Below are 225,140 nucleotides of genomic sequence, written 5' to 3' on the forward strand. Positions count from 1 at the left end.
GCGCTGCGCCATTCCGCCAGAAAGCTGGTGCGGATAGGCGGTGCGGAAGTCCGACAACCCGACGAGATCGAGCGCGGCGTCGACGCAGTGACGCTGGCTCTTCAAAACGCCCTGCGCCTCCAGCCCGAGCGCGACATTGTCCCAGACCGTGCGCCAGGGAAACAGGGTCGGATCCTGGAACACGACCACGCGGGAAGGATGCGGCCGGGTGATGCGCGCCTCGTCCTCGCGCAGCGTTCCGGACCGCGGCTTGTCCAGGCCGGCAACGAGACGCAGCAAGGTCGACTTGCCGCAGCCGGAGGGGCCGAGCAGCGCAACGAACTCGCCAGGCTCGACGGAGATGCTGACGTCGCTGAGCACCGGCAGCTCGGCACTGTCGATGTCGAAGGCGTGGCTGACCTGCTCGATGTCGAGCGCCGCGCCAGCGGCCGGGTGAGCGTCGATTTCGGCCAGTGCAGTTGCGGCTACCATTTGACGGTCCCCTTCTGCCAGACCAGCAGGCGGTCGCGGATCGAAAACAGCAGCGTGATCGCGCCGGAGCAGAGCAGCGACGTCACGATCAGCGCCGCATACATGTTGGCGTAGGCGGCCCAGCCCTGCGCCCATTGCAGGTACCAGCCGAGCCCGGCCTTGACGCCGATCATCTCGGCGACGACCAGCACGGCAAAGGACGAGCCGAGCCCCATGAACAGGCCGACGAAAACGTGCGGCAACGCCGCGGGGATCGCGACCTTCAGCACCAGGAAGGACGGCTTTGCCCCCAACGTCCGCGCGACGTCGTAATAGGCATTGCTGACGCTTGCCACGCCCGACCAGGTCAGCACGGTGACGGGAAAGCCCGTCGCCAGTGCGATCAGGAAGGTCGAGGCGCTCCAGCTCGACGGGAAGGTGAAGAAGGCGATCGGCAGCCAAGCGGTCGCCGGCAGCGGGCCGATGAAGCGCAGCACCGGATGCACCCAATAGCCGACCGCGCGCGACCAGCCGATCGAGACGCCGGTCAGGAAGCCGACCGTCGCGCCGATCAGATAGCCGCCCAATTGGAGCTTGACCGAAGCGAACACGCTATCGAGCAGCTTTGGCAGATCGTCGGTATAGACCTCGATGATCGATTGCGGCGGCGGGAAGAACGGCAATGGCAGCCAGGCGAATTTCGCGGTGGCGACTTCCCACAGCGTCAGGAACGCGCCGAGCGCGACGAGCCAGGGCGCCCGCTGGCGCAAGCCGCGGCCTGCGGAGCCGAGATAGTCGGCGCCGACGGTTCCGAACAGCGCGATCGCCGCGATGACGAGCGCGGCAATGCCGAGCGAATGCGTCCGCGACCAATCGCCGACATCCTCCCACCACAGGCAGGACAGGCCGAAGGCGATCCACGCGACGCTGGCGAGAATGCCGACCCCGGATTCACGGACCCAGCTCGCGAGCAGCGGCGCGCGCGCAACGCGCGGCGGGCCGGATGCAAGGCCGTCAGACAGCGAATACGTCGACATAGATGCGCTCCGCAAATTTGGCCGTGTCGGTGCTCTGCTTGAAGACCTGCACGCTCTTGAGATCGTCGGCATAGGCTTTCAGCTCGCGCTTCAGCACCTCGCCGACGGGATGATGGTGGTGGGTGTGGTAACGCACCATGCCCTCGATATCGGCGAGCGATGCCGTCTTCGGTGCGTAGGGCTGGAACGACTTCGCCGTCACGATCGGATTCTGCGCCGTGAACATCGCGGCATCGAGCAGCGCCTGCGTGAGGGCGCGTGCGACTTGCGGCTCCTCCCGCACGAGGCTGCCGCGCAGGCCGAGGATGCAGCAGCTCTTGTCGCGATATTCGCCGTCGAGATTGGAGGCGACCTCCTTGTACTGGCTGTCCTTGAGCCAGAGATAGCCGAGCGGGTCGGAGGACAGGAAGGCCTGCACCTCGCCCTTCTCGACGGCCACATTGAGCAGGTTGCCGGGATAGGCGCGCCAGTCGACGTCCTTGTTGGGATCGATTCCGAGCTTGGCGAGCTGGACCGAGAAGAAATTCTTGTCGGGGCCGCCGAGATCGCCGACCGCGACGATCTTGCCCTTGAGATCGGCGAGCTTGCTCACGCTGGAGTCGGCGCGGGTCAGGACGCGCATGCAGGCGCCATGGGTGCCGGCGGCGATCTTGACGTCAAAGCCCTGCTCCAGCGGCTTCAGCCAGCGCAGCGCCATGCCGAGACCGGCATCGCTCTTTCCGGTCGCAATCGCTTCGAGCAACTGGTCGGTCGAGCCGGAATAGTTGATGAGCTCGACGTCGAGATTGTGCTTCTGGAAGAAGCCGTGCTCGATGGCGACCGGCACCGGGGCAAGGCAGACCGCGCCGGCGTTCCACGACAGCTTCAGCTTGCGCGGCGCGCCGGTGAGCGGGGACGCGTCGGAGGTCGTCCGGCACAGCGGAAACTCGGAGAAGTCGACGCCGGGCGCCGCAATCCCGCGCGGCGCGAAAGCCTGCGCGCCCAACGCGCCGAGCGGCGCGGCGAATGCCGCCGCGAGGCCCGCCTGGAGCAAATGGCGCCGGTCCAGCCGCCATCCGCCGTGCTTGTCGTCGTCGCTCATCCGTTCCCACTCCTGCGCTGGCACGGCTCCGCGGTCTGCACAACGGTTTGCGTTGCGCACGTTCCGTGCGGAGCTACGTCGAGAGAAAATCTTTCGCCGGCGCTTCCCACGCCGCGTCGATGCGATGCGCAAATCATGCGGCGCGCTCGCGGCATCGTCAATGAAATGGAATTTCGAATGTAGCGCGAGGCGAAGTCATTCTCTCCATCGGCGGGTACGGGGACGATGAAAGGATTTCAGCCGATGAGCACGTTCTCGAAAGCAGCGTTTCGTTGCAACATCCTTGTCTCGCGTAGCCGCAATACGGATGGCCATTTCATTGACTGCGCATCGCGCAATCATAGACTCGACCATCTCACTGCATCGCTCGCTCACGCGTCGTGGGCCAGGCAACAAGACAGATCAAACAAGACAGGCCACATGAGCATCAACTCCCTCGATCACTTCGTCACCCGCCGGCTCGCCGCATTGCTGGTTGCCGCCGCCATCACTCTGTCGACGGCCGCGGCGTCATTCGCGGCCGACACCGTCGTGCTGCGCGTCGGCGACCAGAAGGGCGGCAATCGCTCGCTGCTCGAGATCTCGGGCTACGCGAAGGATCTTCCGTACAAAATCGAGTGGTCGGAATTCCCCGCCGCCGCTCCGATCCTGGAGGCGCTCAACGCCGGCGCGCTCGACGTCGGCTATACCGGCGATCTCTCGTTCCTTTCGGTCTACGCGGCCGGCGCGCCGATCAAGGCGATCGGCGGCACCAGATCGGATGCGAAGACGCAAGCCATCCTCGTGCGCCAGGATTCGCCGATCAAATCGGCCGCCGAGCTCAAGGGAAACGCCTTGCCGGCACGCGCGGCGGCTGGGGCCAGTTCCTGATCGACGCCACGCTGGAGAAGGCCCAGATCAAGCTCGAGGACGCGACCTTCGCGCCGCTCGGCCCGGTCGATGCCAAGATCGCGCTGATCGCGGGCTCGATCGACGCCTGGGCGGTGTGGGAACCCTACGTCTCGTTCGCGACGCTGAAGGACAAGGCCCGCGTGATCGCGGACGGCGAAGGCCTCACGCCCACCATCACCTTCGTCGTCGCCTCCGACAGCGCCATCGCCACCAAGCGCGCGGCGGTGCAGGACCTCGTGCAGCGGCTGAACAAGGCACGGCTGTGGTCGCTGGACCACCTCGGTGAATATGCCAAGAGCACAGCCGAGCTCACGAAGCTCCCGGAGGAGGTGTTGCTCTCGGCCTATACCGCGCAGCGCACCAGCCCGATCGTGATCGACGAAAACGTGGTGAAGGAGGTGCAGAAAGCGTCCGATCGCTCGACGCGCTACGGCATTCTTCCGAAGACGCTCGACGTCAGCAAAGCTGTCGACCGCAGCTTCACCGCTGCGGCCGCGGGATCGAACTAGACGGAGGCGGCGGGATGCGCAGGCGTAGCCTCAAGGCCGGCCCGCTGCATCTCGCCGCGATCGTGCTCGCGCATCTCGCCTGCATGAGCCTGATCGTGTGGCTCTCGCTTTAGCTTGAGCCGCGCGAGCGCTCACCAATATCCGCGGTGATAGGCGCGGTACGGCCGATAGTAGCCGTAGCGAGGCCCGTAAGAGGGACGATAGGCCCGGTAACCGTAGTAGCGGGGACGCGCGTAGTAGCCGCCATACCCGTAGCTCGGCCCGTAGCCGTAATAGGCCGGCGCATAACCATAACCGTAGCCCGGCCCCGGATATCCATAGCCGACGCCATAGTACGGGCCGCCGCCATATCCATAGCCATAAGGCGCACTGCTGGCGATGGCACCGCCGATGATCGCGCCGGCCGCAAGGCCTCCGAGACCCCATCCGAAGCCTCGGCCGCGCCAATACACCTGTGTGACATCATCGCCGGCCGCGGCCTTCATGGTTGCGACATTGGTCGGCAGCGGGGCCGCCGCCGCCTGCTCCACCTGGCCGGCCATCACCGCACCAGCCAGCGAACAGGCAATTGTCATTTTCCAGATACTCATCGCCTCACTCCCTGTTTGACGTCTCGCTCGGAAAAGGATCGCGGGCGCATGATCGGGCATCTTTGCGCCAAGTCAAAGCCTCCGAAAGTCGCGCCTCCAATTGCGTGCACCGCACAAAGGCATGCCTGAATTGTCGTCAGGACATTGCGCGATGCAGCCGGGGGCTGCAGATCACGGCGAAGCATTAAGCTTCCCGCACATTCGCAACCAACAACCACCTTCCCGATTGACTATTCGTGCCATTACTATCGGTTCCAATGTGCGCGGGCGGGAGGCTTCTCGCGAGCGCCAGAGTTGTGGGAGGATGACTATGAGTGCCGCGAGACCCGAGCCGCTTGCCCGTCAGGCGCTGGCGTTTGTCCTGGCGGGCGGGCGCGGCAGCCGGCTCCTGGAGCTGACCGACCGGCGCGCCAAACCCGCAGTCTATTTCGGCGGGAAATCCCGCATCATCGATTTCGCGCTGTCGAACGCGGTGAATTCCGGCATCCGCCGCATCGCGGTTGCCACCCAGTACAAGGCCCACAGCCTGATCCGGCACCTTCAGATGGGCTGGAACTTCTTCCGCCCCGAGCGCAACGAGAGTTTTGACATCCTCCCGGCCAGTCAGCGCGTGTCGGAGAGCATGTGGTATGTCGGCACGGCCGACGCGGTCTACCAGAACATCGACATCATCGAGTCGCACGCCTGCCGTTTCATCGTGGTGCTGGCCGGCGACCATATCTACAAGATGGACTACGAGGTGATGCTGCGCCAGCATGTCGACAGCGGCGCCGACGTCACGGTCGGCTGCCTCGAAATGCCGCGCGAAGAGTCTTCCGGCTTCGGCATCATGCATATCGACGAGAACGGCTGGATCAAGTCGTTCCTGGAAAAGCCGAAAGATCCGCCGCCGATGCCGGGCAAGCCGGACGTCTCGCTCGCCAGCATGGGCATCTACGTGTTCGATGCGAAATTCCTGTTCGACGAGCTCAAGCGCGACGCCGAGGACCCGAATTCGAACCACGATTTCGGCAAGGACATCATCCCCTATCTGGTCAAGAACGGCCGCGCCATGGCGCACCAATACTCGACTTCCTGCGTCCGTTCCGGCAGCGACCCCCGCGCCTATTGGCGCGATGTCGGCACGGTCGACGCCTATTGGGCCGCCAATATCGACCTCACCGACGTGGTGCCGGAACTCGATCTGTTCGACAGCGCCTGGCCGATCTGGTCTTACTCGGAGATCACGCCACCGGCGAAATTCGTCCACGACGAGGAAAGCCGGCGCGGCCAAGCCGTGAGCTCGCTGGTCTCGGGCGGCTGCATCATCTCCGGCGCCTCGCTGCGCCGCTCGCTGTTGTTCACGGGGGTGCGCGTCAACTCCTACGCCAATGTCGAGAACGCGGTGATCATGCCGTACGTGAATATCGGCCGTGGTGCGCGACTGAAGAACGTCGTGATCGACCGCGGTGTCGAGATTCCGGAAGGGCTCGTCGTCGGCGACGATCCAGAGCTGGATGCAAAACGCTTCCGCACCACCGAGCAGGGTATTTCGCTCATCACCCAGCCGATGCTCGACAGGCTCAATACATGATGCCTGTTCGCGTCCTCGCGGTCGCCTCCGAAGTCTATCCCATCGTCAAGACCGGAGGCCTCGCGGACGTCGCGGGCGCGCTGCCGATTGCGCTGAAGGCGCATGGCGTCGAGATGCGCACGCTGATGCCGGGCTATCCCGACGTGATGCGACTGCTCGGCGGAGCCGACGAAATCCGGCGCTGGCCGGATTATTTCGGCGGCCCCGGACGCCTGCTCGCGGGCTCGCATGACGGGCTCGATCTGTTCGTGCTCGACGTGCCGCATCTCTATGCGCGGCCGGGTAACCCCTACGTCACCGCCGAGGGCCTCGACTGGCCGGACAATGGCGTGCGCTTCGCGGCGCTGGCGCGCATCGCCGCCGATATCGGCCACGGTCTCGTGCCGGCCTTCGTTCCCGAAATCGTGCACGCCCATGACTGGCAGGCAGGGCTGGCGCCGGCCTATCTGCACTATGACGGCCGACCACGGCCCGGCACCGTGATGACCATCCACAACATGGCCTATCAGGGCAAGTTCGCGCCTGAGCTGATCCGCTCGATCGGCCTGCCTTGGCACGCCCTGGGTGTCGACGAGCTCGAATATTTCGGCGGCATCAGCTTTTTGAAGGCAGGGCTGCAATTCGCCGACCGCATCACCACGGTTTCGCCAACCTATGCGCAGGAGATCCAGACCGACGAGGGCGGCATGGGGTTCGGCGGCTTGCTCCGCTCCCGTGCGAACGTGCTGAGTGGAATCCTCAACGGCATCGACATCGAGGTGTGGAATCCGCAAGCCGATCCGCACATCGCCTACCGCTTCGGCGCGGAGGACCTGACGTTCCGGGCCGCGAACAAGGCCGTGCTCCAGCAACAATTCAATCTCGATTCCTCGGACGAGGCGCCATTGCTCGGCGTCATCAGCCGCCTGTCCTGGCAGAAGGGGCTCGATCTGCTGCTCGAGGCGATTCCGACCATCTTGAGCGAAGGCATGCAGCTCGCGCTGCTCGGCAGCGGCGACCGTGATCTCCAGGATGGCTATCAGGCTGCCGCCCGCGCGAACCCGGGCCGGGTCGGAGTCGTGATCGGTTACGACGAGATCATGGCGCATCTGATCCAGGCCGGCTCGGACGCCCTCATCGTTCCGTCGCGCTTCGAACCATGCGGCCTGACCCAGCTCTGCGCGCTGCGCTACGGCGCCATCCCGATTGTCTCGCGCGTCGGAGGCCTCGAGGATACCATCGTCGATATCGGCGAGGCTGATAGGTCGGACCGCGACGCCACGGGCTTCAAGTTCGCGCCCGTCACCGCGGATGCCCTCGCCAGCACGCTGCGCAAGGCCAACACTGCCTTCCACGACAAGCTGACCTGGCGGCGGCTGCAACTGAGCGGACTTGCCACCGATGTGTCCTGGCGCAATCGCGCCGGCGACTATGCCGCGCTCTATCGCGATCTTTTGACAGCGCGCGCCTGAGGGGAGCCTGTCGCGTTGAATAGCGTTCCTGCGATCCATCCTTCGAGACGCCCGCGCCGCGGGCTCGTCAGGATGAGGGCGGAGTACGTGGCAAAAATTTCGACAGCCCGGGTGCTGCTTAGCCTCATCCTGAGGAGGCGCGTAAGCGCCGTCTCGAAGGACGAGGCGCGCGCACAGACTGTCGCCTGGATCGCCGCCCCAGACCATCACCATCATCGAATCCATGCTATAGAGCCGGCATGGACCCCTTCGCGATCAAGCTGATCGGCTTTGCCGCCGCCACCTGCACCACCATCGCCTACGCGCCGCAGGTCATCAAGGTCTGGAAGACGCGCTCGGCACGCGACATCTCGCTCGGCATGTTTCTCATCATGGTGCTGGGCCTCGCACTCTGGCTCGTCTACGGCCTGCTCTCCGGCGACGCCCCGCTGGTCGCCGCCAACGCCGTCACCATGGTGCTCGCCGGCGGCATCCTGTTCATGAAGCTGAAGTACGGGTGAGGCTCTTCACCTTGCGCCCTGTGCGACAGGGCAATCGCATTTGAGAACGGTTCTAGCGGCCATCCTTCGAGACGCCCGCTTTAGGCGGGCTCCTCAGGATGAGGATGGAATGCGTGGCAACGGTTTCAACGGGTGCAGATGCCGATTAGCCTCATCCTGAGGAGACCGCGGAGCGGTCGTCTCGAAGGGCGAGGCGTGCGCTCAGGCCGCGCCGAAAGGTCATATGCGATAGCCGTGCCGACGCGGGGAGAGGGAGACGATCAGCCTCCGAACACATACGACGCCATCGCAACGTGCGCGACCTCGTCGACGAAGACGCGTTTGCCCGCGTCGCTACCGGCGGCGCCGGCCGCCACCATCAGCGGCAGCAGATGATCTTCGCGCGGATGGGCCAGGCGCGCATTCGGGGCGTTCTCCCAGTCAACCAGCATCGCGTTGCGGCGCGCCGCGTCCGGATTGCTGATCGCCTCGTTCAGATAGGCCTCGAAATCATACGACACGGGCTTGGACTCGGCACGCCCGAACCCGCGCATGTTGTGATAGGTGAGCCCGCTGCCGACGATGAGAATGCCTTCGTCCCGGAGCGAAGCGATCGCCTGCCCGACCTTGATGTGCTCGGCCGCATCATAGCTCGATCTCAGCGACAGCAGCACGATCGGCATGTCGGCGTTCGGATACATCAGGCCGAGCGGCACGAAGGTGCCGTGATCAAAACCCTGATTGGGGTCCTCCCGGCAATCGAGGCCGTTGCGCGTGAGCAGTGCCTTCACCTCCGCGGCGAGTTCGGGCTGACCCGGCGCCGGATATTTGAGGTGATAGGTGTGCTCGGGGAAACCGTAATAATCATACACCATCGGCGGATGCGCCGAGGTCGACACGGTGAAGGCGTCGGCCTCCCAATGTCCTGATATGACGAGCACGGCCTTGGGCTTCGCGGGCAGGAGTTGCGGCAACCGGCCGAACTCCTCGGCGGTCTTCGCATATTGCACCCGCCGGTCCTCCATGAACGGCCAGGGTCCGCCACCATGCGACAGGAACAGGGTCGGCAATCGCGTCATCGGGCTCGTCTCATTTGGCAACATGCGCGTGTGAGCATAGGCAAACCGGTATGGTTAGCAAGACGTTAACGATTTGCCGCCCAAAATCCCAGCCATGGCCGAAGGAGTCGGCCAGAAGACAAGCGAGACGTGAGATGAAGAAGTTTGCGCTGGGGGACGTCGTCAACAGTGACAAGGGCCGCCGCGGCGTCGTGCGCGCTGCCTACAGATCCAGGGAAGGCCAGCAGTTCTACGCCGTCGAAAGGGATGGCGCGATGGACTATCTCGAGGAAGACCGGCTGAGCCCGGCGCCGCGCGTCGAGCTCGCGGCTTAGATCCAACTCATCCTAACGCCCAAGCTAGCGCCCGAGCCGATCGAGGCGCTCCGACCAGGGGTCGTCTCCGCTCGCGATACGATCGTTCGTGATCAGCAGCAGGCGATCGCTGCCCGCAGCCGCCTCCCAATACGGCAGACTCGGACCATTGGGATCTCCGCTCTTGGCGAAGTTGATCCAGTAGGCGCGCATGCGGCTTGCGACCTCGCGATCACCGCGTGACAGGATGCCTGCACCTAGCACGCCTTCCACACCGAAGATGAACTGCAATTCCCGCCCGTGACCGCCCTCGGGGTTCGCGCGCCGTGCTTCCGGCACATAGGCGAAGCGATAGCGGAAGGTCGGCGCGCCGCTTGTGGCGTGCAGGCGCGCCAGCAGTCTCACCGGTTCGGAGAAGACCTTGTCGGTATAAAACCTTGCCGCACGGTCCGAAGGTCTGACGAGATCGGGATAGAGCGTGCGCAATTCATCGCTCGTGGTGCCCGACGATGCCAGTTCCTCCCTGATATCGAGTTCGCTGTCGAAGCCCGTCTCGTCGTCGTTGGAGCCTATGATGAGGGGAATGCGGCTCTCATGTCCGGCCGCGAAGCCAGCGGCGACCTCCTCGCTCACCAGACTTCCGTCGAACATCGGCGCAAAGCTGCGTGGCGATTTTGCCAGCAGATGTTTTTCGGCGGCAAGCAGGCTTCGCGGCTCGACGGCGCGCAAATCAGCCTGCCGCCCGAGCGCCGCCACGAATTGCCGGCCCACAATGTCGGCCTCTTGCGCCGAGCGCAGGCGCGAACGGCCGGGGACGGATTGCAGAATGGCCTTTTGAAAGAGATCGCACGATTGCGCCGACAGCATCAGGAGCGCGATCGAGGTCGCGCCAGCATCGCGGCCGAAGAGGGTGACGTTGTTCGGATCGCCGCCGAACGCCGCGATGTTGTCGTGCACCCAATGCAGAGCGGCGATCTGGTCCATCAGGCCGTAATTGCCGGAGCCGCCTTCCGAGAGCACGGGATCAGTGAGCCAGCCAAGCGCGCCGAGGCGAAAATTCACGGTCACCACAATGACGCCGGCCTGCGTCAGCCTGGCACCATCGAACAGCGGGTCGTTGGCCGCGCCGCCGACGAAAGCGCCGCCATGGACGAACACCATCACCGGCAGCGGGCCGTCGACCCCGAAGGGACGGAACACGTTCAGTGTAAGGCAATCCTCGCTCGCGCCCGGAAGCGACGGCTGAAGGCACGGCGCGCCGTATTCATAGGCGGTGCGCATCTCCGAACTCTCGGCCGTTACCTGCGGCGGACGCCAGCGCAGAGGTCCGACCGGCGGCGCCGCGTAGGCGAGCCCCTTGAACGACGCCACCTCGCCTTCGACGGCGCCAAGCATCTGTCCTTCGCGCGTCAGCGCAAACGGAAACTGGCCGACCGGCTGGGCCATAGCCGAGCCGGCGAAACAGAGGACGACAGAAGCCGCAATGAGCGCAAGTACGGACCGCATCTCGGGGGATCTCGATGCGCGGAAAGGTCTGAGCAGGTTATGTCCGGGATCCACTGCGAGGCAAGCGTTGCAGCCGCGCCTAGCTCCCCTTGGCAATGATCTCCGCCAGCGCACGCCGCGCGATGATGCCGAGCTCGCCGAGCGTGGAGTGACCGGACTGCGCCGCCTCGATCAGGCGCTCGGCGATGAACCTGCGGCTGTCGTGATCGCCGCCATGCGGCAGTTGGCGGCACGTCTCCTCCAGGACGACGTCCATGTTGGCTTTGGTTCGCTCACTCAACTCTGTCATGACGCCCGGCCGGTACGCGTGGCTTGTAACCGCAAGCATACACAGACGGATCGTACATGATTAGTCCGGGCAATCACGGCCATTGTGCATCGCGATGCGTGCAATGGAGCAAGCTTCGCGCCGCCACGATGACGGCGCAAAACCGACTACCGAAGATTGCACTTGTTCTGATGACAAGCCGGGCCTGCAGCGCTAGCCTGCCGGCAAAACAAAATACACGGGAGGAATACCATGCCTGACGCAGTGGTCGCCGCGCGTGACACCAAAGCGGCGAGTGGAACAGCCCAGCAAGTCGATGTTGCCGTGGTCGGAGCCGGATTTGCCGGCCTCTATCTTCTCCACCGGCTGCGCAAGGCCGGCCTCTCGGCCGTCGGTCTCGACGAAGCCGGGGATGTCGGCGGCACCTGGTACTGGAACCGCTATCCGGGCGCCCGCTGCGACATCCAGAGCATCGACTACAGCTACACCTTCGATCCGGAACTCGACAAGGCGTGGACCTGGTCGGAGAAATACGCAACCCAGCCCGAGATCCTGCGCTATCTCGGTTTCGTCGCCGACCGCTACGGATTGCGCCGCGATATCCGCTTCAAGACCAAGGTGACCGAAGCCAAATGGGACGAGGCGACCGAGCGCTGGCAGCTCTCCACCGACAATGGCGCGCCGGTCTCCTGCCGCCACTACATCATGGCCACCGGCTGCCTCTCCGCGCCAAAGCCGCCAGAGATCGACGGCGTCAAGGATTTCGAAGGCAAGGTCTATTTCACCGGCCGCTGGCCCCATGACGGCGTCGACCTCGCCGGCAAGCGTGTCGCCGTGATCGGCACGGGCTCATCCGCGATCCAGTCAATCCCGCTGATCGCCGAGCAGGCTGCCCACCTGACCGTGTTCCAGCGCACGCCGAACTTCGCGCTGCCCGCGGGTAACGGTCCGGCGCCCGAGGATCGCAGGACCTTCTTCGAAAGCGACCGCGCCGCCTATCGCGAGCAGGCGCGCCAGTCGATGACCGGCGTGCCCTATCCGCAACAGACGGTGGTAAGCTGGCAGCTGAGCGATGCCGAGCGCCGCGAGCGGTTCGAACGCGCCTGGGCCGCCGGCGACCTCGTCCATATCCTGACTCAGCTCTGGGCCGACCAAGGCGTCGACTTTGACGGCAATGCGCTGATCGGCGAACTCATCCGCGAGAAGATTTCCGCGGCCGTGAAGGACCCGGAGACGGCGGCGGCGCTGATGCCGCACGATCATCCCTTCGGCGCCAAGCGCCCCTGCCTCGACACCAACTATTACGCGACCTACAACCGGCCGAACGTCACGCTGGTCAATCTGCGCCAGGAGCCGATCAAGGCGATCACCGCAAGCGGCATCACGACCGGCAAGCGCAATTTCGACGCCGACGTCATCGTGTTCGCGACCGGCTTCGACGCCATGACCGGCGCGATCCGCGCCGTGCATCCGATCACCGGTCGCGGCGGCAAGTCGCTCACCGACGTCTGGGCGCAGGGGCCGCAGACCTATCTCGGGCTCGCTGTTGAAGGCTTCCCGAACTTCTTCATGATCACCGGTCCCGGCAGCCCGTCGGTGCTGTCGAACATGGCGGTGTCGATCGAGCAGCATGTCGATTGGGTCGTCGACCGCCTCGCGGCGCTGCGCGACGCCGGCTTCACCACGATCGAGCCGACGGAGACGGCGCAGGCCGGCTGGGGCCGGCACATGACCGACTGCTCGATGGTGACGCTACACCGCCTCGCCAACACCTGGTACACGGGCGCCAACGTACCCGGCAAGGTGCAGGGCCTGATGCCTTACACCGGTGGCGTCGGCCCCTATCGCAGCATCTGCGACGAGGTCGTCAGCCGCGGCATGCTCGGCTTCAAGCTCACCGGCCCCGATATCGCCGCACAATGCAATGACGGCGAGGTGGTGCGGCTGCAGCCGGATGTGCGGCTCGTGCTGAACCTGCTCGCATCGCTGAACCTCCCGCCGATCGAGTCGATGGGCGCGCAAGGCGCGTGCGCCTTCGTCAACGAATTCAACAAGGGCCGCCCGGCAGGACGGCCGATCGGCGACATCGTCGACGGCACGCTATCAGGCACCGACGGCCCGCTGCCTTATCGTATCTACAAGCCCGCAGCGCCGGGGCCGCATCAGGTCGTGGTCTATTTCCACGGCGGCGGCTGGGTGCTCGGCGACGAGCAGTCGGACGAGCCGTTCTGCCGCGACATGGTGCGGCGGACCGGCATGATGCTCGTCAGCGTCGGCTATCGTCATGCGCCCGAGCATCGTTTCCCGACCGCAGCCGAAGACGGCTATGCGGCGACGCGCTGGATCGCCGAGCACGCTGCCGAGCTCGGCGGCAAGCCGGGCCCGGTGCTGGTCGCAGGCTGGAGTGCCGGCGGCAACATCGCGGCCGTCACCTGTCAGCTTGCGCGCGATCGCGGCGGCCCGGAGATCGCCGGCCAGCTGCTGGTGTGTCCGGTCACCGACTGCACCTTCGATCGTCCCTCCTACAACGACAATGCGACCGGCTATTTCCTGACCCGCTCGCTGATGTACTGGTTCTGGGACCTCTACTGCTCGCCGGCCGACCGCTCCGATCCGCGCGCCTCGCCGCTGCGCGGCAAGGTCTCAGGGTTGCCGCCGGCCTTCGTCGTCACCTGCGAGTTCGATCCGCTGCGCGACGAGGGTATCGCCTATGCGGAGGCGCTTGCCGCTGCCGGCGTCCCGGTCGAGCAACTCAAGGCCCGCGGTCATTTCCACTCGTCCTTTGCGATGGTGGACGTGGTGATCACCGGGGTCTCCGGCCGGGTGCAGATGGCCGAGGCCTTGCGGCGCTTTGCCGGGCTTCCGCCGGAGGTCAGCCGCGGCGATGACACCGGCCAGGGCCACACCAGCCCGGGGCACAGGATCGCGGCAGCCGCGAGCTGACAGCGAACGATTGGCCCGGAACAATGTCCCGGTCATTGCGTTGGGTGCTTGTGGCATTGAGATGAGCGATTGGTGTAGGCCCCGGCACGCAAGCTAGCGTGCTGGGGTTCTTTTGCGTGAGACGGGACGATGGGGGACGTGGCTGGAGATTCGAAGGTCGATTTTGGTATGCTTGCGGCGCTGTATAAATGGCCATCGCTTGCGAACCAGCGGCTGCCGGACAGGGATTCCTATCAGGTCAGCGAGGGCACGCTTGACGCATGCATCGCGGCGTTCATGGAGAAGCCGGCGGCGACCAGGCATCTCTATGAGATCCGCACGGCGGCGCAGCCGCCGCTGGTGACGGACATTCTCTCACCCGAGCACGTCATAGAGCTATCGCGCTTGAGAGAATTTCTCTGATGCCCCGCAAAGGCACCGGCTGAGCGCAGGAACCTTCTTCCGGTTTTTCCCGTTAGTGGGTGATCGGAAGCAAAGGCGTGAGTGCCTCACATGCGTGAAGCCGACGTACCATCCTCGGTCGTGCCATATGGCGCCGACCAGACCCTTTTCGTGGTGATCGATCGCCTCGACGAGGCGACTGAACTCCGCATCGAGCGAAGTGATCTCGACGCCACGATCGGCGAGCTGGTCGCCGGCTGCTTCAACGATCCCGTCAAGGTCATCTCGTTCAATACGCTCGAGCACTGGATGAAGGATATTTCGACCGAGATCGCGGGCGAAATCCAGGCACGCTGTGACATCGACGGCGTGACGCTGCCCGACTATCTCAGCGACTTCGTCGAGAGCCACAGCTGATCGCGTATCGTGCAACGAGAACGAATGCGTTCAGTGCATGGATTACGGGAATCAGACGCGTCGGCACTTGCCGGCGATGACCTCGATCTCGCGTCGGCGTTCGCCTGCGAAGGTCAGGAGCTTTTCGATCGTCAATGTATCCGTGATCCGTTTGGCTAGCCGCTCGGCGCGAGCGGCCTGATCTTCAAGATACTGGATCGTGTTCAAACGCCGCCCCCAAAGAGTCCCGATCTGGAGCCCCGATTTGGAGTCCCGAATTGTTGGGTATCCATCGTGCGCGAGAGGCGGCTAACAGCCGGTTAAGCACGGCGTCTCGGATCGATGACAATCGCGCTTTATTGCACCACGTCGAGCCGGACATTGGTGACACCCTTGTCGACCATGCCGAGCGCCTCGGCCGCGGAGGGAGAGATGTCGACCACGCGTCCGCGAACATAGGGCCCGCGATCGTTGATCCTGACGGTCACGAAGCGACCCGAGGAGACATCGGTGACACGCAGCTTTGTGCCGAACGGCAGCGAGGGATGGGCCGCGGTCAACTCGTTCTTGTCGAACCTCTCACCGCTCGCGGTCTCCGTATCCGAATAGAAGCTGGCGACGCCGTGCGAGACGCTCTGCTTCGCGTCGCCGTCGGGAATTCGCACCCGGCTGATCGGCCGCGGATGCAGTGCCGCCATCCTGTGCGGACGCTCGACCGTGGCCTGCCGGCTGGTGCCGGCCAGATCGGCCTTCTGGCGACCGACCGGCGACTGCGCACACGCGGCGAGCGATGCGGCACCGATGATGGCGAGGAACAACCGGCTCGAGGTTGCCAGCGAAATCCGGGCAGTTTCGGCACGTGCAAAGCAAGACATGATGCGCCCTCCGAACGGCCAGAGTTTCGGTGGGCAATGAGGGCAGAACCTTGGCTGAAGGAAAGCGGGGTTAGGGCCGCGGCCGTTTCGCGTTGAGCTGTGACGATTCCACCACAGTGGCGTGTCCTGAATCGAGACAGCCCCGCGAAGACATCAACCCGAGACGACGCGCCAGGCGATCGGCGGCGGGCCGGTCTGATCCTCGGCTGGCTCGGCGTTACCCTTCAGGAGCCGCATCAGCTCGTGGCGATAGAGCCGCCGCCAGCCGGTTTTCAGGCTGGCGAGAAAGTCGAGCTCCCGTTGTGTCAATGTGCACATCATGGACCCGATCCGGTTGCGAGGGCCGCGCCGTCAGCCGACGAGGCCTCCCATCGGTTTGACGTCGGCGCTGCCGGGGAAGACCGCATCGGCAAGCACCCTCTCCTCGACCCTCAGATGATCTCGCAGCAGGCCCTTCAGCACCGCGCGAAGATCCGTGGTCGGCTTGAGGTCGCGATCCTCGAACAGCTGCGCCGGCTTCAGGCCCGGCCAGTCCGCAATCACGCGGCCGCCGGTGAGCGCGCCGCCGATGAGGAAGGCAACTGTGCCGGTGCCGTGATCCGTGCCCTGCGTGCCGTTGATGCGCGCGGTGCGTCCGAACTCGGTGACCACGGCGACCACCGTCTCCTGCCACGCCGCACCCATGTTGCTCTCGATCGCGGCGAATGCGCCATCGAGTGCGCCGAGCAGATTGTACAGCTGGCCCGAAGCCGCGCCTTCGGCGATGTGCGTGTCCCAGCCGACGAAGCCCATGGCGCCGACACGCGGACCGTCGGGCTTGGCGAGATAGCGCGCGGCGGTGCCGGCCGCTTCGGCGAAGTAAGCGCGGACACGCGCAATGCCGGGCGGCATCAATGTCGGATCGTCCGACATCGCATCGCCCGTGCCAGGCGCGCCGCCGAGCGAAGCGAGCTTCATCCGCGCCTGGAGCACGGTCGCGAGCTTCGGATCGGTGTGCTGGTAGAGATCGAGCAGGCGGTTCTGCGTGTCCTCGCTCGCCGGCAACAATTTCTGCGGCACCCATGTCATGACGGGCGCCGAGCCGCGCACCACCAAAGGCGTCACCGAGCCGATGCCGAGCGCGCGGCTGCCGCGCGGATCGACACGCCCGCCCGATTCCAGCGCGAGCAGCGCGCGGTTGAGCCATCCCGAGCTGGTCATGCCTGGCTTGACCAGCCCGCTTTCCAGCACGTCCTGGCCGTCGAAATGCGAGCGCTCGCGATAGGGCGTCGCGATGGCATGGACGATCGCGGCCTTGCCGCCCTTGTAGAGCCGATGCAGGTTCGGCATCGCCGGATTGAGCGCGAAGAAGGCGTCGAGCGGCAGCGCCGGCGTCTTGCCGTCCAGCACCAGCGCGCGATCGCCGCGCAACGAGAGCCAGTCGGGATCGCCGACCGGTGCGACCGCACCGAGCCCATCGAGCGCACCGCGCAGCACGATGACCAGCAGCCGCGGATCGCGCCCTTCGGCGCGCGCGATCCTGGGCATCTGGCTCCATGCGAACAGCGCACTCGAACCGACGAGAAGCTCGCGCCGCGTGGGCAAATGGTTGACGACGCCCATGCTCACCTCCTCTGAAAATCCGCCGACATGAACAGCAGCGCCAGTGCCTGCTGCCGGCTCTCGGCACGGCCGACCGCCTGCTTCACCTCGGGGGCGATCTCGGACGCGAAGAGGTCCTCGATGATCACTTGCGGATCGGCCATGCCGGTGATGCGCTCGGCAAAATTATTGGCGACGTCGAGCCGCCGGCCGACACCGTCGATCCAGCTCGCCTCGTCATCCGGATAGCCTTTTGGCGCGGACGGACGCCACAGCGGCTCGCCCAGCAGTTCCTGGCCACCGGTGAAGCGCACGGGATCGACGATCGTGATGCCCGTCGCGCGCGCCATGCCGACAACCCATTCGCCCGGACGCTTGAGTTTTGACGGCGGCGCGCGCCACGCCTCGTCCGACGACACCATCGCGATCGCGACCTGCTTGAGATCGCCTTCGGTATCGCGAAAGGTCTTTGCCATCTGCTCGACCAGTGCCGGCGGCGGCACGTCCAAAACAAAATGGCGCGCGAGCTTGGTCGCGACATGGGTCGCGGTCGCCGGATGCGCGGCGAGGTCGCGCAGCACCGCGCGGCCCTGCTCGGCATCTTCCTGTTCGTAGCGCTTGCCGAGCACGGTCTGTCCGCCTGGCTCGTGGAGCCGTGGATTGAAGATGAACTGGCCGCCATGCTCGGGATCGGCGCCCGGCGGCACCAGCGTCCAGCCGGTCAGGACGTTGGCAAAGCTGATGACGTCGTCCTGGGTGTAGCCGGTGCGCACGCCGAGCGTATGCAGCTCCATGATCTCGCGCGCAATGTTCTCGTTGAGGCCGCGGCTGCGGTTGATGCCTGCGGTCGAGTTCGCGCCCATCGATTCCAGATTGTCGAGATAGAACAGCATCGCCGGGTGCCCCTCGGCCGCCAGCAAGAGATCGACAAAGCGGCCGAGCGCATTGGCGCGAACGGCTTCACGCTCATAGGCGCCGGACATGCTCTGGATCCGGTTGGCCGAGATGCAGAAATGATTGGACCAGAACCACACCAGCCGCTCGGCAAAGCCGATATCGGCGGCAAGCGCGGCTTCCGTGCGCAGCTTGGCTTCCTGCAAGTAGATCGGACGGCCGGGGTCGGGAATGGCGTCGGCCGCCTGCTTGGCCGCCATCTCGGCGGCATCCTTCTCCTGCCCCTGACCTTGCGTTTGTCCCTGCGTCTGCGCTTGGTCTTCGGACATGACCGGCGCCGCAGCCATCTGCTGCTTCTTGGCCTGCTGCTGCGCCTGCTTGGCGCGCGCCGTTCGCCGTGCATTGGCATCGGCGACGGTTCGATACGCCTTTGCGCTGGAAGGAAGATTGGCAGCGGCGGTCAGCGTCAGCGGCCGGTCGAGCTCGGCGATCAGCGCACCACGCGGGTCAGTCCCGATAGCCGCAATCGATCCCGGTCGCGGCCCCATCCCGAAACGATGCAGCGCCAGCACGGCCTCGGCCTTTGCAGAATTGCTCATGGCGAACGCCCAATTCTTTCGAGCCTGCCGGCATCAGGCCGCGCGAGGCTACGAACCGTAATGCTACATAACGTAGCACTTAGAATCCACCCCCGCAAGCGGAGATTGAAGCATCTCCATCCGGCGCGATGGACGGGCGGCCGCAACGATCCTAGAAATTTGGTCCGAGCGCGATCTTGGTGATCGTGCCGTTCCTGACGCCGATGCGCCATTCCGCCGAGCCGTTGGCGAATTGGGCGACATAGATGTCGCTGTCGAGCGCGGTGACACCGCGGAACGAGACCGCGCGTAACGTGCCCAATCGCGTCAGGATCGCTTGATCGAACGGAAGCTGCTGACGCGTGATATCGGCCACTTCCGGCGTCATGCGATCGTAGTCAGGCTGCCCCTTGCCGACGCCTTCGATATAGCGGCGCAGCATCTCCTCGCCATTGGCGATCGGAACCGCGCGGCGCGCCGCGCGCCCCGGACGGACGCCGAGGTTCGAGGCCTCGACATTGTGGAAGCGCGTCTGCCGGCCCGGCATCAGTACCTCCAGGCATCGCCCCGCCTTGTCGGCAATCACCCAGGGATTGTTCACGGAGGTCGTGGAGGCCCAGGTCGCGTTGGGCCTGACAACGCTCTGCATCCTGCGATTGCCGTCGGCGTCGAGATTGAAGACCTGGATGTCGTCGCCCATCTCGTTATAGACCAGGATCCTGATCGGCGAGGTGCCCGCGCGGCCACGCACGCCGGCCTCCTCCGAGCAAGGCACGATGCCTCCGAGTTCGTCATTACCGTCGGCCCGGAAGATCACGTCGCCAACCTTGCCGTCGGGCTCGAGCAGAAGGCGGAATTCGGCGGTGCCGTTCTCGAACTTCGCGCCGTAGATGTCGTAGCCGCCGGGGCCGACACCGCGGAAGAAGATCGATTCCACCCCGCCCAGGGCCACGAATGTCGCCTGCGTTTCATTGAGCTGACGGTGGATCTTGGCAGCCAGCGGCGCGCTCATGCGATCGTAATTCGGCGTGCCGCGGCGCAGGTCCTCGATCCCGTGCAAGATCATCTCCTTGCCGCCGGCCATCGGGACCTGCTCCCGGAATCGATCCGGAACTTCCGCGACCCGGCGAGCGAAATCGGCTTCGATCGCCTGCGCCACCGCGGCATCCACCCGCGGCGCGAGGCGCGCGCCGAAGACCGCGTTCTGGACCAGAACGCGCGAGACGTTGGCTTGCCCGTCGCGCAGGAAGATCAGGAGATTGTCGCCATGGATCGAGAAGACATCCGCGCCTTCGGCGAGAAGCGTGGCCCGGCCTTGCACGGTCTCCCGCACCTGAAGCCGATCGCCGTCGCGCCGCACGGTGAGCACGCGGTTCGGCGCGACCCTGTACCAGCCAACATATTGATCGAGCGATGCCTGATCGGCAGTCGCAGTCGGCATCTCGGCAACGCGGACCGCGCGCACGTCGCGGCCATTCATATGCAGCGTCAGCTCGGAGGAGCGACGCTCCGCATCGAGCGGGAACGTGATCTCGCCGGACGAGGCCGCGTAGGATGCCGTCCCATCAGTGCCGACCGTCAGACGCAATCTACGCTGCCCGGTGAGCTGACCGTAGAGATCATCGCCCTCGCGGAAAATGGCGAACACGGAGGCCGGACCCATGGCGTAGAAATTGACGAAGGGACGGTAATGCTGGGCCGGCACCTCTCCGGTATCCGCGGCGAGAGGCGCCGGATCCGGAGTGCGATAGGCGATCATGCCGGCGGACACGATCACGACCGGTGCGATCGCGGCCGCAATCCACAGCCGCTTGCGCCAACCGACCGCGACGGGCATGGCGGCCGCCGCGATGATGCGCTCGACACGAGCGCGTACGGTCGAGGCCCGCGCCATTGCAAGCTCGACCGGTCGCGGCTGTACGATGCTCGCAAACTCGAGCAGGATTTCCGCATAGGACAGCCGGTCGTCGATCACCTCGATCGCCTCTGCGTCGCTGATGATCTCGGCGAGTTCGGCAAGACGCGCGAGCTGCCACCACGAGAACGGGCTGAACCAGAACACCGCGCGGTTGAGAGAAGCGAGCAACAGAACGTAGAAATCGCGGTTGGCGACATGCGCGCCCTCATGCGCGAGCACCGCGAGGCGCTTTTTCGCGTCCCAGCCGGAAAATTGCGGCGGCACCAGAATGGTCGAGCCGAATGTGACGGGACCACCGACGTCGCGACTGACACGCACATCGGCGTCGATCATCTGCGGGCCCTGCATCGGCTTTGCCGCATGGGCCAGACGCCAGGTCAAGCAGAGACCGATCGTGAGCCGCAGCAGCAACAAGCCAGCGACGCTGGCATAGACGATGGTGGCGACCAGCCACCAATTGATCGAGAGCCCGCTCTTCGCCGGCGGCGCAATGGCCGCGCCGGGCGCGGTCGGCAAGACCGGCTGCGGCGTCTCCAGCATCGACATGTCGGCCGGCAGAAAATCGTCCGGCATGGACACCGGCAGAGGCAACCGCGTGATCGTGAGCGTCGGCCAATGCATGACGAAAGGCATCGCCAGCGACGCCAGCAGCACGACGACCCACGCCGTCATGTGGACGTGCGGATTGCGCACGCGAAACAAATTGAGACCGAACCAGACGACGCCTCCCAGCACAAGGGAGCGCAGTGCCGCCTCCGCCAGAGTTGCGATCATTCTTTCTTCACTCCCCTCGCCTTCTTCGCCTTGGCCACCTGGTCGGCCAGCGTTCGCAATTGCTGCTGGTCGAGCATCGCATTGTCCACCATGCCGACGAGGACTTCTTCCATCGAGCCGTTGCAGAACCAGTCGACGATCCGCTGGACCGCCTTGGCCGCAACGCGTGAGCGCTCTTCGGCAGCGTGGTAGACATAGGTACGTCCGTCCACCGTGTGGTTAGCATAGCCCTTTTCCTCGAGCCGGCGCAGCACGGTGCGGACCGTGGATTCCTTCAGACGACGTGATAGCCGTTCGCGCACGATTTCAGCCGTGACGGGACCATGGGCCCAAACCAATTGCATGACCTCATGCTCGAGGTCGCCCAGGTCGGGCAAGCGATCGTCCATGGTGTCTGACCTTGCGGATTGAGTTTCTTGTAGCGCTACAGAATGTCGCATATACGGCCGCGAGGCACAACGGCGATTCCACCTGAAATGGCATCGCAGTATTGACCTAACCCCGGCCGGCCGGAGCCTTTGGCTCAGTAATGCGGCTCGTACATCTGGGACTGGACCAGGCCCTTGACGTCGTTGGGCGCGGGTCCGTCCGCGAGCCCACGCTGATAGGCGACGTCGGCGACGGCGGCAGCGATGCGGACCGAGACCTCGCGGATGCGCGGCAGCGCCGGATAGAGGCTGCCCTGCGCAAGATCGTCTTTGCCCACGCAATCGGCGAGCGTATGGGCGGCCGCCATGAACATCTCGTCCGTCACCAGCTTTGAGCGGCTGGCGATGACGCCGAGGCCGACACCGGGGAAGATGTAGGAGTTGTTGCCCTGGCGCGGCACGAAGGTGCGGCCGTTGAGCTTCACCGGGTCATAGGGGCTGCCGCAGGCAAACAGCGCGCGGCCCTCGGTATAGCGGTAGGCGTCCTCCGCCGAGCATTCGGCCTTCGAGGTCGGATTGGAGAGCGCGAACACGATCGGCTGCTCGTTGAGCTTGGCCATCGTCTTGAGCACGGTGGGCGTGAAGGCGCCGCCGACCGCGGCGACACCGATGATCGCCGTCGGCTTCAGCGTCTTGATCGCGGTGAGGAAGTCGGCGATCGGCGCCTGGTCGGCATGGGCATAACGGAGCTTGTGGCCGGACAGGCCTTCACGGCCGCCGACGACGAGGCCGCGGGAATCCACCAGCCAGTTGCGGCGGAGCGCTTCCGCCTCGGAGGCGCCCTCCGCCATCATGGCGGACGTCACGAGATCGGCGATGCCGGTCGCGGCCTCGCCGGCTCCAAGAAACAGGATGCGCTGATCCCTGAGCTTGCCGCCGTTGACGCGCAGCGCCGAGAACAGGCCGGCGAGCGCCACCGCCGCCGTGCCCTGGATGTCGTCGTTGAAGACGCAGGCCTCGTCGCGATATTTGTGCAGCAGCTTGAACGCCGAATGATTGGCGAAATCCTCGAACTGGATCAGCACACCCGGAAAGGTCTTTCGCGCGGCGACCATGAACTCGTCGACGAAGCTGTCATAGGCCTCGCCCGTGAGCCGCCGCTCGCGCAAGCCGAGATAATACGGGTCTTTCAGCAGCTCTTCGTTGTTGGTGCCGACGTCGAGCACGATCGGCAGGCAGTGCTCGGGATGCACACCGGCACAGGCCGAATAGAGCGAGAGCTTTCCGACCGGAATGCCCATGCCGTTGGCACCGAGGTCGCCGAGGCCGAGGATGCGCTCGCCGTCGGTCACGACGATGAGTTTTGCGGGATTGGGCCAGTTCTTCAGGATGTCGGCGATCTGGCCGCGATCGCGCGAGGAGATGAACATGCCGCGCGGCCGCTGGTAGATCAGGCCGTATTTCTGGCAGGCGAGCCCGACCGTCGGCGTGTAGATAATCGGCTGGATCTCGTCGATATTGTCGACGATGACGCGGAAGAACAGCGCCTCGTTGCGGTCGTGCAGCGCGTTCAGCGCGACGTATTTCTCGAGATCGGTCGGCAGTGTGCGCAGATTGGTGAGCACGCGCTCCACCTGCGTCGCCATCGTCAGCACGCAAGGCGGCAGCAGGCCGCGCAGGCCGAGCGAGTCGCGCTCCTGTTCGGTGAAAGCTGTCCCCTTATTGAGCAAGGGATCGCGCAACAGCGCCATGCCGTGCGAGGAATCGGACGATGTCGAATGGGCGCTGACCCGAGCAGGTCTATTCACGAATTCCCCCAGGGATTTTCTTATTGAACGGCAAGCATTGTCGGCCAGCGCTCCCCTGAGATCAAGGACGCAGAAAACTCGGGTGCGGATTGTGATCTCGCACCGCAGCGAGATTTTCGCGCGCGACGATAGGTTAACGTCGCGAAGCTACTCAGGCTTGATGTCGGCGGCCTTCACGATCGGCCACCATTTCTCCGTCTCGGCCTTCTGGAAGGCTCCGAGCGCCGCGGGCGACTGCTGGTCGGGCGGAGGAATCTCCTGCCCCAGTTCGCCAAAACGCTGCTTGACGGAAGCGTCGGCCAGCACGGCGACGATGGCTGCGTTGAGCTTTGTGACGATCTCCTTCGGCGTGTTCTTCGGTGCCCAGATGCCGTGCCAGTAGGAAATGTAGAGACCGGGCAGGCCCGCTTCGTCGACGGTCGGGATGTCGGGCGCAGAAGCGAGCCGCGTCGGCGACGTCACCGCGAACGCCTTGATCGCGCCGTTCCTGTATTGCGGCAGCGAGTTCGAGGCCTGGTCGAACATGATGTCGATCTGCCCGGCCACGAGGTCGATCATGGCGGGCCCAGCGCCGCGATAGGGCACGAACTGGAAGTCGGTGCTGGTCCGCTCCTTGAAGAAGACACCGGCGACGTGGGCGCCTGTGCCGGCGCCGGCTGTGCCTGCCGTCGCCTTGCCGGGGTTGGCCTTCAGCCAGGCGATCATCTCTTTCAGAGTGCTGGCCTCGAGCGACTTCCGGCCGACGATGAGTTGCGTCCCCATTGCGACCATTGCGATCGGCTCGAAATCGGCGATGACGTCGTAGGGCAGCTTGAAGATCGCACCGTTGAGCACATGCGTGCCCCAATGACCGATCGTGATCGTCGTGCCATCCGGTGTTGCACGCGCGACGCGGGCGCCGGCGATGCTGCCGGAGGCGCCCGCAACATTTTCGACCACGATTGTTGTGTGCAATTCGGCGGCGATGCGTTCGGACAGGATGCGCGCCAGCGTGTCGGTCGGACCGCCCGCCGCGAACGGCACCACGAGGGTGATGGGGCGCGATGGGAAGGGCTGGGCGCTTGCTGGTGCAGTCCACGCTGCACTTCCGATCAAGGCACAGACGACCATCACATGGCCGCGCAATACATGGCCGCGCAATCCGGCCCACAGCCCCCGCATCGATCTCTCCCGCGCTTTTTCACCGCCCGCATGTTGTCAACGGGCTGGAGCCGGAGTGAACGCTCCCCGACGGGCAGAGGCAAGTCGGAAATTTTGCGGAGCGACTACCCTGCCGCTCGACGCGGCGTCAGATGAACGGCGCCATCGGCCGGCGGCGCAATGTGCATCAGGATGGTCTGGGTGGCGGATGCGACCTCGATGCCGTTCTGCTGAAAGCGCAGCTTCATACGGCGGTTGAATTCACGCTGCACCGGCCAGCGGCCGGCCTCGGTGCAGCGGATCTGGCCGACCATCGACACCATGGCGCCGTCGACCTTGTCGATGCCCCAGAGCTCGAGATCGCCCCGGATCAGGCTGCGGAATTCCACCTCGCGCCGCATCTCGTCGACGATATCCTTGAGGATCTGACCGGCGCGGTCGGTATCTTCCTTGTAGGCGACGTTGACGCTGACGGACGCATTGCCGGCGCCGCGGCTGGCATTGGTGATGGTCGTGACCGCGCTGAACGGCACGATGTGCACGGCGCCGTCGCCGGCACGGAGCCTGATGGTGCGAATCGAGACGTTCTCGACCACGCCTGATAGCCCGGAGACGCTGACGGTGTCGCCGACCTGGACCGTGTTCTCGAGCAGCAGGAACAGCCCGGTGATGAGATCCTGCACCAGCTTCTGCGAGCCGAAGCCGATGGCGATGCCGACGATGCCGGCGCCCGCCAGCAGCGGCGCGACATTGACGCCGATCTCGCTCAGCGCCGTGAGGCCGACGACGGTGGCGATCAGGCACAGCAACGCCGTTCGCAGCATCGGCTGGAAGGTGCGCAGCCGCGCGGCGCGGGCGTAGTGGCCGTCGCGTGACAGCACATTGATCTGGCGGTCCAGCAGCGCGTTGCTGGCTTCCCAGATCGCAGCCGCAATGCCCGCGGCGAGAGCGATCGTCACCACCGCCGAGATCAGCCGGCTGCCGATCTGGCCGCCATAGAACCAGACGATGGCGTCGACGCCCCAGACTTCGAGCACGGCGACCAGGCCGATGAAGGCAATCACGCCGGAGACGATCTTGCGCAGCAGCGGCAGGTAGCGGTTGGCGCGGATCTCGAGGCCCGGAAAGCGCTGGAGGATCTCCGGCTTGATGCGGAAGCCGCGATCGATCAGGCTCAGCGTCACCATGATGGCGACGCGCGTGATCAGCACCACGGTGATGGTGCCGACGAAATATTGCAGCAGCAGCGAATAGCCATTGCGGATGTTCAGCGCCCAGACCGCCCACAGCGCCAGGTCGAGCGCGATGGCGAGATAATGCCAGCCGCCCGCGATGCGGTTGCGTAGTCGCGCCGCGATCCCCTGCCGGTCATCAGGCGCGCGGATGGCTTCGGCCACTTGTCGGCGGCATTGCAGGATGATGACGACGATGAAGAGATGCACGACCAGCATCACCATGCGCAGCAGCGCGGCATAGCCGGCGCGATGCAAGCCGAGCAGCAGCGCCACATTGGCAAAGGCGATGCCGGACACACCGACGCCGACAATGCGCCGCGCCCAGATCTCGATATAGGCGGCGGTTTCGGCGCGAACCGGAAACAGGCCGTAGGGCCCCGCGACCGCGCGGACGACACAAATGAGCCAGCGCGAGAAAACATAGGCGTTGACGACCGCGAGGATCACAAGGCGGACGGTGGCGGGATCGCCGATCTCGGTTCCCAAAAGCGCCGTCGCCACGCCCATGAAGGCGAACACGGGGAGCAGTTCGAGCACCAGACGACCGAGGACGAAGGGCAGCCGCAGCAAGACCTGCCAGGCCCGCGCAAGGCTGTGGCGGCGCTTGTGCAGTTCCGGCCCTGAAGTGGCCACGGATGATGGCGGATCGGCAATGGGCAGCACCTGCGCAGGCAGATGCGCGGTCTGCGGCACGCGCGCTTCAAGGAACACCGCTGGACGCCGGATCAGCCGGAAGATCACCCATTCCGCCGAGAGGGCGCAGCCGAACACCAGCGCCACCTTCCAGGCGATCTCGATCAGGAGATTATAGGCGGCGGGATCGTTGGCAGTCCGCACGATCCAATAATAGAACGCCGGGAAGCGCGTGAGCGTCCGGGCTGCATCAGCGACCTCGCGTGAGATCTCGCCGATCTCCTCCGATACCGTAAGCAAGAGCTGCGCGCCGAGGCCGTCGGCCGAGAGCGGGATCGGCGATTTCTGCTCGGGCGCAGCCTGCTGCTGACCGGACACAGTCGCGATCGCGCGCAACGTGTCGATCATCTGTGCGCGCTTCTTGTCGTCCTGGAGCGTTTCCAGCGCGCGCCTGGCTTCGTCAGGCGACAGCGCGGCAGCACCGTTGGCGGCAGACGCGGCCGGCTCTGCGCGGGCGCCAGGGAGAGATGAGATTGCGAGGAAGAGAGCAGCCAGAAGCGCGGAGGCAAGCTTATGCGACACGAGGATTCCCTGAAACAATCGATGCGCCGGCGGAGCCGGGTCACCGCCGAAGCACTGCGTCATGTCGGATCGACGCTATTCGCCCCCGCGCTGTGTCGGAAGTGGGCCAACGAGACGACATTCTCTTGGCATTTGCCGCAGCGCAGGATCGGGAACCGCGGGCACAGCGGCGCCGAAACACATCAATTCAATGCGATAGGCGCAAAATCTCTCCCGTCATTCCGGGAGTCGGCCCGGAATGACGGCGAGGAGGAGGGAGAATCAGAATGTCAAAGACACGGTCGCGGCGGCCTCGTCGCGGCCATCCGACACGATCGGTGTGATGCAAAATACAGCGCCGGGAAGGTAGGGGCTTTGCCACACTGATGCAGCCCGCTAAACCTTGTCCCGGCGTGCCGTTCGCGGTTTCTGCCGCTATGCGATAGTCCGAACGAGCTCCATCGCACTTAACGCGGCTGGGTCTGCGGAGGTGGTGTCATAGACCTCCCCTTGCTCATGAGGTGGACGTTGCGCGTCGCTTGTTTGCGACCATTGCCATGCTCCTCCCGTGACACAAAACTGTCAAGCGGGATCGATTGCCCGAGGGATCACATTTGAGGACGCGTTCCATCCCACTGCGACAGATTGGCCGCAGCGGACCATGGAATAAATTCCCTTCGACAGCGTTTCTGTCGGAGAGTCCATCCGCCGTTCCCGCCTTCCATCCTTTTCCAGAAAGCCAGAAATGAAAGCATCACTTTGCATCGCCGTGGTCACGGCTCTCCTGACTGGACCGGCCTTCGCGCAGACCCCGCCGCAGACCTCTACCCGAAAGGTCGACGGCACTGAAAACGTCTACATCTTCCGCTATGGCGGCCATCAGGCGATGTTCATCGTGACCCCGCAGGGCGTGATCGCGACCGACCCGATCTCGTATTTGCGTCCCGCAAAGCCCTATATCGACGCGATCAAGGCGGTCACCGACAAGCCGATCAAATACGTCGTCTACAGCCACCACCACTACGACCACATCGCCGGCGGCAAGCCGTTCAAGGATCTTGGCGCGACCTTCATCGCACACCGCCGGACCAAGGAGCGCTTGCTCGAGCTGAAGAAGCAGAATTCGCTGCTTGCCGAAATCGTCATGCCGGACCAATTGGTGGACGACAAGAAGAGCATCACCCTCGGCGGCACCACGCTGGAGCTGAACTATGTCGGCCGCAACCATTCCGACAATTCGCTGGTGATGCGGCTGCCGAAGGAGAAGATCGTGTTCGTGGTCGACTTCGCGCCGATCGAGTCCGTTCAATTCCGCAACATCCCCGATAATGCCTCGCCGGTCGAATACATCGCCTCGCTGAAGAAGCTCGCCTCGCTCGACTGGGAGCGGATGATCCCCGGCCATCCCTATGCCGGCGGCCGCTTCGGCACCAAGAAGGACGTCGAGGACGACATCGCCTACATGGAGGACCTCTCCGCCGAGGTGAAGAAGGCCGCCGACGCCGGCAAGTGTTTCGACACCGCGATGAAGGAAGTGAAGCTGCCGAAATACGAGAAGTGGGCAAATTACGAGACCGCCCTTCCCGCCAATGTCGAGCGCTTCTGCTACTGGTGGGGCCGCGGTTATTGAGCGGGTGCGACGGGGGCGATGGTGACATCATGCCCCTGTTTTGCCCGACGGGTCAAATGGCTTCGTAAAATCCGTAGACGCTCGCTGCGGTCGTCAAGCCATTGATTTCGCTATCCTCGGCTACTGTGCATGGGGTTGTTTTCGCGATTTTCTTGTCCGTGGCCCCCAGCGCGTGGGCTTCAGACACCAAGGGATTGTCACTTCGTCCGCTTCTTGCCTCCTTTCCCTTCTTTCTCCAACGCCTTGCGCACCGCCTCGAACTCTCCCAGCGAGGCCTTGTCGGCACGGGGAAAGCGCAGATCCAACTTTTCGAGCGCCGCGACGATCGCCGAGCCGATCACGACGCGCGCGAACCATTTGTGGTCGGCGGGCACGACGTACCACGGTGCATGGGACGTTGACGTGTGCCGGACGATGTCCTGGTAGACCGCCTGGTAGCGCGGCCACAGCGCGCGTTCCTTGATGTCGTCCATGGAGAACTTCCACTGCTTGGCCGGAATCTCCAGCCGATCCAGGAAGCGCTCGCGCTGTTCCTCTCTGGACAGGTTAAGGAAGAATTTTAGCACCACGGTGCCGTTGCGTGCGAGGTAGCGCTCCCAGGCGGAGATATCCTCGAACCGTTCCTTCCAGATGTTCTTGGTGACGAGTTTCTGCGGCAGCTTCTCCTTGGCGAGGATCTCCGGATGCACGCGCGTCACCAGGCATTCCTCGTAATGCGAGCGGTTGAAGATGCCGATATGGCCGCGCTCGGGCAGCGCGATGGCGTGACGCCAGAGGAAATCGTGGTCGAGCTCCTTGCTGCTCGGCGCCTTGAAAGCGCTGACTTCGCAGCCCTGCGGATTGATGCCCTCGAAGATCGCCTTGATCGCGGAATCCTTGCCGCCGGCGTCCATGGCCTGGAACACGATCAGCACCGACCAGCGGTCCTGGGCATACAGCTTCTCCTGAAACTCGATCAGCCGTTTCTTGTTGGCGTCGAGAATCTCCTGTGCCGCCTCCTTGTCGAGGTCGCCCTTCTCGTTGGTCCTGTGGTCCTTGAGATGAAACTTGCCGGATCCGTCGTAGCGGAACGGCGTGATGTAGCGGTCAAGTTCCTGGGCGAGCGATTTGGACGGCTTCTTGCTCATGAGTACGGGGCACCTTGCGTTGCGGCTTCAATCGGTCGAGCAGGCTACCAAGGATGCCCTTCGGAAGGAATATGATGAAAAGCACGAGCAGGACGCCGTAGACGAGATTGTCCCAGCCGACCGCCCTGGTGCCGAAGCCGATGCGCAGGGTCTCGGCCAGCAAAATCGTGATGACGGCGCCGAAGGTCGGACCGAGCGAGACGAACAGGCCGCCGACGATGGCTGCAAATACCATCTGCAGCGACACCGCGATGCCACTGACGGTGTCGGGCGTGATGAACATCTGGTACTGGCAGTAGATGGCGCCGGCGAGCGCCGTCATCACCGCGCTGAGCAGCGTGATCTTCAGCTTCTCCGCGGTGACGTCGACGCCGGCAGCAGCCGCCGCATCCTCGTCCTCCGAGATCGCCTCCAGCGCGTAGCGGGCCATGCTGCGGTCGACCCAGTGCCAGACCACGATGCCGAAAAGCCAGACCCCGAGCGCGATCAGATACCAGGTGATCTTGTCGTCGAATTGCAGCGCCCAGAGCTTGTTGCCCGAGGCGCGGTTGGGCGTATAGCCGAGCGAGCCGCCTGTATAGTCGCGCGTCGCCGTGATGACCTGGAGCACGATGCCGGAGAGCGCCAGCGTCACCAGCACGAAATAGTGTCCGGTGATACGAAAGCGGAAACAGGGATAACCGACGATCAGTGCCAGCGCGCCGGCCGCAACCATGCCGATGGGAATGCCGATCCAGGGTGACCATCCCAGATGATTCCAGAGCAGTGCGGTGACATAGGCGCCGATCCCCATGAAACCGCCGTGCCCGAGCGAGACGAGGCCGAAGCGCCCCATCATCGACCACGACGTATAGGCGAACGACCAGATCAGGATCAGCACCAGGATGTGCAGATGATAGGGATCGCGATAGACGAAGGGCAGCACGACCAGCGCCGCTAATCCAATCGCCCAAGCTGCAAGCCGCCCCTGCCCCATCATCGGCGCCTCGCAAGCAGGCCCGCGGGCCGGATGAACATCATGACGATGAAGAAGGCGAAGGCGAGCACGTAGCCCCATTCAAGATCGGAGAACAGGCCGCCAAGCGAGATGATCTCGGCGAACACGAACGCAGCGATGAAGCCGCCGATGAAATTTCCGAGCCCGCCAAGCACGCAGATCAGGAAGGTGATCGGTCCGAATGACAGACCGACGAAGGGATGCACGTCGTATTGCAGCACCAGCAGGCAAGCGGCGAGCCCGGCCAGCGCGCCGCCGAGCGCCGAGGTGATGAGATAGATGCGCTTGGTGTCGACGCCCATCAGCGCCATGATCTGCCGGTCCTGCGAGATTGCGCGGATCGCGGTGCCGGTGAAGGTCCGCGTCATGAACAGATAGACCACGACCATGCCGACCAGCGCAGCCAGAAAGGACAACAGCCGCGCGTAGCTGAAATGCATCTCGCCGAAAGCGAGCACCGGCAGGCGGATGCCAAGGTTGCGGAAGTCGATACCGAAGGCGACGGTGGCAAAGCTTTGCAGCACGAACAGCACCCCGCCGGTCGCGAGCAACTGGTTGATCGGCGGCGCAGTGAGCAGCGGCGCGATCACTAAGTAGTGCAACGCCGCGCCAAGAATCGCGACCAGCAGGATCGTGAGCGGCGCGGCGATGAAATAGCTGATGCCGTAAGACTGCACCAGGAAATACATGGCGTACATGCCGATCATCACCAGCTCGGCGTAGCAGATCCAGGTCACGTCGATGACGCCGAAGATCAGATTGAGTCCGAGCGCGAGCAGCGCCAGCACGCCGCCGAGCAGGATGCCGTTGATCACAGCCTCCAGCAGATAGATGTCGAAAATGTCCAGAATTGCTTGCATGCCTGAATGAACCTCACACCCCGAGATACGCTTCCTTGACCGTGTCGCTCGCGAGCATCTCGGCCGAGGTGCCGGACGCGCGGATCGTGCCCGCCTCGATCAGATAGGCGCGATCAACCACTTTCAGCACCTGCTGCACGTTCTGCTCGACGATCAGTACGGTCAGCCCGCTGGCGCGGATCCGCTTCACCAGTTCGAACACCTGCTGCACCACCACCGGCGCCAGCCCCGCCGACGGCTCGTCGAGCAGCAGGAGTTTGGGATTGGACATCAGCGCGCGGCCGATCGCACACATCTGCTGCTCGCCGCCGGACATGGTGCCGGCCATCTGGTGGCGGCGCTCCTTCAGGCGCGGGAACAGGTCGAACACCACCTCCAGCCGCTCAGCGTAATGGCCGCGCGCCTCCTTCATGAAGGCGCCCATCTTGAGATTGTCGTCGACCGAGAGCTGCGGAAACAGCCGCCGGTTCTCCGGCACATGCGCGATCCCGAGGCTGACGATCTTGTGCGGCGGCGTCGCCACGACATCGACACCCTCCATTTTGATCGCGCCGCGCGAGGGACGGATCAGACCGGAGATGACGCGCATCAGCGTCGTCTTGCCGGCGCCGTTCGGGCCGATGACGCCGACGGCCTCGCCCGCCTTGACGTCGAGATCGACGTCGAACAGCGCCTGGAAGGTGCCATAGCCGGCATTGACGCCGCGAAGCTCCAGCATCACTGCACCCCCGCGCGGCGGCGCGCTTCGGCGGCCGCCGCCTGCGTGGTCTCGGCGTCGGTGCCGAGATAGACCTCGATGACGCGAGGATCGCCGGCAACCGCGCTCGGCAAGCCCTCCGAGATCTTCTCGCCGTGGTCGAGCACCATCACGCGATCGACGACGCGCATCAAGACGCCCATGATGTGCTCGACCCAGATGATGGTGATGCCGAGCTCGTCGCGGATGTTGCGCAGCATATCGGCGGCCTGCCCCATCTCGGCCTCGTCGAGACCGCCGAGGCTCTCATCGGCCAGCAGGAGCTTTGGCGCGGTAGCGAGCGCTTTCGCCAGTTCGAGCTTTTTCAGGCCGGCCGCGCCCAAGCCGTCGACGCTGGCATGGCGATCAGTCGGCAGCCCGACCATCGCGAGCGATCGCTCGGCCGCCTCCTCTGCCCTGGCACGGCTGTGGCGGCCCTGGCCGTAGAAGCCGGCGAGCGCGACGTTCTCGAAAATGGTCAGGCGGCGGAATGGCCGCGGGATCTGGAAGGTGCGGCCGATACCGCTGTTGATGATCCGGTGCGGTGCGAGGCCCGCGGTCTCGGAACCGTCGAACAGAATCGAGCCTGACGTCGGCGCCAGCGTGCCGGAGAGCATGTTGAAGATCGTGCTCTTGCCCGAGCCGTTGGGACCGATCAGGCCGAGGATTTCGCCCTGACCGACTTTGAACGACACGTTGTTGACGGCGGTGAAGCCACCAAACCGCTTCACCAGCCCGCTGACTTCCAGCACCGTCCTGTTCTCCTTGCTCCGAGTATTTGCGCTACTGGTTGCTGTAGGTGGTGCCCTTCGGCAACGGCAGCACGGCCTCGCGCTGCGCCTGGCTCTTGGGCCACACCACCGAGGATTTATCGTCGATGTACTGGATCACGACCGGGAACGAGCGTTCGTTCTGCCCGGCCATCGGCGTCCCCTCGCCGTAGAATTTGACGCCGAAGCCGAGCATGGTGCCTCCCTCGGGGATGTCGGTGTCGAGCGCCGCTTTACGCAGCGCATCTGGATCGACGCCACCGTACTTCTTGATCGCGCGCGGCAGTACGTCATTCATGAACACATAGGTGTTGGAGGCGCCGATGCCGACATGAGCGGAACGGATGGCGACGCCGGGCCGGATCTTGTCGAACTCCTCACCGACCATCTTGATCACCGCAGGGAGCTTCGGATCCATGGTCTTCTGATTGGCAAGCCAGATCGAGATGGGGTCGGTGTTGAAGATGTAGCTGGCATCGGCCCCCATGCCTTCCTTCAACTTCTCATAGACGCCGTAGCCCGCGCCATGCCCCATCAGCGCGCCGAACCTGAGCCCCTGCTCGCGGGCCTGGCGCAGCAGAAGTGTGATATCAGGGTTGTAGCCGGTGTGGAAAATGACATCGGGCTTGGCGCGCTTCAGTTTCGTCACCAACGCGGAGAGGTCGGGCGCAGTGGCCGAATAGCCCTCCTTCATCACGACGTTGAAGCCCGCCTTCTTCGCGCCGGCCTCGTTGCCCCTGGAGACGTCGACGCCATAAGCGCCGTCCTCGTGGATGATGGCGACGCGCAGATCCTTTGGCTCCTTGTCGAACTTCGCCTTGGCATTCTGCGCGATGAAATCCATCGTCATCATGCCGAACTGGTCGCCGCTCGCCTGCGGGCGGAATACATATTTGTAGCCCTTCTCGTTGAACACGGCCGACGAGATGCATGTCGTCATCCACATGAACTTCTTGAGCTGCTCGACGCGGGCCGCGACCGGCACGCACTGCGCCGAGGAGAAGAAGCCAAGCACCATATCCACCTTCTCCTGCTCCAGCAGGCGGACGGATTCGTTGATGGCGATGTCTGGCTTGCTCTGCGCGTCGGCATAGACCGCCTCGATCTTGTAGCCCTCGACGCCGGTTTTGGCGAAATGGTCGAGGATGATCTTTGCGCCGATATAGCCGAGTTCGGAGCCGCCGCCGGCGAGAGGTCCGGTCAAATCGAAAACGACGCCGATCTTGATTTTCTTGTCCTGAGCCTGGGCGGACGCCGCCAGGCCCGTCGCTGATATCGCGACCAACAGCCCACGTACCAAGCGGGCAGCCATGCGCAGGCGCATCAAAACCTCCCTGGATGATTGTGCATTGCATTCTTTTTGCTTTTGCTTTTTTTCCCATCACATGGGCTGAGCGCAGCGATGTCAAGTCTCGCGCTTCAGCGCGGCGGAAACTGCTGCTCGATAAAGGCCGTGACAAATCGCGGCATGGTCGGCGTGAGATCGCTCATCCCGCGCACGAGATGGATGGCCGAAAGCTCCGGCTCGGCCTCGCGCGCCAAATTGGCTTCGATCCGGGCACGAGCCACATCACCCGGCATGTCCAGGTTGATAATTTGCATCATTGCAATCGTGGGCCCGGTGACGACGCAGTGCCAGTCCGGTTCGGCCCGGTAGTCGGCCGCAGTCAGGCCGGTCTCTTCTTCGAGTTCGCGGACCACGCTGCCGGAAATGTCGAGCGTGTCGCCCCTGACGTCGTCGAGGTCGGGCGTGCCCGAGGGGAAATAGATGCGGCCCGCATTGGCGGTGTGCTGAGCCATCTCGCCCATCACGAAGGCGCCGTCGGAGGTGCGCAGCGCGCCCATGCCAAAACCGTTGAACACGGCTTTGTCGGGAAAGCCCCAATCGCGCCAGGCGAGGAAGCTCGCGAAATCGGTCTCGAAATAGGTCGAAGTGAAATGGCCGTCCGTAAACACGGGGTCGCGCCCGAGCAGGACACGGCCGTTCCATATCTTCGGCCGCTCACGCTGCTTCTCGGCGAAATGGGCCCGGATCTCGGCGCGCCGCTCCTCAGCGAACGGCCAGACGATCGGCCGCACGGCGAGATCAAGCGTCGTGACGCGATGAATGATTGGTGACGTCATGCCCCCTGTTGACCACACCTTCGCGTCAGTTATTTGGCGCTCCCCGTGGTCTTCTTGGCCTGCTCGACGTACTTGTTGGTAAAAGTCTTGGCGACGTCGATCTTGGCGTTGGCCACCTCGGGCGAGCCGACGCTGAACACCGCGAGCACGGCGTCCGCGCCCTTTGGGTCCATCTTGCCGGTCTCGGAGAACATCGGGATCGTGTTCCTCAGCGCGGCGAGATAAAGATCCTTGTTCTTGCCGACCGTCTCCTCCGGCATCTTCGCCATGATCTCTTCGGGCGAATGCGAATGGATCCAGGCGAGCGTGCCAAGGATCGCGTTGGTCAGCGCCTGCGTCTCCTTCTCGTGGCCGTTGATCCAGGCCACGGTGGAATATAGCGCGCCGCCCGGATATTCGCCGCCGAACGTTTCGAGCGTGTCCTTCTGGGTGCGGGTGTCCGAGAGGATGCGCAGATCCTTGTGGCTTCCCTGGAGCACCGTCACGGATGGATCGAGCATCACGGCCGCGTCGATCTGGCCCTGCTCCATCGCGGCCACGGCCGTAGCGCCGAGGCCGACGCCGATCACGGCGACGCTGGTGGGATCGAGCCCGTTCTTCTTGAGCATGTATTTGAGGAAGAAGTCGGTCGAGGAGCCGGGCGCGCTGACGCCGACCTTCTTGCCGGCGAGATCCTTGATCGACTTGATTTCGTTGGTGTGCGAGGGCGAAACCACCAGCACGAGGCCGGGATAACGATCGTAGACCACGAAGGCCTGAAGCTCCTGCTTCTTGGCGGCGAGGTTGACGCAATGGTCGAAATAGCCGGAGACCACGTCGGCGCTGCCGCCGAGCACGGCCTTGAGCGCGTCCGAGCCGCCCTTGAGATCGACGAGCTCGACATTGAGACCGGCCTTGTCGTATTCGCCGAGCTGCTTGGCCAGCACCGTCGGCAAATAGCACAGGCAGGCACCGCCGCCGATGGCGATGGTGACCTTGCTTTGCGCCGCGGCGAGACCGGTGGTGAGCGTCAGCGCGAGCAGCGCGCCGGCGAGCCTGGCAATCGTGTTCTTCATTGGTTTCCTCCGTTCGGCTGGCGGCACCATAGAGCAGCGGGACTGGCTTGAGAAGGACTGCCTAAGTGCACTGGTCATCCGCCTTTCGGCGCAATAGCATGAGCCCACAAGAACAAATCTTGATGGGGAGGATCATCCATGAATCGCCTTGCAATCGGGCTGTCGATCGCTACCGCTTTTGCCGCCGGATGCGGCGTAACCCACCTGATGCGGCCGGCGCTGGCCGCCGAGAACATCACTCCGCAGATCATCCACACCGGCGAGATGGAGGGCGACGCGCTCGGGGCTGCCAACAATGTCGGCTATCGCTCCAAGACGTTCATGGTCGCCGATGGCGCCACCGTGTCGATCCAGGTCGGCAATGTGCCCAAGCACATGCATCCCAACACCAACGAGATCCAGTACATTCTGGAGGGCACCGGCACGATCTGGTTCGGCGAAAAGGAAGTCACGGTGAAGCCTGGCGACCTCGTCATCATCCCCAAGGGGACGCCGCATGGTGGCACCAAGCCGATCAGCGGACAGGTCAAGGCCATCGCGATCAAGACACCGCCGCAGGCGCCCGACGACACCAAGCTGCTGGACTGAGCGTTCGCGCCATCGGGCTCGCGCCGATGCGCGGGCCCGATCAGGCAAGCCTAGCCGCGCCCGTCCACTGTCGGTCGCCAAACCAACAGCCTTCGCTCGACCAGCGTAACCCCATAGTCGATCAGGATCACGAAGGCCGACAGCACGAACATGCCGGCGAACACGCCGGCGACGTCGAATATGCCTTCGGCCTGCTGAATGAGATAGCCGAGCCCCGCCGCCGATCCCAGATATTCGCCGACGACCGCGCCGACCACGGCGAAGCCGACCGACGTGTGCAGCGACGAGAACATCCACGACAGCGCCGACGGCCAATAGACGTGCTGCATCAACTGCCGCTCGCTCATGCCGAGCATGCGACCATTGTCGAGCACGGTGCGGCTGACTTCCTTGACGCCCTGATAGACGTTGAAGAACACGATGAAGAACACCAGCGTCACGCCGAGCGCGACCTTGGACCAGATGCCCAGCCCCAGCCACAGCGCGAAGATTGGCGCCAGCACGACGCGCGGCAGCGCGTTGACCATCTTGACGTAGGGATCGAACACGGCGGCGACCAGCGGCTGGCGCGCGAACCAGAAGCCGATCAGCACCCCGCCGGCCGATCCGATCACAAAGGCCAGGATCGACTCCGTCAGCGTGATGCCGAGATGCTTCCAGATCACGCCGGACGCGAACCATTTGACGATCTGGGCGAAGACATCGACCGGGTTGGAGAAGAAGAACGGCGGCAGCAGGATCTTGCCGAACACGGGCACGGTCGACAGCAACTGCCACAGCACGAGGCAGACGATTGCGACCAGGATTTGCAGCGCAAGCAGCGTGACGCGCGACATCAGACCGCCTCCGCCGCTTGCGTGGACTGCGCATAGCCCTTCATGACCTCGTCCTTGAGCACGCTCCATATCTCGCGATGAAGCGCATGGAATTCCTTGTCCAGCCGCACTTCAAAAATGTCGCGCGGGCGCGGCAAGCTCACGCGCCAGTCGCCGATGATGCGGGAGGACGGCCCCGCCGACATGATCACGACGCGGTCGGCGAGCGCGATCGCTTCTTCGAGGTCGTGGGTGACGAACAGCACGGCCTTGCGGTCGGCGTTCCAGAGGTCGAGCAGGAGGTTGCCCATGACCTGCCGGGTCTGCGCATCCAGCGGCCCGAACGGCTCGTCCATCAGCAGTATCTTGGGATCGCGGATCAAAACCTGCGCCAGCGCCACGCGCTTGCGCTGACCGCCCGAGAGCATGTGCGGATAGCGGCCGGCAAAGGCGCCCAAGCCGACCGAGGTCAGCCACTTTTGCGCCCGCGGCAGCGCCTCGCTGCGCGGCGTGCCCCCGACTTCGAGCCCGATCGCGACGTTGTCCAGAGCGGTCTTCCATGGGAACAGCGCATCGGCCTGGAACAGATAGCCGGCGTCCCGGTTCAGCCCCGCGAGCGGCTGGTTGAATATCTTGACGCTCCCGGCAGCCGGCTTCAGCAGCCCTGCCGCAACGTTGAGCAGCGTCGATTTTCCGCAGCCGGTGGGGCCGACGATGGCGACAAACTCGCCCTGCGCGGCCGTGAGATGGGCATTCTCCACCGCGGTATAGACCCGCCCGTCCCCCAGCCGGAACGCAACCTTGGCATCTTCCAGCGCCACTGCCGTGGGCGTTGTCATGTGTTCCCTCCGAACTTGGCCCGATGCCTTAGCCGCTCGCGGGGCCAAGTTCAATCAAGCCGCCAAGCGTGCTACGCATGGGCCCCGTCATCCCCTCCCTCCACGGGCGGGTCAGCGCAGTGAGCCCCCGACCGATGCCGTCCAGGCCGATGATTGGCTATGCCCAGGTCACCAAGAGCTTCGGCCCGACAAATGCCGTGGACGACGTGTCACTCGACATCGCCGAAGGCGAGTTTGTGGCGATCGTCGGCGGCTCGGGCTCGGGCAAGACGACGCTGCTGCGGCTCGCCAACCGCCTGATCGAGGCGGATGGCGGCACGATCACCGTCGAGGGCGACGACGTGCGATCGCTCGATCCGGTCGCGCTGCGGCGCCGTATCGGCTACGTCTTCCAGAGCGGCGGGCTGTTCCCGCATCTGAGCGTCGCCGACAATATCGGGATCACGCCAAAACTGCTCGGCATCCCGGCAGCGGACATCGCAGCGCGGGTCGACGAGCTGCTGGAGCTCGTACAGCTCGACCGGGTCGCGCATCGCGACCGGCTGCCGGATGCGCTCTCGGGAGGCCAGCGCCAGCGTGTCGGCGTGGCGCGGGCGCTCGCGGCAAAGCCCCGCATCGTGCTGATGGACGAGCCGTTCGGCGCACTCGATCCCCTCACCCGCGATGTGCTCGGCGACGATTTTCGCGAGCTGCATCGCAGGCTCGGCTTGACCACCGTGATGATCACCCACGACATGACGGAAGCGATCTTGCTGGCCGACCGCATCGCAGTGATGCGCGGCGGAAAGCTGCTCGCGCAGGGCACACCGGCAGAGCTATCGAGAAGCAGCGACGCCTACGTGCTGGAGCTGCTGCGGACGCCGCGGCGCCAGGTCGAGCGGTTGAACGCGCTGTTGCCGCAGAGTGGTGCGGCATGAGCCTGTTCACCGATCCGCGCTGGGGCGAGGCGCTGGCGCATTTGCCCGACTATCTCGGCAACCACGTCCGGGTGAGCCTCGCCGCACTTGCGCTCGGCCTGATCCTCAGCCTGCCGCTCGCGATCATCACGCGCAACCGCCCGGCACCACGCGCCATCTTGCTCGCGCTCGCGAGCATCGTCCAGACCGTGCCGGGGCTGGCGCTGCTCGCGCTGTTCTATCCGCTGCTGCTGCTCGCGGCCTCGCTGACGCTGGCCTGGTTCGGCGTCTCGTTCTCGGCGTTTGGCTTCCTGCCGGCGATGCTGGCGCTCGCGCTCTATTCGATGCTGCCGGTGCTGCGCAACGGCATCACCGGCCTCAACGGCATCGATCCCGCGCTGATCGAGGCTGCGAAAGGCGTCGGCATGACGGCGCGGCAGTCGCTCGTGATGGTCGAACTGCCGCTGGCCCTGCCGGTGATGATGGCGGGCATCCGTACCGCCGCAGTGTGGGTGATCGGTACTGCGACGCTGTCGACCCCGATCGGGCAGACCAGCCTCGGCAACTATATCTTTGCCGGCCTCCAGACCCAGAACTGGGTGTTCGTGCTATTCGGCTGCTTTGCCTCGGCCCTGCTGGCGCTCGCCGTCGATCAGCTGCTTGCACTGGTCGAAAACGGACTGCGCCGCCGCAGCCGCGTGCGTAGTGTGTTCGGTGTCGCCGGCATCCTCGCGCTGGTGGCTGCGACTTTGGTGCCGACGATGGGACGTTCATCGTCGGGATACGCGGTCGGCGCCAAGACGTTTGCCGAGCAATATGTGCTGTCGGCCCTGCTCAGGGACCGCCTCCAGGCAGCCGGCCTGTCCACCACGGCACGATCGGGTCTCGGCTCGAGCGTGATCTTCGAGGCGTTGAAAGCGGGCGATATCGATCTCTACGTCGATTATTCCGGCACGCTCTGGGCCAATCAGCTTCACCGCACCGACATCAAGCCGCGCGCAGAACTGTTGGCGGAGCTGCAAGCAACGCTCGCCAAGGACAACATCACGCTGCTCGGCGAGCTCGGTTTCGAGAACGCCTATGCACTGGTGATGCCGAAGAAGCGCGCCGAGGCGCTCGGCATCCGCACCATCGCCGATCTCGCCGCGCATGCTTCGACCCTGTCGATCGCCGGCGACTATGAGTTCTTCTCGCGGCCCGAATGGGCGGCGCTGCAAAAGGCCTATGGCCTCACGTTCCGCGCCCAGCGTCAGATGCAGCCGGACTTCATGTATGCGGCCGTCGCCAGCGGCGAGGTCGATGTCATCGCGGGCTACACCAGCGACGGGCTGATCGCAAAATACGATCTCGTCGCGCTCGACGATCCCAGGCACGCGATCCCGCCCTACGATGCGATCCTGCTGCTGGCCCCGAAGCGCGCCGGCGACGAGCGGCTGCAGGCCGCGCTGAAGCCGCTGCTCGGCAAGATCGACATCGCGACCATGCGCGAAGCCAATTTACGCGCCGCCGGCAACGACGCGAATTCATCGCCGGATGCGGTGGCGAAGTGGCTGTGGGGGAAGGTGGGCAAGCCGTAGGACGGCTACAGCCCCCTGATCATCCCTGCATTGATCAGCAGCCGGTTCAGCCGGCGCGCCTCGGCGCCATCCTTGCAGCCGTAGAAGATGCCCTTGCAGCGGAGCATGATCTCCTTCTGCTCGGCGAAGGACGGATCGAGCGGGATGCCAGCGGCTTCCTGGATGACCAGCGGCAGATACGGGCCGTCGATCGTGTCCATCACCGCTTCGCTCCTCACCGGCTCGAAATTGACGGCGTCGATCGCGTAATAGGTCGCGTAGAGACGCGGGTCGTAGGCGTCGAGCCTCTTGCCGAGAGCGCCCTCGTCGAGCCCCGGCTCGAGGATAGCAGGCGCGAATTCCGGCTGATGATCGCCGTAGCGCACGATCAGGAAGGGCTCACCCGGAAAATTCTTCTTCAGGCCCGCGAGGAATGCCTTGTACTGCTCGACGCTCATCGCCTGCCGGCGCAGATATTCGTCGATGGACGGCACATTGCCCGGTGCGCGCCAGTTCGGCAGCAGATCGGGGCGGAAGCGTGTCTCCCAGGGGAAATGATTGGCGCCGAGATAGATGAAGGTGAACAGCGGCTTGTTCGGCGTCCGCTCGCCCATCAACCGGAGCGCCTTGTCGTAGAAGAAGCTATCCGGCTCGACATCCTTGGCGCCGAGATCCCTGGAATCGAGGAAGCGTTCGATCCCGGTCGTCATCTGGAAGCTGCGCGCAGCCATGAAGCCGCCATAGGCGGGATAGAGCGACATCGTGTCATAGCCGCAGCGGCGCAGCGCCAGCGGCAGGCCGCGCTCGACACGGCCCGTTGCGATTCGCGTCACGAAATAGGCGAAGCGGCCGAACGAGCGCGAGGAAAGCCCTGCGAGCACGTTGTATTCGGTGAACCAGCTCGGACCGCCGTTGCTCTCGGCCAGAAACGCGCGCTCCTTGCCATCCCAGGATTTGAAATGGCTGCCATAGCCCGGCGGCACCTTGATGCCCTGCGCGGCTCGGATGTCGAAGCTCGATTCATCATGGATCATGATGACGTTCGGCCGGCGGCCGGCGGGATGGCAGGCATCGACCAGCGGCATGTTGAGCCGTTCGTTGGTCGAAGCACCCGACTCCATGAAGCCGTATTGCGCGAAATCGGAGACCGCGCTGACGCCGGAACGGAAGAATTTCGAGAGATAGCCGTCGTCGTAATAGCCGCGCCAGGCCTCGTCCGGATGATAGAGCGAATAGCCGACCAGTGCGGCGAGGCAGGCGAGCATGGAGGCGAGCGCCGGCAGCCTGCGGATGCGGAACGGATCCAGCCACCACAGCGCATACATCAGCGGCAGCGTGACGAGGCCGGCCCCGATCACCGACCAGCGCAAATTCGGAAAGATCGTGAACAGGAACGCCACGGTGTCGCGGTCGATCATCATCAGGTCGATGAAATTGACCGTCATCTGCACGACGTCGTGCTTCAGCCGTGACAGCAGCACCAGCACCACGACCATGGTCAGCGACAGCGCACCCGAGAGCGCCGGCCGCCGCAGCAGCGCGATCCAGAAGAAGTTGAGGATGCCCCAGGCGAGAGCGAAGGACAGCCGCGCGCCGAAATCCGTCTCGGTCTCGTACATGAGCGCGAGCGCTGCAAGATGGGGCGCGGCGACCGCGAGCAGTCGCCAAACGCCGAGCGCGGCGACGCTCGCCAGCACGGTGGTCGTGGCAGAAGGACCTGGATTGGGCGCGGACGCCATCGACGACACGCAACAGCTGGTCCGGCACGGTGATGCCGAGCCGGTGACCGGGCCTGCGGCGTTCGGCGCAGCCGGAAGGCCTGCACCGTGTCATAAAACTGTAATTGAACGGTTCCGGACAAGCAACGCGTGTGAGCGGCCGACCTTCGCTTAATGTCAGCAGCGGGCGAAGGGCCGCACGTCGCGCTATGGCTTGGCGATCCCGGCGATGAACAGGTCGATCACTCCCTCCGCCATCCGCTCGATCTCGCCCGCCTCCACGCCCCAGCGCGGAAAGTGGCCATCGAGATTCATTCGGGCGAAACCGTAGACCAGGGCGCGGCCGGCGATCTGGATCCGCTTGAGGTCGGCCGACCGCAGCAGGCCCTGCTTTGCCGCCTCGGTCAGTATTCCCTCGGTCAGCGCGATCAGTTCGGCGTTATCGCGCGTCAGCTCCGCCGAGCTGCCGTGGGCGAAATAGCGCCCGGTGGAGATGATCTCGAAATGCGCGGGATTTCGCATCGCCCAGCGCAGGTAAGCGAGGCCGAAGGCCCGGAAGCGGCCGAACGGGTCGGCGGCCGGTGCCTGGTCCAGCGCCACCTCGATCTCGGCACGAAAGCGCCGCTGCGCCTCCCCGGCCACTGCGGCCATCAAGGCGGCGCGGTTGGGAAAGTGCCGGAACGGTGCCCCCGGAGAAACCGCGGCCCTGCGTGCGGCCTCGCGCACCGAGATTTCAGCCCCCTCCGCCGCCAATTGCAGCGCGGCATCGATCAACACACGGCGGAGATCGCCGTGGTGATAGGGCCGGACTTCAGAGGTGTTGCGGCGAGCGCGCGGCTTGGCCGGCTGTCGGGAGGACATGGCGCTTCCTAGCATCACCCGAACGTGAATGTAAGCAGCGATTACACCATTGACCGCGCAACCGAACGGAATGTAATCGATGATTACATAGAAGAGGTAATCGCCATGTCAGAACGCCAAAGCTGGTTTGAAGGCTGGCGGCTGCTTGCCGCATTCGCATTGAGCCTGATCGTGCTCAGCCTGTGGATCGCCTCGATGCGGCAGTTCGAGGTCGACGGCGTGCGGATGGTGATCCGCTTCACGGCACGAAGCTCGCTGCTGCTGTTCTGCCTTGCCTTCAGTGCCGCGGCGCTGGCGCGGCTGTGGCCCAATGCCTGGACGCGCTGGCAGTGGCGCAACCGCCGCTATCTGGGCTTGAGCTTCGCTGCCTCCCACACCATCCACGCGGTTGCGATCGTCGCGTTCGCCAAGATGGACACCGCCGGCTTTGCCGAGGCCACCTCGGCAGCCTCCTACATCTTCGGCGGCATCGGCTATGGCTTCATCATCGCCATGAGTGCAACCTCGTTCGACCGCACCGCCGCGGGGCTCGGGCCCCGCGCCTGGCGCGCGCTGCACCTCACGGGCGGCTACTATCTCTGGTTCCAGTTCATGGTGTCGTTCGGCATGCGCGTGCCGACGATGCCGTTCTATGCCGCGTTTCTCATTCCGCTGATCGCCGTGATGACGCTGCGCCTGGTCGCAATGGCCGCTCGTCCGCGCGGACGGACGGCCGAGGCGGGCTGAACGTCGGTCAGCCCAGTGGGAGCAGCCCGAGGCGCTTGGCGATGATGCGGTCGACCACGCGCTTGGGCAGCGTTGCCGTCATCAAATGCCGCATGCGGTCCGGGGTGATCTGATAGCGAACCCTGGGCCTCGCAGCCGTGAGCGCCTCGAAAACGACCTCGGCGATCCGCTCGGCCGGCAGCCCGGTCTCGCCGAGCTTCATCATGAACGCCATGACCTTGTTTAGCGCCGGCAGATAAGGCGAGTTCTGGTAGACCGAAAGATCGATCTGCTCGGCCTTGCTCCAGATCGGCGTCTTCACCGCGCCGGGGGCGACGATGATGACGTCGATGCCGAACAGCATCAGTTCGCGGCGCAAGCTCTCCGACAATCCCTCGATGGCGTGCTTTGAGGCGCAATAGGGCGCCGACAGCGGATTGCCGTTCTTGCCGGCGACCGAGCTGATCATCACGATCCGGCCCTTCGGCCCCTTCAGCGACGGGTCGGCGCCGAGCAGCGGCCCGAAGGCCTGCGTCGCGATGACCGGGCCGATGACGTTGATCTCCATCTGCCGGCGGAAGTCGTCGACCGACAATTCGAGCACGGGACCGGCGACCGCGACGCCGGCGTTGTTGACGAGGCCTGCCAGCGTCTCGCCCTCGAGCGCCTCGCGAACCTGTCGCCCGGCGGCCAGCACCGCGGCTTCATCGGTGACGTCGAACAGCAGCGGGGTGAAGCTGGCGCCGAACTCGGTCTTGAGCCGATCCGCATCCGCCTGCTTGCGGACGCTGCCGAAGACGGCGAAGCCCCGATCGATCAGCAATTTGGCAATGGCCCAGCCGATGCCTGTGGACGCGCCGGTGATGACGACGGATCGCATGTGTTTCCCCCAACGAGTTCCCGGGATCATGGAGGAGGACGACAGGGTAGGCAATGCCGCATGGTTCTAGGGCTGCGCACCGGGGTCGACTTTTGCAGGAGCCGGCATCCGCAAGAAAGCGCCGTAGGTGTCGCTTCTTAGGGTGAAGCGGCACACGAGCGTCGCAACGCGCGATCAATCGCACAATGAGAATGCAGATGAAGAGCCGAATCCTTGAGGCTGAAGACGCAGGCGTTTCGGCGTTCGGAACTGTGCGCGAAATCTTGAGAACCGACGCGAGATCAAGAATGTGGTTTAAGCGTCAGTTCTTCGGGCTCGGACTGCGCTTCAACTCGCGAAGAATCTGAATGAAGCAGCAATGCTTCGCGCGAAATGAAAAGAGCGAGACCACTGTTTGCGATCTCGCTCAGATATAGTCGCGAACGTTTAAGAATTGGTTTTGTGGGCGAAGCTTGTGGTTTCGCCCCTCGTGTCGCGAAACGGCGCAAGCGATGCGCCGTGTCGCGACGACGGCTGCTTAGTTCTTGCTCTTGTCGACCAGCGCGCCCTTCTTGATCCAGGGCATCATGTCGCGCAGCTTCGCGCCGACTTCCTCGATCGGGTGCTCGGCGAGCTTGGCGCGGGTCGCCTTGAACGAGGTCTGGTTGACCTTGTTCTCGAGCATCCAGTCGCGGGCGAACTTGCCGGACTGGATGTCGTTGAGGACGCGCTTCATCTCGGCCTTGGTCTCCGAGGTGACGATGCGCGGACCGGTGACGTACTCGCCGTACTCCGCGGTGTTGGAGATCGAGTAGTTCATGTTGGCGATGCCGCCTTCATAGATCAGGTCGACGATCAGCTTCACCTCGTGCAGGCACTCGAAATAGGCCATCTCCGGCGCGTAGCCGGCTTCGACCAGGGTCTCGTAGCCGCCCTTGATCAGCTCGACCAGGCCGCCGCAGAGCACGACCTGCTCGCCGAACAAGTCGGTCTCGCATTCTTCCTTGAAGGTGGTTTCGATGATGCCGGCACGGCCGCCGCCGACGGCGGAGGCGTAGGACAGGCCGAGGTCATGGGCATTGCCCGAGACGTCCTTGGCGATCGCGATCAGGCAGGGCACGCCGCCGCCGCGCTGATATTCCGAACGCACGGTGTGGCCGGGGCCCTTCGGCGCGATCATCAGTACGTCGAGATCGGCGCGCGGATCGAGCAGGTTGAAGTGGACGTTGAGGCCGTGCGCAAACACGAGGGCGGCGCCCTTCTTCATGTTGTCGTGCAGGTGCTCGCGGTAGATGTCGCCCTGGAGCTCGTCCGGGGTCAGCATCATGACGAGGTCGGCCCATTTGGCGGCCTCGGCGACTTCCATCACCTTGAAGCCGGCAGCTTCCGCCTTCTTGGCCGAGGTCGAACCCTTGCGCAACGCAATGGCCACGTCCTTGACGCCGGAGTCCTTCAGGTTCAGCGCGTGGGCGTGGCCCTGGCTGCCGTAGCCGACGATGACGACCTTCTTGCCCTTGATCAGGTTCAGGTCGGCGTCGCGATCGTAATAAACACGCATGGTCGTTTCCTCGTTCAGGTGGCCAGAATCGGCCGTTGGTCAGGTCTCGGACGGTGAGAATTGCGGATTTCCGGGGCTGTCTAGAGCATTTCGCCGCCCGAAGGAAACCCGTTTCTGCATGGAAAACTGCGGCATCATGCATCCATGAAGACGGGGTAGAGCGATGCCAGAAGCAGGATCGCCATCAGGATGTTGAAGGTACGGACCAGCCGCTCGGACGTCAGCACCGGCCGCAGTGCGGTACCGAAAAAGGCCCAGACCACGGTCGAGACGGTGCCGACGAGGAGACTGATCAGCGTCTGGATCGCGATGTTGAGCGGGAATTGGGCGATGGCCGCATAGGCGGTGATGGTCCCGATTACGATCACCCACCCCTTTGCGTTGATCCATTGGAACATCGCGGCGCCCAAGAAGGTCATCGGGCCGCGGCCATCCCCCTCGCCCGGCTTGGCCGGGCCCGAGAAAGCGATCACTGCGGCCAGGTAGAGCAGGTAGGCGGCGCCGGCATATTTCAAGATGGTCTGCAGGATCGGATAAGCCAGGAACACGGTGCCGAGCCCGAGGCCGACCGCTGCAACCATGAAGGCGAAGCCGATGACGACGCCGGCGATGTGGGGGATGGAGCGCCGGAAGCCATAGGTCAGCCCTGAGGACAGCAGCATAAGGTTGTTCGGCCCGGGCGTGAAATACATCACGGCCATGAAGGCGAGGAAGGCATAGAAGAGCGAGTAGGTCATATTCACCTCACACGGTCTTCGGCAAGACTTGCGGACGCCGCGCCAGCACCATCACCGCGATACCGCCGATCACGGTGAGCATGCCGGCCAGCCGCAACGGCCCGAACCGCTCGCCGAACACGATGCTGGAGGCGGCCGAGCCGACAAACGGCACGAGCAGCGCGAAAGGCACCACCTGCGCGGCGGGATAGTCGCGCAGGAGCCGGCCCCACAGCCAATAGGCGATGCTGGTGGAGATGGCGCCGATCACCAGCAGGCAAATGAGGCCGGTGAGCGACATGTGAATCAGTGACTGCCAGGTCGGCGTAGGTCCGTTGACGACCAGAGTGAGCGCGAGCAGCGGCACTGCGGTGGCGAGGCACAACCAGGCGAACAGATCGAACATCGGCACGCCGCGGGCGCCGCGCAGCAGGATATTGCCGACTGCAAAGCTGACCGGCGCGATCATCAGTACGGCGAAGGCACCGACGCTGAACTCATAGCCGACGGTGCCGCAGATCATCAAAAGGCCGACGGCTGCGATGACGATACCCAGCGTCTGCACCCGCGTCGGCCGCTCGCCGAATGCGATCGCGGCAAAGCCGATCGTGAACAGCGCCTGGCTCTGCACGACGACGCTGGTGAGCCCCACCGGCACGCCATGGGCGATGCCGTAGGCCTGGCTCAGAAACTGGCCGAGAAAGAGCGTGAAGCTGATCGCGATCAGGAGCGACCAGGCAATCTTCGGCTTGCGAATGAACAGGCACGGGACCGCGGCAATGGTGAAGCGCATCGCCGTCATCAGCTCCGGCGAAAATTCGTCGAGCGCGATCCGGCTCGCCACGAAGGCAAGGCCCCAGATGACCGCCACCAGGATGGCGATGAGGATGTCGGCCGGCTTCATTGTTGTTCCCGGTGCTGCCTTGTCGCGCAGTCCTGTTGTTGTCGTCTAGCCTTGTTCGCCAGCCTTCATGTGGAAGAATTGGGTTTCCGCAGCAGATAAGTGCCGTGCATCGGGGCGTGGTAATCGGCCGAGACCAGCGTGAAGCCGACATCGGTCAGCATCCGCTCCATGACCCAGCCAAAAGTGGAATATTCGTCGCGCATGTGGGTGACGACGCTGTCACGCGAGACATCGTGGTTCTTGATCTCAAACTCGGCCCATTGCTCGACGTCGCGCTCGACGGCATCGGGCATCGAGGCGTAGACGATGTCGCGCAAATAGAAGGTCGCACCGGGCTTGAGCGCACGATAGATCCGCGACATCGCCACCGCCTTCCAGAAATCCGGCAGATGATGCAGCGTGAACTCGCTGACGATCAGGTCGTAGGATTCCGGTTGGTAGGCGAAGCTGAGCAGGCCCGCGGACTGCGTGCGCACGGGCGCCTTGCGGTCGCGCGCGTAGATCTCGGCGAGCGCCAGCATCGCGGGCGAGATGTCGATGGCGTCGACCTCGGCACCCATCAGCGCAGCCTCGGTCGCGAGCACGCCGTTGCCGCAACCGATGTCGGCAAGTCGCCAGCCGCGCTGGACGCCAAGCATTTTCAGCGCGGCGCGCGCCCGCAGATCGGCATCGTCATGGCTGTCGTAAATCGAGGCTACCGCAGGCCCGATGCCCATCCGGTTCCGCTCGTTGTAGTACCAGTCGCGCGCCAGCATGGTTCACATTCCTTCAGGCCCGCGGCCGATCGCGGCAACGCCGGTGCGCGACACCTCGACGAGGCCGAGCGGGCGCATCAGGTCGATAAACTGGTTGATCTTGTCCGTATTGCCTGTGATTTCGAACACGAAGCTCTCGGTGGTGGCATCGATCACACGGGCCCGGAATGCATCGGCGAGGCGTAGCGCCTCGACGCGGTGATCGCCCTCGCCGCGCACCTTCACCATCGCAAGCTCGCGCTCGATCGAGCGCTTGGTCAGCGTCATGTCGACCACGCGATAGACAGGTATCATGCGGTCGAGCTGATGCTTGATCTGCTCGATCACCATCGGCGTGCCCGTGGTGACGATGGTGATGCGCGAGAGATGTTTCTGGCTCTCGGTCTCAGAGACGGTGAGGCTCTCGATGTTGTAGCCGCGCCCCGAGAACAGGCCGATGACGCGCGCGAGCACGCCCGGCTCGTTCTGCACGAGCACCGAGAGCGTGTGGGTCTCGTTCGGATCGTGGCGCTCCTCGATGAAATAGGCGGATGCGGGCTGGTTCATTGTCGTCCCCTCTATTCTCGTCGTTACGCCGTCGCACGATGGGCGACCGGCGCATCCGTCCCAACCCAATTGCGGAACAGATCGAAATCGATATTGCCGCCGGACAGCACGAGACCGACGCGCTTGCCCGACAGTTTGGTCTTTTCCTGAAGCGCTGCGGCGAGCGCGGCCGCGCCGGCGCCTTCGGCGAGATTATGCGTGTCGGTCCAGTAGGCGCGGATCGCGGCGGCGACCTCGTCGTCGGTGACCTGGACAAGATGAGAAGCGCCCTTGCGGATGATGGCGAGCGCTTCCGGATCGGGAATCCGCGTCGCCATGCCGTCCGCGAGTGTGTTGCTGGTTTCGGTCGTCACGACATGGCCTGCCGCGAACGACAACGCGTAGGACGGCGCCTCCGTCGATTGCACGCCGACAATCTCGGTCTTCAGGCCCAAGAGATCGCGCGCCATGATGCAGCCGCAGATGCCGGAGCCTTGCCCGATCGGCACATAGAGGATGTCGAGATCCGGCGCAGTCCTGAACAGCTCGAACGCGTAGGTCGCAACGCCCAGCACCAGATCGATGTGGAATGACGGCACCATGTGGAGCCCGGCGAACTGCGCACGGCGCCCGGCTTCCTCACGCGCGGCTTGAAAGTCCTCGCCGTGCTCGACCAGCTCGGCGCCAAACATCTTCATCGCGCGGTTCTTCTCGATTGAGTTGCCGCGCGGCACGTAAATCACTGCTGGCACGCCGTGGCGCCTGGCGGCAAAAGCAATGCTCTGGCCGTGATTGCCGCGCGTCGCCGAAATGATGCCGGGAATGGCCGGCCGCTCGCGCTTGAGACGATCGAGATAGACGAGACCGCCGCGCACCTTGAAGGCGCCCGTCGGCGTGTGGTTCTCATGCTTGACCACGACCTGCGTACCGAGCCGCTCGGCGAGCAGCGGCCAGGCGTGCGCCGGCGTCGCCGGCACCGCCTGCCCCACGATCGCATGTGCGCGCTCGAGCTCCTTCAGGTCGAACATGACATCACACCAGCGCCTTGCCACCGGCAAATGCCTTGGCCGTGGCCTCGTCGTTGGCCTGCTCCGGCAACAGCATCTCGTTGTGCGCCTTGCCGGAGGGGATCATCGGGAAGCAATTTTCCAGCGACGCGACGCGGCAGTCGAACAGCACCGGACGCTTGACCGAGATCATCTCCTGGATGGCGCCGTCGAGATCGCCGGGCTTGTGCACCTGGATACCGACGCCGCCATAGGCTTCCGCGAGCTTGACGAAATCCGGCATCGCCTCCGAGTAGGAATGCGAGAGGCGGTTGCCGTGGAGCAGCTGCTGCCACTGCCGCACCATGCCCATGTACTGGTTGTTCAGGATGAAGATCTTGATTGGCAGTTCGTACTGCACCGCCGTCGACATCTCCTGCATCGTCATCTGCACCGAGGCATCGCCCGCAATGTCGATGACGAGGCTGTCGGGATGGGCAACCTGCACGCCGACCGCGGCCGGCAGGCCATAGCCCATGGTGCCGAGACCGCCCGAGGTCATCCAGCGATGCGGCTCCTCGAAGCCGTAGAATTGCGCGGCCCACATCTGATGCTGACCGACCTCGGTGGTGATGTAGGTATCCCTGCCGCGCGTCGCCTCGAACAGGCTCTGGATCGCGTGCTGCGGCAGGATGATATCGTTGCTCTTCTTGTAATAGAGCGAGTTGCGGGCGCGCCACTGCGCGATCTGCTGCCACCACGCCTTGACGTCGGGCTTCTTCGCCTCCGCCTTGAACACCTGGAGGATGTCGCCGAGGATGTTGCCGCAGTCGCCGATGATCGGCACATCGACCCGGATGTTCTTGTTGATCGAGGACGGATCGATGTCGATGTGGATCTTCTTCGAGCCCGGCGAGAACGCATCGACGCGGCCGGTGATGCGGTCGTCGAAGCGCGCGCCGACGCACAGCATGACGTCGCAATCATGCATGGTCATGTTGGCTTCGTAGGTGCCGTGCATGCCGAGCATGCCTAGCCAGCTCTTGCCCGACGCCGGATAGGCGCCGAGGCCCATCAGCGTGGAGGTGATCGGAAAGCCGGTGACCTCGACCAGCTCGCGCAGCAGCTTGGTTGCTTCGGGGCCGGAATTGATCACGCCGCCGCCGCTGTAGATCACGGGACGCTTGGCGTTGGCGAGGAGCGCCACGGCCTTGCGGATCTGCGTCGCATCGCCCTTCACGCGCGGCGCGTAGGAGCGATGCACGTCGGACTTGCGCGGCGGATGATAGGTGCCGGTCGCGAACTGGACGTCCTTGGGCACGTCCACGAGCACCGGGCCCGGTCGCCCCGTGGTCGCAACATAGAAGGCTTCGTGCAACACCTTGGCGAGATCGTTGACATCGCGCACCAGCCAGTTGTGCTTGGTGCAGGGGCGCGTGATGCCGACGGTGTCGCATTCCTGGAACGCGTCGTTGCCGATCAGATGCGTCGGCACCTGGCCGGAGATGCAGACCAGCGGGATCGAATCCATCAGCGCATCCGTCAGCGGCGTCACCATGTTGGTGGCGCCGGGACCGGAGGTCACCAGCGCAACGCCCGGCTTGCCGGTCGAACGGGCATAGCCCTCGGCGGCATGGCCCGCACCCTGCTCGTGGCGAACCAGAATGTGCTGGACCTCGCTCTGCTGGAAGATCTCGTCATAGATCGGAAGCACGGCACCGCCGGGATAGCCGAAAATGTCGGTCACGCCATGATCGATGAGCGCGCGGACGATCATGGCGGCGCCGGTCATCTGGTTCGGATCGTGGCTCTTGTCGCTCATTGGCTTGCTCCGGATGCGCTGTTGTCAGCGGCTTCGTTCGTGTCGGGTTCGGAAAATAAAAAAGGCCCCGAAGAGGGCCCATGCACACCGCCTGTCATGTGGATGGCAGTTAGCCACCCCCGGCGGTGTGCCTGGGTACGACGGCGATAAGGAGTTTGGTAATAATATTACGCATGGCAGGCGCTCGACTTCCCAAAGGTTGCGCGAAACATAGCGGCCAAAGCCCGGATGTCAAGGCGATGCGGCCGTTCCCGCGCGATTTCGGCAGTGTAGCGGCGTTCCCGGGGTTCGGCGAGAGGTAAATTCGGGAACGCAGGCACAAAAGCGCGTTAGGCGAGGTCACGGGCGGCGTTCACGATGGCAGCGAGCCAGCCCCTCGCCTCCTCCGGCTTCACCCACGCGAATTGGGGCAATTGGTGCCGGAACCAGGTGAATTGCCGCTTGGCGTAATGGCGGGTATCGGCGCGGCCGATCATGGCGGCCTCCTCCAGGCTGAACTCGCCGCGCAAATGCCGGATCAGCGCCGGTACGCCATGGGCTTTCATGGCCGGCAACAGCGGATTGAGGGCTCGGGCGGCGAGACGCTCGACCTCCTTCAGCGCGCCGGCACCCAACATGGCATCGAAGCGGGCATCGATGCGGGCATAGAGATCGTCGCGCTCGGGCGCGAGGAACACCGCGCGGAAACTATCCTTCGGCAATAGCGGCGGCTGGCCCTCATGGTGCCAGTCCAGCAGCGAGCGCCCGGTGGCTTCGACCACTTCGAGCGCGCGCGCAATGCGCGTGCGGTCGCGCAGGTTCAGTCGTTCGGCGGCGCGAGGATCGCGGCGTGCAAGTTCCGCGTGGAGCGCCTCGACGCCGTTCCGCTCCAGCCGGGCCCGCACGTCCTCGCGGACTTCTGCAGGGATCGGCGGCACCACGGAGAGGCCCGCGGTCAGCGCCTTGAAATAAAGCCCGGTGCCGCCGATGAAGATCGGCAGGCGGCCTTCGGCTTTCGCCTCGTCGAGCGCCTTCGCCGCATCAGCCACCCAGGCACCGGCCGAAAAATTCACGGCCGCATCGACATGGCCGTACAGGCGATGAGGCACCCGCGCTTCCTCGCCATGCGTGGGGCGCGCGGTGATGACGCGGAGGTCGCGGTAGACCTGCATGGAATCGGCATTGATCACGACCCCGCCCGCGGCGAGCGCAAGCTCGAGCGCCAGCGCCGACTTGCCGCTGGCGGTCGGGCCTGCGATAAGCACGGCCTTGCTCGGATACCCTTCGCTCACGAAAACCTCAAATGTCCCTCGTCGCCACGCTGATCTGCAACCCGAATAATCCCGCGCTCGACTCTACCATCGTCGACGGTGCCCGCGCCGTGCTGCCTCAGGCAGCTCCCGCGCACTGGCTGTTCGACGGCGTTGCAGTCGACATCCCCTTCGGCGCGGACAGTAACCTCGAAGGCGACCGCCACGCCATCGAACAGCGGCTCCGCGAGCTTCGCGGCGACCTGCCGATCGACATCGTGGTGCAGCCAGTCGGCTTCCGGCGCAAGAAGCTTTTTCTCGCCGACATGGATTCCACCATGATCGGCCAGGAATGCATCGACGAGCTCGCCGATCTCGTCGGGGTGAAGGCCCATGTCGCAGCCATCACCGAACGCGCGATGCGCGGCGAGATCGAGTTCGAGCCGGCGCTGCGCGAGCGCGTTGCACTGCTCAAGGACCTCCCCGCCAGTGCCGTCGACGAGGTGCTGGCCAAGCGCATCACACTGACGCCGGGCGGCCGCGAACTGGTGGCGACCATGCGCGCCCACGGCGCCTATGCCTGCCTCGTCTCCGGCGGCTTCACGCTGTTCACCAGCGCGGTCGCCGCCAAGCTCGGCTTCCAGGAGAACCGCGCCAACGAGCTGGTCGTCCGCGACGGCAAGTTCACCGGCGAGGTGAAGGAGCCGATTTTAGGGCGCGCGGCAAAGCTCGCGACGCTGGTGGATTTGATGGAATCGTTCGATCTCGACGACATCGACTCGCTGGCGGTCGGCGACGGCGCCAATGACCTGGCGATGATCCAGGCCGCGGGGCTGGGCGTGGCGTATCATGCCAAGCCGGCGGTCGCCGCCGCTGCGGCGGCGCGGATCGACCACGGCGACCTCACCGCATTGCTTTACGCGCAAGGGTATCGGCGCGAGGAGTTCGTGGAGGCGTAACCTCCCGCTCTCCGCCGTCATGCCCCGCGAAGGCGGGCATCCGGTATTCCAGAGGCGGCAGTGCTTGAACCGAGACGCAGCGGCGTACTGGATCACCCGCTTTCGCAGGTGATGACAGTGAGCGCGGAGCTGAGACCGCCCTTACTGCACGCTTAGCGCCACGAACCGCAGCTCGCCGTCGGCATTCGACACCAGCAGCAGCACGGACTTCTTGCCGTCCTTCTTGAGCTGGTCGACCCGCTTCTGGATGTCGGCGCCGCTGGAGACGGCCTCCTGCGCCACTTCGACGATGACGTCGCCGGCGGAGAGCCGCTTTTCGGCGGCATCCGAATTGGCGTCGACATTGGTGACCACCACGCCCTTGACGCTGTCCTTGATCTTGTAGCGCGTGCGCAAATCCTTGCTGAGCGCCGCCAGATCGAGGCCGAGCGCCTTCTGCGTCACGGTCTTTTCAGGCGCGGGCTCATCGGTCTTCACTGCGGCCTGCACCTTGTCGGGATCCTGCAACCGGCCGAGCGTGACCTTCTTGGTCTCCTCCTGCCCCTTGCGGATGATGACGACGTCGACCTCCTTGCCGACCGCCGTGTCGGCGACGACGCGGGAGAGATCCTTGGGGTCCTTGACATCCTTGCCGTCGAACTTGACGACCACGTCGCCGGGCTCGATGCCGGCGGGCTTGGCCGGGCCCTTGTCATCGACGCCGGCGACCAGCGCGCCGCGCGGCGGCTTGATGTTGAGGCTCTCGGCGATCTCGTCGGTGACGCTCTGGATACGCACCCCGAGCCAGCCGCGGCGCAGCTCGCCGAACTGACGGAGCTGGTCGACGACGCCCGCGACCGTCTTCGACGGCACGGCGAAGCCGATGCCGATCGAGCCGCCGGAGGGCGAGATGATCAGCGTGTTGACGCCGATGACGTCGCCATCGAGGTTGAACAGCGGACCGCCGGAATTGCCGCGGTTGATGGAGGCGTCGGTCTGGATGTAGCTGTCATAGGGACCCGAGGAGATGTCGCGGTTCTTGGCCGAGACGATGCCGGCCGTCACCGTGCCGCCGAGGCTGAACGGGTTGCCGATCGCGACCACCCAGTCGCCGAGGCGCAGCTTGTCGGAATCGCCGAACTTCACGGCGATCAGCGGCTTCGGCGGCTTGAACTTCAACACCGCGAGGTCGGTCTTCTTGTCGACGCCGACCAGCTCGGCCTTGATCTTGGTGCCGTCATTGAGGATGACGTTGATCTCGTCGGCATCCGCGATGACGTGGTTGTTGGTCACGGCGACGCCTGATGTGTCGATGATGAAGCCGGAGCCGAGCGAGTTGGTCTTGCGCGGCGGGCCGCTGTCGCCCCGCTCGCCGCCCTTGCTGCCGCCGCCGGGGCCCTTGCGGTTCTTGAAGAAGTCGTCGAAGAACTCCTCGAACGGCGAGCCGGGCGGCAGTTGCGGCATGGCGTTGCTGCCGCCGCCCTTGGCCTCGACGGTCTGCGAAGTCGAGATGTTGACGACCGCGTCGATCACCTTCTCGGCGACGTCGGCAATGCCGTCCGGTCCGCGCGCAGAGGCCGGCGTGCCGAACGCGCTGAAAGCGCTGACGGCCAGCGCGGCCAGCCCTAAGCGCAAGCGGGTCGGGGCAATGGTGGCAGCGGTCATTGTGATCTCCAGGAAACAAGGATTCGGCGTCAAGACTGCGCTCGAACGGGGGGACGGCGCAAGCGCGGACGTTAACGGGCCTCAACGCCCGGATAATAAGACGAAAACCGGCCCCTCGCCTTCACTTTGGCGTTGGCGCGAAGGCTAAATTGGACGCCGCATAACCCAGATCAGAATCAGGCCGGCCACGGCCGAACCGATCCCCACCGCCCGCAGGACATTGTCCGGTGTGGCCATGGCGCTTTTCATGGCCTTGCGCATCCAGGCCGGACTTGCCGCGAACATCAAGCCTTCCAGCACGAACAGGATGCCCAAGCCGATGAGGAAGTCGGCGAACGCAATGGACCTCATCGGATTGGAACCTCCCGCTGTGCTGTTCTTGTCTGGACGAGGGGCGGCCGGATCTGCCGCCCTCGTCTGGCTTACGGATTCGCTGGCGTGGTCGCCGTCTTGCCGCTCGGGTTACTGAAATACCGGAAGAAATCCGAATCGGGGCGCAGCAGAAAGCGGGTGTCGCTCGAACGCAGCCCATTCTCATACGCCGTCATCGACCGGTAGAAGGCGAAGAAGTCCGCGTCCTTGCCGTAGGCCTCCGCGAACAAGCGGTTGCGCTCGGCGTCACCCACGCCGCGCGTCTGCTCGGCGGTCGAGTTGGCTTCGGCAATGATCACCGTCGCCTCGCGGTCGGCCTTGGAGCGGATCTCCTGCGCCTTCTGACCACCCTGCGCGCGGAACTCGGCGGCTTCTCGCTGACGTTCGGTCTGCATCCGCTGGTAGACGGCCTGGCTGTTCTGCTCCGGCAGGTCGGCGCGGCGGATGCGGACGTCGACCACCTCGATGCCATAACCGTCGGCCTCGTGGTCGAGTTGCTCGCGGATGCGTCCCATCAGCTTCTCACGCTCGTCCCGCACCACGGTGATGAAGTTGACCTCGCCGAGAACGCGGCGCAGCGCCGCGTTCAGCAGCGACGTGAGCTGGAGGTTGGCGGCCTGGATCGAGCCGACGCTCTGGTAGAAACGCAACGCGTCCTTGATCCGATAACGCGCGAAGGCGTCGACCACGAGACGCTTCTGATCGGAGGCGATCACCTCCTGCGAGGGATTCTCCAGGTCGAGGATCCGCTTGTCGATGTTGATCACGGAGTTCCAGGGCGCCTTGAAGTGCAGCCCGGGGTCCGTGACGACGTCCACCGGCTTACCGAATTGCAGCACGATGGTCTGCTCGGTCTGCTGCACGGTGAACAGCGACATGTAGGCGACGATCAGGACCAGGAGAAGTCCGAGAAGCCCGACGATACCTGTAACCGGAGACCTCATCGGGTGGCCCCGCTCGACTGCTGGCCGGTGGTGGCGGGCCGCTGCTTGGGCGTCAATTCGTTGAGCGGAAGATAGGGCACGACGCCCTGGCCAGAGGAGCTTCCGTCATAGATCAGCTTTTCCGAGCCGCCGAGCACGCGCTCCATCGTCTCCAGATAAATTCGTTCACGCGTCACGTCGGGCGCCTTCTTGTACTCTTCGTACACCTTCAGGAAGCGAGAGCTTTGGCCCTTGGCCTCGGCAACCGCCTGCTCCTTGTAGCCTTCGGCCGCCTGCACGATCTGCGCCGCGCGGCCGCGCGCATCCGGCACGATCTTGTTGGCGTAGGTCTGCGCTTCGTTCTGCAACTGCTCGAGGTTGGCGCGCGCAGCCTGCACGTCGCGGAACGCATCGATCACCTGCGCCGGCGGATCGACCTTTTGCATCTGCACCTGGGCGATCTGAATGCCGGCGCCGTAGCTGTCGAGTGTCTTCTGCATCAGGTCCTGCACATTGGTCTCGTTCTGCGTGCGCGCCCCGGTCAGGATCGGCTGGATGTTGGAGCGACCGATCACCTCGCGCATCGCGCTCTCGGCGACGGCCTTCACGGTGCCTTCGGGGTTCTGGATGTTGAACAGGAAGTTGCCGACGCCGTTCGGCTTGATGCGCCAGAGCACGGTGAAGTCGACATCGACGATGTTCTCGTCGCCGGTCAGCATCAGGCTTTCTTCCGGCACGTCGCGAATCGAGCGGCCGCGCCGGGCCGGATCATCGATCAGCGTCATGCCGATGGAAATGGTGGAGACGCGCAGCGCCTTCGGCAGCAGCACCGTTTCGATCGGATAGGGCAAATGATAGTTCAGGCCCGGGTCCACGGTCCGCACGTGCTTGCCGAAACGCAGCACGACGCCCTGTTCTTCAGACTGCACGCGGAAAAAGCCCGACAACAGCCACAGCGCGATGATGATGAGCAGGATCAGCGTGATGCCGACGCCGGAGAAATAGCCGCCCGGCATGATCTGCTGGAGGCGGTCCTGGCCGCGCCGCAAAAGGTCTTCCAGATCCGGCGGCCTCGGTCCGACGGGTTGCGGGCCGTTGCCCCATGGTCCCTTCGGACCCGAGCCCCATGGGCCACCGCCCTGATTCTTCCACGGCATTCGACGTTCTCCTCGGCAGACCGGCACTAGAACTAAGCCGGCCCGCATTGTCTGGTCCGGCTTTATAGGGGACAGGCAGGTCCCTTACAACGCAGCCCTCGCCGTCCTCCCGAGCTAAGCTCGGGGGCAGAAAAGTCAATGTTAACATTGGCAAATGCGGTTAATGGCGCGGCCGCCGACGATATGTCACATAGGAGAAGTCGGCGCTGTCGTCGGATCCGGCCGGATGACGGACACGCGCCGTCTCCTCCCAATCCGCCTTGTCGATGTCAAAATGGGTGTCGCCTTCGGGCCGCGCATGCACTTCGGTGATTTCGAGGCGATCGGCGCGATCGAGCCATTGCCGATAGATCTCGGCGCCCCCGATCACTGTGATCTCGGCGACCGAACGCCGCAGGGCATCGCCACGCGCGACGGCGCCTGCATTGGCAGCCGATGTCGTGACGATGGCGCCAGTGGCGCGATAATCCGGATCGCGCGTGACGACGATGTTGGTGCGGCCCGGTAGCGGCCGGCGGCCGGGCAATGATTCAAAGGTCTTGCGCCCCATGATCACGGGTCTGCCGATCGTGAGCGCCTTGAAACGCTGCATGTCGGATTTCAATCGCCACGGAATTGCGCCACCTGCGCCGATGACGCCGTTCTCTGCGATCGCGACGACGAAGACAATCTCCATCACACCCCCTTCCCGGCCAGACGTGTCAATGCCGGCCCGGTCACCCGGCAGAGCGTCCAGTCGTCCAGCATGACGGCGCCGAGCGATTTGTAGAAGGCGATCGACGGCGCGTTCCAGTCGAGCACCGCCCATTGCAGGCGCGACCAGCCGTTGTCGACGCATTCCTTTGCGAGATAGATCAGCAGCGCCTTGCCGAGGCCTTTGCCCCGATGCGACGGCCGCACATACAGATCTTCGAGATAGATGCCGTGGCGGCCGCTGAAGGTGGAGAAATTCTTGAACCAGACCGCAAAGCCGACCGCCTCGCCGTCCCACTCCGCGATCGCGCAATAGAGCTGCGGCCGCTCGCCGAACAACGCGTCCGCGATGTCAGCCTCGGTCGCCTCGACCTCGTGCGATAGCTTCTCGTACTCGGCAAGCTCGCGAATGAAGGCGAGAACGAGTCCGGCCTCGGCGGAATGCGCGCGGCGGATATTGAGCGACATCCGCGTCAGACCGCGACTTCCGCCTTGATGTGCGGATGCGGGTCGTAGCCGACGAGTTCGAAGTCCTCGTAGCGGAAGGAGAAGATATCCTTCACCTCGGGATTGATGCGCATCACCGGCAGCGCGCGCGGCGCGCGCGTCAGCTGAAGCCGCGCCTGCTCAAGATGGTTGGAATAGAGATGGGTGTCGCCGAACGAATGCACGAAGTCGCCGGGCTTCAGGCCGGTGACCTGCGCCACCATCAGGGTGAGCAGCGCATAGGAGGCGATGTTGAAGGGCACGCCGAGGAACACATCGGCCGAGCGCTGATAAAGCTGGCATGACAGCTTGCCGTTGGCGACGTAGAACTGGAACAGGCAGTGGCACGGCGGCAGCGCCATCTTGTCCACTTCGGCCGGATTCCAGGCCGAGACGATCAGGCGGCGCGAGTCCGGGTTGCGCTTGATCATGTCGACGACATTGGCGATCTGATCGATGCTGCGTCCGTCCGGTGCCGGCCAGGAGCGCCATTGATGACCATAGACCGGACCGAGATCGCCGTTGGCGTCCGCCCACTCGTCCCAGATGGTGACGCCGTTGTCGCGCAGATATTTGACGTTGGTGTCGCCCTTCAGAAACCACAGCAGCTCATGCACGATCGCCTTCAGCGGCAGGCGCTTGGTGGTCAGCATCGGGAAGCCGGCGGACAGGTTGAAGCGCATCTGATGACCGAACACCGACAGCGTGCCGGTGCCGGTCCGGTCGGTCTTCTCGGCGCCGTCTGAAAGAATCCGCTCGAGCAGGTCCTGATACTGGTGCATGTGCGTGGGCCTTTGGGGAGGCGGCGAACTTAGCGGCCACCCCCGCGCTGCGACAGCGGCGATTCGCCATCCACAGGCATTATACCCGGAAAAATGAGCGTTCCCGGTGCAAAGGACAAGGGGCGGAACTCAGCATCCTGCCCCTCGCCTATCAGGTTGATCGTGCTGGCTAACTTGCCGGCTTGAGCACCGGGGTCCACTTCGCGATTTCGTTTTTCACGAGGGTGGCCAGCGCCTCGGGGGTCCTGTCCGCCGGGCCCGGGATGACGCTGCCGAGCTCGAGCAGGCGCTTGCGCACGGTCTCGTCGTCGAGCGCCTTGACGGCGGCGGCGTTCAGGCTCGCCACGATCGCCGGCGAGGTCCCCTTCGGCGCGAACATCGCATTCCAGGCCTGGGCCTGGAACGCAGGAAGCCCGGCCTCCGCCGTCGTCGGCACATTCGGCAGCGACGGGTTGCGCTCCGCGGTTGCGATCGCATAGGCCTTGATGGTGCCGGCGTTGATCTGTGGCACGGCATTGACGATCTGGTCGCAGATGTAATCGACCTGGCCCGCCACCAGCGCGTTCATCGCGGGCCCCGTGCCGTTGAAGGGCACACCAACCGGCTTGATGTCGAGGATGGCGTGCAGCAACTCGCAGGACACATGCGAGACCGAACCGATTCCGGCATGCGCAGCGTTCACCTTCTCGGCATTGGCCTTCACGTAAGTCGCGAACTCCTTGAGGTCCTTCGGCGGAAAATCCTTGCGCGCCAGGATCAGGATCGGCGTGCCCGCGAGCAGCGCGATCGGCTCGAAATCCTTTTCGGGATGATAGGCGAGCTTGGGATAGAGCGGCACGGAGGCGGCGTGCGTGCCCATATGCCCGGTGATGAGCGTATAGCCGTCATTGGCCGCCCGCGCGGCGCGCGTGGTCGCGGTGGTGCCGCCGGCCCCGACCACGTTCTCGATGATGATGCTCTGTCCCAGCGTCTGCGCCATGCGACCGGTGACGATGCGCGAGATCACGTCGGTCGGTCCGCCCGCTGCGAACGGCACGATCATGGTGATGCTGCGCGTCGGATAGGTCTGCGCCGCGGCCGGTGCGACAAAGGCGCACAACGATGCCAGCGCTGCAGCACATGCGCTCGTAGCGAGTGTGCGAATGGAAGTCATATCGTTTCCCCCGGGACATAAAAAATGCCGGCCACAAGGACCGGCATTTTCATTTCACGAAGCCGTCACACAAGTCGATTCGACTTCCGAATGCGGCGCGCCGACGCAGGCGCGGCGCCTTCAGTTCTCGGATTCGGTGAACACCTCGTCGCGCTTGGCGCGCAACGCGGGTAGCACCGTGAGGACCAGCAGGAATGCCGCGATCGCCAGCAGCACAGCCGACAACGGACGCGTCAGGAAGACGCTCCAGTCGCCGCGCGAGATCAGAAGTGCGCGGCGCAGGTTCTCTTCCATCAGCGGTCCGAGCACCATGCCGAGCAGCAGCGGCGCCGGCTCGAAATCGTGCTTGATCAGCCAATAGCCGACCAGACCGAACACGCCCGCGAGGATGACGTCGACCGGCGCGTTGTTCACCGAGTAGATGCCGATCGCGCAGAAGATGACGATCGAGGGGAACATCAGCCGGTAGGGCACGCGCAACAGCCGCACCCAGATTCCGACCAGCGGCAGGTTGATGATGATCAGCATCAGATTGCCGACCCACATCGAGGCGATCATGCCCCAGACCAGTTCGGGCTGCTTCTGCATCACCTGCGGACCCGGCACGATGCCGTGGATGGTCATCGCGCCCACCATCAGCGCCATCACCGCGTTCGGCGGGATGCCGAGCGTGAGCAACGGGATGAAGGAAGTCTGTGCCGCGGCGTTGTTGGCGCTTTCCGGCGCCGCCACGCCCTCGATCGCGCCGCGGCCGAACCGCGACGGGTTCTTGGCGATCTTCTTCTCGAGCGTGTAGGACGCAAAGGACGCGATGACAGCGCCGCCACCCGGCAGGATGCCGAGGATCGAGCCGAGCACGGTGCCGCGCAGGATCGCAGGCGCCGAGTCGATCAGGTCTTTCCTGGTCGGCATCAGGCCGGTGATCTTCTGCTGCACCAGGTCGCGGTTCATCTCGGCTCCGGCGTCGAGATTGCGGATGATCTCCGCAAAGCCGAACACGCCCATTGCGACCGTCGCAAAGCCGAGACCGTCGGCCAGTTCCGGAATGTTGAACGCCATGCGCGAGGCGCCGGTCTCGATGTCCGAGCCGACCATCGACAGCAAGAGGCCGAACACGATCATCGCGATCGCTTTCAGCACCGAGCCCTTGGCCAGCACCACCGCGAAGATCAGGCCGAGCACCATCAGCGAGAAATATTCGGCCGGGCCGAACGCCAGCGCGAGCTTGGTCAGCGGCGCGCCGAGGACGGCGATCAGCACGGTCGCGACGCAGCCGGCGAAGAACGAGCCGATCGCCGCGATCGCCAGCGCCGGGCCGGCGCGGCCTTGCTTTGCCATCTGGTGACCGTCGATGGCGGTGACGACCGACGTCGCCTCGCCGGGAATGTTGACCAGGATCGAGGTGGTCGAACCGCCGTACTGGGCGCCGTAATAGATGCCGGCGAGCATGATCAGCGCGCCGACCGGCGGCAATCCGAACGTGATCGGCAGGAGCATCGCAACGGTTGCGACGGTGCCGATGCCCGGCAGCACGCCGACAAGCGTGCCGACAAGCGCGCCAATCAGGCACATGAGAATATTGATCGATATCGGGAGCGACAGGCCGTAGAGCCACCAGGGTGACCACCAGGAGATCTGGAACACGACACCGAAACCGAGGCCCAGATTGTGGAAGAGATCGAGCATCACACCCTCACTGAGCCAGGAAACGCGGGAACATCGGCATCGGCAGCCCGAGCACGTAGGGGAAGAGCAACGCGCAGCCGAGCGTCAGGCAGGCCCCGACGATGATCGCTTCGACCCAGCGCGTCTCATGCGTGCCCATCGCCGCGATCAGGAAGCTAGCAAACGCCGTAACCACGACCCCGAGCGGACGGATCGCCAGCGCGAAGAATACGATCGAGATCATCACGAAGAGCGGCCCGCGCCAGGCATAGTGCGCCATAGCCGGTCCATCGGTTAAGAGTCCCGTCAATGCGATGCCGGCACCAAGCGCGACGAGAAGCCCGCCAAACATTCGCGGTGCCGTACCGGCGCCGAAGGAGAAGCCGCGCATCCCCTGCAAATCGCTGGAGGCCCACAGCGCGAACAGAGCGAGCGCCATCAGAACGATCCCGCCGACATAGTCCTGCGCTGACCTGATCGTCATGAAGATCGTCAGGATCGCCACCGCGAACAGCGGATAGGAATAGACCAGCGCCAGCAGCACATCGGATGACGCCTTCTTGGTGTCACCGCCGATCGCTCCGATCAACGCGCCGGGAGCGCCCGCGAGCAGCGCCGTGGCGTGGCCGATCACGACGGTGGTCGGGCCGCGTCCGGCGCCCCAACCAAAGATCGTCCCGAACGACCATATGAATTCGAAAAGCTGCGGCGCTATGGCCAACAGACAAAAGCTGATCACCACCGAGGTGTTTCGGTTGGCTGTCGCCGAGTGGCCCATCGTGTCGGCCATGCATGTCTCCTCCGCGACCTGTAAGTCACGCGCACTGTTGTTCTATCGGCTGGAAATGGATCCCCCGCCCGGCCCATTGCCTAGCGATTTTCATCACACAATGCCAGCAAAACTCAAGAGGCCTCCGGCAAGCAGAAGCCATAGTGGATTGATGCGCGAGACGGATGCGACCACTGCAACCGTCGCGGTCAGTAGCAGCGCAGCAATGGTGCGATCGGTCGACTGGGCCAGGATCAGGGCACTCGCCGCCATCAGTCCGATCGAGAGCGGAACCAGCGCAGCCTGAATCAGCCCCGGCCAGCGCGATTGGCTCGGCCGGTTCAGGAGCCGGCTAACATAATAGGCAAGGAGCGCCGTCGGCAGGCACATCGCCAAGGTCGCCGCCAGCGCGCCCGGGATGCCGGCGACGGCATAGCCGATCAACGTCACGATAAGCACGTTCGGACCCGGTGAGAGCTGCGCGATCGCATAAGCGTCGGCGAACTGCTTCTCGGTCATCCAGTGATGCACATCGACCGCGATACGGTGCATCTCGGGCACCGCCGCGGCCGCGCCGCCGACTGCGAACAGCGACATTAGACCAAAGGTGGAGATTAGCGCCCAGATCGGGTTCTCGGCATTCATGCTGCTACCTTCCGTCGCATCAGGAAGACGGTACCGACGCTCACGGGGATCGCGACCAAAAGCACGGCCTGGAGCGGCAAGCGAAGGACGCCGATGGCGAGGAAGACGCCCAGCATCAGGATGAGCGCGACGACGTCCAGCCGCTTGAGCAACGGCGTCATCATCCGGAAGACCACCGCGATCAGGAGGCCGACCGCCGCACAGGAGATGCCCGCGAGGATGCGGCGCAGGACCTCCACATCGCCGAACCGGGCGTAGATCATCGCGAGCACCGTCATGATCAGCGTGGGCGGCAGCAACAGCCCAGCAAAGGCGGCCATACCGCCCGCGATCCCGCGCAGCCGCGCGCCGAACACCATCGACAGATTGACGATGTTGGGCCCGGGCAGAAAATGGCAGAGCGCAAAAGTCTCGTTGAACTCGTCCGCATTCATCCAGCGGTGCTGCTCGACGATGGCCTGCCGGGCAAACACCAAAACCCCGCCAAAACCGGCCAGCGACATCCGGGCGAAAGCGAGGAACAGCGCGACGAGGCCGGGCGGAGGGGTGTGAGAGGCTGGACGGTCCGGCTCTTGCGTGGCCGGTGCTGAATCCGTGGACATGTCAGGACCTTAGAACGCGGCCCGCGGTACAGCCAAGATCATCCCGGGGTCATCCGGAACCTATCCAAAGGGAACTCGCCATAGTCCCCTCGAAACACCTGTCATTTGAAACCTTTGCCCCCTATATTGGGGGTGCCGGTTCGCCGGCTATGGAAATAAACGGTCGTCGCAATAAACCATTCGGACCCGGGGGCGGTACCCGGCGCCTCCACCAAAGCTCATCGTTCGGCGAGCTTGGCCCACTGACAAGTGAGCTTCGGCGGGGGCGAAATAGGATCGACGAGGGCGTAAAGGGCGTTCTTTTTCTCGGTATTGTTCCGCCGTTATCGGGCTATGCAATAGTTGCCAACGACAACTTTGCTCCGGTTGCTCAGGCTGCGTAACGCAGTTTGAAAGACCATTCTGAAGTCCTAACGGGTTAAGCTCCGTTAGGCGGGGTTCGGAGGCACCTGGCAACAGAAGCCTCCACTTACCTTTGATTTCCTTCCCGGCGGGGACTCCTGCTGACCCGTCAGGCGCGGTACTATTGCGGCTTGGCGAGTCGGGCCGGCAGGGCCCAGCTCCTGGAATGCAACAGGACCACCATGGCGACCGATCATATCCGATACGATGTGCTGGCCCGCGACGCGCTGCGCGGCGTGCTGCGGAAGGTGCTGACCGATGCCGCGTCCCATGGACTGCCGGGCGAGCACCATTTCTTCATCACCTTCCTGTCGAAGGCCGACGGCGTGAAGATTTCGTCGCGGCTGCTGGCGCAATATCCGGAAGAGATGACGATCATCCTCCAGCACCAGTTCTGGGACTTGACTGTGCTCGAGGACCGTTTCGAGGTCGGGCTGTCCTTCGGCGGCATTCCGGAACGGCTGATCGTGCCGTTTGGCGCCATCAAGAGCTTCCTCGATCCGTCCGTGAAATTCGGCCTTCAGTTCGAGACCTCCGATGTCGCCGAGGTCGCGCCCGAGACATTGCCGGCCACGCCTGCCCCGTCGGCGGTCGCGGTGCCCGCACCCGCCGCTGAAACGGCGGAGAGCACCGAGGAGCCGACGTCCCCGAACCAGGGCGGCGCCGAAGTCGTCCGGCTCGATCGTTTCCGCAAGAAATGATCTAGGTTGGGCGCGAAGCCGTCGCGCCCCGCCAAACTGCCTATATAGAGAAGCACATGAAGAGGCCGCGCGGCATTTCGCGCGGCGGAATGGAATGTGCCCATGGCCAAGATCGCCCGCTCGAAAAACGCCCGCCCCGCGACCCGCACCGAAACCGACAGTTTCGGTCCCATCGAGGTCCCCGCCGATCGCTATTGGGGGGCGCAGACCGAACGCTCGCGCCAGAATTTCCGCATCGGCATCGATCGCATGCCGATCTCGCTGGTACATGCGCTAGGCATCGTCAAGCTCGCCGCGGCACAATCCAACCTTGAGCTCGGCCTGCTCGACCAGCGCCGCGCCAATGCGATCATCCGCGCCGCGCGCGAGGTGATCGAAGGCAAGCTGGACGACCATTTCCCGCTGGTGGTGTGGCAGACCGGCTCCGGCACCCAGAGCAACATGAACCTCAACGAGGTCATCGCCAACCGCGCCAATGAGCTCTTGGGCGGCGAGCTCGGCACCAAGAAGCCGGTGCATCCCAACGATCACGTCAACATGAGCCAGTCGTCGAACGATTCGTTCCCGACGGCGATGCACATCGCGGCCGCAAGCCGCATCAATGCCGATCTCGTTCCTGCCCTCGGCGAGTTGCTCCGCGCGCTGCGCAAGAAGGAGAAGGAGTTTTCCAAGATCGTGAAGATCGGCCGTACCCACACCCAGGATGCGACGCCGCTCACGCTCGGCCAGGAATTTTCCGGCTATGCCGCGCAGGTCGAAAGCGGCATCGCGCGACTCAAGGTCGCGGTGAAGGACCTCTATCCGCTGGCGCAGGGCGGCACCGCCGTCGGCACCGGCCTCAATTCGAGCCCTCGCTTCGCAAAACTGTTCGCAAAGCACGCGGCCAGCATCACCAAGCTTTCCTTCACCAGCGCCGCCAACAAATTCGAGGCGCTGGCCTCGAACGACGCCTATGTGCTGGTGCATGGCACCATCAACTCGGTCGCGACAGGCCTGTTCAAGATCGCCAACGACATCCGCCTGCTCGGATCGGGCCCGCGCTCGGGCCTCGGCGAGCTGATCCTGCCGGAGAACGAGCCGGGCTCATCGATCATGCCGGGCAAGGTCAATCCGACGCAGTGCGAGGCGATGACCATGGTGTGCTGCCAGGTGTTCGGCAATCACACCGCGATCACGGTCGCCGGCAGCCAGGGCCATTTCGAGCTCAACGTCTACAAGCCCGTGCTCGCCTACAACATGCTGCACTCGATCCGTTTGATGGCGGATGCGGCGCGCTCCTTCACCGAACATTGCGTCAGCGGCATCCGCGCCGACGAGAAGCGGATCAAGGAGCTGATGCAGCGCTCGCTGATGCTGGTGACGGCGCTCGCGCCGAAAATCGGCTACGACAACGCCGCCAAGGTGGCCAAGACCGCGCATGCCAACGGCACCACATTGAAGGAAGAAGCCCTTCGGCTCGGCTTCGTCTCGGCGGACGAGTTCGACCGCCTGGTCCGCCCGGAGAAGATGACCAGCCCGGGATAAAATTCCGAATTCCGATAGTCATCCGTAGTGATACGGACGCGGAGGCTGCAGAAATATGAGGCTTTGAGAGCGGGATTTGATTACCGTCAATGTTGCGGCGGGGCGGCGTGTTACGCAGCCCCTCTGCCCTCCACCGGGTGAGATTCATCGTTTGATGGTCCAAGGGGCCGATTGACGAGGACGAGCGAATGGCGATCAAGTCTTGCGGGGCGCGACGCGGCACCCAGTTTCTGAATGTTTCATCCTGCCTGAAGAGGAGCGGATGATGGAGACGCGGCATGGGGAACGTCATCAACCTGAATCGTTTCAGGAAGCGCGCCGAGCGGGAAACCTCGGCGAAGCAGGCGGACGCCAACCGGGCGAAGTTCGGCCGCACGAAGGCGGAACGGTCGGCGGAGCAGACGCGCGCGGACCAGGCGAAGGAGCACCTGGACCAGCATCAGATCGATCGCGAGGAGCAGCCATGAAGTCGCCCGTCGTGAAGCGGTCGATCGTCGTCGCCGGCCACAAGACCAGCGTCAGCCTGGAAGAGGCGTTCTGGAACGGCATGAAGGAGATCTCGGGCCTGCGCAACATGACGCTGTCCGAGCTGGTCGGCGAGATCGACGGCAACCGCCAGCAGGGCAATCTGTCCTCGGCGATCCGCCTGTTCGTGCTCGACTACTTCAAGAGCCGCGCCATGGCCGCCATCCAGTCGGAAAAGGTCCCGGCCCTGTAGGCTTTGGGGCCTCTCCCCAACGCGCCACGCCCTCTGCACTTTAAAATCACTCTAAGGTGCAGTTTCGGCGAGCCACCGCGCTTGACCTCGATGCCCTGCGTTGAAAATACAGGGCATGACCGACACCAATGATACGCGTTCGCAAATGCCGCTGGGTCTGGCCCAGCGCGGCTATACCGGAATCATTCAGCACCTTTCGGCCGGGGGTGCGGGTTCGGCACTCTCGGACATCGAGCTCGAGAGCCGGCTGATCGAGCTCGGCTTCGTCGAGGGTGCCCGGGTCGAGGTCCTGCACGAGGGGCTGGTCGGGCGCGACCCGATCGCCGTCCGTGTCGACAACATCACGATCGCGGTCCGCCGTCGTGAAGCCATGGCCATCATCGTCGCCTAGATAGCGACCGGACCCCGATCCAAGGCCTGATCCCATGGAATTACCCCTGCTGCATCTCGCCCTGGTCGGCACGCCAAACAGCGGCAAGACCTCGCTGTTCAATGCGCTGACCGGCAGCCGGCAGAAGGTCGCGAACTATCCCGGCGTCACCGTCGAGCGCAAGGAAGGCTTCTTCGTCACGCCGCTGGGACGCCAGGTCTCGGTGGTCGACCTGCCCGGCACCTATTCGCTGCGCGGGCGCAGTCCGGACGAGGAGATCACCCGCGACTTCGTGCTCGGCAAGGCCTCCGGCGAGACCGCGCCCGATCTCGTGCTGTGCGTGGCCGATTCAACCAATCTGCGGCTGACCATCCGCCTGCTGCTGGAGCTCAAGCGCACCGGACGGCCGATGGTCCTCGTGCTCAACATGTTCGACATCGCCACCCGCCGCGGCATCACAGTCGATGCCGAGCGGCTCGCCAAGGAACTCGGCGTGCCCGTGGTCACCTCGATCGCCGTGCGCAAGGGCGGCACCGCCGACCTGCTGACGCTGACCGACGAGATCTCGGCAAAACTCGCCGCCGAGCCGCAGGAGAACAATTGGCACGCGCTCAGCGTCGCCGAATTGCGCGCCACCCAGCGCGAGGCCGACCGCATCATCTCCGACTGCGTCAGCCTGCCTGCCAGCCCCGACACCTGGACCGCGCGCATCGATGCCGTCGTGCTGCATCCGGTCGGCGGCCTGATCGTGCTCGCGGCGATCCTGTTCGTGATGTTCCAGGCGGTGTTCGCCTGGGCGCAGCCGCTGATGGAGTTGCTCAATTCCGGCTTCGATGCGCTCGGCGAGTTCGTGCACGCCACCCTGCCCGCGGGCCTCTTGCAGAGCTTCCTTCAGAACGGCGTGATCTCGGGCGTCGGCAGCGTGATCGTGTTCCTGCCGCAGATCATCATCATCTTCCTGTTCATCCTGCTCTTGGAAGATTTCGGCTACATGGCGCGCGCCGCGTTCCTGATGGACCGCATCATGGGCGGCGCGGGGCTGCACGGCCGCGCCTTCATTCCGCTGCTGTCGAGCTTTGCCTGCGCCATTCCCGGCATCATGGCGACGCGCGTGATCGACAACAAGCGCGACCGGCTGACCACGATCCTGATCGCGCCGCTGATGACCTGCTCGGCGCGCATTCCCGTCTACACGCTGATCATCTCCGCCTTCATTCCGGCCAGGGACGTCTGGGGCTTCATCAACCTCCAGGGCCTCGTGATGTTCGGCCTCTATGCCGCCGGCATCGCCAGCGCGCTTGCCGTCTCGTTCCTGATCAAATTCTTCATGCTGCGCGACTATGCGCCGGCGCCCTTCATGCTGGAGCTGCCGGACTACAAGATGCCGCAGCTGAAATCGATCGCGATCGGCGTCTACACGCGCGCCAAGATGTTCCTGCACCGCGCCGGCACCACCATCTTCTCGATGATGGTGCTGATCTGGTTTTTGGCCTCGTTCCCGCAGCCGCCAGCGGGCGCGACCGAACCGGCGATCGACTTCAGCCTCGCCGCCATCATCGGCAAGGCGCTCGCGCCGCTGCTCGCGCCCGTCGGCTTCAACTGGCAGATCGCCGTCGCCCTGATCCCGGGCATGGCGGCGCGCGAGGTCGCGGTGGCGGCCCTCGGCACCGTCTATGCGATCGAAGGCGGCAAGGAAGCGGCCGAGCAGATCGGCCAGGTGCTGGCGACGAAATGGTCACTGGCGACCGCGCTGTCGATGCTCGCCTGGTACATCTTCGCCCCGCAATGCGCCTCAACGCTGGCCGTGATCCGGCGCGAGACAGGAAGCTGGACCTGGATGGCGGTCACCTTCGCCTACATGCTGGTGCTGGCCTATGCGGCGAGCCTCGTGACCTACAACGTCGCGGTCGCGTTAGGTGCGGGGTAGCCCCCTCGAAACTAAAACTGCGAAAACAACCCCATGCACAGTAGACGGGGACTGTGAAATCAATGGCTTACGCGCGTGCAGAAATCATCCGAGCGTAAGCCCGGATGCAGACTACGGACTGCGCCGGTTGACCCGTCGGGCAAAACAGGAGCAGGATGGCATGATCACCCCGCAACGATAGCGCGATCGACGACCCGCCCCGGAAGCGGCTATCTGTCTCCATGAATCATTTCAGCACCAACAGACTGACCGCCGAGAAACTCCGCGAAGATCACCTCTCCGACCTCGTCGCGCTGCATCTCGATCCCGATGTGTCCCGCTATCTCGGCGGTGTGCGCTCGGCGGAAAAAACGGAAAAATACCTCGCCGTCAACATGGCCCACTGGGATCAACACGGCTTCGGATTGTGGGTGCTGCGAACGAAAGACGGAGCATTCGCCGGACGGGCGGGCATCCGGCACATCCTGGTGGACGACATCGACGAGATCGAGATTTTCTACGCGTTCACGCGCAGCCTCTGGGGCCGGGGATTTGCGAGCGAGATCGCAACCGCGCTGACGCGCATCGGGCTGTCAGAGCTTGCGCTGCCGTCCCTGATCGGCATCGTCTATGTCGGCAACGGCGCATCGCGCCGCGTGCTGGAGAAGTCGGACTATGTCCTCGAGCGGAGCACGAACCGCCACGGGGAGGACGTCGTGATCTACCGCATCCGGCGGTGAGAGCCGCAAGCTCGTAGGAGGCGGCCTGAAGCTCAGCCGGTGCGCAGCCTGGCGTGCACAAGAGCCAAATACATCACCCCTCGACAGACCGACCCACAGGTGCGGCGAATCTCGCGACAACCGGTTGAAGAGGCCGCCGGCCGAGGCGGCCTCTCGCACGAGGTCGGCGTCAAATCACTTGGTGTAGCCCTGGCTCGTACACCACCACATGGCGTCAGCCGAGCTCGAACCATGCTCTATGACGTATTTTCGGCACGCTTCGTAATTGACAGCATAACGCTTGGCACACGGGACGGAGGAAATGGTGCCGCCACTGAAGGAGCATTTGTATTGGGCATTTGCCGCCGGCATTGACAGGGTTGCGACGGCGAGCCCGACGACGAGGAAAGCGAAGGTCTTCATGGCTATCCCTCCCGAATCCAGGGACAGCAAACGCTATCCCAGGTAGAATGATAGCACGCCTTCGACTGCATTTGTCCGATGAGTGCCGCTCGGAATCGGGGAGGTGCCTTGCGAAAATGCTGCCTTTCACCGGGTCTGCCGGAGGGGGGGAGCACAGCGAAATCCGGGGCATCGCGCCGGTGGATACGGCGGTCCCGGGTGCGCGGAGCCTGTCATCGGGCGGCGCTTCGCGCCGGGCCGTTGGCTCCGGCTGCGGAGCCTTACCGAAAATACCCCAGCACGAGATCGACATCCGCGCTGCCGGCCACCGTGCCGTTCAGCTCGGCGTCGATGACGCGGCGGCAGGCTTCGATCGCGGCGTGGTCGCCGAGATCGTTGGCGGCTTCCAGCACGAGCCAGGCGGCGTCGACCGAGGCCTTGTCCGGGGCCGACCCGCCGATGTCGGCGCTGAGGGTCTTGGTCTTGCGGACGGCAGTACCGAATTGAGGCAACATTGCTGATACTCCCTCTTCCCGCTCAGTGAACCTGGAGCTCGGGCTGACGGCCCGCATCGGCACCCGTGCCGGTCTTGCGCGACTGGTAGAACTTCAAAACGCTGCGCGAGCTCTCGATCTTGAGCCGGCCGAAATCGCGCTCGTTGTCGTGCAGCTCACGCGCCGTGATCAGATGATCCTTGGCGCCCAGGAACAGCAGCGACATCGTCGTGTCCCAGGAGAAGTCGAGCGCCTTGCACAGCACCAGGATCATCTCGCGGTTGCGGTCCATCATCGCACGCTCGATCACGTCGACCGGCAGCGACGACAACAGTGACAGGCCGATCTGCACCTCGTCGAAGCGGTGCTGGCGCGCATAGTTCGAGATTGAATCCTGGTTGAGGTTGCCCTGCCGGTACTGCGTCGTCACCACGCGCTTGGCGACGAAATAGCTGCGCGAGGACGGGCCGAACTTGGACTGCAGATCGCCGGTGACCTCGGTCACCGAGCTTTGGATCTGCGACATCATCTCGGGGCGCTCGGTCTCGAGCCGACGGCGGACGTCCTCCGACGCCTTCGAGATGAGCTGCTGGAAGATGTGCCGCGGCACGTCCTTGCGCAGGCCCAGTTGCTCAGCAAGGATCGAGTCGCCTTCGGCGCGGCGGACCATGTGCAGAAGGCCCGAACCGGAGAAGCGCGCGCCCTCGTTCCTGGCGACTGACGTGACGACCTCCTGGTCGCCCCGCTTGACCAGCACGTCGGTGACGGCCTCGCCGATCGACTGGCGCTGGGCGATCGCGAGCAGGTGCGACTGGCCCTTGGTCATGGCGCTCTCGACCAGCATCTTCTCGTCGATGCGGCTGGAGTCGCGCAGCACGGGACCGGCAACGGCGATCTCGTCGTCGAGCGCGAGCTTTTCGATGACGTTGAGCGGGGCGTGATCGCACGCCGACATCAACTCCGAGAGCTGCGCGCGCGCGGCGACCTCGATCTCGTCGGCAAGCCGGCCGATGACCTCGCCGAACATGCTGATCTCGTCGTCGCTGTAGCGGCCGGTGATCAGGATGTCGGTCGCGTGCCACAACGCCTTCGACCGGCTTTCGTCGGTGCCGCGCGCGATCGCGTCGTCCAGATCCTGTAGAAGCGTTTTCGCCCCGTTCATCTCATACCCCAGTTCTTGGTCGTTCTTTGGCTGACGCGATGCCGAATTCCTCTGGGATCGAGACTAGGGAACAAACGCGCAGATCCGGTAAAACCGTTGCAGCAGTTTTGTCGACGAGAATTCGTTCAAATGCGAAGGAATGCGTTTACCGCCGGGCCATAAGCAAGGTGCGCCCCTTTCCCGCAAGCGGAGAGGTGAGCGGGCCCGCGGCTCGATCTCTGCAAGCTAGCGTCGCCTCACGGATTCGACGGCGTCAGCACCAACGGCGGCTTCGGCCTGGGCTTTGCGGGCGCAGGGCCTGGAGCGGGCCGCACATCGATGGGCGGCGGGAGCGGGGCGACCTGCTGGCTCGCAAGCGGCGGGCTCGCGAGTGGCGGACTTGTGAGTGCAGGACTTGTGAGTGCAGGACTTGTGAGTGGCGGATTTGGCACGGCAGGAGCTGCCTGCGGGGCCTTTGGGGTCGGTGCGACCTTGGGCTTCGGCGGTGCACGGCGCGGATCGCGACCCGGCATCGGTACATCCAGCAGCGACGAATCCGGCACGGGGTCTGGCGAGACCAGCGTCGGCAGCGCCGCCGTCGCCGGCGGCGGTTCGCCGCGCTCGATGGCATCCAGACGGCGCGTCTCGCGATCGATCATGCGCACCGCAAGCCACGACGACAGCGGCGCGACATCGACGGTGCGATTCATCTTGTCGGGAGGACCTGCCGCAAACAGCTGGATTTCCGGCGGCGCGCCGGAGAGACCTGTCATGATCGGCGTCAGGCTGGCGCGGATGTCGGCCTGGTCGGCGGGGATGTCGTAGCCGCCGGAGACGATGGCACGGGCGTTCTTTGCTTCCAGCGGCGTTGCGCCGACGCGCAGGCGTCCGTCGCGGATCGTGAACGGGATCTGCGCCGAGGCCACCGCAATCGGGCCTGCCGACAGCGCGGGCTCGACCAGTTGCCGCAGCCTGTTGTCGTCGGCGACCTGCCCGCCGTCGCTGGCGCGGATGGCGATCTCGAAGGCGCGGGGATTGAGGCCGGCGATCTCGGCGGACTCGAGGGTCACCGTGCCATTGCCGGCGAGCGCGCCCGTCAGCGCTGCGACGCTGCGGCCCTGGCTGGTCAGCGCCATCTGCACCGAGGCGCGGCCCTTCGGCAGCGCGAGGTTGCGATAGCGCAGCACCGCCGCATCGACATTGCCGAGGTCGATACGCGCGTTCAACGTCAGACCATTGGCGCCATTGCGCGCATCAAGGCTGGCCGAGATTTCACCGCCGCCGATGCCGCCCTTCAGCGCATCGAGCGCGAGCGACTGACCGTCGCTCCGGATCGTGCCGCTGAAGGGGCGCAGCTCGATGCCGCCGGGCAATGTGCCGTGCAACGCCTGGAAGGCGACGCGGCCGCGCCAGCCACCGAGAAGGCCCGCACTCAGCGGCTCGCCGGCATCGTGTCCGGCCGCGCCGACGGCCATCGCGAGCGCCGGCATGAGGTCGAGCGTGTCCAGGCCGATTTCGCCGTCGACGCTCTTCTCCTGATCGAGCGACACCGAAAGATGGCCGCGCAGATGCGAGCCGGCCGCGCTGCCGTCGAGATCGTCGAGGGTCAGACGATTGCCGGAGAGGCCGACGCGCGAGGACAGGTTGACGGCCTGCACCGATTTGTCGGCCGGACTGGTCCCGAACAATGGGGCCAGATTGGCATTGCGCACGCGCAGATTCACGCTCGCCTTAAGCTCGGACGATTTGGGCTCCGACAATTCGACGCTGCCTTGCGCGTCCGCGTCCAGCCCGCCGCCGCTGAGCTTGGCGTTCAATTGCGCAGGCCGGCGCCACGCGCCGCTTAACCGGCCTTCGAGCTGCGAAGCGCCCTCGCCTGCGGCCACCACGCGATCGAGCCCGAGCAACGCCAGCAGTGCACTGGCCTGCGGTGTCGAGACTTTCGAGTCCAGCGTGAAGTCGCTGTTGCGCAAGCGGTCGACATCGATGCCGTTGACGGCGGCAACCGGCGTCTGCGCGACCAGCGTCGCGGTGGCCTTGAGCTGTGGCGCGTCGAGATCGAACACGACGCGCGCGTCGTTGCGATCGGCATGCTCGGCGTTCTTGTCGAGGCTGAGGTCGAGCTTCAGCCGCGTCGCGCCGGGCAATGATGGGATGGCATCGAACCGCGCGCGCACCGAAGGCGCAAACGGCTCGAGCAGCGCGGTGAGCTCGCGCAGCGAATTGGCGGAGGATTTCAGCGCCAGCTTGCCGGTGGCCCTGGTGCGATCGAAATTGCCGCTCGCTTCGGTGGTGACGCCGCTGGCCTGGCCGAAGCGCAACTGCTCCAGCGACAGCGCCGCCGGACCGTAGCCGAGTTTTGCGGTGAATGGCCGCAACTCCTGGCCGGCCGAGATCGCGCGGCCGATATCGAGCGAGAGCTTCGCTTCCTCCGGCCATTCGCCCTGCGGCCCCGCGAGCGCGCGTGCAAAACTTGCGGCGGCATCGAGGTCGAGACGGTCGGCCTTGAGCTCGGCGTCGATCCGCGAGCCCTTGCTCGCGCCGGTCTGGACGAAGGCGATGCGGCCCTCAACCGCGCCGCCCTCGATCTCGGCCTTCAGCCCGTCGATGGCGAAATGGTTGGCGGCGATGGTCACGTCGCCGGCAAGCCGCAGGGGCCGCGTGCTGCGGCGGTTGACCTCGCTGCGGCCCTGGAGCCAGGCCACCAGCGTATCGGGGTCGGACGATTCGATGCTGAGGCGGCCGCTGAAACTGTCGGCGCCGGGCGTCGCGCCGTTGAGCGAGAGCTGCGTCATGCCGGGCGCGCGCAGCTCGAGCCGCTGGAAGGTCCAGGACCTGCCGTCGGTCTGAAGCTCGGCAGTGATGTTCTGGAGCGGACGGCCGCCGAGCATGATCTGATCGGAGTTGAACTCGATCTGCGCCGGAATCGGTGCCTGCGGGATTGCGGCGAGGCCCGCCCGGAGCGCCGGCATGACGCGCTGCGGATCGGCATCGTCCTTGGCCGTCAGCTTGTCGGCATCGACCTGTCGCGCCGACAGCACCGCGCGCAGCAGCGGCGAGGTGCCGAATTTGAGATCGCCGACGCCGCCGAACTTCAGCGCGGTGTCGTCAGGGCCAAAGCTGGCATCGACCTGGTCGAACTTGGCGCCGGCCGGATCCGCCTTGAGCTTTGTCGTGAGCTTCCAGGGCGTCGGTCCGGCCTGGCCCGGCTTCTTCGCGGCCGGCACCGCGAGCGTCAGTGCGCCCTCGAATTTCGGCAGGCGGTTGTCGAAGGCGAGCACGCCTTCGAGATCGGCAAGAATGGCGCGCTCGCCGGGATCGATGTTGAGGTGGAGACGGGTGGCGTTGCCGTCGGCGCTCGGGCCGGAGGAGATGCGGAACGGATAGCGCACCCCGGCGGCGGTGAAACTACCGTCGCCACGAACCGATCCGGCCAGCGAGCGCACGTCGCCGGAGAAGGCGATGTCGCTCAGCTCCAGCGTCGAACGGCTGGCGGCGTCATGCAGTGCGATGCGGCCGGTGAGGTTCAGCCGCTCGATCGCCAGCGAGGCCAGATTGAAGGTGCCGCTCGCGGTGGACGGCAAATCGACCCGCCCTTTGGCGTCGAGGCCGAGATCCACCGCCATGCCATTGACCGAAAGCTCGGTGGCGCGCCATTCGCCGCGCATCAGGGAGCTCAGGCTGAACTCGACGTCGAGCTTGTCGGCGCGCAGCCGGCCGAGATCGTTGTTGCCGCCGAACGTGACCGCGCGCAGCCGCAGCGTCGGCGCCGGCAACAGCCGCGCGTCGAGCTCGCCCGCCACCCGCACCGGCACGCCGATGATCCTGCCAGCCTCCGCTTCGAACTGGGGCCTGAACTGGTTCCAGTCGATGAAGTAAGGCCCGATCAGCGCGGCCAGCAGCGCAATGATGAAGGCAATCGCCAATCCGAGCAGCGTCGTCTGCACGGGTCTCCCCTCGGCCAAACCGGATGCGGGCCTTGCCTGAGCCTCAGGGCCTCAGACGTACCGGAACAGCCCCTTATATAGGGGGAAGTGTGGCGAAGTCACAGCGACTGTTGCGCGCGGAGGTTAACGCCGGTGTGCGACCCTCATGGTGAGGAGGCGCGAAGGGCCGTCTCGAACCATAGAGGCCCCGCTCTCGCCCCGCGGCCATCCTTCGAGACGCCCGCCTTGCGGGCTCCTCAGGATGAGGGCCAGTGCTCGCAGGACCAGTGCCGGCGGCTATCACCAGCTTGCCGGAAGCTGCTTCAGGCCGCGCAGCACGAAGGTGGACCGCCATTCCGGGTTTTCGACGTCGTCGATGCGCAAATCCGGCAACCGCCGCAACAGCGTGGCGATGGCGATCTCGGCCTCGATGCGCGCCAATTGGGCCCCCAGGCAGAAATGGATGCCGCCGCCGAACGACAGCGGCCTCACATTCTGCCGGGTGACGTCCAGCCGGTCGGGCCGGTCGGGATAGACCGCGGGGTCGCGGTTGGCCGAGCCGAGCAGGCAGAGCACGGTCTCGCCCTTGGGGATCTTCGCGCCGCCGAGATCGTCGATCTCCTCCAGCGCGACGCGCCCGGTCATCTGCACCGAGGAATCGTAGCGCAAGAACTCCTCGATCGCCCCCACCATCAGTTCCGGCCGCGCCTTCAGGAGCGCGAGCTGGTCCGGATTGCGATGCAGCGCGAGCAGGCCATTGCCGATCAGATTGACCGTGGTCTCGTGGCCGGCGCCAAACAGCAGGATGATGTTGGCGGTCAGCTCCTCATTGGTGAGCTTGTTGCCGTCTTCCTCGGCCTGCACCAGCTGGGTGATGAGGTCGTCGCCGGGAGTCTTGCGGCGCAGCTCGAACAGCTGCTGGAAGTACATCTGCGCCATCATGTTGCTGGCGTTGCCCTTGGCGATCTCCTCCGGAGAGAGCGGCACGGGGTCGAGCAGCCGGCCGCCGTCGCGCGAGCTGTTATAGAAGGTCTCGCGATGATCCTCGGGGATGCCGAGCATGTCGCAGATGATGGTCACCGGCAGGCGGAAGGCAAAGTCCTCGATCAGGTCCATGCGGCCGCGATCGACCACTGCATCGATGGCCTGGTCGACGATCGCCTGGATGCGCGGCCGCATGTCCTCGACGCGGCGGGCGGTGAAGGCCTTCACGACCAGGCCGCGGAGGCGGGTGTGGTCGGGCGGATCGGCCTGCAGCATCCAGTGGCTCATGCTGCGGAAGACCGGCTCCTCCATGATCTTCTCGCTATAGCGGCGCTTGGAGCGTTCGACAAAATCCTTGCCGAAGCGCTTGTCGCGCAGCACGAGGCTGACCTCGGCATGGCGGCTGGCGACGAACTGGCCGAACGGCGTCACGTGGATCGGATCGATCCTGCGCAGCCGCTCATAGTGCGGATAGGGATTTCGGATGAAGTCCGGCGACAGCGGGTTGAACAGCGGTGCGCCGCCTGCGCCTTGCACGTGCTCGTTCATGGTGACCTCCAACGGGTTGCCGCATGACACGAAACGCCCGCAGTTCCTGTTGCGCGGCGTAACCATCCCTGAATTATCAACTCGATACATTGTTGTATCGAGTTGCATTCTGCCCTAAACTGCGCCGATGTCAAGGGTGAGAACCAGGCCGACCAGAGACGACACGCGCGACAAACTGTTCGAGGCGGCCGCGCGCGTGTTCGAGGAAGACGGCATCGGCGGCGCCAGCATCGAGACGATCGCGGCCGCAGCGGGCTTCACCCGCGGCGCCTTCTATTCCAACTTCAAGAGCAAGGACGAGCTGATCATCGCCATGCTCGAGGATCATGTCGAACAGTCGATCCGGCGCAACATGGACATCCTCGCGCAGCACGACAATCTCGACGACTTCATCGCGGCGCTGAAGGCGATGGACCGCACCAGGCAGGACCCGCTCGGCCGCTCGCCCCTCCTCCACATGGAGATGATCCTGTTCGTCGCGCGCGCCGAAAAGCGCCGCCCCGAACTCGCCAAACGCCTGCGCGCGCGGCGCAAGCTGGTCGCCGACATCGTCGAGGCGACGCTAAAGGACAACGCGAAGGGCGACAATCTGAACCCGCCCTGGATGGCGTCTGTCGTGCTGGCGCTGGAAGACGGCTTTCGCCTGCACCGGCTGATCGATCCGGAGACCACGCCGGCCGACAGCTTCTTGCGCGCGATCACGGATTTGCGGCGGAGAACGGGGCTGGCGTCGGATTAGGGTGACGGCTTCGGAAGTTCGTCGCGCTTTCTCGCGCGATCGGCCTTGTGAAACGGGTCAACCGCCACTCAGCGTGCGGCTGACACGGGTCACGATCGCATCCCACTGCCCCGAGAGCTCGGGTGCGTAGCGCGAACGCTGGGCTATCCGCGGCCTGGTGACGTCGTTTACTTGGTGGTACGACGCGGTCGCGCGTGTCATATAGACACGTCAGAGGGGAGCCAAATTGGACAGAATGAATCTTCACGATCCCCTTTTCGCCACGTATGTCGTTGCTGCCTGCCTGATGATCTTGAAGGCCGTGGCGATGTCATGGCTGACGGTGATCCGCATGGTGCAGGCCAATGGGGGTTACCGTTCGCCGGAGGACATCAAGAAGACCCCGATGAATCCCGCGCCAGATCCGGCGCAGCTTCTTCCCAACGAACGCGTCGAGCGAATTCGCCGGATCCAGATGAACGATCTCGAGAGCCTACCCTACTTCCTGGTCGCGGGCCTTCTCTATGTCCTCACACAGCCGTCGCTACGGCTCGCGCAGTGGCTGCTCTACGGCTACGTCGCCTCACGCCTGCTCCATTTTCTGGCGTATCTCACCGGGCAAATCCACGAAGTTCGCGCGACGCTGTGGACGGCCGGCTCGCTCATCCTGGTCTTCATGACCGTTCGCACGCTTCTCGTTGCACTCGGCGCTTGACGCTCAATCGGCCACACCGGCGACCTGCTGGGCTGAAAGGTAGCGTTCGAGAACGTCGTTTTGCTTGAAAAAGCGCATGGCGCGCAGATCGCGGATCGTTGTTTTTTGTGCCGCATCGCGACGCCGCGTGATCTCGCGGGCTTCTTCCAGGCGGCCGGCGGCGACCAGATTGGCCGCCAACATACGATGGCCGGTGCCATTGCCCGGATTGTGCCGAACCGACTTGCGTGCCCAGGCAATGCCATCCTCATGGCGCCCGAGCGCAAAGCAGGACGCCGTCAATCCTGTCATCCACAAATGCAGCATGCTGTCGTAGGGACTGAGGACGAGAGAACGATGAAGGCATGCGACGGCGTTCTCGTATTCGCCTGCCATACTATCGATCATTCCGAGCACACCCCACGCAAAGGCGGAACTGGGATTGAGCCTCACGGCCTCGCTGGCATGAATACGCCCCTGATCGTTGTCGCCGGCCGGCCCAAAGAGTGTGAAGCCATATACCGCATGGGCAAAAGCGTCCGTGCCGTCCTGCTCGACGGCGCGGCGCGCCAGACCGAGCGCCTCGGCCGCGCCGTCCGCCGGTGTGTGCGCGCCAAGCGGCGGAGCCATGACCAGTCCCCAAGCCAGCGCCGCGAGCGTCGGCGTACGCGCCGGATCAAGGCGGAGAGACTGTCGAAGCAAGTCCATCGCCTTGGCGATGTCCTCACGGGTGCCGCCCCATAGGTGATGAAGGGCACGCAAATAAAGATCATACGCAGAAAGATTGGTTGGCGGCTTGCGGCGTGCTCGTTGGATCTCGGCGCTACGAACGGCGGGATCGACGACCGCAGCGACACTGCTGCTGACGTCATCCTGAAGATCAAAGATGTCGGTCAGTGGGCGGTCATAGCGATCGGACCAGACCTGAGCCTCACTGCCGGTATGGGTCAGCTCGGCCGACACGCGAATGCGGCTGCCGGCCTTGCGTATATGGCCGCTCAAGACGTACTGGACGCCGAGTTGTTGCGCAATCTGCTGGCTGGTCATTCCCTTGTCCCGGAGGGCAAAGCTCGACCCATGCGCAATCACCACGAGTTCGCGAAAGCGCGACAAGGCCGTGATGATGTCCGCAGTGACGCCGTCGGCGAAATAGTTCTGTTCGGGGTCACCGCCCATGTTCCTGAATGGTAGAACCACCAAGGACGGCTTCTCGCCGTGCATGATGAGCGCCAGCGGGGGTGAGACCTCTGGCGCGACCTCAGCCGCTGCCGGCACGACGTCCTGCGCGTGATTGCTGCGCAGTTCCGCGGCCAGCGATTTGGTTGCCAGATCGGGCTCGGTGCTCAGCTCGCGCTTCAGCAAGGCAACGATGTCCCGATAATATTTGAGCGCCTCGGCGGTACGTCCGGTTGCGGACAAAGCGCGCATGATCAAGCGATGCGAATCTTCGCGCATGTCATTGAGTGCATTGGCGCGCTGGCCGACTCGCAGGGCTTGCTCCGCACGTCCCTCAGAGAGCTCGAGCTCGCCGAGCGTCACCAGAGCGCCCAGCGCCAGCTCCGATAACCGCTCACGTTCGCCGGTCACCCATTCGCTCCAGCTTTCTTCGCCGACGCTGATGTCATCAGCCATGCGCCCGCGATAGAGGTCCGCCGCCGCACTCAAGGCATCACGGCTCCCCTCCCGGACAAGCCCCTCAAATTGGCTCACATCGCATGCGATCAGTGTGGCATTCAACGATACGAATTCGCCATCGCTCTGTAGAGCATCCTGGCCCAGGATTTGACGCAGCTTGAAGAGCGCTTGCCGCAGATTTTGCTTCGCTTGCGCATCGAGGTGAGATCCCCACAGCAAGGTCGACAGCTTTTCGCGTGACTGCGGGTGAGGCGCCATGCAGGCCAGAAAAGCGAGCAATCCCGCGAGTTTCTTGTTGGGCAAGCTGACGGCGCCATCCCGGCCTGTCAGTACAAAACGTCCCAGAAGCGACAGCGTAAAATTTGGGCGTGACGTAGACGTCGCTTTGGCCAATCCGCCTCCGATTTAATCAGTCGCACTCTGTCGTATACATTCTACACGAATTGCCAGCTTTGCGCACATTATTAACGTGCCGATGACGGTGGAGTAACGCCAGCGAAGACGATCGCAGGTTCTGATCGCATTGCGACGGGATGCCGATTGGTGAATCGGCGCTCGGCAATTTCATCGGGAAGCAGTCATGCGCGCGCGTCACCTCCTAGCGTTGGTCGCCATCCTTTTCGTAGCCCTTGCGGGGATCGACGCCGCGCTGACGGTCTTTGCCGCTCCAAGAGCCATGGCCGCATCGGACTCGGCACCTCCGGTCGCACCGCTCCTATTCGGAGGCGACTGATGGACTCCGACTTCACAATGGCCATCAAGCAGGAGATCGCATTGGCCAACTTCGACGATCGAACTCTCGATTGGCGTGAAGCTACTGACAACACGGCCCAGAGATGGCCGCGGCATCAGCCTTCCTGTCTCTCGGTGGAGGAATCGACGGTGACGCACGCGTCATTTGCTGAGGCCGCAACCACGTCCCGGGCAAGGTCCCAAGCGCGCATCCCCGACGCTATTGCCCCTGCAAGGGATTTTCATCCGCGCAGCCTGGCGCCCCTCACGCTGTTCGTCACCTGGTACCAGCGCGCCTGCTTCAGGGCAGAGCTGCTTGCCGACCTCAGGGACCGGCCCGAATACCTCAACGACATCGGGATTTGCCGGCACGAGGCGACGTCCGAAACCACCCGATTCTTCTGGGAGCCGATCCTGCTTAGGCCCAGCTAGAGGCGACTGAGTGGACTCCAACATCACATGGCCGTCAAACAGGAGGTCGCATTGACCGATATCGCGCAAATACGATCGCAACCGCACGCTTTTCTTTCAACCGAGCAGGAAGGGCGAACTGCCACGACTTCGAGAATTGGGCCGGTCGCATTCTATGGACTGATCCTGACGCTGTTGATCGGCTTCGCTGCAACGAGCCAAAGGCCTCGCGAATACCAGGCCAATCTCGCTTCGGATGATTTCGTCACCCATTACGTTTCGAACCCGCCGCTCCCGTAAGCGAACACCGCCGCCGTACCTGGCCCTGCCAGCAAACGCGGCGGCAGATTTCAATGCAGGTTTCAATCGTTTCAGGATTGCGGGCATGGGCGCGCACCCGGTTGCGCCATGCCGCGCAGCATCAGGAGAATAGCCATGACGATCGACGTTCTCGCGCCGCCTCGGGCCTCCGTGGCATCAGCGATCATCGCTGCACTTCACGAATCCCGCCGACTGCAGGCAATCAAGGTCATTCATCGCTACCGGCATCTCGGCTCCGACCGGGCCGAAATCAGCCTTTGCGACAGGACGCCATCGCCGGACACGAAAGCGCGCGCTCGTCAGATGCCGAACAATGGAAGGGATAAAAAAATGAGACGATTGAGAGAAACACATCTGATGATCCTCATTCTTCTGGGATTCGGCGTCGTTCACGTGATTGGCGCCGTGCTGATGGCGCGTGCAGCACCCGAGCAAGGTCATCCTCCCATGGTCGTCGCAGCCTCGGGCGACTGACGGCGGCCGGCGACGGAAGCTGGTTGACTGATGTGAAAGATCAAGAGGCCGACATGGCAGCAATCATAAACGCGATTTCCCGGACGGCCCTCTCGGTCACCCGCGCCGACGCGGCGAAACACGCTCTGCTGCTGGCCGGAGCGTGCGCTTTCGTGTTCGTGCTCTCGCTCACCGACGGCCTGGATTTGAGCCCCGGATTGTTTTGATCGTCGCAGCGGCGAGATCCACGAACGTCGCCCGGCACTGTGCGCGCTGATGCCGGCGAACCCGCCTTCGACGGGTGCCATTCCGCCTTCGACGGGTGCCATTGGTGTCGCGCCAATCATGCGCCGCATGTTCCGGCCGTCAGAGCCTGCGATCCGACGATTTCACCGTGCTGACACGCACATAGACGAGGGGCCGATATGTACGTTGGCAGAATATTGTCTACGCTTGGCGGACAAGGACCGACGCTTCTGGTGATCTCACTTTGCGCCGGGCTGTCGATCAGTCCCCTCGCTCACATCGGCTACGATCTTTTGCCTTTTTCAGCATTCCTCCTGACGCTCGGCTCGTTTCTCACTGCCGGGCTCGCTCCGTCCGAAGTCGGGATTCGTCCGCCTCTGATGGCTCTGGTGCTTGTTTGGGTTGGCTTGGCGCTTCCTTTGGCTGCCGCTGCTCTGCTGTCCTTTCTTCCGCTCGATCCTGCGCTGCGGGCCGGTGTTCTGCTTTCGCTGCTGGCGCCGCCGGTTGGAAGCGCCGCTGCGATTGCGGGGATGCTTGGTTTGCGACCACGCCTTGCGCTACTCGTCTCCATCGCACTGACGCTCCTCGCGCCGATTTCGATTCCGTGTTTTGCCACAGTGCTCGGACTTGGAGTTGCGTTCGACATGGGCGCCCTGGCTATCCGGCTGTTCAGCATCATCGGAGCTGCGGGCATGGTTGCCTTTCTGGCAATACGGTTCCACCGACATCTGACCCCCGTTCTGCCGGATCAACGCGCGGCCACCGGGATCGCCGTTATCGGACTCATCATCGTGGGACTAGCCACGTCACAAGGCATACGGGCCCAGTGGACCAGCAATGCCCTGCGTTTCGACATGATGCTCGTCGCGGCAATCGTTGCCAACTTTGGGCTGTGCGCGCTCGCGACTCTCGCATTCGCCAGGCTAGGGCTGCAGACCGCCGGGACAATAGGCCTCGTGACCGGAAACCGTAACGTCACTCTCGTGTGGGCAGCCGCGAGCTTCGGTCTACCAACCCTCGCGGAGGGCTATGTCGCGGCGTGCGTCATCCCGGTCCTCGCGCTTCCTCTCATCGTCAAACTTTGTCTCAAACTACCGTCCTTCGGCCGTTTCGTGCCGCAAAACTGACGATTCAGAGCCGGCAACTGGATCAAGAAGCCAAGCGCAGAGCGGTCATGGCACGCCGTCGCGGCCGATTGTAGTCTGGCATCCACGCTCTACGCCGAGCGCTTCACTGCGTCGCGACCTGCCGGCGCGATGTCGAGGCGAGCCAGCATCGCCCTCGCCTGCTCGGCGCAGTGCTCGATCAGCCAGCGCTCGAAGGCGACAGGCGGGAGCGCGGGCGCATAGAGGAAACCTTGCACGACGTCGCAGCCGAGTTCGGCCAGCACCTTGCGCTGCGCCTCGGTCTCGACCCCTTCGCCGACAACGGTCATGCCGAGGCCCTGGCCGACGCGCACCACGGCGGTGGCGATCGCGAGCGCACCGGCGTCCTTCTCGATGTCGCGCATGAAGCTGCGGTCGATCTTCAATTCGCGGATCGGCAGATGGGCGAGCCGGCTGAGGCTGGAATAGCCGGTGCCGAAATCGTCCACGGAAAGCCCGACGCCGAGCTCGCGGATTGCGTTCATCGTCTCGAGCGCGGCGACGCTGTCCTGCATGAACGCGCCCTCGGTGATCTCGAGCATCAGCGCATCCGCCGGCAATTCGTATTCAGCAAGGATGTCCTTGAGCCGCGCGGCCAGCGTGACATTGCGGAAATTGATCGGGGACAAATTCACCGACACGCTGGGGATGTCGAGCCCGGCACGGCGCCAGTTCGCCATCTGCCGGCAAGCCTCGCGCACCGACCACAGGCCGATCTGCTCGATCAGGCCGCATTCCTCGGCAAGCGGGATGAATTTTGCCGGCGAGACGTCGCCAAGCACGGCATCGTGCCAGCGCGCCAGCGCCTCGACGCCGTGAATCGCGCCGTCGCAGCTGCGGATTTGCGGCTGGTAGCTCAGCGTCAGCGCGCCCTCGGCGACGGCGCGGCGCAGCGCCGCGATCAATGCCAGCCTCTGCTCGGTGAGCCCGTTCATCTCCGCGCTGAACAGGCGGTAGGTCGAACGTCCGGCCTGCTTGGCCATGTACATGGCGGCATCGGCCTGCTGCATCAGCGTGTCGATGTCGGTGGCGTGATCGGGGTAAAGGCTGATGCCGATGCTGGCCGACATCGGCATCAGCCTTGATCCGAGGCGCAACGGCGCCGACAGCGCCTCGGTGATTCCGGCCGCGACACGCTCGGCGCCCTCGGCGGCGCGTTGCGGCAGCAGGATGACGAATTCGTCGCCGCCGAGCCGCCCCAGCATGTCCTCGGGACCGATGTGCTCGCGCAGGCGCTGCGCGAGCTGGATCAGCAGCTCATCGCCGGCGGCGTGACCGAGCGTGTCGTTGACGTCCTTGAAATGATCGACGTCGAGGAAGGCCAGCGCGACGTGGCTGCCGGTCGGACAGGCATCGATGGCGGTGGTGATCAGGTGCCGCAATTGCGCGCGGTTCGGCAGGCCGGTGAGGATGTCGTGATAGGCGAGCCGCGCGATCTCGGCGCGCGCCTCCTTGCGCTCGATCGCGAAGGCGCCGAGGTTGACGCAGGCATCGACGATGCGCCGGTGCCAATTGCTCGGTGCGCGCGGCTCCCGGTAGTAGAAGGCGAAGGTGGCGATGACCCGGCCGTCCTTGGACTTGACCGGGGTGGACCAGCATGCGCGCAGGCCGATCGCGAGCGGCATCGCCTTGTAGGGCTGCCAGCGCGGATCGGTGTCGAGATCTTCAGCCAGAACCGGCTCGCCGTAGAAGGCCGCGGTTCCGCAGGAGCCGACTTTGGGACCGATGGCGATGCCGTCCAGCGCGCGGGAATAGTCTTCGGGCAGGCTTGGGCCGCCGAGCGGATGGATCAGGCCCTCGGCGTCGACGTGAAGCAGTGAACAGACGACGTCGGGCGCGATCTGCTCGACCCGGCGGCAGAGCCGATCTGCGATCTCGCCAATCGGAATCTCGTCGGCGAGCGCACCCATGATGAGCTGCTGGAGCGAGCGCAGCTGCTTGGTCTCGGTGATGTCCTCGAGCAGCGCGAAGATGTGCTTGACCCGGCCCTTTCTGTCGCGGAACGCGTCGATGCGGGCGCAGACCCAGATCTCCTCGCCGTCCTTGTCGTAGACCAGCGTCTCGATTTCGCCGCGCTGGCCACCAGTCACCAGGCGCTTGACGAGCTTGGCGATACCCTTGCGATCCGTATGGCACCCGGCGATGAGCTCGCCGGCGTGACGCCCCTCGGCCTCCTCGCTGGTATGTCCGAACAGCGCCGTGAACGCCGAATTGACGTAGACAATGTTCTGTTCAATGTCGGTGATGATCACGGCACGGTTGGTCTGATCGGAAACGGCGTGGAGCAGCCCAATCCTGGCGCGGCGTTCCGCATCGGTGGTGACGTCGCGCGCGAACACGACGTGATGGGTCACGCCGCCACCCGCAACGGACGAAAGCGATATGGCTGTCCGGATTCGGCTGCCGTCGCGCCGCACAAGGCTGATCTCCTCGCGGAAATCGCTGACAGGATCGGCCTGGAGACATTTGAGGGTGAGAATTTCGGCATCGCGGCCGAGCACCTCGGCGCGCGCGAGTTTCCAGATCCGCTCCGCACCGGCGTTGAAATGCGTGATGCGATGCGCGCTATCGACAATGACGATGCCATCGTCGGCGCATTCGAACGCAGCCAACAGCACTTCCGGAATTTCCGTCACAGCACAATCGGAGGCAGACATCGTTGGACCCGGAGGCATCGGGAAAATGCGGCAATCGGTGCGACGCTAGCGTTGCGATGGTGTCCAAGACGTTTTTGCAGCCCCCCTTGCACCACGCCAAGACGCGACATGCTTAACGTTCAGCGAAAAAGGCGAAGGTAATACGGTGCATGCGGAACCTATTCGGCGCCGGTTCCCGCCTGGAGCCGGTGCAGCCGCCCCGCCACGGCCCGCACCTTGCCCGGCGAGGCCCGCCAGACCGACAGCGCCGACAATCCGCTCACGATGATCGCGATGCCGAAGGCGAGCGTGTAGTCGCCGGCCCGATCATAGAGCAAGCCTGTCGCCCACGGTCCGGCCGCGCCACCCGCAAGCGCTGCCAGCATGATCGTGCCAAAGATGCCGCCCTGGTGCTTGCCCTGAAAAATCTCGAATACCACGGCGCCCATGATCGAGGTGAGGCCGTAGCCGAGCGCACCTTGCGTGAACACCATGAGGTAGACCAGCCACAATGACGGCTGGAATTTCAGTGCCATCAATGCCGCAAAGCAGATCGCAAAGCCCGCGCAGCTGATCGCCCACACCCATTCCCGCCCGATCCGGTCGGAGGCATGGCCGAGCAGAATCTGGCCGGGGATACCGAGCAGGCTGACGGTGCCGAGCGCCCACACCGCAACGCTCGGGCTGAAGCCGATGTCGAGCAGGAACTTGGTCTGGTGCACCTGCACCGCGTACCAGATGTACAGGCCGCAGAAATAGCCGAGCGCGATCCACCAGAAGCGCGCGGTCGCGACAGCGCGCCGGAGCGTCCACTCGGTACCGACCCAGACGGGATCGACGATGTTGGAGACAGGCCGCGACGCACCCGCGGCCGGCGCGGCATCGCCGTCCGGCTGCAGGCCGATATCCTCGGGGCGCTTATGCAGGAACAGATTGATCGGCGCGAGCGCGATCAGGATCATCAGCCCCATCGCGGTGCAGGCGGTGCGCCACCCGGTCTCTTCGATCATGTGCTGCACCCATGGCAGCAGCGTCACCGAGCCGATGCCGACGCCGGCGAAGGCGATGCCGATCGCGAAGCCGCGCTTACGGATGAACCAGTTCGGCAGAAACAGCGACTGGCCGGAATAGCCGAGACATACCGAGCCGGCGCCGACCATGACGCCGATGGTGACATAGAGATGCCAGGGTGCACTGGTGAGTGGCGCGAGCAGCAGCCCGCCGCCCATCAGCACGACGCCAAGCTCCATCACCGCGCGCGGGCCGGCGCGGTCCATCAGGCGGCCGATCAGCGGACTGACCACGCCCGACACCACGAAGCCGAAGGAGAAGGCGCCCGCGGTGACGCCGCGCTCCCAGCCGAATTCGGAGATGATGGGAGGAAAGAACAATGAAAAGGCGGTGCGCGCGTTGACGCCGATGGCCATGGTGACGAAGGTCACCGCGACCACGACCCAGCCGTAGAAGAACGGAAGCCGCATGATGTGTTTCATCCCTGGACGATCTACGGACCATCCCGGGGTGAGCGGGTCAAGCGCTTTTCGCGCATGCCCGTTGATACAGCGAGACGGGATGCGTGCCTGTGGCCGATCCTTCGAGACGCCCGCCTGCGGCGGGCCCTCAGGATGAGGACGGAGTGCGCGGCAACAGTTCAACGGGCACCGATGCCGCTTAGCCTCATCCTGAGGAGACCGCTGGAAGCGGTCGTCTCGAAGGACGAGGCGGCGCGCTCAGGCGGCGTCGCGTTGTGACAGTTTGACCGGCGCGTCGAACAGAATCCGCTCGACGGGCTGCGGGCGGCCGAACAGATAGCCTTGCGCGAAATTGACGCCGAGCGCCTTCAGCCGCTCGAACTCCTCGCGGGTCTCGACGCCCTCCGCGGTGACCGACATGTCCAACCCGCGCGCCAGCGTCACGATCGAGGCGATGATGGCGGAGCTGCGCGGCTGATGCGTGAGATTGCGGATGAACGACTTGTCGATCTTGATCTTGTCGAACGGGAACGCGGTGAGATAGCTGAGCGACGAATAGCCGGTGCCGAAATCGTCGAGCGCGAGCTCGATGCCGATACTCTTCAGCCGCTCCATGAAGGCGTGGTTCTCGACGCCGCGTTCCAGTAGCACGGATTCCGTGATCTCGATCTCCAGCCGCTGGGGCGGCAGCCCGGAATCCGCGAGCGCCGCGCTGATCATCTCGAACAGCTCAGCTTCCTTGAACTGGATCGGCGACAGGTTCACGGCGACCATCAGATCGGAAGGCCAGCCGGCCGCATCCGCGCAAGCGCGCCGCAGCACGAACTCGCCGAGCGGCACGATCAGTCCGGTTTCCTCCGCAAGCGGAATGAACTGGTCCGGCGGAATCAAACCGCGGCTCGGATGCCGCCAGCGCACCAGCGCCTCGAAGCCGCGCCGCGCGCCGCTGAGGGCATCGACGAACGGCTGGTAGTGCACCTCGAGCTGGCACCGCGCGATGGCATCGCGCAAATCGCCTTCCAGCGTGCTGCGGGCCTCGAGCTCGGCCGACATCGCCTCGTCGTAGATGGTGAAGCAGTTGCGGCCGGCTGATTTCGAGCGGTAGAGCGCAAGGTCGGCCTTCTTCAGGAGCTGCTCCTGGTCGCTGCCGTGATCCGGCGCGATCGCAATGCCGATGCTGGTGCCGATCTCGACGCGGTGTCCGGGCAGGAGGAACGGCTCGGCCACGAGCTTTGCGATCCGGCCCGCCAGCTCGGTCGAGCAGACGCGCTGATCCTCGCAGGCTTCCTGGATGATGGCGAATTCGTCGCCGCCGAGCCGAGCCAGCAGGTCGCTGGCACGCAGCGCGGATTTCAGCCGCTGCGCGACCTGACGCAGCAGCGCATCGCCGGCACCGTGACCGAGCGAGTCGTTGACGTTCTTGAAGCGGTCGAGATCGAGCATCAGAATCGAGAAGGCCGGACCGCCGTCCTCCAACCGGTCATTGAGCTCGTCGAGCCGGGTGAGGAAGAAGGCGCGGTTCGGCAGTCCGGTCAGGATGTCGGTCTGGGCGAGTTCGAGCACCCGCCGGTTCGCCAGCGACAGCCGCAGCGAATTGCGGCTCGCGAGCATGAGATAGGTCGACAGCGACAGCGTCAGCAGCATGCCGACGATCAGCACCGCCGCCGCCCGGTCGTAGGGGGTCTCCAGTGCACCCCCGGCCGTCGGCATGGCGCGCACCGGCCAATCGGTGTCCCCGACCTTGAGACCGCCCGACCAGTGCAGTCCCCGCGCGACGTCCCGCATCGACTGCGGCGCCGTGGCGGCCGAGGAGTAATCCGGCAGCATGTCCTCCAGGCCGACGATCTGCCCCGTGAACGGCGGATAGACGTTGACGCTGACCGCGGGGCTGGCGCCGGTGGTCACGCGAATGGACTGGATCAGCAGCGGCAGGTCGAAGACGCCGACGACGAAGCCAGCGAGGTTGCGGCGCCGGTCCACGGCCGTGTCGCGCGACGTTCCCTTGGCGTAGACGGGAATGGCGACGAGGACGTCGGGCTGCCGGCCGCCCTCCTTCGGCTCGTAGAGGCGCGTACGAATGGCAGCGACCCGATCGGTGTCGCGCGCGCGCTCCAGGACCGCGCGCCGCTCCGGAACGGTCGCGTAGTCCATGCCGTAGACCGGCGAGGTCTTCGGCTGGGTCGAGTAGAACACCGGAAAATATTCGTCGCTCTGCGGTGCGGTCGCGAACGCATCGCCATGGAGCGACTTGATGCGATAACCGGACACGCCGTCCGCGATCGCCGCGGCCTCGTATTCTGCGCGCTCCTTGCGGTTCACGCGCGGCACCCATGAGATGCGCAGCATGCCGGGATGGCGCTCGAACAGACGGGCGCTGAAGGTCTCGAATTCGCTGCGGGTGATCTCGTCGTTGGTCGATTCGAACAGCGTGCGAAGCGCGACGAGCCTGGAGATGTACTCGCCCATGCCGTTCTGCATGACGATGGCTTCGGTCTCGGCCGCGTTGTCGAACTCGACTCTGTTGACGCGGTCTTCCCATCGCGCCACGGCAGCCGCACCCACGATCGAGAACAGAAGACCGATTCCGATCGCGACGAGCGCAGGGCGATAGAGCCCGAGCAGCGGCGCGGCACGCCACCATCCGGTCAACCGCCTCCGATCCTGATCTTTCTGATCGCGACCGCCCATCTTGATCCGCAAGGCCCCACCACGCAGCGGCCCACTTCTGGTTGAACCACCGGAACTGCTATCGGACAAGGACGCGGTTAACAACTGCACAATTTCGGAACCGGGGCGTTCCGCATCACGTGGCTTAGTTAACGATTGACCTGCACTTTGCGTCAGTCTGGCAGTAACTTGCCGGTTTTCCCCGGAGTCTTACGGACCATCGACGCGGCGCAGGTTAGCGAGCTGTTCAGGGCGCGAGACCTATCGTTTTCACGACGCCTCCAGCATCCGGCAAGCCTCCTCATGACACGATCGCGATCAGCGACATACCTCGCCTTGACCATCGCGCTCCTCGCCACGAGCGCGTTCGCGGCCAAGGCCGACGAGGTCGGCGTCAGCGACGATGCGATCCTGTTCGGCCAGGCCGCCGTGCTCGAAGGTCCCTCCTCCCTGCTCGGACAGCGGATGCGGCAGGGCATCGTCGCAGCCTTCACCGAGATCAACGCCAAGGGCGGCGTTCACGGCCGCAAGCTCCAGCTCATCAGCCGCGACGACGGCTACGACCCCGACCGCTCGGTGGCTCAGACGCTGCGGCTGATCGACGACGACAAGGTGTTCGCGCTGATCGGCGCGGTGGGCACGCCGACCGCGATTGCGACCATTCCGATCACCAGCGCCAGGAACGTTCCCTTCATCGGTCCGTTCACCGGCGCCGAATTCTTGCGCGACCTCGAGATCCCGAACGTGGTCAACATCCGTGCGAGCTATGGCGCGGAGGCCGAGGCATGGGTCAAGCACCTCACTGAAGATCGCCAGTTCACCCGCATCGCCATCTTCTACCAGGACGATTCCTTCGGCCGCGACGGTCTTTCCGGCGTCAAGCGCGCGCTTGGCAGGCGCGGCCTCGAGCTTGCCGCCGAAGGCACCTTCGAGCGCAACACCCGCGCGGTCGCTTCGGCCTGGCGCACGATCAAGCGCGCCGAACCCGAGGCCATCGTCATGGTCGGGACCTATGGGCCCTGCGCGGAGTTCATCAAGCTCGCGCGCCGCAGCGGCGCGCGTCCGACTTTCGTCAACATCTCCTTCGTCGGCGCCGTCGCGCTCGCCCGGGAGCTCGGCCCCGAGGGCGAAGGCGTCATCGTCTCGCAGGTCGTGCCGTTTCCCTGGGATCGCTCGCAAAAGCTCATCGCCGATTACCAGGCCGCGCAGACGGCGTTCGACCCGGCGCTGACACCGGACTTCGTGTCGCTCGAAGGCTACCTCTCCGGGCGCCTCACGGCCGCGGCGCTGGACCAGGCTGGACCGCACCCGACGCGCGCGAGCCTGTTGCGCGCCGTCAACGATATCGGCCGCTTCGACATCAGCGGCAACCTCGTCACCGTCGGCGTACGCGCGATCGAGACGCCGCCAAAGGTGTTTTTGACGGTGATCCAGAAGGACGGGACGTTCAAGGCAGTGGATCGGCTTTAAGGCCGCCGCGTCCAGTGGTCGGCGTTGACGGCGCCCTGCGGGGCTTCGCCTTTGACGATGGCTTCGACCTGCCGCACCGTTTCCAGCGACTGATATTCGATCGCCTGCGGCGTCAGCCCCCCGACATGGGGCGTGGCGACGACGTTGGACAGTTTTGCCAGCTCCGGGCTTGGCATCTGGTCCGGTGCGCGGCCGACATCCATCGCCGCGCCGGCAATGCGGTTCTCCAGCAGCGCCTTCGCCAGCGCCGCTTCATCGACGAGATTGCCGCGCGAGAGATTGATGAAGACGGCGTGCTTCTGCATGCGCGCCAGCGCCGCCTCCCCGATCAGACTCTCCGTCTGCTCGTTGGCGACCGCGAGGCAGACGACATAGTCGGACACGGCGAGGAGCTCGTCGAGACCGACCTGCCGGATCGCGCCATCACTGACGGTCGCGAAGGGATCGGCGACCAGCACCTCCATGCGCAGCACCTTCGCCACTTCGGCAAGGTAACGCCCGATGCTGCCATAACCGATGATGCCGATCCGGCTGCCGGCGAGCTGACGGCCCATCCGCGCCTCCGGCTTGCGGCCGGCCTGGTAGTCGGCCGTCGCCCGCGAGACACCGCGGGAGAGATCGACCATGAAGCCGAGCGCGAGCTCGGCGACCGCCTGCACGAAGCCCGGACCCGCGCGGGTCACGAGCACGCCGGCGTTCGAGGCAGCCTCGACGTCGACGTTGCGGATGTCGACGGCGCAGCGGACGAACGCGCGCAGGCGCGGCAGCTGCGCAAAGATCTCGCCGCGCCCCTCCGTCATGCGATCGGCGACGATGATGTCGACATCTTTCGCAGCGCGCACGAAGCCGGCCGCGTCCAGCGTATCATCGCTCTCGTGCAGGATCACCTCGGCGGCCGCGCGCAGGCCATTCAGGCTGCGGTCGCCGTAGTAATTGCGCCGCATCTCCGGCGTGTGCGCGAGCAGGACTTTCACGGCAAAACTCCTTCAGTAGCCAAATGCCCGCGGCAGCGCGGTCGAGAGCCATGGCACGAAGGCGATGACGAGCAGGCAGAGAAACAACAGACCGAGATAACCCATGATCGGCTTCACCGTCTGCTCGATCGGCACGTTGCCGATCAGACAGGCGCCGTAGAGTCCGAGCCCGAGCGGCGGCGCGAACAGGCCGATGCCCATCGCGATGACGAGCACGACGCCGAAATGCAGGGGATCGATGCCGAGTTGCACAGCCACCGGCAACAGCAGCGGCCCGAAGATGATCAGCGCGGCCGCGCCCTCCAGGACCGAACCCATCACGATCAGCACGGCGATCGCGAGCAGGATAAACATCCAGACGCCTGAGGTCTTGGACAATCCAAGCATGAAATCGCCCACCGCATGCGGCACCTGCTGCAAGGTCAGCGTGAATGCCAGCGACTGCGCGGCGGCGACGATGAACAGCACGAGCCCCGCGCGCGTCGCCCCCTGGACAAAGCTGTGCGCAGCCGATTTGAAGCTGAGTTCGCGGAACACGACACTGCCGACCACGAGGGCATAGGCCACGGCGAAGGCCGAGATTTCGGTCGCCGTGGCAAAGCCGCTCTTGAAGCCGAAGAAGATCATGAAGATCAGGCCGAACGAGGCGAGCGCGCCGCTCCACAGGCCCGACACCGGCGCCTGCGGCTCGATGTCCTCGGCATCAGCCGGAGGCTTGCCGAAGATGATGGAGACCGCGATCAACACCAGCGCCATCAGCGCCGCCGGCAGCAGCCCTGCCATGAACAGCCCGCCGATCGACAGGTTCGCGACGAAGCCGAGGATGATCAGGTTGATGCAGGGCGGAATGGTTTCCGCCATCACCGCGGATGCCGCGAGCAGCGCCACGGCGCCGCCCGGATTCTGCTTCGAGCGGCGCGCCGCCGGGATCAGCACGGAGCCGACGGCAGCGACGTCGGCCATCTTCGAACCCGAAATGCCCGAGAACAGCACCATCGAGGCCACCATCACCACGTTCAGGCCGCCGCGCATGCGGCCGACGCCACGCTGCAACAGCTCGATCAACCGCACCGACATGCCGTTGGCTTCCATGAGGTAGCCGACGAGGATGAAGAACGGGATCGCGAGCAGCACGAAATTGTCGATGCCGCGCGCCATCTGCTGGGCAAAGATGACGCCGGGCAGCGCACCCTCGACCCAGATGAAGATCAGCGCGGCCAGCGCCAGCGCGAAGCCAATCGGCAATCCACCGAACAGGGTCGCGAAGAATCCGATCAGCATCAGCGTTCCCGCCGACGGCACCGTGGCGGGCGACAGATAATCCCAGGCGAGATAAAGGCCGGTCACGACGGCAATCGTAACGAAGCCCCTGACGATATCAGGGAACGGCCTTGCGCAGAGATGGTCGATCGCGAACACCGTCATGAACAGCGCGCCGACGCCCATCGGGTAGAAGGTCAGCTCCAGCGGCAGGCCGGATCCGGTGGTCTGGCCTGAAGTCAACGAGCCCAGCTTGATCGCGTTGTAGGCGACATAGCCGGAGATCAGCACCACGAGCACGGCACTGGCGGCATCGACCAGCCTTTGCGATCGCAGCGGCAGCAGGTCGCGGAAGAAGGCCACGCCGACATTCTCGCCGCGCGCGAGCGCGCTCGCCGCGCCGAAGAAGGCCGAGCCGACCATCAGGCCGCGCGCGACGTCGTCGGCCCACTCGACCGGTGCGTTGAAGAAGAAGCGCAGCAGCACGGAACCGCAGACGACCACGAGATCCGCGGCCAGCAGGATGGCCGCGATTGCGTCGCTGACGCGAAGCAGCCGTGCGATGCTCCCGTGGCGCTCAGCCGAGAGGGACACGACGCCCGTCAACACCAGCTCGGATTTGGCCACGTCAGGCCTGCGTGGCGCGGATGATGTCGATGACGGGCTTGGATTCCGGCCGCGCCTTCATGAAGTTCTCGGTCTGCGGCGCCACGCGCTTGCGGAAGGCCTCGCGGTCGCATTCGGCCACCGTCACGCCCTTCTCGGCCAAAGCCGACAGCGCCTCTTTCTCGACCGCAAGCCCATGGGTACGGGTGTCCGCCGCAGCTTTTTTCGCGGCATCGAGAAAGCCGTCGCGCAGCTTCGGGTCCATGCGATTGTAGGTCATGTCGCTGAAGTAGATCGCGAGCGGCGAGAAATTGTGCTGCGTCAGCGAATAGAATTTTGCCGTTTCGAAGAACTTGCTGGCCAGGATCGTCGGCGGATCATGCTCCAGCCCGTCCAGCACGCCAGCCTGCAACGCCGTGTAGATTTCGCCGAACGCCAGCGGCGTCGCGGCGGCCCCCATCAGCCGCAGGCATTCGGTAATGACGGGATTTGGCAGGGTCCGGATCTTGAGGCCGGCGAGATCCTCCGGCGTCTTCACCGGCTTCCTCGCCAATACGCTGCGTGACCCGAAATTATAGGCCCAGGCGATGATGCGGATGTTGCCGCCCTTGAGCAGCGCGTCCTCGATCGGCTTGGCGGCGCCGGCATCGAACGCCTTGGTCTGCTGCGGGAAGCTCGAGAACAGAAAGCCGAGGTCGTAAGTGCCCACCAGCGGCACCAGATTGGCCGAGATCGACGAGCCCGACACCATGAGGTCGATGACGCCAAGCTTCACCGAGTTGATGACGTCGATTTCCTGCCCCAACTGGTTGTCGGGAAAGAACGCGACCTCGACCTGCTCGCCGAGGCCGTTGCCCTTCAGATTCTTGACGAGATTGTCGTAATAGACGCGGCCGTTGGCGAATTTTGGATCGTTCGGCAGCGAGGAGGAGCATTTCAGCTTGAGCGTCGCGGCTTCGGCGCGGCCGATGAGTGCGGGGGAGAACACGAGGCCGGCGGCAAGTCCCGTCGACGACTTGATGAACGCGCGACGGTTCACGGGCACGATGGACATAATGCGGTCTCTCCCCAATTATTATTTTTCGCGCCGCGGTCGTTGCCGCAACCCGTTGCGCGGACTGTATGGCCAAAGCAACGGCGCAGGCAAGGCTTGCGGCCGACCGCCGCAAAGCGGGAGTTGCGAGCATCGCCGGCATCAGCGCGCGGCGAAACAACCAGGTTTTTCCGGGATTTTTGATGCGACCGGCATGGGGCCCGATCTGCGAGAGGACGCTTTCGCGCAGCAACAGGGATCAATCCCATTGTCGCATGGATCAATGCGCAATTCACATGGATGGCATCAGAACGATGCCACTCCGGCTTTGGCAGACCTCCTGCCCCTTTTGCCGTAGTTCGCAACGTGATCCAGAGCACAGACAGACGCGTGGCGGCAATCTAGAAAGGGTGGCATCATCGCGCGCATTGCCGATGGAGGTGACATCATGTGCCGTCCAGTCCTTCGCAATTTGTTTCTTGCATCCAGCCTTCTCGCGCTCGCGCAACTGGGCACGCCGACGGAGGCCGCCGCCGAAGCGCGGCTCGCCCTCGTGATCGGTCAATCGGCCTATCGCACCGTGCCGGAACTGCCCAACGCCGCCAACGACGCCAAGGGCATGACGGAACTGCTGGGCAATGCCGGCTTCACCGTCACCACGGCGGCCAATCTGGCACAGGGCGAGATGCGCCAGGCGATCTCGGATTTCGCCGGCAAGGTCGGCGCCAGCGGCGCCGACACCGTTGCCCTGGTGTTCTATGCCGGCCACGGCCTCCAGATCGACGGCGAGAACTATCTCGTCCCCGTTGATCTCGACCCCAAGCGCGAGGCCGACATTCCGCTGCAGGGCGTGCGGCTCAACGATTTGCTCAACACGCTCGGTGCTGTGCCGACGCGGGCACGCATCTTCATGCTCGATGCCTGCCGCAACAATCCGTTCCCGGCGCTCAGCGGCGCCGGCCACGGGCTTGCGATCGTCGACACCAAGGCCGGCGCACCCGGCTCCTTCATCTCCTATTCGACCTCGCCCGGCGCGGAGGCCGAGGACGGCAGCGGCATCGACAGTCCCTATACCACCGCGGCGCTGACCGTCGCCAAGCAGCCCAATCTGCCGATCGAGGAAGTGTTCAAGCGCATCCGCGTCGCCGTCGCGCAATCGACCGACGGACGGCAGATCCCTTGGGAAAGCTCGTCGCTGACGACCGATTTCAAGTTCTTCGGCGAGAGCAGCAGCCCGCAACCGCCCGTCCCGGGTGCATCCTCCATGGCGCTGGCCAGCGGCACGCGCAGCGTCGAGGACTGGCGCAAGGATTTGCAGGGCAAGCCGGCCAAGGTTGCCTATGAGCTCGTCATCTCCGACGACACCGTGCCGGCGTATCAGGCCTATGTCGAGTTGTACACTCAGGACACCCACACGCCGCGGCTGCGCACGATCATGGAGCGCCGGCGCCAGATGCTGGCCTGGGAGCGCGCCACCGCGATCAATACCCGCGCGTCCTTCGAGGCCTATCTCGCGAACTGGGACAACAGCGACCTCGCCGCGACCGCGCGCAGGCTGCTGTTGCGCGTGCAGAACCGCAACTATGCCTTGCCCGTTGCGGCGGCGGCAATCCCGGCCCCGGTCGCCGTCGCAATGGCGCCGACCTGCCCGTGCTCGACACCGTCGACCCCGGCAACGCCGGTCAACCCGGCAATCGCGCCCGTCATCAAGAAGCGCGTCGACGACACGCCGCCGCCGAAGCGCAAGCTGGTCGAGACGCCACCGAAGCCCCGCCGGCCGCCGCCTGCCGAAGTGGTCTACGAGCGCGCGCCGCCGCCGGATCGCGGCCCGCCGCCCGGCGCCGTCATGCAGGGCATCGGCATTGGTATCGGACTTGGCATGGGAATGGGTGGCGGTCGCGGCGGCGATTATCACAACGACCGCGGCCGGTACTGAGGCTTTTCGCCCGCGCCGAGAGAGATGTCCGCGAGCCCATCGCCTGCGGACATTCTTGTTGATGACGGAGACGTCGCGCCATCCGCCGCTCTCCATCCCGGAAATGCTGTAGTCTGACAGACCGACGCCAGCTTTTCCGGGGATTCCACATCGATGCCGCACGACGCTCACGCCAAGCCATTGTCCCGGGATTCTTGGTCGAGACATTCTTGGCCGCTGTTCCGCTCCCTCGCGTCCTACTCCCTGCCCGGCGACCTCATCGCGGGGCTGACGCTGGCGGCGATCGCGATCCCCGAGCAGATGGCCACCGCGCGGCTCGGCGGCTTCGCGCCGCAGATCGGCTTCTTCGCCTTCATGGCGGGATCGCTGGGCTTTGCGATGCTCGGCGGCAACCGCTTCCTGTCCTGCGGCGCCGATTCCACCATCACGCCGATCTTCGCCGGCGGACTTGCGGCGCTGGCCGCCGCCGGCTCGCCCGAATATCAGGGCCTCGCAATCGCACTGGCGCTGATGGTCGGTGCGATGATGCTGGCCGGCGGCGCCCTTCGCCTCGGCGGCATCGCCAATCTCTTGTCGGTGCCCGTGATGGTCGGCTTCCTCGCCGGCATCTCCGTCCACATCATCGTATCGCAATTGCCGGGCGTGCTGGGGCTGGAATCGCCGAGCGGGCCGACGCTGGATCGCATCGGCGTGCTCGCAGGCGAGCTCGGCCGCACCAATCCCTTCAACTTGTGCATCGGCTTCGGCGTGCTGGCCGTCGTCTTCGTCTCCGAGAAGGTCAGCCCGAAAATTCCAGGCGCGCTGATCGGGCTCGTCGCAGCGACCTTGGCCACGATCGCGCTCGGCCTTGAAGCCAAGGGTGTCAGCGTCGTCGGCAGCGTGCCGGGTACGCTGCCGCGGCCGACCTTTCCCGAGCTCGCGCCCGAGCAGTGGGTGCGCCTCGTGCCGCTGGCCTTCGTGATCACGATCGTGGTGATGGTGCAGACCGCGGCCACGACGCGCTCGTTCCCGTCCGATCCCGACAAGCCCGCCGATGTCGATCGCGATTTTCTCGGCGCGGGCGCCGGCAGCCTGCTGTCGGGACTGTTCGGCGCGTTTCCGGTCAATGCCAGCCCGCCGCGGACGGGCATCGTCGCCGAGACCGGCGGACAGTCGCAGCTTTCAGGTCTCGCCGCCGCGGCCATCGTGCTGGCGCTGCTCGCCTTTGGAACGGGATTGCTGCAGCACGTTCCGGATGCCGCACTCGGCGGCATCCTGCTGTTCGTCGCGCTGCGCATCATCCGCGTAAAGCAGATCGTCACGATCTACCGCCAATCCCCAAGCGAGTTCCTGCTGATCGTTGCCACCGCCGCGCTGATCATCGTGCTGCCGATCCAGCAGGGCGCGTTCCTGGGCATCGTGCTGTCGCTGCTGCACGGCATCTGGAGCACGACGCGTGCGCGGCTGGTCGAGTTCGAGCGCGTGCCGGGCACCACGATCTGGTGGCCGGCGCATCCACACATCACCGGCGAGCGCATCGCCGGCGTCGCCGTCATCGGGCTCCAGGCGCCGCTGTCCTTCCTCAACGCGCCCGGCTTTCGCAGCGACGTGACCAAGGTGCTCGGCGCAACGCCCCCGCAGCTGCTGGTGCTGGAGGCGAGCGGAATGGTCGAGATCGACTTCACCGCGGCGCAGGTTTTGCTGGATGTCTTCAAGGCGTGCAGCGAACAGGGCGTCACGGTCGCGCTGGCGCGGTTGGAATCGGTGCGCGCGCAGGACGCGTTCGAGCGGTTCAGATTGTTCGATGCCCTGCCCAGGGAGCACGTGTTCCACAGCGTGGACGAGGCCGTGCGCAAGCTGGCGAAAGCGGAATAAATTGAGTTGGACCGCGGACTCGGTGCACCTCTCCCGCTTGCGGGAGAGGTCGACACGCTCGCAAGAGCGTGGCGGGTGAGGGCTTTATCCAGTCGCGATATATCGCTGGTGGAGACACCCTCTCCCCGACCCTCCCCCGCAAGCGAGGGAGGGGGCGCACCTTCCTCGTGGCGGCAATTGGTCTCTACGACACCAGCGTCGGGTGATCGCGCTGTATCGTTTCGCGGATCCAGCTGGCATGGATCGCACGAAACAGGATCTGCGCGGTCTTGAGGTCGTTCGCCTTCATGCAGAGATCGACGATGCGACGGACTGCGTCGTCGCGCATCAATCCATCCGAGATCTTCATCGCGATTTCCATCGCGACTTTCGCCCCCCGCTCGTAGCGCTCGCTGTCGTGCTTGTCGCTGCGCGCGGAACCTGCCGCGCTCGCCGCCGCCGCTTCACAGATCGCACGGATGCGCTCGGCGGCATCGATGTCGCCGAGCGGCCGCTCGATCGCTTCGTCCCAGATGTCCTGACGCGTCTTGCGCGCGAACCACCGCATTGCCGGCTCCGAGGTGACGGAGCGAGCATAAACGGCGGTCACGCCGGGCGCTACGCCTCCGGCACGATCTTGCCGGGATTGAAGATGTTCTGCGGATCGAGCGCCTGCTTCAGCGCCCGCATCGCGTCGATCGCCTCTGGGCCAAGCTCGGCCTTGAGATATTTCTGCTTGCCTTGGCCGATGCCGTGCTCGCCGGTGCAGGTGCCGTCCATCGCCTGCGCGCGCTCGACCAGGCGATGCATGAATTCCTCGCCGCGCGCCATCTCGTCGGCATCGTTGGTGTCACAGACCAGCGAGCAGTGGAAATTGCCGTCGCCGACATGTCCGACGATCGGCGACAACAGATTGAGCCGCTTGAGGTCTTCCTCGGTCTCGCCGACGCATTCGGCCAGGCGCGAGATCGGCACGCAGACGTCGGTCGCGACCACGCCGATGCCGTCGCCGGGGCGCAACGCCTTGACCGACCAATAGGCGTCGTGCCGCGCCTGCCACAGTTTTGTGCGATCCTCCGGCTTGGTGGTCCAGGAGAAGTCGCCGCCACCGCAATCCTTTGCGATCTCGCCGAAGGCCTTTGATTGCTCGGCGACCTCGATATCGCTGCCGTGGAATTCCATCAGCAGCAGCGGCGTCTCGGACAGCGTCAGTTTCGAATAGGCGTTGCAGGCCTGCACCTGCGCCGCGTTGAGCAGCTCGATCCGCGCCACGGGAATTCCGGTCTGGATCGCCAGGATCACGGCCTGACACGCCCCGTGCACGGTCTCGAACGACACCGCGCCGGCCGCAATCGTCTCGGGAATGCCGCGCAGGCGAATGGTCAGCTCCGAGATGATGCCGAGCGTGCCTTCGGCACCGACGAACAGATGCGTCAGGTCGTAGCCCGCCGACGACTTCTTGGCGCGCGTGCCTGTGGTGATGATCTCGCCGTCGCCGCGCACGACCTTCAACGCCAGCACGCTGTCGCGCATGGTGCCGTAGCGCACCGCATTGGTGCCGGAGGCGCGGGTCGAGGCCATGCCGCCGAGCGAGGCATCCGCGCCGGGGTCGATCGGGAAGAACAGGCCCTGGTCGCGCAGATGCTCGTTGAGCGCCTTGCGGGTGACGCCGGGCTGGATCACGCAGTCGAGGTCCTCGGCATGCACCGCGAGCACCTTGTTCATGTCGCGCAGATCGATGCAGATGCCGCCGGCGGGCGCGTTGACCTGGCCCTCGAGCGAGGTGCCGGTGCCGAAGGCGATAACGGGCACGCCGTTTTTCGCGCAGATCCGCACCACGTCCTGGATGTCGGCGGTCTCCTGCGCCATCACCACGCCGTCCGGCGGCTGGTTGACGATCCATGTCGTGGTATGGCCGTGCTGTTCGCGGACGGCCTGCGAGGTGATGAGGCGGTTGCCGAACCGTGCGGCAAGCTGCTCAAGCGCGCTTGCGAGGGCTTTCGGCTCCGGCCGCGGCGGATTATTGGTGATGATCGTACCCACGGACATTCCTCCCGACGAGATGAACCGTGGCAAAGGACATCTTACCGGTCAAGTCAAGCGACCGGGCGCATAGCTTGGGAAGGAAACATGCCGGAGACTGCTGCGACAGCGACCAACGCCGTGCCGTTCCGCGCCTCGATCATGCAGATCGAGCCGCAATGGATCGACTATAATGGCCACCTCAACATGGCCTATTACAACGTGATGTTCGACCGCGCGATCGACGAGTTCTGGCTCGAGCTTGGGATCGGTCCGGTCTACAAGAGGGAGCGTCACGGCTCGACCTTCACCGCCGAATGCCATGTGCGCTATTTGCGCGAAATCCACCTCGGCGATCCCGTGCAGATCCTGGTCTGGCTGCTTGAGGCCGACGACAAGCGGCTGCACACGTTCGAGGAGATGCGGCACGCGACCGAGGGCTGGCTGTCGGCAACTTCCGAGAACATGTCGCTTCACATGGACATGAACGCACGAAAGGTGGCGGCTTTTCCACCGGATATCCGCGAGCGCGTCGCGGCCATCGCCAAAGCCCACGGCGCCGTAGCACGGCCCGAGGGCATCGGCCGGAGCGTGGCGATGCCCTCGAAGCGGTAACGCCTTAATTCCTCATCCTGAGGAGCCCGCAAAGCGGGCGTCTCGAAGGATGCAAGGCCACAGCCGGGCCTTCATGGTTCGAGACGCGCGTTCCGCGCTCCTCACCATGAGGATCACAATTGCTAGACCCTGGTACGTCCGCGAGCCAGTCCGACCACGGCCGACACCAGGAACAGGACAACCGCGATGAAGAAGATGATCTTGGCGATCTCGATCGATGCGCCGGCGAGGCCACCAAAGCCCAGGATACCGGCGATCAGGGCGATTACCAGAAACGTCACAACCCAGCTAAGCATGATCCGAACCTCTGTTTAGATGTCTGTCTGCGATCGGCGCGGCCGGCGCGCCTCACTTGCAGAACCAATCTCCAACTCGGAACATTGGTTCCGGGCTGCCGCAGCCGGAAATTCGCCTGACCGGCAGGAACAAATTGGCTTTCCGCGCACGTGGAAAACCTCCTCCCGCCGCCCCATATAGCCACCAATCCCTGTTAAGAAGGCTCCCCCTCCCCCACCCCGCGGTGCCATCGTGGGGCCAAATGATTCGCATGACCGAGCCGAGCAAAATCACTGGCGTCCCCGACCATCAGCCCGCAGCCGGCGGCATCGCCGCGCGTGCGCGCGCCTCGGTGGGCCCGCAATATCTGTCCGGGCTCAATCCGGAGCAGCGCGAGGCGGTGGAGACGCTGGACGGCCCGGTTCTGGTGCTGGCCGGCGCCGGCACCGGCAAGACGCGCGTGCTGACCACGCGCATCGCCCACATCCTCAGCCAGGGGCGCGCCCGTCCGGCCGAGATCCTGTCGGTGACCTTCACCAACAAGGCCGCGCGCGAGATGAAGCACCGGCTCGGCCAGATGCTCGGCCATGCCGTCGAAGGCATGCCGTGGCTCGGCACCTTCCATTCCATCGGCGGCCGCATCCTGCGCACCCATGCCGAGCTGGCGCAGCTCAAGTCGAACTTCACGGTGCTCGACGTCGACGACCAGGTCCGGCTGCTCAAGCAGCTTCTGCAGGCCGACAACATCGACGACAAGCGCTGGCCGGCGCGCATGCTGGCCGGCCTAATCGACGGCTGGAAGAACCGCGGCCTGACGCCGTCGCAGGTGCCGTCGGGCGAAGCCGCCGTCTTCGCCAACGGCAAGGGCGGCAAGCTCTATGCGAGCTACCAGGAACGGCTGAAGATTTTGAACGCCGCCGATTTCGGCGATCTGCTGCTCGAAGACATCCGCATCTTCCGCGAGCATCCGGATATCCTCCGGCAATACCAGCAGCGCTTCAAATTCATCCTGGTCGACGAGTACCAAGACACCAACGTCGCGCAGTATCTGTGGCTGCGGCTGTTGTCGCAGGCGCCGTCGCAGCCGGGGCTGCCAGTCCCGGCGGTCACTCCGGAAGCGATCGACGATCCCGGCAGGGACGCCGCGGCCGCCGCGCAAGCCTTGGCACCAGCCGCTTCGAAGCTGAAAAACATCTGCTGCGTCGGCGACGACGACCAGTCGATCTATGGCTGGCGCGGCGCCGAGGTCGACAACATTCTGCGCTTCGACCATGATTTTCCCGGCGCCAAGGTCATCCGCCTCGAGCGCAATTACCGCTCCACCGGCCACATCCTCGCCGCCGCCTCGCATCTGATCGCGCACAATGAAGGCCGGCTCGGCAAGACGCTGCGCACCGAGGACCAGGACGGCGAGAAGGTCACGGTGACGGGCTCGTGGGATTCGGAAGAGGAAGCCCGCGGCATCGGCGAGGAGATCGAGCAGATCCAGCGCCAGGGCGACAAGCTCAACGAGATCGCGATCCTCGTGCGCGCCTCCTACCAGATGCGTGAGTTCGAAGATCGCTTCGTCACGCTCGGCCTGCCCTACCGCGTCATCGGCGGCCCGCGCTTCTACGAGCGTGCCGAAATCCGCGACGCGCTGGCCTATCTGCGCGTCATCAATTCGCCGGCGGACGACCTCGCCTTCGAGCGCATCGTCAACACGCCCAAGCGCGGCCTTGGAGACGCCACCGTGCAGATGTTGCACGACCACGCCCGCAAGCGCCGCATCCCCTTGTTCGAGGCGGCGCGCGCGGTGGTCGAGACCGACGAGCTGAAGCCGAAGGCGCGCGGAAGCTTGCGCGACGTCGTCGCCCAGTTCGACCGCTGGCGCGCCCAACGCGAGGTCACCGCACATACAGACCTTGCGCAGATCGTGCTCGACGAGAGCGGCTATACCGAGATGTGGCAGAAGGACCGTTCGGCGGACGCCGCGGGCCGGCTGGAGAATCTCAAGGAACTGGTGCGCTCGATGGAGGAATTCGAGAACCTGCAAGGGTTCCTCGAGCACATCTCGCTGGTGATGGATCGCGACAGCGGCGCCGATGAGGACGCGGTATCGCTGATGACGCTGCATTCGGCCAAGGGGCTCGAATTCGACAACGTATTCCTGCCGGGCTGGGAGGAAGGCCTGTTCCCGAGCCAGCGCACGCTGGACGAACAGGGCCGCGCCGGCCTGGAAGAAGAGCGCCGGCTCGGCCATGTCGGCCTCACCCGCGCCCGCCGCCGCGCCAAAATCTATTTTGCAACCAACCGCCGGATCCATGGCACCTGGTCGACCACGATCCCGTCGCGCTTCCTCGACGAATTGCCGGCGGCCAATGTCGAGATCACGGAATCCAAGGGCGGTTCGGCCTGGGGCGGCACCGGCGGCTATGGCGCCTCGCGCTTCGACGACATGGAGGCATTCGGCTCCACCTATTCGACCCCGGGCTGGCAGCGCGCCCAGGCCAACCGCAATCGGGGCGGCGGTGGCGGCGGCCGCAGCGGGGCCGGTGGTTTCGAGGAACAGGCCTCGTCGTTTTCGTCCGTGTCGTCCTCGCCCGATTTCGGCAGCTTCTCCTCGCGCCGCAGGGGGCCGATGACGATCGAGGGCGAACTGGTCGCCAAATCCACCGGCACGACCTCGGAATTCGCACTCTCCGACCGCGTCTTCCACCAGAAATTCGGCTACGGGCGCGTCACCAGGATCGATGGCAACAAACTCACCATCGCCTTCGATAAGGCCGGCGAGAAGAAGGTCGTGGACAGTTTTGTCCAGCGGGCGTGAGGGCTCGATATGGCTCAGTACGTTGCCATCATCGAGGACGCAGACCCCGACGAAGCCGTTGCCTTGTGGTTTCCCGACCTGCCCGGCTGCATTTCCGGCGGCGACGATTTCGACGAGGCCATGGAGAATGCGCCCGAGGCGCTCGCGTTCTATGCGCAAGAGCTGATCGCGGACGGCCGGCAGCTTCCCCCGCCGCGGACATTAGATGCGCTCAAGGCCGACCCCCGTGTGGCCGCCGATCTGGCGAAACACATGGTTGCCCTGATCGAATGGCCACCCCTCACTGAGGCCACGGAGTGAGGACTGTTCGCTGCACTGGCCGAACTCTCGACAGTTCTCGTCCGAACAGCCCTTGACCACCGCGAACTTCCCCGTATCAGATGCAGCCATGGTCCGGGGCTCCATCACACTGATCTTGCTGGCATTGGGTATGCCGTCGCTTAGCGCGGCGGAGACCATGAGCTTTGGCGATGCGATCGGGCTGCTGGCGAAAAGTTGCGGTGCGGAAATCGTCGCCAATTGCCGTGGCGTCAATCCGGATTCGACCCGGCTGAAGGAGTGCCTGTCCCGCAACCGCGACGTGCTGTCCCAGCAGTGCCAGAGCGACTATCTCGGTGCCTTCGATGCCATCCAGAAGCGCGTCGCCGCGCGGGTCACGGTGGCGAATGTCTGCCAACGCGAAATCGTCAAGGTCTGCGGCGGCTCGACCAAGGAGACCAGCAAGTCGATCCCCTGCCTGGTCTCGACGCCCAAGGGCATCAGCAACAACTGCCTGAAGGCCGTCGACGACGCGGGGTATCGGTGATGCGCGCGACCAGGCTTTTTACCGCCGGAATATACGCCGCGCTTGTTAGTGCTCTTGTTAGTGCTCTCGGCCTCGCTTTTCTCGCGGGCGCAGCAGAAGCGCAGACGGCGCCGCCGACCCGCGACGACATTGTCGGCAAGCTCAACCATTTCGAACAGCCCGCCGAGATCGATATCCCCGCGCTGAAGCTGCAGGTCATGGAGCGGGCCAAGGCTCGGATCAAGAACGATCCGGGTCCGGTGAACCGGCCGCTGATCGCACCTGATCTGGCCAATTTGCCGACCTTCACCGCGCAGATCCAGTTCGACGCGGATACACCGATCATCCAGCCGGCGTCCTACCAAACCGTCGGCCGCCTCGCCGACGCGATGGTTCATGCCTCGCTGCTGCCCTACACGTTCCTGATCGTCGGCCATGTCGAATCCAACGTGAAGACGCGCGAGGCCAACGCGATCCTGAGCCAGCGCCGCGCCGACGCGATCCGTGACGTGCTGGTGAACACGTTCAAGATCTCGACCAAGCGGCTGCATCCGATCGGCCTCGGCGAGGAGCAGTTTCTCGACCGGGCCAAGCCGACCTCGGCCGTCAACGGCCAGTTGCAAATCCTGACCTATGCCAAGGTGCCGGACGACGCGCCTGCGCATCCGGCTGCGGCTCCGGCGCCTGCGGCAAAAAAGCCCGCCAAGAAGCACTGAGCGGACGTCCCGCGGTGTCCGGCGGAACCCTTTGAAGTCCTGACCGTTTTGTGACCTGCCTCACAGCGCGCTTGAACGGCTTTGCGCGACAATTGCGCCGGTTTGTGCACCGCCCTGACCGGTGCTATAGGCTTTTTTCGTCCTTCCCGACCCCATGCTACACGAGACCGAGATGGCCAGTTATTTTCAACGCCAACTGGCCGACTACGTCGAATATCATCGCGATCCCTGGAACTGCGCGATGCACGTGGTCGGTATCCTCCTGCTCTTCACCGGCGCCGTGCTGCCGTTGACGCTGGTGCATCTCCCCGTGTTCGGGATCGAGGTGAGCCTGGCGGTGGTTCTGGCCCTGCCGGTGCTGGTCTACTGGCTGATGCTCGACGCCGGGATCGGGCTAGGGATCCTCGTCTCGATGATCGTGCTGCTTTCGGTCGCAACCGCAATCGGCAATCAGGTCTCGATCGTCATGATGTGGTCGATTTTTGCCGTGCTGATCGGGCTCGGCGTCGGATCGCAGATCGTCGGCCACAAGGTTTTCGAGGAGCGGCAGCCGTCGATGGTTGACCACCCCGCCCATTTCCTGCTCGGACCGATGTTTGTCATGGCAAAATTATTCATTGCATTGGGCTTCCGTCGCGACCTTGCCGCGATTCTGGCGCCTGTTCCGACCAATTCCCTTTCAACCCGATAGCTCTAGACGCGAAACAGCAACCTTCTGCATGGCTCTCGTACTGGTTACCGGTGGCAGCGGCTTCATCGGACATCACCTCGTAGAAGTGCTCCGCGCCCATGGGCAGCGGGTGCGTGTTCTTGATGTCCGTGCGCCGGCCGCGGCAAATGCCGACGTTGAATATGCCCATGGCTCGGTGCTGGACGGCGCCGCGGTCGATGCTGCGGTTGCGGGTGTCGATCAGGTCTATCACCTCGCCGGCCTGCCCGGCATGTGGGTCGCCGACAAACAGGCCTTTCATGAGGTCAATTGCCGCGGCACCGAAATCGTGCTTGCGGCGGCGATGAAGCGTGGGGTCTCGCGCTTCCTGCACTGCTCGACGGAATCGATCCTGTTTCCCTATTCCGACCTCAACGGTGTTCCCGCCGAAGAGGCGCTCCAGCCGGCCGATGCGATGCCGGGCGCCTACACCCACTCGAAATCGCTGGCCGAGCATTGCGCCGCGAAGGCTGCGGCCGCGGGCTTCCCGCTGGTGATTGGCACCCCGACCATGCCGATCGGCTCCGCCGACCACAATCTGACGCCGCCGACCGCGATGCTGTGGTACTTCCTCCAGAAGAAGGTGCAGCCGCACCTCAACTTCCTGGTCAATCTCGTTGACGTCCGCGACGTCGCCATGGGCCTCGTGTTGGCCATGGAACGCGGCCGTATCGGCCAGCGCTACATCCTCGGCGGCGATTGCGTCAGGCTCGGCCAGATTCTGCGGATGATGTCCGCGATGAGCAGCCGCCGGCAGTTCCCGGTCGTGGTGCCCGGCAAGATCGCGGAGCTGTCCGCTATCATGCTCGAATATTTATCCGATCACGTCACGCACCGGCCGCCCAACGGCACGGCGGAGGGCGTGCGCATCGCGCTCGCCGCGAGCGACCTCTCGATCGACAAGGCGCGCACCGAGCTCGGCTACGCGCCGCGCCCGATCGAACCGGTGCTGCGCGAAACCATCACCCATCTTCTCGCCCGCGGCGGCGCGCTCGCCTCCAGCGCCATCGAGCATCACGCGCTCTCCTCGCGCGCCAGCTGAGCTGCCGCCCAACCCAAAGAACCTTTCCGCATGTCCTTCGATTTCAGCAAGCTTCTCTCTGTCGCCTGGGGTGGTTGGACCACGACCTGGCCGACGCAACTGCTCGCCCTGATCTGGCTCGCCTGGCTCGCAAGCTGGGTCGGCGCCTCGTTCTGGCAGGGCCGCACCCAGAAGCAGGTGATGACGCTGGAGTCCGGGCGCTATCGCATCCCGATCCTGGTCGGCGGCATCCTGTTCACGCCGTGGACGGCCGAAGTGCTCGGCGAGAAGCCGCTCTGGGTGTTCAGCAATACCGCTGTCTATGTCACGGCCCTGATCGTGCTTGCCGGCATCTCCTTCACCTGGTGGGGACGGCTGCATCTCGGACAATTCTGGTCCAACACCATCACCCACAAGGAAGACCACCGCGTCGTCGACACCGGCCCGTACGGCATCGTCCGCCATCCGATCTACACCGGCCTGATCCTCGGCATGCTGGTGACCGGCATCGCGGTCGGCACGGTCACGGCGATGCTCGGCGCGATCCTGATTTCGCTCGGCATGTGGCAGAAGGGCCGGATGGAAGAGGTGTTCCTGTCCAAGGAGCTCGGTGAAGACGCCTACGGCGCCTATTGCCGCCGCGTCCCGATGATCATCCCGTTTTTGTCGCCGCGCTGAGAGGCGGGGCGCGCGCCCCACATTCGGTGTCGTCCCGGCCTAGTGCGCAATTGCGCACGGGGGCCGGGACCCATAACCACAGGCGGTGGTTTGGCGAAGACTCGTCGCTCGGTACTTCTATCATCTGCAAACGATGGATTCCGCGGTATGGGTCCCGCCCTTCGCCGGGACGACAGTGAGAGGAACCGCCCTTACCCTCGCCCGTTACCCCTCGACACCTGCACCAGCCGCAGAGCATCGAGCCATGTCGGACGCCTACGATTATTTTCGCTCGCACGCGATCGCCGCCGTTCGTAAGGCGCGGGCGCTGCCGCCCGGGGTTTCCAGGCAGAAGCAGCGCACGGTGGCGCGGGTCTATCATCTCCTGTCCAGGGAGGCCGCGCTGAAGCCGAACGTCCATCATCTCGAAGATTTTCGCGCAGCGCGGCGGGTGGAGCGGCAGATCGGCCGCTGATCTTCTTTCTATGCAAATTTGGTCAGCTGCCATTCCGCGGGAATAGACGTCCGTCGAGTTCCGTACCGGTTGACCTTTGTGCCGCGACCCAGTTGGATGCGCGCGCAACGAGGCACGACGACATCCATCGTGGATCTGGAGCGATCGGCGATCAGGCCTGAGCCCGCGCGGGGCTTTGGGCGATCCGGCGTTGGACTGTGCCTTAACGTTCAACAGGGGCTTCTCATGACCTTTTCCAGCATCTTTGCGCAGTTCGTCGCCTTCGTCGGCGGCATCGCGCTGCAATGGCGGAAGCTGTCGGGTACCGCGCCCGCGCCGGCCTGGGGCCAGACGCCGGCCATTCCCGAAGCGAAGCCGCAAGGCGCACTGCCGACGCTGAAGATGCCGACCGCGCGGGGCTGGAGCGAAGGGCAGAAGCCGACCGCAGCACCCGGGCTCAAGGTCAACGCGTTCGCGACCGGGCTCGACCATCCGCGCTGGATCGACGTACTGCCAAATGGCGACGTGCTCATTGCCGAATCGACGCAGATCGCGGGCGCGCCGAGAAGCGTCTTTCATTATGCGATGCAAGCGACGATGCGGCGCGCCGCCGCCCTCGGCGTCAGCGCCAACCGCATCACGCTGCTGCGCGACAAGGACGGTGACGGCGTGGCCGAAGTGCGCGGCGCCTTCATGGAAAATCTCAGCCAGCCGTTCGGCATGGCGCTGGTCGGCGACACGTTCTATGTCGGCAACACCGACGGCGTGATGGCCTTCCCGTACGTGGCGAACGCCGATCGCATCACCGCGCCGGGCAAGCGCCTCACCACTTTCAAGCCGAGCGGCCACTGGACCCGCAGTCTTCTGGCAAGTCCCGACGGCAAAAAACTCTATGCCGGCGTCGGCTCGCTCAGCAACATCGCCGAGATGGGGATGGAGGTCGAGGAAGGCCGCGCCGCGGTCTACGAGCTCGATCTCGTCGCCGGCACGCACCGCATCTTTGGCGCCGGTCTGCGCAACCCGGTAGGCCTTGCCTGGGAGCCAAATACAAACGTGCTCTGGACCGTGGTCAACGAACGCGACGGCCTCGGCGACGAGACCCCGCCCGACTACCTCACCTCGGTGCGCGACGGCGGCTTCTATGGCTGGCCCTATTGCTACTGGGGCAAGACGGTGGACGATCGCGTGCCGCAGTATCCGGCGATGGTCGCCAAGGCGCTCACGCCGGACTATGCGCTCGGCGGCCACACCGCCTCGCTCGGCCTGTGCTGGATGCCGGCGGGCACACTGCCCGGCTTCCCCGACGGCATGGCGATCGGCCAGCATGGCTCCTGGAATCGGAGCACGCTCTCCGGCTACAAGCTGGTATTCATTCCGTTCGAGAACGGCCGCCCGTCCGGGCCAGCTCGCGACATCCTCTCGGGCTTCCTGTCACCGGATGAGAAGGAATCCTACGGCCGTCCGGTCGGCGTGGCGATCGGCCCCGACAAGAAATCGCTGCTGATGGCCGATGACGTCGGCAACGTGATCTGGCGCGTAACTGGCGCTTGATCTTCAAGTCCCGACGCAGAGCGTGGCGCGCTGCTTCCTCAGCAGCGCGATCACCGACAGCGCCGTGATCAGGCCAGTCTTGGGATTCTCGGACGGGATGTTCTCGATTCTCATTGAGAAGCGGGCCGAATCCGCCTCGACCTCGATGCGGTGAACGTTGCGCGTCACGGTCGGGTCGGCCCAGATCTGAACCTGCGTGCGATCGGGCCCGACGCCCGCGAGCGACAGCGCGACCGCCACGTTGAGATTGGCGGGAAAGCCCTTTGCGGCTTCCCGCGCCGTGCCTTCGAACAGCTTCAGCGGCTCGTGCAGATTGTCGATATCGATGTTGTTCTCGACGATGAAGGGCGCGCCCTTCAAGCCATCGATCGGTTTTCGCGTCACCATCTTCACCGAATGGATGGTGCCGATTGCAGCGGCGTTGACGGCGTCGAGCCCGATCAGCGCGCCCGTCGGCACGAGGATGCGGCCGCCATTGGCGCGGGCGAGATCGACGAGATCAAAATTGTCGAGCAGCCCGCCGACGCTGACCACGACCGCGGCCTTGCCGCGTTTCACCGCGGGCTCGATGATGGCGCGCAACTGGCTGCTCGGCGCGCATTCCACCACGATGTCGGCGGCGTCGCCGAGCTGGTCGATCGGCAGCACCTGAGGCGGACGGCGCAGACGACTGAGGAACGCCTGATGCTTTGCGGGATCGCGCACCGCGACGGCAGAGAGCGTCAGGCCTTCGATGCCCTGATCGAGCGCGGCGGCGATCTTGGTGCCGATCGAGCCCAGCCCCGCAATGGCAACCCTCAACTCGCTTGCAGCTTTCTGTCCGGTCATCACACTCCACCTTCTCGCCAAGCCGATTTCATAGCGCCTCAGGCGCCCCGCGCATAGCTGCGCAAGCGCGCCTCGAGCACGGACAGCATGGCGTCGCGTGACGGATCGCGCGAGCCGCGCAGCCAGGCCGCGGCAAGCGGCAGCCGGCCGACGGGGCCGATCTGCTTCGGCCGCAGCGACACGAAGCGTACGCCTGATACGGCCATCCGCGTGGTCCAGCGCGGCACGATCGCGACCCCGAGCTTGGTTGCCACCAGATGGATGATGGTCTGCTTCTCGTCGGCGACCTGCACGATGCGCGGCGTCAGGCCCGCCTGCTCGAACAGTTTTATCGTGAGATCGTGGCTGTGCGGCCGCGAGCGGCGGTCCGGCACCAGCATCGCCTCGTCCGCAATCTGGGACAGGGTAATCGACTTGCGGCCCGCCAGCGCATGCCGCTGCGGAAACGCCACGATCGCGGTCTCCTGGAGCAGATCACGGAATTCGAGCCGCTTGTCCGGCTGATGGGGCGGGCGCACGAAGGCGAGATCGAGCGCGCCGGTCAAAATCTTTGGCAGCAGCCGGACGGTCTTGTCCTCGAGAAGCTGAACCGCGATGTCAGGATACTTGTCGCGGAAATCCCGCAGCAGCGGCGGCAAGAGTCCCGCCGCCGCGCTGTCGATGGCGCCGATCCGCAGCCGCCGCGCGGCTCCCGCGCGCGAGCGATTGCGCAGATTGCTCTCGACGGCCTCGACCCGGGCGAGGATGGCGCGGGCATCGCGCAACAGCGCGGTGCCGTCTTCCGTCAGCGACACCGCCCGCGTCGTCCGCGCGAACAGCCGCGTGCCCAGGTCCTCTTCCAGCAGCCTGATCTGCCGGCCGAGCGCAGAGGGCAGCATCTGGAGGTGCTGCGCCGCGCGGCCGAAATGCAACTGCTCGGCCGCCGCCACGAAGCATCGGAGCTGATGCAATTCCATTCGCCCTCCTCTCGTCTTCCACCGACCGGATTATATCATTTTTTTGTATAAACCAGCGCCGATTGAACCTCCCTTCTCCACCCGACTACGCTCGTTGCCGGCATGGACCTCAAGGTCCGCCGACATAACGAGAAAACCGGGACAGGAGGCCAGGGTGGCGAGCGAGATTCAGACCCGCGTGCTACGCAAGATCACATGGCGCATCGTTCCCTTCATCATGCTGCTGTACTTCGTGGCCTTCATCGACCGCGTCAATATCGGCTTCGCCTCGCTGACGATGAACAAGGATATCGGCCTGTCGCCGACGGTCTACGGCTTCGGCGCCGGCATCTTCTTCTGGGGCTATTTCCTGTTCGAGGTGCCCTCCAACATCATCCTGCACAAGGTCGGCGCGCGGATCTGGATCGCGCGGGTGATGATCACCTGGGGCATCGTCTCGGCTGCGATGGCCTTCGTGCAGGGCCCGACCAGCTTCTATGTGCTGCGCTTCCTGCTCGGCGTCGCCGAAGCCGGCTTCTTTCCCGGCATCATCCTCTATCTCTCCTACTGGTTCCCGGCTCGCCAGCGGGCGGCGGTCACCGCACTGTTCATGGCCGCGGCGCCGCTCTCGACCGTGCTGGGATCGCCGGTCTCGGGCGCGCTCCTGGAGATGGACGGACTGCTCGGCTTCAAGGGCTGGCAATGGCTGTTCGTGCTCGAAGCGGTGCCGGCCGTGCTGCTCGGCTTCGTCGTGCTCGCATTCCTCACCGACCGCCCGGAGAAAGCGAAATGGCTCGCGGATGACGAACGGCGTTGGCTCGTCGAGACCATGAACGGAGAGACCACCAGCAAGGCCGCGACCTCCAAGCACAGTATCTGGCGCGGGCTTGCCGATCCGCGGGTGCTGGCGCTGGCGCTGATCTATTTCGGCACTTCGGCCGGCCTCTACACGCTCGGCGTCTGGGCGCCGCAGATCATCAAGCAGTTCGGCCTGTCCTCGCTGCAGGTCGGATTCCTTAACGCACTGCCGGCAACCGCCGCCGTCGTCGCCATGGTGCTGTGGGCGCGGCATTCGGATCGCACCGGCGAGCGCACCTGGCACGTCGTGTGGGCCTGCCTGATCGCTGCCGTAGGCCTCGCCTTTGCCGGGCTTGCGAGCGGCGTGGTCGCCGTGCTGGTCGCGCTGGCGCTCGTGAACATCGGCATCTCCTCCGCAAAACCGCCGCTCTGGAGCATGCCGACGCTGTTCCTCTCGGGCCCCGCCGCCGCGGCGGGCATCGCCACCATCAACTCGATCGGCAATCTCGGCGGCTTTGTCGGTCCCGCCATGATCGGCTGGATCAAGGACCAGACCGGCAGCTTTGTCGGCGGTCTCTATTTCGTCGCCGGCCTGCTGGTTCTCTCGGCGGTTCTGACCCTGCTATTGTCGCGTGCGCAAACCGCGCCCGTCGAAACCGTCCCGCAATCCCACTGATCTCAAACGGAGCACGTCCATGCGCACTTATTCGATTGCAGCGATCCCGGCCGACGGCATCGGCCCCGAGGTCATCTCGGCCGGCGTTCGCGTGCTGGAGGCTCTGGCAAAACGCAGCGCCGACCTCGCCTTCAACGTCAAGACCTTCGACTGGGGCTCGGACTATTACAAGAAGCACGGCGTGATGATGCCGGCCGACGGCCTCGCGGAGCTGAAGAAGTTCGACGCGATCTATTTCGGCGCGGTCGGCGCACCCGACGTGCCCGATCACATCACGCTGTGGGGCCTGCGGCTGCCGATCTGCCAGGGATTTGACCAATACGCCAATGTTCGGCCGACCAAGATTTTGCCCGGCGTCGCCTCGCCGCTGCGCAATGTCGGCGTCGGCGATCTCGACTGGGTGATCGTGCGCGAGAACTCGGAAGGCGAATATGCCGGCATGGGCGGCCGTGCGCACAGGGGTCTCCCCGAGGAGGTCGGCACCGAGGTCGCGGTCTTCACCCGCGTCGGCGTCACCCGAATCATGCGCTATGCGTTCCAGCTCGCGCAGTCGCGTCCGCGCAAATTCCTGACCGTCGTGACCAAGTCGAACGCGCAGCGCCACGGCATGGTGATGTGGGACGAGATCGCGGCCGAGGTCGCGGCCGAATTCCCCGACGTGACCTGGGACAAGATGCTGGTCGACGCCATGACGGTGCGCATGACGCTGCATCCGAAGAGCCTCGACACCATCGTGGCGACAAATCTGCACGCCGATATCCTTTCCGACCTCGCCGGCGCGCTCGCCGGCAGCCTCGGCGTGGCGCCGACCGCCAACATCGATCCGCAGCGCCGCTTCCCCTCGATGTTCGAGCCGATCCACGGCTCGGCCTTCGACATCACCGGCAAGGGCATCGCCAATCCGGTCGCGACGTTCTGGACCGGCGCCCAGATGCTGGAGCATCTCGGCGAGAAGGAGGCCGCGGTGCGGCTGATGGCGGCCGTCGAGCGCGTCTGCGCGGCCGGCGTGCTGACGCCCGATGTCGGCGGCAAGGCGACGACACGGGAAGTGACCGACGCCGTGATCGACGCCATCCACGGGTCGAACGAGTAGTCTTCTCCCTCTCCCCGTTCTTACGGGCCGCAAGCGGGGCGAGGTAAGCGAATTCCCTACTTCCGCCCCGGCGCAGGCGTCGCCATCGCCGCCGTCGGGTCGGGCGGCGCCAGATGACGCGGGACGATGATGGACTGGCCGGGGGTGAGCTGTGCGTCTTCCGCCAGCGAGTTGCTCTGCGCGAGCGACCACAGCGGCACGCGATTGGCGGCAGCGATGCTCGCCATCGTGTCGCCGCGGCGTACCGGCAGTCGTACACCGCTATCCCATAATTCGACCAACGTATCGCTGGGGACGAGGAGGCGCAGCGGCACGGTGTCGCCCTGGGCCTGCGGCTGAATGCGCGGCAACTGCGTCACCATCTCGACGATCTGGCGATGGATGTCGTCGGATTTCTCGATGTTGATGTGAGAAACCCGCGAGTTCTCCTTCAAATCGTAGCTCGCATAGTGGCCACGATAGCCCGGCACCGCCACCACGTTGCCGCCGCCGAGCACGCTGTCGGAGAGGAAGATATTGATGAAGCGTTCGACATTGAGCGGCACGTCGTCGGTCGCATGCGCGGGGTCGATGGTGATGACGAGGCTGATCGGGATGTTTTCCTTGGCTGCCATCTCGGAGATGATGACCGAGCATAATCCGCCCATCGAGTGCCCGATCAGCACGATCGGCGCCGGCGTCTCCTTGTAGCTGGAGATGGCGCGGTCACCGATCCATCGGCAGATGGTGAATTCGTTGACGTCGGCCGAAAAGCCGGCCTGCTTCAGCTTCTCTTCGAGCCGGTCCATGCCGCGCGAGAAGAACGGCCCCATGGCGCCGCGGAACAGGTAGATTTTCGGCGGCGGCAGCGGCTCCGCAGGCGGAGACGGCGGAGCCGCGGGCGCGGCCGCGGCGGGCTTTGTCTTGGCAGGCGATTTGGCAGGTGACGCCACGGCCATGCCGGTGCTGAAGGCGAGCAGCGCAACCGCTGCCAGCACCACAATTCGCCTTGGATCCATCATCAGTCCAGCAGTCCCACCACGGGAGGCAAAGGCCTCCCCCGAGGGGCTTAGTGACCATCGATTTGGCGTATTTTGGGGCACGGAGGGCCCCAACCTTTCCGAGCTCGACGATCCCGCCGCGGCAACTGCGGGACCTGACAGGACTTTGCGACGATTGGCCTCGGGCCGCCCCAGCGAACAGCTAGAGCGGCAGAATCCGGTTCAGCAGTGCGAGCAAGGTGCGCTGCTCGGCCTCGCTCAGCGGAGCGAGCATCTTCTTATTGTACGGCTCCGTCAGCCTTGCCGCCTCCTGGATGAGCTTTGCACCCTTTGGCGTGAGCATGAGCTCGACGGCGCGGCGATCCGCCTTCGAGCGATTGCGCTTGATGAAGCCCGACGATTCGAGCTCGTTCAGGATCTTGATCAAATTGGGCAGGCGCAGCCGGAGCAGGCTTGCAAGGCTGCTCGGGGGAACGCCGGGATTGTCGCGAATGACGACGAAGATCGCGTAGGTCGCGGGCGTCACGCCCAATGCGGCGAACTCTTCATAGAAGCCCTCGAAGAATTTCAGCTGCGCGAGCCGCAGCATGAAGCCCGGCGTGCGCTGCAGCGCTTGCAAATTCAACGATTTCTCCGGCGGCTGGCCGGACTTCCCTGCGGGTTTCACGGGCGCATGATCCTCGACTGCGGCGGCCGAATGTCCGCCGAATTGACTCTCCCGAAAATAGATATAAAATATAACTATTATTTAGCGGCACCAAGACCGCCCATCGGAGGGAGACAATGAACAGCAAATTCCTGCATAAATTGTGCATTTCGGTCTTGATGCTGGCTGCGGCGGCGCCTGCGTTGGCCCAGGACGCGGTGAAGATCGGCATCCTGAACGACCAGTCGGGTCCGTTCGCGAGTTATCAAGGCATCGGTTCGGTCGTCGCCGCCAAGATGGCGGTCGAGGATTTTGGCGGAAAGGCTGGCGGCAGGCCCGTCGAAATCGTCGCGGCCGACCACCAGAACAAGACCGACATCGGGATCGGCATCGCACGGCGCTGGTACGAGAACGACGGCGCCGATGCGATCTTCGACATCCCGAACTCGTCGATTGCTCTCGCGGTCGCCGGCATGAGCGCCGAGAAGAACAAGGTGTTCGTCGGATCGGGCGCAGGAACAGCGCTGCTGACCGGCGAAAAATGCACGCCGAACACCGTGCACTGGACCTACGACACCTATGCCTACGGGCGCGGCCTCGGCAAGGCGATCGTCCAGCAGGGCGGCAAGAAGTGGTTCTTCATCACCGCCGACTACGCCTTCGGCCATGATCTGGAGAAACAGGCGGCGGAGGCCGTCAAGGCCTCCGGCGGCGAAGTGCTCGGCAGTGTGCGGCATCCGCTGGGAACGGCCGACTACGCCTCTTTCCTGCTCCAGGCGCAGGCTTCGGGCGCGAACGTCGTCGGCTTCGCCAATGCCGGTGACGATACCATCACGTCGATGAAGCAGGCCGCCGAGTTCGGTCTGACCAAGGACCACAAGCTGGTCGGATTGATCCTGGGCATGAACGGCCTTCCCGCGCTCGGGCTGAAGTTCGCGCAGGGCGCGCAGATCATGAACCCCTTCTACTGGGATCTGAACGACGGCACGCGCGCTTTCGCCAAACGCTTCGCCGAGCGCATTCCCTCGAAGGCGTATCCCAACGACATGCAGGCCGGCGTCTATGCCTCGGTCATCCACTACCTCAAGGCGGTGGACAAGGTCGGCGGCGCCAAGGACGGCAAGGCGGTCGTCGCCGCGATGAAGGAGATGCCGACCGACGATCCGTTGTTCGGCAAAGGATATATCCGCAAGGACGGGCGCAAGATCCATCCCCTCTACCTCTTGCAGGTCAAGGCGCCCGAGGAGTCGACATCGACCTGGGACCTGCTGAAGGTCGTCACAACGATCAAGGGCGAGGACGCGTTCCGCGCCGAGAGCGAAGGCCAGTGCCCCCTGACCAAGCAATAGCCGACGGGAGCTGAGCATGAGCGGCATTGCATCCAGTCCGGCCGACCCGTTCGCGCCCGACTTCCTGATGGACCCCTATCCCGCCTATGAGGCGCTGCGCGCGCTCGGGCCCGCGTTCGCATTGGAGCGCTACGGCGTGTGGGCCATGGCCGGCTATGCCGAAGTCGAGCCGGCCCTGAAGGACTGGAAGACCTTCATCAGCGGCGAGGGTGTCGGGCTCCACGGGATGAATCCGGCCCTGCCAAAGCCGCTGACGCTCCAGATTGATCCGCCCGACCACGACAAGGGCCGCCGCGTCCTCGGCCGCACCCTGTCTCCCGGCGTCGCAAGGAAGCTGCGCGAGACGTTCCAGCAGGAGGCGGAGAGGAAGGTCTCCGAGCTGATCGACAAGGGCACGTTCGATGCCGTCACCGATCTCGCCGAAGCCTATCCGATGAAGGTGTTTCCGGATGCAATCGGCATCCGGCCGGATGGCCGCGAGAAGCTGCTCGCGTGGAGCACATTCGTGTTCGACAGCTTTGGCCCGGAGAACGAGACGCTGGCGACGTCACGCCAAGCGGGGCTCGCGGCGCAGAGCTGGATCATGGAATGTTGCGCGCGAGATGCGTTGCAGCCGGACGGGCTCGGCATGATGATCTACCAGGCGGCTGACGAGGGCGAGATCAGCGAGCACGACGCAACGCATCTGGTGCGCCCATTCCTCACCGCCGGGATCGACACCACCGTCAACGGCATCGGCAACACCCTGCTCGCACTCGCCACGCATCCGGAGGAATATCGCAAGCTGCACCACAAGCCGGAGCTGGCGCGCAATGCTTTCGAGGAAGGGCTGCGTTACGATTCACCGGTGCAGACGTTCTTTCGCACCACCTCGCGCGATGTCGAGATCGGCGGCGGCGTGATCCCCGCACACCGCAAGGTGCTGCTGTTCATGGCCTCCGCCAACCGCGATCCCGCGCGGTGGGACAGACCCGACCGCTTCGACGTCGAGCGGGCCGCGACCGGGCATGTCGGTTTCGGCGCCGGCATCCACGCCTGCGTCGGCCAGATGATCGCCCGTCTGGAAGGTGAATTGATCTTCAGCGAGCTTGCGAAGCGCGTGAAGGCCATCGAGCTCACGGCGGAGCCTAGGCGCAGGCTCAACAATTCCCTGCGTGGGCTGGAAAGCATGCCGGTTCGCGTGACGGCCGCCTAGATTGCATCAGCCCAGCCGGGCCTCCGCCACTCTATGCTGCCAACGACTGCTGATCGCGGAATGCGCTGATCGCCATGTGCACGAGATGCAGCTTGCCCTTCACCGCGGGAGAAATGTCGAACGGATAGGCGTCACTCATCCCGAGTGACCGGTTGAGCCCGTTGATGCCGCGGGCGAGCGGCGTCCACAATGCCAGAAGAGCGTCGAAGTCGCTCTCCAGATAAGGATCGGTCAGCGTCTGACGAGCGCGCTCGTCCAGGGCCAACGGCAGACCTGCGAGCGAGTCGAGCGTCGATACGATGTGCAGGAAATGCGCGAAAGTTTCCGCCCAATCCTCCCAGGGATGGGACGTGGCGTACTCGCTGATGAATCCCGACCCATCATAGGAGCGATCAATGCGGCCATGATACGCGTTGATCGCGGCCTGATAATCCTGCGTCTCGTCCCCGAAGATCAGTTTGAACGGCGCCTGAAGTGTCGTGCTGTCGATGAGAAGGTCCCAGTAGAAGTGACCGATCTCGTGCCGGAAATGTCCGAGCAGGGTGCGGTACGGCTCCCGAAACGCCACACGGCGAGCCTCACGCTCGACATCGTCGGCCTCCGCGAGATTGAGCGTGATGAGACCCGACAGGTGCCCCGTCAGGATCGGACCCGTCCCATCTGCGAGGATATCGAAAGCCACCGGCGAGCCGTTGCGCGATGCGAGCGGAAGCTGCAGACGCGCAAGGTCGTAGAGGAGACGGCGCTTGGCTCCCTCCACGCGTCGCCACAGCATGACGTTCCTTGGGTTGCCGAGGTTCGGGGTTGTTCGCGTCAGGCGGCAGGCGCCGCAATACCGATCCGATCCCTCGACGGACCAGTTACAGCCGATGATGTCGCGATTGCTGCAAGCACGCTGGAAGTCGAGCGACGTCATGCCGATGCATGAGGCATCGAACGCCAACTGGCAGCCGCAGTTTGCGCATTCGGTCTGCTCGAATGAGACAGACTGCCGGCACGACGGGCACTGGAATTCTCTCATCGGTCATAGCCCCAAATGGAGGTCGCCCGAAAACCGGCGTTCACTTTCCGGAGCCGTTACGACCTTTGGTGTCGCCGGCGAGCAAAGCGCGTTGGGTCCGGAGTGCCTGCTTCCTCAACATACCGGCGCGCGGTTCGTTCAAGCGCTTCAGCCGCGGGCGCGGTTTCTTCTCGGCCGCATTTTCAGCAACGGGTTGACCAGCCCAAGCGCGCGCAGGCTGAACTGACATCGGGCCGACATTCCGTCTCTGCGCCATGTGCAACAACAACGGACCGCAGGCCAAGTTCCCGAACGGGAGCAAGCCTGCGAAGGCAGCGCCGTGAAGACCGCCAAGAAGAACGACCAAGCAGAACGACCAAGAAGAACGACAAAGGATGGCTGAGGATCGCTGAGACCGAAGACACTCCCCAAGAGGCCCCGGGGCTTCAATTCGACAATGCCGACAAAACAAAGCCGCCGCCGACAATGAAGTCGGCGGCGACGCGATGGCACCAGCTATTCTTGAGCTGTTCCTGGTAAAATGTCTCAGTTCCTGGCCGGAGCCGTTGCCGCCGCCGACCGCGCCTGCCTGGGCGCGCCGGGTTCGGCAACCGGTGCAGGCGCGCGCGAGCGCATGATCGCGGCGTCGATCTCGGCGATGACGCGGCGCTGGATCGCCTCGTTCTTGTCGATGGAAATGTGGCCGACGCCGGTGCCGCGGACGTCGACATTGTCGAGCTTGCCGCGGAAACCGTCGGCGCGCTTCACCGGCTCGCCCGGACCGTCGCCGATATAGATATTGATGTAGCGCTCGGCGCCGGTGGTGAGCTTGGTCTTGAACACGGAGTCGAGCCCGATCGCGAGCTTCACGGGCACGCCGAGACGGTTGAGCTTGGCGATCATGTCCGGCAGGGCGGTGGCGCCCGAGGAATGTCCGACCAGCACGATGGTCTTGAGCCGGCCGGCCTTGTAGGCGGTGGCGGCTTCATCCGCGAGCGAGGACCAGGACACGAAATTCGCGACTGTCACCGGGATGCCCTGCGCCTCAAGCCGGGCACCGATCGTATCGAGACCGAGCGAGAAGATGTTGAGCACGCCGCGGAGCAGGTAGACATGCGTCGTGGCCGCGGCCTGGGTCGGCGCGGCCTTGGCGGTGGTCGGGCTCATGGCAACAGCTGACAGCAGGAGCAGACCCATCGCCCAGATACGGAGGGCGGACAACTGGCTGGCGCCGGCGGTGTGACGGCCGTTCGGAATCATTGATCTTTTCCCTGGGGACATAGGCTTCGCAATTGGCCGGAATCGTAGCCACGGCCTGCTCGCAGACGCAACAAAGAGGCGCGTGAACGGCGATCTTAGCCACAGCCCGTGACCATCGCGCAACACCTGCCCCAAAACCTGCCACGGAAGCGCCTGTTTTGAGACCAATTTTCTCCCGCCGATTGCGGCCGGGCAAGTGCATTCCTATTTCAGGGCTCCGCTGACCCGCCTCCCCCTCCCCGGTGGGTTCCAGCCTCCCCCCACCCCCACGCCGCCGGCCATCATGTTCTCCATCATCTCCGTCGCCAATTTGTCGAAGACCTATGGGTCCGGCTTCAAGGCACTCAAGAACGTCAATCTCGACATCAAGCACGGCGAGATTTTTGCCCTGCTCGGCCCCAATGGCGCCGGCAAGACCACGCTGATCTCGATCATCTGCGGCATTGCCAATCCGAGCGAGGGCAAGGTCCTCGTCGGCGGCGAGAACATCCAGACCTCCTATCGCAAGGCGCGCTCGCTGATCGGGCTGGTGCCGCAGGAATTGCACACTGACGCCTTCGAGAGCGTATGGGCGACCGTGAGCTTCTCCCGCGGCCTGTTCGGCAAGCCGAAGAACCCTGATCATATCGAGAAGGTGCTGAAGGACCTCTCGCTCTGGGACAAGAAGGACAGCAAGATCATCACGCTCTCCGGCGGCATGAAGCGCCGCGTGATGATCGCCAAGGCGCTGTCGCACGAGCCGCAGATCCTATTCCTGGACGAACCGACCGCCGGCGTCGACGTTGAGCTGCGCAAGGGCATGTGGGAGGTGGTGCGCACGCTTCAGCAATCCGGCGTCACCATCATCCTCACCACGCATTACATCGAGGAAGCCGAGGAGATGGCCGACCGCATCGGCATCATCAACAAGGGCGAGATCGTGCTGGTCGAGGACAAGGCGACCTTGATGTCGAAGCTCGGCAAGAAACGGCTGACGCTGCATCTGCAGGGGAAGGTCACCTCGCTGCCGGAAAGTCTCGCTCACTATCAGCTCGACCTCTGCGACAACGGCGCGACGCTGGTCTACGACTACGATACCAAGGGCGAGCGCACCGGTATCACCAGCCTGCTCAGCGACCTCCGCACCGCCGGCATCCGCTTCAACGATCTCGACACGACCCAATCGTCGCTCGAGGACATCTTCGTCGACCTCGTGAGGACGTCATGAATCACCGCGCTGTCCGCGCCATCTATCTGTTCGAAATGGCGCGCACCTGGCGGACGCTGCTGCAAAGCATCGTCTCGCCCGTGGTCTCGACGTCGCTGTATTTCGTGGTGTTCGGCGCCGCGATCGGCTCGCGCATCAGCCAGGTCGAGGGCGTCAGCTACGGCACCTTCATCGTGCCCGGCCTGATCATGCTCTCGGTGCTGACGCAGAGCATCGCCAACGCCTCGTTCGGCATCTACTTCCCGAAATTCACCGGCACGATCTACGAGATCCTGTCCGCGCCGATCTCCTATTTCGAGATCGTGCTCGGCTATGTCGGCGCCGCCGCGACCAAGTCGATCATCCTCGGCCTTATCATCCTGGCGACAGCCGGCCTGTTCGTGCCGCTGCACATCCAGCATCCGGTCTGGATGCTGGCCTTCCTCGTGCTGACGGCGGTGACGTTCAGCCTGTTCGGTTTCATCATCGGCATCTGGGCCGACGGCTTCGAAAAGCTGCAGATGATCCCGATGCTGGTGGTGACGCCGCTGACCTTCCTCGGCGGCAGCTTCTATTCCATCGACATGCTGCCGCCCACCTGGCGCGCGGTGGCGATGCTCAACCCGGTCGTCTATCTGATCTCCGGCTTCCGCTGGAGCTTCTACGAGATCGCAGACGTCAGCATGTCCGTCAGCGTCGCCATGACGACGGCATTCCTGCTGATCTGCCTGATGGTGATCTGGTGGATTTTCCGCACGGGGTACCGGCTGAAGAACTGATCCCGGCCGTCATTTCCGGGGGCATTGGTGCGCCCCGGAATCGCCTGGGGTTTACCGATAGCAGTGGAAGCGGTTGTACCCGTCGTAATAGCCGCGGCAGCGACGGTGGCCGCGATGGGGAATACCGAACACCCCCTCGACCGCGCCGACGGCACCGCCGACACCCGCGCCGACCGCGCCCCCAACCACGCCGCCCACGGGGCCGGCAATTCGGTTGCCTTCATAAGAACCTTCCTGGGCGCCCCGAACGATGCCTTGGGCATGGCCAGGCTGTGGGATGCAGGACAGGGCGGCCAGGACGGCGGCGCCAGCGAAGAGCAGACGGAAAGGCAGACCAGCCGGCCGAGGAGCGGCGGCGACGCAAACTTTGTTCATCTTCATTCCCAAAGGTAAAACCAGCGGCGGAAGCAGCCAAGGCAGGTCAATCGTAACTCCGATGCAGCCAAATGGTTGCGCCATTGTGATGAATTGTCGGCGTTGTGAACGGGTATCCGCTCGCGAAAATGTCAGCAATGTCGCGGGCTTCGCGGTACAAAGCGGCCTTGCTTACGCCCGGCATCGCGTTAACGATGGCAATAAGGTTAGCTTTGCAGGCCGCTGGAACGAAAGCCGGATCGCAGGCATAGTGCACGCCGGGGGACGGAGAGCCGCGGCGCCTAGCGTGAACAGGCCGGAGGCCAGAAGTCAGATGCGTTTCCAGATGCGTTCCTTTTTCATCGCTTTTACCTCGTTGATGCTTTTGAGCGCGGGCACGGCGCAAGCCAAGGTCGAGATCACCGTCGACAAGGACAATCAGCAGATGACCGTCGCCGTCGACGGCGTCGCGCGCTACCACTGGCCGGTGTCGACCGGCATCCCCTCGCGGGAGACGCCAAACGGCGCGTTCCGCGCCTTCCGCATGGAAGAGGATCACTTCTCCAAGGAATTCGACGACGCGCCGATGCCGCATTCGATCTTCTTCACCAAGGTCGGGCACGCCATCCACGGCACGGACTCGGTCGGCCGGCTCGGCTCGCCCGCCTCGCACGGCTGCGTGCGGCTGTCGCGCCAGAATGCGACGACGCTCTACGCGCTGGTGCAGCAGCAGGGCGTGCTCAACACCACGGTGACGCTGACCGGCTCGGCGCAGGTTGCGCTGGCGCGCAATCCGCGCAGCCGCAACCCCGCAGCAGTGGCCCGCGCGCCGCAGCCGGCCGAGGAGCAGTACGCCACATCGGGCGATCCCGTGAACCTGACGCCGCCGCAGCAGCCGGCCCGCCGCTACATGCCGCAGGACGACAACTACATCTATCCGGCCGACGGCAGCGACACCGGCACGCGCTATCCGGCGCCACGCGGCAGCCGCCCGCTCTATGACGCGCAGGTCTATCAGCAGCAGCCGCAGCAGTACTACAATCAGGGCAACGGCCAGCAGGGCTATTACTACCAGCCACAGCCCCGGCAGGTTTATCAGCCGCGCGGCTATTACCAGAACTGAGGCTATCTGAACGCGGCGTCGCCGCGTTCGACGATCTTCCGCACCGCTTGCACGAAAGCGCGCGCGACCGGCTCGAGAATCTCGGGTCCGGTCGCGCCGAGATCATCTGCCGGCGTGTGGAAGGTGCGGTGGCGGCCGGCCAGGCCGAGGAAATTGGCGTAGCCCGCCGCGTGTACGTCGCGCAATTCGCCGACCGCCTGCTTCTCCGTCACCAAGCGCTTGGCATCGACCGCGACAAAGGCTTCATCAGTCAACGCGACCGCCGATTTGCTCAGAACGAGATAGCGCTCCTCCTCAGGCCGATCGGTGCGGGCACCTTCGGCGAAGGCGTAGCAGGCATTCGCCGAACCGAAATGGATCCAGGCCAGCGTCTCCTTCGGCGCGGGCGCGCCCTCCTTCAAAAACAACTCCATGCCGCCATGGCCAATCTCATGGCCGGCGGTGGCGATGAAGACCAAATGAGCCGACCATTTCTCCGCAGCAGCCGTGCGCGCCAACGCGAGGAAGTTGGCAATGCCGGCCCGCGCTCACACACGCAGGAGTACCAGCCGGTCATCGGCGTGGAGACGACGATGGTGGGCCCCCGGCCGGCGCCGATCTCGGCGATGACGTTGCGGCCTCCGACGTTTCGGTCGTAATGGCCGTCGACGTCGAACGTCACCGGCACGCCTGACGCCAGCGCACGCTCGAACGTCGCCCGCGACCTGGCGGCGACCACCATCACCGGCACCGGCCAGGGCGCGTCGTCCTGCGTGACGTTATAGGCGAAGCGTTCGTCGGCGGGATTGCCGATCATCAGGAGGACCGCGGCCGGCTTCTTCGCTGCGGCCTCGGCGATCGCCGCGCGATGGGCAGCGCCGAGATAGGCGCCGCGATCGAACGGCAGGTCGATCCAGAGAACCTTGCCGGCGACGTCGCCGTCGCGCGCGAGCGGCGCTGAGAGATGGAAGCTGGCCTTGTCCTCCGGCGGCCACCAGAACGGCGTTGCCTCCGCGGTCGTGCCAGCAGCTTCGGCAGTGGCCCGCTCGACGACATATTGCCGGCCGAGCACGACGGGCTGGAATTTGATCGCGAAGCCGGCGGCCTTGAGCTCAGCGGCAATCCAGTCGGCAGTCCCGTGATCGCCCGGCGAGCCGAAGCGGTGCAGGCCGAAGGAGGCATAACGCGTCACGTCCTCATAGAGGCTCACGCCCGAAAGCACATCCTTGGCTGCCGCTTGTCCAACCATGAGAACCGCCATCGTCGCGATGAGGATACGCCGCATGTGAGGTTCTCCCGGTGCCGTCATTCTTCTTGGCCGCCAAGTTTCGGCCCTCCGCGGCCGTCGTCAACCGCCTTTGCCGAATCAAATCACTGCGGTGCTGGGCGGACGCAGGCCGAGCTCTGACAAACGGGTCCAAACGCGGGAATCCCGCCAATCTGTGCACGATCGAGCAGTAAACCGACGCAAGGAAGCAACAGTCCCCAACCTTCAACGCTGCGGCGTTCCGGCCAAATTGACAACCAGGGGGACGCCCGTATTGTCTTTCCCATTGTTACTGGGACATGACATGACACGCGAGCAGATTTCGGATTTCTGCGTTACCGCCCTGGCGAATATCCTGCGAATTTCGAGAGACCGCGTCGACACCGGCACGAAATTCAACCGCCTCGGCCTCGATTCGGCGATGCTCGTCTACCTCATGATGGACCTCGAGGAGAAGCTCGACCTCGAATTATCGACGGACGACTTTTACGACCATCCGACCGTCGAGGCGCTGTCGCGATTTCTCGCCGACAAGCGCGCGATCCGCACCGCCGCCTAAGGGCGGCTGAAGCCGGCGCAATCCACATGGAAACCTTCCGCTCGCTCGTGGCATTGCTGGCCCGGCGTGCGGCGGCGCAGGCCGACGACCGCGCCTACGTCTTCGTCTCCGATCGCGGGACGGAGGAAGCCACCCTCACCTTCCGTCAGTTGCATGATTCCGCAAGCGCGCTTGCGGCGCGCCTGGCCGCGGCCGCACGGCCCGGCGACCGCGCCATCCTGGTGTTTCCGCCCGGCCTCGAATTTCTGGTGGCGTTCTTCGGCTGCCTGATGGCTGGGATCATCGCCGTGCCGATGATGATGCCGCGGCGAAACAGTGCACGCGATGCCAGCGCAGCGATCCTTGCCAATTGCACGCCGGCGGTGGCACTGACCCATTCGGCTGTCGCGATCCGTGGTGATCTGCAGGCACGCTTCGCGCCGGAGAACATTCGCTGGATCGAGGTCGATCTCGCCGCAGGGGACGGACTAGCGGTCGACCTGCCCGAGCCGGCGCCCGGCGACATTGCCTTCCTGCAATACACCTCCGGCTCAACTTCCGAACCCAAGGGCGTGATGGTGAGCCACGCCAATCTGCTCGCCAATCTCGAGATGATCCGGCTCGCGCTCGGCAACACAAGGCAATCGACCCATGTCAATTGGGTGCCGCTCTATCACGACATGGGACTGATCCTGAACGCGCTGCAGGCGCTCTATGTCGGCGCGACTTGCGTGCTGATGGCGCCGAACGCGTTCATGCAGCGGCCGCTCGGCTGGCTGCGCGCGATCTCGCATTACCGCGCGGAAGTGGCGTGCAGCCCGAATTTCGGCTTCGACCTCTGTGTCAGCCGCTATCGCGCCGATCAGATTGAAGGGATCGACCTGTCCTCGCTCAGGATCGCGCTGAACGGCGCCGAGCCGGTGCATGCGGACACCATCGAACGGTTCGTCCAAATTTTTGCGCCGCACGGCTTTGATCCGCGCACGATGTATCCCGCCTACGGCATGGCGGAAGCGACGCTCCTGATTTCCGGCGGCGGCCGCGGCGGCGGTCATGTCACGCGCAGCGTGAGCCGCACTGCACTTCAGGCACATGTGGCAGCGGCGCCTTCCAGCGCGGAAGATACGCAGATCGCCGTCGGCTGCGGACGCGCACTCACCGGCGAGCGGATTGCCATCGTGGACCCGGACAACCGCACACGCCTGCCCGCCGACCGCGTCGGGGAGATATGGGTGAATGGCGCCAATATCGCCCGCGCCTATTGGCGCAACGACGAGGCGACGCGCGAGCGGCTCAACGCGGAGATCGCGGGCGAGGACGGGCCCTGGCTGCGCACCGGCGACCTCGGCTTCGTCGACGTCACAGGCGAATTGTTCGTCACCGGCCGGATCAAGGACCTCATCATCATCCGCGGCATCAACCATTATCCGCAGGACGTCGAGCGCACGGTGCAATCGCTCGACGGAGCGTTGCGCGAAAACTGCGGCGCGGCGTTCTCGGTGCAGGACGAAAACGGCGAAGAGACGCTCGTCATCGTCCAGGAGGTCGAGCGCACCGCACGCCACACGATCGACACCGAAGCAATCAAGGGCCGGATCCGCGAGGCCGTCGCCGACCACCACGAGCTCTCCGCGCGGCACATCGCGCTGATCCGGCCCGGCGCGCTGCCGAAGACCACCAGCGGCAAGGTCCAGCGCAAGCTGGCGCGCAGGCTCTGGCTCGAGGGAGGTTTTGAGGAGATCGGCTAGAGCATGATCCGGAAAAGTGTGAAGCGGTTTTCCGACAAGATCGTGCTCAAACAAGAACCTAAAGCGCGATGACGATTCATCCCAACCTCATCGCGCTTTAGCATTAGAAGCTGATCTCGGCCGCCTCGCCGGCGCGCAGGCTGGCGGCAATGCCCTGCTCGATCTTGCGCGCGATGGTCGCGCGGTAGTGGACGAGGTCGGTGAAATTGGCGGGATCCCGCGTCAGCGCGTTGTCGAGGCGGTAGTCGATCAGGTTGCTGTTCGCGCGCCCGCTGATGATCGAGCGGTAGGCCTCCCTGCAGGCCGCGTGAGCTGCGGCGTCGCGGCTGCCGGGAACAGGCACGGCCGTGTAGAAAGTTGGCGGCATCATCAGCACGACCGACACGTCGCGCGGGAGCTTCCCGACCGCAGCGGCCAGCATCGCAGCGTAGGGAAAGGAATCTGCGACCTTGCCCGTGAACGGCGCCGTCTTCGCGGGCTCCGCCACCACGGGATGCTTCACACCGGGCGGCCACAGCTCCTCATAATTCCAATAGCCATCCGGGCGGACCCTCTGGCGTGCGCCGCGAGTGATGGCGATGCGTTGGAAGGAGCGGTCGAGCGCGGCCCAAGTGAAGAGATTGCCGAGATAGCGCAGCGGACCGCCTTCGTAGAGCCAGTATGGAAACGGGTCCTGCGGCCGCGGCGACAGGACGGTGCTGCACCAGGGCTGATCGACCGAGACGACCAGGGCCCGGATCGTCTGATGATGTCTGGCGAAGAAGTCGAGGATCGCGAGATCGCCGCGCGGATCGGCCCCCGGTGCAACGAGCTGGACGAAGCGCTTACCCGTTGCCTGGTCCAGTCTGGCGGGCTCGATCAACTGCCCGGTGGAGTTGCCCAGGATGGCGGAGTCGAATTGCGGGTCGCGGGCCCGGCTGGCATTGGCCGTCCAGGGATTGCGGTCATTCACGCCGACAATGCCGAGCGCACCAAACCGGCCGCTGTCATAGGGATCGACCAGGACCATGAGGATGGCGATCAGCGCAGCGCCCAGCGCGAGCGCGCCGAAGCAAGCGGCGAGGCACCGGCCCCATCCGGGCGAGGCGTCAGAACTGGAAATAGACGAACTCATGGGTCCCCCGTTCCCCGATCTGAATCAGCAAGACCAGAATGCCGAGACCGAGCAGGCCAGCCATCACCACATTCGGGCGGCGGGTGAAGAATGCCACGATGTCCTGGCTCGCCGGCAACAGGAAGGCGAACAGCGGCGCCACGACGAGCGGCCACAATTGTCCACCTCGCCCGACCGGCAACGGTTCGGCAAGTCCGGCGAAGACATGCCAAGCCGCCTCCACCGATCCCGCGCGAAAAATCACGCCGGTCGCGAGCACGAACAGCACGGTGAGCGCCCAGCCGAGCCATGACGGAAAATCCGGGCCATAGCGGCGCCACAGCGTGCAGGCGACCAGCGCAAGCCCGTGCAGCACGCCCCACAGCACGAAGGTCCAGCTCGCGCCGTGCCACAGGCCGCACAGCGCCATCGTGATCATCATCGCGCCGAAGAACTGGACCGGCAGAAAGCGCCGCGGCAGCAGGCGCAGATTGACCAGCGGATAGAATACGTAGTCGCGCAGGAACAGCATCAGGGTGATGTGCCAGCGCTGCCAGAAATCCTGGATGTTGGTCGAGCGCAGCGGCGCATTGAAATTGTACGGCAGCTGCACGCCGAACAGGAGGCCGAGGCCGATCGCGATGTCGGAATAGCCGGAGAAATCGAACAGGATCTGGAAAGAGAAGCAGAAGGCCAGCCAGGCATCGCCGCCCGGGAGCGGCGCGCTGGCTGCCTGCGCGTAGATGGGATCGAGCAGATGCGCGATGCCGTCGGCGATCACGATCTTCTCGAACAGGCCGATCGCGATGAAGCAGGTCGCGATGCAGAACTGGCGCTGCCAGCCCGGAACGTAGACCTGCCGGCCGAATTGATGCATGACCTCCGACCAGCGCGCCAGCGGGCCGGCGATCGCCTGCGGGAAGAAGACGATGTAGAGCCCGTAGCGGTCGAACGCGTAGAGCGGCGCCTTGCCACGCTTCAGATCGACCAGATACATGATGTGGTGGAAGGTGAAGAAGGAGATGCCGAGCGGCAGCCCGATGTCGAGCGCCGGAAGCGTCGTGCCGAGCACCAGGCCGAGATTGGCGAGAAGGAAGTTGGCGTATTTGAACAGCGCCAGCACCGCGAGATCGAGCACGATCACCAGCGTCAGCAGCGTCGGCCATTTCATGCGCCCATAGGCGATCGAGGCGAGCCAGTTGATCGCGATCGAAGCAACCAGGAGAAGGATGAAGGACGGGCTGCCCCAGGCATAGAAGGCGAGCGACAGCGCGACCTGTACGCCGATGCGCAAATGCGGATAGGGATCCGCCAGGCGGTAGATCAGCAGCGCCGCCGGCAGGAAGACCAGGAGAAAGGGATAATCGTTGAAAAGCATCGGTTCAAAGCTGCGCCATCGCCGGCATGCGCCGGCCGATGATGCTCAGCCCGTTTCCAGGTCGGGCGTCGCGTCGCCTGGCTGTCGCGACATGCGCCGGGCGATCTTCTCCTCGCTGGGCACCTTGACGTCCCAGGCTAGGCCGAGCGCCTCCAGTGCGCGGATGAAGATGAAGCCGGGATCGAACTCGAACCAGCGCAGGCCGAAGGCCGCGGAATACGGAAAGGCGTGGTGGTTGTTGTGCCAGCCCTCGCCCCAGGCGAGCCAGGCCATCACGCCGAGATTGCGGCTGTTGTCGTCGCGGGTGACGAAGGGCTGCGTGCCGAACGTATGCATGATCGAGTTGATGGCGGACATGGTCTGCTCGACCACGAACATGCGCACCACGCCGCCCCAGAGCAAGCCGGTCAGCGCGCCCCACAGGCTCATCGTGGCAAGGCCGCCGATCACGGCCGGCAGCATCAGGCCCAGCACGACCCAGCTGTAATAGTGGCTGTTGACGGCGACCAGCCTGCGATCCGCCATCAGGTCCGGCACGTAATGCGCGACGTTGGGATAATCGTGCGCGATCATCCAGGTCAGGTGCGCGTGCAGGAAGCCGCGCAGGCGCCCGATCAGGCCGTCGCCATGCAGAAGCGGCGAATGCAGATCGCCGTCGTGGTCGGACAATTCGTGGTGCCGGCGGTGCATCGCCGCCCAGGACAGCATCGGACCGCGGCCCGCCATCGATCCCATCACGACCAGGATCGCACTCATCGCTGAGGAGGTCGCGAAAGCGCGGTGGGTGAAGAGGCGGTGATAGCCGACGGTGAGGCCAAGGCCGGTGACCAGCCACATGCCGAAAAACAGACCAAGCTCCACCGCGCCGATAGGGCGGTAGAACAGAAGGGCCAGTGCCACCAGCGTGCCGACGAAGGGCAGCACGTCAAAGATGACGAAATGTCGCCGCTGCATCCGATGAAAATGCCGGCTGCGGAGGATGCGGGGATCGCGTTTCGGTTGCACGGGCGAGATTCCAGGGCGGCGACTATGAGTACATACCCGCAGGTCGGGCGCAACCCAAGCCACCGCCCAAGGTTTCAACAGCCGCGAATGCCTGTAGAATGGGCCGGACATGCCAAAATGCGTTCAAATGCGGCCCTTTTTCACCAGCCCTTCGAGCCACCATGCCATTGCGTGCCGCGACAATTTTGACTGTGATCTCGGTTCTCATTGCGGGACCAGCCATGGCGCTTGATTCGACCTTCGATCTCGAGGCGCATCGCGGCGGACGGGCACTGTTGCCGGAGAACACGCTGCCGGCCTTCGCCAACGCGCTCTCGATGGGCGTGGATACGCTGGAGCTCGACGTTGGCGTGACGGCCGATGGCGAGGTCGTCGTGTCGCATGAGCGCGGTCTCAATCCGGACCTCGCCAGGGATGCCAGCGGCGCCTATGTCGCCCCGCCCGGGACGCCGTTCGCGAAGTTGCAGTTCGCCGACGTTCGAACCTACGACGTCGGCGAGATCCGGCCCGACAGCCCTTACGCGAAGCAATTTCCCGACCAGCGCGCCGTGCCCGGGACCCGCATTCCGACCTTGAGCGAGTTGTTCGCGCTGGTGCGCAAGTCCGGCAACACGCGTATGCGCTTCAACATCGAGACGAAGATCGACCCGAACCATCCGGACGAGTCTCTCGATCCGCAGTCTTTCGTCACCAGGCTGCTCGCCCTGATCGAGGCCGAAAAATTCTCCGACCGCGTCATGATCCAGTCGTTCGACTGGCGGACCCTGCTGCTCGTCCAGCAACAGGCGCCGAACATGCCGACGGTGTACCTGACGCTCCAGCGCGGCGCGGGCCAGACGGTGGCGCTGGACAAGGCGACCAACTGGACAGCGGGGTTCAGCCCGGCCGATCACGGCGGCTCACTCCCGCGAACGATCAAGGCCGCGGGTGGCGCGATCTGGTCGCCCTATTTCGGCGATGTGACCGAGGCGCTGGTCTCGGAGGCGCATGGGCTCGGGCTGCGCGTCGTGGTCTGGACGGTCAACAAGCGTGAGGACATGGTGCGCATGATCGAGCTTGGCGTCGACGGGATCATCTCCGACAGGCCAGATCTGTTGCGCCAGGTCGCGGATGAGAAGGGAATTGCATTGCCGGCGGGGACACCCGTGGAGCCGTGAGACTAGGCCTCGTGTCCCGGACGCGGCGCGGTATGAAATGACGCGACGCAGAGCCGGGACCCAGAGGTATGGGCCCGGCTCTGCAGCGCATCGCTGAAGAAGCGCTGCGCTGTGCGCCCGGGGCACGAGGCTCCCCGTGCCGCATTCGCCCCCTACTCCCCATCCCTCAAGCGCCGGTACAGCGCGCCCAGGATGTTGGAGTAATCGTCGGTCCAGACCCGCACCCTGTCGTCGGCTTCGGTCAGCTCCCAAGCTTTCGATGATGCGAGCCTGCCGACGTCGGCCTCCTCGCGTGCGGAGATGACGACGTCGGTCGAGAAGATGTAGTCGCCATCGCGACCGGAATCCTCGTTGTAGACCCAGCTCTTGAGATCGTTGGCATCGGCGATGCCGACCACGACGGTCTCGAGATCGAGGTGCCGATTGGAGACGTGCATCACCACGGCGCCGTGCGGCGCGAGCTTGTCCTTGTAGATCTTCATCGCCTCTTCGGTCGCGAGATGGATCGGGATCGCGTCCGACGAATAGGCATCGACGATGATGAGATCATAGGCGCCGTTCGGCTCTTTCGCGAAGGTCAGACGGGCGTCGCCGATCACCGGCTTCAGGCCCGGCATGCAGCTCGAGATATAGCGGAAATTCTTCGGGTCGCGCGCCGCGTCGACCATGGACTGGTCGATTTCGAAGAATGTCCAGTCCTCGCCAGGCTCGGCGGCGCAGGCGAGCGTGCCGGAGCCGACACCGATCGCGGCGACCTTGAGGGCTGAGCCCTTGCGCTCGCGGATCGCGCTGACGGCCTGACCGATGCCGCCGTCCTTGTGATAGTAGGTGATCGGCTCGGGCCGGCCGGTGACCGGCGTGCCGTCATTGTTGAGGAAGCGCTCGGCGCCGTGGATCGTGGTGCCGTGCATCAGGACGTGGAAATAGCCGCCGGGCGTCACCACGATCTTGTGCACGCCGAAGAAGCTGCGCACCGTGGTGACGCGGCCTTCGTCCGCCGGATAAACCCGGATCAACGCCAGCGCGAGCGCGACGGTGGCGAAGATCTTCCAGCGGCCGGCGTTGACCGCCAGCGCCAGCACCGCGGCGAGCACGCCGACGGCGCCGGCCGCCCAGACGCGGTGATCCTCGAACCAGGTCGAGAGCCCGCCCGTCGTGGTGGACGGCGCAACCAGCAGCACAACGAGCCCGGCCAGCGCCAGCCAGTACCATTTGACGATGCCGGCCAGCCGCTCGTTCGCGGGCGGCCGGCACAGCGCGGCAAGTGCAACCAGGATCGGGTATTCGGCAATCCAGGAGAAGGTGAAAGGCGCAACGAGCCCTGCGAACAGGCCGCCGACCATGCCGCCGAACGACAGCGCGACATAGAAGCCGGTGAGATATTTGGCGGCCGGCCGCGTCCGCGCCAGTTCGCCGTGGCAGGCCATGGCGATGACGAAGAAGCACAATTGATGGCCGCCGAGCGTCAGCAGCAGGTTCTGTTCGCCGCCGAAGGCCAGCAGGAAGACGACGCCCGCGATCGCGACCGGCTGGAGCATCAGCATCCATTTGTGCGGCAGCAGCGGCCGCGACTGGAACACCACCACCCAGGTCAGCAAATACAGCGACAGCGGCAGCACCCACAGCAGCGGTGCCGCCGCAACGTCGGTCGAGATGTGCGCGGTGACGGCGATGAGCAGGCCGGACGGCACGCCGGCGAGGAAGATCCAGCGCAGCCGCGTCAGGAAACCGGGCGCCGGCGCATTCAGATCCTCGGTCCGCGCATCGACCATTGCGAGCTTCGGCGAGCGCAACAGCAGGACGCCGCATGCGGCGATCAGCAGGATCAGCAGGCCATAGCCGCCGGTCCAGAGCCGGTTCTGCGTGTGCAGCGTGAACATCGGCTCCAGCAGGAACGGATAGGACAGCAGCGCGAGGAAGCTGCCGATATTGGAGGACGCATAAAGGAAATAGGGATCGTGTCCGGCGGGATGGCCCGTGCGGACGAACCAGGCCTGCAACAGCGGATTGTTGGCGGCGAGGGCGAAGAACGGCAGCCCGATCGAGATCACGAACAGGCCGAGTAGCCAGATCGCGTAGCCGGAAGCGGGCGGATCGCCATAGGCGGTCGCGATGCCGAGCGGCAGCGTGGCGAAGGCCACGACCAGCAACAGGAGATGCACCACCACCGGAACGATGCGGTTCCTCACCTGCATCAACAGATGCGCATAGGCGTAGCCCGCCAGCAGCAGCGACTGGAAGAACACCATCGCCACCGACCACACCGCCGGCGAGCCGCCGAGCCGCGGCAGCACCATCTTCGTGAACAGCGGCTGCACCGAGAACAGCAGCAGCGCGCTGACGAAGATCGCCGCGGTGTAGACCGTCAGCAACAGCCGGTTGCGTGACGAGGACGGCTGCTCCGTGGCGCCAGGTTGCACGATCGAATCCATGGAAGCTCCAGCAAAAGCGTTTTCCAGCGAAGTGGGCACCGGGTCGCGCGAGAAAACGCGTCGAATAACTCCCCCGGCGGGCGCCGGACGCGCGCAATGGAGCACAAGGCGCCTGAACGGGCAATAAAGGGTCTCGTGATGTTGCAGCGGGGAATGCTTGATATACAGATGTCATTCCGAGCCCGGTCGTTCAGACCGTCCGGAACGACCTGGAACATTTTGAATCCCTCATGAGCGAAACCGACGTCGTCATCATCGGTGCTGGCCATAACGGCCTCACCTGCGCGGCCTATCTCGCGATGGCGGGCCTGCGCGTGCGCGTGGTCGAGCGCCGCAAATTGGTTGGCGGGGCCGCGGTCACGGAGGAGTTTCACCCGGGCTTCCGCAATTCGGTCGCGGCCTATACCGTAAGCCTGCTCAATCCGCAGGTGACCCGCGACCTCAAGCTCGCCGAGCAGGGCCTCCGCATTGTCGAACGGCGCGCCCAGAATTTTCTGCCCGCGCCCGACGGCAGCTATCTCCTCACCGGCGAGGGGCGGACGCAGGCGTCGGTTGCACGGCTGAGCGCGCATGACGCAAACGCGCTCGACGGGTTTTCGCGCGAGCTCGAAGACATCGCCGACGTCCTCAGGCAATTCGTGCTGCGCGCGCCGCCGAACCTCCTTGCCGGCATTGGCACGGCCGCGATCCGCGAGGCCGTGAACGCGATCCAGAGCGCCAACATCCTGCGTGGGCTGTCGCTGGAGCAGAGCCGCAGCCTGCTCGATCTCTTCACCCGCTCGGCGGGCGAGATGCTGGACGAACGCTTCGAGCACGATCTGGTCAAGGCGCTGTTCGGCTTCGATGCCATCGTCGGCAATTACGCCAGCCCCTACGCCGCCGGCTCGGCCTATGTGATGCTGCATCACGCCTTCGGCGAGGTGAACGGCAAGAAGGGTGTCTGGGGTCACGCCATCGGGGGCATGGGCGCGATCACGCAGGCGATGGCACGCACCGCGCGCGACCGCGGCGTCGTGATCGACACCGATGCCGGCGTGCGCGAGGTCATCGTCGAGCGCGACCGCGCGGTCGGCGTGGCACTGGAGAACGGCGAGACCATCCGCGCGAAATATGTCGCGGCCAATGTGAACCCAAAACTGCTCTATACGCGGCTGGTCGCGGCCGACGCCCTGCCGGCAGACTTTCTTGCCCGCATCCGCAATTGGAAAAACGGCTCCGGCACCTTCCGCATGAACGTGGCGCTGGACCGCCTGCCCTCCTTCACCGCGCTGCCGGGTGAGGGCGATCATCTCTCCTCCGGCATCATCCTGGCGCCAAGCCTCGGCTACATGGACCGCGCCTTTCTCGATGCGCGAGCGCAGGGCTGGAGCCGGGAGCCGGTCGTCGAGGTGCTGATCCCGTCGACCCTCGACGACACGCTCGCGCCCGCAGGACAACATGTCGCCAGTCTGTTCTGCCAGCATGTCGCGCCGGAGCTTCCCGATGGAAAGTCGTGGGACGACCATCGCGACGAGGTTGCCGACCTCATGATCGCGACCGTGGACAAATACGCACCGGGCTTTGCGACAAGCGTGCTCGGCCGCCAGATCCTCTCACCGCTCGACCTCGAACGGCAGTTCGGCCTGTTGGGGGGCGACATCTTCCACGGCGCGCTGACGCTGAACCAGCTGTTCTCGGCGCGGCCGATGTTGGGCCACGCCGATTATCGCGGGCCCCTGAAGGGCCTCTACCACTGCGGCTCCGGCGCCCACCCTGGCGGCGGCGTCACCGGCGCCCCCGGCCACAACGCGGCACAAGCGATCCTGAGGGACCACCGGTCGCTGTTCGGAAGCCGTGGATAGGTCTGTGGATGGGCTGTGGACAAGGCTGTTGGTAACGCTGTGAACGGGCGGTGGGTTACGCGGCGCGCCCCACCCGGCCAAGCCGGGTACAAGGTGGGGAAAACCTGGTGATGAGCGGCGGGATAAGGCCGTGGACAGCGTCCTGAAAACCGGCGGACAGCCTGTGGGCATCCGGTGATGTCGCATCCCTGTGAAAACCAGTCCCAAACGACTTCGCCCGCCGGGGGAGGCAATTCCGCCGACGGGCGCTGGTCGAAAACAGTTTTATGAAGAAAGTAGCCGCTGAAGAAAGTAGCCGCGCTGGGAATGGAGGAAATTACTTCAAGGAGGTGCTAATCGACGTGAACTTGTCGTTCATCGTGGTGCCCAGGCTGTTCACCACGGTGATGATCGCGAGCGCGATACCGGCTGCAATCAGGCCGTATTCGATTGCGGTTGCGCCTGAATCGTCGGACCAGAACTTCAAAACCATGCGCTTCACGTCTCGTCTCCATTTCCCTTTCAAGCTGTGTTGGTGGCTCCCAACACCCGTAAATCTACGTTCTACAACCTGCGGTTAGGTTATCCACCGGATTGCAAGTTATGCGAAAAATTGGGAACAAAAGTTCCAGCAATTGAACCGAACGGAACCCCAAGGATGCCGCCTACCCCCTCCCATCGCGCCAGCTTTTCGATCGGCAGCGAGATCGCTGCCAAGCGCGTTGTCGACGTGCTCAGCGAGGTCTTTTTCGAGGGCGATGCGGCGGTCGCGGCCTTCGAACGGCCGGACGGACAATGGAGCGTCGCGCTGCATTTCGCGGACGCGCCGGACCAGGCATGGCTGCGCGAACTCGTGGCAACTTCAGCAGGAAACGAGTTCGCGGACACCCTCGCCTTCGACACCGTCGAAGCCCAGGACTGGGTCAAGGCAAGCCTGGAAGATCTCGTGCCGGTGCCGGCCGGGCGCTTCGTCGTGCACGGCAGTCACGACCGCGACCGCATCGCCCCGAACAAGCTCGCCATCGAGATCGAAGCGGCGCTCGCCTTCGGCACCGGCCACCACGGCACCACCCGCGGCTGTTTACTGCTGCTTGACCATGTCCTGAAGAGTTCCCGGCCGAGGAACCTGCTCGACCTCGGCACCGGCACCGGCGTGCTGGGCATAGCGGCGGCCAAGGCCCTGCATCGCGCGGTACTGGCCTCCGACATCGACCCGGCCTCGGTCCGGGTGGCGGCGGAGAACGCGGCGCTGAACGAAGTCGGCAACCAGGTGAGGGTGATCCGCGCCACCGGCTTCGCCGCGCCTGATTTCGGCAGATGCGGCCCGTTCGACCTGGTGCTGGCCAATATCCTTGCCAATCCTTTGCGGCAATTGGCGGGGCAGATGGCGCGGCATCTTGCACTTGACGGCCGCGTCATCCTCTCGGGCCTGTTGACACACCAGGCGCCCGCCGTGATCGCCGCCTACCGCGCGCGCGGCCTGGTGCCGCTGAAGCATTTGCGGATCGAAGGGTGGAGCAGCTTGCTGTTGCGGAAGATTTGGTAGGGTGGATTAGCCCTGCAGATGCACGAAGTGCATCTGCTCGGCGTAATCCACCTCTTCTACTTCCTCGGAGACGAACTGTGGTGGGTTACGCTGACGCTAACCCACCCTACGAAATATCCGCGCCGCCCTACTCCGCCGGCTTCTCGTCGGGGCGCAATTTGCGCTCGCCCTGCAAGGCGCGCCTCGCGCGGCGCTCAGCGAAACGGTTGAGCATCTGGCTGATGAGGCCGCGCGGCTTCTTCGGTGTCGCCGCAGCCGGGGCGCGGCGCACCGGTGGCGAAATCTTCTCAAACGTAAACGCTGGCATCGTGTGTCCCCTCGCCGTTGAGATGAACCACTTGCTCGAATTTCCCTGTTATCCGGACGAAGCGCAACTGCCGCATCCTGTACTCCACTCAATTCGAATGGAACTTGTTCAAGCACAGTCCATGCCAGATACGGCCTCGAATGCGTCTACATTGCGGACTGATCGCCATGATCCTAAAGTGATCCACCATGTTCGAAGCGCACTTCCAGACATTCGAGGAGCCTGAGGCCGGCGTCGCATTGACGGCCCGGCTGGCCGCGCTCCGTGAAGAGCTCGCCCGCCGCAAGCTGACCGGTTTCGTGATTCCACGCGCCGATCAGCAGCAGAATGAGTATGTGCCGCCATCGGAAGAGCGTCTGGCCTGGCTGACCGGTTTTACGGGCTCGGCGGGATTGGCGGTGGTGCTCACGCACGAGGCTGCGGTGTTCGTCGACGGCCGCTACACGATCCAGGCCGCCAAGCAGGTCGATGCCAAGGCCTGGGCCGTGGAATCGCTGGTCGATCCGCCGCCGGAAAGCTGGGTGTCGGCACACCTGAAGGCCGGTGACCGCCTCGGATTTGATCCGTGGCTGCACACTTTTGCGGCAGCCGAGCGCCTGTCCGCCGCCTGTGCCAAGGCCGGCGCCGAGCTGGTCGCCGTCGACAGCAATCCGGTCGATGCGATCTGGCAGGACCGGCCGCAGCCGCCGATTGCGCCGGTCGCGGTGCATGGGCTGCAACATGCCGGCGTCACGGAAGCCGAGAAGCTGACGCAGATCAGAAGCGAGATCGGCAAGCTCGGCGTCGACGCGCTGGTGCTGTCCGACAGCCATGCGGTCGCCTGGACCTTCAACATCCGCGGCGCCGACGTCGCACATACGCCGCTGCCGCTGTCCTACGCGCTGGTCCCGAAAGACGGCCGTCCGACCATCTTCATCGATCACCGCAAGCTCTCCAATCTGACCCGCGACCATCTCGAGCAGTCCGCCGACGTGCGCGAGCCCGACGCGATGGCGCCGACGCTGATGGCGCTCGCCAAGAGCGGTGGCTCGATCGCGCTCGACAATGCGACCGCGGCCGACGCCCTCAGCCGGCTGATCACGGGCGCCGGCGGCAAGCCGGTGCGCGGCAGCGACCCGATTGCGCTGCTCAAGGCGGTCAAGAACCCGACCGAGATCAAGGGCACGAAGACGGCGCATGTGCGCGACGCCGTGGCGCTGGCGCGCTTCCTCGCCTTCATCGACCGCGAGGCGGCGAGCGGCAAGCTCACCGAGATCGACGCGGTCGAGGCGCTGGAGACGTTCCGCCGCGACACCGGCGCGCTCAAGGACGTGTCGTTCCCGACCATCTCCGGCACGGGCCCGAACGGCGCCATCGTGCATTACCGCGTCACCCGCAAGAGCAACCGGCGCATCGCGCCCGGCGATCTCCTGCTGATCGATTCCGGCGCGCAATATGAAGACGGCACCACCGACGTCACCCGCACCATGGCGGTGGGCGAGCCCACCGGCGAGATGCGCGACCGCTTCACGCGTGTGCTGCGCGGCCACATTGCCATCGCGCGCGCGGTCTTCCCCGACGGCGCCACCGGCGCGCAGCTCGACACACTCGCACGACAATATCTCTGGGCCGCCGGAATCGATTTCGAGCACGGCACCGGCCACGGCGTCGGCAGCTATCTCAGTGTGCACGAAGGACCGGCGCGGATCTCGAAGCTCGGCACCACGCCGCTGAAGCGCGGCATGATCCTGTCCAACGAGCCCGGCTATTACAAGACCGACGGCTTCGGCATCCGCATCGAGAATCTCGAGCTGGTGGTCGAAGCCGACATCCAGGGTGCCGAAAAGCCGATGAACGCGTTCGAGACGCTGACCCTGGCGCCGATCGACCGCCGTCTGATCGATGTCGGCATGCTGGGCAAGGACGAACTCGCCTGGCTCAACGCCTATCACGCGCGTGTGAGGGCCGAGGTGCGGCCGGCGCTCGACGAGGCGACCAAGGCGTGGCTCGACCAGGCCACGGCGGAACTGAAGGCGTAAGCGCGTCGTCGCGAAGCCGCATGGCACTACGCGATTTGCGCAAGGCTCTTTCCCGCCCCCGCTGTCATGCCACGCGAAGGCGGGGCATCCAGTACGCCGCGGCTTCTCCGTATACGATTGCTGCCTCTGGAATACTGGATTCCCCGCTTTCGCGGGGAATGACATCTGTGATGCGGCACGAGCATTGCGCCCAATCGGTCGCCATCGCGCCCTCATCATAACCGTCCCGGAATCCGTATAGCCGCATTCCGAAACGCCGATATGCGTCTTGTGCGAGCGCGCTACAGTCCGATTCGAATTTCTGCGAGACGGACACGCATGCACGGCATGATCAGCAAGCCGTCGGAAACGGCGAAGAACCTCGCGACCTCGCGCGTGGTGTTGCTGCTGCTCGTCGTCATGACCGGCATCGCGCCAATCTCGCTTTACATGCTGGTTCCGGCGCTGCCGGTGCTGGCGACGAGCTTTGGCAGCGACATCTCGGTCGCGCAGATGACAGTCTCGCTGTACATGGTCGGCATCGCGCTGTCGCAACTCATCATGGGCCCGCTGTCGGACCGTTTCGGGCGACGACCGGTGCTGCTCGGAGGACTGGCGCTGATGGTGGTCGCCAGCGTCGCCTGCATCTTCGCGGAAACGCTGCCGCAGCTGATCGCCGCGCGTTTCTTCCAGGCCCTGGGCGGCGCCGCCGGCATGGTGGTGAGCCGCGCCATCATCCGCGACATCTACGAGCGCGATCGCGTCGCCTCGATGATCAGCCTCGTCATCGCAGCGCTGATGATCGGACAGATGGTGTCGCCGCTCACCGGCGGCCTGATCGAGACGGCGTTCGGCTGGCGTGCGATCTTCTACGCCATCACCATCGGCGCGATCATCGTCGCCGTCGGCATCGCGGTGGCGCTGCCGGAGACGCGCCGCAGCCGCGCCGCCGGCAGCGGTTTTCGCGGCGACGTCGGCATGCTGATCCGCAACCGCGCCTTCGTCGGCTACGTGTTGTGCCAGGTGCTGGCCTCGCAGATCATCTTCACCTTCGCCGGCGGCGGTCCGTACATCGTGGTGACGCAGATGGGCCGCAGCAGCGCGGAATACGGCGCGTGGTTCGCGACGACGGGTTTTGCCTATCTCGTCGGCAATCTGCTCTGCGTGCGCTTCGCGCCCAGGCACTCGTTGGAGAAATTGATCTGGTTCGGCCTCGCCCTCCAGCTCTGCGGCAGCCTCTTGAACCTGCTGTGGAGTTTCACCGGCTGGAACGAGGCGCCCGCCTGGCTGTTCGGCACGCAGATGATCGTGATGGTCGGCAATGCCTTCGTGATGGCGAATTCGGCCGCCGGCGCGATCAGCATCCGCCCGGAGGCCGCCGGCACCGCGTCGGGCGCGATGGGTTTCCTCCAGCAGGGCATCGGCGCGCTGATGTCGCAATTCGGCGCCTATCTTGGCGGCCACTCCGCGACCACGCTGCCGCTCACCTCGGCGGTGCTGGCGATCTCGCTGCTCTGCGCCTGCACGATGATCTTCGTCGTCCCTCGCCGCGAGGTCGTCGTGAGCGAGACGTTGATCGAGCAGGCGGAGGAGGAAGAGAGCGGGATGATGTGAGGGTGCGACGGTCGCCACGACCTCGGTGTCATCCCCCGCGAAAGCGGGGGATCCAGTACGCCGCGGCTTTTCCGTATCCTCGCACTGTCTCTGGAATACTGGATTCCCCGCCTTCGCGGGGAATGACAGCGTAGCGAGACGCATCAGCGCGCCCTCCTCACTCCCCGATCAGCCCCAACCACTCGTCTTCCGTCAGCACCTTGACGCCGTGCTTGTTGGCCTCCGCGAGCTTCGAGCCCGCGCCGGGACCGGCGACGACGAGATCGGTTTTCTTCGACACCGAGCCTGACACCTTTGCACCGAGCCGCTCGGCGGTCGCCTTGGCCTCGTCGCGCGTCATCTTCTCCAGCGAGCCCGTGAATACCACGGTCTTGCCGGCAACCGCGGAGTTGCTCTTCGGCTTCTCGGCGTCGACGATCTCGACCTCCTTCGTGAGCCGCTCGACGATGCCGCGATTGTGGCTCTCGCCGAAATAATCGGCGATGCTCTTGATCACGGTGTCGCCGATCTGGTCGAGCGCATCCATCTCGGCGATCGCCTCCTCGTCACCCTTGGCGACCTTGAGACTGGCGTCGTGGAAAGCATCCCAGGAACCGTAGCCGCGCGCCAGCGCCAGCCCCGTGGTCTCGCCGACATGGCGCATGCCGAGCGCATAGATGAAGCGCTCCAGCGCGATTTTCCGGCGGCTCTCGATGGCTGCAAAGAGATTGCGCACCGACGTTGCGCCGTAGCCCTCGATGTCTTCGAGCTTCAGCTTTGAATTACGCTTCTCCAGCGTGAAGATGTCGGCGGGCTCCTTCACAAAACCCTCGTCGAAGAAATACTGAAGCTGCTTCTCGCCGAGACCGTCGATGTCGAAGGCGCGCCGCGACACGAACAGCTTGAGATGCTCGATCTTCTGATAGGGGCAGGCGAACTCGCCGGTGCAGCGGGCGCGCGAAGCCTCCTCGCCGGCGGCCGTCGCACCGCGCACGACGTCGGTGTGAAGCGGGCACGGGCATTTCTTCGGGAAATGAAACTCTTTTGCAGTCTTCGGCCGCTTGTCGAGGACGACATCGACGATCTGCGGGATGACGTCACCGGCGCGCTGGATCACCACCGTGTCGCCGATCCTGATGTCGCGGCCATCGCGCAGGCTCTCGCCCTTGTTGCCGATGCCCTTGATGTAGTCCTCGTTGTGCAGCGTGACGTTCTGTACGATCACGCCGCCGACACCGACCGGTTCGAGCTTGCCGACCGGCGTGAACGAGCCGGTGCGGCCGACCTGGATCTCGATATCGCGCAGCACCGTCATGGCGCGCTCAGCCGGAAATTTGTGCGCGATGGCCCAGCGCGGCGTGCGCGAGACGAAACCGAGCCGCTCCTGCCAGTCGATGCGATCGACCTTGTAGACGACGCCGTCGATGTCGTAGTCGAGTTTTGCGCGCTGCTCCTCGATCGCGTGGTGGAACGCAAGCAGTTCCTCGATCGAATGGCACAGCTTCGTCAACGGATTGGTCTTGAAGCCGCAGCGCTCGAACCAACCGATCATGCCGCTCTGCGTGCCCTCCGGCATCGCGCTCATCTCGCCCCAGGCGTAGGCGAAAAAGCCGAGGGGACGCGAGGCGGTGATGGTCGGATCCTTCTGCCGCAGCGAGCCCGCGGCCGAGTTGCGCGGATTGGCGAAGATGGTGCCGCCTTCCGCCTTCTGCCGTTCGTTCAGCGCCAGGAAGGCCTTCTTGGTCATGTAGACCTCGCCGCGCACCTCGCAGATCTCGGGCACGTTGCGGCCCTTCAGCCTCTCGGGCACGTCTTCGAGCGTGCGGATGTTGGCGGTGACGTCCTCGCCTTCCGCGCCGTCGCCGCGCGTCGCCGCGGTGACGAGTTCGCCGCCCTCGTAACGCAGCGACATCGAGAGGCCGTCGATCTTCGGCTCGGCGGAGAAGTCGATCTTGTCGTCGTCGAGCTTCAGGAAACGCACGATGCGGCCGACGAAGTCGCGCAAATCCTCTTCGGCAAAGGCGTTGTCGAGCGACAGCATGGGGACGGAATGCCGCACTTTCTTGAAGCGGCCTGACGGTGCGGCACCGACCTTCTGCGACGGCGAGTCCGCGCTGACGAATTCCGGAAAGCGTTTCTCGATCGCGTTGAGGCGCTGGCGTAGCGCGTCGTACTCGGCGTCGGTGACAGTGGGCGCGTCGTCCTGATAATAGCGCTCGTTATGTCCCTCGATCTCGAGCGACAGCCGCATGTGTTCGATCTTGGCCTGCGCCTTGGTGAGGGCGGCGACGTCGCGAAGCGGTGTTGTTTTGGATTTTGCTGCTCTTGCCATGGCGCTTGGATACGACGGAGCGGGCGGGAGGGTAAAGTCGGTTACAGTTTCATACCCTGGACATAGTATTCTGGATCCCGGCTCGCGCTGCGCGCGTCCGGGACACGAAACTCAGGCCGTCGCCGCCTTGAGCAGCCGGTCCGCGGCCGCCCTCGCTTCCGCCGTGATCTCGGCGCCGGCGAGCATGCGGGCAATCTCCTCGCGGCGGTGGTCGGCGGCCAGCGCATTGACGCGGGTGGCGACGCGCCTGCCCTTGTCCAGCGCATCCTTGGAGATCAGCAGATGCTGGTCGGCGCGGGCGGCGACCTGGGGGGCGTGGGTCACGGCCATCACCTGGACCTTGCCGGCCAACCGCGCCAGGCGCCCGCCGATGGCATCGGCAACCGCACCGCCCACACCGGTGTCGATCTCGTCGAACACGAGCGTCGGCGCCGAGCCACGGTCGGACAGCACGACCTTGAGTGCCAGGAGGAAGCGCGACAGCTCGCCGCCGGAGGCGACTTTCATCAGCGGGCCCGGCTTGGTGCCGGGATTGGTCTGCACCCAGAACTCGACACGGTCGAACCCTTGCGGGCCTGGAGCTGCCTCATCGGTCTCGACCTGGGTCATGAACTTGGCGCGTTCGAGCTTGAGCGGCGCCAGCTCGGCATTGACGGCCTTGTTGAGCTTCTCGGCCGATTTCTGCCGCGCCATCGACAGCTTTTTGGCGGCCGCGGAATAGCGCGCATCGGCCTCGACCGCGGCCTGCTCCAGCTTTTTCAACCGCGAGGCGCCGGCATCGATCAGCACGATTTCGGCGGCATATTTGGCGGCGAGCGCGGCCAGCCCGTCGACCGGCGTCGAATATTTGCGCGAGGCGGCGCGCAGTGCGAACAGGCGCTCCTCGATGCGTTCGAGCTCACCCGGATCGAAATCGGTTGCGGCCAGCGCCGCCTGGAGATGCTGATCGGCTTCCTCGAGCGCGTTGATCGCGATGTCGATGGCCTTCACTGCCGGCTCGACCAGGGCCGGCGAATTGACGCCGCGGCGCTCCAGCCGGCGCACGGCCGCCGCCAGCGCCCCGACCGGGGAATGGTTGCCGCCGACCGCCTCCTGCGCCTCGCGCAAATCGGAGGCGATCTTCTCGCCCTGCATCATGGTGGTGCGGCGCGAAGCCAGCGAGGTTTCCTCGCCATCCTTGGGCGCGAGCTGCTTCAGCTCGTCGGAGGCGTGGCGCAGATAGTCGGCCTCGCGCGCAGCGCGCTCCATGGCGGCGCGATGCTCCTCCAGCGCGGTGTTGGCGGTGCGGCGTGCGTCCCAGAGCGTTTCGACCGCCGCGACGTCCTTTTCGAGGCCGGCAAAGGCGTCGAGCAGGCGGCGGTGGGTGGCGGCATCGACCAGCGCGCGCTCGTCATGCTGGCCGTGGATCTCGACCAGGGCAGCGCCGACCGCCTTCAGCGTCTGCACGCTGATCGACTGGTCGTTGATGAAGGCCCGGGTGCGGCCATCGGCGAGCTGGACCCGGCGGAGAATCATCTCACCGGTATCCTCCAGCCCGTTCTCGGCGAGGATCTTCGCTGCGGGGTGATTTTTGGGGATATCGAACACGGCGGTGACCTGACCCTGCTCCGCGCCGTGGCGCACGAGGCCGGCATCGCCGCGGCCGCCGAGCGCCAACGCAAAGGCATCGAGCAGGATGGATTTGCCCGCACCGGTCTCGCCGGTCAAAACCGCGAGGCCCGTTGCGAATTCGATATCGAGCCGTTCGATCAGGACGATGTCACGGATCGACAGACGCGCCAGCATGGGAAATCAATTCCTGGCCGAGAGACCCAATTTGCTGAAGGTCTTGCTAATCCAAGACCCCTGATTCTCGCTCGGTTCGAGACCGCCGTTTTTTACAAGATTATAGGCGTCCTTGTACCATCGGCTGTCAGGAAAATTGTGCCCGAGGACGGCCGCCGCGGTCTGCGCCTCGCCGACGATGCCGATCGCCATATAAGCCTCGGTGAGCCGGAACAACGCCTCCTCGACATGACGGGTGGTCTGGTACTGCGTGACGACCGCCTTGTAGCGGTTGATCGCCGCTGTGTAGTCGCGCTTCTGCGCGTAGTAGCGGCCGACATTCATTTCCTTGCCGGCGAGCTGGTCGCGGGCACCCTCGATCTTGGCCTTGGCCGAGGTCGCATATTCGGAGGTCGGATATTTGCGCACCACCTCTTCCAGCGAGGCGATCGCCTTCTCGGTGCGGGTCTGGTCGCGGCTGATGTCCGGGATCTGGTCGTAATGCGAGGCCGCGATCAGATATTGCGCATAGGCCGCATCCGGGCTGCCGGGATGCAGGGTGACGTAGCGGGTGGCCGCGCCGATGCAGCTGTCATAGTCGCCGCCCTGATAGGACGCATAGGCGGACATCAGCAGCGATTTGCGAGCCCATTCGGAATAAGGATGCTGGCGGTCGACCTCCTCGAACTTCTTGTTCGCCGCCTTCATGTCCTTCTTCTCGTTCATGAGGTACAGGCCCTCGTTGTAGATCTTGTCGGCGGGCTCCTCGACGAAGGTGTCGTCCTTGGCGGTGAACTTGTCCCAGAGCGCGCCGGTGCCGCAGCCGGCCAGCGGCAGCGCGAGCACGAAGAAGGTGGCAGCCTTGAGCAATCCCCGGACTCGAGGCGAGACGTCTCGAGGCAACTGGAGATATCCGCGCGTCATACGCTGTGCCGACATGAGTATTGCCCTGACGCCCTGTGGTGCGGTGTCCGCCAGCCCATGACCCCCGTCACGGGCGCGAAATGGTGCCGTGGTGCCTGCCATGCGACCACGCCGGTGTAACCGAAAAACGATCTTGAACCAACCGGATAGGCAGGCATTCCGCCCGGATTAAGGCGAATGCGCCGCAATCCTGGCCGATCATCGTTACCAGGAGTTTCCCGGGGACGCGGTGGGCGCAAACACCCGCCACGAGAGGTCCGTCAGGACACGTCGCTCTTTAGGATACGTCCGGCCCATAGGCCGCGGCGATCCGGCCGCCGACAATGCCGCGACCGACTTCGCCCACGGGACGCGTGGTGCGGCGGGCCGCCTCGCCCTCGACCACCCGCCAGGCGGTACGGTCGGCGAGCAGCGCGGTCAGAACAGCGTGGTTGAGCTTGTGGCCGCCACGCACCGAGCGATAGGCGCCAAGTAGCGGCAGACCGGCCAGCGCGAGGTCGCCGATCACGTCCAGCACCTTGTGGCGGGCGCATTCGTCGGCGTAGCGCAGGCCTTCGGTGTTGAGCAGCCGCTCCTCGTCGAACACGACGGTATTGTCGAAGGAGGCGCCGAGCGCATAGCCGGCGCTCCAGAGCCGCGCGACGTCGCACATCAGACCGAAAGTCCGGGCTCGGCCGACTTCGCGGCGGAAACGTTCCGGGCTGAGGTCGAAGGCGTAGCTCTGCTGGCCGATGACAGGATTGGTGAAGTCGATCTCGACCTCGGCGCGGAACCCGTTGGCATAGGGCCTGATCTCGCCGAAGGAATTGCCGAGCTTGACCGAGATCGGCTTCAGAACCTGGATGAAGCGGCGCTGTGCCGGCTGAGTCACGATGCCGGCCTGGTCGATCGCCGCAATGAAGGCCGCGGCGCTGCCGTCCATGATCGGCACTTCCGGCCCGTCGATCTCGATGACGGCATTGTCGACGCCCATGCCCCGCAGCGCGGCAAGCACATGCTCGGCGGTGGAGACCAGCGGGCCGCTGCGATCACCGAGGACGGTGGCGAAATCGGTCGCGATCACCTGCTCGGCGGTCGCCTGAACTTCGCGGTCACTTCCCTCGAGTCCGGTGCGGACAAAAATATAACCTGCGTCGACAGGCGCGGGCCCAAGCGTGAGGGTGACGGGAAGACCGGAATGAACGCCCACGCCTGCCACGGTGGCTTGCGCACGAAGCGTTGTTTGCCGGCTAAATTTCATCAGGAACCCGCCCCACTACGACCACTGCGACCACTGCGACTTATACTGAACCCGACTGACCGGCCAAGGACCGCTCGTTCCGAATCCGTATCCCCAAGTCACGGCAAACCATAGTCACTGCCTCAAACAGCGCCAACTCACGCTTTTTTACCGATTGTTACCCCAAACCTGCCGTATTCGCGCCAAGGCTTAACCAAATTGGAGCGAAATTTGGGACCGTCACCGGCAGTTTTACTGAACCACCGAATACGTAATTAATGATTTAAAATCAGTTGCTTGGCTGCGCAATCCGGATATGCACCGGACCAAAGGAAAGGTCCCGGCGAGCTTCTCGCCGGGACCTCTTTTCGTCTGCCTTATTGTAACAATCCTCAGGTCGCCTGCCGCCGCAGGAAGGCCGGGATGTCAAGATGGTCGTCTCCCTGTGGCGCCGGCGCAACAGCGGCGGGACGGCCATGCATGTCCAGGCCCTGCGGTGCGGGACGGCGGGCATACTCGGACACCGGCTCGCTGGTCGCGATTTGCTGCGCCACGGTCTTCTGGGGCCGGCGATCGGGCAGCGGCGGCATCGCGGGACCGGCGGTACGGGCCGCGATCGGCGCCTCGCTCTCCTCGTCACGACGGCCGAGGCCGACATTGGCGAGGCGCTGGAGCAGCGACAGGCGGCTCTTCTGCGGGGTCTCTTCTTCAACCTCGCCACGAGCCTGGCGAAGCTCGGCCTGGGCCGGCATCGGCAGCTCTTCGATACGCGGCATCCGCGGTGTGCGGACCGGCGCACGCTCGGCCTGCGGCGGGATGAAGGTCTCCGGCGTCATCGTCTCATGCATGGCCATCGGCCCCTGCTCAGGCTCCGGGAACAGCGTGGGCTTCTGCGCGATGGGGCGCACGGTGACGTCGCCATAAGTCTGCATCGGCGCCGGAGCCTGCGGGACGTCCGCAACGGCGGCGGCGATGGCGGCGAGCGCAGCCCGTTCGACGTTCGGACGCGGAGCCATGGGAGCGGCGGCGAACTGGCCCGGTGCGGCGCCCGGGATCTGAGCTTCCAGCTTCTGGGCACGCTCGGCCATGCGCTGATTGTCGGCCCGGAGCCGCGCGGTTAAATCGGCGAGACGGCTCTCGGCAACCGCGGCCGGAGCAGCGGGAGCCTGCTGCGCCTGCGGCGCCGCCGCGTTCGCAATCGGAGCGCTGGTGGCCTGGCTGTTGCGGGCGATCGCGGCCTGCTCGATGCCGGTGGCGACGACCGAGACGCGGATCAGGCCATCGAGCGCTTCGTCGAAGGTCGCGCCGACGATGATGTTGGCGTCCTGGTCGACTTCCTCGCGGATGCGGGTCGCGGCTTCGTCGACCTCGAACAAAGTGAGGTCCTTGCCGCCTGTGATGGAGATGAGGAGGCCCTTGGCGCCCTTCATCGAGCTGTCGTCGATCAGCGGGTTGGCGATCGCGGCTTCAGCGGCGGTCAGCGCGCGCTTGTCGCCGGAGGCCTCGCCCGTGCCCATCATCGCCTTGCCCATCTCACGCATCACGGCGCGGACGTCGGCGAAGTCGAGGTTGATCAGACCTTCCTTGACCATCAGGTCGGTGATGCAGGCAACGCCGGAGTAGAGCACCTGGTCGGCCATCGCGAAGGCGTCGGCGAAGGTGGTCTTCTCATTGGCGACCCGGAACAGGTTCTGGTTCGGGATGATCAGCAGCGTATCGACGACCTTGTGCAGCTCGTTGATGCCGGCCTCCGCGGTGCGCATGCGGCGACCGCCCTCGAAGTGGAAGGGCTTGGTCACGACGCCGACGGTGAGGATCCCCATCTCGCGCGCGATCTTGGCGATCACCGGGGCTGCACCGGTGCCGGTGCCGCCGCCCATGCCGGCGGTGACGAACACCATGTTGGCGCCCGAGAGATGATCACGCAGCTCGTCCATCACCTCTTCCGCGGCTTCCGCGCCAACGTTCGGCTGCGAGCCTGCGCCCAACCCTTGCGTGGCCGCCGTGCCCATCTGCACGATGCGCTGCGCCTTCGACATCGTCAGCGCCTGCGCGTCGGTATTGGCAACCACGAAGTCGACGCCCTGGAGGCCCGCCGTGATCATGTTGTTGACGGCGTTACCACCGGCGCCGCCGACGCCGAACACGGTGATCCGGGGCTTCAGTTCGTGAATATCAGGAACATTGATGCTGATGGTCATGTTTGCCTCTCGATCACGCGCGCGTGGGTTCGCCCCGGCCGACGGCCGCGGGAGTTGGTGAAATTCGAAGATTGCGGAACCGGTTCATCAGAAGCCCTCGCGTAGCCATCGTCCGACCTTTCCAAAATAGCCGCCCGTCCCTGTCTTGACCTGCTGCCGCGTATGCCGCGGTTCGACATGCTCGTGGTGAACATATTGCGGGTAGACCAGGAGCCCGGCCGGCACCGCGAAGGCGGCGTTCTTGGCCTCGTTGGGCAGCCGGCCGAAACCGAGTGGACGTCCGACCCGCACGGGCCGGCCGAGAATCTGCGTTCCGAGCTCGACGAGGCCAGTGAGCTGCGAGGCTCCGCCCGAGAGCACGACGCGGCCATTGGGCTCTGAGGCGAAGGGCGAATCCTTCAGCTTGTCCCGAACCATTTCGAAGACTTCCTCGGCACGGTGCTTGACGATGTTGGCGATGGTAGCGCGGGAGACGATCTGCGGCAGATCCTGCTCGTCACCGGCTGTCGGTACAGACATCAGCTCACGCGAGTCCGATCCGCCGGTGATGACGGTCCCGTATAACGTCTTGATTCGCTCGGCATCGGCAATGGTCGCGGAGAGTCCGCGCGCCAGATCCATCGTGATGTGTTGCCCGCCGACCGCAAAACCCGCGGCGTGCACGAAACGGCCGCCGGAATAGACCGCGATGGTGGTGGTGCCCGCGCCCATCTCGACGACGGCAGCGCCGAGATCGGCCTCGTCGTCGGTCAGCACCGACAGGCCGGCCACATACGGGCTCGCCGCCATGGCTTCGACATTGATGTGGCAGCGCTCAACCGCGAGCATCAGGTTCCGCGCCACGGTGGCGTCACAGGTGACGACGTTCATGTCGACGCCGAACTGATGCGCGACCATGCCGCGAGGATCGCGGATGCCCTTGACGCCATCGAGCGTGTAGCCGACCGGCAGCGCGTGCAGCACGGTGCGGCCCTCGCCGGTGGCGTGGCGCATGCCGGTGGAGGTGACGCGGCTGACATCGGCCTGCGTCACGGCGCCACCACGGATGTCGGCCGCGGCTTCGACCAGCTGGCCGGAAAGTCGGCCGCCGGAGACCGACAGCAGAACGGACTCGACCCGCACCTTGGCCATTTTCTCCGCCAGCCCGACGGCTTGGCGCACAGCCTGCTCGCATTCGGCGAGATCGACCACTGCGCCGGCCTTCATGCCGCGCGACTGGATCTGGCTGTAACCGATCAGCTCCACCGCATGGGTGCGATCGCGCAGGGCTTCGCTCGGCGCCGACGGCCTCAGCCGCGCGATCATGCAGGCGATCTTGCTGGTGCCGATGTCGAGGCAGGCGACGAGGCCGCCGCGCTTGTGCGGCATCGGGCGTGTCTTCGGCGTCTGGGTGCGATCAAGACCGGTCATGCGGAATCCCCGGCCTTTTTCTTTTTCTTGTCCTTGAACAGATCGTCGCGCGCTTTGGCGGCGTCCTCGGACAGCTGCACGACCAGCCGATCGGGCAGGCGCATGTCGACGGCGACGATGTCGCGGGAGAACAGCCGGTCCTCCTTGTCGAGCCTGGACAGCATCGCGAGCGCGTTGCCGACGTCCTGCTCGGGCAGCCGGATGTCGAGGCCGTCCTTGAGCCTCAGGTTCCAGCGCCGCTCGCCGACGAAGATCGCGGCCTTGGTGATCGAATTGACCTGCGGATAGCGCGCAAGCAGCGCCAGGAAATCGCGGGCCTGCGTATCGGCGCCCTTGCCAACCACCAGCGGCAGCGCCAGGAACCGGCGCGAGACATAGGGTTCGAGCACGGCGCCGTCGTCGGCGATGACGGAAAGCCGGCCGCCCTCCTGCCACAGCGCGAACGCCTGGCGCTCGGTGATGTCGATCATGAGCCGGCCCGGATAGAGCTTGAGCACCGTCGCATCCGCGATCCAGGGATTGGCCTTGAGCTTGTCGCGCACCGCGTCGGCGTCGAGGAACAGCAGCGAGGAACGGCCGCTGACGCCGCCGATTGCGAGGATCTCGTCCTGGCTGAGCTGCTTGCGGCCGTTGATCGCGACCGAGGTGATGCGGAAGCCGGCGGAATTGGCCAGCGCATTGCGGGTATCGCTGACCGCCGTGATGAAATCCTGGAGATGGCCACCCTTGACGATGCCGAAGCCGCCGCTTCCGATCAGCAGCAGAACGGTCATGCTGATCCCGACCCGGCGCGGCAGATAGCGCTCGACCATCGCGACGACGCGCGGCGGCGGCTCGCGCTCGACGATGGGCTTGGCTTTGGTCCTGATCTTGTTCTGGGCGGCAGCGCGCTTCTGGTCGCGCTTGTCCTGTACCCACTCGCGCAGAAGCACGACCGCTCCGATAGCGGCCGCCTTCAGATCAGCTTGGGGCCTCAGCGATCTGAAAAACGACCGGGTGAGGCTTCCTGCACCATCCATTGCACGAGCTCGTCAACAGTTTGCCCGCAACATCGCGCGGGTCCTGGCGAACATGACGTCTCGGACTTGCCGGGCCGGGTGCTGGTCTTCAGCAGAAGAAGCCTTTCCCCATCAAAGCGTTCGCTGGAGGTGAGTTCACCCGCAACAGCTCACGCGCCGGCAGCCAAAGCGCCATATGCGCCGCCAGCGTTAACCTTCGGCCTTCCTGGTAAACAAAAGGTAAAGTTCGTTAACGCGGAATGCGTTTTGCCCAGGCATGTGAGGCATTTATGCCGCGATCTCCGGCATTTTACCGGTTTTGGGTTCCAAAACCGGCCGTTTCGCCCTTGCGACCGTTAACCAATCCTAATTATTTCCGCACGCCCCGCGCGGCGAGCTCGATCAGGCCGCGCAGGAAGTCGACGAATTCGAGGCCCTCGGCCTTCAGCGCCTTGGGGTAGAGCGAGGACTTGGTCAGCCCGGGCAGCGTGTTGGTTTCGAGATAGACCAGGCCCTTGTCCGAGACGATGAAGTCCGAGCGGGAGTAGCCGGTGCAGGACATCGCGCGATGCGCCAGTGATGCCTGCTCCTTCAGCGCGGCGGTGATCTCCGGCGAAAAGCGGCCGGGACAGATCTCCTGGGTCGAGCTCAGGAGATACTTTGCCGCGTAGTCGAAAGCGCCCTCGCCCGGAATGATCTCGATCGGCGGCAGCGCGACGATCGAACCGTCCGGCCGCTCCAGCACGCCGCAGGTCGCCTCGACGCCGGCAATGTAGGGCTCGATCACGTAGTCTTCGTGCTTCGCGGCGTTGCGGACCGCGACGAGATCCTGCCTGGCGTTGACGAAGATCAGGCCGTAGCTCGATCCATCCTTCGCAGGCTTTGCGATCAGCCGGCCGTATTCGGCGAAGGCTTCGTCGATCTCGTCCAGCGCAATGTTGGCCGGCGGCGTCACGCCGCCGAGCGCGGCGAAATGCTTGGCCGCGATCTTGTCGAAGGCAAGATGCGAGGACGCCGAGCCCGAGCCGGTGAAGGCCACGCCACGCGCTTCGCACATCACCTGCAATTCGCCGTTCTCGGCACGTCCGCCATGCAGGCCGAGCACCAGCACGCGGTCTTCCGCCTTGGCCTGGTCGAGCGCCTGAGCCAGCGGAATGCCTGATGTGCCCGGCTTGAACTCGTCCTCGAACGGACGGGCGTGTTCGAGCAGCTGCTTCGACTGCACGACATGCACCTTGTCCTCGACGTCCCACCACCAGAGATCGGCCTCGGGCAGCGCATGATGCAGCGCCTGGGCTGAAGCAACCGAAACCAGACGCTCCCGGTTGGAGCCGCCGAAGAGGATGGTGATGCGCATGTTCTCTCGCCGCTTGTCCAAATTAGCCGGGAATTCCAACCCGCTTGATTTCCCAGTGTAGCTCAATTCCGGAATTTGCCTTCACGCGTTCGCGCACGGTTTCGCCCAACGTCTCGATGTCGTGCGCGGTGGCATCACCGGTGTTGATCAGGAAATTGCAGTGCATCTCCGAGACCTGCGCGCCGCCGACACGCAGGCCGCGGCAGCCGGCGGCATCGACCAGCTTCCAGGCGGAATGGCCGGGCGGATTCTTGAAGGTCGAGCCGCCGGTCTTTTCGCGGATCGGCTGCGCGGTCTCGCGATGGGTCTGCACCTCCGCCATGCGCGCGCGGATCGCGTCAGTATCCCTGATCTCGCCACGGAACCGCGCGGAGGTGAAGATGACCGAGGGATCGACGCCGCTGTTGCGGTAGACGAACTTCATGTCGGCATTGGAGAAGGTGTGCGTCGTGCCGTCGCGCGCCACACCGGTCGCCGCGATCAGCACGTCCTTGGTCTCGCCGCCATTGGCGCCCGCATTCATGCGCAGCGCGCCGCCGATGGTGCCGGGAATGCCGAAATAGAATTCGAGCCCGCCGATGTTCGCGCTGGCGGCGACTTCCGCCACGCGCTTGTCGAGCACGGCCGCGCCCGCGGTGACGATGTCGCCGCTCGCGCTCGCCTCGCCAAAGGCGCGCGGCGCGAGACGGATCACCACGCCCGCAATGCCGCCGTCGCGCACGATCAGGTTGGAGCCGACACCGACGACATGGACGGGAATGTCGCTCTCGAGATGCGCGAGGAAATAAGCGAGGTCGTCCTCGTCCGTCGGCGTGAACAGCACCTGCGCCGGGCCGCCGACGCGAAACCAGGTGAGTTCGGCGAGCGACTGGTTGGCGAGCAGCCGGCCGCGCAGTTGCGGCATCGCGGCTTTCAGATCCGGCGTGATATCGGGAAATCCCACCGCCCTACCCCAGCGCCTTCAATTCGCCGGGCAACGCATACGCCCATTGCGTGATGTTGCCGGCGCCCAGGCACACGACGAGATCGCCCGACTTCGCCAATCCCTTGACGATGCCTGCGAGCGCCGGCGCCGCCGGCAGCGGGATCACCTCGCGGTGACCATGGGCGCGCAGGCCCGCGACGAAATGGTCGCGGTCGATGCCCTCGATCGGCGTCTCGCCTGCGGCATAGATTTCGGCGACAACCACCGCATCCGCGTCGTTGAAGCAGGTGCAGAATTCCTCGAACAGCGACTGCAGGCGGGTGTAGCGATGCGGCTGCACCACGGCGACGACCTTGCCGTTGGTGGATTCCCGCGCCGCCTTCAGCACCGCGGCGATCTCGACCGGATGATGGCCGTAATCGTCGATTACGGTGATGCCGTTCCAGTCACCGGTCTTGGTGAAGCGGCGCTTGACGCCGCCGAAGCCCGCGATCGCCTTGCGGATCGCCTCGTCCGACACGCCGAGCTCGCGCGCGACCGCGATCGCGGCCGTCGCGTTGGAGGCGTTGTGACGGCCGGGCATCGGCAGCATGAGATCGGCGATCTCCTGCGCGCGGCCGGTCTTGCGATCGCGGAACGCGACCTTGAATTTCGATCCGCCGCCCATCGGGGTCAAGTCGAGCAGCCGTACATCGGCTTGCGGATTCTCACCGTAAGTGATGATGCGGCGATCCTCGATCTTGCCGACGATGGTCTGCACCACGGGATGGTCGGTGCACATCACGGCGAAGCCGTAGAACGGCAGGTTCTCGACGAAGTTTCGGAACGCGTCCTGCACGGCCTCGAAGGTCTTGAAGTGATCGAGATGCTCGGGATCGACATTGGTGACGATCGCGACCTCGGTCGGCAGCTTCAAAAACGTGCCGTCGCTCTCGTCGGCTTCCACCACCATCCAGTCGCCGGCGCCGAGACGCGCGTTGGAGGCGTAGGCGTTGATGATGCCGCCGTTGATGACGGTCGGATCGAGGCCGCCGGAGTCGAGCAGCGTCGCGACCATCGTGGTGGTCGTGGTCTTGCCATGGGTGCCCGCGATGGCGACGCAGCTCTTCAGCCGCATCAGCTCGGCCAGCATCTCGGCGCGGCGCACCACTGGAATACGCCGTTCGCGCGCCGCCATCAGTTCCGGATTGTCGCGCTTGATCGCGGTGGAGACCACGACGACCTCGGCGCCGTCGACGTTCTCGGCCTTGTGGCCGACCGACACTCTTGCGCCGTTCTTGCGCAGACGGTCGAGATTGTAATTGTCGGAGGCGTCCGAGCCCTGCACGGCGTAGCCGAGATTGAGCAGCACCTCGGCGATGCCGCTCATACCGATCCCGCCGATCCCGACGAAGTGGATGGGTCCGATCTCGCGCGGCAGTCTCATGCTCTGTTCCCTGACCTTGCCGCCTTGCGCAGGCGGCATCTGGCGAAGGTCACGGCCAAATCAGCCGCACCGTTCCTACTGGATGCCCCGCTTTAGAAGGCGAAGACAAGGGCTTTTTCGCGTCAGATTCCCGCGACTTTGCCCACCAGATCGGCCAGCCGCTCGGCCGCATCGAGCCGGCCGGCGCTGCGGGCTGCCTTAGCCATGGCGACGAGCCGCGCGGGCTCGGCGGCAAAGGCGGAGACCTCGGCGGCGAGGCGGTTCGAGGTGAACTCGGTCTGCGGGATGCGGATCGCGCCATCGACCTTCGCCAGCACGCCGGCATTGGCGAACTGGTCCTGGTCGATCGAGCCCGGCAGCGGCACCAGGATCGAGGGACGTCCGATCGCGGCGAGTTCGGCCACGGTGCCGGCGCCGGAGCGCGACACCACCAGATGGTTGGAGGCAAGCCGCGCCGGCAGATCGGTGAAGAACGGCGCGAGCTCGGCGTTGATCTTGAGCTTGTCGTAGACCGCGCGAACGCGGTCCATGTCCTCGTCGCGCACCTGCTGGGTGAGGACGAGCCGGCTCCATAGCGCAGGCTCGAGCCGCTCGATCGCACCGGGCACGATGTCGGCCATGATGCGCGCGCCCTGGCTGCCGCCGACGACGAGCAGGCGCAGCGGGCCGTTCACCTCGGGCACAGCGTATTGCACGCCAGCCGCGGCGAGGATTGCCGGACGCATCGGTGTGCCGACCATCGTGGTCTTGCCTGATAACGCCGGATCGCGGTCGAGCACGCCGGGCAGCGACGTCGCGATGGCGCGGACGCGGCTCGACAGAAACCGGTTGGCGCGGCCTAGCACCGCATTGGCGTCGTGGATGATGCCGGGCACGCCGGCGAATTTCGCAGCAACCAGCGGCGGCAGCGTCGGATAGCCGCCGAAACCGACGACGGCGACGGGATTCAAGCGCTTGATCAGGCGATAGGCAGAGAGCGTGCCGGCGGCGAGCGTGAGCCCGGCATAAGCGAGCTGCAACGGATTGCGGCCACGCGCGGTCTCGCTCGAGACCACGTCGATCATGTCCTTGGTGAACAGCCCGCTATAGCGAAGCGCGCGCTCGTCGGTGACGAGGCGGACGCGGAAACCGCGCCGGATCAATTCGACGCCGAGCGCCTCGGCCGGAAACAGATGCCCGCCGGTGCCACCCGCGGCGAGAAGAATCAGGGGGGAGTTGTCCATGGTGGGGAGTTTTACAGGGACTTTTTCATCAATGCGAGCCGACTACACGGGGCTCGTGCCCCGGGCGCAGCGCAGCGCGCCGCCCTTTGCGGCGTGGTGCGCTGCTGAACCGGGGCCCTTGGCTGCGGCATTCTGGGTCCGGATCTGCGCTAGGCTTGTCCGGGACACGAGACCTGTCACGCGTAGCTGCGCATCGCCTCGGCGTGGCCGCTTGCCTCGACCTCGGTGCGCGGGCGCAGCCGCGTCAGGGCCAGCATCATGCCGACGCCATAGGCCAGCGACACGATCGAGGAGCCGCCATAGGAGATGAACGGCAGTGTCATGCCCTTGGCGGGGATGAGCTGAAGGTTGACCGACATGTTGATCGCGGCCTGCACGCCGAACAGGATCGCCAGCCCCGAGGCGGCAAAGCGCGAGAACATGTCCTCGGTGGCATAGGCGCGCGACAGCGTGCGGATGACGACGAAGGCGAACAGCGCGAGCATGGCCAGGCACAGGATGATGCCGAACTCTTCGGCGGCGACCGCGAATACGAAGTCGGTGTGGCTGTCCGGCAGGCTGCGTTTTGCAATTCCCTCGCCGGGCCCGAGGCCGAACCAGCCGCCGTTATAGAAGGCCTCCATGGCGGTATCGACCTGGAAGGTGTCGCCGGAGGCAGGGTTCATGAAGCGTTTGATGCGGCCCGCGACGTGCGGGACGAACAGGTAAGCGCTGAACAGGCCGGCCGCTCCGAGCCCGGTCAGACCAAATACCCAGATCATGCGCATGCCCGCGATGAAGAACAGCGAGCCCCACACCATCAGGATCAGCATGGTCTGGCCGAAGTCGGGCTCCATCACCAGCAGCGACACCAGCATCAAGAGCAGCACCAGCGCCATGGAGGTCGCCGGCATCTCCGGCCGCCGGGTCGATTCCGCAAACAGCCAGGCCGCGATGACGACGAAGGAAGGCTTGGCCACTTCGGAGGCCTGGATGTTGACGCCGAGCAGCGTGATCCAGCGCCGCGAACCCTTCACTTCAGGGCCGATCGCCAGCGTCAGCACGATCAGGATGATGCTGACCGTAAAGATGATCAGCGCGCTGCGACGGATCGCGCGCGGTGACATAAAGGAGACCCCGAGCAGCACCAGGCAGGACGGCGCCAGGAACAGCACGTGGCGGCTGAAGAAATGGAAGGGATCGAGGCCGATGCGGGTCGCAACCGGCGGGCTCGCCGCCAGCGACAGGATCACGCCGGTCAGCATCAACGCCAGGATGGCGCCCATCAGCGGCTTATCGACGGTCCACCACCACTCGGAAAAGGGGGTGCGTTCTTCACGGGAGAGCATGGCGGCCGCTTTCGGACAGAGGTCGGTCCATTGGTCGCCGAGGTTGGTTACCGGGGGGTTAATGGGACGTTCAAGTTTTTGAAGAGTCTCATGCCCCGCCCGCAGCGCGGTGCGCCGCCTCTTTCCGGGTGGTGCGCTGCAGAGCCGGGGGCCCATTGCGGCTTGCTGGGTCCCGCCACTGCGGCACGTCACTTCGTGCCGCACCGCGTCCGGGACACGAGAGTGCCAATAGCCCTATTCGTAATTGATCGCGACATCCCCTGCACGCTGATCGCGCTTGTCGATCTGGGCTGCTCCCGGAATGAACCCGATCCTGACCGCATGCTCACCAGTCCATGCAACGCGGACATCCTGATGCTCGCGCACGCTGAGAAAGGTCGGCGTGCTCTCGGGCGAGAATGTCCGGCCGCGCGCGATGATGCTGGCTTGCGTGCTGTCAGGCACGTTGGCTCCGCACGCCTTCCAGACCACGACGACCAGCTTGCCGCCGCTTGGAGACGCGTATGCTTTCTGGCGAACGACGCGACACGCGCCAAATCCGCTCATGACGTTGTCGATGAAGGCAACAAAGAGGAAACCGGCGGCAACCGGAACAGCAAGAGCAGCAGCGACAATTCCGATCCAGCGTCGCCGCGACATTCTCAGACCACCGGCTTCACGCCCGGCAACGCCTGCACCAGCTCGCGGAACTTGGTGCCGCGGATCTCGAAGTTGCGGTACTGGTCGAAGGAGGCGCAGGCCGGCGACAACAGCACGACCGCGTCAGTGAGGCCTGAGGCTTCCGCATCACGTGCGGCGTGCGCGACCGCGACATCGAGCGTCTGGCTGATCTCGTGCGCCACTTGCGTGCCCAGCGTTCCCGCAAATTCCGGCGCGGCCTCGCCGATCAGATAGGCCTTGCGGATACGCGGGAAATAGCCGGTCAAACCAGTAATGCCGCCGGCCTTCGGCTTGCCCCCGGCGATCCAGAAGATTTCCGAAAAAGACGACAGCGCATGCGCGGTGGCGTCCGCGTTCGTCCCCTTGGAGTCGTTGACGAACAGCACGTTGCCGCGGCGGCCGACCTGCTCCATGCGATGTGCAAGGCCGGGAAAGCTGCGCAGGCCGTTCTGCAGCACATCGAGGCTGATGCCCATCGCGAGCGCCGCAGCGGCAGCGCAGGCCGCGTTCTGCGCGTTATGCAAGCCGCGCAGCGAGCCGATGCCGCCGAGTTTTGCGACCTCGCTGCGGGCGCCGCCCGAGGTGCGTATGATGGTGCCATGCTCGACATGGATGCCGCTCGCCAGCGGATTCCTCACGGAGATGCGCTCCACCTTCTTGCCCGCGCGATCGAGCCGGTCGGCGATGTCGCGGCAAAAACCGTCGTCGACGCCGACGATCGCGGTGCCCCCCGCTTGCACACCGGCAACGAGACGCTCCTTCACCGCGGCGTAATGCGCGATGGTGCCGTGACGGTCGATATGGTCCTCGCTGACATTGAGCAGGATGCCGACGGAGGGATCGAGTGAGGGCGTGAGGTCGATCTGGTAGGACGACATCTCGATGACGTGGACGCGGCCCGTGCGCGGCGGCTCCAGCGACAGGATCGCGGTGCCGATATTGCCGCCCATCTGGGTGTCGTAGCCGGCGACTTTCGTCAGGTGCGCGATCAGCGCCGTCGTGGTCGACTTGCCGTTGGTGCCGGTGATGGCGACGAACGGCGCATCCGGGGCATGCCGCCGCCGCTCGCGGCAGAACAGCTCGATGTCGCCGATCACCTCGATAGCGGCCTCGCGCGCCTTCAGCACGCTCCAATGCGGCACCGGATGGGTCAGCGGCACGCCGGGCGCGAGCACGAGCGCGGCAAAGTTCGCCCAGGAGACGTTGCGCAAATCCGCGGTGATGAAGCCGGCCTGCGCGGCCTTGGCGACGTTCTCGGCATTGTCGTCGGCGGCGATCACCTCGGCACCGCCGGCCTTCAGCGCGTGGCAGGAGGCGAGCCCGGAGCCGCCGAGGCCGAACACCGCGACCGTCTTGCCGGCGAAGGAGGTGACCGGGATCATCGCGTAACCGTCAGCGCAGCTTCAGGGTGGAGAGGCCGGCCAGCGCCAGCATCACCGAGATGATCCAGAACCGGATCACGATCTGCGGCTCGGTCCAGCCGAGCTGCTCGAAATGGTGATGGATTGGCGCCATCCGGAAGATGCGCTTTCCGGTCATCTTGAACGACACCACCTGCACGATGACGGAGACCGCCTCCAGCACGAACAGGCCGCCGATCACCGCGAGAACGATCTCGTGCTTCACCGCGACCGCGATCGAACCCAGCATGCCGCCGAGCGCGAGCGAGCCGGTGTCGCCCATGAAGATCGATGCCGGCGGCGCGTTGAACCAGAGGAAGCCGAGGCCGGCGCCCAAGAGCGCGCCGCAGAGCACCGCGAGCTCGCCGGTGCCCGCGACATATTTGATCTGGAGATAGTCGGCGAACACGGCGTTGCCGGCGAGATAGGCGATCATCGCAAAGCTGGCGGTGGCGATCATCACGGGGACGATGGCGAGGCCGTCGAGACCGTCGGTGAGGTTTACCGCATTGCCGGCGCCGACGATGACGAAGGCGCCGAACACGACGAAGAACCAGCCGAAATGCAGCACGGTGTCCTTGAGGAAGGGAATCGTCAGCGCGGTCGACGCGGGATCGCGGTTCAGCCGCACCAGCGCGTAGCAGGCAACCAGCGCGATCGCCGCCTCGATCAGCAGGCGAAGCTTGCTGCCGAAACCGGTCGTGGTCTGCTTGGTCACTTTGAGATAATCGTCATAGAAGCCGACGAAGCCGAAGCCGAGCGTCACCGCCAGCACGATCCAGACATAGGGGTTGAGCGGATTGGCCCACAGCACCGTGCCGACGGTCAGGCCGGACAGGATCATCAGCCCGCCCATGGTCGGCGTGCCCTTCTTGGCGAGATGCGATTGCGGACCGTCGGTCCGGATCGGCTGGCCCTTGCCCTGACGGATGCGCAAATGGTCGATGATCCAGGGTCCGAACAGGAACACGAACAGCGCGCCGGTGACGACGGCGCCGCCGGTGCGGAAGGTGATGTAGCGGAAGACGTTCAGGAAGGTGCGAACGGCACCGAAGCCCGGAAATGTGTTGGAGAGCTCGATCAGCCAGTAAAACATTCAGTCGGTCCTATGGCGCCTTTCGCACGCGGCCTTGATCTTGGCCTTCGCATTATCAACGTGCCTCACGCGCATTCGCTGGTCTTCATCATGGGGTCGGGCGACCTCTGGGAAAACGCTTCGCCCCGCAAAAGGCGGGATTCGGGAACAGCGCCTTCCAAGCAGTTTACGCCTTCGCCTGCAAGGCGGCCACTAGGCCCGGCACAAACTTGTTGACCCAGAACATCTTCTTGCTGCCCTTGACAACCACGACATCGCCTGCCCTCAGCAGGTCTGCGACCTCGCCCGGTTTGAGAGTCGCGGGATCGCCGTGCCAGCCCAGGCCCTTGCCCGATGGCAGCCCGTCGTAGAGGTGGCGCATCAGGGGGCCGACGCAATAGACGCCGTCGATTCCGTCGAGATGCTTGGCAAGGCCGGTATGGTAGCTGGGCGCGTCATCGCCCAGCTCCAGCATGTCGCCGAGCACCGCAATGCGGCGGCCGCCCGTCACGTTGCGCGCCTGGAGGCTTTGCAGTGCAGCAGCCACACTGGCCGGATTGCCGTTAAAACTGTCGTCGATCACGGTGACGCCGCCGACCGCCTGCTCGACGCCGCGGCCGGTCATGATGCCGACCCGGTCGAGCTTGATCGCGAGCGTCGCCGCATCGAGATTCGCCGCACGGATGGAAGCAAGCGCGGCGAGCGCATTCTGCACGCGGTGCGGCGCGCCCGGCGTCAGGCTGAAGGCGATCTCCTTCTTGCCGATCGCGGCCACGACCTGCCAGCTCTCGCCATGCGGCGCGTGGGTGACCTCGTGCACCTCGGCTTTCTCTCCGAAGCGCACCACCTTGCCCTTCCATTCGGACGCCTTGAGCCCGGCGGGCAACACCAGCACGCCATCCGCGGGCAGGCCGAGTGCGATCGACACCTTCTCGCGGCGGATGGCTTCAAGCGAGCCGAGCTTCTCCAGATGCACCGGCTGGACGTTGACGACGAGCGCGACCGTCGGCCGCGTCAATTCGCTGAGCCGCGCGATCTCGCCTCGCTGGTTCATGCCCATCTCGACGACCCAGAGACTGGCGTCACGCTTCGCATTGCACAGCGTCAGCGGCACGCCCCAGAAATTGTTGAAGCTCGACGGGCTGGCATAGGCGTTGGGGTAGGCCGCGAGGAATTCCTTGGTGCTGGTTTTGCCCGCGCTGCCGGTGAGCCCGATCACCGGCCCGTTGAAGCGCGCACGTGCCGCGCGCGCAAGGCCCCAGAGACCGTCGATCAGCGTATCCTTGACGACGATCTGGGGAATGCGGATGCCCGCGATCTCGTGCGGCACGATCATTGCGACTGCGCCCGAGGCTTCCGCCTTCTCCGCGAACTCCCAGCCGTCGCGCGCGCTGGCGAAGGCCGAAATGAAGCCGCCGCTCGGCGTGCCGCTCAGCGCGACGAACAGGCTGCCCGGTTTCACCAGCCGGCTGTCCTGGGTGACGAAATCGATCGGCGTGTCCGGGAACGATCCGTCCGCGCCCAGCGCACGCGCCACTTCGGCCACCGTCCATATTGGCGCGCTCATGCAATCCTCGACGCTAATGCGGCGGCGACCGCCTCGTGATCACTGAAGGGCAAAACCTCTCCGCCGACGATCTGCCCGGTCTCGTGGCCCTTGCCGGCGATGAGCAGCGCATCGCCATCTTCCAATTCCTCGATCGCGGTGCGGATCGCCGCGGCCCGGTCGCCGATTTCGCGGGCGCCCTTGGCAGCGGCGAGGATTTCGGCGCGGATGGCCTCCGGCTTCTCGCTGCGCGGATTGTCGTCGGTGATGATGATTCCATCGGCGTTGTCGACAGCGATCGCGCCCATGATCGGACGCTTGCCGGCATCGCGGTCGCCGCCGGCGCCGAACACGACGACCAGCCTGCGTTTCGCGTAGGGACGCAGCGCCTGCAATGCTTTTGCCAGCGCATCGGGCTTGTGCGCGTAATCAATGAAGATCGGCGCGCCGTTGCGCTCGCCGACGCGCTCCAGCCGGCCCTTGGCGCCTTCGAGATGTTCGAGGCTCGCGAACACGCTTGCTGCATCGCTGCCGGTGCCGATCGCAAGACCGGCCGACACCAGCGCGTTCTCGATCTGGAATTCGCCCACCAGCGGAAGCCGGATCGAATATCGCTTGCCGCGATGCTCGAGCGCGAGGACTTGCGAAAAACCTTCGACCTCCGCACCAGCGAGACGAATGCCCTCGCCCGCCCCGTCGCCGTTGCGACCGACCGCCATCACGCGCAGGCCGCGCGACTTCGCCGCGTCGATTGCTTCCGCCGAGCAATCATGATCGGCCGAGATCACGGCCGCTCCATCAGGCTGAATCAACTCGCGGAACAGGCGCAGCTTTGCCGCGAGGTAATGCGCGACGGTCGGGTGATAGTCCATGTGGTCGCGCGACAGATTGGTAAAGCCGCCGGCCGAGACGCGCACCCCGTCGAGGCGATACTGGTCGAGCCCGTGCGACGACGCCTCGAAGGCAAGGTGCGTGACGCCCTCGCGCGCGATCTCATCGAGCTGCCGGTGCAGCGCGATCGGATCGGGCGTCGTCAGCGAGCCGTAGACGGTACGCTTCGGCGAGACCAGGCCGATGGTTCCGATGCTGGCGGAGAGGTGCCCCAGCCGCTGCCAGATCTGGCGCGTGAATGCCGCGACCGAGGTCTTGCCGCTGGTGCCGGTCACCGCAGCGATCGTTGCGGGCTGCGCTGGAAAAAATCTTGCCGCGGCCAGCGCCAGCGCACGGCGCGGATTGGCAACTGTGATGAACGGCACCTTGCCGGCCGCCGGCGCATGATCACCGACCACCGCCACCGCGCCCGCGGCAATCGCGGCATCGACGAAGCGCGCACCGTCGGTCTTGCTGCCCGCGAGTGCGAAGAAGAGGTCGCCCGGCTTGACCGCGCGGCTGTCGAGGGCAACGCCTGTTACCTCGAGCGCCGCAACGGCGGGCTCGATTGCGGCATCATTGCCCTGAACGTCCTGACCTAGGAGGTCGCGCAGCTTCATGGTTGTCCAGTCGACATGCCGCGCCGGAACCGAATCTTCGGAAAAGCCCCGACTCAGCAGCGGTAACGGCCCACCCGGTTGATTACTGGGTTGTCCTGGATGCTGCAAGAATAAGGCGGTCGGACGGCGGCAGATCGAACCGCGGCTCGACGCCCAGGAGCGGTGCGATCCGCTCGATCACCTTGCCGCCGGTCGGCACCGCGTTCCAGCCCGAGGTGATGAAACCCTTCGTTTCGGGAATCGCCTGGGGCTCGTCCAGCATGATCAGGATCTGATATTTCGGATCGTCGCAGGGCATGATTGCGGTGAAGGAGTTGAGCACGCGCTTCTTGGCATAGCGGCCGTTGATGACCTTTTCGGACGTGCCGGTCTTGCCGCCGACGTAGTAGCCCTTGACGTCGGCGGTCTTGGCGGTACCGATTTCGGCATTGAGCCGCATCAGGAACCGCATCTTGTCGCTGGTCTCCTGCTTGACCACGCGCTTGGCCATCGCCGCCGCTTCGGACTCGCTGCGCTTCATGAAGGTCGGCGGAATCAAATAGCCGCCGTTCACCAGTGCGTTGATCCCCATCACCGCCTGCAGTGGCGCCACCGACATGCCCTGGCCGAACGCGATGGTCACCGTGTTCAGCTCGCCCCAGCGGCGCGGGATCAGCGGAGCCGCGCTTTCCGGCAGCTCGGTGCGCAGCCGCGTCAACTGGCCCATCTTGGCGAGGAACGCCTTGTGCGCCTCGACGCCCTGCCCGAGCGCGATCCGCGCGGCGCCGATATTGGAGGAGAAAGTGAACACTTCCTTGGTGTTGATGAAGCGTCCGAGCGCGTGGCTGTCGTGGATGGTGAACTTGCCGTAGTGCAGGTTTCCCCGGGCGTCCCACATCGAGTTTAGATTGATCTTGCCGGAATCGAGCGCCATCGCCAGCGTGAACGCCTTGAAGGTCGAGCCCATCTCGTAGACGCCGGTGGTCAGGCGGTTGATGCGGTCGGGATCGTGCGCTTCCTTCGGATTGTTGGGATCGAAATCCGGAAGCGAGACCATCGCGACGATCTCGCCGGTCTTGACGTTGGAGACGATGCCTGAGGCGGCCTTGGTGTGAAACTTCTCCTTGGCCTTCAGCAATTCGTCGCGCAGTGCGTGCTCGACGCGCAGATCGATCGAGAGCTCGATCGGCTTCTGCAGCCGGTCGGTGGCAAAGCCGGCGCGGTGGAGATCGGCAAGACCCTGGTTGTCGAGCCACTTCTCCATGCCGGCGATGCCCTGGTTGTCGATATTGACCAGACCGATGAGGTGGGCAACCTCGTTGCCGGTCGGATAGACCCGCTTGTTCTCGCGCAGGAAGCCGATGCCGGGAATGCCGAGCTTGTGGATGTCCTGCTGCTGCTTGGCCGTGATCTCGCGCTTGAGCCAGACGAAGCCCTTGCGCGCCGACAGGCGCTCGCGCACCTCGGCCTCGTCGAGGTCGGGCACGGTGGCGGTCAGAAGTTCGATCGCCTCGTCCTTGTCGATGATGCGGCGCGGCTCGCCGAACAGGCTCGACGCCTTGACGTCGGTCGCGAGTATCGCGCCGTTGCGATCGATGATGTCGGGCCGCGCGGTCGCGACCACCTCCTGCGCCGCGGCGCGGCGCGCGCCGTGGGCGTCGGCGCCGATCGCGAACATTACGAGCCGGCCGCCGATCAGGGCGTAGACCGAGGCGAACGCGAGCATCGCCAGGCCGACGCGCGCCCGCGCCTTCGCCGCGCGATCGACGTTGCGCCCGTAGAGCAGGCTGCGGATCAGCCGCTGCCGCCAGGGCTCAGTCGGCTTTTCCAAGGGTTTGGCCGGGGTCACAGCGCTCATTGCTTGTCCTCGGGGTGAGGCACGGAGCCCGTCACATTATCGGGATCGCTCGCGGCTTCGATGGTGTTGAGCATGGCCCCGATCGGATCCGGCTCGCCCGGCCTGAACATCCGCGGCGGACGCTCGGGAAGGTTCTTCAGTGAATCATACTGCGTGCCGTTGACCGGCTTGAGCTGCAGATGCCGGTCGGACAGGCCTTGCAGGCGCAGCGGCGCATCGAGCTTTGCCCATTCGGAGCGAAGCGCCGCAATCGCATCGCGCTGCTCGCGAATCTCCGCATGCAGCCGCAGCACTTTTTCGGTGCGCGCCGTGGAGTCCATCTTGATCCGGTAGACATAGGCCGCCGCGAAGATCAGCGCGCCGATGACGAGGAGGTGGATGAAGCGCATGCGCTAGCCTCCTTTCATCACGTCGGAGAGTTTTGGCCAGGGCGATGGCTCGCCAGCGTCATGCGCAGGCGCAGAGGTGCGCTCGGCGGCGCGCAGCTTTGCGGACCGCGCGCGCGGGTTATGCGCGACTTCGTCTTCGCCTGCGATCACCGGTCGCCGCGTCAGCAGCTGGAAGCTCGGCGCAGTTTGCGCCACTTCCGGCAGATGCCGCGAGCCGCCGCCGGTCTTGCTCCGCTCAGAGAGGAAATTCTTGACGATGCGGTCTTCCAGCGAATGGAACGAGACCACCACGAGGCGGCCGCCGGGCTTGAGCACGTGCTCGGCAGCAGCGAGCGCGGTCTGGAGTTCCTCAAGCTCTTCATTGACGAAGATGCGCAGGGCCTGGAACGTCCGCGTCGCCGGGTGAATGTCGCCGGGCTTGGACCGAACCACCCTGCCGATGAGATCGGCGAGCGCGCGCGTGGTCGTGAACGGCGTCTCCTGCCGGTCGGCGACGATGGCGCGGGCAACGCGGCGCGAATGCCGCTCCTCGCCGAGGAGATAGATGATGTCCGCGAGATCGCCTTCGGAGGCCCGTGCGACGATGTCGGCGGCCGTCGGTCCCGACTGCCCCATCCGCATGTCGAGCGGTCCGTCGAGGCGGAAAGAGAAGCCGCGACCGGCCTGGTCGAGCTGCATCGAGGATACGCCGACATCCATCACGACGCCGTCAACGCCATCGACGCCTTGCGCCGCACAGACCTCGGCAAGGTTGGAGAAGCGATCTTCAACGAGTGTCAGCCGGCCCGCGGAGCGCTCGACCAGCTCGACGCCGCCTGCGATGGCGGTGCGATCGCGGTCGATTGCGATCAACCGGGTTCCCGGCATGTCGAGGATGGCGCGGCTGTAGCCGCCGGCGCCGAAGGTGGCGTCGACATAGATACCGCCCTCGCGCGGGGCGAGGTGGTCGATGGCCTCGCGGCCAAGAACGGGGATGTGCGGAGCCGAGCTCATGCGCCAAGCCTGCGGCGCGCCAAGCCTGACGTCCATGCGAGATCGGGGACGAACAAGCTCATAACGCCTCGAATGATTCCGCGTCGCGGCGGTTCCACGACCCAACCCCCGTCCAGCATGGTACCCGAGCCTGGTGACCCCAGGCCGCCAACCCAGTGTTCCCAGTGGAATTTGTCGGGCAGCCATGGGATTTCGAGCCAAAATACGCTTTGGCCGCCTCCGGACGCGGGTCGGCTCTTCATCTCTCAGTAACGGCCCTTAGCGTTAAGAAAGCGTTGATCGGCTCGTGACAAGTCGAAAAGCTGACGCGGCGGTGATACTTCATCCACACACATGCGCCAAAATGCATCCGTTAACCCCGTCGCCTGATTGCGCACGGTGGAGGGTAAAGGAATAGTAAAGAGAAGGGCTTGGCCCACTCTCTGTCAATCTCGAGCTGTTTATGTCGTCCGGTTCGTCCACGCCGTCTGGATCTGATTCGAAGCGTCAACGCGTTCTCCCGGTTCCCAAGGCCGCGGCGAACTTGCGGACGTTCGAACCGGATTCCTCGACCGTCTCCGACATCATCCCCTCGCCGAACCATGGCGAGCGCAACAAGGGACGGCAGCCGGACATGATCCTGCTGCACTACACCGGCATGCCCGATGTCGAGGGCGCGCTGGCGCGGCTGTGCACGGCGGGCACCGAAGTTTCGGCACATTACATCGTGCTGGAGGACGGCCGCATCGTGCAAAGCGTCCCCGAGGCAAGGCGCGCCTGGCACGCCGGCGTCTCGTCCTGGGCCGGCGAGGACGACATCAATTCCTGCTCGATCGGCATCGAGATCGTCAATCGCGGTCACGATTGGGGCTATCCGGAATATCCGCTGCGCCAGATCGCCGCCGTGATCGCGCTGTGCCGCGGCATCATGCTCCGCCGCAAGGTGCCCGCGCACCGGGTGCTCGGCCATTCCGACGTCGCGCCCGCGCGCAAGAAGGATCCGGGCGAAAAATTTCCGTGGCATTCGCTGGCCAATTCCGGCGTTGGGCACTGGGTGACACCCGCACCGGTCGTGCGCGGCGAGAGCCTGATGCTCGGCACCATCAGCGACGAGGTGCTGAGCCTGCAGCAGGCACTCGCCAGATATGGCTACGGCGTTCCTCTCACCGGCAAATACGACGCCGCGACGATGGAAGTCGTCACCGCCTTCCAACGCCATTTCCGCCCGGCGCGGCTGGATGGTGTCGCGGACCACTCGACGCTGTCGACCTTGCAGGCGTTGTTGGCGAGCCTGCCCGCGGATGCGACGGTGATCGCGTCGAAGTGACGCGTGGGCTATGTCACTCCCGTGTCCCGGGCGCGCGAAGCGCGAGCCGGGATCCAGTCGGCGACACGATCTGCTATGGTGAGACGGGCCCCCGGCTCTGCGGCGCACCGCTGAAGAGGCGCTGCGCTGCGTCCGGGGCACGAGAGCCTTACTCCATCTCCCTCGTCCGCCGCGCATAGAGCCGCCGCAACGGCTCCAGCTGCGTCGCCTCCGTTGCTGCGCGATAGGCCGCGCGCGCCTCGTCCTTGCGCCCTAACCGTCGCAGCAGATCCGCGCGCACCGCGGGCAACAGTTCATAGCCTCCCAGCCCGCCGCGTGCGGCGATCGCATCCACGAGATCGAGCGCACGTGCCGGCCCATCGACCATCGACACCGCCGCCGCGTGGTTGAGCTCGACCACCGGAGACGGGCTGATGCGCAGCAGCACCTCGTAGAGCCCGGCAATCTGCGGCCAGTCCGTGTGCTCATAGCTCGGTGCACGCGCATGCAGCGCGGCGATCGCGGCTTGCACGGCATAGGGCTGCGGCCGGCCGGGCACGCGTAACGCGTCGTCCACCAGACGCAGGCCCTCCGCGATCTGTGCATGGTCCCACCGCGTACGGTCCTGCTCTTCCAGCAGCACGATATCGCCGGCGGCGGTCTCGCGCCCGGCGCGGCGCGCATCGTGCAGCAACATCAAGGCCAGCAGGCCCCTGATGCCGGTGCGATCGGGCATCAGCCGGTCGAGCAAACGGCCGAGCCTGATAGCCTCGGCCGCGAGATCGGGCCGCATCAAATCCGCGCCCGACGTCGCGACATAGCCTTCGGTGAAGACGAGATAGATCACGGCGAGCACGCCGTCGAGCCGCGCCACCAGCGTGTCGCGCTCGGGCACTTCATAGGGAATGCCGGCAAGCCTGATCTTCTGCTTGGCGCGGACCAGACGCTGCGCCATCGCGTCCTCACCGATGAGGAAGGCGCGCGCGACCTGCGCGGTCGACAGTCCGCACACCGTGCGCAGGGTCAGCGCGACCTGGACCTCGGGCGCAAACGCGGGATGGCAGCAGGTGAAGATCAGCCGCAGCATGTCGTCGTCGAGCATCGCCGGCGGCTCGTCGGCCGCTTGCGCGTTCAGCTCGAGCTCGTGCACGAGCGCCTGCTGCTTGCCGCGGAAGGCGATCTGGCGGCGAATGCGATCGATCGCCTTGTGCTTGGCGACATTGACCAGCCAAGCGCGCGGATTGTCGGGGACCTCGCCCGCCGGCCAGCGCTCCAGCGCAACGGCAATGGCGTCCTGGAGCGCGTCCTCGGCGAGATCGAAATCGCCGACGAGGCGGATCAGCGTAGCCAGCGCCCGCCCCGCCTCGTCGCGGAAGATTTTTTCGATCTCGGAAGCGGTCATTCCGTCGGCGCGGTCACTTGTCGTAGACCCAGATGGGGCGCACCTCGATCGAGCCGACGCGCGCCGACGGAATTCGCGACGCGATTTCGATCGCAGTGTCGAGATCCTTGGCCTCGATGAGGTAATAACCGCCGAGCTGCTCGCGCGTTTCGGCAAACGGACCGTCGGTCGTCAGCGTCTTGCCGTCGCGCACGCGGACCGTGGTTGCGGTCGTGGTCGGCCGCAGCCGGTCACCGGCCTTGAAATTGCCGTTCTGGATGATGCCTTGCGTGAAGGCCTCATACTCTGCCGACATCTTCTGGGTGGTTCCCGTGTCGATCTTCGCGTACTCGGCCTCGTTCTGGTAGATCATCAGCAGATACTGCATCGCTTCACTCCTGTTGTTGGGGGATCACCGACATCCAGTCGAACGAGCCAGACCCCAAACGACATCTTCAGGATAAATTATTTCAGGCGAACCGTGCATGGCGATATCGGCTTGCGGAACCGACACAAATGCTCCATGCGTAAGCCGTCAGTCGGCCGGACGGCCGCTCCAGCAAGTGCCGAAAGGCCGCCGGGGAGGAAAGTCCGGGCTCCCTTGACATACGGTGCCGGATAACGTCCGGCGGGGGCGACCCCAGGGAAAGTGCCACAGAGAACGAACCGCCCGCCTTCGCAGCGCAAGCTGCAGGCGAGTAAGGGTGAAAAGGTGCGGTAAGAGCGCACCGCGGCTGCGGCAACGGAGCCGGCATGGTAAACCCCACCGGGAGCAAAACCGAATAGGGACGGCATAGCGGAGTGTTCGCGCAAGCGATAACGCCGCGGGGCGATGTCAGGCCCGCCGTCCGGGTAGGTTGCTCGAGGCCATGTGCAAACATGGTCCCAGAGGAATGGCCGTCACGTATCGTTCGCGCAAGCGGACGGTGCCTTACAGAACCCGGCTTACAGGCCGGCTGATATCCTAAAGCGCTTTCGAGCGAAGTGGTTTTCCGGTTCGCGAAGAAAACGCGTCTTACTAAGAAGTGACGAGGGGTTCGATGCTAACGCATCGGGCCCCTCACCATTTGGCGCTCTATCCGACGATCTCCCGCAGCACGCCCATCAGCGCCTCCGGCGCCGTCACGTTCGGCGCGTGACTGGCGTCGAGCTCGAAATAGCGCCAGCCATCCTCGCTCTTCGTCCGCTTGGCGAACTGCCCGAACACGTCACCCGGCGGGATGCGCTTGCAGTAGATATAGCTGCGCGGCATTGCCGGCTCGCCATGCTCCAGCTTCAGCTTGGTCTCGAAACATTTGATCGGCATGTTGATCCGGCGCGCGTTGAGCCAGTCGAGATCGGCCTGCGGCGTATCCGGCGGCGGCGGGTTTGGCGGGATGCGATAGCCATCGCCTGAAGCTGCTGCCTTGCGCATCGGCTCGCGCCCGCCCTCATGGAGGTCGAATAGCGATTGGCCGTCACGCGGTACGAACGCGTCGAGATAGATTAGTTGCGTGACGCGCTCACGCGCACGATCGGCGACGCCGGTGGCGACCATGCCGCCATAGCTGTGGCCCAGCAGCACGATGTCGCTGAGATCCTCGAAGGCGATGACGTTGAGGATGTCCTGGATGTGCGTGTCGAGATCGATCGCAGGATTGGCCAGATGCGCGCGCTCACCGAGGCCGGTATAGGTCGGCGCGATCAGGCGGTGGCCGGCCTGCGCCATCAACGGATGCATCTTCTTCCAGGCCCATCCACCGGACCACGCACCGTGACAAAGCAGGAAGGTTTTCGAGCGTGCGGCCATCGGCGTTTCCATCGTTCTTGTTTGATACGATGGAGTGTAGCGGCCGACCGCGGGATGTAAACGCCACGGCCCCTAGGCCGAGCGCGTATTCGCTTTCACGAGCACCGGTGCAAACTGCCCGGCTTCGCGCCGCAGCTTGCTCGCCTCGAAACCGTGCATGCCGATCTGCCATTGCAGCCCGACGATGGCGCCCTTGGTCGGTTGCAACAGCGCGAGCGCGGCAAACAACGTCACCGGCAGCCACACCGCCAGTTGCAGCCAGACTGCCGGTGCATAGGCGGTCTCGACCGCGAGGATCGCCGGGACCACGAGATGGCCAACGACGACCATCACGAGATAGGCCGGGAAATCATCGGCGCGCTGGTGAAACAGCTCCTCGCCGCAATGGTCGCAGGTATCGGCCACTTTCAGGAAACGGCCGAACGCATGCCCTTCGCCGCAGTTCGGGCACTTGCCCAGGAAACCGCGCCACATCGCTTTCGTGAGAGAGACTGAACCGGTTGCCATGACAGCACCTCTTCCTTTTCGTTGATCCATACAATACTATCTTGCATCCATACATTCAAAGGATATGGGCGTTAATTGCATGGACTGGACCCCTACAATCTCGGAGCTATCAGGGCCGCGCTACCAGCGCATCGTCGATGCCATGGAGGCCGATATCGCCGCCGGCCGGCTGGTGCGCGGCCAACAATTGCCGACCCAGCGCGCCCTCGCAAAAGCGCTCGGCATCGATCTCACCACGGTGACGCGTGCCTATACCGAGGCGCGGCGCCGCGGCATCATGGAAGCCCGGGTCGGACAGGGTTCGTTCGTGTCGGAGACCAGCGCGCGCCGCGCGGTCGACCTGCCGCATCCCGTTGCCATCGACCTCTCGATGAACGTGCCGCCGCATCCGCTCGAAGCGCAACTCGACGAGCGCATCATCGCAGGGCTCGAGGCCATCCGCGCACAATCGGGCCTGACGGCCCATCTCAACTATCAGCCGCCGGGCGGCAGCGCGCATGAGCGCGAGGTCGCAGCGCGCTGGATGCGCGCCCGCGTGCCGCACGCGCATGCCGACCGGCTCGTGATCTTTCCCGGCGCCCAGACGATACTCTTCAATCTGCTCGCCCACCTCGCCCGGCCCGGCGACATCGTGCTCACGGAAGCCCTCACCTTCCCCGGCATCAAGGCCGCCGCCGCGCGGCTCGGCGTCAAGCTCGTCGGCATCGCCATGGACGACGGCGGCATCCTGCCCGACGCGCTGGCGAAGGCTTGCCGCACGCGTAGGCCGAAAGCGGTCTATCTGATTCCGACGCTGCACAATCCGACCACCGCGACGCTTTCCCCCGAGCGCCGCAGCGCCATCGCGAAGATCATCAGCGATGCCGATACGATTCTGATCGAGGACGACGCTTACGGGCTGCTCGATCGCGCGGCGTCGCCGATCGCCAACCTCATTCCGGAGCGGACTTATCTCGCGACCACGCTGTCGAAGTGCATCGCGCCGGCGCTACGGGTTGCCTATCTGGTGACGCCCGACAGCAGCGCGCAGCGAGACATGCGAACCTGCCTGCAGGCGACCGTGCAGATGCCGGCGCCGCTGATGGTCGCGCTGGTGACGCATTGGATCGAGACCGGCGTCGCCGATCGCATCATCAGCGCTATCAGGAGCGAGGCGGTCGGCCGCCAGCAGCTCGCGCAACGGGCGCTCAAAGGCTTTGAGTTCCAGGCCAAGCCCGCCGCTCATCATCTGTGGCTGCGGCTGCCCGAGGGCCGCTCCGACGTCGCGGCGCATCTCCTGCGGAATGGACTGGCAGTCGTCGCCGGCGATGCCTTCACCGTCGACGGGACCCCGCCGCATGCGGCACGCGTCTCGCTTGGCGCGGCGCGCAACAGGGCGGAATTGACGGAAGCGCTGCGCATCCTGGTCGGCGCGCTGCACAGGCCCGCTGACACCAGGCAGATCGTCTAGCAAGAACTTATTGGTGCTGACGGCGATGCCGCGAGCGCACGACCGGCGCAACAGCCGAAGGATAAGTCTGCGATGCGTAGGCATCGCTCGGCTGGCCGAGAGCCCCGCGCGCGGCGGGCGTGAGCTGGCCGCCGTTGAGCACGTCGCGGTCGGGATGGGCAGCCTGATAGGCCGCAGGCTCCGAAAACTGCGCCTGCGCCATTGTCGGCATCAAGGCCGCCGCCGACAATAGCGCGGCAGCAACGGCAATCATCGTGCGGGTCATCGTCCTTCTCCATCATCTCATTCGGGGAGGCCAATGGAGCGCATGATGGCGCCGGGCGGACCCCCAGGCTCGAAGTACGATCATCATCTAGGCCTGTCTTTCCCGAACGCCCGCTTCTGGAGATCACGCTTGCGTGCGGTTTTCAAATTGACCTCCGCCGCCGAAGCCGTGCTATGCGGGCAGCGGCGATCAACAGTTCGAGATCGCCCATTGTGCCAAGGACGATCCGTTGGAAACGCTCACCTACGCACTGCTGCTGCTCGGCGCATTGGCCGGAGGCTTCGTCTCGGGCCTTGCCGGGTTCGGCACGGCGCTGATGGCGCTCGGCATCTGGCTCTACGTGCTGCCGCCTTCGCTCGCAGTGCCCCTGGTGCTGATCTGCTCGGTGATCGCGCAGACCTCGACACTGCCGTCGATGTGGAAGAGTTTTGATCTCTCGCTGGTCTGGCCGTTCCTGATTGGCGGACTGATCGGCGTGCCGCTGGGCACCCTGCTGGTCGCCTCCGCCGATCCAAAAGTGTTCAAGCTGAGCGTCGGCGTGCTGCTGCTGATGTTCTCGAGCGCGCTGTATCTCAACAAGAAGCCGCTCGCCATCAAGTTTGGCGGCCGCATTGCCGACGGCGCGATCGGATTTGCCGGCGGCATTCTGGGCGGCCTCGCCGGATTGTCGGGGCCGCTGCCGATCCTGTGGGCCAACATCCGCGGCTGGAACAAGCACGAGCGGCGCGGCATCTTCCAGCTCTTCAATTTCACCGTGCTCGCCACCGCGTTGGTGTTGCAGACGGCCTCGGGCCTCGTCGCGTTCAAGGTGGTCTGGCTCGCGCTGGTCGCCTTTCCTGGCACTCTGATCGGAGCATGGGCCGGCGCGCGCGTCTATCACGCGCTGAACGACAAGCATTTTGGCGATGTGGTGCTGGGCCTCCTGTTCCTGTCGGGCCTCACCCTCGTCTGGAACAGCCTTGCCGCACCATAGCTAGCCTCGTTGTTTCTTCGCGGCGAGCGCCATGCCGCCGGCAATTCCGACGCCGAGCACGTAGATCCAGCCCTCGGCGAAATCGAACAGGTGCGAGTTGAGCAGCGAGGACAGCATGTTCTGCACCACGACCAGGAGGCCGATCCAGCAGGCCAGCCCCTCGCCGCGAAACAGCGCGAGATGCGCAAACCAGAGCGCGTAGAGGACCATGACGCCCAGCACCCCCCACTGCACGGCGACATTGAGGGTCTGGTTGTGGGGATCACCGACGACTTCCGCCCGAACCCCGCTCTCGCCGGCAGCGGCGCGCGCGAACAGGCCGCGGATCGCGCCGGTGCCGTGACCGAGCAGCGGCGCATCCGCTGTGAACGCCAGCGATTTGCGCCAGTACTCCAGCCGGGAGCCCATGCCGCTGACGTCGTTGCCGACGACACCGACCTCATAGTCTCCGCTGAACTTGGCGACCGTCGCGCGCAAATGCGGCGAGACCGTCCACAGCAGCACGGCCAACAGTCCCATCGCGCCGGCAGCGAGCAGCGCCGCACGCCAGCGCAGATGCAGCAGCGCGAACACCACGATCAGGATCGGCAGCGTCACCAGCGCCGTGCGCGAGACTACGACGAACATCATGTTGGCGAGGAATCCGACCGCGAGCGCCATCAACAGCGCCGCGAAGCGGAAGCGGCCTTGCCGCAGCAGCGCCACGATCGGGTAGACCAACGCGATCGCACAGAGCGCGAACTCCTGGCTCTGGTCGATATAGTTGCGTACCGCGATCCCGCTTTCGACCTTGTAGGGCCCGCGCGACAGATAGAGTTTCAGCGACAGTGCGGGGTCGATGGCAACGGCGAAGGAATAGAGCATCAGCGCCGTGCAGGACACCAGGAACGCGGAAAACACCCAATTGCCATAGGGCCAGCGCTCGAACTGGTAGATCAGAAGCGGGATCACCAGCAGCTTTGCCGCCGGCCCGATCGCGTGGAGTCGTTCCGGCCATGGCGCATCCGACCAGAACGTGCCGACAACCGCGAGAACCACCAGCGCGATCGGCAGCAGGCAGATCGGCCGCAGCAGCGAACGCGGAAACGCGTGGAGGTCGACGAACGCGAATGCGATCAGCCAGGGAATAAGCGCAAAGGTGAGCCCGGTCGTGGTCCACGGCAGGAGCAGCGCGATCAGCGCGACGAAGCGGGCCGGCGTGCGATAGCGTGCCGCCCAGATCGCCGAGAGCCAGGAATCAGGCCGCTGCTCGTTCAACACCTCGGTCATTTGGCCCCTTGCCGCCGCCATCCCCACGGCGCAGAAAATAGCCGGAGCCGTGGGGAGAGAACAAGATAGCGCTACGCGGGGGCGCGTGCGGGAGGGGCCGCGAGCTCAGGCGCAGCCTGTTGCTCGGCCTCCTTGTGCCGAACAACCACCAGGCGCTTGCCGAATTCGCGGCGTAGCAGCCACAGGCTCAGGGCGGCCTGCAGCGTGGTCGCCGCGATCGACAGGTACCAGATGTGCTCGATCCGGAAGCCCGGCCGCGTCGACAGCCAGACCGCCGGCAGCGAATAGGTGAAGACGCGCGTTGCCGAGCTCCACAGCACCGGCTTGGTATTGCCGAGGCCCTGGAACATGCTCGAGCAGGTGAAGATCAAGCCCTGCGCCACCATGTTGAACGAGATGATCCGCAGAAACAGGAAGGCGATCTCCATGGTCTCCCGGTCGTTCGAGAATCCGGCGAGCAAGAGCTCCGGCTTCAACTGCGCAAGGCCCATGAAGCCGATCGCCACGACACTGGTGATCAGCGCCGCCTTGACGAAGGTTTCGCGCACGCGCTCTCCCTTTCCGGCCCCCATGTTCTGGCCGGCGATAGGCCCGGCGGCGAGCGCAATCGCGAGCGCCGGCATCTGGATCAGGCCCAGGACGCGCTGACCGATCCCGAAACCCGCCTGCGCCGCCGCGCCGAAATCGCTCAGCACGAAATAGACCACCGCCATGAAGATGAACATCATCGCGAACTCGCCGCCGGCAGGCAGACCGACATTGAGGATGCGCTTCAGATGGTGCGCGCGCGGACGCCACTGCGCCGGATTGAAGGCGACATAGCGCTCGACCTTGCGGAAATGCGCCAGCAGCATCAAGACGCCGATGGCCACCGCGATCGAGCTCGCCAACCCCGCCCCGGCAACGCCGAGCGCGTAGCCGGTGCCCCAGCCCGAGATCAGCACCGGCGCCAGCGCGATGTTGATGGCGACGGCGAGCGCCCGCACATACATGGCGGGCCGCACAATACCGGTTGCCCGCAGCGCGGAAGCCAGCACTTGCATGGCGAATTCCAGCGCCAGCGCCGGCATGAACCACAACAGATAAGTAGTACCGGCCTCGATCGTGGCCTGGTCCGCGGCGATCGAGCGCATGTAGAGGCGCGACAGCGTCGCACCCATGACCAGGGTCAACAGGCCGAACACTACCGACAGCGCGATCGCCTGGTTGAAGATCAAATTGGCATCCGGCCGATCCCTGCGTCCCACGGCATGTGCGATCAGCGCGACCGTGCCGACGCCGAGCACCTGCATCAGCGCGTTGACGAGAAAGCCGGCATTGCCGGCCGCCGCCACGCCCGCGACGGCGGCATCGCCCAGGCCCGAGACGAAATACAGATCGACCAGCTGGCAAAGCATGATCGTGATCATGCCGACCATGATCGGCGGGGCCATGGCCAGGATGTGCTTCGCGATAGAGCCGTCGGTCAGGTCTTTCATCTCGTTCCATCCTTGACGACGCGGCTTTCCGGATCTTTGTCCGCCGGCCGCGCCACTCATTCCGCTGCTGCGATACGCCCGAGCTCCACCACCTGGCGCTCGAACAGGCCGCGATAGATGCCCCCTAGCTTGCCCGCGAGCTTGGCATGCGTGCCCTGCTCGACGATCTCGCCGCGGTCGAACACCAGGATGCGATCGAGGCTGCGCACCGTCGACAGCCGGTGGGCGATCACGATCGAGGTCCGGCCTTTCATCAGCCGCTCCATCGCCTGCTGGATCAGCGCCTCCGATTCCGAATCGAGGCTCGACGTCGCCTCGTCCAGGATCAGCACCGGCGCGTCCGCCAGGAACGCGCGCGCCAGCGCGACGCGCTGCCGCTCGCCGCCCGACAGTTTCACACCGCGCTCGCCGACCAGCGTGCCGTAACCCTTGGGCAGGCGCAGGATGAAGTCGTGCGCATTCGCCAGCCGCGCCGCCTGCTCGATCGCTTCCAGGCTGGCCCCGGGCCGGCCATAGGCGATGTTCTCGGCGAGCGAGCGGTGGAATAGGATCGGGTCCTGCTGCACGATCGCGATCTGGCTGCGCAGCGATTGCTGCGTGGCGTGGGCGATGTCCTGCCCGTCGATCAGCACGCGACCGCCGGAGACGTCGTAGAGCCGCTGCACCAGCTTGACGAAAGTGGTCTTGCCGGAGCCGGAGCGGCCGACCAGGCCGACCCGTTCGCCGGCGCGGATCGTCACCGACAGCCCGTCGTACAGCGGCTCGCGATGGCCGCCATAATGGAACGTGACGTCGTCGAACACGAGCTCGCCGCCCTCGATCGCGATCGGCCGCGCGTCCGTCGCATCCGCAATCCCGATCGGCTCGTCATGGATCGCCACCAGCTCCTCCATGTCGTTCACCGAACGTTGCAGGTTGTTGATGTGCATGCCGACGTCGCGCAAATAGGCGTGGATGACGTAGTAGCTCGTCAGTACGTAGGTGACGTCACCGGGCGAGGCGTGCCCGTACATCCACAGCAGCACCGCGCCGCCGATCACGGACCCCCGCAGACATAGCAGCAGCGAGAGCTGCGCCACGGCGGTGGTGTTGTAGCGAAACCAGGTCCGCCGTACCCGCACGCGCCAGCGATTGACCACGCGCGCGAGCCGCGCATCCTCGCGCGCTTCGGCGCCGAAGGATTTCACCACGGCGTTGCAGGTCAGCGCATCCGCCAGCGTGCCCCCGACCTTGGTGTCCCAGGCATTGGAGATGCGCGCGGCCGGCGCGATGTAGCGCGTCGAGAACAGCACCGTCATCGTGACATAGGTAGCCGCACCGAGCGCGATCACCCCGCCGAGCGAACCCCAGTGCACGCCGAGCAGGATCATCGACCCGATCAGCACGACCAGCGAGGGTAGCAGTGCCAACAGGATGGTGTCGTTCAGGAGGTCGAGCGCCCACATGCCGCGCGTGATCTTGCGCACGGTCGAGCCGGCGAACGAGTTGGCGTGCCAATCGGTCGAGAAGCGTTGCACGCGCATGAAGGCGTCTTGCGCGACCTCGGACATGATCTTCAGCGTGAACGGCACGATCGCCTGGAGCCCTGCAAGCCGCAGCGCCATCGAGGCGGCGCCGAGCGCCACGATGGCGCCGAACGCGACCAGCGCCGCGTGACGCGCATCGAAATCCGACGGCCCGCGCGTCAGCGCATCGATCAAATGTCCCGAGAACACCGGCATGAACAGGTCGGCGGCGGTCGCGCCCAGCAGGCTGCCGACGACAACGAGCGTACGCCCCGGCTGCTTCAGCCAGTGCCGGAACACGAAGGGCAGCACCACGCGTATGGCGGCGGGCTTTTTTGACAGAGCGGTCATGACGTTATCCGGGCGCTTTGGCGCGCCGGCTCCATCGATGGACGCATGTCGGCCAACGAGGCCAGAACGCGTCGCTTAGGTATGAGTTTGACTTGGGAAGCGGTGTGATCGGGATTTCAGACCCAATCGAAGCCGGCGAAAATGGCCCTAAAGGGCCGAACAGGCGCCGAGCATGAACATCGAGCCCGGGCGTGCGATCTGCGAATGTGACGAAATCATACAAATCCTCCCCGGTTCGAGTGACGAGTTGCGTTTTATAGATGCGCCGTTCGCAATTTGCAACTGGGCTCGCGCGAGATCACGCGCGAGTGTTGCAAATTAGTGCGCGTCGCCGCCGCCGGTCATCGAGGCCGGCTTTTTCAGGAGCGTGACCAGCAGGCTGAGGCCGAGATAAAACAATGTCAGCATGAAGAAGGCATCGCCGAAGCTCATGACCACCGCCTGGCGGTGCACGAGCTGAGAGAGCTGCTTCATCGCCATCAGCGTGGAATCGCCGAGCCCCTGGAATTTCTGCATGAACATGGTCAGGGTTTCGGTCGCGGTGGCATTGCCCCAGGTCACGCGCTCCTGCAGGCGGGTGATGTGCAGATCGGTGCGGTCGTTGAGCACGGTGTTGATGACGGCGAGCCCGACCGCGCCGCCGAGATTGCGCATCAGGTTGAACAGGCCCGAGGCGTTCTTCACCCGGTCGGGCGCCAGCGTGCCGAGCGCGATGTTGTTGGTCGGCACCATCGCGAACATCATGCCGATGCCGCGCAGGATCTGCGGCACCAGCAGCTCGTAGAAATCGTAATCGCGCGTGATCCAGGTCATCTGGTAGGAGCCGATCGCGAACACGATCAGGCCGAACGCGATCATGTAGCGCATGTCGAACTTCACCATGAGCCGGCCGACCAGCGGCGCGACCAGGAACATGGTGATGCCGGAGACGAACAGGGTGTCGCCGATCATCAGCGCGCTGTAGCCGCGCACCTCGGCGAGGTAGCGCGGATAGATATAGGTCAGGCCGTAGAGGCCGATGCCGATACAGAATTGCAGCGTGCAGCCGACGGCGAAATTGCGGTTAGAGAAGGTGCGCAAATTGACGATCGGCTCGGCCGCCGTGAAGACGCGCCAGAAGAAGGCGATTGCCGAGATCGCGCCGACGGCGGCACAGATCGCCACCGAGGTGTCCTGCATCCATTCATATTGCGGACCTTCCTCCAGCACATATTCCAGCGTGCCGAGGAAGCCGGCCATGAACAGCAGGCCCCACCAGTCGAAGCGGTCGAGCAATTCGAAATGCGGCTCGTCGAAATCGACCAGCGCGATCACCCCGAGCGTGATGGCGATGCCCGGCACGACGTTGATGAAGAACAGCCAGTTCCACGACATCAGGTCGGTGATGTAGCCGCCGACGGTCGGGCCGATCGTTGGAGCCAAGGTCGCAACAAGCCCGATGATGGGACCGACGATGTGGAATTTCGAGCGCGGGAAGACCGTATAGGCCGAAGCGAACACCGTCGGGATCATGCCGGCGCCGAGAAAGCCCTGGAGCACGCGCCAGAGGATCATCTCCTCGATGGTGGTGGCGAAGCCGCAAAGCAGGCTCGAGACCGTGAAGCCGGCGGCCGAGATCGCGAACAGCAGCCGCGTGCCGAGGGCGCGCGACAAAAACCCTGATAGCGGGATCGCGATCACCTCGGCGATCAGGTAGGCGGTCTGCACCCAGGAGACTTCGCTGGAGCTTGCCGACAGGCCAGCCTGGATCTCGCTCAGGGACGCCGAGACGATCTGGATGTCCAGGATCGACATGAACATCCCGAACACCATGATGATGAAGGCGAACAGCCGCTTCGGCGCGATGCGCTCCGAAGCCTGGTTCGCCATCATGGCGGGGGAAGCAGTGGTGGCGTTGGCCATGATTTCAGCTCTCGCTCGTGCGGCAGGCTCGTCTTACCTCTCCCGCCTGCGGGAGAGGTCGACGCGCTCCTCGAGCGCGGCGGGTGAGGGTTCTTTCCTCTCGGGGAGTCTGCCTGGCGGAGAGACCCTCTCCCCAGCCCTCTCCCGCAAGCGGGAGAGGGAGCGCACCTGCATTAGAAGCAGCGGCGCGGCTCATGTCAGCAAATCCTACTGCGGATGGATCGCGGTGGGATCGTCGAGATCGATCTCGCTGTCGGCGTCGGCGGCGCCCTTGTTGGTGTCGACGGTCGCATAGACCGACATGCCGGCGCGGAGCAAATTCTGCTTGGCGACCGACTTCGGCACGCGAATGCGGACCGGCACGCGCTGCACGATCTTGGTGAAGTTGCCGGTGGCGTTGTCAGGCGGCAGCAGCGTGAACACCGAGCCGGCCCCCGCCGCGATGCTGTCGACGATTCCCGAGAACTTGCGCATGCCGTAGGCGTCGACCTTGATCGTCACCGGCTGGCCGGGGCGGATGCGCTTGAGCTGGGTTTCCTTGAAATTGGCGTCGATATAGACGTTGTCGAGCGGCACGACGTTGCCGAGCCGCTGGCCGACCGCGACGAAGTCCCCGGCGCTGACGAGGCGGTTGGAGAACGTGCCGTCGACCGGCGCGCGCACCGCGGTGAAGCTGAGATCGCGCTCGGCCTTGGCGAGGGTGGTCTTGAGCTCGGCGAGCTGCGCCTGCGCCTCGGCCTGCTGCGCCTTGGCGACGTCGACGTTGCTGACCGCGACGTCGTAAGCGGCCTGCGCGGCCTTGACCGCGGCGGCGCCCTGGTCGCGTCCGGCTTCCGAGCTCTCGAAGGTGGCGCGCGAGGCAAAACCCTTGTTGCTCAGCGCCTGCTGGCGCTCATAATCGAGGTCGGCGCGCTTGAGGCCGGCTTCGGCGGAGACGAGTTGCGCCTTCGCCTGTGCGACCTGGCTGTCGAGCGCCGCGATCTGGCGGCCGATGCGATCGATGGTGGCCTGCTGGGTCGCAATCCGGGTCGCGGCGGCGTCGACCGCGATCTTGTAGTCGCCGTCGTCGATGCGCAGGACGATATCGCCGGCGCGCACCAGCGTGTTGTCGCCGGCGAGGATCGAGGAGATGTGACCGGCAACGCGCGCGCCCAGCATGGTGTTGTTGGCGCGGACATAGGCGTCGTCGGTGGAGACATAGAAGCGGCCGACCAGCGTGTAATAGCCGGCATAGCTCGCGGCCGCGAGCGCCAGCACCAGGCCTATTCCCATCATCACGAATTTGCGCTTGCCGGATTTCGGCGCGCCGGCGGCGGCGGTCGCGTCTGGCGCAGGTGCGGCCGACTTGTCGGTCACGGGCTTCTCCGGCGCGTCGCTGGGCCGGCGCTTGGTTTCCTCGGCCACATGGGAGCGCAACTGCTCGGCAAGAACGACGGATGTCTCGGTGGCGGCGTCACCGCCCGCGGGCGCCGGCGTTCCCACCGTATCCGGGCGGAGCACGCGCGCAGTCTGGTCTCTCGATACGGCCATAAAGGCCTCCCCAAAAAAAATGCGATCACGGCCGCGGGGCGGCCGGTTCCTCTCGCTCATCCCAAATATCATTGACCGAACGGTTCGGTCAATATAGATAATATTCCCGAGCGGACCCTACTGGCCCGAATCCTTTATTTCGGTTTCATGGCCCGGGACCGATCCAGAAACCTGCCGAGACCCTGAACCAATGGTTGTAGCGGACCGCGAACATCTCCACGTCCTCCAAGAGGAGGACAGCTCCAAGCGCCGCCAGATCCTGGACGGAGCCCGCAAGGTGTTCATGGATCTCGGTTTTGACGGCGCCAGCATGGGCGAGATCGCGCGCGCCGCCGCAGTCTCCAAAGGCACGCTCTACGTCTACTTCGCCGACAAGAGCGCGCTGTTCGAAGCCATCCTCGAGCAGGAGGCGCTCCAGCACGGTCAGGTCGTGTTCAATTTCGATCCCGGGCGCGATGCCGAGACCACACTGAAGGATTTCGGCCGGGCCTACATCCATCTGCTGTGCCGGCCCGGCGGCGGATCGGCGATCCGCACCGTGATGGCGATCGCCGAGCGCATGCCCGATGTCGGCCGCCGCTATTATCTGCGCGTGCTGGACAAGACCATCAACCGGCTGTCCGAGTATCTCAAGATCCACGCCGCCTCCGGCGATCTCGAGATCGACGATTGCGACCTTGCGGCGTCGCAGTTCATGGAGCTGTGCAAGGCCTCGCTCTTCCTGCCGTTCGTCTTCCAGGCAGCGCCCGCGCCGTCGGAAGAGCGCATGACCGAAGTGGTCGAGAGCGCGACGCGGATGTTTCTGGCGGCGTACCGGGCGAAGTAGCGTTCAGATCTCTTCCATTCTGCGCCAGCCATGCACGATCTGCCGCCCGTCCCTTGCGAACGCAAAACAATGGCCGCCACCCGCCGGCTGATCGTGGACGCGATCGATGGGATGCCCGGCATGGTGGCAAAACAGCAGCGTGCCGACGGCGCCGTGGCCGACAAAGAGAACGTCCCCCGGACGCTTCCGTCCCAGCACCTCTTCGGCCTCACGCACGATGCGCGCCTGCGCGTCCACGGCGCGCTCCCAGCCGCGCACGCTGAGATGCGGCTCCGCGAAAAACCGGTCGGCGACCTGCTCGAACTCGGCCGGCTTCAGGAAGCCGGTCGCCGAGCGGTCGTTCTCATGCATGGCCGCGCGGATCTCGATCATGAGACCGAGCCAGCTTGCGATGATCTCGGCGGTCTCGATCGCCTTACGCTCGCCGCTGGAGACGATCTGCGTGGTGCTGGCGAGCCAGCTCGCATGCGCCAGCGCTGCGGTACGCGCTCGACCGACCGGACTGAGGCCCCATTGCGGCACCGGCACCGCGGGGTCGATCTGCACCTGCGGATGGGTGAGATAGCGGACGATGTCAGCAGACATTTTTAATCGTCCGCGTACTCGTCTTCTTCGCGCTTGTGCGCGGCGCTTTTGTGCGCACCAAGCGAGCCGGTCACCGAGGGATCGCGCGCGCTGGCATAGGGATTGCGCCGCTGCGCGCGCCCGGCGACCTCTTCGCCGGAGACGGCGGCGGGCTGGCAGATCAGGCGGCGGCTGGCGCGGCGCATCAGATCGACGTGGATATGATCGTAATGATAGACGTTCGAGCCCGGCGCCAGCACCGTGGTGAAATGCGCGCACGCGCCCGACTGCACGTCGCGCAAAAATCCCTGCTCTTCCGGCATGCCACGCCAGCCGTCCTTCACGGTGATGCGGCGGCCGTCGGCAAGCACGAAGGCGGCGATGTCGAGTGCGTTGCCGAAGGCGTGCTCGGAAATATGGGCATGCGAATTGCCGTTCATGCCGCGGCAGGAATAGGCGGAGATCTGCTTGATCTCCGCGACGCGGGTGCCGAACCAGCGCATCGCCGAGGGCTGCACGGTGTCGGCAAGCCAACGGTCGAGCTCGGAGACGATCGGACAGGCCAGCGTCGCCACCGGCTTGATCGCAACAGGGCCCACGGCGGTGACGGGATCGCCTTGTGCCGGGCCAAGGCGTGGCAGCGGTTGCTGCGCGGGCGCCTGTGAGTATGGCGCAGGCCGCGCCGGATAGCTCGGCGCATTCATGTAGCGCGACGCGCCCGCGGCATCGATGCCCTCGGGCGGCAGGTCGATCTCGTCTTCCTGCGGCGCCACGCCGGGTGCATTCAGCGACATGGGTCCGGACGACGTGCCATAGCCGGAGGGCTGGCGCACCGCGCTCTCGGGATAGTTCGACCGTTGCGGATAGGAGGATGCCGGAGTGTTCTGGCTCTGCGGGTAATTCGAGCGCGGCTGCGTCACCGGCCAGCGCGGCTGGTTGCCGACGCTCCCTGGCGGACGCAATTCCTCGTCGGCAAAGCCGTAACTGCTCGAGCCTTCGCCGAGAGCGGCGACCTTGAGCGGAAACTCGGCGCCGCACATGCCCGGCCCGGAGATCGGGTCAATGCGGACGAGATCCGGCCCCTCTTTCACCGCGCCTGATTTCAGGCATGCGGCTTCGGCCTCGGCCCGCCACGGTTCACGTTCGGCCTGGAAGACGCCGCGTCCGCAACCCGCTAACGAAACAAGGACGATGGAGCCGACGAGATACAAACGAACTCCGCGCGTCATTCACGCACGTTCGGTGAATTTACTTAAAGACTCTTCAACGTGTTGATTTCAGTCTTCTTTAACCATGCCGGCCCGCACGGGCGAACGCTGGCGGGCATGAGCGACAGCAAGACTGACTTTTTCAATCAGAGACTCTCTGTTAACCATGCTGGTCGCGCGCGGAGTGGCGCGACCAGCGGGAGCGACCTCATGACGTTCGCCGGGAGACTGAGCGTTATCACCGCGTACCTCGCCATGGCCTTCGTCGGCGCCATCGTGCTCGGCATGATCTAGAGGCTTCAGTCGGCGGTAGCGAACGCTGCTTCCCTGCTCCACTTGTGAGGGAGGATGGCGCGCTTGTGGCGCGAAAGCTACGACCGCGCACTCCACTGCCGCGACGTCGTGATCAGATTCCCCGGCCGCTCTTCGGCTCGCGTCCAGTCGTTGCCGGAACACCAGAAGTGGCCGAGCGCGCAGGCTTCGACATGCAGCTTGCCGGAGCTCTTCAGGGTCATCGTCGCGTAATAGGTGCTGCCGCTGGAGCGGCTGTAGATGTTGCCGGTCCAGACGTCGTGCGTTTTCGGCTTCATGTTGACGAGCACGCTCTCGCCCCTGGTCGATGCTTCAGTAAGCGCGAAACCGCACAGCGCAGGGCCGCAGCGTTCGATGCGGACCGTGCCCTTGGCGCCTGCGCTCTCCCATTCGCCGAGCGGCAAATAGGCGGGCTCGTCATCGCTGCGCTGCGGGCTCGTCACGGCCTGCTTGACGGGTGCCTCCAGGCGCGGCGGATCGAGCATGGTCGTCTTCGGCGGATCGACGCGCGACAGCTCAACCCGTGGCGGATTGGGGCTTGGCGCTGCAAGTGTTGGCGTTGGAAGCGTTGGCACCTTGAGTGTTGGCGCCTGCGGAAGGACAACGGGCTGCGATATCGTTGAAGCAAGGACAGGAGCCGTCGGCGCCGGTGGAGGCGCGACCACCATTGCTTGCGCCGGCCTGACTGGTGCCGCGGGATAGACCGGCTGCGTCGGCGCGACCGCCGGCGGCGGCGCCCGTGTTGTATCGGCGTCCGGCCGAAAGCTGCGATGGGAGGAAACCGAAACACAGGAAGCCGATCGGCAATTGCGCGGCGCTTCGACCTGAAACCGGTGACCGCCGATCGAGAACGCGTAGGAACTGGCCTCGGCTGCGGGCGCAACCGCCATCAGCGCGATCAATGTGCCAAGCGAAGTCACAAGCCGCGTCATCGGCGCCTCCCTCTGTGTCACGACGACGTTACGCAGATGGATCGCGGCTGAATGTGCGCTGCCTCACCCAGCGGAGTCTGGCCGTTGTGACGTCTATCACAGAACGCCCGACCTATCAGGCGTAGGGTCGAACCACGCTTCATCCACCAGCGACTTCAGTCCATATCGGGACCGCACATTTTCGGAGGTTGTCATGAACAAGCTCACCATCGCCGCCACCGCGCTCTTCCTCGCTTCGACCGCCGCCGCGCATGCCGGCAATACGATTTCGTTCCAGATCGAAGGCCAGCACATTCGCATCGAGACGCCGCGCAACTGCGCCTCGCTCAACTGCGTGACCATCGTCGCGCCGGGCCTGTCGGACAAGCCGATCAAGCTGAACAACATCAACCTCAAGGGCCTTGGCGGCTCCAAGGACGATGACGTCGACACCACGCCGGCTCCGGCCACGACCGCGCAGCCCGCGCCGGCGCCGGTTCTGCAGCAGCCCGTGCAGCAGGCCCCGGTGCAGGCGACCGCGCCTGCGGTTGCTGCCCCGGCCGCGACGCCAACGACGATTGCCGCTGCTCCGGCCGCCAGCTACGACAACGCGACGCAGACGGCGCCCGTCGCGGCTCCCGTGGCCGCCCCCGCGCCGGTCGCGGTTGCTCCGGCTCCGGCTCCCGTTGCCGCCGCGCCCGTGCTGGCTGCCAACACGCCGATCGGCGTGTGGGCGACCGAAGAGAACAAGGGCAATGTTCGCGTCGAACAGTGCGGCACCAATCTTTGCGGCTATGCCATGAAGTCCAACGAGCGCATCCTGATCAACATGAAGCCTGACGGCGCGAAGTGGAGCGGCCGCATCCACGATCCCGACTCTGGCCGCAATTACGACTCGACGATCGCCATGAAGGGCCCGAATGCGATGCGCGTGCAGGGCTGCGCCTTCGGCGGCATGTTCTGCGGCGGCCAGACCTGGAAGCGCGTGAGCTGACACCGGTCCCTCGCCGCAGCTGTCAAGCATTCTTGTTCTTATGATGGCGCCACGTCCCTGACACGGGACGTGGCGTTTGATCGTTCGCCCCTCCCGTGCGACAAATGTTCATCCGCCGTTCAGCCTTATCGGGCTGATATCGGCCGATCTCGCCTCGCGTTCTCACCGGGACCCTCTCGTGACATCAATGGTAGCCTGGCGCCGCTTCGTCTTCGCGCTTGCCCTGCTGGTATTGCCGCTGGCCGGCACGAGCGCGGCATTCGCATCCGATGCAATCGAGCTTGCGCAGACGCAGCCACAAGCGCAGCCGGCGCCCGAGCCTTCCCCGACGCCATCAGCTTCACCGACACCGGCAACAGACGAGCAACCCGCCGCCGTCGAGCCGATCGGCAACGTCGCCACCGTGACCGGAATCGCAACGGTGATCCGCGACAAGAATTCCTATCCGCTCAAAGTGCGCGATGACATCTATCTCAACGACGTCGTGCAAACCTCGTCGAACTCAGCGCTCGGCATCACCTTCAACGACGCGACCACGTTCAACCTCTCCGCCGGCGCAAAAATCACCATCGACAATTACGTCTATGAGGACGGCGGCAAGCAGAACGCAGGGGTCTTCGACATCGGCAAGGGCACGGTTGCCTTCGTCGCGGCAGCGGTGGCGAAGACCGGCGACATGAAGATCACGACGCCGACGGCAACGCTCGGCATCCGCGGCACCACCGGCGTCGTCAACGTGCCGGAAGGCGCAACGGCGAGCAGTGCGAACAACGTCAACATCAAGCTCTATCCCGACGCCGACGGTCGTGTCGGGCACATCGACGTCAACGACCGCACCAGCGGCACGCGGCTCGGCGCGCTGACGCAAGGCGCGAGCGGCTTTGCGATTCGACCCGGTGCAGGCGGCGCCGGCGGTATGCGCTTCGCAGCCGTGCCGATCACGATTCCACCGCAGCAGATCGCGCGCGACCGTGGCTTCGTCAGCCAGGTGCATCTGGCGCAGACCACGGGTCGGCAGATCGTCACCGAGCAACGCGACTTCCGCCGCGCCAATCCGACCGCGAGCCCGCGCATCCCGCGGCCGTTCCAGCCGCAACAGCAGCAATTGCGGCCGACGGCGCCGGGCCAACAGCCGCAGCGGCCGAACAGCCAGCCCGGTCAGAACAACCGTCCGGGTCAGCAGCAGCCGGGTGCGCCCGGCCGCCAGGGAACACAGCAAGGCGCCAAGCCACCGCAGCGGCAAGGACAAGGACAACAAGGACAAGGCGGCGCGGTGCAGCCGGGGACACCGCGCGCGGGTCAAGGCCAGCAGCAGCAAGGCGCGGGACGTCCGGCGGGTGCACCGCGCACAGGACAAGGCGCACAGCCGGGCGGCACACCGCAAACAACCCAGCCGCAACGTGGTGGACAGATTCAAACGCTGCCGGGAGGAGCCGTGCCGTCGCAGCCGGGCGGAGCCAATCCGCAGCAGCAACCGCCGCGCACCGGCATGCAGCCGGGTCAGCCGGGTCAGCCGCCCGCGGCTCAGCAGCCAGGCGTGCAGCGCCCGAGCGGATTCCAGCAGCGTCTCCCCGGCACGCAGCGCCCCGCGGCCCCGCGCAAACCGGCGCCCGCTCCGAGAGAGAAGAAAGTGCGGCGTTAGAACATGGGGCGCGCCGCAATGTCGGCGCTCTCCCTCGCCCCGTTCTTCTGCGATACAATCCGACTCTCCCCGCAAGCGAGGAGAACTGAAGAGAAGAACTCACGCCTCGCCGCGCAGCCAGGCCTTCACCTTCTGCAACAGACCATGATGCAACTCTTCAACCGAGGCCGCTTCGGCCGGCGTCAGCCTCTGCAAGGCGGCATCGATGTCGTCGGTCGCCGATGGCGACGACGGCTCGGAAACTGGTGTCGGCATGGGAGCTGGCACAGGCACCAGCCCTGCCGCCGCAAGCGCGATCGGGCCGACCTGCGTCAGGAACGTGCGCTCATATTCGCGCGACAGCCGCGCGAGCGCCTCGTCCAGCGTTACCCAGTCGACCGCCTTGATGTCGTTCATCAGCTTGCGGACGGGACCGCCATTGACCTCCATGCGCCAGAAATGCACGACTTTTGAGCGCCCACCCGACTGATAGACGAGCGTGCCCAGAAACTCGTGGATGGCGACCTCGTGGCCGGTCTCTTCCAGCACCTCGCGATGCGCGGCTTCCTTCGGCGTCTCGCCGTCGTCGAGCTTGCCCTTGGGCAGAACCCACTCGTTGCGCTTGCGCTGGCGCACGATTGCGATCAGCGGCGGCGCCCCACGCCGCAGCACAATACCACCCGCCGCCATCACCGGCGCCCGCGCCATCATCAAATCCGTGTCGTCGCTTTGTCCCCGCGGACGATATAGGCGGCCGGCACGGCAGATTGAAGCTAGTTTTTTCGCAGCAGCGCTTGACCTGCGCGGATACGGGTGCCTTCGGCGATGCCGTCGCAGAACGCGAAATCGCCGGGCGCCAGGATGATGATGGTCGAGCCGTGCTCGAACCAGCCGAGTTCCTCGCCCTTTGTCACGTTGACGTCGCAGGGAAAATTGACCGGGCCGCGTGTCTGCGCGTTCAGCACCATGTCGAGGAAATGCAGGCGGATGCTCGCGACCAGGATCGCGGCCACCGGCACCAGCGTCACGGCCTCGCCGGTCGACAAATGCGTTCGGATCACCGCGCGCTCGTTCTTGCAAAACAGGCGCTCGACGCGCTTCAGCGCGATCGGATTGACATTCCAGACGTCGCCATGGATCAGCGTGACCCGCTCGATATGCGCGTCGAAGGGCGCATGGAAGCGATGATACATGCTCGAGGTCAGTCGCAGCGTGACGAAGGAGCCGTTGCGGTGCTGGTCGACCAGCGCGGAATCACCGAGCAGGTCGAGCAGCGAATAGGGCGCGCCCTTGACCTGGAACAGCTCGGTGTCGGCGATCCGGCCATGGGCGCCGACGATGCCGTCGGACGGGCTGGCGACAATGGAGGGGTCCGGATCAAAGGGCCGCAGGCCCGGCTTGAGCTCCCGGGTGAAGCAGTCGTGCAGACTCCTGAAATGGGTCTTTTGCGCCTCCGACAGATCGAGGTCGGAAAACAGCTTCCACAGCGCGATCGAGGCGTCCCGAACAAGCGGATTCTCGATCTTGGAGAACCAGCCCATGAAACGGGTCAGGGCCGCGCGGGGGATACGATTGGTCAACAGGAAGTTGAGGTCTTCCTGCTGGGTGAAAGAGGCGATGAGGGCTTTGACTGTCATGAATCTGTCAGCTCACAGTATTAGCGCTTGTTGTCATGGAAACGACACTCCCGATTCTTTCTTTGTCCGTGGCCGCCGCAGCGTCCGCTGCCGCCGCCTTCCCGAAGCTCAAGGCGCGGCTCGAACTGTCCCGCGCCAAGCACCGCTCGCTCGCCGGGCACTCCAAGATGTCGCGCCGGGTGGCAAAGCTGCTCCCGTTCTACGAGTTCGAGGGTGATCAGTACTTTGGTTGCGACGGCGCGCCGGCGAACATCGTGGCGCAGCGCAAGGAGGCCTTCTTCCGCCTCGCGCGAATCTACGCCGATCGCTACCCCAAGGGCCGCGCGATGACGAAGGAAGCGGCGGAGACGATCTCCGACCTGCACTTCACCGAGACCTACCGCGTGCCGTTCCAGTTCTCGCGCCTCGTCCGCGAGCATCTGGGCACCTCGACCTTCATGGAATCCTCGAGCGGCGTCACCGTCACGGATGTCGACGGCAACACCTCCTACGACCTCACGGGGTCCTACGGCGTCAACATCTTCGGCAACGATTTCTACAAGGAGTGCATCGAGGGCTCCGAGAAGCGGGCGCACGCGCTCGGACCGGTGCTCGGCCCCTACCATCCCGTCATCCTCGAGAACGTGCAGCGTCTGTGCCAGATCTCCGGCCTCGACGAAATCTCGTTCCACATGTCCGGCACCGAAGCCGTGATGCAGGCGGTGCGGCTCGCGCGCTACCACACCAGGCGCACGCATCTGGTTCGTTTCGCCGGCGCCTATCACGGCTGGTGGGGCGACGTGCAGCCCGGCGTCGGCAACCCCATCGCCGCGCACGAGACCTATACCCTCGCCGAAATGTCGGAGAAGACATTGCATGTCCTGCGCACGCGCAAGGACATTGCCTGCGTGCTGGTCAATCCGCTGCAGGGGCTGCATCCGAATGGCAACGCGCCCGGCGATTCCTCGCTGGTGGATTCCTCCCGCGGCGGCAATTTCGATCGCGCGGCCTACACCGAATGGCTGAAGAAGCTGCGCGAGGTTTGCACCGAGCGCGGCATCGTGCTGATCTTCGACGAGGTGTTCGTCGGCTTCCGTCTCGCCGCCGGCGGCGCCCAGGAATATTTCGGCGTCAAGGCCGACATGGTGACCTACGGCAAGAGCCTCGCCGGCGGCCTGCCGGTCGGCGTGGTCTGCGGCAAACGCGAGCTGATGCGCCGCTTCCGTGACGACCGACCCGCCGACATCTGCTTCGCCCGCGGCACCTTCAACTCGCACCCTTACGTCATGACGGCGATGGACGAGTTCTTGAGCCGGCTCGCCAGCCCGAACTTCCGCGCCATCTATGACGGGCTGGAAGCGACCTGGAACGGCCGCGCGCAAAACCTCAACCAGATGATGACCGACGCCAAGCTGCCGGTGCAGTTCGCCAACTTGTCGTCGATCTGGACGGTGAAATACACCACGCCGTCCCGCTACAATTGGATGCTGCAATACTATCTGCGCGCCGAAGGCCTGTCGCTGAGCTGGGTCGGCACCGGCCGGCTGATCTTCAGTCTCAACTACACCGACGCCGACTTCACCGAAGTCGCCGACCGCTTCGTCCGCGCGGCCGAAAAGATGAAGGCCGACGGCTTCTGGTGGCACGACGGCGTGCTCACCAACAAGACCATCAAGCGGCAGATTTTGAAAGAGATGCTGGCCAAGCGTTTTGGACGCTGAGGCTTTTTCACTCTCCCTGAACAGCGCGCCATCCTCTCCCTCGCCCCGCTTGCGGGGCCGCGACGAGCTACGCTCGCGCTGAGAGGGTTGGGGTGAGGGGGACTCTCCGCGAGTGCGGTGAGGGTTGGTGGACACTCCGCTGGCAGCGCCCCCGCGGAGAGTCCCCCTCACCCGCCGCGCTACGCGCGTCGACCTCTCCCCGCAAGCGGGGCGAGGTGAAGAGAGCGCACGGCTCCGCTGAGTCACTTTGAAAATATCCCCAAGACGTGGATGCCCGGCACGAGGCCGGGCATGAGGCAACCATCAGACATCGGAGTGTCTTGTGTACGCAGCGCGCTCAGGCGTGCTGCTCTTCGAGCGCGGACTCGCCGATGAGGCCCAGCGTGTGCTCGGGGTTGAGGTGCAGGCCGGGATCCATCAGCTCGCCGCGCATCAGCGCCAGGGGCGCGGTGCGGTAAAGCATCAGGTCGTGGAAGGGGTCGGTCAGGATCTTGGTCATCCAGACGAGGCCGGTCTCGACGTCGCGGATGAAGAACAGGTGCACGGTGCGGAACAGAAGACCGCCGCCGCCAATCACGAGCCAGATCTTGGCGACCTGCCGCATGAAATCGGTCGCGCTCGCCCAGGGCGTGAACACACCGAACAGCGTCGGATCGACGAACAGCACCAGCGGCGACAGCGCCCAGATCGTCATCAGCACCACCTTGCGCTGAAGGTTGTAGCCGACCTTGATGTCTTCCTTGTACTCGTGGGTCGCCTGGTTGATGTGGTCGAAATCATGCGGCTCGAAGAAGAAGTGACCGGCTTGGCGCGAGGTCATCGAGACCAGCCAGCCGACCAGCGCCGAGAGCATCGGATCGATGAACAGCCAGACATAGGCGAAGAGGAAGCTCAGCGCGCTGACGAAGTGCAGGCTCTGATTGATGCGGCTGTGGTGATAGTAGCGATGGTCGTCCCAGCGCTGGATCCGCAGCTGCTCGAGATAGTTCTTGATCATGCTCTCCCCCAAAATGCTTTCGGGTTCAGGATTTACAGGGATTCGGTGTACGCCGTGTGACATCATCATTTTGTCATGTGACAATGTGCAGCGGCGCGATGACGCACGCGACGCGTGGGTGAGAGATCAAGCCGCTTTGGCGACGTCGATCTTGCGGAAGCGCACCAGCGAGAAATGGCCGAGCGGCGGGATCAGGCGGCGCTCGGCGAGCTCGATGCCGTTGGCACCGGCCAGCCACTTGGCATAACGTGACCAGGCGAACTCGGCGGTGCGGAAGCCGAGCGGGCGCACCACCGGCTGGAGCTTCTGCTCGATGAAGCGGCGCACGCCGGCATCCGCGCTGACGCGGGTGAGGATGATCAATTCGCCGCCCGGGCGCAGCACGCGGGCGAATTCGTCCAGCGCGATTTCCGGGTTCGGCACCGCCGTGACGACATATTGCGCCATCACGACGTCGAAGGAATTGTCGGGAAATTCGAGCTTCTCGGCGTCCATCACCGCGAGACCCTCGACGTTCTTCAAATTACCTTCGCTGACGCGCTGGCGCGCCTTGTCGAGCATCGCCTCCGAGATGTCGGTGCCGAAGATGCGCAGGTGCGGCGCGTAGAGCGGCAGCGAAATGCCGGTGCCGACGCCGACCTCGAGCACCCGACCGCCGATCTTGTTGGTGGCGGCGATCGCGGCCTGCCGGCCCTTGGCGAACACGCCTCCGAACACGAGGTCGTAGACGGGCGCCCAGCGGTCATAGGCCTGCTCGACCGTGCCACGGGTGAGGTCGAGTTGCTGGGTGCCGTCAAGGTTCATGATCTTAGCCATCGATGAGGTTCTCGCTATGGTTCAAAAATTTGGGGTCAACCGCGCACCGGCCGCCGCGCCATGACCGGCGAGGCGCGCAAGGCACGGCTGGGCTGAAGTGACGTGAGGTTGCCGACGAACTGGCGCGCGCTGTTTTCCCAGGAACGCTCCAATGCGAAGTTGCGGCAGGTCTCGCGCGACATGGTCAGTGCACGCAGGCACGCGGTACGCAGATCGTGGTCGATCGCACCGATCGGATGATCGGCGATGACGTCCTTCGGACCCGTGACGGGAAACGCCGCGACCGGCGTGCCGCAGGCGAGCGCTTCGAGCTGCACCACGCCAAAGGTGTCGGTCAGGCTCGGGAACACGAACACGTCGGCGGCGGCGAGATGGGCGGTGAGATCGGCGCCCTTCTTCTCGCCCAGGAAGACGGCATCGGGGTACTTCTTTTCAAGCGCGGCCTTCTGCGGGCCGTCGCCGACGACGACCTTGGTGCCGGGCAGATCGAGCGAGAGGAATGCTTCGAGATTCTTCTCCACCGCGACGCGACCCATGGTCATGAAGATCGGGCCGGGCAGGTCGAGCTTGGCGGGCGCGTCGGGATGGAACAGTTCGGTGTTGACGCCGCGCGTCCAGAAGCCGAGCCGCTTGAAGCCGCGCTCGGACAGCTCCTGCCGCAGCGAGGGCGTCGCCACCATGGTCATCGCGGCGGCTTCGTGGAAGTGGCGCAGCACGGCATAGCCGACGGCATCCGGGATGCCGGTCCGCACCGAGACGTATTCCGGAAAGCGCGTGGTGTAGGAGGTGGTGAAGGCAAGCCGGTTGCGGCGGCAATAGGCCCGCGCCGCCCAGCCGATCGGTCCCTCGGTCGCGATGTGCAGGGCTTCCGGCGCAGCCTTCTCGATCCGCCGCGCGATCTCTTTGCTCCTCGGCAGGGCAATGCGCAGCCCCGGATAGGTCGGCAGCGGCCACGACCGGAAGCCGTCCGGCGTCAGGAAGTCGATCTCGACGTCCAACGTCTTGGCAGCGCTTGCCAGCGAGGTCAGCGTCCGGACTACACCGTTAACCTGCGGATGCCAGGCGTCAGTCGCGATTAATACCCGCATGGGGAAATCCCGAGAGTTTGATGATTCTCGGCTTAGGACCATCAACCACGGATATTTCAGGCGTGTGACGTCATAGAAGTGTCGGCCCGCTGTTTTGTTCGTTAACGGATCGCTGCGGCCACGAAACTGTCATGAAACAATCCTTGCCGCGACGAAACCGTTTTCGGTTTTCCGCGCAAACGTCCCGAAACTTATTGCCGTTAGTGATCTAGGCAACGGAGCGCCGAAACGGTGCCGGGGTGACCAAGAAACATCAAAGCAAGCAGGGGCGACCAATGTTCAATCTGGACACGTTGAAGAATTATTCGCGCGCCGTTGCTTTTGGCGCAGTGGCTGTGATCGCGTTCGCCGGCCCGGCCAAGGCCGCGCCCGTGCAGCTCTTCCCGTTCTTCCAGCCGCTGCCGCCGATCGCTGCACCGCAGCCATACCAGCCCTATCAAGCCGCGCCTTACCAGGCCGCGCCGTCCGAGGATCAGGACGCCATCGAGACGCCGGCCCGCTTCCGCCGTCAGACCGTCAGCTACGCGACGCGTGAGGCCCCGGGCACGATTATCATCGATACGCCCAACACCTACCTCTATCTCGTGCTCGGAGGCGGCCAGGCCGTTCGTTACGGCATCGGCGTCGGTCGCGACGGCTTCACCTGGTCCGGCACCCAGTCGGTGACCAAAAAGGCCGAGTGGCCGGATTGGACCCCGCCGCCGGAAATGATCGCCCGCCAGCCTTATCTGCCGCGCCAGATGGCCGGCGGCCCCGGCAACCCGCTCGGCGCCCGCGCCATGTATCTCGGCGGCACCATCTACCGCATCCACGGCACCAACGCGCCCGACACGATCGGCAAGCACGTCTCCTCCGGCTGCATCCGCCTGACCAATGACGACGTCTCCGACCTCTATTCCCGCGTCAACGTCGGCACCAAGGTGATCGTGCTGCCGATGACGGAGCGCCGCGCGGACCTCGGAGCCGCGACGCGCTGAAGCGACAGGACATTGTGACGCAAACGGCCCCGGAACTGACCGGGGCCGTTTTCGTTTGCAACATGCTCTCCGGGCGGTCTCGTTTGGAGAAGCGGTTGTCGGAGGCGCAGATGCGATCACGTCCGCAAATATCGCCAAACACATGGCTGCGCATGATCGCCGCCACGGCCGCATTGACGCTGCTCCTCTGCGCGCGCGCCTCACTCGCGCAGCAGCCGGCAAGCGACGAGACAGCCCAGCAGGCCTTCAACAATTCCTGCCGCACCTGCCACTCCGTGAAGGAGGGCGACAATCGTCTGGGCCCCAACCTCAGCAAGATCGTCGGACGCAAGGCCGGCTCGCTGCCGAACTACAACTATTCTTCCTCGATGAAAGAAGCCGGCTTCGTCTGGGACCAGGACAAGCTCACCCACTTCATAATCAAGCCCGACGAGGTCGTATCAGGCAACAAGATGCAGCCCTATGGCGGCGTCTCGGCGGAGGAGGCGGCGAAGGTGGTGGCTTATTTGCGGGCGGCATCGCAATGATGTCAGTGCCGTTTTCGTTCGGTGTCGGTGGTCGTGGCCGTCCTTCGAGACGCCCGCCTTCGGCGGGCTCCTCAGGATGAGGGCGGAGTGTGTGGCCGCGAGGCGTCTGTCTGCCAAATCGACGCGGCAACGAATGTCCATAATGCTTGCGCCAATCCGCAACTGCCAGTTAGCCTCATCCTGAGGAGACCGCTGGAAGCGGTCGTCTCGAAGGACGAGGCGTTCACGATGACAGAAGGTGCGTTCCTCTACATTCTCAAATGCGCCGATGGCAGCTACTACATCGGCACGACGCGCACGGAGCTTGAGATCAGAATCGCGCAGCACAACGCCGGCACATTCGGCGGTTACACGAAGTCTCGCCGGCCTGTGACGTTGGTCTACTCGCAGTGGTTCGACCGCATCACCGATGCGATCGAATGTGAGAGGAAACTCAAGAAATGGAGCCGCGCCAAGAAGGAAGCCTTCATGCGCGGCGATTTTGCTGAGCTGCATGGATTGGCCAAGCGCGGATCTCATCATCCTTCGAGACGCCCGCCTGCGGCGGGCTCCTCAGGATGAGGGCTGAATGTGCCTCGGCATGTTCGCCGAAGCACGGATGCCAGCTGAGCCTCATCCTGAGGAGCCGTGTCAGCGGCGTCTCGAAGGAAGAGGCAGGGGCGGGATAGCCCCTAACGGCCAACTCCTCCCCGCCGCTCGGAAATCAGCCTCAGCCACGCCGCCGAATGAAACGCACTCATCAACAGATACATCGGCACCATCCCGCCGAGAAGAGACCCGTGCCCGGCCGCGCACAGCATGTCCGCCGGACCGCTGCCGAGCACGGCCGTCAGCACGGCCATGATCGCGAAGGTCGGCGTGGCAGCAAGGCCTAGCCATCTGGCGAGGTGGCGCGCGGCCACCACGCCGTCGCGGCTGGCGCCGGCAGTTGCGCTGATGGGACTAGTCACGTCCTTCCGCGGCCTCCTCGCGAAACGCCTTCTCGCCGGCATCGGTGACCTCGACCCATTTCTTGTCGGGCGCGGCACCCTCCGTGTAGCTGTCGTGCCAGTTCCACCATTTGTAGGTCGGCGTCTGCGGATAGCCCTTCGGCGAATCCTCCCAGACCTCCTGGCGGCCGAGCGGCGTGATGTCGAGATAATTCCAGGTGCCGCCCATCTGCTCGTCGCCCCGGCTCTTGACGAAGTAGGTGCGGAAGATGCGGTCACCGTCGCGGTAGAACACGTTGGTGCCGTGCCATTCGTCCACGCCGAAATCGGCATCGAAACTGTCGGTGACGGTGACCCATGGCATGGTCCAGCCCATCCGCTGCTTCACCCTGATGATGTCGGCCTGCGGCGCGCGCGAGGCAAACACCAGCGTGGTGTCGCGGGCGTTCAGATGCGAGACGTGGGCGACCTGGTCGGCCACCATCGAGCAGCCACGGCAGGCATGATCGGGCCAGCCGAACACGCCGGGCTCGAAGAAGGCACGGTAGACGATCAGCTGCCGCCGGCCCTGGAACAGGTCGGGCAGACTGACCTTGCCGCCGGGCCCCTCGAACGCATAGGTATTGGTGACTTCCATCCACGGCATGCGCCGGCGCTCGGCGGCGAGGGCGTCGCGGGCACGGGTATGCGCCTTTTCCTTCACGAGCAGTTGCTGGCGGGCGGCCTCCCAGTCCTGCGGCGACACCACCGGCGGTGTTTGCATGGTAGTCCCTGCGTTGTCTGCTGATGTCATGATGGTTCTCCAAACCTCTTACCCGGGCGGCCATTCCGCATCTCGCAGACGCGGAACCGCTCGCCCCTCACCGCACATTGTCGGCCGTCAACGATTTCTGGCACCGGACGGTTGCGCGGTGGGAGTAACAAGTGTGGCGGGATTTGCATGGAGTCGCTGATCATTGCCGCAGCCCGCGCGTTAGAGGCCGGCGATCCACTCGGCGCCTTGAACCGCGTTGCGCTGCGCAACGATGCACCGTCGCTGGCGCTGCGCGGCATCGCGATGGCTCAGCTCGGCGATCTCGCGAAAGCGAAGACGCTGCTGCGGAGCGCCGCACGCGCGTTCGGCCCGAGAGAAGCGGTTGCGCGTGCAAGATGCGTGGTGGCCGAAGCCGAGATCGCGCTCGTCTCGCGCGACCTGAATTGGCCAGTCACGGCGCTCGCGACCGCGCGGGCGACGCTCGAAAAGCACGGCGACCTCGCCAATGCCGCCCATGCGGGCCATATCGAGGCGCGACGCTCTCTCCTCGTCGGGCGCCTCGACGACGCCGAGCGCATATTGGCCGAGCTCTGCTCCTCCCCGCTCCCGCCCGCTGCGCAAGTCGTCCGCGAGCTCGTGGTCGCGGGCATCGCGATCAGGCGGCTGAAAACAAAGAACGCGCGCGCGGCGCTCGACCGCGCTGCGCGCGCAGCACGCCTGGCCGGCATTCCCGCACTCGCGGCCGAGGTCGAAAGCGCGAACCTCGTGCTGGACACGCCGGCGGCGCGGCTGATCACGCGCGGGCACGAGCGGCCATTGCGGCTCGAACAGGTCGAAGCTCTCGCGACATCGGAGGCCCTCGTCGTCGACTCGTTCCATCATTCGGTTCGCAGGCAAGGCACCGTCGTCCCGCTCGGAACGCGGCCGGTGCTGTTCGCCCTCGCCCGCACTCTCGCACTGGCCTGGCCCGCGGATGTCTCGCGCGAGGCGTTGATCGCGAACGCGTTTCAGGCAAGGCACGTCGATGAATCGCATCGCGCGCGGCTGCGGGTCGAGATCGGGCGCCTCCGCGCCAAGCTCAAGCCTCTCGCCGATGTCAGCGCGACCAGGCAAGGCTTTGCGCTGACACCGCGCAAGACACCGGGCAAGACGCGGGACGTGCTCGTGCTGGCGCGGCCCGTCGAGGAGAAGCACGCTACTCTCCTCGCCATGCTCTCCGACGGCGAGCCATGGTCGAGCTCGGCGCTTGCGCTGGCGCTGGGAACGAGCCCGCGCACGGTGCAACGGTCCCTCGAAGAGCTGGCGCGATCGAGCAAGGTGCAGTCCTTCGGACATGGCCGGGCGCGGCGCTGGATGACGCCGCCCGTCCCGGGTTTCCCGACAGGCTTGTTACTCCCCGGACCGCTCCTCAAGACGTAAGGTGGGAGCACATCACAGGGATCAAGCAGATGAAACGTTCAGCCGCCGAGATCGTCAGGGAGCACGGACCCTTTGCGGGCGTCGAGGCCGTGCACGGCGTCACCTATGATGGCACGCATATGTGGTTCGCATCAGGCGACAAGCTGAACGCCATCGACCCCGATAGCGGCAAGATCGCCCGCTCCATCGATGTCGCCGCGCATGCGGGAACGGCGTTCGACGGCCGGCATCTTTTCCAGATTGCCGAGGACCGCATCCAGAAGATCGACGCGGCGACCGGCAAGGTGCTCACCACCATCCCGGCCCCCGGCGGCGGCGGCGATTCCGGATTGGCCTGGGCCGAGGGCTCGCTCTGGGTCGGACAATATCGCGAGCGCAAGATCCATCAGGTCGATCCCCAGACGGGAAAAATTCTCCGCACCATCGAAAGCAAGCGCTTCGTCACCGGGGTGACCTGGGTGGACGGCGAGCTCTGGCACGGCACCTGGGAGGGCGAGGATAGCGACATCAGGCGGATCGATCCTGATACGGGCAAGGTGCTGGAGCAACTTGAGCTGCCCTCAGGGACGATGGTGTCGGGCTTGGAGTCCGACGGCGGCGATCGCTTCTTCTGCGGCGGCGGAGATCGCGGCAATGTGAGAGCGGTTCGCCGTCCGAAGCGCGGTTAGCCCCGCGATGACGGCCTGAATGCGCAGCAAAGGCCCGTTCGCAGCCGTTAACCTGTTCGCCCCAATTTCACCCCACCGGTGCGCTCTAGCGCCCTCCTCGCCTGCCCTGTAGACTTCTGCCCGGGCGGCTTGGGGGATTGATGCGTCTGACGTTGAATTTGAAGACTGTCCTGATCGCCGTGGCGGTGCTCGCGGTGTCGTTTTTCGTCAGCCTGAAGGCGATGGACTGGCTGGCGCCGCGGGCGACCAATTCCGCGCCGCCGGTCGCGCAACTGCCGCCGCTGCCACCGGTCTCGAAGAGCTCGATCGTGGTGGCGCCGGTCGCCATCGCGCTGTCGGCGATCCGCGAGCAGGCCGAGAGGGCCGCTCCGCGCAATTTCGCCGGCAAGGCCGAGAACCCGATTTCGCAAATCCTGCAGGACGCCGATATCGGCTGGTCCGCCGTGCGCGGGCCGATGGCGGCTGCCGGCGACAAGGACGTGCTGACGATCTCGACGCCGCTCAGCGGCAAGCTGAACGTGACCGGCTCGCTGTCGTCGAAGGCGACCGGCGCGCTCGGTGAGGCACTCGGCAGCGTGCTCGGCGGCGACGCGGCGAAACGGATCGGCGCGGTCAACATCAAGAATTTGAACGCCAGCGCCGAGATCAAGGGCAACGTGGTCGTCAGCTCGCGGCCGAAGCTCGCAGCCAACTGGCATCTCGAGCCCAATCTCGCCGCCCAGGTCAATCTCGGCGACACCAACCTCGCGGTCGCAGGCGCCAAGGTCAACGTGCCGGCGCAGGTCAAGCCGCTGATCGACAAGAATGTCGGCGAGCAGATCAACATCGTCTCCGAGCGCATCCGCAACGATCCCTCGCTGCGCGAGAACGCGAAGCTGCAATGGGCCAAGGCCTGCCGCTCGATCCCGCTGCAAGGAGCAGGATCGTCCGCTGCGTTGCCGCCGCTCTGGCTGGAGATGAAGCCGATCCGCGCCATCGCGGCTCAGCCGCGCGTCGACGCGCAGGCCGTGACGCTGCTGATGGGCCTGGAAGCGGAAACGCGCGTCACGACGACACCGACCAAGCCCGACTGCCCGTTCCCCGACAAGATCTCGATCGTGCCGCCGACCGGCACCGGCGTGAATATCGGCGTGCCCATCGACATGCCCTTCACCGAAATCAACAAGCTGATCGCGGCGCAGATGGTCGGCCACACCTATCCCGAGGATGGCTCCGGCCCCGTCGACGTCACCGTGAAGAGCGTCAATGTGGTCCCGTCCGGCGAGCGGCTGCTGATCTCGCTTTTGGTGCGCGCCAAGGAAAAGAAGAGCTGGCTCGGTCTCGGCGCCGAGGCGACCGTGCACATCTGGGGCCGGCCGATGCTTGACCAGGCGCAGCAGACGCTGCGGCTCGCCGACATCCAGCTCGCGGTCGAGTCCGAGGCTGCCTTTGGCCTGCTCGGCGCGGCGGCGCGCGCGGTGGTGCCGCAGATGCAGCAGGCGCTGGTGCAGAAAGCCACGGTCGATCTGAAGCCGATCGCCGCCAACGCACGCGAGAAGATCGCCGCCGTGATTGCCGACCTCCAGAAGAGCGAGGACGGCGTCAAGGTCGATGCGAAGATCGACAGTCTGACGCTGGCCGACATCGCCTTCGATTCCAAGACGCTGCGCGTGATCGCGGAAGCCGGCGGCACGCTGAATGTGTCGGTGACGAAGCTGTCGGGGATGTAGCGCGTCCTCACGCGCCGCGACCGCGCGCGCGTCGCTTGCGCCGCTGGCATTCTCGCTGCAGGATGCTAAGCTGTTTCACGCCACCTCGAACGGGGTGCTGACAGCACTGAGCTGATGACGCGAGGACGAGATGGAAGCCGGCAAGGTCACGCCTGCGCCGGCACTGGTGCGCTTTTCCGGCATCCAGAAGACCTACGATGGCGAGCAACTCGTGGTGAAGAACCTCGATCTCGACATCAGGAAGGGCGAGTTCATCACCCTGCTCGGCCCGTCGGGCTCGGGCAAAACGACCACGCTGATGATGCTGGCCGGCTTCGAGGTTCCGACCCGTGGCGAGATCTACCTCGCGGAACGGCCGATCAAGAACGTGCCGCCACATAAGCGCGACATCGGCATGGTGTTCCAGAACTATGCCTTGTTTCCGCACTTGACGATCGCGGAGAATATCGCCTTCCCGCTGTCCGTTCGCAACACGAACAAGGCGGAAGCGCAGGAGCGCGTCAAGGCGGCGTTGCGCATGATCAAGATGGAAACCCTGGCGCAGCGCCGGCCCGGGCAGCTGTCCGGCGGTCAGCAGCAGCGCGTGGCGCTGGCCCGCGCGCTGGTCTTCAATCCGCAACTCGTGCTGATGGACGAGCCCCTGGGCGCGCTGGACAAGCGCCTGCGGGAGCAGATGCAACTGGAGATCAAGCAACTGCACGAAACGATGGGCATCACCGTCGTCTACGTTACCCACGATCAGAGTGAAGCGCTCACCATGTCGGACCGCATCGCCGTGTTCAACGACGGCATCGTGCAGCAGATCGACAGGCCCGATGCGCTGTACGAGCACCCGGTCAACAGCTTCGTCGCCAACTTCGTCGGCGAGAACAATGTGCTGGCCGGCACCGTCGAGACGGTTGAAAAGGACTATTGCCGCGTCGCGCTGGCGACCGGCAGCTCCGTCATGGCCCGTGCGGTCAACGTATCAGGCGCGGGCGCCGGCACGTCGCTTTCGGTGCGGCCCGAGCGGGTCTCCATCCTGATGGGCGGCAACTCCGCCGACGGCCCGAACCGACTGCCGGCCACGGTGCAGAACACCATCTATCTCGGCGACCACGCGCTCGCCCTGCTCGATGTCGCGGGCAACGGCGAGTTCATGGTCAAGCTACAGCCTGGGGCGCATGACAGCCTGAGATCTGGCGAGAGTGTCTTCATCACCTTTCGCCCCGAAGACTGCCTCGCGCTCGATCCCGTTTGATCCAATTGGCAAGTGGACCGGTACCGCTCAACCTCGACGCAACTCACACGAAGAAGGAACAACGACCATGCTGAAGCGCAAGATTGCTCTGGGTTTCGCCGCGGCGTTCAGCGCCAGCGCTGCGCTGGCCACGGCCGCGCAGGCGCGTGACCTCACAATCGTGTCATGGGGCGGCGCATATCAGGATGCCCAGAAGAAGGTCTATTTCGAGCCGTTCAAGAAGGCGGCCAGCGTTCCGATGAACGACGAATCCTGGGACGGAGGCGTCGGCGTGTTGCGCGCCAAGGTGCAGGGTGGTGCTGCCACCTGGGACGTCGTCCAGGTCGAGAGCGACGAACTGGCGGTCGGCTGCGAGGAAGGCCTGTTCGAGAAGATGGACTATTCCAAAATCGGAGGTGAGGCCGCCTATATCCCGCCCTCGGTCAATCCCTGCGGCGTCGGCGCCATCCTCTACGATTTCGTTCTCGGCTACGACAAGGACAAGCTGAAGGACGCCCCCAAAGGCTGGGCCGATTTCTTCGACACCAGGAAGATTCCGGGCAAGCGCGGCCTGCGTCAGGGCCCGAAGACCACGCTGGAAATCGCACTGATGGCCGACGGCGTCGCACCGAAGGACGTCTACAAGGTGCTGGCGACCGACGAGGGCATCGAGCGCGCATTCAAGAAGCTCGACACCATCAAAGGCGACATCGTTTGGTGGAAGGCCGGCGCCCAGCCGCCGCAATTGCTCGCCTCCGGCGAGGTGGCGATGACCTCGGTCTACAATGGCCGCATCGACACCGCGAACAAGAATGACAAGAAGAACTTTGGCATGGTGTGGGACGGGGCGCTCTTCACCATCGACAGCTGGGTCATCCTGAAGGGCAGCCCGAACAAGGACGCGGCCTACAAGTTCCTGGACTTCGCAGGCAAGCCGGAGAACCAGTCCAAGCTGTCGGAGAACATTGCCTACGGCACTTCGAACAAGGAGGCAGCCGCTCTGCTCGCGCCCGCCGTCCTGAAGGACCTGCCGACAGCACCTGATAACATCAAGAACGCGGTCGAGATCAACGTGGCTTTCTGGCTCGAGAACATCGACCGCCTGACCGAGCGCTTCAACAAATGGGCCGCGAAATAGCGCGCGACAGCAGCAGCGTGCGGCGTGCATTGAGAGCATTTTCGTTGCGGCCATCCTTCGAGACGCCCGCCTTAGGCGGGCTCTTCAGGATGAGGACTGAGTGTGCGGCCGCGATCTCACAAGGACCAATGGCGATGAGCCTCATCCTGACGAGACCGCGAAGCGGTCGTCTCGAAGGACGAGGCGCTTGCTCAGGTCACTCCAAAAGGCTCAATCGATGACGGCCGCGCTCCTGACCAACGCCGCTACCCGGACCGAGTTGCCGCTCAAGCGCCGCCTGAAGCGGGCGGAGCGCGCGCGCCAGTTCAAGGCGTTGGCACTGGTTGTGCCGCTTCTGCTGTTTCTGCTCTTCACGTTCGCAGGCCCGATCGCCGGCATGCTGTGGCGTGCGGTCGATGACCGGGAGGTGCGTCAGGTCCTGCCGCAAACGGTCGCCGCTCTCGCCAGCTGGGACGGCAAGGATCTGCCGGACGAAAAGGCCTACGCGGCGCTGGCCAGCGACATCCTGGCGGCGCGCGCCTCCGCCACCATCGCTATCGCGGCCAAGCGGCTCAACTACGCAACCAACGGCTTTCGCACGATCCTGACCAGCACGGCACGCAATCTGAAGGCGGAGCCGGAGCCCGGCACGGCCAGAGAGACGCTGGTCAAGATCAACCCGGCCTGGCGCGAACGCACCACCTGGACCACGATCAAGGACGCCAGTGGCCCGGTGACCGGCTTCTATCTTCTGGCGGCCCTCGACCTGACGCGGAACGTGGATGGCGCGATCGTCGCGGCACCACCGGATCAGGCCATCTACCGCGATATCTTCGTCCGCACCTTCCTCATCAGCCTGGGTGTCACGGCGCTCTGCCTGATCCTCGGCTTCCCGGTCGCCTATTTGCTGGCGTCGCTGCCGCCGGGCCGGTCGAATCTGCTGATGATCTTCGTCCTGTTGCCGTTCTGGACGTCGCTACTGGTCCGCACCTGCGCCTGGATCGTCTTGCTGCAGAGCCAAGGCGTCGTGAACGACAGCCTGCACTGGCTTGGCATCATCGACCAGCCGCTGCGCCTGATCTACAACCGCTTCGGTGTCTGCGTGGCAATGACCCACGTTCTCCTGCCGTTCATGATCCTGCCGCTGTACAGCAGCATGAAGGCGATCTCGCCTGCTTACATGCGCGCCGCCGCCTCGCTAGGTGCGCCACCGGTCACGGCCTTCCTGCGGATCTACCTGCCTCAAACCCTGCCGGGCATTGGCGCGGGAAGCCTGCTCGTGTTCATCCTGGCGCTCGGCTACTACATCACACCGGCACTGGTCGGGGGCGCCGCCGACCAGATGATGAGCTATTTCATCGCGCTGTACACGACCGAGACCGCCAACTGGGGCCTTGCTTCGGCGTTGGGTGCGGTGCTGCTGCTCGCCACCATTCTGCTGGCCCTCGTCTACGGCAAGCTGGTGCAAGGCCAGCAGGTCACGGGAGGGATGAAGAATTGAGCAACAATTCCTCACTCCGCACGCCCAGCCAGCGCATCGCGTGGACTGCGACCATCGTTGTCTCCACGCTGGTGTTCATCTTCCTGATCGCGCCGATCCTGGCGATCATGCCGCTGTCGTTCAGCTCGGGGTCCTATCTGACCTATCCGCTGCCGGGCCTCTCCTTGCGCTGGTATGACGACTTCATCAATTCGTCGCGCTGGATGAATTCGCTGAAGAACAGCATGATCATCGGCGTCGCCTCGACCCTGCTGTCGATGGTGCTCGGCACGCTGGCCGCGCTGGGGCTGGCGCAGTGGAAAAGCAGGTTCAAGCCGCTCGTGCTGGCTTTCGTGCTGTCGCCGGTCGTCGTGCCCGGTGTCATCACCGCGGTCGGTCTGTATTTCTTCTTTGCGCCGATCGGACTGACCGGCAGTTATCTCGGCTTGATCCTGGCCCACACCGCGCTCGCGACGCCCTTTGTCGTCATCACGGTCGGCGCGACGCTGCAGAGCTTCGACACCAATCTGGCGCGCGCCGCCGCCTCGCTCGGCGCCTCGCCGCTTTACGCCTTCCGCCGCGTGATCCTGCCGTTGATCCTGCCCGGCCTCGCGTCGGGCGCGCTGTTCGCCTTCGCGACCAGCTTCGATGAGGTGGTGATCGTGCTGTTCATGGCAGGGCCGGAACAACGCACACTGCCGCGCGAAATGTTCAGCGGCATCCGCGAGAACATCAGCCCGACCATCACGGCCGCGGCAGTGGTTCTGACGACGGTATCGGTCATCCTCCTCGCCACACTGGAAGGCCTGCGCCGGCGCAACGAGCGGCTCAAAGGCAGCAGCTGATCGACGCTGGACTTCTCCCTCTCCCCGCTCGCGGGTCGGGGCGAAGGAAACACCGTCCGCCCCTTCATATTTTGCATTCCGCTACAGCGCGAATCGCTTAGCTGCCGCGACTGATTGTCGCTAGAACCTCTATGCAACAACGCCCAAACAACGACACACAGGGAGAAACAACATGCAAAAACTCATCGCCGCGGTCGCGGCCGGTCTCGCTCTCGCCGCCACGTCAGGCGCCGCGCAGGCGCAGATTTCCGACGAAATCGTCAAGATCGGCGTGCTCACGGACATGTCGAGCCTCTATGCGGACGCGACCGGCAAGGGTTCGCTCGCCGCCGTCGAGATGGCGGTCGCCGATTACGGCGGCAAGGTCGCCGGCAAGCCTGTCGCAGTCGTCGCCGCCGATCACCAGAACAAGCCCGACGTCGGCGTCAACATCGCCCGCAACTGGTACGACAACGACAAGGTCGACGCGATCTTCGACGTGCCGACCTCCTCGGTGGCGCTGCCGATCTCGGCGCTGACGCGCGAGAAGAACAAGATCCACATCAATTCCGGCGGCGGCTCCTCCGATATCACCGGCACCGCCTGCTCGCCCAACACAGTGCACTGGACCTACGACACCTATGCGCTGTCGAACGTCGCAGGCCGAGCGATGGTGAAGCGCGGCGAGGACACCTGGTTCTTCGTCACCGCCGACTACGCTTTCGGCATGGCGCTGCAGCGCGACGCCGCCAACGTGGTCAAGGAAAGCGGCGGCAAGGTGCTCGGCGAAGTCCGGCATCCGCTCAACTCGTCGGATTTTTCCTCCTTCCTGCTCCAGGCCCAGGCCTCCAAGGCCAAGGTGGTCGCGCTCGCCAACGCCGGCGGCGACACCACCAACGCGCTGAAGCAGGCGGCCGAGTTCGGGCTCACGGAAGGCGGCCAGAAGATGATCGCCCTGCTCATGGAGATCACCGACGTTCATTCGCTCGGCGTCAAGTCGACCCAGGGCCTGATCATCACTGACGCGTTTTACTGGGACACCAACGAGGAGACGCGCGCCTTCTCGAAGCGCTTCAACGAAAAGGTCGGGCACATGCCGACCATGATCCAGGCCGGGCTCTATTCGGCGACAATGCACTATCTGAAGGCGATCGAGGCCATCAAGACCGACGAGGCGCCGAAGGTGATGGAGCAGATGCGCAAGACGCCGGTCAACGACTTCTTCGCCAAGAACGGCAAGATCCGCATCGACGGCCGCATGGTCCACGACATGTATCTGTTCGAGGTCAAGAAGCCCGAGGAATCCAAAGGCGAGTGGGACCTCTACAAGCTGATCGCCACCGTGCCCGGAGACGAGGCCTTCCGCCCGCTCGACAAGGGCGGCTGCCCGCTGGTGAAGGGAAACTAGCCGACCCCTGACCGGCTGGCGCCAATTCCTCATCCTGAGGAGCGCGTCTTCGCGCGTCTCGAAGGATGAAGGCCCGGCCCAGAACTTCCACTTGGGCCTCGCCCTTCGAGACGCGCGCGAAGAGCGCGCTCCTCAGGGTGAGGGGGCATCATCTCACAATGACGAAAGACACGACAGCGCGCCCGGTGAAAACCGGGCGCGCTTCGTTTTAGGCGCTTAGAGCCGAATTACTCCGAGTACTTGAACTCGGGCATGTTCTTCAGCTCGTCCTTGCTCGCATTGAACACGGCGTGGTCCGGATACCACTTCGACGAAGACGTGGCGGTCGTATTGGTGGTCGCGGGCCTGGTGGTGTCGGTGCCGGTCGCAGCGCCCGTCGTCGTGGTCGCGGCGGGCTTGGCGCCCGGGTTGGTGCCGGTGCCGGTGTAGGCCACGGCCTCGTTGACGAACTTCAGCTTGTCAAAGGGCACGGCAACCAGATGCTCGCCCAGGCCGAGAAAGCCGCCGACGCCGATCACGGCGATCTTGATGTTGCCGCTCTTGTCCGTCAGCAGGTCGTTGATCGAGCCGATGTTCTCGTTGGCGTCATTATAGACCTTGATGCCGTCCATCTTGGACGTGCGCCATTGGCCCGAGGCGCTCGTGGTCGTCGTCGTGGCGGCCGCGGCCGGCGCCTTGTCGGTGGTGGCGGTCGGCGATTGCGCAAACGCAACTGTGGCAAGAAGCGCGGTGCCGGCAAGGCCGGCGGCGATCGATTTCATCAACATGTTGTCCTCTCCTTCGGCAGAAAAACTTGTCCGGAGAAAACAGCGCTGATCACTCACAGTTCCGGGCATGCTGCAATTTCGTCGCGCGGGGCGAGCCCGGAATCCCGCTGCGATGGTTCCTAAGTCACCCAGGAACGTTTTGCAGCGCAGCGTTCCTCGCCGACGCTCAGGCGCCGTGGGTCACGCGCCGTGGGTGAAGCATGATCGCGGCGCGGAACGCGCCGACCTGGCGTCGCTCGGGTCAGCTCTTGTAGTCGATCAGAAGTGCGGAGAGGTCCGAGCTGCTGGATGAGCTGCCGCTGGCGCCATAGGACGACGCCGACGATTGCGACTGCTGCAGCGCCTCGAGGAACTGCTTGAGGATATCGGCCGTGGTGGAGGTGGTCGACGTGTTGCTGATCGGGTCCGTCGACGACGAATCCGAAGAGCTGTCATCCGGCGGCGGACCGGGCGGGGGCCCGCCCGTACCGCCGGGACCACCGGCACCGCCGGGGCCATTGGCGAAGGCGGACTGGAATACGTTCTTCAGCTCGTCGGCCTGGTCCGAGGTCAGCGTTCCGTTCGACGCCTCGTTCGAGATGAGGTCGTCGATCTTCGACTTGATGTCGTCCTTGGAGGGACGCGCGCCGCTCGACTGGTCGCTGGATCGGCTCTGCTGCAGCGCTTTGTCGATGTCGGTCAGCGCCGTCGAAAGCGCCGACTGGTCCGACGACGAGACCGTGCCGGCGGAAACTTCCGATTGCAATTGTTGCTGCAGCCGCTGCAACGGCGACTGGTGGTTACCGGCGGAGGCCGCCGAAATCGAGGTCATGATGGCTCCGTGGATTTTGCGAGGTTTCTTTGCGGGGTTTCTTGCGTGACCACGCCACGGTATGGTTAACCGCCTTAACGAGAGCTTGCCGCTCCACTGCCCGGGAATGTCCCGGTGTTGCGACAGGAGCCATGGAAATAATCTGAAACAAAAATCTTCGCCTTTTGGCCCGAATCTTGGACAAACAAAGCGCATGGCCATTCCCAATCCCAACATCCTGGTCGTCGAAGACGACCGCGAGACCCGGACGTTGATTGCGAAATATTTGCGCAACAACGCCTGCAACGTCACCGCCGTGAGCGACGGCCGCGAGATGTCGCGCGCCATGGCCGATCACCGCATCGACCTCATCATCCTCGACGTCATGCTGCCCGGCGAGGACGGCCTCAGCCTGTGCCGCAAGGTGCGCGCGGAGGCGCAGACGCCGATCATCATGCTGACCGCACGCGGCGAGGACATCGACCGCATCGTCGGCCTCGAGATGGGCGCGGATGATTATCTGCCGAAACCGTTCAACCCGCGCGAGCTGCTCGCCCGCATCAACGCGGTGCTGCGCCGCCAGGCGTCCGCACAAGCGGCGAGCTCGATCGAAGGCGCGAGCACGCTCGCCTTCGAAGGCTGGCGCATCGATCTGCGCCTGCGCGAGCTGCGCAATCCCGAAGGCGCGCGCGTCGCGGTGACCAGCGCCGAGTTCGATCTGCTCAGAACCTTCTGCGAGCGGCCCGGCCGCGTGCTGTCGCGCGACAGCCTGCTCGACCTCACGCAGGGGCGCAGCACCGGCTCGTTCGAGCGCTCGATCGACGTGCTGGTCAGCCGCATCCGCCGCAAGATCGAGCCCAATCCGGCCGACCCGACCATGATCAAGACGGTGCGCTCCGGCGGCTATCTGTTCACACCAAGAACTGAAGCGCTAAGAACGGAAGCGGTCGCGGCAGCCTTGAGCATCTGACATGCGGCTTTTGGGATTTTTCCATCTCAGGAGCATCAGCGGCCAGATCGCCGCGCTCGTCGTGGTGTCGATCGTCGCGCTTCATGTCATCATCACGGCGGGTTTTCTGATGACGCGGCCGGACCGCGCGGCGGCACCGCCCGACAGCGAGCATGAACTCGTCAATGCGGCGCTGCTGCTGTCTGCGGCCGACGCGAGCGAGCGGCCGCGCCTTCTCGCCGACATCGCGCGCGCCTTTCCGGAGCTGCGGGTCGAAGCGATCGCGCCCGGCTCCGTGACGGCCGCCGGCGATCGCGAGGGCCCGCATTTGCACGGCATGCGCCGCCATCTCGGTGAGGGCTACAAGGTCGTCACGCTGGCGCCGAACGGCGGCTCGTCCCGGACCGGCATCCAGCTGCCCGACGGCACCACGATCGCCGGCCATATCGAACGGGGGCGGCCGGGCTGGTTCTGGGGCAATCCCTTGATATCGACGCTGCTGTCTGCCGTGATCAGCGTGACGCTGCTCGGCGTATGGGCAGCTCATGCGCTCGCCGCGCCGCTGTCGTCGTTTGCAAGAGCGGCCGAAAGCTTCAGCCTGGACGGGACGGCGGATCCGCTGCCGGAGCGCGGCCCGGAGGAGATCCGCTCGGTCGCGCGCGCGCTCAACCGCATGCACGAGCGGATCGCGCGGCTGATGTCGGATCGCACCAGGATGCTGGCCGCGATCAGCCACGACCTGCGCACACCGATCACGCGGCTGCGCCTGCGCGCCGAGTTCATCGAGGACGAAGGCAACCGCAAGCGCATGCTGATCGATCTCGACCAGATGCGCTCGATGCTGGAATCCGTGCTGTCGCTGTTGCGCAACGACCGCCAGATCGAGGCGGTGACGCTGGTCGACATCGCGAGCACGCTGCAGCTCATCGCCGACCAGTTCGGCGACATGGGCCATGTCGTGCACTATGACGGCCCGCAATCTGCGGCCGCCGCGGGCCGGCCCGACGATCTGCATCGCGGCGTCACCAACCTCGTCGAGAACGCGGTGCGCTTCGGCGCCGAGGTGACGATCCGCCTCGACATATCGAGCACCAGGCTCGTCATCGACGTCGAGGACGACGGTCCCGGCATTTCGGATGCACGCAAGCAGGAGATGCTGGAGCCGTTCGTGCGCGGCGACGACGCCCGCACCATGGACGAGTCCACCGGCTTCGGGCTCGGCCTGTCGATCGCGCGCGCGATCGCGGTCGCCCATGGCGGCGAGCTGTCGCTGCACGACCGCGAGCCGCACGGGCTGATCGTGCGGATGCAATTGCCGGTGTGGCAACAGCCGCGGCTGGCGGCTTAGCTTCAGGCCGCAAGCGGCGGGTGCGCGATGGGCACTTCGTCGAAGATCGCGATCGCCTCGAAGCGGTAGCCGCAGGCGTGGCAGGTCCAGAGGTAGGAGACGCGCCCCTCACCCGGCTCGATCCAGTCGGGCTGGGCGATCGGCGTGCCGCATTGGGCACAGGGGTTTTGTCTGGGGATCTCATGGGTTGGGATATCGCCATTGGTGACGTTGACCATGGTTGCTTTTGTCATGGCACCTCTCCCGATTCGCTGGCCGCTTCATACTCGCTTTCGCATGCGTGCGCGAATAGACAGGCGTGCTGTCGCGGGTTGTCCGTCTGATGGAACTCCTGCGCCACCTTTGAGTCGTCACAGCGGCTCGGCGCCCCGAAAAAGTTAACGGCGGCGTTTGGTCACATCATCGCCGCGTTCGGGAGGCCTAACGGCACCGGGGGCAGGTTACTCAGGGACGTCCGGGACATTCGATGAAAATCTTACATGTTGCCGCGCTGCTCGCGGCCGGACTGATTTTGCCCCAGGCCGCATTCGCGGGCGAAGCCGAATATTCCGAGATGGTCGCGGCCCATGCGCGCGCCAACGGCGTGCCGGAAGCGCTGGTGCACCGCGTGATCATGCGCGAGAGCCGCTACCAGCCCGGCCTGGTCGGCCATGGCGGCACCATCGGGCTGATGCAGATCAAGCTCGCGACCGCCCGCGGGGTCGGCTACACCGGCGATGCCGCAGGCCTGCGCGACCCCAACACCAACCTCACCTATGCCGTGAAGTATCTGGCCGGCGCCTATCACGCCGCCAATGGCGATCACGCCCGAGCCGTGCGTTATTTCGCGGGCGGCTATTACTACGCCGCGAAGCGGCAGCGGCAGGAGACTATGCAGGTCGCCAATATGGGCGAGCCCAGTATGGGCCAGCCCTGGCTCGAGCCGAACGGCAATCCGCAGCCGATGTTCGGTACCGTGCCGCACCGGAAGCTCGCCCAGCGCGTCCGCAACGCCCGGGCACAGGCCCTGAAGTAGCCTTCGTGTCCCGGGCAAGCTGCGGCGCAAAGCGCCGCGGCGCTGACCCGGGACCCAGGGCCACGCGCACAAATGGGCCCCGGCTCTGCCACGCACCACGCCGCAAAGGGGGCACGCTGCATCGCGTCCGGGGCACGATCGGTGGGGTTCCCGGCAACATGCGTTGACACAGCCCGTCACTGGCCTACATTAGAGCCGTTCCGAGGGGTGCTCCGAGGAGGAGCTGAGATACCGCTAAATGGGCAAGCCTGCACGTCAGCAAGCCGGCCCAGGACCGCGGTGACCCTTTGAACCTGATCCGGGTCATGCCGGCGAAGGGACAGGGATGTTGCAGACGACCAAGCGACCGGATTCCCCGGTATCCATTATCGGCGCAGGCATTGCAGGCGCCTGGCAGGCCTTGCTGTTCGCGCAGGCCGGCCACGTCGTCACCCTGCACGAGCGCGGTGACGCCGACATGACCGATGCCACCAGCCATTGGGCCGGCGGCATGCTCGCGCCTTATTGCGAGGCGGAGGTTTCCGAACCGATCATCTCCAGGCTCGGCCTGCGCTCGCTCGACATCTGGCGGCGCGAGCTGCCCGACACGCCCTTCAACGGCTCGCTCGTCGTCGCCCATCCGCGCGAGCGCAACGATTTCGAGCGCTTCGCCCGGATGACCGAGGGCCATCGCCGGCTCGATGCCGCAGGCCTCGCCGAGCTCGAGCCGTCGCTGGAAGGCCGCTTCCGCGATGCGCTGTTCTTCCCGACCGAAGGCCATGTCGAGCCGCGCCGCGTGCTGCCGAAACTGCACGCGCGCATCCGCGCCGCCGGGGGCACCATCAAGTTCGGAAGCGATGTCGCCGCACGGGATCTCGACGGCATCGTGATCGACTGCCGCGGCCTTGCCGCGCGCGACGAGCAGCCGGACTTGCGCGGCGTCAAGGGCGAGATGATCCTGATCGAGACCAGCGAGGTGCAGCTGGCGCGCCCTGTGCGGCTGATCCATCCGCGCTGGCCGCTCTACGTGATCCCGCGCGAGGACAATCTGTTCATGCTCGGCGCGACCTCGATCGAGGCCGAGGACACCGGCGTCAGCGTGCGCTCGGCGCTGGAGCTCTTGGGTGCCGCCTACGCCGTGCATCCCGCCTTCGGCGAGGCCCGCATCGTCGAATTCGGCTCCGGCCTCCGCCCTGCTTTTCCCGACAATCTGCCGCGCATCGGTGTTCGCGGTGACAAGATCGCCGTCAACGGCCTCTACCGCCACGGCTTCCTGATCGCGCCGGCGCTTGCCGAGCTGACGCTCGCCTTTGTCGAGCGCGGCCAGATCGACAATGAGGTGATGCAATGCGCGTGATCGTCCAATGCTTGTGATCGTCAACGGCGAGCAGCGCGAGATAAATTCGGCCAGCGTCGACGCGCTGCTGAGCGAGCTCGACTACGAGGGCACGCATTTCGCGATCGCGCTGAACTACGACGTCGTGCCGAAAAGCCGCTGGGCCGAGACCCACCTCAAGGCGGGCGACGAGATCGAGATCATCACGCCGCGGCAGGGAGGGTGAGCGGGATGAAGGCACACGCTATCCACGTCGTCCCGGCGAAGGCCGGGACCCATAGCCACCGCTGTTCATTGGACGGACGGCGATTGCCAGAGTGCCCCAAGACAAATCACGCGGTATGGGTCCCGGCCTTCGCCGGGACGACATTTGAATTCGCGGAGACACCTTCATGGTGACCTTCTACGGCAAGACCTTCGCCTCCCGCCTGCTGATCGGCAGCGCGCTCTATCCCTCGCCTGCGATCATGCAAGGCGCGATCCGTGCCTCGGGCTCGAACATCGTCACGGTGTCGCTGCGGCGCGAATCCGCCGGCGGCAAAACTGGCGACGCGTTCTGGAATCTGATCCGCGAGCTCGACGTCACCGTGCTGCCGAACACCGCCGGCTGCCGCAGCGTGCGCGAAGCCGTGACTACCGCAAAACTCGCGCGCGAATTGTTCGGCACGTCCTGGATCAAGCTGGAAGTCATCGCCGACAACGACACGCTGCAGCCCGATGTCATTGGTCTGGTCGAGGCCGCCGCCATCCTGATCAAGGACGGCTTTGAGGTGTTCCCCTATTGCACCGAGGATCTCTCGGTCGCCAACCGCCTGGTCGACGCCGGCTGCAAGGTGGTGATGCCGTGGGCCGCTCCCATCGGCAGCGCGAAGGGCATCACCAACCGCGACGCGCTGAAACTGATGCGCGAGCGGCTGCCCGACATCACGCTGGTGGTCGACGCCGGCTTAGGGGCGCCGTCGCATGCGGCAGAGGCGCTGGAGCTCGGCTACGACGCCGTGCTGCTCAACACCGCCATCGCCAAAGCCGCCGATCCCGTCGCCATGGCCAACGCCTTCCGCCTCGGCTGTGATGCCGGCCGCACCGCATACGAAGCCGGGCTGATGAACGCCCGCGACTTCGCCTCCCCCTCCACTCCTGTCGTTGGGACACCTTTTTGGCATGCCGTATCCTGATCGCTTCTATCCCGTCGTCGACAGCCTCGCCTGGGTCGAGCGCCTGACCAGGCTCGGCGTCGGCACCATCCAGCTGCGCGCAAAGGACCTCGACGATTCGCAGTCGCTCCAGATGGTCAGCGACGCGCTGGCGATCACCAAGGGCACGCAGGCCAGGCTCGTCGTCAACGACTATTGGCGCGCGGCGATTGTCGCGGGTGCAAAGTACCTGCATCTCGGCCAGGAGGACCTTGCCGACGCGGACCTCAACTCCATCCGCGAGGCCGGCCTGTCGCTCGGCATCTCCACCCATGACGAGGACGAGCTTGCGACCGCGCTCGCCGCAAAACCCGACTATGTCGCGCTGGGCCCGATCTTCTTCACCACGCTCAAGTCGATGCGCTTCGAACCGCAGGGCATTCCAAAGATCACGGAATGGAAGAAACTCATCGGCCCCATTCCGCTGGTCGCGATCGGCGGCATCAAGTTCGAGCACGCCGCGGAGATTTTTGCGGCAGGCGCGGATTCCATCGCCGTCGTCAGCGACATCACCCAGAATGCCGACCCGGATGCGCGGGTACGGCAATGGCTCGGCCTGTCCGCGGAGGCCGCGTGATGCACCTTACACTCTCCCCACACTTCGCGTCATCGCCCGGCTTGTCCGGGCGATCCAGTACGCCGCGGCCTTTCCGCATCCCACTACAGTCTCTGGAATACTGGATCCCCGCTTTCGCGGGGATGACAGCTGTAATCGACGTTCGCGCAGCGACGCCAACGAACTAAGGAGGATCCCATGAACATCCGCTCCAATCCCGAAAAAACCGTCCCCGCCGTCACCACCGGCCCCCTTCCCTCCTCGCGAAAGATCTTCGCGTCGCCCGACGCCGCGCCTGATATCCGCGTGCCCCTGCGCGAGATCATCCTCTCCGAAGGCGCCGGCGAGCCGAACCTGCCGGTGTACGACACCTCCGGCCCCTACACCGATCCGAGCGTGACCATCGACGTCAACGCCGGCCTCGCGCGCGGTCGCAAGGCCTGGGTGCTGGAGCGCGGCGGCGTCGAGGAATATCAGGGCCGCCAGATCAAGCCGGAGGACAATGGCAGCGTCTCCACCGACAAGGCCGCGCGCGCCTTCTCGGCCTATCACCAGCCGCTGCGCGGCCTCGACGGCCACAAGATCACCCAGCTCGAATTCGCCCGCGCCGGCATCATCACCAAGGAGATGATCTACGTCGCCGCGCGCGAAAATCTCGGCCGCAAGGAGCAGCTCGAGCGCGCGGAAGCAGCCCTTGCCGACGGCGAAAGCTTTGGCGCCGAGGTTCCCGCCTTCATCACGCCGGAGTTCGTCCGGAGCGAGATCGCGCGCGGACGTGCCATCATTCCCTGCAACATCAACCACTCAGAGCTCGAGCCGATGATCATCGGCCGCAACTTCCTGACCAAGATCAACGCCAATATCGGCAACTCGGCAGTGACTTCATCCGTCGAGGAAGAGGTCGAGAAGATGGTGTGGGCGATCCGCTGGGGCGCCGACACCGTGATGGACCTCTCCACCGGGCGCAACATCCACACCACGCGCGAATGGATCCTGCGCAACGCACCGGTGCCGATCGGCACCGTTCCGATTTATCAGGCGTTGGAGAAGTGCGACGGCGATCCGGTCAAGCTGACCTGGGAGCTCTACAAGGACACCCTGATCGAGCAGTGCGAGCAGGGCGTCGACTATTTCACCATCCACGCCGGCGTGCGCCTGCCCTACATCCACCTCACCGCCAACCGGGTCACCGGCATTGTTTCTCGTGGTGGTTCCATTATGGCGAAGTGGTGCCTGGCGCATCACAAGGAAAGCTTCCTCTACACCCATTTCGACGAGATCTGCGACCTCATGCGCAAGTATGATGTCTCGTTCTCGCTCGGCGACGGCCTGCGCCCGGGCTCGATCGCGGACGCCAACGACCGCGCGCAGTTTGCCGAACTCGAAACGCTCGGCGAGCTGACAAAAATCGCGTGGGCGAAGGGTTGCCAGGTCATGATCGAAGGCCCCGGCCACGTGCCGATGCACAAGATCAAGATCAACATGGACAAGCAGCTCAAGGAGTGCGGCGAAGCGCCGTTCTACACCCTCGGGCCCCTGACCACCGACATCGCGCCGGGCTATGACCACATCACCTCGGGCATCGGTGCGGCCATGATCGGCTGGTTCGGCTGCGCCATGCTCTGCTACGTCACGCCGAAGGAGCATCTTGGGCTACCCGACCGCAACGACGTCAAGGTCGGCGTCATCACCTACAAGATCGCCGCCCACGCGTCCGATCTCGCCAAGGGCCACCCTGCAGCCCAGCTCCGCGACGACGCGCTCTCCCGCGCCCGTTTCGATTTCCGCTGGACCGACCAGTTCAACCTCGGCCTCGACCCCGAGACCGCCAAGAACTTCCACGACGAGACCCTGCCGAAGGAAGCCCACAAGGTCGCCCATTTCTGCTCGATGTGCGGCCCAAAATTCTGCTCGATGAAGATCACCCAGGACGTGCGGGACTATGCGGCCACGCTGAACGATCCGAACGGCGTGGGGATGTCGATGAGCGGGACCGCCGAAGACGGCATGGCGAAGATGAGCGCGAAGTTCAAGGAGATGGGCGAGAACTTGTATCTGGATGCGGAGAAGGTGAAGGAGAGTAATCGGGTGTTGTGAACGACGTTCTAACTCGGCGTGCTCACTATGCGGTTTGAAGTCCTACCTGGATTACCGCCGTACGGCCCCCCAGCCGTATCGTTCACGGAGAACGGCCCTCGCGAATGGCGCGAGGGCCAAGTTGTTCGCTTCTATCCATCGGATTCGGAACCGTGGGTTGGTAATTTTCTTGGTGGATTGACCAAATTCAGTTCGGTTCTGCGTCATCCGAACGGAAGCGACGTAATCGTTATCGCGATGGGCGAAGCCGTTGTCGTCGATCCCGAGACACGCACCTTGCGCGACCGTATTGGGGCTCAAATCGAGGAGATCTTTGTTCTCGAAGAAGAGAAGTCCGTTGTGTTTCGCAGCATAGTTGATTTCTGCGCGATCGCTGCGGACAATACCAAATGGCACAGTCCACGAGTTTCCTGGGACGGCTTTCGTGGTCTCAAGAGAAGCGGGCTGGAACTATCTGGCGAGGCATGGACTCCTATCCAGGACGCCTGGGTTCCTTTTCAGCTCGACCTCTCAAACGGGCAATGCCTCAACGCTATTTACCAAGCCGACATGAGCAGAGCGCGTGAGGTTGTCGCGAGACCAACCCCCAAATCATAGGGGTAGCAAGCATAGCCCAGATGAGCGCAGCGGCATCCGAGGTCTATACCGTCCCGCATATCGCTCCGCTCATGCGGGCTACCGACGTGGATAATTGACGTGCCCGCCTCCGCCGTTCACCGCCTGCCCGACCAACTCCTCCCCAACCTCCGCCTCGTCTTCGTCGGCACCGCGGCCAGCACGCGCTCGGCTGAACTCGGGCACTACTACGCCCATCCCGGCAACCGCTTCTGGGGCGCGCTACATGAGGCCGGGATCACGCCGCGCCGCTATCAGCCCAGCGAGTTCGCAGCGCTGATCGCGCTTGGGATCGGCTTCACCGATCTCTCCAAGTCGGGCGCGGGGATGGATCACCAGATCGCGGCGGAGACGATCGACGTGCCGGGATTCAAAGCCAAGATCGAACAGTTTCGCCCGAGGACGATTGCGTTCACGAGCAAGAAGGCGGCGAGCTTGTTTTATGGCAGGCCATCGAGTGGGATTGCGCTGGGGCGGCAACCACGCGACGAGAGCTCGCCGGAGATATTCGTGCTGCCCTCGCCATCAGGCGCTGCATCCGGGCACTGGACGCTGGAGCCGTGGCGGGAGCTGGGGAACTGGATCGCCGGGACGAAATAGGCGGGAAGGTCTCGGATTTCACATGCTCTCGTGTCCCGGGCAAGCGCAGCGCAGACCCGGGACCCAGAAGCTCGGGTGCGCACTCGGCATGGGCCCCGGCTCTGCAGCGCACCACGCCGCGAAGGGCGGCGCAGTGCGCAGCGTCCGGGGCACGGCAACCCCAGCCCTCACCCCGCATACGCCCGATCCAGATCCGCAATCACGATCTTCCTCATCTGCATCATCGCCTGCATGACACGGTTCGCCTTGCTGCGGTCGGGATCGCCGAGGTAGCGGCCGAGCGCTGACGGGATCACCTGCCAGGACAGGCCGAACTTGTCCTTGAGCCAGCCGCAGCGGGATTCCTCGCCGCCGTCGGCGGCGAGCCTGTCCCAGAAATAGTCGACCTCGCCTTGCGTCTCCACGCTGATGAAGAACGACACCGCCTCGTTGAACTTGTATTGCGGCCCGCCGTTGAGCGCGTTGAAGCGCTGGCCTTCGA

Annotated in this window: 206 protein-coding genes, 2 other RNA genes, 2 pseudogenes and 1 riboswitch (2 of these 211 running past the window's edge); of the genes and pseudogenes, 86 read left to right on the plus strand and 124 right to left on the minus strand. The window is 64.9% G+C overall.

Translation table 11 applies throughout. The features are described 5' to 3' along the window. The 3 genes in view from IVB31_RS26080 to IVB31_RS26090 are tightly spaced (each overlapping or abutting the next) and all read right to left on the minus strand, a layout consistent with a single transcriptional unit that may run on beyond the window. Nucleotides 1–471 carry the 5' portion of an ABC transporter ATP-binding protein gene (locus IVB31_RS26080; RefSeq protein ID WP_247329560.1) on the minus strand. 330 nt of this gene lie to the left of the window's left edge, so the window shows 471 of its 801 coding nt (coding positions 1–471); its start codon is at nucleotides 469–471; its stop codon lies off the left edge, out of view. Next, nucleotides 465–1,487, minus strand: coding sequence for an ABC transporter permease subunit (locus IVB31_RS26085; RefSeq protein WP_247329562.1), 1,023 nt, complete (start codon nucleotides 1,485–1,487; stop codon nucleotides 465–467). The genes IVB31_RS26080 and IVB31_RS26085 overlap by 7 nt, the downstream gene beginning before the upstream one ends. Then, entirely contained in the window at nucleotides 1,465–2,568 is a 1,104-nt protein-coding gene (locus IVB31_RS26090; protein WP_247329565.1) for an ABC transporter substrate-binding protein, read from the minus strand. Before IVB31_RS26090 ends, IVB31_RS26085 begins: the two co-directional genes overlap by 23 nt. A gap of 420 nt (nucleotides 2,569–2,988) precedes the next feature. Here IVB31_RS26090 and IVB31_RS26095 point away from each other — a divergent pair. Continuing rightward, a pseudogene (locus IVB31_RS26095) lies at nucleotides 2,989–3,968 on the plus strand (ABC transporter substrate-binding protein). Nucleotides 3,969–4,099: 131 nt separating this feature from the next. On the opposite strand, the gene IVB31_RS26100 reads toward IVB31_RS26095, so the two are convergent. Further along, nucleotides 4,100–4,558 carry a hypothetical protein gene (locus tag IVB31_RS26100; protein ID WP_247329567.1) on the minus strand — a complete coding sequence of 153 codons (459 nt, stop codon included), beginning with the start codon at nucleotides 4,556–4,558 and terminating at the stop codon, nucleotides 4,100–4,102. A 310-nt stretch (nucleotides 4,559–4,868) separates the two neighbouring features. On the opposite strand from IVB31_RS26100, the gene glgC reads away from it, so the two are divergent. The 3 genes from glgC to IVB31_RS26115 all read left to right on the plus strand — a co-directional run bounded on the left by glgC (nucleotide 4,869) and on the right by IVB31_RS26115 (nucleotide 8,082). Further along, complete coding sequence (gene glgC, locus IVB31_RS26105) at nucleotides 4,869–6,131, plus strand: glucose-1-phosphate adenylyltransferase (protein WP_247329569.1); 1,263 nt, start codon at nucleotides 4,869–4,871, stop codon at nucleotides 6,129–6,131. Beyond that, nucleotides 6,128–7,582 carry a glycogen synthase GlgA gene (gene glgA / locus IVB31_RS26110; RefSeq protein WP_247329571.1) on the plus strand — a complete coding sequence of 485 codons (1,455 nt, stop codon included), beginning with the start codon at nucleotides 6,128–6,130 and terminating at the stop codon, nucleotides 7,580–7,582. Before glgC ends, glgA begins: the two co-directional genes overlap by 4 nt. Before the next feature lie 239 nt (nucleotides 7,583–7,821). Further along, nucleotides 7,822–8,082 (plus strand): SemiSWEET transporter, encoded by a 261-nt coding sequence (locus IVB31_RS26115; RefSeq protein ID WP_247329573.1) that lies wholly within the window; start codon nucleotides 7,822–7,824, stop codon nucleotides 8,080–8,082. Nucleotides 8,083–8,342: 260 nt separating this feature from the next. Here the strand turns inward: IVB31_RS26115 and IVB31_RS26120 are convergent, their stop codons facing one another. Continuing rightward, a complete protein-coding gene (locus IVB31_RS26120) occupies nucleotides 8,343–9,140 on the minus strand; it encodes a class III extradiol ring-cleavage dioxygenase (protein ID WP_247329575.1) in 798 nt (265 codons plus the stop codon). A gap of 134 nt (nucleotides 9,141–9,274) precedes the next feature. Here IVB31_RS26120 and IVB31_RS26125 point away from each other — a divergent pair, with 134 nt between their 5' ends. Further along, nucleotides 9,275–9,454, plus strand: a complete 180-nt coding sequence (locus IVB31_RS26125; RefSeq protein ID WP_247329577.1) for a hypothetical protein — start codon at nucleotides 9,275–9,277, stop codon at nucleotides 9,452–9,454. 24 nt (nucleotides 9,455–9,478) lie between these two features. Here IVB31_RS26125 and IVB31_RS26130 read toward each other — a convergent pair whose 3' ends face one another. Beyond that, a complete protein-coding gene (locus IVB31_RS26130) occupies nucleotides 9,479–10,939 on the minus strand; it encodes a carboxylesterase family protein (protein ID WP_247329579.1) in 1,461 nt (486 codons plus the stop codon). Nucleotides 10,940–11,018: 79 nt separating this feature from the next. Next, on the minus strand, nucleotides 11,019–11,267 hold the full coding sequence (locus IVB31_RS26135) for a hypothetical protein (RefSeq protein ID WP_247329582.1): 249 nt from the start codon (nucleotides 11,265–11,267) through the stop codon (nucleotides 11,019–11,021). A gap of 192 nt (nucleotides 11,268–11,459) precedes the next feature. Between IVB31_RS26135 and IVB31_RS26140 the strand changes: the two genes are divergently transcribed. The 3 genes from IVB31_RS26140 to IVB31_RS26150 all read left to right on the plus strand — a co-directional run bounded on the left by IVB31_RS26140 (nucleotide 11,460) and on the right by IVB31_RS26150 (nucleotide 14,948). Continuing rightward, a complete protein-coding gene (locus IVB31_RS26140; protein ID WP_247329584.1) occupies nucleotides 11,460–14,150 on the plus strand; it encodes an alpha/beta hydrolase fold domain-containing protein in 2,691 nt (896 codons plus the stop codon). A gap of 129 nt (nucleotides 14,151–14,279) precedes the next feature. Continuing rightward, nucleotides 14,280–14,552 carry a hypothetical protein gene (locus IVB31_RS26145; protein WP_247329586.1) on the plus strand — a complete coding sequence of 91 codons (273 nt, stop codon included), beginning with the start codon at nucleotides 14,280–14,282 and terminating at the stop codon, nucleotides 14,550–14,552. Nucleotides 14,553–14,642: 90 nt separating this feature from the next. Beyond that, nucleotides 14,643–14,948, plus strand: coding sequence for a hypothetical protein (locus IVB31_RS26150; protein WP_247329589.1), 306 nt, complete (start codon nucleotides 14,643–14,645; stop codon nucleotides 14,946–14,948). A 51-nt stretch (nucleotides 14,949–14,999) separates the two neighbouring features. On the opposite strand, the gene IVB31_RS26155 is transcribed toward IVB31_RS26150, so the two are convergent. The 10 genes from IVB31_RS26155 to IVB31_RS26200 form a co-directional block, all read right to left on the minus strand. Beyond that, nucleotides 15,000–15,155 carry a hypothetical protein gene (locus IVB31_RS26155; protein ID WP_247329591.1) on the minus strand — a complete coding sequence of 52 codons (156 nt, stop codon included), beginning with the start codon at nucleotides 15,153–15,155 and terminating at the stop codon, nucleotides 15,000–15,002. A 128-nt stretch (nucleotides 15,156–15,283) separates the two neighbouring features. Beyond that, nucleotides 15,284–15,802, minus strand: a complete 519-nt coding sequence (locus IVB31_RS26160; RefSeq protein ID WP_247329593.1) for a septal ring lytic transglycosylase RlpA family protein — start codon at nucleotides 15,800–15,802, stop codon at nucleotides 15,284–15,286. Between the two features lie 153 nt (nucleotides 15,803–15,955). After that, nucleotides 15,956–16,123 carry a hypothetical protein gene (locus IVB31_RS26165; protein WP_247329595.1) on the minus strand — a complete coding sequence of 56 codons (168 nt, stop codon included), beginning with the start codon at nucleotides 16,121–16,123 and terminating at the stop codon, nucleotides 15,956–15,958. Nucleotides 16,124–16,153: 30 nt separating this feature from the next. After that, nucleotides 16,154–17,404, minus strand: coding sequence for a DUF1501 domain-containing protein (locus IVB31_RS26170; RefSeq protein WP_247329597.1), 1,251 nt, complete (start codon nucleotides 17,402–17,404; stop codon nucleotides 16,154–16,156). Between the two features lie 2 nt (nucleotides 17,405–17,406). Beyond that, nucleotides 17,407–18,876, minus strand: coding sequence for a DUF1800 domain-containing protein (locus IVB31_RS26175; protein ID WP_247329599.1), 1,470 nt, complete (start codon nucleotides 18,874–18,876; stop codon nucleotides 17,407–17,409). A gap of 151 nt (nucleotides 18,877–19,027) precedes the next feature. After that, on the minus strand, nucleotides 19,028–21,547 hold the full coding sequence (locus IVB31_RS26180) for a M56 family metallopeptidase (RefSeq protein WP_247329603.1): 2,520 nt from the start codon (nucleotides 21,545–21,547) through the stop codon (nucleotides 19,028–19,030). Further along, nucleotides 21,544–21,936, minus strand: a complete 393-nt coding sequence (locus tag IVB31_RS26185) for a BlaI/MecI/CopY family transcriptional regulator (RefSeq protein ID WP_247329606.1) — start codon at nucleotides 21,934–21,936, stop codon at nucleotides 21,544–21,546. Before IVB31_RS26185 ends, IVB31_RS26180 begins: the two co-directional genes overlap by 4 nt. Nucleotides 21,937–22,070: 134 nt before the next feature. After that, on the minus strand, nucleotides 22,071–23,723 hold the full coding sequence (locus IVB31_RS26190; protein ID WP_346730895.1) for an NAD-dependent malic enzyme: 1,653 nt from the start codon (nucleotides 23,721–23,723) through the stop codon (nucleotides 22,071–22,073). Between the two features lie 147 nt (nucleotides 23,724–23,870). Continuing rightward, on the minus strand, nucleotides 23,871–24,884 hold the full coding sequence (locus IVB31_RS26195; protein ID WP_247329609.1) for a tripartite tricarboxylate transporter substrate-binding protein: 1,014 nt from the start codon (nucleotides 24,882–24,884) through the stop codon (nucleotides 23,871–23,873). 104 nt (nucleotides 24,885–24,988) lie between these two features. Beyond that, nucleotides 24,989–27,313 carry a mechanosensitive ion channel domain-containing protein gene (locus tag IVB31_RS26200; RefSeq protein WP_247329612.1) on the minus strand — a complete coding sequence of 775 codons (2,325 nt, stop codon included), beginning with the start codon at nucleotides 27,311–27,313 and terminating at the stop codon, nucleotides 24,989–24,991. 724 nt (nucleotides 27,314–28,037) lie between these two features. On the opposite strand from IVB31_RS26200, the gene IVB31_RS26205 reads away from it, so the two are divergent. After that, entirely contained in the window at nucleotides 28,038–28,922 is an 885-nt protein-coding gene (locus tag IVB31_RS26205) for an MBL fold metallo-hydrolase (RefSeq protein ID WP_247329616.1), read from the plus strand. A 197-nt stretch (nucleotides 28,923–29,119) separates the two neighbouring features. Here the strand turns inward: IVB31_RS26205 and IVB31_RS26210 are convergent, their stop codons facing one another. From IVB31_RS26210 to IVB31_RS26245, 8 genes are all read right to left on the minus strand, one after another. Continuing rightward, nucleotides 29,120–30,049: a polyphosphate kinase 2 family protein gene (locus tag IVB31_RS26210; RefSeq protein ID WP_247329618.1), complete on the minus strand. Its 930-nt coding sequence runs from the start codon at nucleotides 30,047–30,049 to the stop codon at nucleotides 29,120–29,122. Further along, nucleotides 30,009–31,028, minus strand: a complete 1,020-nt coding sequence (locus tag IVB31_RS26215; RefSeq protein WP_247329622.1) for a branched-chain amino acid ABC transporter permease — start codon at nucleotides 31,026–31,028, stop codon at nucleotides 30,009–30,011. Before IVB31_RS26215 ends, IVB31_RS26210 begins: the two co-directional genes overlap by 41 nt. Next, complete coding sequence (locus IVB31_RS26220; RefSeq protein ID WP_247329625.1) at nucleotides 31,025–31,906, minus strand: branched-chain amino acid ABC transporter permease; 882 nt, start codon at nucleotides 31,904–31,906, stop codon at nucleotides 31,025–31,027. The genes IVB31_RS26215 and IVB31_RS26220 overlap by 4 nt, the downstream gene beginning before the upstream one ends. A gap of 13 nt (nucleotides 31,907–31,919) precedes the next feature. Then, on the minus strand, nucleotides 31,920–32,624 hold the full coding sequence (locus tag IVB31_RS26225) for an ABC transporter ATP-binding protein (protein ID WP_247329628.1): 705 nt from the start codon (nucleotides 32,622–32,624) through the stop codon (nucleotides 31,920–31,922). After that, nucleotides 32,624–33,394: an ABC transporter ATP-binding protein gene (locus tag IVB31_RS26230; RefSeq protein ID WP_247329630.1), complete on the minus strand. Its 771-nt coding sequence runs from the start codon at nucleotides 33,392–33,394 to the stop codon at nucleotides 32,624–32,626. The genes IVB31_RS26225 and IVB31_RS26230 overlap by 1 nt, the downstream gene beginning before the upstream one ends. Nucleotides 33,395–33,425: 31 nt before the next feature. Further along, nucleotides 33,426–34,736: an ABC transporter substrate-binding protein gene (locus IVB31_RS26235; protein WP_247329632.1), complete on the minus strand. Its 1,311-nt coding sequence runs from the start codon at nucleotides 34,734–34,736 to the stop codon at nucleotides 33,426–33,428. Nucleotides 34,737–34,831: 95 nt separating this feature from the next. Continuing rightward, nucleotides 34,832–35,536, minus strand: a complete 705-nt coding sequence (locus tag IVB31_RS26240; protein ID WP_247329634.1) for an NUDIX hydrolase — start codon at nucleotides 35,534–35,536, stop codon at nucleotides 34,832–34,834. A 29-nt stretch (nucleotides 35,537–35,565) separates the two neighbouring features. Further along, complete coding sequence (locus tag IVB31_RS26245) at nucleotides 35,566–36,591, minus strand: ABC transporter substrate-binding protein (RefSeq protein ID WP_247329636.1); 1,026 nt, start codon at nucleotides 36,589–36,591, stop codon at nucleotides 35,566–35,568. Nucleotides 36,592–36,729: 138 nt separating this feature from the next. On the opposite strand from IVB31_RS26245, the gene IVB31_RS26250 reads away from it, so the two are divergent. Further along, the gene (locus IVB31_RS26250) at nucleotides 36,730–37,179 is read left to right on the plus strand and encodes a cupin domain-containing protein (RefSeq protein WP_247329638.1); all 450 of its coding nucleotides are present in this window, start codon (nucleotides 36,730–36,732) and stop codon (nucleotides 37,177–37,179) included. A gap of 50 nt (nucleotides 37,180–37,229) precedes the next feature. Here the strand turns inward: IVB31_RS26250 and IVB31_RS26255 are convergent, their stop codons facing one another. After that, nucleotides 37,230–38,015 carry an ABC transporter permease gene (locus tag IVB31_RS26255; protein ID WP_247329641.1) on the minus strand — a complete coding sequence of 262 codons (786 nt, stop codon included), beginning with the start codon at nucleotides 38,013–38,015 and terminating at the stop codon, nucleotides 37,230–37,232. Continuing rightward, the gene (locus IVB31_RS26260; RefSeq protein WP_247329643.1) at nucleotides 38,015–38,833 is read right to left on the minus strand and encodes an ABC transporter ATP-binding protein; all 819 of its coding nucleotides are present in this window, start codon (nucleotides 38,831–38,833) and stop codon (nucleotides 38,015–38,017) included. Before IVB31_RS26260 ends, IVB31_RS26255 begins: the two co-directional genes overlap by 1 nt. A 134-nt stretch (nucleotides 38,834–38,967) precedes the next feature. On the opposite strand from IVB31_RS26260, the gene IVB31_RS26265 reads away from it, so the two are divergent. Further along, on the plus strand, nucleotides 38,968–39,750 hold the full coding sequence (locus IVB31_RS26265) for an ABC transporter ATP-binding protein (protein WP_247329646.1): 783 nt from the start codon (nucleotides 38,968–38,970) through the stop codon (nucleotides 39,748–39,750). Continuing rightward, nucleotides 39,747–41,306, plus strand: coding sequence for a glycine betaine ABC transporter substrate-binding protein (locus IVB31_RS26270; protein WP_247329649.1), 1,560 nt, complete (start codon nucleotides 39,747–39,749; stop codon nucleotides 41,304–41,306). Before IVB31_RS26265 ends, IVB31_RS26270 begins: the two co-directional genes overlap by 4 nt. Before the next feature lie 5 nt (nucleotides 41,307–41,311). Here IVB31_RS26270 and IVB31_RS26275 read toward each other — a convergent pair whose 3' ends face one another. Next, nucleotides 41,312–43,024, minus strand: coding sequence for a sulfatase-like hydrolase/transferase (locus IVB31_RS26275; protein ID WP_247329651.1), 1,713 nt, complete (start codon nucleotides 43,022–43,024; stop codon nucleotides 41,312–41,314). A gap of 186 nt (nucleotides 43,025–43,210) precedes the next feature. Beyond that, entirely contained in the window at nucleotides 43,211–43,864 is a 654-nt protein-coding gene (locus IVB31_RS26280) for a TetR/AcrR family transcriptional regulator (RefSeq protein WP_247329654.1), read from the minus strand. Between the two features lie 105 nt (nucleotides 43,865–43,969). On the opposite strand from IVB31_RS26280, the gene IVB31_RS26285 reads away from it, so the two are divergent. Next, nucleotides 43,970–44,590, plus strand: a complete 621-nt coding sequence (locus IVB31_RS26285; RefSeq protein ID WP_247329657.1) for a hypothetical protein — start codon at nucleotides 43,970–43,972, stop codon at nucleotides 44,588–44,590. Nucleotides 44,591–44,597: 7 nt separating this feature from the next. On the opposite strand, the gene IVB31_RS26290 is transcribed toward IVB31_RS26285, so the two are convergent. From IVB31_RS26290 to miaA, 9 genes and pseudogenes are all read right to left on the minus strand, one after another. Next, complete coding sequence (locus IVB31_RS26290; RefSeq protein WP_247329660.1) at nucleotides 44,598–45,449, minus strand: SDR family oxidoreductase; 852 nt, start codon at nucleotides 45,447–45,449, stop codon at nucleotides 44,598–44,600. A gap of 517 nt (nucleotides 45,450–45,966) precedes the next feature. Beyond that, nucleotides 45,967–46,986, minus strand: a complete 1,020-nt coding sequence (gene ilvC, locus IVB31_RS26295) for a ketol-acid reductoisomerase (protein ID WP_247329663.1) — start codon at nucleotides 46,984–46,986, stop codon at nucleotides 45,967–45,969. 134 nt (nucleotides 46,987–47,120) lie between these two features. Continuing rightward, entirely contained in the window at nucleotides 47,121–47,723 is a 603-nt protein-coding gene (locus IVB31_RS26300; protein ID WP_247329665.1) for a LysE family translocator, read from the minus strand. Between the two features lie 7 nt (nucleotides 47,724–47,730). Then, nucleotides 47,731–48,606: an EamA family transporter gene (locus IVB31_RS26305; protein WP_247329667.1), complete on the minus strand. Its 876-nt coding sequence runs from the start codon at nucleotides 48,604–48,606 to the stop codon at nucleotides 47,731–47,733. Nucleotides 48,607–48,651: 45 nt separating this feature from the next. Then, nucleotides 48,652–49,361, minus strand: a pseudogene (locus tag IVB31_RS26310) (class I SAM-dependent methyltransferase). Nucleotides 49,362–49,364: 3 nt separating this feature from the next. After that, nucleotides 49,365–49,907, minus strand: coding sequence for an acetolactate synthase small subunit (gene ilvN, locus IVB31_RS26315; protein ID WP_045006221.1), 543 nt, complete (start codon nucleotides 49,905–49,907; stop codon nucleotides 49,365–49,367). 23 nt (nucleotides 49,908–49,930) lie between these two features. Further along, the gene (locus IVB31_RS26320; RefSeq protein ID WP_247329669.1) at nucleotides 49,931–50,914 is read right to left on the minus strand and encodes a threonine dehydratase; all 984 of its coding nucleotides are present in this window, start codon (nucleotides 50,912–50,914) and stop codon (nucleotides 49,931–49,933) included. A 4-nt stretch (nucleotides 50,915–50,918) separates the two neighbouring features. After that, nucleotides 50,919–52,694 carry an acetolactate synthase 3 large subunit gene (locus IVB31_RS26325; RefSeq protein ID WP_247329671.1) on the minus strand — a complete coding sequence of 592 codons (1,776 nt, stop codon included), beginning with the start codon at nucleotides 52,692–52,694 and terminating at the stop codon, nucleotides 50,919–50,921. 329 nt (nucleotides 52,695–53,023) lie between these two features. Beyond that, entirely contained in the window at nucleotides 53,024–53,965 is a 942-nt protein-coding gene (gene miaA / locus IVB31_RS26330) for a tRNA (adenosine(37)-N6)-dimethylallyltransferase MiaA (protein WP_247329673.1), read from the minus strand. 11 nt (nucleotides 53,966–53,976) lie between these two features. On the opposite strand from miaA, the gene serB reads away from it, so the two are divergent. Further along, nucleotides 53,977–54,882 carry a phosphoserine phosphatase SerB gene (gene serB / locus IVB31_RS26335; protein WP_247329675.1) on the plus strand — a complete coding sequence of 302 codons (906 nt, stop codon included), beginning with the start codon at nucleotides 53,977–53,979 and terminating at the stop codon, nucleotides 54,880–54,882. A gap of 141 nt (nucleotides 54,883–55,023) precedes the next feature. Here the strand turns inward: serB and IVB31_RS26340 are convergent, their stop codons facing one another. From IVB31_RS26340 to IVB31_RS26395, 12 genes are all read right to left on the minus strand, one after another. Next, nucleotides 55,024–56,526 (minus strand): Do family serine endopeptidase, encoded by a 1,503-nt coding sequence (locus IVB31_RS26340; protein WP_247329678.1) that lies wholly within the window; start codon nucleotides 56,524–56,526, stop codon nucleotides 55,024–55,026. Nucleotides 56,527–56,670: 144 nt separating this feature from the next. Next, nucleotides 56,671–56,877 (minus strand): DUF2065 domain-containing protein, encoded by a 207-nt coding sequence (locus IVB31_RS26345; RefSeq protein WP_211384594.1) that lies wholly within the window; start codon nucleotides 56,875–56,877, stop codon nucleotides 56,671–56,673. Between the two features lie 71 nt (nucleotides 56,878–56,948). Beyond that, nucleotides 56,949–57,842 (minus strand): protease modulator HflC, encoded by an 894-nt coding sequence (locus IVB31_RS26350; protein WP_247329680.1) that lies wholly within the window; start codon nucleotides 57,840–57,842, stop codon nucleotides 56,949–56,951. Continuing rightward, nucleotides 57,839–58,978, minus strand: a complete 1,140-nt coding sequence (gene hflK, locus IVB31_RS26355; protein ID WP_247329682.1) for an FtsH protease activity modulator HflK — start codon at nucleotides 58,976–58,978, stop codon at nucleotides 57,839–57,841. Before hflK ends, IVB31_RS26350 begins: the two co-directional genes overlap by 4 nt. Nucleotides 58,979–59,138: 160 nt before the next feature. Further along, nucleotides 59,139–59,654 carry a dihydrofolate reductase gene (locus IVB31_RS26360; protein ID WP_247330570.1) on the minus strand — a complete coding sequence of 172 codons (516 nt, stop codon included), beginning with the start codon at nucleotides 59,652–59,654 and terminating at the stop codon, nucleotides 59,139–59,141. After that, complete coding sequence (locus IVB31_RS26365) at nucleotides 59,654–60,139, minus strand: GNAT family N-acetyltransferase (protein WP_247329685.1); 486 nt, start codon at nucleotides 60,137–60,139, stop codon at nucleotides 59,654–59,656. Before IVB31_RS26365 ends, IVB31_RS26360 begins: the two co-directional genes overlap by 1 nt. A gap of 5 nt (nucleotides 60,140–60,144) precedes the next feature. Beyond that, complete coding sequence (locus IVB31_RS26370; protein WP_247329688.1) at nucleotides 60,145–60,939, minus strand: thymidylate synthase; 795 nt, start codon at nucleotides 60,937–60,939, stop codon at nucleotides 60,145–60,147. Between the two features lie 169 nt (nucleotides 60,940–61,108). Beyond that, a complete protein-coding gene (locus IVB31_RS26375; RefSeq protein WP_247329690.1) occupies nucleotides 61,109–62,092 on the minus strand; it encodes a tripartite tricarboxylate transporter substrate binding protein BugD in 984 nt (327 codons plus the stop codon). Nucleotides 62,093–62,212: 120 nt separating this feature from the next. Next, nucleotides 62,213–63,778, minus strand: a complete 1,566-nt coding sequence (locus IVB31_RS26380; RefSeq protein ID WP_247329694.1) for a tripartite tricarboxylate transporter permease — start codon at nucleotides 63,776–63,778, stop codon at nucleotides 62,213–62,215. A 7-nt stretch (nucleotides 63,779–63,785) separates the two neighbouring features. Further along, entirely contained in the window at nucleotides 63,786–64,547 is a 762-nt protein-coding gene (locus tag IVB31_RS26385) for a tripartite tricarboxylate transporter TctB family protein (RefSeq protein WP_247329697.1), read from the minus strand. Nucleotides 64,548–64,640: 93 nt separating this feature from the next. Next, nucleotides 64,641–65,171, minus strand: coding sequence for a chromate transporter (locus IVB31_RS26390; protein WP_247329700.1), 531 nt, complete (start codon nucleotides 65,169–65,171; stop codon nucleotides 64,641–64,643). Further along, nucleotides 65,168–65,773: a chromate transporter gene (locus IVB31_RS26395; protein WP_247329703.1), complete on the minus strand. Its 606-nt coding sequence runs from the start codon at nucleotides 65,771–65,773 to the stop codon at nucleotides 65,168–65,170. The genes IVB31_RS26390 and IVB31_RS26395 overlap by 4 nt, the downstream gene beginning before the upstream one ends. 95 nt (nucleotides 65,774–65,868) lie before the next feature. Between IVB31_RS26395 and ssrA the strand changes: the two genes are divergently transcribed. From ssrA to IVB31_RS26435, 8 genes are all read left to right on the plus strand, one after another. Continuing rightward, nucleotides 65,869–66,243: a transfer-messenger RNA gene (ssrA, locus tag IVB31_RS26400) on the plus strand. A 114-nt stretch (nucleotides 66,244–66,357) separates the two neighbouring features. Then, a complete protein-coding gene (locus IVB31_RS26405; protein WP_247329706.1) occupies nucleotides 66,358–66,876 on the plus strand; it encodes a ClpXP protease specificity-enhancing factor SspB in 519 nt (172 codons plus the stop codon). 102 nt (nucleotides 66,877–66,978) lie between these two features. Beyond that, a complete protein-coding gene (gene fumC / locus IVB31_RS26410) occupies nucleotides 66,979–68,400 on the plus strand; it encodes a class II fumarate hydratase (RefSeq protein WP_247329709.1) in 1,422 nt (473 codons plus the stop codon). Nucleotides 68,401–68,678: 278 nt separating this feature from the next. Next, a complete protein-coding gene (locus IVB31_RS26415; protein WP_247329712.1) occupies nucleotides 68,679–68,867 on the plus strand; it encodes a DUF4169 family protein in 189 nt (62 codons plus the stop codon). Next, on the plus strand, nucleotides 68,864–69,118 hold the full coding sequence (locus IVB31_RS26420) for a ribbon-helix-helix domain-containing protein (RefSeq protein ID WP_247329715.1): 255 nt from the start codon (nucleotides 68,864–68,866) through the stop codon (nucleotides 69,116–69,118). The genes IVB31_RS26415 and IVB31_RS26420 overlap by 4 nt, the downstream gene beginning before the upstream one ends. 115 nt (nucleotides 69,119–69,233) lie before the next feature. After that, nucleotides 69,234–69,509 carry a FeoA family protein gene (locus tag IVB31_RS26425; RefSeq protein ID WP_247329719.1) on the plus strand — a complete coding sequence of 92 codons (276 nt, stop codon included), beginning with the start codon at nucleotides 69,234–69,236 and terminating at the stop codon, nucleotides 69,507–69,509. Nucleotides 69,510–69,543: 34 nt separating this feature from the next. Beyond that, nucleotides 69,544–71,415: a ferrous iron transporter B gene (locus IVB31_RS26430; RefSeq protein WP_247329721.1), complete on the plus strand. Its 1,872-nt coding sequence runs from the start codon at nucleotides 69,544–69,546 to the stop codon at nucleotides 71,413–71,415. 221 nt (nucleotides 71,416–71,636) lie between these two features. Then, nucleotides 71,637–72,134, plus strand: a complete 498-nt coding sequence (locus IVB31_RS26435) for a GNAT family N-acetyltransferase (protein ID WP_247329724.1) — start codon at nucleotides 71,637–71,639, stop codon at nucleotides 72,132–72,134. Nucleotides 72,135–72,308: 174 nt separating this feature from the next. On the opposite strand, the gene IVB31_RS26440 is transcribed toward IVB31_RS26435, so the two are convergent. The 5 genes from IVB31_RS26440 to IVB31_RS26460 all read right to left on the minus strand — a co-directional run bounded on the left by IVB31_RS26440 (nucleotide 72,309) and on the right by IVB31_RS26460 (nucleotide 79,609). Continuing rightward, the gene (locus tag IVB31_RS26440; RefSeq protein ID WP_247329726.1) at nucleotides 72,309–72,536 is read right to left on the minus strand and encodes a hypothetical protein; all 228 of its coding nucleotides are present in this window, start codon (nucleotides 72,534–72,536) and stop codon (nucleotides 72,309–72,311) included. 260 nt (nucleotides 72,537–72,796) lie between these two features. Further along, the gene (locus tag IVB31_RS26445; RefSeq protein ID WP_247329728.1) at nucleotides 72,797–73,030 is read right to left on the minus strand and encodes a hypothetical protein; all 234 of its coding nucleotides are present in this window, start codon (nucleotides 73,028–73,030) and stop codon (nucleotides 72,797–72,799) included. Nucleotides 73,031–73,052: 22 nt separating this feature from the next. Then, nucleotides 73,053–74,171 carry a DUF2336 domain-containing protein gene (locus IVB31_RS26450; protein WP_247329730.1) on the minus strand — a complete coding sequence of 373 codons (1,119 nt, stop codon included), beginning with the start codon at nucleotides 74,169–74,171 and terminating at the stop codon, nucleotides 73,053–73,055. 236 nt (nucleotides 74,172–74,407) lie between these two features. Next, entirely contained in the window at nucleotides 74,408–78,097 is a 3,690-nt protein-coding gene (locus IVB31_RS26455; protein WP_247329732.1) for an AsmA-like C-terminal region-containing protein, read from the minus strand. 279 nt (nucleotides 78,098–78,376) lie between these two features. Next, nucleotides 78,377–79,609, minus strand: coding sequence for a cytochrome P450 (locus IVB31_RS26460; RefSeq protein ID WP_247329734.1), 1,233 nt, complete (start codon nucleotides 79,607–79,609; stop codon nucleotides 78,377–78,379). Nucleotides 79,610–79,736: 127 nt separating this feature from the next. On the opposite strand from IVB31_RS26460, the gene IVB31_RS26465 reads away from it, so the two are divergent. Together IVB31_RS26465 and IVB31_RS26470 are read left to right on the plus strand one after the other, a co-directional pair. After that, nucleotides 79,737–80,348, plus strand: coding sequence for a TetR/AcrR family transcriptional regulator (locus IVB31_RS26465; RefSeq protein WP_247329736.1), 612 nt, complete (start codon nucleotides 79,737–79,739; stop codon nucleotides 80,346–80,348). A 235-nt stretch (nucleotides 80,349–80,583) separates the two neighbouring features. Beyond that, the gene (locus IVB31_RS26470) at nucleotides 80,584–81,042 is read left to right on the plus strand and encodes an MAPEG family protein (protein WP_247330572.1); all 459 of its coding nucleotides are present in this window, start codon (nucleotides 80,584–80,586) and stop codon (nucleotides 81,040–81,042) included. Between the two features lie 3 nt (nucleotides 81,043–81,045). Here the strand turns inward: IVB31_RS26470 and IVB31_RS26475 are convergent, their stop codons facing one another. Continuing rightward, nucleotides 81,046–83,049: a BTAD domain-containing putative transcriptional regulator gene (locus IVB31_RS26475; protein ID WP_247329738.1), complete on the minus strand. Its 2,004-nt coding sequence runs from the start codon at nucleotides 83,047–83,049 to the stop codon at nucleotides 81,046–81,048. 339 nt (nucleotides 83,050–83,388) lie between these two features. On the opposite strand from IVB31_RS26475, the gene IVB31_RS26480 reads away from it, so the two are divergent. From IVB31_RS26480 to IVB31_RS26500, 5 genes are all read left to right on the plus strand, one after another. Beyond that, nucleotides 83,389–83,820: a hypothetical protein gene (locus tag IVB31_RS26480; protein ID WP_247329741.1), complete on the plus strand. Its 432-nt coding sequence runs from the start codon at nucleotides 83,389–83,391 to the stop codon at nucleotides 83,818–83,820. A gap of 51 nt (nucleotides 83,821–83,871) precedes the next feature. Then, a complete protein-coding gene (locus IVB31_RS26485) occupies nucleotides 83,872–84,099 on the plus strand; it encodes a hypothetical protein (RefSeq protein WP_247329745.1) in 228 nt (75 codons plus the stop codon). Between the two features lie 135 nt (nucleotides 84,100–84,234). After that, nucleotides 84,235–84,594: a hypothetical protein gene (locus IVB31_RS26490; protein WP_247329747.1), complete on the plus strand. Its 360-nt coding sequence runs from the start codon at nucleotides 84,235–84,237 to the stop codon at nucleotides 84,592–84,594. A 23-nt stretch (nucleotides 84,595–84,617) separates the two neighbouring features. Continuing rightward, nucleotides 84,618–84,800, plus strand: coding sequence for a hypothetical protein (locus tag IVB31_RS26495; protein WP_247330612.1), 183 nt, complete (start codon nucleotides 84,618–84,620; stop codon nucleotides 84,798–84,800). A gap of 198 nt (nucleotides 84,801–84,998) precedes the next feature. Further along, complete coding sequence (locus IVB31_RS26500; RefSeq protein WP_247329749.1) at nucleotides 84,999–85,946, plus strand: hypothetical protein; 948 nt, start codon at nucleotides 84,999–85,001, stop codon at nucleotides 85,944–85,946. A gap of 89 nt (nucleotides 85,947–86,035) precedes the next feature. On the opposite strand, the gene IVB31_RS26505 is transcribed toward IVB31_RS26500, so the two are convergent. The 3 genes from IVB31_RS26505 to IVB31_RS26515 form a co-directional block, all read right to left on the minus strand. Further along, on the minus strand, nucleotides 86,036–88,621 hold the full coding sequence (locus tag IVB31_RS26505; RefSeq protein WP_247329751.1) for an EAL domain-containing protein: 2,586 nt from the start codon (nucleotides 88,619–88,621) through the stop codon (nucleotides 86,036–86,038). A gap of 158 nt (nucleotides 88,622–88,779) precedes the next feature. After that, nucleotides 88,780–90,081: an MFS transporter gene (locus tag IVB31_RS26510; RefSeq protein ID WP_247329753.1), complete on the minus strand. Its 1,302-nt coding sequence runs from the start codon at nucleotides 90,079–90,081 to the stop codon at nucleotides 88,780–88,782. Nucleotides 90,082–90,330: 249 nt separating this feature from the next. Beyond that, nucleotides 90,331–92,760, minus strand: coding sequence for an EAL domain-containing protein (locus IVB31_RS26515; protein ID WP_247330574.1), 2,430 nt, complete (start codon nucleotides 92,758–92,760; stop codon nucleotides 90,331–90,333). A gap of 282 nt (nucleotides 92,761–93,042) precedes the next feature. Here IVB31_RS26515 and IVB31_RS26520 point away from each other — a divergent pair, with 282 nt between their 5' ends. Beyond that, complete coding sequence (locus tag IVB31_RS26520) at nucleotides 93,043–94,209, plus strand: ABC transporter substrate-binding protein (RefSeq protein ID WP_247329755.1); 1,167 nt, start codon at nucleotides 93,043–93,045, stop codon at nucleotides 94,207–94,209. Here IVB31_RS26520 and IVB31_RS26525 read toward each other — a convergent pair. Genes IVB31_RS26525 through IVB31_RS26535 form a run of 3 tightly spaced genes read right to left on the minus strand, consistent with a single transcriptional unit; the run spans nucleotide 94,206 to nucleotide 98,103 of the window. Further along, nucleotides 94,206–95,183, minus strand: a complete 978-nt coding sequence (locus tag IVB31_RS26525) for an NAD(P)-dependent oxidoreductase (RefSeq protein WP_247329757.1) — start codon at nucleotides 95,181–95,183, stop codon at nucleotides 94,206–94,208. The genes IVB31_RS26520 and IVB31_RS26525 overlap by 4 nt on opposite strands. A gap of 12 nt (nucleotides 95,184–95,195) precedes the next feature. Further along, the gene (locus tag IVB31_RS26530) at nucleotides 95,196–97,049 is read right to left on the minus strand and encodes a TRAP transporter large permease subunit (RefSeq protein WP_247330578.1); all 1,854 of its coding nucleotides are present in this window, start codon (nucleotides 97,047–97,049) and stop codon (nucleotides 95,196–95,198) included. A gap of 22 nt (nucleotides 97,050–97,071) precedes the next feature. Next, nucleotides 97,072–98,103 carry a TRAP transporter substrate-binding protein gene (locus IVB31_RS26535; protein WP_247329759.1) on the minus strand — a complete coding sequence of 344 codons (1,032 nt, stop codon included), beginning with the start codon at nucleotides 98,101–98,103 and terminating at the stop codon, nucleotides 97,072–97,074. A 427-nt stretch (nucleotides 98,104–98,530) separates the two neighbouring features. Here IVB31_RS26535 and IVB31_RS26540 point away from each other — a divergent pair, with 427 nt between their 5' ends. Both IVB31_RS26540 and IVB31_RS26545 read left to right on the plus strand, forming a co-directional pair. Continuing rightward, a complete protein-coding gene (locus tag IVB31_RS26540) occupies nucleotides 98,531–100,018 on the plus strand; it encodes a caspase family protein (RefSeq protein WP_247329761.1) in 1,488 nt (495 codons plus the stop codon). Nucleotides 100,019–100,171: 153 nt separating this feature from the next. After that, a complete protein-coding gene (locus IVB31_RS26545) occupies nucleotides 100,172–101,872 on the plus strand; it encodes a SulP family inorganic anion transporter (RefSeq protein WP_247329763.1) in 1,701 nt (566 codons plus the stop codon). Between the two features lie 184 nt (nucleotides 101,873–102,056). Here IVB31_RS26545 and IVB31_RS26550 read toward each other — a convergent pair whose 3' ends face one another. Continuing rightward, on the minus strand, nucleotides 102,057–102,419 hold the full coding sequence (locus IVB31_RS26550) for a hypothetical protein (protein WP_247329765.1): 363 nt from the start codon (nucleotides 102,417–102,419) through the stop codon (nucleotides 102,057–102,059). Between the two features lie 50 nt (nucleotides 102,420–102,469). Then, nucleotides 102,470–103,894, minus strand: a complete 1,425-nt coding sequence (locus IVB31_RS26555) for an FAD-linked oxidase C-terminal domain-containing protein (protein ID WP_247329767.1) — start codon at nucleotides 103,892–103,894, stop codon at nucleotides 102,470–102,472. Nucleotides 103,895–103,981: 87 nt separating this feature from the next. On the opposite strand from IVB31_RS26555, the gene IVB31_RS26560 reads away from it, so the two are divergent. Continuing rightward, nucleotides 103,982–104,488, plus strand: a complete 507-nt coding sequence (locus IVB31_RS26560; protein ID WP_247329770.1) for a thioesterase family protein — start codon at nucleotides 103,982–103,984, stop codon at nucleotides 104,486–104,488. A gap of 122 nt (nucleotides 104,489–104,610) precedes the next feature. Here IVB31_RS26560 and IVB31_RS26565 read toward each other — a convergent pair whose 3' ends face one another. Then, a complete protein-coding gene (locus IVB31_RS26565) occupies nucleotides 104,611–104,784 on the minus strand; it encodes a DUF1328 domain-containing protein (protein ID WP_007613448.1) in 174 nt (57 codons plus the stop codon). A gap of 242 nt (nucleotides 104,785–105,026) precedes the next feature. Between IVB31_RS26565 and IVB31_RS26570 the strand changes: the two genes are divergently transcribed. The 9 genes from IVB31_RS26570 (at nucleotide 105,027) to IVB31_RS26610 (ending at nucleotide 113,465) form a co-directional block, all read left to right on the plus strand. Next, complete coding sequence (locus tag IVB31_RS26570) at nucleotides 105,027–107,573, plus strand: UvrD-helicase domain-containing protein (protein WP_247329772.1); 2,547 nt, start codon at nucleotides 105,027–105,029, stop codon at nucleotides 107,571–107,573. Between the two features lie 9 nt (nucleotides 107,574–107,582). After that, nucleotides 107,583–107,873: a type II toxin-antitoxin system HicB family antitoxin gene (locus IVB31_RS26575; protein ID WP_247329776.1), complete on the plus strand. Its 291-nt coding sequence runs from the start codon at nucleotides 107,583–107,585 to the stop codon at nucleotides 107,871–107,873. Between the two features lie 88 nt (nucleotides 107,874–107,961). Continuing rightward, a complete protein-coding gene (locus IVB31_RS26580) occupies nucleotides 107,962–108,378 on the plus strand; it encodes a hypothetical protein (protein WP_247329779.1) in 417 nt (138 codons plus the stop codon). Further along, nucleotides 108,378–109,073, plus strand: coding sequence for an OmpA family protein (locus tag IVB31_RS26585; RefSeq protein WP_247329782.1), 696 nt, complete (start codon nucleotides 108,378–108,380; stop codon nucleotides 109,071–109,073). Before IVB31_RS26580 ends, IVB31_RS26585 begins: the two co-directional genes overlap by 1 nt. Nucleotides 109,074–109,227: 154 nt before the next feature. Continuing rightward, nucleotides 109,228–109,764, plus strand: a complete 537-nt coding sequence (locus IVB31_RS26590; RefSeq protein ID WP_346730896.1) for an Mpo1-like protein — start codon at nucleotides 109,228–109,230, stop codon at nucleotides 109,762–109,764. A 28-nt stretch (nucleotides 109,765–109,792) separates the two neighbouring features. Further along, a complete protein-coding gene (locus IVB31_RS26595) occupies nucleotides 109,793–110,824 on the plus strand; it encodes an NAD-dependent epimerase/dehydratase family protein (RefSeq protein ID WP_247329786.1) in 1,032 nt (343 codons plus the stop codon). A gap of 30 nt (nucleotides 110,825–110,854) precedes the next feature. Then, a complete protein-coding gene (locus IVB31_RS26600) occupies nucleotides 110,855–111,481 on the plus strand; it encodes an isoprenylcysteine carboxylmethyltransferase family protein (RefSeq protein ID WP_247329789.1) in 627 nt (208 codons plus the stop codon). A gap of 244 nt (nucleotides 111,482–111,725) precedes the next feature. Then, nucleotides 111,726–111,935, plus strand: a complete 210-nt coding sequence (locus tag IVB31_RS26605; protein ID WP_247329791.1) for a hypothetical protein — start codon at nucleotides 111,726–111,728, stop codon at nucleotides 111,933–111,935. A gap of 225 nt (nucleotides 111,936–112,160) precedes the next feature. After that, nucleotides 112,161–113,465 carry a sorbosone dehydrogenase family protein gene (locus tag IVB31_RS26610; RefSeq protein ID WP_247329794.1) on the plus strand — a complete coding sequence of 435 codons (1,305 nt, stop codon included), beginning with the start codon at nucleotides 112,161–112,163 and terminating at the stop codon, nucleotides 113,463–113,465. 3 nt (nucleotides 113,466–113,468) lie between these two features. On the opposite strand, the gene IVB31_RS26615 is transcribed toward IVB31_RS26610, so the two are convergent. Then, nucleotides 113,469–114,293, minus strand: a complete 825-nt coding sequence (locus IVB31_RS26615) for an aspartate dehydrogenase (protein ID WP_247329796.1) — start codon at nucleotides 114,291–114,293, stop codon at nucleotides 113,469–113,471. Nucleotides 114,294–114,331: 38 nt separating this feature from the next. Further along, the gene (locus IVB31_RS26620; protein ID WP_247329798.1) at nucleotides 114,332–115,249 is read right to left on the minus strand and encodes a LysR family transcriptional regulator; all 918 of its coding nucleotides are present in this window, start codon (nucleotides 115,247–115,249) and stop codon (nucleotides 114,332–114,334) included. 154 nt (nucleotides 115,250–115,403) lie between these two features. On the opposite strand from IVB31_RS26620, the gene IVB31_RS26625 reads away from it, so the two are divergent. Further along, nucleotides 115,404–116,702, plus strand: coding sequence for a D-galactonate transporter (locus IVB31_RS26625; protein WP_247329800.1), 1,299 nt, complete (start codon nucleotides 115,404–115,406; stop codon nucleotides 116,700–116,702). Nucleotides 116,703–116,721: 19 nt separating this feature from the next. Next, nucleotides 116,722–117,795 (plus strand): tartrate dehydrogenase, encoded by a 1,074-nt coding sequence (locus IVB31_RS26630; RefSeq protein ID WP_247329804.1) that lies wholly within the window; start codon nucleotides 116,722–116,724, stop codon nucleotides 117,793–117,795. A gap of 56 nt (nucleotides 117,796–117,851) precedes the next feature. Here the strand turns inward: IVB31_RS26630 and IVB31_RS26635 are convergent, their stop codons facing one another. Beyond that, nucleotides 117,852–118,796: a LysM peptidoglycan-binding domain-containing protein gene (locus tag IVB31_RS26635; protein WP_247329808.1), complete on the minus strand. Its 945-nt coding sequence runs from the start codon at nucleotides 118,794–118,796 to the stop codon at nucleotides 117,852–117,854. Nucleotides 118,797–118,977: 181 nt separating this feature from the next. Then, complete coding sequence (locus tag IVB31_RS26640; RefSeq protein ID WP_247329812.1) at nucleotides 118,978–119,400, minus strand: MarR family transcriptional regulator; 423 nt, start codon at nucleotides 119,398–119,400, stop codon at nucleotides 118,978–118,980. A gap of 158 nt (nucleotides 119,401–119,558) precedes the next feature. Here IVB31_RS26640 and IVB31_RS26645 point away from each other — a divergent pair, with 158 nt between their 5' ends. Both IVB31_RS26645 and IVB31_RS26650 read left to right on the plus strand, forming a co-directional pair. Next, nucleotides 119,559–120,770 (plus strand): ABC transporter substrate-binding protein, encoded by a 1,212-nt coding sequence (locus tag IVB31_RS26645; protein WP_247329815.1) that lies wholly within the window; start codon nucleotides 119,559–119,561, stop codon nucleotides 120,768–120,770. Nucleotides 120,771–120,786: 16 nt separating this feature from the next. After that, a complete protein-coding gene (locus IVB31_RS26650) occupies nucleotides 120,787–121,965 on the plus strand; it encodes a cytochrome P450 (RefSeq protein WP_247329819.1) in 1,179 nt (392 codons plus the stop codon). 31 nt (nucleotides 121,966–121,996) lie between these two features. Here IVB31_RS26650 and IVB31_RS26655 read toward each other — a convergent pair whose 3' ends face one another. Together IVB31_RS26655 and IVB31_RS26660 are read right to left on the minus strand one after the other, a co-directional pair. Further along, nucleotides 121,997–122,986 carry a putative zinc-binding metallopeptidase gene (locus IVB31_RS26655; protein ID WP_247329822.1) on the minus strand — a complete coding sequence of 330 codons (990 nt, stop codon included), beginning with the start codon at nucleotides 122,984–122,986 and terminating at the stop codon, nucleotides 121,997–121,999. Nucleotides 122,987–123,511: 525 nt separating this feature from the next. Further along, complete coding sequence (locus tag IVB31_RS26660) at nucleotides 123,512–124,225, minus strand: hypothetical protein (protein ID WP_247329825.1); 714 nt, start codon at nucleotides 124,223–124,225, stop codon at nucleotides 123,512–123,514. Between the two features lie 283 nt (nucleotides 124,226–124,508). Here IVB31_RS26660 and IVB31_RS26665 point away from each other — a divergent pair, with 283 nt between their 5' ends. Both IVB31_RS26665 and IVB31_RS26670 read left to right on the plus strand, forming a co-directional pair. Then, nucleotides 124,509–125,432: an ABC transporter ATP-binding protein gene (locus IVB31_RS26665; protein WP_247329828.1), complete on the plus strand. Its 924-nt coding sequence runs from the start codon at nucleotides 124,509–124,511 to the stop codon at nucleotides 125,430–125,432. Further along, nucleotides 125,429–126,190, plus strand: coding sequence for an ABC transporter permease (locus IVB31_RS26670; RefSeq protein ID WP_247329831.1), 762 nt, complete (start codon nucleotides 125,429–125,431; stop codon nucleotides 126,188–126,190). The genes IVB31_RS26665 and IVB31_RS26670 overlap by 4 nt, the downstream gene beginning before the upstream one ends. 51 nt (nucleotides 126,191–126,241) lie before the next feature. On the opposite strand, the gene IVB31_RS26675 is transcribed toward IVB31_RS26670, so the two are convergent. After that, a complete protein-coding gene (locus IVB31_RS26675) occupies nucleotides 126,242–126,565 on the minus strand; it encodes a hypothetical protein (RefSeq protein WP_247330580.1) in 324 nt (107 codons plus the stop codon). Between the two features lie 325 nt (nucleotides 126,566–126,890). Here IVB31_RS26675 and IVB31_RS26680 point away from each other — a divergent pair, with 325 nt between their 5' ends. Then, entirely contained in the window at nucleotides 126,891–127,667 is a 777-nt protein-coding gene (locus tag IVB31_RS26680) for a L,D-transpeptidase (RefSeq protein WP_247329833.1), read from the plus strand. A gap of 2 nt (nucleotides 127,668–127,669) precedes the next feature. Here the strand turns inward: IVB31_RS26680 and IVB31_RS26685 are convergent, their stop codons facing one another. Both IVB31_RS26685 and IVB31_RS26690 read right to left on the minus strand, forming a co-directional pair. After that, nucleotides 127,670–128,080, minus strand: a complete 411-nt coding sequence (locus IVB31_RS26685; RefSeq protein ID WP_247329836.1) for a hypothetical protein — start codon at nucleotides 128,078–128,080, stop codon at nucleotides 127,670–127,672. Continuing rightward, entirely contained in the window at nucleotides 128,065–128,931 is an 867-nt protein-coding gene (locus IVB31_RS26690) for a hypothetical protein (RefSeq protein ID WP_247329838.1), read from the minus strand. The genes IVB31_RS26685 and IVB31_RS26690 overlap by 16 nt, the downstream gene beginning before the upstream one ends. A 286-nt stretch (nucleotides 128,932–129,217) precedes the next feature. Between IVB31_RS26690 and IVB31_RS26695 the strand changes: the two genes are divergently transcribed. Beyond that, nucleotides 129,218–129,472, plus strand: a complete 255-nt coding sequence (locus IVB31_RS26695) for an acyl carrier protein (protein ID WP_247329839.1) — start codon at nucleotides 129,218–129,220, stop codon at nucleotides 129,470–129,472. A gap of 26 nt (nucleotides 129,473–129,498) precedes the next feature. Continuing rightward, entirely contained in the window at nucleotides 129,499–131,199 is a 1,701-nt protein-coding gene (locus IVB31_RS26700; RefSeq protein WP_247329841.1) for a fatty acyl-AMP ligase, read from the plus strand. Between the two features lie 103 nt (nucleotides 131,200–131,302). Here the strand turns inward: IVB31_RS26700 and IVB31_RS26705 are convergent, their stop codons facing one another. From IVB31_RS26705 to IVB31_RS26715, 3 genes are read right to left on the minus strand one after another with little or no spacing between them, the layout of a single operon-like run. Next, complete coding sequence (locus IVB31_RS26705) at nucleotides 131,303–132,313, minus strand: hypothetical protein (protein WP_247329844.1); 1,011 nt, start codon at nucleotides 132,311–132,313, stop codon at nucleotides 131,303–131,305. After that, complete coding sequence (locus tag IVB31_RS26710) at nucleotides 132,288–133,670, minus strand: MBOAT family O-acyltransferase (protein WP_247329846.1); 1,383 nt, start codon at nucleotides 133,668–133,670, stop codon at nucleotides 132,288–132,290. Before IVB31_RS26710 ends, IVB31_RS26705 begins: the two co-directional genes overlap by 26 nt. A 45-nt stretch (nucleotides 133,671–133,715) precedes the next feature. Continuing rightward, nucleotides 133,716–134,675, minus strand: a complete 960-nt coding sequence (locus IVB31_RS26715) for a fatty acid desaturase (RefSeq protein ID WP_247329848.1) — start codon at nucleotides 134,673–134,675, stop codon at nucleotides 133,716–133,718. A 221-nt stretch (nucleotides 134,676–134,896) separates the two neighbouring features. Between IVB31_RS26715 and IVB31_RS26720 the strand changes: the two genes are divergently transcribed. Next, a complete protein-coding gene (locus IVB31_RS26720; RefSeq protein ID WP_247329851.1) occupies nucleotides 134,897–135,832 on the plus strand; it encodes a glycerophosphodiester phosphodiesterase in 936 nt (311 codons plus the stop codon). A gap of 152 nt (nucleotides 135,833–135,984) precedes the next feature. Here the strand turns inward: IVB31_RS26720 and IVB31_RS26725 are convergent, their stop codons facing one another. Next, entirely contained in the window at nucleotides 135,985–138,264 is a 2,280-nt protein-coding gene (locus IVB31_RS26725; protein WP_247329853.1) for a fused MFS/spermidine synthase, read from the minus strand. A 230-nt stretch (nucleotides 138,265–138,494) separates the two neighbouring features. Here IVB31_RS26725 and IVB31_RS26730 point away from each other — a divergent pair, with 230 nt between their 5' ends. Then, nucleotides 138,495–140,105, plus strand: a complete 1,611-nt coding sequence (locus IVB31_RS26730; protein WP_247329856.1) for an NAD(P)/FAD-dependent oxidoreductase — start codon at nucleotides 138,495–138,497, stop codon at nucleotides 140,103–140,105. 316 nt (nucleotides 140,106–140,421) lie between these two features. Here IVB31_RS26730 and IVB31_RS26735 read toward each other — a convergent pair whose 3' ends face one another. Beyond that, complete coding sequence (locus IVB31_RS26735) at nucleotides 140,422–140,586, minus strand: Flp family type IVb pilin (RefSeq protein ID WP_247329859.1); 165 nt, start codon at nucleotides 140,584–140,586, stop codon at nucleotides 140,422–140,424. Between the two features lie 156 nt (nucleotides 140,587–140,742). On the opposite strand from IVB31_RS26735, the gene IVB31_RS26740 reads away from it, so the two are divergent. Next, nucleotides 140,743–141,630 carry a 50S ribosomal protein L11 methyltransferase gene (locus tag IVB31_RS26740; protein ID WP_247330582.1) on the plus strand — a complete coding sequence of 296 codons (888 nt, stop codon included), beginning with the start codon at nucleotides 140,743–140,745 and terminating at the stop codon, nucleotides 141,628–141,630. 127 nt (nucleotides 141,631–141,757) lie between these two features. Here IVB31_RS26740 and IVB31_RS26745 read toward each other — a convergent pair whose 3' ends face one another. Then, a complete protein-coding gene (locus tag IVB31_RS26745) occupies nucleotides 141,758–141,937 on the minus strand; it encodes a hypothetical protein (RefSeq protein WP_247329862.1) in 180 nt (59 codons plus the stop codon). A gap of 188 nt (nucleotides 141,938–142,125) precedes the next feature. On the opposite strand from IVB31_RS26745, the gene IVB31_RS26750 reads away from it, so the two are divergent. Beyond that, on the plus strand, nucleotides 142,126–143,955 hold the full coding sequence (locus IVB31_RS26750; protein ID WP_247329865.1) for an aminopeptidase P family protein: 1,830 nt from the start codon (nucleotides 142,126–142,128) through the stop codon (nucleotides 143,953–143,955). Between the two features lie 318 nt (nucleotides 143,956–144,273). Continuing rightward, on the plus strand, nucleotides 144,274–145,548 hold the full coding sequence (locus IVB31_RS26755; RefSeq protein WP_247329869.1) for a multidrug effflux MFS transporter: 1,275 nt from the start codon (nucleotides 144,274–144,276) through the stop codon (nucleotides 145,546–145,548). A 157-nt stretch (nucleotides 145,549–145,705) separates the two neighbouring features. Here IVB31_RS26755 and ligA read toward each other — a convergent pair whose 3' ends face one another. The 20 genes from ligA to rsmH all read right to left on the minus strand — a co-directional run bounded on the left by ligA (nucleotide 145,706) and on the right by rsmH (nucleotide 172,024). Then, the gene (ligA, locus tag IVB31_RS26760) at nucleotides 145,706–147,859 is read right to left on the minus strand and encodes an NAD-dependent DNA ligase LigA (RefSeq protein WP_247329871.1); all 2,154 of its coding nucleotides are present in this window, start codon (nucleotides 147,857–147,859) and stop codon (nucleotides 145,706–145,708) included. Nucleotides 147,860–147,970: 111 nt separating this feature from the next. Then, the gene (gene recN, locus IVB31_RS26765; RefSeq protein WP_247329873.1) at nucleotides 147,971–149,644 is read right to left on the minus strand and encodes a DNA repair protein RecN; all 1,674 of its coding nucleotides are present in this window, start codon (nucleotides 149,642–149,644) and stop codon (nucleotides 147,971–147,973) included. A 6-nt stretch (nucleotides 149,645–149,650) separates the two neighbouring features. Further along, nucleotides 149,651–150,562, minus strand: a complete 912-nt coding sequence (locus IVB31_RS26770) for an outer membrane protein assembly factor BamD (protein WP_247329875.1) — start codon at nucleotides 150,560–150,562, stop codon at nucleotides 149,651–149,653. Between the two features lie 262 nt (nucleotides 150,563–150,824). Beyond that, on the minus strand, nucleotides 150,825–151,787 hold the full coding sequence (gene lpxC / locus IVB31_RS26775) for a UDP-3-O-acyl-N-acetylglucosamine deacetylase (protein ID WP_247329877.1): 963 nt from the start codon (nucleotides 151,785–151,787) through the stop codon (nucleotides 150,825–150,827). A gap of 371 nt (nucleotides 151,788–152,158) precedes the next feature. Next, nucleotides 152,159–153,967, minus strand: a complete 1,809-nt coding sequence (gene ftsZ, locus IVB31_RS26780) for a cell division protein FtsZ (protein ID WP_247329880.1) — start codon at nucleotides 153,965–153,967, stop codon at nucleotides 152,159–152,161. Nucleotides 153,968–154,054: 87 nt separating this feature from the next. After that, nucleotides 154,055–155,377 carry a cell division protein FtsA gene (ftsA, locus tag IVB31_RS26785; protein WP_247329882.1) on the minus strand — a complete coding sequence of 441 codons (1,323 nt, stop codon included), beginning with the start codon at nucleotides 155,375–155,377 and terminating at the stop codon, nucleotides 154,055–154,057. Next, nucleotides 155,374–156,396 carry a cell division protein FtsQ/DivIB gene (locus tag IVB31_RS26790; protein WP_247329884.1) on the minus strand — a complete coding sequence of 341 codons (1,023 nt, stop codon included), beginning with the start codon at nucleotides 156,394–156,396 and terminating at the stop codon, nucleotides 155,374–155,376. Before IVB31_RS26790 ends, ftsA begins: the two co-directional genes overlap by 4 nt. Before the next feature lie 349 nt (nucleotides 156,397–156,745). Beyond that, nucleotides 156,746–157,732 carry a D-alanine--D-alanine ligase gene (locus IVB31_RS26795; RefSeq protein ID WP_247329886.1) on the minus strand — a complete coding sequence of 329 codons (987 nt, stop codon included), beginning with the start codon at nucleotides 157,730–157,732 and terminating at the stop codon, nucleotides 156,746–156,748. 22 nt (nucleotides 157,733–157,754) lie between these two features. After that, a complete protein-coding gene (gene murB / locus IVB31_RS26800) occupies nucleotides 157,755–158,675 on the minus strand; it encodes a UDP-N-acetylmuramate dehydrogenase (RefSeq protein ID WP_247329890.1) in 921 nt (306 codons plus the stop codon). 4 nt (nucleotides 158,676–158,679) lie between these two features. Beyond that, on the minus strand, nucleotides 158,680–160,083 hold the full coding sequence (murC, locus tag IVB31_RS26805) for a UDP-N-acetylmuramate--L-alanine ligase (protein WP_247329893.1): 1,404 nt from the start codon (nucleotides 160,081–160,083) through the stop codon (nucleotides 158,680–158,682). Nucleotides 160,084–160,205: 122 nt separating this feature from the next. Beyond that, a complete protein-coding gene (murG, locus tag IVB31_RS26810) occupies nucleotides 160,206–161,306 on the minus strand; it encodes an undecaprenyldiphospho-muramoylpentapeptide beta-N-acetylglucosaminyltransferase (protein WP_247329897.1) in 1,101 nt (366 codons plus the stop codon). Nucleotides 161,307–161,482: 176 nt separating this feature from the next. Next, a complete protein-coding gene (ftsW, locus tag IVB31_RS26815; RefSeq protein WP_247329900.1) occupies nucleotides 161,483–162,634 on the minus strand; it encodes a putative lipid II flippase FtsW in 1,152 nt (383 codons plus the stop codon). Between the two features lie 234 nt (nucleotides 162,635–162,868). Then, entirely contained in the window at nucleotides 162,869–163,180 is a 312-nt protein-coding gene (locus tag IVB31_RS26820) for a hypothetical protein (protein WP_247329903.1), read from the minus strand. A gap of 95 nt (nucleotides 163,181–163,275) precedes the next feature. Continuing rightward, nucleotides 163,276–164,676 carry a UDP-N-acetylmuramoyl-L-alanine--D-glutamate ligase gene (gene murD, locus IVB31_RS26825; RefSeq protein ID WP_247329906.1) on the minus strand — a complete coding sequence of 467 codons (1,401 nt, stop codon included), beginning with the start codon at nucleotides 164,674–164,676 and terminating at the stop codon, nucleotides 163,276–163,278. 10 nt (nucleotides 164,677–164,686) lie between these two features. Next, complete coding sequence (mraY, locus tag IVB31_RS26830) at nucleotides 164,687–165,790, minus strand: phospho-N-acetylmuramoyl-pentapeptide-transferase (protein WP_247329910.1); 1,104 nt, start codon at nucleotides 165,788–165,790, stop codon at nucleotides 164,687–164,689. A 166-nt stretch (nucleotides 165,791–165,956) separates the two neighbouring features. Then, nucleotides 165,957–167,336, minus strand: a complete 1,380-nt coding sequence (gene murF, locus IVB31_RS26835) for a UDP-N-acetylmuramoyl-tripeptide--D-alanyl-D-alanine ligase (RefSeq protein WP_247329913.1) — start codon at nucleotides 167,334–167,336, stop codon at nucleotides 165,957–165,959. After that, a complete protein-coding gene (locus IVB31_RS26840) occupies nucleotides 167,333–168,805 on the minus strand; it encodes a UDP-N-acetylmuramoyl-L-alanyl-D-glutamate--2,6-diaminopimelate ligase (RefSeq protein WP_247329916.1) in 1,473 nt (490 codons plus the stop codon). The genes murF and IVB31_RS26840 overlap by 4 nt, the downstream gene beginning before the upstream one ends. Before the next feature lie 82 nt (nucleotides 168,806–168,887). Continuing rightward, nucleotides 168,888–170,642 (minus strand): penicillin-binding protein 2, encoded by a 1,755-nt coding sequence (locus IVB31_RS26845; protein WP_247329918.1) that lies wholly within the window; start codon nucleotides 170,640–170,642, stop codon nucleotides 168,888–168,890. Continuing rightward, nucleotides 170,639–171,031: a hypothetical protein gene (locus IVB31_RS26850; RefSeq protein WP_211397309.1), complete on the minus strand. Its 393-nt coding sequence runs from the start codon at nucleotides 171,029–171,031 to the stop codon at nucleotides 170,639–170,641. The genes IVB31_RS26845 and IVB31_RS26850 overlap by 4 nt, the downstream gene beginning before the upstream one ends. A gap of 3 nt (nucleotides 171,032–171,034) precedes the next feature. Next, on the minus strand, nucleotides 171,035–172,024 hold the full coding sequence (gene rsmH, locus IVB31_RS26855) for a 16S rRNA (cytosine(1402)-N(4))-methyltransferase RsmH (protein ID WP_247330584.1): 990 nt from the start codon (nucleotides 172,022–172,024) through the stop codon (nucleotides 171,035–171,037). 442 nt (nucleotides 172,025–172,466) lie between these two features. Between rsmH and IVB31_RS26860 the strand changes: the two genes are divergently transcribed. Next, nucleotides 172,467–173,330, plus strand: coding sequence for an N-acetylmuramoyl-L-alanine amidase (locus IVB31_RS26860; RefSeq protein ID WP_247329920.1), 864 nt, complete (start codon nucleotides 172,467–172,469; stop codon nucleotides 173,328–173,330). A gap of 148 nt (nucleotides 173,331–173,478) precedes the next feature. Here the strand turns inward: IVB31_RS26860 and IVB31_RS26865 are convergent, their stop codons facing one another. Together IVB31_RS26865 and IVB31_RS26870 are read right to left on the minus strand one after the other, a co-directional pair. Continuing rightward, nucleotides 173,479–174,711, minus strand: a complete 1,233-nt coding sequence (locus IVB31_RS26865) for an RNA polymerase sigma factor (protein WP_247329922.1) — start codon at nucleotides 174,709–174,711, stop codon at nucleotides 173,479–173,481. A 13-nt stretch (nucleotides 174,712–174,724) separates the two neighbouring features. Continuing rightward, a complete protein-coding gene (locus IVB31_RS26870) occupies nucleotides 174,725–175,078 on the minus strand; it encodes a YciI family protein (RefSeq protein WP_247329924.1) in 354 nt (117 codons plus the stop codon). A 147-nt stretch (nucleotides 175,079–175,225) separates the two neighbouring features. Between IVB31_RS26870 and rnpB the strand changes: the two genes are divergently transcribed. Next, nucleotides 175,226–175,654, plus strand: an RNA gene (gene rnpB / locus IVB31_RS26875) — RNase P RNA component class A. Nucleotides 175,655–175,765: 111 nt separating this feature from the next. Here rnpB and IVB31_RS26880 read toward each other — a convergent pair. Both IVB31_RS26880 and IVB31_RS26885 read right to left on the minus strand, forming a co-directional pair. Further along, entirely contained in the window at nucleotides 175,766–176,479 is a 714-nt protein-coding gene (locus IVB31_RS26880) for an alpha/beta hydrolase (RefSeq protein ID WP_247329928.1), read from the minus strand. A 72-nt stretch (nucleotides 176,480–176,551) separates the two neighbouring features. Further along, on the minus strand, nucleotides 176,552–177,016 hold the full coding sequence (locus IVB31_RS26885) for a DUF983 domain-containing protein (protein ID WP_256464354.1): 465 nt from the start codon (nucleotides 177,014–177,016) through the stop codon (nucleotides 176,552–176,554). 49 nt (nucleotides 177,017–177,065) lie between these two features. On the opposite strand from IVB31_RS26885, the gene IVB31_RS26890 reads away from it, so the two are divergent. Beyond that, nucleotides 177,066–178,436 carry a PLP-dependent aminotransferase family protein gene (locus IVB31_RS26890; RefSeq protein WP_247329933.1) on the plus strand — a complete coding sequence of 457 codons (1,371 nt, stop codon included), beginning with the start codon at nucleotides 177,066–177,068 and terminating at the stop codon, nucleotides 178,434–178,436. A gap of 7 nt (nucleotides 178,437–178,443) precedes the next feature. Here IVB31_RS26890 and IVB31_RS26895 read toward each other — a convergent pair whose 3' ends face one another. Continuing rightward, on the minus strand, nucleotides 178,444–178,701 hold the full coding sequence (locus IVB31_RS26895; protein WP_247329937.1) for a hypothetical protein: 258 nt from the start codon (nucleotides 178,699–178,701) through the stop codon (nucleotides 178,444–178,446). Nucleotides 178,702–178,930: 229 nt separating this feature from the next. On the opposite strand from IVB31_RS26895, the gene IVB31_RS26900 reads away from it, so the two are divergent. Beyond that, complete coding sequence (locus IVB31_RS26900; protein WP_247329940.1) at nucleotides 178,931–179,674, plus strand: sulfite exporter TauE/SafE family protein; 744 nt, start codon at nucleotides 178,931–178,933, stop codon at nucleotides 179,672–179,674. On the opposite strand, the gene IVB31_RS26905 is transcribed toward IVB31_RS26900, so the two are convergent. The 5 genes from IVB31_RS26905 to IVB31_RS26925 all read right to left on the minus strand — a co-directional run bounded on the left by IVB31_RS26905 (nucleotide 179,675) and on the right by IVB31_RS26925 (nucleotide 187,709). Continuing rightward, complete coding sequence (locus IVB31_RS26905) at nucleotides 179,675–180,943, minus strand: O-antigen ligase family protein (protein WP_247329943.1); 1,269 nt, start codon at nucleotides 180,941–180,943, stop codon at nucleotides 179,675–179,677. Nucleotides 180,944–181,014: 71 nt separating this feature from the next. Next, nucleotides 181,015–182,421 carry an MATE family efflux transporter gene (locus IVB31_RS26910; protein WP_247329946.1) on the minus strand — a complete coding sequence of 469 codons (1,407 nt, stop codon included), beginning with the start codon at nucleotides 182,419–182,421 and terminating at the stop codon, nucleotides 181,015–181,017. 56 nt (nucleotides 182,422–182,477) lie between these two features. Continuing rightward, nucleotides 182,478–184,277, minus strand: coding sequence for an ABC transporter ATP-binding protein (locus IVB31_RS26915; protein WP_247329949.1), 1,800 nt, complete (start codon nucleotides 184,275–184,277; stop codon nucleotides 182,478–182,480). A gap of 318 nt (nucleotides 184,278–184,595) precedes the next feature. Beyond that, nucleotides 184,596–186,179: a DHA2 family efflux MFS transporter permease subunit gene (locus tag IVB31_RS26920; RefSeq protein ID WP_247329951.1), complete on the minus strand. Its 1,584-nt coding sequence runs from the start codon at nucleotides 186,177–186,179 to the stop codon at nucleotides 184,596–184,598. Nucleotides 186,180–186,386: 207 nt separating this feature from the next. Next, nucleotides 186,387–187,709, minus strand: a complete 1,323-nt coding sequence (locus IVB31_RS26925) for an HlyD family secretion protein (protein ID WP_247329953.1) — start codon at nucleotides 187,707–187,709, stop codon at nucleotides 186,387–186,389. A gap of 190 nt (nucleotides 187,710–187,899) precedes the next feature. Between IVB31_RS26925 and IVB31_RS26930 the strand changes: the two genes are divergently transcribed. Continuing rightward, a complete protein-coding gene (locus tag IVB31_RS26930; RefSeq protein ID WP_247329955.1) occupies nucleotides 187,900–188,535 on the plus strand; it encodes a TetR/AcrR family transcriptional regulator in 636 nt (211 codons plus the stop codon). Nucleotides 188,536–188,538: 3 nt separating this feature from the next. On the opposite strand, the gene IVB31_RS26935 is transcribed toward IVB31_RS26930, so the two are convergent. Together IVB31_RS26935 and IVB31_RS26940 are read right to left on the minus strand one after the other, a co-directional pair. Next, nucleotides 188,539–189,120 carry a histidine phosphatase family protein gene (locus IVB31_RS26935; protein WP_247329957.1) on the minus strand — a complete coding sequence of 194 codons (582 nt, stop codon included), beginning with the start codon at nucleotides 189,118–189,120 and terminating at the stop codon, nucleotides 188,539–188,541. A gap of 2 nt (nucleotides 189,121–189,122) precedes the next feature. Then, complete coding sequence (locus IVB31_RS26940; RefSeq protein ID WP_247329959.1) at nucleotides 189,123–190,328, minus strand: extensin family protein; 1,206 nt, start codon at nucleotides 190,326–190,328, stop codon at nucleotides 189,123–189,125. Between the two features lie 39 nt (nucleotides 190,329–190,367). On the opposite strand from IVB31_RS26940, the gene IVB31_RS26945 reads away from it, so the two are divergent. Beyond that, a complete protein-coding gene (locus tag IVB31_RS26945) occupies nucleotides 190,368–190,601 on the plus strand; it encodes a hypothetical protein (protein ID WP_247329961.1) in 234 nt (77 codons plus the stop codon). Nucleotides 190,602–190,678: 77 nt separating this feature from the next. Here IVB31_RS26945 and IVB31_RS26950 read toward each other — a convergent pair whose 3' ends face one another. Then, complete coding sequence (locus IVB31_RS26950) at nucleotides 190,679–191,551, minus strand: DUF2147 domain-containing protein (RefSeq protein WP_247329963.1); 873 nt, start codon at nucleotides 191,549–191,551, stop codon at nucleotides 190,679–190,681. Between the two features lie 193 nt (nucleotides 191,552–191,744). On the opposite strand from IVB31_RS26950, the gene IVB31_RS26955 reads away from it, so the two are divergent. Beyond that, nucleotides 191,745–192,524 carry a DUF2147 domain-containing protein gene (locus IVB31_RS26955; RefSeq protein ID WP_247329965.1) on the plus strand — a complete coding sequence of 260 codons (780 nt, stop codon included), beginning with the start codon at nucleotides 191,745–191,747 and terminating at the stop codon, nucleotides 192,522–192,524. Nucleotides 192,525–192,711: 187 nt separating this feature from the next. After that, entirely contained in the window at nucleotides 192,712–194,166 is a 1,455-nt protein-coding gene (locus tag IVB31_RS26960) for a FecR domain-containing protein (RefSeq protein WP_247330586.1), read from the plus strand. Nucleotides 194,167–194,265: 99 nt separating this feature from the next. Here the strand turns inward: IVB31_RS26960 and IVB31_RS26965 are convergent, their stop codons facing one another. Then, nucleotides 194,266–194,853, minus strand: a complete 588-nt coding sequence (locus IVB31_RS26965) for an NUDIX hydrolase (RefSeq protein WP_247330588.1) — start codon at nucleotides 194,851–194,853, stop codon at nucleotides 194,266–194,268. A 65-nt stretch (nucleotides 194,854–194,918) separates the two neighbouring features. Then, nucleotides 194,919–195,782: an archaetidylserine decarboxylase gene (asd, locus tag IVB31_RS26970; protein WP_247329969.1), complete on the minus strand. Its 864-nt coding sequence runs from the start codon at nucleotides 195,780–195,782 to the stop codon at nucleotides 194,919–194,921. Between the two features lie 35 nt (nucleotides 195,783–195,817). On the opposite strand from asd, the gene IVB31_RS26975 reads away from it, so the two are divergent. Next, a complete protein-coding gene (locus IVB31_RS26975) occupies nucleotides 195,818–197,482 on the plus strand; it encodes an aminotransferase class III-fold pyridoxal phosphate-dependent enzyme (protein ID WP_247329972.1) in 1,665 nt (554 codons plus the stop codon). Nucleotides 197,483–197,819: 337 nt separating this feature from the next. Here IVB31_RS26975 and IVB31_RS26980 read toward each other — a convergent pair whose 3' ends face one another. The 3 genes from IVB31_RS26980 to IVB31_RS26990 form a co-directional block, all read right to left on the minus strand. Then, complete coding sequence (locus IVB31_RS26980) at nucleotides 197,820–198,479, minus strand: hypothetical protein (protein WP_247329975.1); 660 nt, start codon at nucleotides 198,477–198,479, stop codon at nucleotides 197,820–197,822. Nucleotides 198,480–198,605: 126 nt separating this feature from the next. After that, entirely contained in the window at nucleotides 198,606–199,295 is a 690-nt protein-coding gene (locus IVB31_RS26985; protein WP_247329978.1) for a methyltransferase domain-containing protein, read from the minus strand. Nucleotides 199,296–199,330: 35 nt separating this feature from the next. Continuing rightward, on the minus strand, nucleotides 199,331–200,383 hold the full coding sequence (locus tag IVB31_RS26990) for a glycosyltransferase family 1 protein (RefSeq protein ID WP_247329981.1): 1,053 nt from the start codon (nucleotides 200,381–200,383) through the stop codon (nucleotides 199,331–199,333). A gap of 275 nt (nucleotides 200,384–200,658) precedes the next feature. On the opposite strand from IVB31_RS26990, the gene IVB31_RS26995 reads away from it, so the two are divergent. The 3 genes from IVB31_RS26995 to IVB31_RS27005 all read left to right on the plus strand — a co-directional run bounded on the left by IVB31_RS26995 (nucleotide 200,659) and on the right by IVB31_RS27005 (nucleotide 202,448). Next, complete coding sequence (locus tag IVB31_RS26995) at nucleotides 200,659–201,360, plus strand: L,D-transpeptidase (RefSeq protein ID WP_247329983.1); 702 nt, start codon at nucleotides 200,659–200,661, stop codon at nucleotides 201,358–201,360. A gap of 110 nt (nucleotides 201,361–201,470) precedes the next feature. Next, nucleotides 201,471–201,887 carry a c-type cytochrome gene (locus IVB31_RS27000; protein WP_247329986.1) on the plus strand — a complete coding sequence of 139 codons (417 nt, stop codon included), beginning with the start codon at nucleotides 201,471–201,473 and terminating at the stop codon, nucleotides 201,885–201,887. 228 nt (nucleotides 201,888–202,115) lie between these two features. Continuing rightward, nucleotides 202,116–202,448, plus strand: a complete 333-nt coding sequence (locus IVB31_RS27005) for a GIY-YIG nuclease family protein (RefSeq protein ID WP_247330591.1) — start codon at nucleotides 202,116–202,118, stop codon at nucleotides 202,446–202,448. 110 nt (nucleotides 202,449–202,558) lie between these two features. Here the strand turns inward: IVB31_RS27005 and IVB31_RS27010 are convergent, their stop codons facing one another. Further along, on the minus strand, nucleotides 202,559–202,837 hold the full coding sequence (locus IVB31_RS27010; RefSeq protein WP_247329988.1) for a hypothetical protein: 279 nt from the start codon (nucleotides 202,835–202,837) through the stop codon (nucleotides 202,559–202,561). Then, nucleotides 202,830–203,609, minus strand: a complete 780-nt coding sequence (locus tag IVB31_RS27015; protein WP_247329990.1) for a DUF899 domain-containing protein — start codon at nucleotides 203,607–203,609, stop codon at nucleotides 202,830–202,832. The genes IVB31_RS27010 and IVB31_RS27015 overlap by 8 nt, the downstream gene beginning before the upstream one ends. Before the next feature lie 147 nt (nucleotides 203,610–203,756). On the opposite strand from IVB31_RS27015, the gene IVB31_RS27020 reads away from it, so the two are divergent. The 8 genes from IVB31_RS27020 to IVB31_RS27055 all read left to right on the plus strand — a co-directional run bounded on the left by IVB31_RS27020 (nucleotide 203,757) and on the right by IVB31_RS27055 (nucleotide 213,414). Continuing rightward, complete coding sequence (locus IVB31_RS27020; RefSeq protein WP_247329992.1) at nucleotides 203,757–204,989, plus strand: helix-turn-helix domain-containing protein; 1,233 nt, start codon at nucleotides 203,757–203,759, stop codon at nucleotides 204,987–204,989. 29 nt (nucleotides 204,990–205,018) lie between these two features. Next, entirely contained in the window at nucleotides 205,019–205,657 is a 639-nt protein-coding gene (locus IVB31_RS27025; protein ID WP_247329994.1) for a PQQ-binding-like beta-propeller repeat protein, read from the plus strand. A 140-nt stretch (nucleotides 205,658–205,797) separates the two neighbouring features. Next, the gene (locus tag IVB31_RS27030; protein ID WP_247329997.1) at nucleotides 205,798–207,366 is read left to right on the plus strand and encodes a DUF4403 family protein; all 1,569 of its coding nucleotides are present in this window, start codon (nucleotides 205,798–205,800) and stop codon (nucleotides 207,364–207,366) included. Between the two features lie 130 nt (nucleotides 207,367–207,496). Beyond that, nucleotides 207,497–208,606: an ABC transporter ATP-binding protein gene (locus IVB31_RS27035; protein WP_247330001.1), complete on the plus strand. Its 1,110-nt coding sequence runs from the start codon at nucleotides 207,497–207,499 to the stop codon at nucleotides 208,604–208,606. A 67-nt stretch (nucleotides 208,607–208,673) separates the two neighbouring features. After that, nucleotides 208,674–209,723, plus strand: coding sequence for an ABC transporter substrate-binding protein (locus IVB31_RS27040; protein WP_247330005.1), 1,050 nt, complete (start codon nucleotides 208,674–208,676; stop codon nucleotides 209,721–209,723). A 217-nt stretch (nucleotides 209,724–209,940) separates the two neighbouring features. Next, nucleotides 209,941–211,203, plus strand: coding sequence for an ABC transporter permease (locus IVB31_RS27045; protein ID WP_247330593.1), 1,263 nt, complete (start codon nucleotides 209,941–209,943; stop codon nucleotides 211,201–211,203). After that, nucleotides 211,200–212,027 carry an ABC transporter permease gene (locus tag IVB31_RS27050; RefSeq protein WP_247330009.1) on the plus strand — a complete coding sequence of 276 codons (828 nt, stop codon included), beginning with the start codon at nucleotides 211,200–211,202 and terminating at the stop codon, nucleotides 212,025–212,027. Before IVB31_RS27045 ends, IVB31_RS27050 begins: the two co-directional genes overlap by 4 nt. Before the next feature lie 172 nt (nucleotides 212,028–212,199). Further along, nucleotides 212,200–213,414, plus strand: a complete 1,215-nt coding sequence (locus IVB31_RS27055; RefSeq protein WP_247330012.1) for an ABC transporter substrate-binding protein — start codon at nucleotides 212,200–212,202, stop codon at nucleotides 213,412–213,414. 227 nt (nucleotides 213,415–213,641) lie between these two features. Here IVB31_RS27055 and IVB31_RS27060 read toward each other — a convergent pair whose 3' ends face one another. Together IVB31_RS27060 and IVB31_RS27065 are read right to left on the minus strand one after the other, a co-directional pair. Continuing rightward, on the minus strand, nucleotides 213,642–214,181 hold the full coding sequence (locus tag IVB31_RS27060) for a PRC-barrel domain-containing protein (protein WP_247330015.1): 540 nt from the start codon (nucleotides 214,179–214,181) through the stop codon (nucleotides 213,642–213,644). Between the two features lie 241 nt (nucleotides 214,182–214,422). Then, nucleotides 214,423–214,992 carry a hypothetical protein gene (locus IVB31_RS27065; protein WP_247330017.1) on the minus strand — a complete coding sequence of 190 codons (570 nt, stop codon included), beginning with the start codon at nucleotides 214,990–214,992 and terminating at the stop codon, nucleotides 214,423–214,425. A gap of 193 nt (nucleotides 214,993–215,185) precedes the next feature. Here IVB31_RS27065 and IVB31_RS27070 point away from each other — a divergent pair, with 193 nt between their 5' ends. Both IVB31_RS27070 and IVB31_RS27075 read left to right on the plus strand, forming a co-directional pair. Beyond that, the gene (locus IVB31_RS27070; protein WP_247330046.1) at nucleotides 215,186–215,941 is read left to right on the plus strand and encodes a response regulator; all 756 of its coding nucleotides are present in this window, start codon (nucleotides 215,186–215,188) and stop codon (nucleotides 215,939–215,941) included. A 1-nt stretch (nucleotide 215,942) separates the two neighbouring features. Beyond that, nucleotides 215,943–217,268, plus strand: coding sequence for an ATP-binding protein (locus tag IVB31_RS27075; RefSeq protein ID WP_247330048.1), 1,326 nt, complete (start codon nucleotides 215,943–215,945; stop codon nucleotides 217,266–217,268). A 2-nt stretch (nucleotides 217,269–217,270) separates the two neighbouring features. On the opposite strand, the gene IVB31_RS27080 is transcribed toward IVB31_RS27075, so the two are convergent. Then, nucleotides 217,271–217,501, minus strand: a complete 231-nt coding sequence (locus tag IVB31_RS27080) for a hypothetical protein (RefSeq protein WP_247330050.1) — start codon at nucleotides 217,499–217,501, stop codon at nucleotides 217,271–217,273. Between the two features lie 233 nt (nucleotides 217,502–217,734). On the opposite strand from IVB31_RS27080, the gene IVB31_RS27085 reads away from it, so the two are divergent. From IVB31_RS27085 to IVB31_RS27120, 8 genes are all read left to right on the plus strand, one after another. Then, entirely contained in the window at nucleotides 217,735–218,283 is a 549-nt protein-coding gene (locus IVB31_RS27085) for a lytic transglycosylase domain-containing protein (protein ID WP_247330052.1), read from the plus strand. 193 nt (nucleotides 218,284–218,476) lie between these two features. Continuing rightward, nucleotides 218,477–218,621: riboswitch (TPP riboswitch) on the plus strand. Beyond that, nucleotides 218,609–219,619, plus strand: coding sequence for an FAD-dependent oxidoreductase (locus IVB31_RS27090; RefSeq protein ID WP_247330054.1), 1,011 nt, complete (start codon nucleotides 218,609–218,611; stop codon nucleotides 219,617–219,619). Its footprint overlaps the riboswitch before it by 13 nt. 7 nt (nucleotides 219,620–219,626) lie before the next feature. Beyond that, nucleotides 219,627–219,824: a sulfur carrier protein ThiS gene (gene thiS / locus IVB31_RS27095; RefSeq protein ID WP_247330056.1), complete on the plus strand. Its 198-nt coding sequence runs from the start codon at nucleotides 219,627–219,629 to the stop codon at nucleotides 219,822–219,824. 166 nt (nucleotides 219,825–219,990) lie between these two features. Continuing rightward, nucleotides 219,991–220,773, plus strand: a complete 783-nt coding sequence (locus tag IVB31_RS27100; RefSeq protein WP_247330058.1) for a thiazole synthase — start codon at nucleotides 219,991–219,993, stop codon at nucleotides 220,771–220,773. Continuing rightward, nucleotides 220,760–221,368, plus strand: coding sequence for a thiamine phosphate synthase (locus tag IVB31_RS27105; protein WP_247330060.1), 609 nt, complete (start codon nucleotides 220,760–220,762; stop codon nucleotides 221,366–221,368). The genes IVB31_RS27100 and IVB31_RS27105 overlap by 14 nt, the downstream gene beginning before the upstream one ends. A gap of 177 nt (nucleotides 221,369–221,545) precedes the next feature. Next, the gene (thiC, locus tag IVB31_RS27110; protein WP_247330065.1) at nucleotides 221,546–223,444 is read left to right on the plus strand and encodes a phosphomethylpyrimidine synthase ThiC; all 1,899 of its coding nucleotides are present in this window, start codon (nucleotides 221,546–221,548) and stop codon (nucleotides 223,442–223,444) included. 27 nt (nucleotides 223,445–223,471) lie between these two features. After that, complete coding sequence (locus IVB31_RS27115) at nucleotides 223,472–224,041, plus strand: hypothetical protein (RefSeq protein WP_247330068.1); 570 nt, start codon at nucleotides 223,472–223,474, stop codon at nucleotides 224,039–224,041. A gap of 99 nt (nucleotides 224,042–224,140) precedes the next feature. Beyond that, nucleotides 224,141–224,659, plus strand: coding sequence for a mismatch-specific DNA-glycosylase (locus tag IVB31_RS27120; RefSeq protein ID WP_247330071.1), 519 nt, complete (start codon nucleotides 224,141–224,143; stop codon nucleotides 224,657–224,659). 167 nt (nucleotides 224,660–224,826) lie between these two features. Here IVB31_RS27120 and IVB31_RS27125 read toward each other — a convergent pair whose 3' ends face one another. Further along, nucleotides 224,827–225,140, minus strand: the 3' portion of a protein-coding gene (locus tag IVB31_RS27125) for a VOC family protein (protein ID WP_247330073.1). It continues 124 nt past the right edge of the window; only the last 314 of its 438 coding nucleotides appear in the window; its start codon lies off the right edge, out of view — the gene reads right to left on this strand; the stop codon is at nucleotides 224,827–224,829.

The organism is Bradyrhizobium sp. 21 (genome assembly GCF_023073335.1).
Taxonomy (GTDB): domain Bacteria; phylum Pseudomonadota; class Alphaproteobacteria; order Rhizobiales; family Xanthobacteraceae; genus Bradyrhizobium.

What these genes read in the sequence shown, in the direction of transcription:
- IVB31_RS26085 (WP_247329562.1), bottom strand. Translation starts at nt 1,487, where the DNA reads ATGTCGACGTATTCGCTGTCTGACGGCCTTGCATCCGGCCCGCCGCGC.
- IVB31_RS26090 (WP_247329565.1), bottom strand. Translation starts at nt 2,568, where the DNA reads ATGAGCGACGACGACAAGCACGGCGGATGGCGGCTGGACCGGCGCCAT.
- IVB31_RS26100 (WP_247329567.1), bottom strand. Translation starts at nt 4,558, where the DNA reads ATGAGTATCTGGAAAATGACAATTGCCTGTTCGCTGGCTGGTGCGGTG.
- glgC (WP_247329569.1), top strand. Translation starts at nt 4,869, where the DNA reads ATGAGTGCCGCGAGACCCGAGCCGCTTGCCCGTCAGGCGCTGGCGTTT.
- glgA (WP_247329571.1), top strand. Translation starts at nt 6,128, where the DNA reads ATGATGCCTGTTCGCGTCCTCGCGGTCGCCTCCGAAGTCTATCCCATC.
- IVB31_RS26115 (WP_247329573.1), top strand. Translation starts at nt 7,822, where the DNA reads ATGGACCCCTTCGCGATCAAGCTGATCGGCTTTGCCGCCGCCACCTGC.
- IVB31_RS26120 (WP_247329575.1), bottom strand. Translation starts at nt 9,140, where the DNA reads ATGACGCGATTGCCGACCCTGTTCCTGTCGCATGGTGGCGGACCCTGG.
- IVB31_RS26125 (WP_247329577.1), top strand. Translation starts at nt 9,275, where the DNA reads ATGAAGAAGTTTGCGCTGGGGGACGTCGTCAACAGTGACAAGGGCCGC.
- IVB31_RS26130 (WP_247329579.1), bottom strand. Translation starts at nt 10,939, where the DNA reads ATGCGGTCCGTACTTGCGCTCATTGCGGCTTCTGTCGTCCTCTGTTTC.
- IVB31_RS26135 (WP_247329582.1), bottom strand. Translation starts at nt 11,267, where the DNA reads ATGCTTGCGGTTACAAGCCACGCGTACCGGCCGGGCGTCATGACAGAG.
- IVB31_RS26140 (WP_247329584.1), top strand. Translation starts at nt 11,460, where the DNA reads ATGCCTGACGCAGTGGTCGCCGCGCGTGACACCAAAGCGGCGAGTGGA.
- IVB31_RS26145 (WP_247329586.1), top strand. Translation starts at nt 14,280, where the DNA reads ATGGGGGACGTGGCTGGAGATTCGAAGGTCGATTTTGGTATGCTTGCG.
- IVB31_RS26150 (WP_247329589.1), top strand. Translation starts at nt 14,643, where the DNA reads ATGCGTGAAGCCGACGTACCATCCTCGGTCGTGCCATATGGCGCCGAC.
- IVB31_RS26160 (WP_247329593.1), bottom strand. Translation starts at nt 15,802, where the DNA reads ATGTCTTGCTTTGCACGTGCCGAAACTGCCCGGATTTCGCTGGCAACC.
- IVB31_RS26165 (WP_247329595.1), bottom strand. Translation starts at nt 16,123, where the DNA reads ATGATGTGCACATTGACACAACGGGAGCTCGACTTTCTCGCCAGCCTG.
- IVB31_RS26170 (WP_247329597.1), bottom strand. Translation starts at nt 17,404, where the DNA reads ATGGGCGTCGTCAACCATTTGCCCACGCGGCGCGAGCTTCTCGTCGGT.
- IVB31_RS26175 (WP_247329599.1), bottom strand. Translation starts at nt 18,876, where the DNA reads ATGAGCAATTCTGCAAAGGCCGAGGCCGTGCTGGCGCTGCATCGTTTC.
- IVB31_RS26180 (WP_247329603.1), bottom strand. Translation starts at nt 21,547, where the DNA reads ATGATCGCAACTCTGGCGGAGGCGGCACTGCGCTCCCTTGTGCTGGGA.
- IVB31_RS26185 (WP_247329606.1), bottom strand. Translation starts at nt 21,936, where the DNA reads ATGGACGATCGCTTGCCCGACCTGGGCGACCTCGAGCATGAGGTCATG.
- IVB31_RS26195 (WP_247329609.1), bottom strand. Translation starts at nt 24,884, where the DNA reads ATGCGGGGGCTGTGGGCCGGATTGCGCGGCCATGTATTGCGCGGCCAT.
- IVB31_RS26205 (WP_247329616.1), top strand. Translation starts at nt 28,038, where the DNA reads ATGAAAGCATCACTTTGCATCGCCGTGGTCACGGCTCTCCTGACTGGA.
- IVB31_RS26210 (WP_247329618.1), bottom strand. Translation starts at nt 30,049, where the DNA reads ATGAGCAAGAAGCCGTCCAAATCGCTCGCCCAGGAACTTGACCGCTAC.
- IVB31_RS26215 (WP_247329622.1), bottom strand. Translation starts at nt 31,028, where the DNA reads ATGATGGGGCAGGGGCGGCTTGCAGCTTGGGCGATTGGATTAGCGGCG.
- IVB31_RS26220 (WP_247329625.1), bottom strand. Translation starts at nt 31,906, where the DNA reads ATGCAAGCAATTCTGGACATTTTCGACATCTATCTGCTGGAGGCTGTG.
- IVB31_RS26225 (WP_247329628.1), bottom strand. Translation starts at nt 32,624, where the DNA reads ATGCTGGAGCTTCGCGGCGTCAATGCCGGCTATGGCACCTTCCAGGCG.
- IVB31_RS26235 (WP_247329632.1), bottom strand. Translation starts at nt 34,736, where the DNA reads ATGCGCCTGCGCATGGCTGCCCGCTTGGTACGTGGGCTGTTGGTCGCG.
- IVB31_RS26240 (WP_247329634.1), bottom strand. Translation starts at nt 35,536, where the DNA reads ATGACGTCACCAATCATTCATCGCGTCACGACGCTTGATCTCGCCGTG.
- IVB31_RS26245 (WP_247329636.1), bottom strand. Translation starts at nt 36,591, where the DNA reads ATGAAGAACACGATTGCCAGGCTCGCCGGCGCGCTGCTCGCGCTGACG.
- IVB31_RS26250 (WP_247329638.1), top strand. Translation starts at nt 36,730, where the DNA reads ATGAATCGCCTTGCAATCGGGCTGTCGATCGCTACCGCTTTTGCCGCC.
- IVB31_RS26255 (WP_247329641.1), bottom strand. Translation starts at nt 38,015, where the DNA reads ATGTCGCGCGTCACGCTGCTTGCGCTGCAAATCCTGGTCGCAATCGTC.
- IVB31_RS26260 (WP_247329643.1), bottom strand. Translation starts at nt 38,833, where the DNA reads ATGACAACGCCCACGGCAGTGGCGCTGGAAGATGCCAAGGTTGCGTTC.
- IVB31_RS26265 (WP_247329646.1), top strand. Translation starts at nt 38,968, where the DNA reads ATGCCGTCCAGGCCGATGATTGGCTATGCCCAGGTCACCAAGAGCTTC.
- IVB31_RS26270 (WP_247329649.1), top strand. Translation starts at nt 39,747, where the DNA reads ATGAGCCTGTTCACCGATCCGCGCTGGGGCGAGGCGCTGGCGCATTTG.
- IVB31_RS26275 (WP_247329651.1), bottom strand. Translation starts at nt 43,024, where the DNA reads ATGGCGTCCGCGCCCAATCCAGGTCCTTCTGCCACGACCACCGTGCTG.
- IVB31_RS26280 (WP_247329654.1), bottom strand. Translation starts at nt 43,864, where the DNA reads ATGTCCTCCCGACAGCCGGCCAAGCCGCGCGCTCGCCGCAACACCTCT.
- IVB31_RS26285 (WP_247329657.1), top strand. Translation starts at nt 43,970, where the DNA reads ATGTCAGAACGCCAAAGCTGGTTTGAAGGCTGGCGGCTGCTTGCCGCA.
- IVB31_RS26290 (WP_247329660.1), bottom strand. Translation starts at nt 45,449, where the DNA reads ATGCGATCCGTCGTCATCACCGGCGCGTCCACAGGCATCGGCTGGGCC.
- ilvC (WP_247329663.1), bottom strand. Translation starts at nt 46,986, where the DNA reads ATGCGTGTTTATTACGATCGCGACGCCGACCTGAACCTGATCAAGGGC.
- IVB31_RS26300 (WP_247329665.1), bottom strand. Translation starts at nt 47,723, where the DNA reads ATGACCTACTCGCTCTTCTATGCCTTCCTCGCCTTCATGGCCGTGATG.
- IVB31_RS26305 (WP_247329667.1), bottom strand. Translation starts at nt 48,606, where the DNA reads ATGAAGCCGGCCGACATCCTCATCGCCATCCTGGTGGCGGTCATCTGG.
- ilvN (WP_045006221.1), bottom strand. Translation starts at nt 49,907, where the DNA reads ATGAACCAGCCCGCATCCGCCTATTTCATCGAGGAGCGCCACGATCCG.
- IVB31_RS26320 (WP_247329669.1), bottom strand. Translation starts at nt 50,914, where the DNA reads ATGTTCGACCTGAAGGAGCTCGAGCGCGCACATGCGATCGTGGGGCAG.
- IVB31_RS26325 (WP_247329671.1), bottom strand. Translation starts at nt 52,694, where the DNA reads ATGAGCGACAAGAGCCACGATCCGAACCAGATGACCGGCGCCGCCATG.
- serB (WP_247329675.1), top strand. Translation starts at nt 53,977, where the DNA reads ATGTCCCTCGTCGCCACGCTGATCTGCAACCCGAATAATCCCGCGCTC.
- IVB31_RS26340 (WP_247329678.1), bottom strand. Translation starts at nt 56,526, where the DNA reads ATGACCGCTGCCACCATTGCCCCGACCCGCTTGCGCTTAGGGCTGGCC.
- IVB31_RS26345 (WP_211384594.1), bottom strand. Translation starts at nt 56,877, where the DNA reads ATGAGGTCCATTGCGTTCGCCGACTTCCTCATCGGCTTGGGCATCCTG.
- IVB31_RS26350 (WP_247329680.1), bottom strand. Translation starts at nt 57,842, where the DNA reads ATGAGGTCTCCGGTTACAGGTATCGTCGGGCTTCTCGGACTTCTCCTG.
- hflK (WP_247329682.1), bottom strand. Translation starts at nt 58,978, where the DNA reads ATGCCGTGGAAGAATCAGGGCGGTGGCCCATGGGGCTCGGGTCCGAAG.
- IVB31_RS26360 (WP_247330570.1), bottom strand. Translation starts at nt 59,654, where the DNA reads ATGGAGATTGTCTTCGTCGTCGCGATCGCAGAGAACGGCGTCATCGGC.
- IVB31_RS26365 (WP_247329685.1), bottom strand. Translation starts at nt 60,139, where the DNA reads ATGTCGCTCAATATCCGCCGCGCGCATTCCGCCGAGGCCGGACTCGTT.
- IVB31_RS26370 (WP_247329688.1), bottom strand. Translation starts at nt 60,939, where the DNA reads ATGCACCAGTATCAGGACCTGCTCGAGCGGATTCTTTCAGACGGCGCC.
- IVB31_RS26375 (WP_247329690.1), bottom strand. Translation starts at nt 62,092, where the DNA reads ATGACTTCCATTCGCACACTCGCTACGAGCGCATGTGCTGCAGCGCTG.
- IVB31_RS26380 (WP_247329694.1), bottom strand. Translation starts at nt 63,778, where the DNA reads ATGCTCGATCTCTTCCACAATCTGGGCCTCGGTTTCGGTGTCGTGTTC.
- IVB31_RS26385 (WP_247329697.1), bottom strand. Translation starts at nt 64,547, where the DNA reads ATGGCCGACACGATGGGCCACTCGGCGACAGCCAACCGAAACACCTCG.
- IVB31_RS26390 (WP_247329700.1), bottom strand. Translation starts at nt 65,171, where the DNA reads ATGAATGCCGAGAACCCGATCTGGGCGCTAATCTCCACCTTTGGTCTA.
- IVB31_RS26395 (WP_247329703.1), bottom strand. Translation starts at nt 65,773, where the DNA reads ATGTCCACGGATTCAGCACCGGCCACGCAAGAGCCGGACCGTCCAGCC.
- IVB31_RS26405 (WP_247329706.1), top strand. Translation starts at nt 66,358, where the DNA reads ATGGCGACCGATCATATCCGATACGATGTGCTGGCCCGCGACGCGCTG.
- fumC (WP_247329709.1), top strand. Translation starts at nt 66,979, where the DNA reads ATGGCCAAGATCGCCCGCTCGAAAAACGCCCGCCCCGCGACCCGCACC.
- IVB31_RS26415 (WP_247329712.1), top strand. Translation starts at nt 68,679, where the DNA reads ATGGGGAACGTCATCAACCTGAATCGTTTCAGGAAGCGCGCCGAGCGG.
- IVB31_RS26420 (WP_247329715.1), top strand. Translation starts at nt 68,864, where the DNA reads ATGAAGTCGCCCGTCGTGAAGCGGTCGATCGTCGTCGCCGGCCACAAG.
- IVB31_RS26425 (WP_247329719.1), top strand. Translation starts at nt 69,234, where the DNA reads ATGACCGACACCAATGATACGCGTTCGCAAATGCCGCTGGGTCTGGCC.
- IVB31_RS26430 (WP_247329721.1), top strand. Translation starts at nt 69,544, where the DNA reads ATGGAATTACCCCTGCTGCATCTCGCCCTGGTCGGCACGCCAAACAGC.
- IVB31_RS26435 (WP_247329724.1), top strand. Translation starts at nt 71,637, where the DNA reads ATGAATCATTTCAGCACCAACAGACTGACCGCCGAGAAACTCCGCGAA.
- IVB31_RS26440 (WP_247329726.1), bottom strand. Translation starts at nt 72,536, where the DNA reads ATGAAGACCTTCGCTTTCCTCGTCGTCGGGCTCGCCGTCGCAACCCTG.
- IVB31_RS26445 (WP_247329728.1), bottom strand. Translation starts at nt 73,030, where the DNA reads ATGTTGCCTCAATTCGGTACTGCCGTCCGCAAGACCAAGACCCTCAGC.
- IVB31_RS26450 (WP_247329730.1), bottom strand. Translation starts at nt 74,171, where the DNA reads ATGAACGGGGCGAAAACGCTTCTACAGGATCTGGACGACGCGATCGCG.
- IVB31_RS26460 (WP_247329734.1), bottom strand. Translation starts at nt 79,609, where the DNA reads ATGAACGAGCACGTGCAAGGCGCAGGCGGCGCACCGCTGTTCAACCCG.
- IVB31_RS26465 (WP_247329736.1), top strand. Translation starts at nt 79,737, where the DNA reads ATGTCAAGGGTGAGAACCAGGCCGACCAGAGACGACACGCGCGACAAA.
- IVB31_RS26470 (WP_247330572.1), top strand. Translation starts at nt 80,584, where the DNA reads ATGAATCTTCACGATCCCCTTTTCGCCACGTATGTCGTTGCTGCCTGC.
- IVB31_RS26480 (WP_247329741.1), top strand. Translation starts at nt 83,389, where the DNA reads ATGGACTCCGACTTCACAATGGCCATCAAGCAGGAGATCGCATTGGCC.
- IVB31_RS26490 (WP_247329747.1), top strand. Translation starts at nt 84,235, where the DNA reads ATGACGATCGACGTTCTCGCGCCGCCTCGGGCCTCCGTGGCATCAGCG.
- IVB31_RS26500 (WP_247329749.1), top strand. Translation starts at nt 84,999, where the DNA reads ATGTACGTTGGCAGAATATTGTCTACGCTTGGCGGACAAGGACCGACG.
- IVB31_RS26505 (WP_247329751.1), bottom strand. Translation starts at nt 88,621, where the DNA reads ATGTCTGCCTCCGATTGTGCTGTGACGGAAATTCCGGAAGTGCTGTTG.
- IVB31_RS26510 (WP_247329753.1), bottom strand. Translation starts at nt 90,081, where the DNA reads ATGCGGCTTCCGTTCTTCTACGGCTGGGTCGTGGTCGCGGTGACCTTC.
- IVB31_RS26515 (WP_247330574.1), bottom strand. Translation starts at nt 92,760, where the DNA reads ATGGGCGGTCGCGATCAGAAAGATCAGGATCGGAGGCGGTTGACCGGA.
- IVB31_RS26520 (WP_247329755.1), top strand. Translation starts at nt 93,043, where the DNA reads ATGACACGATCGCGATCAGCGACATACCTCGCCTTGACCATCGCGCTC.
- IVB31_RS26535 (WP_247329759.1), bottom strand. Translation starts at nt 98,103, where the DNA reads ATGTCCATCGTGCCCGTGAACCGTCGCGCGTTCATCAAGTCGTCGACG.
- IVB31_RS26540 (WP_247329761.1), top strand. Translation starts at nt 98,531, where the DNA reads ATGTGCCGTCCAGTCCTTCGCAATTTGTTTCTTGCATCCAGCCTTCTC.
- IVB31_RS26545 (WP_247329763.1), top strand. Translation starts at nt 100,172, where the DNA reads ATGCCGCACGACGCTCACGCCAAGCCATTGTCCCGGGATTCTTGGTCG.
- IVB31_RS26550 (WP_247329765.1), bottom strand. Translation starts at nt 102,419, where the DNA reads ATGCGGTGGTTCGCGCGCAAGACGCGTCAGGACATCTGGGACGAAGCG.
- IVB31_RS26560 (WP_247329770.1), top strand. Translation starts at nt 103,982, where the DNA reads ATGCCGGAGACTGCTGCGACAGCGACCAACGCCGTGCCGTTCCGCGCC.
- IVB31_RS26565 (WP_007613448.1), bottom strand. Translation starts at nt 104,784, where the DNA reads ATGCTTAGCTGGGTTGTGACGTTTCTGGTAATCGCCCTGATCGCCGGT.
- IVB31_RS26570 (WP_247329772.1), top strand. Translation starts at nt 105,027, where the DNA reads ATGATTCGCATGACCGAGCCGAGCAAAATCACTGGCGTCCCCGACCAT.
- IVB31_RS26575 (WP_247329776.1), top strand. Translation starts at nt 107,583, where the DNA reads ATGGCTCAGTACGTTGCCATCATCGAGGACGCAGACCCCGACGAAGCC.
- IVB31_RS26580 (WP_247329779.1), top strand. Translation starts at nt 107,962, where the DNA reads ATGGTCCGGGGCTCCATCACACTGATCTTGCTGGCATTGGGTATGCCG.
- IVB31_RS26585 (WP_247329782.1), top strand. Translation starts at nt 108,378, where the DNA reads ATGCGCGCGACCAGGCTTTTTACCGCCGGAATATACGCCGCGCTTGTT.
- IVB31_RS26590 (WP_346730896.1), top strand. Translation starts at nt 109,228, where the DNA reads ATGCTACACGAGACCGAGATGGCCAGTTATTTTCAACGCCAACTGGCC.
- IVB31_RS26595 (WP_247329786.1), top strand. Translation starts at nt 109,793, where the DNA reads ATGGCTCTCGTACTGGTTACCGGTGGCAGCGGCTTCATCGGACATCAC.
- IVB31_RS26600 (WP_247329789.1), top strand. Translation starts at nt 110,855, where the DNA reads ATGTCCTTCGATTTCAGCAAGCTTCTCTCTGTCGCCTGGGGTGGTTGG.
- IVB31_RS26605 (WP_247329791.1), top strand. Translation starts at nt 111,726, where the DNA reads ATGTCGGACGCCTACGATTATTTTCGCTCGCACGCGATCGCCGCCGTT.
- IVB31_RS26610 (WP_247329794.1), top strand. Translation starts at nt 112,161, where the DNA reads ATGACCTTTTCCAGCATCTTTGCGCAGTTCGTCGCCTTCGTCGGCGGC.
- IVB31_RS26615 (WP_247329796.1), bottom strand. Translation starts at nt 114,293, where the DNA reads ATGACCGGACAGAAAGCTGCAAGCGAGTTGAGGGTTGCCATTGCGGGG.
- IVB31_RS26620 (WP_247329798.1), bottom strand. Translation starts at nt 115,249, where the DNA reads ATGGAATTGCATCAGCTCCGATGCTTCGTGGCGGCGGCCGAGCAGTTG.
- IVB31_RS26630 (WP_247329804.1), top strand. Translation starts at nt 116,722, where the DNA reads ATGCGCACTTATTCGATTGCAGCGATCCCGGCCGACGGCATCGGCCCC.
- IVB31_RS26635 (WP_247329808.1), bottom strand. Translation starts at nt 118,796, where the DNA reads ATGATGGATCCAAGGCGAATTGTGGTGCTGGCAGCGGTTGCGCTGCTC.
- IVB31_RS26645 (WP_247329815.1), top strand. Translation starts at nt 119,559, where the DNA reads ATGAACAGCAAATTCCTGCATAAATTGTGCATTTCGGTCTTGATGCTG.
- IVB31_RS26650 (WP_247329819.1), top strand. Translation starts at nt 120,787, where the DNA reads ATGAGCGGCATTGCATCCAGTCCGGCCGACCCGTTCGCGCCCGACTTC.
- IVB31_RS26655 (WP_247329822.1), bottom strand. Translation starts at nt 122,986, where the DNA reads ATGAGAGAATTCCAGTGCCCGTCGTGCCGGCAGTCTGTCTCATTCGAG.
- IVB31_RS26660 (WP_247329825.1), bottom strand. Translation starts at nt 124,225, where the DNA reads ATGATTCCGAACGGCCGTCACACCGCCGGCGCCAGCCAGTTGTCCGCC.
- IVB31_RS26665 (WP_247329828.1), top strand. Translation starts at nt 124,509, where the DNA reads ATGTTCTCCATCATCTCCGTCGCCAATTTGTCGAAGACCTATGGGTCC.
- IVB31_RS26670 (WP_247329831.1), top strand. Translation starts at nt 125,429, where the DNA reads ATGAATCACCGCGCTGTCCGCGCCATCTATCTGTTCGAAATGGCGCGC.
- IVB31_RS26675 (WP_247330580.1), bottom strand. Translation starts at nt 126,565, where the DNA reads ATGAACAAAGTTTGCGTCGCCGCCGCTCCTCGGCCGGCTGGTCTGCCT.
- IVB31_RS26680 (WP_247329833.1), top strand. Translation starts at nt 126,891, where the DNA reads ATGCGTTCCTTTTTCATCGCTTTTACCTCGTTGATGCTTTTGAGCGCG.
- IVB31_RS26685 (WP_247329836.1), bottom strand. Translation starts at nt 128,080, where the DNA reads ATGGAGTTGTTTTTGAAGGAGGGCGCGCCCGCGCCGAAGGAGACGCTG.
- IVB31_RS26690 (WP_247329838.1), bottom strand. Translation starts at nt 128,931, where the DNA reads ATGCGGCGTATCCTCATCGCGACGATGGCGGTTCTCATGGTTGGACAA.
- IVB31_RS26695 (WP_247329839.1), top strand. Translation starts at nt 129,218, where the DNA reads ATGACACGCGAGCAGATTTCGGATTTCTGCGTTACCGCCCTGGCGAAT.
- IVB31_RS26700 (WP_247329841.1), top strand. Translation starts at nt 129,499, where the DNA reads ATGGAAACCTTCCGCTCGCTCGTGGCATTGCTGGCCCGGCGTGCGGCG.
- IVB31_RS26705 (WP_247329844.1), bottom strand. Translation starts at nt 132,313, where the DNA reads ATGAGTTCGTCTATTTCCAGTTCTGACGCCTCGCCCGGATGGGGCCGG.
- IVB31_RS26710 (WP_247329846.1), bottom strand. Translation starts at nt 133,670, where the DNA reads ATGCTTTTCAACGATTATCCCTTTCTCCTGGTCTTCCTGCCGGCGGCG.
- IVB31_RS26720 (WP_247329851.1), top strand. Translation starts at nt 134,897, where the DNA reads ATGGCGCTTGATTCGACCTTCGATCTCGAGGCGCATCGCGGCGGACGG.
- IVB31_RS26725 (WP_247329853.1), bottom strand. Translation starts at nt 138,264, where the DNA reads ATGGATTCGATCGTGCAACCTGGCGCCACGGAGCAGCCGTCCTCGTCA.
- IVB31_RS26730 (WP_247329856.1), top strand. Translation starts at nt 138,495, where the DNA reads ATGAGCGAAACCGACGTCGTCATCATCGGTGCTGGCCATAACGGCCTC.
- IVB31_RS26740 (WP_247330582.1), top strand. Translation starts at nt 140,743, where the DNA reads ATGCCGCCTACCCCCTCCCATCGCGCCAGCTTTTCGATCGGCAGCGAG.
- IVB31_RS26745 (WP_247329862.1), bottom strand. Translation starts at nt 141,937, where the DNA reads ATGCCAGCGTTTACGTTTGAGAAGATTTCGCCACCGGTGCGCCGCGCC.
- IVB31_RS26750 (WP_247329865.1), top strand. Translation starts at nt 142,126, where the DNA reads ATGTTCGAAGCGCACTTCCAGACATTCGAGGAGCCTGAGGCCGGCGTC.
- IVB31_RS26755 (WP_247329869.1), top strand. Translation starts at nt 144,274, where the DNA reads ATGCACGGCATGATCAGCAAGCCGTCGGAAACGGCGAAGAACCTCGCG.
- ligA (WP_247329871.1), bottom strand. Translation starts at nt 147,859, where the DNA reads ATGGCAAGAGCAGCAAAATCCAAAACAACACCGCTTCGCGACGTCGCC.
- recN (WP_247329873.1), bottom strand. Translation starts at nt 149,644, where the DNA reads ATGCTGGCGCGTCTGTCGATCCGTGACATCGTCCTGATCGAACGGCTC.
- IVB31_RS26770 (WP_247329875.1), bottom strand. Translation starts at nt 150,562, where the DNA reads ATGTCGGCACAGCGTATGACGCGCGGATATCTCCAGTTGCCTCGAGAC.
- lpxC (WP_247329877.1), bottom strand. Translation starts at nt 151,787, where the DNA reads ATGAAATTTAGCCGGCAAACAACGCTTCGTGCGCAAGCCACCGTGGCA.
- ftsZ (WP_247329880.1), bottom strand. Translation starts at nt 153,967, where the DNA reads ATGACCATCAGCATCAATGTTCCTGATATTCACGAACTGAAGCCCCGG.
- ftsA (WP_247329882.1), bottom strand. Translation starts at nt 155,377, where the DNA reads ATGACCGGTCTTGATCGCACCCAGACGCCGAAGACACGCCCGATGCCG.
- IVB31_RS26790 (WP_247329884.1), bottom strand. Translation starts at nt 156,396, where the DNA reads ATGGATGGTGCAGGAAGCCTCACCCGGTCGTTTTTCAGATCGCTGAGG.
- IVB31_RS26795 (WP_247329886.1), bottom strand. Translation starts at nt 157,732, where the DNA reads ATGCGCATCACCATCCTCTTCGGCGGCTCCAACCGGGAGCGTCTGGTT.
- murC (WP_247329893.1), bottom strand. Translation starts at nt 160,083, where the DNA reads ATGAGACTGCCGCGCGAGATCGGACCCATCCACTTCGTCGGGATCGGC.
- murG (WP_247329897.1), bottom strand. Translation starts at nt 161,306, where the DNA reads ATGGACAACTCCCCCCTGATTCTTCTCGCCGCGGGTGGCACCGGCGGG.
- ftsW (WP_247329900.1), bottom strand. Translation starts at nt 162,634, where the DNA reads ATGCTCTCCCGTGAAGAACGCACCCCCTTTTCCGAGTGGTGGTGGACC.
- IVB31_RS26820 (WP_247329903.1), bottom strand. Translation starts at nt 163,180, where the DNA reads ATGAGCGGATTTGGCGCGTGTCGCGTCGTTCGCCAGAAAGCATACGCG.
- murD (WP_247329906.1), bottom strand. Translation starts at nt 164,676, where the DNA reads ATGATCCCGGTCACCTCCTTCGCCGGCAAGACGGTCGCGGTGTTCGGC.
- mraY (WP_247329910.1), bottom strand. Translation starts at nt 165,790, where the DNA reads ATGTTTTACTGGCTGATCGAGCTCTCCAACACATTTCCGGGCTTCGGT.
- murF (WP_247329913.1), bottom strand. Translation starts at nt 167,336, where the DNA reads ATGAGCGCGCCAATATGGACGGTGGCCGAAGTGGCGCGTGCGCTGGGC.
- IVB31_RS26840 (WP_247329916.1), bottom strand. Translation starts at nt 168,805, where the DNA reads ATGAAGCTGCGCGACCTCCTAGGTCAGGACGTTCAGGGCAATGATGCC.
- IVB31_RS26845 (WP_247329918.1), bottom strand. Translation starts at nt 170,642, where the DNA reads ATGAGCGCTGTGACCCCGGCCAAACCCTTGGAAAAGCCGACTGAGCCC.
- IVB31_RS26850 (WP_211397309.1), bottom strand. Translation starts at nt 171,031, where the DNA reads ATGCGCTTCATCCACCTCCTCGTCATCGGCGCGCTGATCTTCGCGGCG.
- rsmH (WP_247330584.1), bottom strand. Translation starts at nt 172,024, where the DNA reads ATGAGCTCGGCTCCGCACATCCCCGTTCTTGGCCGCGAGGCCATCGAC.
- IVB31_RS26860 (WP_247329920.1), top strand. Translation starts at nt 172,467, where the DNA reads ATGTCGTCCGGTTCGTCCACGCCGTCTGGATCTGATTCGAAGCGTCAA.
- IVB31_RS26865 (WP_247329922.1), bottom strand. Translation starts at nt 174,711, where the DNA reads ATGACCGCTTCCGAGATCGAAAAAATCTTCCGCGACGAGGCGGGGCGG.
- IVB31_RS26870 (WP_247329924.1), bottom strand. Translation starts at nt 175,078, where the DNA reads ATGCAGTATCTGCTGATGATCTACCAGAACGAGGCCGAGTACGCGAAG.
- IVB31_RS26880 (WP_247329928.1), bottom strand. Translation starts at nt 176,479, where the DNA reads ATGGCCGCACGCTCGAAAACCTTCCTGCTTTGTCACGGTGCGTGGTCC.
- IVB31_RS26885 (WP_256464354.1), bottom strand. Translation starts at nt 177,016, where the DNA reads ATGGATCAACGAAAAGGAAGAGGTGCTGTCATGGCAACCGGTTCAGTC.
- IVB31_RS26890 (WP_247329933.1), top strand. Translation starts at nt 177,066, where the DNA reads ATGGACTGGACCCCTACAATCTCGGAGCTATCAGGGCCGCGCTACCAG.
- IVB31_RS26895 (WP_247329937.1), bottom strand. Translation starts at nt 178,701, where the DNA reads ATGACCCGCACGATGATTGCCGTTGCTGCCGCGCTATTGTCGGCGGCG.
- IVB31_RS26905 (WP_247329943.1), bottom strand. Translation starts at nt 180,943, where the DNA reads ATGACCGAGGTGTTGAACGAGCAGCGGCCTGATTCCTGGCTCTCGGCG.
- IVB31_RS26910 (WP_247329946.1), bottom strand. Translation starts at nt 182,421, where the DNA reads ATGAAAGACCTGACCGACGGCTCTATCGCGAAGCACATCCTGGCCATG.
- IVB31_RS26915 (WP_247329949.1), bottom strand. Translation starts at nt 184,277, where the DNA reads ATGACCGCTCTGTCAAAAAAGCCCGCCGCCATACGCGTGGTGCTGCCC.
- IVB31_RS26920 (WP_247329951.1), bottom strand. Translation starts at nt 186,179, where the DNA reads ATGGCCAACGCCACCACTGCTTCCCCCGCCATGATGGCGAACCAGGCT.
- IVB31_RS26925 (WP_247329953.1), bottom strand. Translation starts at nt 187,709, where the DNA reads ATGGCCGTATCGAGAGACCAGACTGCGCGCGTGCTCCGCCCGGATACG.
- IVB31_RS26930 (WP_247329955.1), top strand. Translation starts at nt 187,900, where the DNA reads ATGGTTGTAGCGGACCGCGAACATCTCCACGTCCTCCAAGAGGAGGAC.
- IVB31_RS26935 (WP_247329957.1), bottom strand. Translation starts at nt 189,120, where the DNA reads ATGTCTGCTGACATCGTCCGCTATCTCACCCATCCGCAGGTGCAGATC.
- IVB31_RS26940 (WP_247329959.1), bottom strand. Translation starts at nt 190,328, where the DNA reads ATGACGCGCGGAGTTCGTTTGTATCTCGTCGGCTCCATCGTCCTTGTT.
- IVB31_RS26950 (WP_247329963.1), bottom strand. Translation starts at nt 191,551, where the DNA reads ATGACGCGGCTTGTGACTTCGCTTGGCACATTGATCGCGCTGATGGCG.
- IVB31_RS26955 (WP_247329965.1), top strand. Translation starts at nt 191,745, where the DNA reads ATGAACAAGCTCACCATCGCCGCCACCGCGCTCTTCCTCGCTTCGACC.
- IVB31_RS26960 (WP_247330586.1), top strand. Translation starts at nt 192,712, where the DNA reads ATGGTAGCCTGGCGCCGCTTCGTCTTCGCGCTTGCCCTGCTGGTATTG.
- IVB31_RS26965 (WP_247330588.1), bottom strand. Translation starts at nt 194,853, where the DNA reads ATGGCGCGGGCGCCGGTGATGGCGGCGGGTGGTATTGTGCTGCGGCGT.
- asd (WP_247329969.1), bottom strand. Translation starts at nt 195,782, where the DNA reads ATGACAGTCAAAGCCCTCATCGCCTCTTTCACCCAGCAGGAAGACCTC.
- IVB31_RS26975 (WP_247329972.1), top strand. Translation starts at nt 195,818, where the DNA reads ATGGAAACGACACTCCCGATTCTTTCTTTGTCCGTGGCCGCCGCAGCG.
- IVB31_RS26980 (WP_247329975.1), bottom strand. Translation starts at nt 198,479, where the DNA reads ATGATCAAGAACTATCTCGAGCAGCTGCGGATCCAGCGCTGGGACGAC.
- IVB31_RS26985 (WP_247329978.1), bottom strand. Translation starts at nt 199,295, where the DNA reads ATGGCTAAGATCATGAACCTTGACGGCACCCAGCAACTCGACCTCACC.
- IVB31_RS26990 (WP_247329981.1), bottom strand. Translation starts at nt 200,383, where the DNA reads ATGCGGGTATTAATCGCGACTGACGCCTGGCATCCGCAGGTTAACGGT.
- IVB31_RS26995 (WP_247329983.1), top strand. Translation starts at nt 200,659, where the DNA reads ATGTTCAATCTGGACACGTTGAAGAATTATTCGCGCGCCGTTGCTTTT.
- IVB31_RS27000 (WP_247329986.1), top strand. Translation starts at nt 201,471, where the DNA reads ATGCGATCACGTCCGCAAATATCGCCAAACACATGGCTGCGCATGATC.
- IVB31_RS27005 (WP_247330591.1), top strand. Translation starts at nt 202,116, where the DNA reads ATGACAGAAGGTGCGTTCCTCTACATTCTCAAATGCGCCGATGGCAGC.
- IVB31_RS27015 (WP_247329990.1), bottom strand. Translation starts at nt 203,609, where the DNA reads ATGACATCAGCAGACAACGCAGGGACTACCATGCAAACACCGCCGGTG.
- IVB31_RS27020 (WP_247329992.1), top strand. Translation starts at nt 203,757, where the DNA reads ATGGAGTCGCTGATCATTGCCGCAGCCCGCGCGTTAGAGGCCGGCGAT.
- IVB31_RS27025 (WP_247329994.1), top strand. Translation starts at nt 205,019, where the DNA reads ATGAAACGTTCAGCCGCCGAGATCGTCAGGGAGCACGGACCCTTTGCG.
- IVB31_RS27030 (WP_247329997.1), top strand. Translation starts at nt 205,798, where the DNA reads ATGCGTCTGACGTTGAATTTGAAGACTGTCCTGATCGCCGTGGCGGTG.
- IVB31_RS27035 (WP_247330001.1), top strand. Translation starts at nt 207,497, where the DNA reads ATGGAAGCCGGCAAGGTCACGCCTGCGCCGGCACTGGTGCGCTTTTCC.
- IVB31_RS27040 (WP_247330005.1), top strand. Translation starts at nt 208,674, where the DNA reads ATGCTGAAGCGCAAGATTGCTCTGGGTTTCGCCGCGGCGTTCAGCGCC.
- IVB31_RS27045 (WP_247330593.1), top strand. Translation starts at nt 209,941, where the DNA reads ATGACGGCCGCGCTCCTGACCAACGCCGCTACCCGGACCGAGTTGCCG.
- IVB31_RS27055 (WP_247330012.1), top strand. Translation starts at nt 212,200, where the DNA reads ATGCAAAAACTCATCGCCGCGGTCGCGGCCGGTCTCGCTCTCGCCGCC.
- IVB31_RS27060 (WP_247330015.1), bottom strand. Translation starts at nt 214,181, where the DNA reads ATGTTGATGAAATCGATCGCCGCCGGCCTTGCCGGCACCGCGCTTCTT.
- IVB31_RS27065 (WP_247330017.1), bottom strand. Translation starts at nt 214,992, where the DNA reads ATGACCTCGATTTCGGCGGCCTCCGCCGGTAACCACCAGTCGCCGTTG.
- IVB31_RS27070 (WP_247330046.1), top strand. Translation starts at nt 215,186, where the DNA reads ATGGCCATTCCCAATCCCAACATCCTGGTCGTCGAAGACGACCGCGAG.
- IVB31_RS27075 (WP_247330048.1), top strand. Translation starts at nt 215,943, where the DNA reads ATGCGGCTTTTGGGATTTTTCCATCTCAGGAGCATCAGCGGCCAGATC.
- IVB31_RS27080 (WP_247330050.1), bottom strand. Translation starts at nt 217,501, where the DNA reads ATGACAAAAGCAACCATGGTCAACGTCACCAATGGCGATATCCCAACC.
- IVB31_RS27085 (WP_247330052.1), top strand. Translation starts at nt 217,735, where the DNA reads ATGAAAATCTTACATGTTGCCGCGCTGCTCGCGGCCGGACTGATTTTG.
- IVB31_RS27090 (WP_247330054.1), top strand. Translation starts at nt 218,609, where the DNA reads ATGTTGCAGACGACCAAGCGACCGGATTCCCCGGTATCCATTATCGGC.
- thiS (WP_247330056.1), top strand. Translation starts at nt 219,627, where the DNA reads ATGCTTGTGATCGTCAACGGCGAGCAGCGCGAGATAAATTCGGCCAGC.
- IVB31_RS27100 (WP_247330058.1), top strand. Translation starts at nt 219,991, where the DNA reads ATGGTGACCTTCTACGGCAAGACCTTCGCCTCCCGCCTGCTGATCGGC.
- IVB31_RS27105 (WP_247330060.1), top strand. Translation starts at nt 220,760, where the DNA reads ATGCCGTATCCTGATCGCTTCTATCCCGTCGTCGACAGCCTCGCCTGG.
- thiC (WP_247330065.1), top strand. Translation starts at nt 221,546, where the DNA reads ATGAACATCCGCTCCAATCCCGAAAAAACCGTCCCCGCCGTCACCACC.
- IVB31_RS27115 (WP_247330068.1), top strand. Translation starts at nt 223,472, where the DNA reads ATGCGGTTTGAAGTCCTACCTGGATTACCGCCGTACGGCCCCCCAGCC.